Genomic DNA, 230,686 nt, shown 5'->3' with positions numbered 1-230,686 from the left:
CACAGGAACGTACAGCCCACCACCACCAGCACCGTGGTCATGCCCTCCGTTCCCATGACATCCATCATCAACCCTATGCCGATCAGGCCGACGATACCGCCGAGTGAATCCATCATGGTGTAACTCATATTGGCGGACATCTGCTGCTGTGGGTGGAACCTGTCGCCAATCAACGATAACCCGATGCTGTAAACGCTGCCCATGCAACCGCCCCAGACGTAAAGCAGCCCGAGCGTAACGCCATAGTCGGAATACACCGCCAGCGTCAGGAATACCGCACACACCACCGCGCAGAAAATGCAGGAAACCACGATCCACTGCCGGTTAACCCAATCCGACAGCAAGCTCACCAGCATGCCAAGCGTCACGCTGCCTAACATGAACATGGTCATCAGCAACGAGGCGCGCTCCTCCGTGAGCCCATCACTCATCCCGTATAGCGTCAGGAAATTGGGCAACCCGTAAAAACTGACGCCGCCCACCAGCGCAGAGACCAAAATGGCACGAGCGTGACGGTGCACGAACCGAAAGCGTACCGCCGCCATCCCGCCGGACTGCGGGCTGACAAACGCCACCCACACCAGCGTCAATTCCCCTAGGCTCAGCAGCGCCGTCAGCCAGAATCGCTCCACCAGCGTCATCGGTAACATTTGCAGCAACACCGGCCCCAGCGCCACTCCCAACGACAGCGCGGCGGAAAACATCCCCATCACCATCCCTCGTCGGCGCAACGGCAACCGGTTCAGCCAAGTCTGCAACAAAATCAGTTGCATCCCGGTACACAGGCCATATCCCAGAATGGCGACCAGCCACCCCAGAAAAAATTGCTGCCACATCATGCTGGCGCACAGCGCGGATCGTAATAACACCAGCAGCAGCGTGACCCACACCAGCCCGACTTTGCTGATCATCAGACTCAACCGCTGGTGGAACAGCAGAACGCCGACGATCTCGCACGCCATGGCGATGCCAATCCACAAATTACTGTTGCCTTGCTGGTTCATGAGCACAGGAATGGTGACGTAATTAATGCCGGAGACCAGTTGCAGCACAAAGGTCTGGAATATCAGTAGCGCGGGCAGGAAACGTTGTATCATAGCGCCTCCTCAAATTTCGGCACCCGCCAGTCAAGGCACAGTTGACCACGCGCCACTTCCCGAATGATGACCTGCTCCGCCGCCGCCTCGCCCTGCCAACGCAGAAAACGATTCCACCAGTCGCGATCGTCATCCGATAGGGCTTCCGGCTCACAGGTTAACGTCAGACGGATATCCAACACCCAATGCATCAGGTCTTCGTCTTTCACGCCCACCACAATCGTCAGCGGCTGTCGGGCTAGCTGGCGCCACAGTAAAAAGCTGCGCTGCCAGAACGCATGCAGATGTTCCGGCGCAAAACAGGCTTCAGTGGCGTCATTCAGGTTCACGACCAGTTCAGACGCCGCGCAGGGGCGCAGCGACAATGTCTGTGACAACCACCAGTCGCGCAAGCTTGCCTGCCGCACGTCCCGCGTTGCGCCACCTGGCGAGGCGTCATCCGATGGCAGCGCCTCCATCAGCCTGGGGTAAGCGCCGCCGCGCAGAAACAGCAGCGGCAGCGGCCAGTCATACACCCGCCGCAGTTGCAAAGGCTCGGTCGCCTGTTGCAGCGACTGATAATCCTGTTCGCGGCTGGCCAGCTTTTGTCTCACCTGCTGACTGCTGCGCCGTAGCCAGCACACCATCAAACCGACCATCTGGCCGAGAAAGGCAATGGTGACGTTAGCCTTGCTGAAGACACGGTTGATGGCCTCCAGCCGCTGATAGAAACTCGACAATTCAAGATCCATCGCCAGAATGCCGCTAAACCTCCCTTGTCGATCGTAAAACGGCGCATACGCGCTGATAAACGTCCCCCACTGATCGCGGTACGGTTCCACCGACACGCCAGTCTGATGTTCACGCAACGCCGTCACCAGTTCCCGCGGCGCATTGTCGTACACCTGCATCAACGCAGGCGCAGGATCCGGCAAACCATCGCCGTCGTTGTCATTCTGCGGGCTGGGGTTGACCACAAAGCGCACCGCATCGCCATCCAGCACCGTGGTATAGATATAACGAACATCCTGAGAGGCCTCGCGTATCCGTTCCATCTCCGCGGCCAGTTGCTGATAGACCGGATCATCCAGCGATGTTTGCCCGCTAATGCGCTGATGGAGATCACCCGAGAGGGTCGACGCCGCCGAACGCACGTTGGACAGCAACCCGATTTTTATCTCCTGTTCCAGCGCATTGATCGATTTGTGGTAAACCATGTACGTGGAAAAACCGAGCAGGCCGACAAAAATCAGGCTGGCGAACAGCGCCTCCAGCAACACAGATTTCCATGATGAGTGCCTCATAGCCCCATCCCTCTGACGATGAGCAGCCCGCAGAACAACATAATCACTACCGGAAAAACCACCCGGCAACGGCGTATCAAGACACGATCGGGAATCCCCTCCTTCTGGTGGTGATAGGCAAAAATAATCAGCAGGATCGAGGCGAAGATACTGCCGTAACCGGTGATGATCATCTGATCGATAATGGTGGTGTAAGGCAGGCGCGGCAGGATGTTGCTGGTGTAAAAGGCATAGGCCACCACCGTCAGCATCAACGTAAAGGCGGTTTGCAGCTGTTCGGAAAAGGACTCCAGCCAGAAAACGCTCCAGGACGCGGCGATAATCAACCCCAACGGCAGGATAAAACTCCACAGGTAATAAGACGGGTTACGGCGCGCATCGATCTGTACCGTCACCCGCGAATATTCGTTTTCGCCCGCTTCCAGATGATCGTAATGGACGTTACCAATCCGGGTAGTGGGTTTCCCGATGACCCACCACTCATCGATATCCTGATTACCGACATTCTCGTTATAAACCGTCACCTTGCTGAAACGCAGACGTTGGTTGCTGTAGGAGAAAGGTTCAAGCTCCAGCACGAATTGCTGGTGATCGAACGGGAAACGCCGGAAATCCATATCATTACTAAACGTCCCCAGAAACCGCGTGTCATAAGTCACTCGACCATCCGGGTACAAAATTAGCCGTTTGTTGGCCGACTCCGGCGTTCCAACCACGTTGATAAACTCCAGTGCCGGTACCCACTGGCCATTGGCAATAAACTTATCAACGCGGCTATTTTCAATGATCAATGGCTTACCGCCCGGTAGCTTCGGTACAGCATCCCGCCATTCGGCAATGATGTAACCATCCACTTTATAGGTCTGCTCCAGTGTATTCACGCTGTAGATCTTGTTGATAAACATACTGACTTCTACGTCCGTCGGCCGCGCGTCAGACTGGCTATTCTGCGGCAGTGACCACTGCCGGCAGAGAAACAAAAAACACCATACATAACCATAAGATACGCATATCACTGCCCCCCAACGGATGTGAATGCGCCGGGTTGTTCCAGCCTGCGAACGAGTTCATCAATCAGAGCACGACGACAATGGGGCAACAGCACCAGGTGGCACACCTGCGTCGGCTGTCCCCGCCATGCCCGCTGCTCGGTCGACAGCGAGAAGTCGTCGATAACCGCCGGCGACGGCGCCGTAAATTGCACCATCAGTGAACCGCAGACCAGGGGATACAGACAGAGACGCACGCCCATAGGATCCAGCCGGGTAAACAGCTGCTGTAGTTGGCTGTGGGCATATTCCCTCACCGTGAAACAGTGGCGGATTAACGCCTGTTGCCCCTGCTCGCCTAGACGAGACAACATTTCCCACAGCACGACGGCGGTCAACCCAGGGCGGGAGCCGGACAAGGTAGCGTCCCGGCTGCCGATGTAGTCCGGTCGTGCGCGCGCCGTGACCTGAAACGCTTCCGATAACATGACCACCCCGCATGGCCACGACATACCCAGCCATTTGTAGGGGCTACAACAGACGGAGTGCAACGCCGACGCTTTGCCGTGCACTGCCAGATGTCGGCCATCCGGCTCCGGCCAAAACGACAAATAATTCGCGGACAGCGCGCCATCGATATGTAACCAATAGTGCCGCTGTTGTTCCGTATTCGGCGGCAACAACCGACGCAGGTGTTCCGTAATTTGCGGCCAGTCATCACAGACGCCGCTAAACGTGGTACCGCAGGTCAGGCAGAGGATCACCGGCCGCCCGTGGCGATAGAAAAACGTCGTCAATCGCATCAGTTCGTCTACCCGGACGCGCCCGTCGGCGTGGCAATTGACCGTGGGCGACCACACGCCGTCGTTCACCGGGCAACGTCCCAACGTCGGCCCGATATCGGCGGGGGTCGGCAACTGTAAGACTTGTGCGGCTTTGGCCAGCGAGTAATGGCCGCGATCAGAATAGAGCACCACCGGCGTCGTGGGCGCCGTCGCCGCACCGCAGAGATATTCACGCGCATTCCACAGCGCAAATAGGTTGCCTTCGGTGGATCCCATCGCGGTCAGATATCCCCAGGCGCTCGACGGCATGTTCCACAGGCGGGCATAGTAGTCCAGAACCGCCAATTCGAAGGCTTTGCTGTTCACCTGATAGGCGCCAGGTTCCGTGTTATCACCCAGATTCAGCAGATTCATTTGCAGCAACGGGCGTAGATCCTCCGGAAAACTGCCGGACTGGTTGGTCTGAAAGCCGACAAAGTGGCTCCGTCGTTCATGCATGTTGGCCGTATAGGCCCGCAGAATGTCTTGCCGTTGCGCATCCGGGATCCCTTCAGGAGGGATCATGAGTGTTTTATCCAGTTTCATTTTCTTTTCCCGCCTATCTTCAAGGTGTTAGCGGCAGCGTACAAAACGAGCTGACCGCAGGCGCGGCGGTTAAACGTGGAAATACGGTGAAATGCGTGAGGCGGGCGCGCGTTATCCCAAAAAAACAGGAACAACCACACAGAAATAGTAAAACAAACTTAACAATTTCATTTGTAAAATAACTGGATGTTCATTCGTCATGGGTTCGTGACAGTGATCAAATCTCTTGTAAATCACACCAATTTAAAGAATGAAATTGCATTTCAACTCTTGAATTGTTCATTTTTTACGCCAAAACTGACAACGGATTGCGCCGAATACATTGTCCTTATTTATCTATTTTTGCCGGTGCAACCATGAATCTGGGCAACAGGAATGAACATGCCCGATACGTTTTACTCATTTGCAAAACAGGAACACTTCCCATGAAATCATTAGTGACCCCGATCGCTGCGGGCCTGCTGTTGACCGTCGGCCTGCCGACGCTCGCCGCCAGCACCGACACCGGCGGCTATGCCACCACCGCCGGCGGTGACATCACCGGTGCCGTCAGCAAGACCGCCACATCGATGCAGGATATCGTGGATATCATTGCCGCCGCCCGTTACAACGACAGCGGCAAGAAGGTCAAAAACGGTGCCTATCCGCTGATTATCACCTATACCGGCAATGAAGATTCGCTGATCAATGCCGCCGCCGCCGACATCTGCAGCCAGTGGAGCAAGGATGCGCGCGGCGTGGAAATCAAAGAGTTCACCAAAGGCATCACTATCATCGGCGCCAACGGTTCTTCCGCCAACTTCGGTATCTGGATTAAAAAATCCTCCGACGTGGTGGTACGGAATATGCGCATCGGGTACCCGCCGGGCGGCGCCAGCGACGGCGATATGATCCGCGTGGACGATTCCCCGAACGTGTGGATCGACCACAACGAGCTGTTCGCCGCCAACCACGAATGCGACGGCACACCGGACGGCGATACCACATTCGAATCCGCGGTGGACATCAAAGGCGACTCAGAGTACGTCACCGTTTCCTACAACTACATCCACGGCGTCAAGAAGGTGGGTCTGGACGGTTCCAGCTCCAGCGATACCGGTCGTAACGTCACCTATCACCACAATCTCTACAGCGATGTGAACGCCCGCTTGCCGCTGCAACGCGGCGGCCTGGTGCATGCCTACAACAACCTGTACACCGGAGTGACCAGTTCCGGCCTAAACGTCCGACAAAATGGCCTGGCGCTGATCGAAAGTAACTGGTTCGAGAATGCAGTCAATCCGGTGACTTCCCGCTACGACGGTAAAAATTTCGGTACCTGGGAGCTACGCAATAACAACATCACCAGCGCGAGCGACTTCACCACCTACGGCATAACCTGGACATCCGACACCAAGGCTTATGTCAACGCCGATACCTGGACGTCGACCGGTACCTTTCCGGCAGTCTCTTACAGCTATAGCCCGGTCAGCGCCCAATGCGTGAAGAACAAACTGGCTAGCTATGCCGGGGTCAGCAAAAATTTGGCGGTGTTAACCAGCTCGGCCTGTAACTGACACTCCGCGATAAACGGGCTTCGGCCCCCTGCCGATCATCGACAGGAAAATACACAGAGAGGCCCTGAAGGCCTCTCTGTGCAAACACCCAAGGTTGTAGCGCCTCATAGCGCCGAAGAGGTCGCCCCGCACATTACCTTCCTACGCTTTCGTTATTAAACACGTTGGACGATAAATAATTAGTTATAGATTAATATTATTTATTAATAATTAGCCAATGTGAGCTCAGACCACTGAAAGTGACTGCCGTCAAAACTCTGAAAAAAACACCATTCCCTTAATAATGAACCCATGTTTCATCAATTGAAATATTCCTCTTTTCCGCTAACACTGAGTCAGGGTCAGGCTGCATATACGGGTTCTATTTACCCCTTTTTTTTATGCGCTCCCCAACCGGGCATCAGGAACAGAACATGCCCACTCATCACTTTTCTTAAACAGGAACACGACTCATGAAAGCACTTATCACACCTATCGCTGCAGGTCTGCTATTGGCGCTGAGCTTGCCCGCCCTGGCTGCCAGTACGGGGGGCTATGCCACCACCGCCGGCGGCAACATCTCCGGCGCCGTCAGCAAAACCGCCGCGTCCATGCAGGATATCGTGGATATCATTGCCGCCGCTCGCTACGACTCCAACGGCAAGAAGGTCAAGAACGGCGCCTACCCGCTGATCATCACCTATACCGGCAATGAAGATTCGCTGATCAACGCCGCCGCCGCTGACATCTGCTCTCAATCCGCCAAGGATGCACGCGGCGTGGAAGTCAAAGACTTCACCAAAGGCATCACCATCATCGGTGCCAACGGGTCTTCCGCCAACTTCGGTATCTGGATCGTTAACTCTTCCGATGTCATCGTTCGCAATATGCGCATCGGCTACCTGCCGGGCGGTGCCAACGACGGCGATATGATCCGCATCGATAACTCGCCGAACGTATGGATCGACCACAACGAATTGTTCGCCGCCAACCACGAATGCGACGGCAGCAAAGACGGCGACACCACCTTTGAATCCGCAGTGGATATCAAAAAAGGCGCCACCTACGTGACCGTCTCCTACAACTACATCCACGGCGTGAAAAAGGTTGGGCTGGCGGGCTTTAGCTCTTCCGATACCGCAGAGCGCAATATCACCTATCATCACAACATTTATAACGATGTGAACGCTCGTCTGCCGCTGCAACGCGGCGGCAACGTTCACGCCTACAACAACCTGTACACCAACGTCACCAGCTCCGGTCTGAACGTTCGCCAGAGCGGCAAGGCGCTGATCGAAAGCAACTGGTTCCAGGATGCAGTCAACCCAGTGACATCGCGCTACGACGGCAGCAACTTCGGTACCTGGGTACTGAAAAACAACAACATCACCAAACCGGCTGATTTCACCACTTACGGCATCACCTGGACCGCCGACACCAAGGCGTATGTCAACGCCGACAGTTGGACATCCACCGGCACCTACCCGACAGTGTCTTACAGCTACAGCCCGGTTAGCGCCCAGTGCGTGAAGAACAAACTGGCCAACTATGCCGGCGTGAGCAAAAACCTGGCCGAGTTGACCAGCTCATCGTGTAACTGATCCCATCCATGCCATGGAATGGCTGAAATACCGGTGCAGGTCTGATAGACCTGCACCGTGATATCCGACTATCCCCCCAGGAAACACACCACCATGAAACGCAATCTTCTGTTTGCCGTCCTGTTCGGCGCCAGCGTACTGAGCGCGCAAGCTGCCAGTACCGCAGCGCCCGACCTCAAAGGATTCGGCACCGATACCGTTGCCGGCAGCGGCGGAAAAATCATCCGCGTCACCACGCTGGCGGCCAGCGGCTCCGGCTCTCTGCGAGAAGCGCTGGCCACCAAAGGGCCTCGCATTATCGTCTTTGAGGTAGGCGGCGTGATCGACCTTAACGAAGCCGACCTGAAACTCAGCGAACCATACGTCACCATCGCCGGACAAACCGCGCCCTCACCCGGCATCTCGCTCATTAAAGGTGGTATGGTTATCTCTACGCATGACGTGCTGATGCAGCACATTCGCTTTCGCATCGGCGACGCCGGGCATGCCAAAAAGAGCGGCTTTGAAAAAGATGTTTCCCTGTACGGCCCGAACGCCTACAACGTCGTCGTCGACCATTGCAGCTTCGCCTGGGGAACGGATGAAAACCTGTCCGTCTCCGGGCCGCGCTATGATGGCCAGTCAGGCACCGCGCACAACGTCACCTTCTCCAACAACATCATCGCCGAGGGGCTTTATAACTCCAGCCACTCCAAAGGGATCCACTCCATGGGAACCCTGGTGCACGATAACGTGACCAACGCCGCCATCATCGGCAACCTGTATGCACACAACAATGAACGTAACCCTTGGTTCAAGGGCGGCAGCACCGGCGTTATCGTCAACAATCTGATTTATAACCCCGGCGTCTGGGCAATTCGCGTCGGCGCGATTCAGAGCGAGTGGGAAGGCAAAACGCTGCCGGAAAACCCGAAAGTGGCGATCGCCGGCAATGTGATGTACTACGGCGCTAATACCACCTCCGGGCTAGCGCTGGTCGGCAGCAACACCACCGGCGGCAGCGTGTGGATGAACGACAATCTCGCCTACAACACCGCGGGTAAAGCCGTATCGCAGACTTCCGGTACCGGCATCACCCAGCTGAAATCCGCGCCGGTCTGGCCGACCGGTCTGACCGCCATCAGCGCCAACTCCGTCGTCGGCCAGGTCACGCAGAAAGCCGGTGCACGCCCAAACGATCGTGACAGCGTGGATCAGCGAATTGTGAGCAACTTCCAGAAACGCACCGGCGCCTTCGTCGACAGTCAGGACGACGTGGGCGGCTACCCGACGGCGACCGCCGTCAAACGCACGCTGACGGTGCCGTCCAGCAACGTGGATGCCTGGTTACAACAGCTCGCCAAAGCGTTGGAAGAGTAACGCGCGGTCATCTCCTGGCGCTTCCGGCATCTGACGCGGGCAATGAACGATGTAGCAACATGCTGGCAACGCCCACTCCACCGCCATTGTCTCCGACAATGGCGGTGTTTTCTCAATACCGCGGTTCAGGCTTTCAGGCGACAGAAAAGGGGCACCGGCCATGCATGTCTCCCTGTCGGCTCACGCGGGTATACATGTCAGGCTAACGGGGACAATGACGCTTTTTTCAGGCGCCATAACAATGCCTGCCTGGCATGCGCGACCCGAGGTTGCCTTAGGGCGCTGGGCTGCCACAACAGGTAATAACTACGGCTGGTGTGCGTAACAGGCGCCGGGATCTCCTGCAATTCACCGCGCGCAATATAGGGCCTACAAAGATATGCCGGTAATGCGCTCCAGCCAAAACCTTCGCGCAACAAGCTGCATAGTGTTCGCAAATCCTGCCCGACCATGGCGGGAATCAGCGGCTGGACATTGATATGGTTTGCCGCTAACCAGCTATCCACCAATGGCAGCATTACGCTATAAGCCAGCACCGGTTCCGCCAATAGTGCCGGCGCAAACGCCGACGCCTGGGTTAAACGCGCCACCACAGAAGGTGCGGCAACCGCGAGCACATCATCGGTAAGCATCAACTCACTGCGTAAACGTTTGTCGGATGCCGGCAAAGAAGAAATCCCCAAATCACAATGCCCTTCAATCAGCATACGAATGATTAAGTCATGATCCCCGCTCTGCATACGCACGCGAACCCCCACCTCCAGCAGCGGTAGCAGCTGTTTAGCGACGACCTCGGCAAGAAAATCGGCATGACCGACGATCTGCAGTGCGCCGGCCAATTCCACGGAACGCGCTCGGGCGGAAGCCAACGCGGCTTCGGCCACATCCAGCCGATCGCCGATATCCGCAGCAAGTTCATCCGCCGTGGATGTCGGTACTACGCCCCGCGTTTGACGTTCAAAAAGTGCGCGTCCAATGGACATCTCAAGACCGGCAATATGCTGGGACACAGCAGGCTGCGTCAGGTTAAGCGTCCGGGCAGCGCCGCTAATAGATCGCTGACGATAAACTTCAATAAATGTTCTCAGACGAACAAGCGACATACGTCATCCATAAAATAATTTATGACAGACCTCAATTTTACTAGTTAGTCACGAATGATTAACACCGGTAAATTACTCAAACAAAGAATAGGTTATCAACACTTGAATCGGTATATCCGGATCCTGGTTAAGGAATTAGGTTATACCGATTTATCGGGCTGCAACGTATGGCGACCTGTTTCGAGCATGCCGTGAGCACGCGACGACGACCAGAAACCATTGAACGTTGCCGGACACGGCCTATCGGACAAGCACTGTACGTTTAGGTCAAAAACTGCAGCCATCCATCTTTAAGGAATGCGTTATGACTTCACAACAAACCGTCAACGATTTACATGCCATATTGCAGACCATGAAAAACGCCCATCTGGCGGCGGGCCCGGCTGATGCCAAACTGCGGCAGGATCGGCTACTCAGAGGTGCGCGGCTGATTAGCGAAAATCATCAGCGACTCAGCCTTGCTATGGCGGCAGATTTTGGTCATCGCAGTCTGTATCAGTCGATGGTGGCGGATATAGCGACCACGGTGAAAATGCTCAAGCATTCCGCAGAACATGTTGCCGACTGGATGAAACCTGAAATCGTCGCCAGCCCGGAACCCGGCATGCAGGCCTGGATTCAACAACAACCGCTGGGCGTTATCGGCGTCATCAGCCCCTGGAATTTCCCCGTCAATCTTTCATTCGGGCCGCTGTCAGGCGTATTTGCTGCGGGTAATACCGCGATGCTCAAACCGTCAGAATTGACGCCTCGCACGACGGAACTGCTGGCCGAATTAATCGCAGGTTACTTTGATCCGCTTGAGCTGGCAGTCGTTTGGGGGGATGCCGACATCGGCGCTGCGTTTAGCGGCTTGCCCTTCGATCATCTGGTGTTTACCGGTAGTACGGCGGTAGGGCGCCATGTCATGCGTGCGGCGGCGGAAAATCTGGTGCCGGTCACGCTGGAACTGGGGGGGAAATCACCGGTGGTGGTTGATGATGATGCGGATATCCGAATAGCCAGCGAACGCACACTCACGATCAAAACCTTTAATGCCGGACAAATCTGCCTGTCGCCGGATTACATGCTACTGCCCGCATCCGGCGTGGAGTCGTTGGTTCAAGCCAGCAAGCATTTCATGCAGCAATCCTTCCCGACGATTCAGGATAATCCCGATTACACGTCAATCATTTCATCACGTCACTATGCCAGGTTGATTTCACTGCTGGACGATGCCAGCAATAAGGGCGCACAAATCATCAGCCTGGCGCCAGTAGGCGAGCCGGACTATGACGAGCCCTCACGCAAAATAGCACCACACTTGGTGATTAACGCCACCGATGATATGGCGATCATGCAAGAAGAGGTTTTCGGCCCGCTGTTACCAGTACGAACCTATACTGACAGAAGCGAAATCACGGCATACATCAACGCTCATCCGCGTCCGCTGGCCGCCTACTATTTCGGCAACCAGCCCGAGCGGCAGTCGGCTTTTGCCAATCACACCACCTCCGGCGCGTTGGTGATCAATGATGTGATGACTCACGCCAGTATTGATAGCCTGCCTTTTGGCGGCGTGGGCGCTTCCGGCATGGGGGCCTATCATGGCATCCACGGTTTCCGGCGTTTTACCCATGCAAAAGCCGTTGTTGTACAAAGCGAAGACGGCGCATCCAATTTACGGCTGCGCGCCCCTTATGCCGATAAGCTGGCCCGGCTCGAAACTGTCCTGAAAGGCTAATCACCGAACAGGCAAGAAACTCATTTCTATCAAGGAATTAACATAATGAACGTATTGATGGTTTTAACTTCTCACGATCAATTAGGCAATACTGGCAAGAAAACGGGATTTTGGCTTGAAGAGTTCGCGGCACCTTATTACACCTTCAAAGACGCCGGGATGAATGTCGTATTGGCCTCGCCGGCTGGTAGACAACCTCCGTTGGATCCGAAAAGCGATTTACCCGATTTTCAGACCGCGTCGACCCATCGTTTCAAAGCTGATGCGGCGGCACAGCATGCGTTGGCCACCACAGTGAAGCTGGATACCGTAAACATGGATGATTTTGATGCTGTGTTCTATCCCGGTGGTCACGGCCCGCTGTGGGATCTGGCGGAATCCGCAGACTCCATCGCACTGATCGAAGCTTTCGAGCGCGCCGGCAAACCCATTGGTTTCGTCTGCCATGCGCCTGGCGTACTGCGTCATGTAAAAGCAGCCAACGGTGATCCGTTAATCAAAGGGCGCCATGTCACCGGATTTACGAATAGCGAAGAAGCTGCGGTTGAACTCAGCGCTATCGTCCCCTTTCTGATCGAAGATGAATTCCAGAAGCTGGGTGGGCTGTATACCAAAGGCCCAGACTGGGCGCCTTATATCGTTGAAGACGGTAAATTGATTACCGGCCAAAATCCGGCCAGTTCAGAAGGTGTCGCCGAAGCACTGCTAAAACAGCTTCAGTGAAAGGGCATCACGATGACGCCTGACGCAACATCATTTGAACGAGTCTCGCTCGATATGCGTTCTCTGGTTACTGCAAGCGGCAAGTATGCCTTATGAATTGATCATCTACCAAAGGAACCAAGACAACCCACTGGCGCCTGATGCATTGAAAGCGATCCATCCGTCGGGAAAATCGCCCGTGCTGGAGGACAACGGAGAAATCATCGTTGAATCAGGTGCCATCGTTGAATATTGGGTAAAACGCGACGCCAGCCAGTTTGCCTCCGCCGAAGACAGGGAAGATGACATGGCTTATTTGCAATGGATTTGCTGTGCGGAAAGCGCAGCAATGACGCCGATGTTATTCAGCCGTACGTTAAAGCCAACTATGGCATCCTATTCGGTCTTATTTCGCATCATGATCGCCGCCGGCGGTCATATAATTCATTTTCGAGATGGCCTCGCAATGAATTTCCCATATTCCTCCGCCCTGTCTTTCCCTTACGCCAACCAACGACGCCTGTATGTCTGTCGAAAAGGCGACAGAGGAAAACCCATCACGCCACGGTTTCACGAAATGGACAGCGATAAAATCCTGTCACTATTAAGGAATACTCTATTGTTGCGACAATCCATTATCATATTGACAAATTCCATGAGCCCCCCGTATACAGAATGGTATATCCACAGCAATGCTTATCTCTGGCAATATTTCCAGTCGACATGTTTCACAGAGATATCATGATGAATACGCCATCCACTATTTTGATAATGCGTAAGTAATGACGGCAATTTTTCCTGTCATGTTGAGGTGATTGCATGCATGCCGATGTTCCAACTATGTTCATGATGATCATCGTTTGCAGCAGTGCACTCGCTATCTGTATGCGCTGGTCGGCTCATGGCATAAAGGATCGCGCGCTGATCATCTGTACCCGGGCTCTGGTCTGTCACGCAACTGCCTATAGCCTATACGCCCTACGTGGCACGATCCCAGATGTGATTTCTATCGTGGCCGCCAATATTCTGATCGCCATCACCTACTCGACGCTGCTGTTGGCCATTACCCAGTTTCAACAACGCCATATTCGCCCGGTCATTCTCTGGTTGCCGGTGATTTTTACCGCCGGGTTCTTTTCCATCATGCTCGACAACCAGTACGCGCGAACCCTGGCCAGCTCGTTGATCTGTCTGTCGCAGGCTATTCTCGTCATCACTTATCTGATGACCCAGGATCAAAGCCTGCCAACGCGCGGACGCAACTTGATGGTGCTCGGACTGACGATAAACGTCGTGACCTTTATCGTGCGGATTATCTTACTGATATATACCGGCACTACCCCGTTTTCCGTACTGTCCAGCTCGACAGCTCAAACAGTCACCTATATGACCAGCTTCATGACGCTGCTGTTTATCGCCAACGGTATGATCATGATGGCCAAAGATCGCGCCGAACACCTCAACAACCTGATGGCGCGGCAAGACAGCCTAACCGGCTGTTGGAACCGCATTCGTATTCAGGAAATCGCCAGACAGGAAATGGATCGGCTGGAACGCTACGGGTATCCGGTATCGCTTCTGATGTTCGACCTCGATCACTTCAAGGATGTGAACGACAAATTCGGACACAGTGTGGGAGATAAAGTCTTAAAAGGGTTTTCCGATACCGCGCTCGCCTTACTACGCACGACTGACGTCTTCGGACGCTGGGGAGGAGAAGAATTCATCGCCATCCTGCCCGCCACCGGCTTTACCGGCGCAGTGCAAACCGCCGAACGTATCCGGGCCGCGTTGGAGGCTCAAACCTTTCCCGGCGGGGTCAAGATCACGACCAGTATCGGTGTCTCCGTTTGCCAGTCCACTGACCATTGGGAAAGCTGGCTTGGCCGCGCCGATGTTGCATTGTACCGGGCCAAGGCTGCGGGAAGAAACCGAACCGAGACGGAAACGCTGGTATCTCAAGGCCATGATGTCTCTCTGCCGGACAGTAACCTGGTCAGACTCATATGGAACGACGCCTACAACATCGGCAACCAGGCCATCGACCAAGAACACCGCCAACTGTTCAACAGGGCCAATCAACTGCTGCAGGTGATCGTCCTAAACGGTTCGCAGATAGCGTTTATGGTGCAATTACGCGAGCTGCTCGATGAACTCCGTGAACACATGCAACACGAAGAACAGTTTCTTTGGGACTCCCACCATCCCGACGCCGATCAGCACGCCAGAATCCACAACCATCTGTTGTGGCGGGCGGAAGAGATGGTGCAACGCTACGAACAGCAGCAGATAGGGCTCATCGAGCTGTTCCATTATGTCGTTTATGAAGTTATCACCCAACACATGCTGATCGAAGACCGAAAGCTGAATCTGTCCTGCTATAACGTTGAAGTACATCACGCACTGCAGGAATAAAAACAGCCCTCACCGAATGGCGAGGGCTGCTTACCCGGTAGGAATGTCAGCCACAAAAAACGTTATTTTTTAATAACTTTGGCAGACTGAATCACAATAGGTTTGATGGGGACATTCTGGTAAGGCCCGACATTTTCGGTCTGCACCTGAGAAATCTTATCGGCGACGTCCATGCCTTTCACCACTTTGCCAAATACCGCATAGCCGAAATCACGCTGCCCATGATCCAGAAACGCATTGTCGGCTACATTGATGAAAAACTGGCTGGTTGCACTGTCTTTCTCACTGGTACGCGCCATGGCGATGGTGCCGCGCAGGTTACGCAGGCCGTTATCTGCTTCATTCTTAATCGGTGGATTCGGCGACTTTTGTTTCAGATCGCTGCTGAAACCCCCGCCTTGCACCATAAAGCCTGGGATCACCCGGTGAAAAATAGTGCCGTTATAAAAACCACTGTTCACGTAATCAACGAAATTTTTTACCGAGCCCGGCGCTTTTTGATCTTCCAGCGCCAACTCGATATTTCCGGCTGACGTAGTCAACAACACATGGGTAGAGCCAGCGGCGGCAAAGGCCGGAGAAAAAGCAGTCAGCGAAAGCACCGTTGCGACGGCTGCCAGTATACGTTTTGACATGGAGAATTCCTTTTGAGGCCTGACTATAGAAAGCGCAATGATTTTAAATAGCGATCTCTTCCTGCGCTACCTATTTACTTTTTTTTACCCACAATTCTCGGTCGCACTCAATAAAAAAGCACTAATTGCGCACCATTTTTACAATCGCAGATTTTGCAATTCCCTACTTCACGACATCTCGTTGCGTAACAACGCGCGGGCGAACATCTTTATCGCAACAGCTACTGGGGAAATCCCGGAGATTAAGAAAGACCAGAAAGAAAACCCATCAGATACAGCCAACTGGCGTGGAAGACTTCCCCGGTGGATTACCGGGGAATCAGGCAGGCTAGCTCACATTCACGCTTTGCTTATGGTATGAGCGTCAATCCACGCAAAGTTGATGTCTTCACCTAAACCAGGGGCTTGCGGCAAATGTACAAACCCATTTTCATCCATCGGATCGACCAGCGCGTTCAGGTATGCGGCCGGCTCGTCATAGTTCAGGAATGGATGCAACAGACCACGTTCGTACCAGCGGCAATTTTTGATCGCACCGACCACCGCTAGGTTCGCCGCGCCGTTGCCATGAATTTCGCAGTCCATCCCGAAAGACTCCGCCAAATGCGCCACTTTCATACAGGGAGCTATCCCGCCAACCCCCTGCACACCGGCACGTAAGATATCGCAGGCGCCTTCCTTCACCCAGTCGGCGCGGCTGAAGTATTTTCCGCCCAGGCTTTCCGGCCCAATCACGTCAATCTCAAGGTTTTTGCTGAGCCAACTGTAGGAAGCCATGCTTTGCTCCTCCATCGGCTCTTCAAACCAGGTGAAGTTCAGCTTCTGCAACTCCCGGCCGATATAGAGCGCATCGCTACGGCTATACCAGTGATATCCATCCAGCATCAGGCAGATATCAGGCCCGACCGCTTCGCGCACGGCGGCGCAAGCTTTGACGTCCATTTTCGGGCTGGGCGCGAAAGAAACCGGCGGCATCCAGGTGTGCAGTTTGATGGCTTTATAGCCGCGCTGTACCAGTTTTTCAGCAAACAACCCATACTCTTCCGGCGTCGACAGCCCTCCAGACAGTTCATCACCGCACATGGTGCTGCCATAGGCGGGAACTTTGTCGCGATACCCTCCCAGTAATTGATAAACCGGGACATTCAGTTTACGGCCAATCAGATCCCACAACGCCTGTTCGACAATCGCCAACGCCCGATCCGTCAGTTGGTGTGCGCTGCCGCGCTGCCAGTGCACCAGATCCTGCCAGAGGCGTTCACGTTGGAAAGGATCTTTCCCAATCAACACCTTACGGAAAAATGCATTCACAACATAAGGCCGGACAACTTCCACCGGTGAAAACGCATACCCTTTGCTGCCTTCATCTGCCGTAATGGTCAGCAACGCCATAGATGCCTGGTGTTCATCGCCTGGATGAGAATGCCCAGCACTATCAGAAACCCGACGTGTAGGATAGGTGAAGACGGTGACATCAATAGATTCTATTTTCACGTTAATACCTGCCTGAATGATGGTTTTTCTCAATGAACACTAGCGATACAAAACACCGTAACATTTTTAATAAAATGGTGTTTTATTTATTATCTGGAAGCATAAGGGGCACGTCATCAGGCAATTTGTGCATTTTTAAGAAAATATAGCGTGATAAATTGTGCAATCAACCACATCACAACTTATTGTGAAAACAACAAAGCCCTGTCGCCTTACGGCATACAGGGCTTTTTTTATTGCAATGCACGCATCAAGGGCGGGCAACGAACCCAACGACGTCATACACCTTACGCAGTGTTTCCTGCGCACGGGCGCTGGCTTTGGCTGCGCCGTCACGCATCACCTGCTGCAGGAAGGCTTCGTCATTGCGGAAACGGTAATAACGCTCCTGCAATTCACTCAACATACCCGAAACGGCATCCGCCACTGCGCCTTTCAAATGCCCGTACATCTGGCCTTCAAACGCCGTCTCCAGTTCCGCAACGGTCTGACCGGTCACAGCAGAGAGAATATCCAGCAGGTTGGAAACCCCCGGTTTATTTTCCAGATCATAACGCACTACCGGCGGCTCATCAGAATCAGTGACCGCGCGTTTGATCTTCTTCACCACTGATTTCGGATCTTCCAGCAGACCAATTACGTTGTTGCGATTGTCGTCCGACTTGGACATCTTTTTGGTCGGCTCCAGCAGCGACATGACGCGGGCACCGGATTTCGGAATAAACGGTTCGGGCACCTTGAAGATATCGCCATAAATTGCGTTGAAGCGTTGCGCGACATCACGACTCAGCTCCAGATGCTGTTTCTGATCTTCACCCACCGGCACTTGATTAGTCTGATACAACAGAATGTCCGCCGCCATCAGCACCGGATAATCGAACAGACCAGCGTTGATGTTTTCCGCATAACGGGCAGATTTATCCTTGAACTGAGTCATACGGCTTAATTCACCGAAATAGGTATAACAGTTCAACAACCACCCCAGCTGCGCGTGTTCCGGTACATGGGACTGAACAAAAATCGTGCTTTTTTGTGGATCAATACCGCACGCCAGATAAAGCGCCAGCGTATCCAGCGTTGCTTTTCTCAGTTGCTGCGGATCCTGACGCACGGTAATGGCATGCTGATCCACAATGCAGTAAATGCAGTCGAACTCATCCTGCATGTTAACCCACTGACGTAACGCACCCATGTAGTTACCAATGGTCAACTCGCCGGACGGCTGTGCGCCGCTAAATACAATGGGCTTACTCATAATGCATCCTGATGGTTTGAAAGTGATGCCCCGACTAAGGGCAATAAATCCGCGAAACGATCGAGCACCACATCAGGGCCGCTCAGGGCGATCGCTTCACCATAGTTATATCCATACGTCATGCCGACACAAGGGCAACCTGCCGCCCGGGAGGCCTGTATATCATTGCGCGAGTCGCCGACAAACAGCAACTCGTTTGCCCGCAGACCCAGTTTTCCCATTACCAGGTAGAGCGGCGCCGGATGCGGTTTTTTCTGCGGCACATCATCACCGCCGACGATCAGCGAAAAGTAATGACCGATACCCAACACCTCCAGCAACGGCGCAACAAACGGCGTCGGCTTGTTCGTCACCACTGCCATCGGGACGCCTTGAGCAAACAACGCCGCCAGCGTTTCCTCTACGTCGGGAAACAGGCTGCTGCCGCTGTCGACCGTTCGAGCGTAATACTTATCGAACAGTGAACGGGTATCCTGAATCAGCCGCGTCGTTATCTCTCCGCCAGCCCAACGCAAGGCGCGTTCCACCAGTACATCCGCACCGTTGCCGATCCAAGTGATCACCCGCTCTTCTCCCGCGGGAGTGAGCGCCATGGCGCGTAATGCCATATCGACCGCGTCGGCCAGCCCCGGCGCACTATTTACCAATGTACCGTCAAGATCGAACGCTATACCACGAATCGACGTCAAATCAGCCATGAGACACCTTCGCCAGTTCCTGTCGCATACGCGCAATCACCGCCTGATAATCCGGTTGACCAAAAATGGCGGAGCCAGCAACAAACATATCCGCACCCGCTGCCGCGATGTCGGCAATGTTATCCACCTTCACGCCGCCATCCACTTCCAGACGGATATCATAACCACCGTCGTCAATCCGTCTGCGTACCTGGCGCAATTTGTCCAGCGTAGCGGGAATGAAGGATTGCCCGCCGAATCCGGGGTTAACGGACATCAGCAAAATAATGTCCAGCTTGTCCATCACATAGTCGAGGTAACTCAGTGGCGTCGCCGGGTTAAATACCAACCCGGCTTTGCAACCGCTATCTCTGATGAGCTGTAAAGTGCGGTCGACATGTTCGGATGCCTCCGGATGGAAAGTGATGAAACTGGCGCCCGCCTGGGCAAAATCGGGAATCAACCGATCTACCGGCTTCACCATCAAATGCACATCAACCGGGGCCGTTATACCGTAGTCGCGCAGCGACTTGAGCACCAGAGGCCCGATGGTCAGATTTGGAACATAGTGGTTATCCATTACATCAAAATGAACCACATCCGCTCCCGCCTTCAGCGCTTTCTCAGTGTCTTCGCCAAGCCTTGCGAAATCGGCAGACAAAATAGACGGAGCAATCAAAAACGGTTTCATTCGCTTCTCCAAACTCGTTGAGTCCGCGCTGCCGGGTCTGGCGACCACATAACGACACTCCCGAACAGCAGCTGTTTTCCAGGGGCATCAGTTGCCCATCGGCAATGGATTTGACTCCACGGCCTAACAGTATAAGGCCAGCAGCTCATTCACTTTGCTGCGCCCGGTAATATTACGACTGATGGTTCGACGCGCTCTGACCACATACAGCGAGGAAGCATCCTGATACCACTCTCGTGTCAGCAACGTGTCATGATTGGATATCAACACCGGGATCCGGCTTTCCGCTGACAGCCTTAACGCCAGCCGCGCCAGATTCAGTTGATCCTGATTATTGAAATTATTGGTGTGGTAAGCCGTAAAATTGGCCGTTGCCGACAGCGGCGCATAAGGTGGATCGCAATACACCACCGAACCAGCCGCCGCGTTGATCAATGTCTGATGATAATGTTCGCAGACGAAAGTGGCATTTTGGGCTTTTTCCGCAAACCAGTGCAATTCCTCTTCCGGAAAATAAGGCTTTTTATAACGGCCAAATGGTACGTTGAATTCGCCCCGCATGTTGTAACGACATAAGCCGTTATAGCAATGGCGATTGAGGTACAAAAATAGCAATGCCCGACGATACGCATGTGTGCAAATATTGAACTCGTCCCGTAATAAATAAAATGCATCCGGGGTATTTACGCGATCAATAAAAAGCTGACGAGCATCACCAATAAATTCGTCCGTTTCATTTTTGACGATGTTATAGAGATTGATGAGATCACTATTAATATCGGCCAAAATATAGTGGCTATAGTCGGTATTGAGAAACACCGAGCCCGCACCGACAAAGGGCTCGATGAGGCACTCTCCCGCTGGCAAATATCGGCGAATCTCTTCTACCAGCGGATATTTCCCACCAGCCCATTTTAAGAAAGCGCGGTTTTTCTTCATGCCGTCGTTAATTACTCATACATTGCAGAGCCGCGGATTGTACTCTGTTTCAGACAGCACATCAGGGCCAATTGAAGTTATTTGGTTAAGTCCTGCTTCACCTGGCGGATTGGCTTGACCCACGGTTTTTTCGCCTGTACATCGGCAGGCAACGATGCAATGGCACGCTTGGCGTCATCGGATGACGCATACACGCCATTCACTAATACATACCAGGGCTTACCATCACGTTTCGTTTCATACACCCAGTAGTTTGCTAACCGCTGGTCACGAGCATAGGCCTTCAGGGAATCCTCCCGGGAAGCGCTACTCAGTTGCAGCGTGAAAGCGCTGACAGGCGCACTCTGAATTGAGCCGCTGTGACCACTGGCAGCAACAGTCGCCGGTTTAGATACTGCAGCAGGCTTGCTGGCAGGCGCCGGCGTAATCGCCGTCGTCGGCACTTTATGAACATTGTCAACAACATGCCGGGATGTTTCTTTATCGGCTTTGATTTCCGCCGGTTTAGTCGGTTGCCGCATCGCTGGCGATTTATCCATCGATTGAGCATGCGCTTTCCCCGTCGGCACGACGGTGGCTGGAGCGGTTGGCAAACCGGATGTAGCGCTATCCCCCATCGCCCCTTGAGACAATGCATTCACTCGATCCTGCTGTTGAGGCTGAGAGAGTGCGTCCGTAATATTACCTGGCAATTCAATACGTTGTTGGTTTCCATTCGGGCTCGACGGCACAGCTTGTGTCGGCGAACTGGAGATAGGCTGACCACTGAGCGACTGCGGACCGGCAGCACTCTGATTGCCGGAAGGTACTGACGTAGTCTGGGCAGGGGTAGTTGTCGTCGGCTGCGAACCGCTTTGTTGGCTCTGAGTCATGGAGGATGACAAATCGATATTTTTCGCCGCGCCTGACTGTTGCGTCTGCCCTTGCCCCGGGGACTGTAGGGCAGAACCAATACCGACGATAAGCAGCAGCAATACCACAATACCAATACCGATCATGGTATGTTGCCGGGACAACGACACGCTGGGCATCGAAAAACCTGCACTTCTGTTTCTGCTCTGCGGGCGCGTCGGCCGACGATCGCTGGCATCCGGCTTCAATTCTTCTTCTGGATTGAACTCATCCATTTATACCCTCCAACTGAAAGGCCAGTTTCCGCTGACATTTTACGCAACGGAAGACTAAATCATAAGGCATTGTATTTTAAACGTAAACCATCACAGTCCCTCGACTGTGATTTATCTGGGTGGGGGCTGGTGTCAGGGGAGACAATCTGCTATCGACGCCAGAACCAGCTCATGCGGCACACCGCCTCGCATTTCTGACCGTCCAATCGCCGTAGGGAGCACCAAACGCAGTTCGCCCGCCAGAACTTTTTTATCTCGCATCATATGGGGAAGATAGGATTCCGGCGCCATTTCCGCAGGCCCAGTCACCGGTAGTCCCGCGCGCAGCAGCAACGAGGCGACACGTTCGATATCCTCGACGCTAAACTGACCGAGCCGACGCGCAGTATGGGACGCCATCATCATGCCCGCCGCGACAGCTTCGCCGTGCAACCAATTGCCATAACCCATTTCCGCTTCAATGGCATGCCCGTAAGTATGGCCCAGATTCAGCAATGCGCGCAGCCCAGATTCACGTTCATCCGCAGCGACAACTTCAGCTTTCAGTTCGCAACAACGACGGATACAGTAAGCCAAAGGCCCTTCCTTCAACGCACGCACCTCTTCAATATGTTCTTCCAACCATTCAAAGAAAGCGCGATCGAGAATAATCCCATACTTGATGACTTCCGCCAGACCAGAAGACAACTCGCGAGCAGGCAACGTTTTTAGACAGTTGATATCGATAACGACGGATGCAGGCTGATAGAACGCGCCGATCATATTTTTGCCCAGCGGATGGTTTACCGCCGTCTTGCCGCCGACGGAGGAATCCACCTGAGACAGCAGTGTCGTGGGAACCTGAATGAAACGCACGCCCCGCTGATAACAGGCCGCGGCAAAACCGGTAAGATCGCCAATCACGCCGCCCCCCAGCGCTATCAGAGTAGTATCACGACCATGAGGCTTCTCCAGCAGCGCAGAAAACACCTGTTCCATAACCGCCAGCGATTTGTACTGCTCGCCATCCGGCAGAATCACCTGATCAACGTGAATACCGCCTTTTTCCAGCACGCTTCGCACTGTATCCAGGTAGAGAGGCGCCAGTGTTTCATTCGTCACCAGCATCGTCTGATCGCCAGTTTTCAACGGCATAAAAGAACCCGGCTCCTGGAAAAGTCCGGCTGCTATCGTAATGGGGTAGCTGCGCTCCCCAAGGGTGACGGTAATTCTTTCCATGCACGTTCCATGATCGTTCAGAAAACCTGTGACAAGCAGGTATTGTTAAAAAATCAGTTGTTTTCCAGCATGCTGATGATCTGGTTGGCAACTACCTTGGCGCTTTGTTCATCGGTGCGAATAGTGACATCGGCAATCTCTTCGTATAATGGATTACGCTCTCTTGCCAATGCTTCAAGGACTTCGCGTGGAGGATTTTCTACCTGAAGTAACGGGCGTTTTTTATCCCGTTGCGTACGAGCCAGCTGCTTTTCGATTGTGGTCTCCAGATAGACCACCACACCCCGCGCGGAAAGACGATTGCGGGTCTCGCGTGATTTCACCGAGCCACCGCCTGTAGCCAAAACAATTCCCTGTTTTTCCGTCAGCTCATTAATGATTTTCTCTTCGCGCTCGCGGAAACCTTCTTCGCCTTCTAAATCGAATACCCAGCCAACATCAGCCCCGGTACGTCGCTCAATTTCTTGATCGGAGTCGAAGAATTCCATGTTGAGCTGCTGAGCTAACTGACGGCCAATAGTGCTTTTGCCGGCACCCATGGGCCCAACAAGAAAGATATTGCGTTTCTCTGCCATTTTTTTGGTATTACTAAGAAATTCGTTAATGATAACCCGCCCCGCCATAGAACCTGCGGCGGAACCTAAACTGAAACCTCATGAGCGATAGTGCGAGAATCAGACAAAAAATTATCTCAATACTCTGGGTAGTTTGGCAACCGAATAAAATGCCACACGAACCAAGCGGCGGTAAACCATATGCGCTATCAACACCGGGAAGGGACACGCCCGTCGCCAGGTGGCCAATTGGCTACCCTTGTATGCTAAAACCGGGGCATCGTCAAACCATGAAGAACACGATTTAACGAAAAACATTGAGATACCAAAGAAATCGGCAACCCTCGAGTCAGGGCTATTTCGTCGGCAACGAAGCTTGAATCAATGTCGGCGTGATAAAAATCACCAGTTCTCGTCGTGTATTCTGCCGGTCACTGCTGCTGAATAATCGACCGATACCCGGCAGCGCCCCCAGTCCAGGTACTTTCCTCTCAGTCCTGTTCTTTTGCTGCTGAAAAATGCCGCCAAGAACAATGGTTTCCCCATCCTTTACCGTAACCTGTGTCTGGATTTCCTGTTTATCGATCGCCAAAATTTCCCCCTCACCCTGCTTGATAGAACGCCCTGGCATATTCTGACTGATCAGTAAATTCAGGGTAATAAACCCACCTTGCAAAATTCTGGGGGTGACTTCCATCCCCAGCACCGCTTCTTTGAACTCAATTGATGTGGAACCACTGGCGCCGCTGGAAACTTGATAGGGGATTTCGGTTCCCTGCTTGATACTGGCGGTTTGCTGATGCGCGGTGAACAGACGGGGGCTGGCGATAATTTCCACTTCATCTTCTTGCTCCAGCGCCATGAGTTCGAGATCCAACAACCGTCCGTTAAGACGAGCAAGATGAAAACCGGCATTCACGGTCGGCGTTTCCACAGGCAAGTTGATGTTGAAGTTGTTCATCCTTAGTGCCTGTTTCGTTGCATCGCCAGCGTCCAGCCCCCAGTTCACACCCAGCGCCTTGAGATGCTCGCTACTGATGGTGACAATGTGTGCCGCCAGTTGAACCTGAGCGAGGGGCTTGTCCAAGACATCCAGCCACGAGCGGATCTGCTCCAGCGCGGAGGAGACATCCCGAACAATCAGAGTATTGGTGCGTTTATCCACGGTGACGCTGCCGCGTTCGGTCAACAACGTGCCCCGCTGACTCTGCAAGCTGGCGGCCACTTCCGTTGATTCTGCATGCCGCAAGGTCACGGACAAATTCAATAACGCCTGCTGCTGCTGTTTCCGTTCATCCTCCTCGGCCTGTTGCAGGCGAAGCATTTCAAGATGCTCTCGTGGGTAAACCATCAGAACGCGCCCTTCCCGTTCCAGCGTGAGATCCCCCATACGTAAAATAATATCCAACGCTTGCCGCCACGGTACACGCTCAAGAGTTAGACTCACATTCCCCTCCACGCCCGGTGCAATCACCAGATTCAGCTGCTGATGTTCAGCCAAAGCCTGCAAAACCCGCTGTACCGGAACATCATCGAACGCCAGCGAAACAGGCGTCTCTGCGTTAGCCCACGCATCGGCGCACTGCACCGCCATGACCAGCGCCATACCGTATATGAACATCCTTTTCATCGTTGAATCCCTATTCCGCGCTTTTTCGCCCAGTTCCATTGCTGCTGTGCTGCAACGGCGCTGCCAGATAGACATCTTCATTTTTACAGGCAGCGTCACCGCCCTCAGGACGAAAGACGCCGCCCTGACGCCCTAATTGCACGACCCGCCATCCTTCAGGTTGTAACACCTCCCCCAGCCGAACACGACGCCACCCTTGTTGCGGCTGTTCCAGCCAGCCACTCCAGCGCAATCCGTCGCCGATAACGCCTTTTAACCGCCATGATGCGGCTGACTCCTGTTCGCATGCGCGGCTCACTATAGGCTGAAACGGATCACGCCACTCCGTCGCTTGTGCCCCTGCCAGTAGAAACCCGCAGACAGCCCCCCAAAGCAACCTCATACCGACCGCTCCGGGCTATCGGGTACTGGCTCTGACAACAGCACCTCAACACGTAATTCATGCTGCATCTTGCTGATCTGCAGATGCTCAACGCGCAATGCACCAGGAATGGCATCCATGCTCCGTAAAAAACGTAAAACGCCTTCATAACCGCCCGCAAAGACCAGCAGCCAGCCGGTTGTCACTCCCGACGCATTCTCGACATTCCGAGACTGCCAACTCACCAGGCTAACGCCGGCGTCGCGTAATGACTGCTCCACAAGCGCCACTGCCGCCTCCGTCGTTAGCGTACGTCCGGATACCGAATATTCATCCCGCTGTCGCCGCAGGTCGCTCATCGCAGGCATCGCAATCAGTTTTTGCCGCCATTCGGCAATTTGTCGCATGCCCTCCTCCTGCTGTTGCCGTAGTTCGCGCAATTGATTCCGTTCATGGGCCGCCAACAGGATGCCAAAAACGATGGATAACACCATTACACCCAGCGTTTGTACCGGCAGGGAAACCCGTAACGGTACATGCAACCAGCGGGAAAACAGTAAAAGAACTCCCTCGATCATTGCTGTCTCTCCGCATCGGTTACAGGTTTCCAGTAAAGGCGCAACGAGAATTGCAGCCTGGATGCATCGCTGTGGTCTCGTTGTGCCTCCTGCAACTCAGCCACTGTAACTACGGGTAATCCGGCAAGTTTTTTCGAAAACTCGACCACAGAAGAATAGTGATTACTCACTCCGGATAATCGTATCGCCGCATCGCTGTCACTGATCGATGTCAACCAAATGACATCGGGGATAACGCGGGGAAGTTGTTCCAGCAACGTAAGATAACGCTGGTTCCGTTGCTGGTTCTGCCGTTTGAGATCCAACAAAGCCTGATGGGCGAGCACTTGCCGACGAAGATCCTCGGCCTGAAGGGACAGCCCGGCATACTGTCGTTGCCCATCGGATATCTGCACGATCAGTTGCCGCAATACATGTTGTTGCTGACGAAACTGCAATCGCATGGCGAATAACACTATCGATGTCGCCGCAAACTGTATGACCAATGCGCACACTAATCGGCGCATACGATATTGCCGCCGCGACTGACGCCAGGGGAGAAGATTGGTCATCGGCATCAGACATCCTCCGGCCTGACGGCCAACCCACCAGCGATAACGAATGCCGAAGGGAAAGCCGGTAAAGGAGGCTGCTGCTGACTAAACGCCGGCAAGGGCGACCACAGCGTGAAAGACGATGAGGCCTGCGGCAGAAAATCAGGAGCAGAAGTGCTCAGATATATTGGCTCAGAAGCCATAGGCTCATAGTGAGCACTAACATACGATAACAATGCGGAGAAGTCCGCAGCGTCATCCACATGCACTGTCCCAAAAGCCAGCGTCGCATTCAGCGACGATACCCATAGCCAGCGATCTTCAAAACGGTGCACCAGCATATTGTCAGAGGCCAGCCCTGCCTGGCGCGCCATGCAACGTAGAGCGCAAGGCGTGATATCCACGGCATCCAGCTGTAACCCGGCATGTCGAAAACAATCCAACCAAAGAGCCAGCTCAGCCTTACGCGCAGCGGTAACTAGTACAGAATCGGCAACAGAAGGATCGATGCGGTAATCAAAAATCAGGGCGTCGCTGCTGACGGGCAGTTTCTTGGCCGCCATTTTTTCGATGTACCACCCTCGCTCAGGCTCCCGCAGCCGGCCATCTGGTTCGGAAAGTCGCTGTTGCAATACCCGGTCAGCAGGGAAAGCCAGCCGGAGCGACACATAATGCGGCAATTCGCGCTTCCACCGCTGCAGAACCGCACATAACGCCGCCGGATTATGTAAACTGCCGCCGCGCAGCGTGTCGCTCGGCAAAGGCAACTGCCACCACTGCCGCAGTTGCCAGCCGTGACGTCGACGCTGTACCGCCAGCGCACGCAAAACACCGTTTTGGACATCCATGCCAATCTGCCAGACGGGATAAGCCATAATCGTTCGATCTCCTTATCGTTTAGCAAAAGAACGTATCCACCTCGCTGGCTTACCTTTATACTAGCGCCCGTCTGTCTATAAACTATTCAAACGCTACTGAATGGAAAATCCCAGGTGAAGTTCGTAAAGTATTTACTCATCCTTGCAGTAAGTTGCATTCTGCTGGGAACCGCCTCGCTCTATGGCCTTTATCGCTATATTGAGCCTCAACTACCCGATGTCGCGACGCTGAAAGATGTTCGTCTGCAAACTCCGATGCAGGTCTACACCGCCGACGGTGAGCTGATCGCTCAGTTCGGCGAAAAGCGCCGCATCCCGCTAAAACTCGATCAGATCCCGCCAGTAATGGTACGGGCGTTCATCGCCACAGAGGACAGTCGTTTTTACGAGCACCACGGTATCGATCCGCAGGGCATCATTCGCGCAACGATGATCGCATTGACGTCCGGCCACGCTTCGCAAGGTGCCAGTACCATTACCCAACAGTTGGCGCGCAATTTTTTCCTCAGTCCGGAAAAAACGCTACTACGTAAAATAAAAGAGGTTTTTCTGGCGGTTCGCATCGAACAGATGATGACCAAGGATGAAATTCTCGAACTCTATCTGAACAAGATTTATCTGGGGTATCGCGCTTACGGCGTCGGCGCCGCTGCACAGGTTTATTTCGGCCGGGCGATCGACCAGTTGACGCTGGGGGAAATGGCGATGATCGCGGGCTTGCCCAAAGCGCCGTCGACATTTAACCCGCTCTATTCCTACGACCGCGCGATTGCCCGCCGCAATGTGGTATTGGCCCGTATGCTGGATGAAAATTACATCACCCAAGCGCAATACGATCAGGCCCGCAATGAAAAACTCAATGCGGACTACCATGCTCCGGAAGTCGCATTTTCCGCGCCTTATATGGCGGAGATGGTACGGCAGGAAATGGTGAAACGTTATGGTGAAGATGCCTATAACGATGGGTACAAGGTCTACACCACCATTACGCGCAAGCTACAACAGGCGGCGGATGAAGCTGTCCGCAACAATGTGATGGCTTACGACATGCGCCATGGCTATCGCGGCCCGGATCAGGAATTGTGGAAACCGCGCACCGCAGCCTGGCCGCAGGACAAGATCACCGAAGCGTTGAAAAAACTGCCAACCTACGGGCCGCTAATTCCGGCGGCAGTGCTTGATGCTACCGCTGATAAGGCGCATGCCATGCTGCCGAGCGGCGAGAAGATCGAGCTGGCCTTAGCGGGGGTGCGTTGGGCGCGAGCCTATCGTTCCGATACCGAACAAGGCCCGACCCCCAAGCGTGTCATGGATGTGCTGGATGCCGGTCAACAGATTTGGGTACGTAAAGTCGACAAAGAGTGGTGGCTGGGACAAGTACCGGACGTCAACTCTGCGCTGGTGTCCGTCAATCCTACCAACGGCGCCATACTGGCACTGGTTGGCGGGTTCGATTTCAGCCAGAGCAAATTCAATCGCGCTACCCAGGCGCTGCGTCAAGTCGGCTCCAACATCAAGCCATTCCTTTATACCGCTGCGATGGATAAAGGCCTGACGCTGGCGACCATACTGAACGACGCACCGATCACCCGTTGGGATCCTGGTGCCGGCTCCGATTGGAGTCCCAAAAACTCACCGCCGGTTTATGACGGCCCTATTCGCTTGCGTCAAGGTTTGGGACAGTCGAAAAACGTGGTGATGGTGCGTGCGATGCGCGCCATGGGCGTCGATTACGCCGCAGACTATCTGGAGCGTTTTGGTTTCCCGGAGCAAAACATCGTCCATACGGAATCGCTGGCGTTGGGCGCTGCGTCCTTCACGCCATTGCAGGTCGTTCGCGGTTATGCCGTTATGGCGAATGGCGGTTATCTGATCGACCCCTACTTCATCAGCAAGATCGAGAATGAAGCAGGGGCTACGGTATTCAGCGCCAGTCCAAAAATTGTCTGCGATACCTGCAACCTACCGGTGATCTACGGCGAAACGCAGCGCTCTGCCGTGCTGTCCGACGACAGTATGGAAAATGTGGCCACCTCGCAGGAAAATCCGGTGCAAACCGCGCCGCAGGCTGACCCGATCACACCATCTGAGGTTGCCAGACAGGCAAATCAGTCTTATGCGCCGCATGTCATCAGCACGCCGTTAGCATTCCTCATTAAAGACGCGCTCAACAGTAACGTGTTCGGCGAACCCGGCTGGATGGGGACAGGCTGGCGGGCAGGCAAGGTGCTGCAACGGCATGATATCGGCGGCAAAACCGGGACAACCAATAACTCGAAAGATGCCTGGTTCTCCGGCTATGGGCCCAACATCGTGGCATCGGTATGGATCGGCTTCGATGACCACCGCCGCGATCTGGGCCGTTCGTCCGTTTCCGGCGTCATCCGCGATCAGATTTCAGGTTATGAGGGCGGCGCTAAAACGGCGGAACCGGCCTGGGACGACTTCATGAAAGTTGCGCTGGCCGGCATCCCTGAACAGAAGACACCACCACCGCCGGGAGTAGTCAGCGTAGTGATCGATCGCAGTAGCGGCAAACTCTCTGATGGCGGGGGTAACAGCCGTCAGGAGTATTTCATCGACGGCACTCAGCCAACGGAAAAAGCAGTCCACGATGCCGGTACGACATTATTCAATACCAGCAGTGGTCAGGCGGAAGAGTTGTTCTGAAAGACGGAAGTCAGCAAAAAGGCGCAATCGCGCCTTTTTGTTTTTCTACCAGGGGAAATTGTTAGCTATCTCGGCTGAGCCACTGCTGGGCCAAAAATAGCGCACTAACATTGCGAGCCTCGCGAAAATCAGGCTCTTGCAGCAAAGCCATCATGTCCCGCAACGGCCAGCGAACCTGTTGTAACGGTTCCGGCTCATCCCCTTCAAGCTGTTGGGGATAAAGACCCCGGGCTATCACCACATTCATTGTGCTGGAAAAGTAGGACGGCGCCATGGTTAGGGTGGATAACAGTTCGAACTGTTCTGCACCGAACCCGGCTTCTTCCTTCAATTCGCGATTAGCCGCTTCAAACACCGTTTCACCCGGGTCAATCAACCCCTTCGGGAAGCCCAACTCATACTGTTCAATACCCACCGCATATTCACGAATCAGCAGTAATTCGTCATCAATGACCGGAACTATCATGACCGCTTCGCGGCCGGATGGCCGCATACGTTCAAACACCCGGCGAGCACCATTGCTGAATTCCAGATCAACGGACTCCACGTCGAAAAGACGCGAACGGGCAACCGTCTCAACCTTAAGAATCCTGGGTTTTTGCAGGTTATTATTCATCGTAGCCCCTAAGTAAGGAAACGCTCCGGCATCCGGCTATGCATCTAATGAAAACCACGGAAAGCCGCACAATCGTTCACCTTCCTCACATTATGTTTAATCTTTTACATTGTGCGTTAACATTAACGATTGCCGCAACGTCATCATGATAATTTTACATGACAGCAACAAAGGCCATACATTAGTTTTTTTTATAAATAATCCGCATTCTTGATTTCCTAAAAACGGAAACCGTCCCCATCTTAAAAATTCGGATTATCCTCATTCCTGATAAAAGCCTTGATTGTTATCATCATGTGTTCCACAGATAATCGTGGGTGAATTCAGTCAGTAAAGGCCACTAACAAAGTTGCATGGATTAACACAAAGCGTGCATTTCTGTTAGTATCCGAGCATAACAGAGGGAGCCTTACGCTGTTGGATGGCAATAATATGAGCACAATACTCATCATATTGGCTGTATTGTTTACCACTCTGATCGCGATAGGGGCGTTCATTGGCTATCGCATGCATCGTCGTACTATTTTTGCCAAACGTTTACCAACTACACCTGCGGGGCATCGCCAACTGACCCCGGAAGAGTGTATTGCCGTTGAACATTATCTGGATATGAGCGTCCAGAATCGTGCGTCCTCAGCATTCCCCTCACCGGCCCCATGCCGTCCCCGTTTGCTGCAAAATAGCCGGGTTTATCAGATATCCCACAGCATCAACCGTTACGGATTGAGCATCGATACGCCCAATCAATGGCGCTATTTCATCGATACACAGGAAATTTATCTTCCCGCTCAGTGGGAACAGTACATTGCGCAGGATAATCAGATCGAACTGATAAAAACCCGATCTATTCCACTCGTGATCTCGCTGAATGGTCATTCATTGTCTGAACTCGTCGACAATATCCATACCACAGCAGAGCGCGACATCCCTGGCGATCGCGCATCCATCAGCGCTGAACAGCACGAACATACCGAACTGGTTTCCATCCGTAAGGAGACGCAAGAAGAGCACGCGATACACCGTTCCCGCGGCATCCGGGACGCCGGTTTGCTGGGATTGTCATTCCTGCTGCTGGTTTTCAGTCTGAACAGCCCGATAACTATCCTACCCTGGCTGGCGGGCACCGCGCTCCTTATCGCCATCTGGTGCTGCTGGCAGTTGTTCCGGCCGCCGCTGTCGCGGGAATTACGAGACGTACATTGCCTAAATGGCACCCCGCAATGCCTGGGATTATTCAGCGATACGGGGCAAACCCCGATCAAAAACGTCTCACTCGGCAACATCGATCTGATCTATCCGCCACACTGGCAACCTTATATCGGCTACGATCTCGGCAAAAAAACGGATGTTGATATCTATCTCAATCGGCAAGTGGTACGGCAGGGCAAATATCTGTCGCTGCATAACGAAGTGAAATTCTTCCCGCTGCAACACTGGGGACGCAATCTGGTGCTCGCGTGCGGCTCCCTGATAAGTCTGATCCTGCTGTTGGTATACATACCGCTCGACCTTCCCCTGAAATTGAGCATGGCCTGGATGCAAGGCGTTGAAAACATTCATGTGTCACAGGTTGACGAGCTGGAGCGCATGACGCTTCATCTCGGCGATAAACTGCAGATTCAGGGTTCCGGCATGTGTTACGTGCCGCCGCTCAATCACGATACGACGGCGCCGAAATCATCTTCGTTCTCGCCGTTCGACTGTTCGGCCATTTACTGGAACAAGGCAGCCCCTCTGCCATTGCCGGAATCTGAGATTATCGATAAGACCATTGCGTTGAAAAAAACCTTGAACGATCAGTTACACCCGCCGGCGAACAATGACAGTTCGGTGAATTCACCGCTTGCCAACACCATCCAGAAATCGGGCATGATCCTGCTGAATGATTTCTCGGATATCGTATTAAAAACCGATGCGCTGTGTGAAAAAGACGACGATTGTGTACGCCTCAAAAACGCACTGGTAAATCTTGGAAACGCGAAAAACTGGGACATGTTGGTTAAACGCGCACGCACCGGCGCGCTGAAAGGCACCAGCGTCATACTTCGCCCGGTCAGCGCCGAGTCGCTGGAATCCCTGGTTAATAATGCGGCGGACAGCTTCTACGGCCGGGAAATCAGCGCCGCCACCAACTCATTGAACAGCCCGTCGCCAGGTGGTTTCCTGATTCGCAGCGACGAGGGCCGGCAATTCGTGACCCATCCCTTGCCGGGCACGCCACTACGTGACTTTCCGCCTCAGGAACAGTGGCAAGAGCTGCAACGGCTGTCCTCGTTGTTGCTGCGCACACCATTCTCGGCCAATGGCGTAATCACCCAAATTAGCGTTGATGCCAATGGTACCCGTCATATCTCACTACACAGCGAACCCGACGCCGTCACGTTGTGGCGTTCGTTGGGCAGTTGCCTGCTGTTATTGATGTTCAGCGTCATTGTGGTGCTCAACCTGGCGCTACTCATCATTAAATATCGACGCGGCCAGCAACGCATCGCCAATATTCAGCAATATTATGCCCGCCATCTGGCACCAGAAGCGCCAGCCTCCGCCGTTGTTTACAGCAACACGATTCACTCTTAGGCGGCACCCTGCGAATATGCTACCCTGACGCTCGTTATCTGCCGTCATGCCGGTCTTTCTGGATGACGGCATTTTTTCAGGAGTGCGTATGGGTTCCGAATTAAACTGGAGTGAAATCGACACCGTCCTGTTGGACATGGACGGCACTTTGATCGACCTGGCGTTCGACAGCTATTTCTGGCTGCAACTGGTGCCGCAGACCCTCAGTCACCAGCGGGGCATCAGCCTTGAACAGGCACACCAGTTAGTTGAGCGGGAGTATCATGCCGTGCAGCATACGCTGAACTGGTACAGCCTGGATTACTGGAGCAAACAGCTAGAGCTCGATATTTACCAGATGACTAGCGATATCGGTCATCGCGCCAGTTTGCGTCAGGATACCGCGCCCTTTCTCAATGCATTACGCTCCTGCGGAAAAAAAACCATCCTGCTGACCAATGCCCATCCCCATAGTCTGTCAGTCAAGGTGGAACATACCGGACTGGATCAATACCTTGATTTACTGCTTTCCACCCATACTTACGGATATCCGAAAGAAGATCAGCGGTTATGGCATGCCGTTCAGGCTCAAACCGGTTTTAACCCGGCCCGGACGCTGTTTGTAGACGACAGCGAACCGATTCTGGATGCCGCTAAAACGTTCGGTATTCGTTATTGCCTGGGCGTTAGCAACCCAGATTCCACCAGCCGGAAAGAAAAGCAGTTCTTCCAGCACCCGTCAATGAACGATTACCGGGGGCTCTTGCCGGCGCTCGGTCAACCCTAACGGAGGCTTCATGAGCAAAAAGCCCGAATCTGATGACGAACACGCGGTTCGTCTGGATAAATGGCTGTGGGCTGCCCGGTTTTACAAAACCCGCGCTATCGCCCGGGAAATGGTGGATGGCGGGAAAGTGCATTACAACGGCCAGCGCAGCAAGCCAAGCAAGCTGGTCGAGCTGGATGCCGAGATCACGCTGCGGCAGGGAAACGACGCACGAACGGTTATCGTATGCGCCATCAGCGATCAACGGCGATCCGCGCAGGAGGCGCAAACCCTGTATCAGGAAACGCCGGCCAGCATCGAAAAGCGAGAGAAACTGGCGCTGGCCAGAAAACTGAATGCGTTATCCATGCCGCACCCGGATCGGCGTCCGGATAAAAAAGAGCGCCGGGATCTGATTAAATTTAAATACAGCGACACCGAATAAACCGGTGCCGACGCGAGAGAACCATTATGGCCAATCATGACCAATTACATCGTTATCTGTTCGAAAACTACGCCGTGCGCGGCGAGCTGGCGACAGTCAGCGAAACATTCCAGCATATGCTGGCTAATCACGACTACCCGGTAGCCGTAAAAACCTTGCTGGGAGAACTGCTGGTCGCCACCAGTCTGCTGACCGCCACGTTGAAATTCAGCGGCGACATTACCGTTCAGGTTCAGGGCGACGGCCCGTTAAAACTGGCGGTCATCAACGGCAACCACCAGCAGCAAATGCGCGGCGTCGCCCGCCTGCAAGGCGAGGTAACACAGGGCAGTTCGCTGCGGGAGATGGTGGGCAACGGTTATCTGGTGATCACTATCACGCCGACCGAAGGTGAACGCTATCAGGGGGTGGTCGGTCTGGACGGCGACACTCTCGCCGCTTGTCTGGAAAACTACTTCCAGCAATCCGAACAACTGCCGACGCGGCTATTCATTCGCACCGGCGAGCACGAAGGCAAGAGCTGTGCGGCAGGTATGTTGCTGCAGGTGCTGCCGTCGCAGCAGGGCAGCCGCGACGATTTCGACCACCTTGCGCAACTCACCGCCACCGTCAAAGGTGAAGAGCTGTTTGGACTGGCGGCCAATGACGTGCTCTATCGTCTATACCATCAGGAGAGCGTCACACTGTATGAACCGCAACCGGTCGAATTTCAGTGTCACTGTTCTCGGGAACGTTGTGCCGATGCGCTAATGACGCTGGCGGAAAGCGAAATCCAGGAGATTCTGGAGCAGGACGGGCAGATCGATATGCACTGCGACTATTGCGGCAGTCACTACCTGTTCAGTAAGTCTGACATCACGACGCTGCGTCAGGCGCGCCCGCCACAAACCCTGCACTGATCCGCGCACTCTGGCGCCTTTAAGCGCCCACCTATGTTGCAACAGAAGCGAGGCATTCTCCGGGTGCCTCGCTTCTGCTTTTTCTCCACCACGGGAGCGGACGCCATCCATTTCGGATACAAAACGACCATATGATTACTTTCCATTCACATGGATAAGCAAAGTTATTAATGAATTTATTTAATTTTATGATTGTATGCGTGGTTAAAATAAGCTCGTCCCTTACACTTGTTAACAGCATGATTATAACAATCGAGGAGTAGCAATATGCAGATTACCGACATTCAGCCAGAAGCATTGTTGGCTTATGGCATTCATGATGTCCGTGAAATTGTCTACAACCCAAGCTACGATTTGCTTTTTGAAGAAGAAACATCTCCTGCCCTGCAAGGTTATGAACGCGGCGTCGAAACCCGTCTGGGTGCCGTTGCCGTAGACACCGGTATATTCACCGGCCGTTCGCCGAAGGATAAGTACATCGTTCGTGATGACGTCACCCGGAACACCGTCTGGTGGTCCGATCAAGGCAAAGGCAAGAACGACAACCACCCGCTCAGCCAGGAAACCTGGCAGCACCTCAAACAGCTGGTTACTCAACAACTGTCAGGCAAACGTTTGTTTGTGGTGGACACATTCTGCGGCGCCAACGCTGATTCCAGGCTGAAAGTCCGGTTCATCACTGAAGTCGCCTGGCAGGCGCACTTTGTGAAAAACATGTTCATCCGGCCGAGCGATGAAGAACTGCAAAGCTTCGAACCCGATTTCATCGTGATGAACGGCGCCAAATGCACCAACCCGCAATGGCAGGAACAGGGGCTGAATTCCGAGAATTTCGTCGCGTTCAACCTGACCGAACGGATCCAGCTCATCGGCGGAACCTGGTACGGCGGCGAGATGAAGAAAGGGATGTTCTCCATCATGAACTATCTGTTGCCGTTGAAGGGCATTGCCTCCATGCATTGCTCTGCCAACGTGGGCGAGAAAGGCGATGTCGCCGTCTTCTTCGGGTTATCCGGCACGGGCAAAACCACATTGTCCACCGATCCGAAACGTCAGTTGATTGGCGACGACGAACACGGTTGGGATGATGACGGCGTATTCAACTTCGAAGGCGGTTGCTATGCCAAAACCATCAACCTGTCCGCCGAAGCGGAACCGGATATCTATCACGCTATCCGTCGCGATGCGCTGCTGGAAAACGTCACGGTACTGACTGACGGTACTGTAGATTTCAGCGATGGCTCCAGGACGGAAAACACCCGCGTGTCGTACCCGATCTATCACATTGATAACATTGTGAAGCCGGTATCCAAAGCCGGGCACGCCACCCGCGTAATCTTCCTGACCGCCGACGCATTCGGTGTGCTGCCGCCAGTATCCCGCCTGACGTCCGATCAGACCCAATACCATTTCCTGTCCGGTTTCACCGCCAAACTGGCAGGCACCGAGCGCGGCATCACCGAACCGACGCCCACCTTCTCCGCCTGCTTCGGCGCGGCTTTCCTCTCGCTGCACCCAACCCAGTACGCCGAAGTGTTGGTCAAACGGATGCAGGCCGCCGGCGCGAAAGCCTATCTGGTCAATACCGGCTGGAACGGCACCGGCAAACGTATTTCCATCAAGGATACGCGCGGCATCATCGACGCCATTCTGGACGGCAGCATTGACGACGCGGAAACCACCGAGTTGCCGATCTTCAACCTGGCGATCCCGACATCACTGCCGGGCGTCGATCCGGCCATTCTGGATCCCCGCGATACCTATGCCGATCCGGCGCAATGGCAAAGCAAAGCTGAAGATCTGGCCCAGCGTTTTGTCACCAATTTCGACAAATATACCGACACGCCGGCCGGTGCCGCTCTGGTAAGCGCAGGCCCGCAGCGATAAACACGCAAGAACCGCCAGCCACATCGACATAAACAGTAAGGGTGTTCCTCTCGGGGAACGCCCTTCAAACTGATGGCAAACCTGGCTGCCTTCAGCAAACGATGACTGGCATGGAAGAGTAAAGCGTTCGCGCTGACAAGGACGTACTGGCCGTGCCCTTACGATCCATCCATGATTGCCGCTTGCCGCACGTTGTCAGCAACCTCACCCGCCCTTTTTCGAAGCAACCGCCACCGGGGATGAAAAGGTCAACGGCAAGTAAGCTCGAATTCTCAAGCCGCCGCGTTCACTGGTGCCGATATCCAGCGAACCGTTATGGGCATCCACGATACGCTGCACAATCGCCAGCCCCAACCCGGTGCCGCTGGTGCTACGGGCACTGTCGCCGCGCACAAACGGTTGAAACAGATGTTTGAGTTGCAAAGGATCGATGCCGGGGCCGTCATCCTCAACCTGAAACCAGGCCCGTTGCAACTCCCGACCACTACTGACACGGATCCACCCGTTACCGTAGCGGGTGGCATTCACCACCAGATTCAACGCGGCGCGCTTGATGGACAACGGACTGATCCTCACCGTCAGTTCACCATCGGCAAACTGACTGTCAATGACCCGTTCATAGCCGCTTTCCGCCGCCACAACCTCACCCAAAACCGAATTCAAATCAGCGACTTCCATCTGCATTTCCTGCCCAGTTCGCAGATAGTCGATAAACTGCTCGATAATGGCGTTGCACTCTTCAATATCCTTATTGATCGATTCCGCCAGATAGTCGTCTTCCTTGCTCATCATCTCCGTCGCCAGGCGGATGCGCGTCAACGGCGTGCGCAGATCATGGCTGACGCCGGCCATCAGTAAGGTACGATCATCCGCCAACAGCTTGACCCCGGCGGCCATATGGTTAAAAGCTCGCGTTACCGAACGAACCTCCGAGGCACCGTATTCACGCAACGGCGGCGGAATAATGCCTCTGCCGACCTGGGTCGCCGCATGTTCCAGCTCCACCAATGGCCGGTTCTGCACCCGGATGAACAACCAGGCGCCGCCTATCACCAGCAACATAATCGCCAGGGTATACCGGAACAGCGGTGAAAAATCGCCCTGATGGATTTCCGTCAACGGTACGCGCACCCAGATATCCGGCGACAACCAAGTCTTCAGCCATACCACCGGCGTATTTTTGCTGACTTCGACCCGCACTTCCGTCGGGCCGCCCAGTTGCTGCGCCATCTGCTGACTCAGAAACTTATAGTGCTGTGCCCAGCGCAAACCGCTCTCCTCCGCCGCCGTGTTGGTGTACAGAGAAATGCCCAGCTCACGGTAGATTTCCCGACGAAAAGCGGGGGGAACTTCAAGCGTGGAACCATCCTCCAACTGCAGCTTGTCGGTCATCAGCATTCTGACCTCGTAGGCCAGAACCTTGTTGAATTGCTGCAAGCTGGGCAGGATGGCGAAATTGAGCACCACCAGATAGGTGGTGACCAGACTGACAAACAGCAGTGTGACAATCAGCAACAGCGTGCGGGCGAAGGCGCTGCGCGGAGAGAAGCGCCATCGAATCATGCTTTACTGCCGTCAGGCACAAACACGTATCCCAGACCCCACACGGTTTGGATATAACGCGGATGCGCCGGATCCTCTTCCACCATACGGCGCAGTCGGGAGATCTGCACATCAATGGAGCGTTCCATCGCGCTGTATTCACGACCACGCGCCAGATTCATCAGCTTATCGCGGGATAAGGGTTCACGCGGATGGCTGACCAATGCCTTCAACACCGCGAACTCGCCGCTGGTCAACGGCATCGGTTCGTCATCGCGGAACATTTCGCGCGTCCCCAGATTCAGTTTGAACTTGCCAAACGAAATGATGGCTTCTTCCTGAGACGGCGCGCCCGGCAATTCATTGGCCTGGCGACGCAACACCGCTCGGATGCGGGCCAACAGTTCCCGCGGGTTGAACGGTTTGGGAATGTAGTCATCCGCACCGATTTCCAGCCCGACGATACGGTCTACTTCTTCCCCTTTTGCCGTCACCATAATAATCGGCATCGGATTGCTCTGGCTGCGCAAACGACGGCAAATGGACAACCCATCTTCGCCCGGCAGCATCAGGTCAAGCACCATCAGATGGAAAGACTCGCGCGTCAGTAAACGATCCATCTGTTCGGCATTGGCTACGCTGCGTACCTGAAAACCCTGTTCGGTCAGATAACGTTCCAACAGCGCGCGCAGGCGCATATCGTCATCCACTACCAGAATTTTATAATTTTCTTGCATCTCTAACTCTCCAAAGGCGTAAATCGCCGCCGAACCGACCGTCAGCAGTGCCCGCGATAGCGACGCGGCGCACGCTGATATTGTTCAGAAACCGACAGCGAACGGACAGTCGTTTCTGGTATATATTCTAAGCAAAATTGTTACAAAGGATATAAAAATACGTTGTAATCAAACGTTTCCTTTGTTCAACACCGCCGGTCATGCCATAAATGGCAGCATATCCGCTATCTTATCCCTGTACCCATAAAACCACCGCGATTCCAGTACCGAATATGAAGACTGATTTGATCACCCGCGAAGGCTACGAGGCCCTACATCAAGAACTCAATTACCTGTGGAAAGAACGTCGTCCCGAAATTACCGAAAAAGTCGCCTGGGCCGCCAGCCTCGGCGATCGCAGCGAAAATGCCGACTATCTCTACAATAAACGGCTGTTGCGTGAAATCGACCGTCGGGTGCGCTATTTGCGAAAGCGCTTGCAAATCGTACGGGTCGTCGACTACTCGCCCCAGCAGGAAGGCAACGTGTTTTTCGGCGCCTGGGTGGAAGTGGAAAACGAAGCGGGCGACGTCAAACGCTTTCGTATCGTCGGCCCCGACGAAATCTACGGCCGTAAGGACTACATCTCCATTGATGCGCCTATGGCTCGTGCGTTGCTGAAAAAAGCCGTCGATGAAGAGGCTGTCGTCAATACTCCGGCGGGGCCGCGAGTGTGGTATATCAATAAAATCAACTACCAGAATCCCATCGATTGACTCCCTCACCGCTGCCGTCCGGCCGACGGCAGCGAGAATGCCTACCATTCATATTTTTTTCATCTTAGTGACACTTTGCTGAGATTTTTCTGTCATAGCACCGTAGCATCCCACTCCTGACGAGATTTAGAGAATAAAAACAAATATGTATCAACAGCGTACCCGTATCTTTTTGAAGACCTTGTGGTGGCAGGTTTTGCTGCTGAGTCTACTGCTTTCGGGCGCCCGACTGACCATGTATCAGGTATTCGCCGACAAACAGCAATTGCAACAATACGATGCCGCAGTGAAGCTGATGTGGCTCACCGGACTGCGTTACGATCTACGCGCCGTGTCCATTATTCTGGCGCCATTACTGGTCATCGGTTTGCTGCTAGGGCTGCATCGCGCCGGCTGGCGCTGGTTGCAACGCCTGACGCCCTGGTATCTTGGCGTCAGCGCCCTACTGGTCAGCGCCATCGCCATCATCAACTACTTCTACTACCAGACGTACCATACCTATATCGATATCTTCGCGTTCGGGTTGATCGATGACGGCCCAGGCGCCGTATTAAGAAACATCTGGCAAGACTACCCGGTCGTTATCTCGTTATTACTGGTGTCGCTGTGCGCCTGGTGCGCCTCCCGGCTGGGCAAACGCATACTGCGGACACCCCCACCATCGGGCATGCTGTCCACAACCACATTTATCGTCTATCTGCTTATCAGTCTGCTGCTGTTCTTCGCCATGATCCGAGGCAGCATGAGTACCTTCCCGCTACGGCGCAATGATTCGCAAATCTCTTCCGTCACGATTCTGAACAAACTGACGCCCAACGGCCTGATGGCTTCGGCGTGGGCGATTGGCGATCGGGACGACGATATCCGCTTCGAGCCGGTAACGCGCACGGCAGGAGAACAGTTGCGCCATCAAAGCGGGTTGCCGGCGCTGGACGCCCGCACGCCGAATAATCCCTGGCTGGCGGCGCACCGCCCCAACGTCGTCGTCGCGCTGATGGAAAGCATGGGCAGCAACATGCTGGTTTATGACCATCTGCCGGATAACGACATGTTGGGCGCTCTGCGGCCGCACTTCGCGTCGGACTTTGTGTTCCGCCGTTTCGTGTCCGAAGGCAACGGCACCGCGCCGTCGTTTGCCGCATTGTTTTTCCACAGCCCAATTCAGAATCTCAGCCACTCATCCGCACAGTACACCGCGTTGGACGACACCCCTTACGCCACCTACAAAAAAGCGGGCTATAAGGTGATTTTCATCACCTCCGGCAGCGGTATGTGGCGTAATTTCGGCAACTATCTGCCCCGGCTGGGCGTTGACGAAATCTACGATCAACGTTCACTGATGGAGCGCTACCCGGAGTCACGCGCCATGCTGACCGACTGGGGCGTACCGGACGAATTCGCCTTTCGCCTGGCGCAAAAACTGCTGGCGGAAACCAGCCAGCCGCTGTTCATCAGCATCCTGACCGTGACCAACCATCCGCCCTACCAGATCCCCGCCAGTTATCGCCCGCAACCGGTACGCGCCGGACCGGAGATGATGGCGCATGCGGAAGTTGGCCAGCAAGAACAGGAGTCCATCGCCGCGACCTACCAATACGCCACTAATGCGCTAGGCGATTTCATCGCCGCCGTCAAAGCCTCCTCCGGGGGCGAATCGACGCTGATCGCCGCCACCGGCGATCACCAAATGCGCCGGCTAAAAGCCCAGTACCCGCACGAACAGTTCCTCGATCGTGCCGTGCCGTTCTATCTGTACGTACCGAAAACCATTCTGGCGCAGACCGCCTGGCGTTTTGACGCCTCGCGCCCCGGTTCGCACAAAGACATTTTCCCGACGCTCTACGCCTACAGCCTGTCCGATACGCCCTATTACGCGCTGGGCGGGCGTAATATGCTGGCGCCGCAGGATGATGCGACGCGCGCGTTTGGTTACAACCAGGTGTTATGGATCGACGAACAGGGGATTACGCCTATCGGCAGCGGCGGACGCTACCCCTGGGATCCCGCCAACCCAATGCTGACACAAGCCGATGCGCAACCTATCAGCACGGAGCAACAACAACGCACCGTCGCCTACCCCGCGCTGCTGCGCTGGCAGATCAACGCCCGCGAACAGGGCGTCATCGACCAATAGCCGTCAGGCGGCGTCCGGCTCGATCGGACGCCGTTTTTCTTCCACGCCATTTCCGTTACGTTCAGAAAAATTTATTCCGGCTTTGACATAAAGATGTCATTTCCCTCCCTTACCGTGGCATCGGTGATTATGGAGGCCCGTATATGTTTAGCCTGGATACCATTCTGCAAGATATCGCTCCGCATCGTCCTACGCCGAACTGGCAGCGTTCCATCCTGAGTGCGCTGTTGTTTGAAACCGAAATGCAGGACTTTGCCCAGCGTTATCCCCATCTGAAAGGCCTGGATCTGGTGGAACAGATTCTGGATTATTTCCACCTGAACTGTGAAATGACGGATGGCGCGCTGGAAAATATTCCCAGCCGTGGGCCGGTTGTACTGGTCTCCAACCATCCTATCGGTTCGCTCGACGGGCTGGCGTTGCTGCGTGCAGTCGCCACGGTGCGCCCCGATGTGCGCATCGTCGCCAGCCAGTTGTTGTCGTATGTCGAGCCGTTGAAGAAACTGTTCTTCGCCGTGGACAATTTCAGCAACCGTACCCGACGCCAGCAAATCACTGCGATACAGGAGCACCTGAGCAATGACGGCGCGGTGATCCTGTTCCCGGCTGGCGAAGTCTCCCGCATGAGCCTGAAGGGGATCCGCGATAGCCACTGGCACAGCGGTTTTATCCGGCTGGCGGCCAAAGCGCGCGCGCCGATCGTTCCCATCCACGTCAGTGGGCGCAACAGCAACCTGTTCTACCTCTCCTCACTAATCTATCGCCCGTTGTCCACGCTGTTGCTGGTACGGGAGATGTTCCGTCAGCAAGGCAACCGGCTACGCATCCGTATCGGCGCCCAGATCCCCTACGCAACCTGGAGTCAGGGCGAATGGTCGCCAAACGATCTGGCCGCCCGTTTCCGCCGCCATGTCTATCGACTCGGACAGGGCAAACCCGGTTGTTTCGCCGGCGAAAAACCGATCGCACTACCGGAAGACCGCACCCTGCTGCGACGTGCGCTGTCCGACTGTGAAATTCTCGGCACCACGCCGGACGGCAAGACCATTTATCTCTACCAACGCCGTAACGAAGACTACGTGCCGATCCTGCGCGAGCTGGGACGGCTGCGCGAGATCGCCTTTCGCGCCGTAGGCGAAGGCTCCGGCAAACGCCGCGATCTCGACAGCTTCGACGACGACTACCTGCACCTGATCCTGTGGGATGAACGGGAACTGGACATCGTCGGCGCTTACCGCTTCGCACCGACCGCCAGACTGCTGGCGGAAAAAGGCCTTAACGGGCTCTACAGCCACAGCCTGTTCCAGTACGGCGAAGAGATGGCGCCGGTATTGGCAAGCGGCATCGAATTAGGGCGCAGCTTCATTCAACCCAAATATTGGGGCAAACGCGGGCTGGACTATCTGTGGCTCGGCATCGGCGCCTATCTGGCGCGCTACCCGCAATACCGTTATCTGTTCGGCCCGGTTTCCCTGTCTGGTTCGCTGCCGTCGCCGGCGCGCGATTTGCTGATTGCGTTTTATCGCATCCACTTCGCGCCCAGTCAGCCGCTGGCGCAGTCCCGCCGCCCTTATCCGGCGTCGTTGCCGGATGTGCTGCGCCAGTTTGAAGGCACCGACTATCAACAGGATTTAACCCGGCTGAAGAGCATGCTCAGCAACATCGGCTGCTCGATCCCGACGCTGTATAAACAGTATTCGGAACTGTGCGAACCCGGTGGCGTACAGTTTATCGACTTCGGCGTCGACCCGGATTTCAACAACTGCGTCGATGGGCTGGTGCTGGTCGATCTGCAACAGTTGAAAGCCTCCCGCCATCAACGCTATATCGCACCGTTCATCAACGAATAAGGTGTCCTCCGGGCGGCATCGTCGCCCGTTTCCTCCCGTTGTCCGACTGGCATTTTGCGTCATCTATCCGTATAACTGTCCCCCAGAAATTCATCCTTTTCACGTTCATTATTTAGCCGACAAAACCATGACGAACGCATTAAGCCAGATTATTGCCCACGAACTGCAGGCACGGCCGGAGCAGGTCAACGCTGCGGTTCAGCTGCTGGATGAAGGCAACACCGTGCCTTTTATCGCCCGCTACCGTAAGGAAGTGACCGGCGGGTTGGACGACACCCAGCTACGTCAACTGGAAACGCGCCTTGCCTATTTGCGCGAACTGGAAGAACGTCGCCAGACCATCCTGAAATCCATCGATGAACAGGGAAAACTGAGCGACGCGCTGGCGGCGGCGATCAACGCCACACTCAGCAAAACCGAGCTGGAAGACTTGTATCTGCCCTATAAACCGAAGCGCCGCACCCGCGGGCAGATCGCCATCGAAGCCGGGTTGGCGCCGCTGGCGGATAGCCTGTGGAACGAGCCGGCGCAGCAGCCGGAATCGACGGCACAAGCCTATGTCGACGCAGACAACGGCGTGGCCGACGTCAAAGCCGCGTTGGACGGCGCCCGTTACATCCTGATGGAACGCTTCGCCGAAGACGCCGCGCTGCTGGCCAAGGTGCGTGATTACCTGTGGAAAAATGCCCATCTGGTCGCTGCCGTAGTGGAAGGCAAAGAAGAGGAAGGCGCCAAATTCCGCGATTACTTCAACCACCGCGAACCGCTGTCGCAGGTGCCGTCGCACCGGGCGCTGGCGATGTTTCGCGGCCGCAACGAAGGTGTGCTGCAACTGTCGCTCAATGCCGATCCGCAGTACGACGAGCTACCGAAAGAGAGCTACTGCGAGCAAATTATCGCCGACCATCTGGGCGTGCGCCCGGCTGGCGCGCCGGCAGACGGCTGGCGACGGGCGGTCATTAGTTGGACTTGGCGCATTAAGGTGCTGTTGCATCTGGAAACCGAACTGATGGGCAGCGTGCGGGAGAAAGCGGAAGAGGAAGCCATCAACGTCTTCGCCCGTAACCTGCACGATCTGCTGATGGCCGCGCCGGCGGGCATGCGCGCCACCATGGGGCTGGACCCGGGCCTGCGCACCGGGGTGAAAGTCGCCGTGGTGGACGCCACCGGCAAACTGGTCGCTACCGATACCCTCTATCCCCACACCGGGCAGACGGCCAAAGCGGCTGCGGCGGTGGCGGCGCTGTGCATCAAACATCGCGTGGAACTGGTGGCGATCGGCAACGGCACCGCTTCGCGCGAGACGGAGCGCTTCTTCCTCGATACCCAGAAACAGTTCCCGGATATCAAGGCGCAGAAAGTCATCGTCAGCGAGGCGGGCGCGTCGGTATATTCCGCCTCCGAACTGGCGGCGCTGGAGTTTCCCAATCTGGATGTATCGCTGCGCGGCGCGGTTTCCATCGCCCGCCGCCTACAGGATCCGCTGTCCGAACTGGTGAAAATCGACCCGAAATCCATCGGCGTCGGTCAGTACCAGCACGACGTCAGCCAGACCCAACTAGCGAAAAAGCTGGATGCGGTGGTGGAAGACTGCGTCAATGCCGTCGGCGTCGACCTGAATACCGCGTCAGTGCCGCTGCTGACCCGCGTCGCCGGGCTGACCCGCCTGATGGCGCAGAATATCGTCGCCTGGCGCGATGAAAACGGCCGCTTCAACAACCGCGACCAACTGCTGAAAGTCAGCCGCCTCGGGCCGAAAGCCTTCGAACAGTGCGCCGGTTTTTTGCGCATCAACAACGGCGATAACCCGCTGGATGCCTCCACCGTGCATCCGGAAACCTATCCGGTGGTGGAGCGCATTCTGGCCGTGACCGAGCAGAAGCTGCAGGAACTGATGGGCAACGCCAATGCGCTGCGCACGCTGAAAGCCGCCGACTTCACCGATGAGCGCTTCGGGGTGCCGACCGTTACCGACATCATCAAAGAGCTGGAAAAACCGGGCCGCGACCCGCGTCCGGAATTCAAAACCGCCAGCTTCGCCGACGGCGTAGAAACCCTTAACGATCTGACGCCGGGCATGATTCTGGAAGGCGCCGTCACCAACGTCACCAACTTCGGCGCGTTTGTGGATATCGGCGTTCATCAGGACGGGCTGGTGCACATCTCTTCGCTCGCCGATCGCTTTGTCGACGACCCGCATAAAGTGGTGAAAGCCGGCGACATCGTCAAAGTGAAGGTGCTGGAAGTGGACCTGCAACGCAAACGCATCGCGCTGACTATGCGGTTGGACGAACAGCCGGGCGACGGCAACGCGCGTCGCAGCGGCGAGCGTGACAACGGCAATACACCGCGCCAGCAACCCTCCGGCAACAAAGCGCGCCCGCGCCAGGCCAGCAGCACCCCAGCCGGCAACAGCGCCATGAGCGACGCGCTGGCGGCGGCGTTTAAGAAGCGGTAACACGTTGCAAAAAGTCCCTGACGCCGTCAACCCGCGTCAGGGGCAACACGCATCGTCCGGCGATCACGCGAGAAATTTTCATGTCGCATCCGTCCTCAAAAGCCGTCATCGGTATCTATCAACGTGACGCTCACATATGAGACAAGATCCGACAGCGTTATTTTGGCGAACGCAACTGACTCGACCGCTTTCCGGCACGGCCACCTGAACACCGCGCCATCCTGGATATAGGATGCAGCTCCAGTGCGCCGATCGGTGCTTATTTCATGACCCGCGGCCATCGAATGGCCGGCATTGATACCTCTCCGCCGCTGACGGCACGTTGCCGTTCAGGCTCATCGTTCCCCATGTTGTCGGGCAAACGCGACCAGATGTTCCACAAAAGGCTCTGGGTGGGAAATAAACGGTGCATGGGAAGCCTTCGGCATCACCACTGAAGTGGAATGTGGGAATTGTTCGTCCATCAGCATGGCGACCTTGCGCGGCACCAGGCCGTCCAGCGCGCCGTACAGTCGCAGGAAGGGCGTGGTCAGCCCGGCCAGCTCCTGGCGTAAATCCGCCCGGCGCAAAATCTCCAACCCCCCGCTCAGAACCGCTGTCGTCGGGGAGGGTTGCTCGGTGACTACCGACTTCAGCAACCGCGCATCCTTTCTGGCACTTTCGGTGCCCAGCGTCTGCAACGCCAGAAACCGTTCGATCGTACCGGAGAAATCTTCGTTCAGCAGTTGCTGAAAACCAGACAGCACCAGCGGCTTGATGCCGGGCCATTCATCCTTGGCCTCAAAACAGGGGGAGGATGCTACTGTCACCAGCGCGCTAACGCGCTCCGGCGCCCGAAGCGCCGCCAGGCTAGCTACCAGCCCACCCAGCGACCACCCCAACCAGACCGCCCGCGCCGGCGCGCCCGCCAACACCGTCGTGGTCATCTCCTCCAGCGACAGGGCACCGAACCCCTGACTGCGCCCATACCCGGGCAGGTCTACCCGATGCAGGCGAAAATGCGGCGCCAGCCGCACAACGATGCTGTTCCACACCTGCGCATTCATTCCCCAGCCGTGCAGCAACACAAGTTCGCATTTTCCCGAACCTTCCGTTTGCCAGTGCAGTGATTCCATCGGTTATTGTCCTTGTTCAAATGTGGTCGAGACCGGATTAATCAGGGAAGACAAGATGCTTACGCCTATGGCGCGGTGCTGGCTCTGCCAGCAATCGCTTTATGATAGTCATCACGGAATTTGCAGTCACTGCCTGCGTCATCTGCCCCAACCACCTGTTTGCTGTCCGCGCTGTGGTCTGCCCGCCGCCAATCGCGTTCTGCCCTGCGGCCGTTGCCTGCAACATCCGCCCGCCTGGCACAGCTTACTGTTGGTCGGCGATTATCAGCCTCCGTTCAACCAGTTGATCTGGCATTTCAAATTGCAGGGGAAAACCGAACTGGCGCCGGCGCTGGCGCGGCTGTTGCTAATGTGCTGGCTGGAACGACGACGGCAAATGGCGCTGACCCGCCCCGACGACCTACCGCGACCGGACATTCTGCTGACCGTTCCATTGCACCGCTGGCGACACTGGCGACGCGGTTTCAATCAATCCGACCTGCTGGCCCGACATCTCGCGCATTGGGTTGGCTGCGCATACCATCCTGACGGGCTGGCGCGAACACGAAACACGGCGCAACAGCGGACGCTGCCCGCCGCCGCCCGGCGCCGCAACCTGAAGGGCGCGTTCAAATGCCGTATGGCGCTCGACGGCAAGCGGGTCGCCCTGCTGGACGACGTCGTGACGACCGGCAGTACCGTGGAAGAAATCAGCCGGATACTGCTGGCGGCGGGCGCAGCCCAGGTGCAGATATGGTGTTTATGCCGCACCTTGTAGTCACCGCGAGGATGGGCGTATTATAACCAACTAATGTAGTCAACTATTGAGTTAACATCATGATTCGTATTACCGACTCTGCTCAGGAGCATTTTGCCAAACTGCTGGCAAAACAAGAGGAAGGCACCCAGATTCGTGTTTTCGTCATCAACCCCGGCACGCCCAACGCTGAATGTGGGGTGTCCTACTGCCCGCCCGATGCTGTCGAAGCTAACGACACCGAGCTGAAATTCGAAAAATTGTCCGCTTATGTGGATGAGCTCAGCGCCCCTTATCTGGAAGAGGCGGAAATAGACTTCGTCACCGACCAACTAGGCTCCCAGCTGACGTTGAAAGCGCCCAACGCCAAAATGCGCAAAGTCTCCGATGATGCGCCGCTGATGGAACGGGTGGAATACGTGCTGCAATCCCAGATCAACCCGCAGCTGGCCGGTCACGGCGGTAGGGTAACGCTGATGGAAATTACCGAAGAAGGCTACGCCATCCTGCAGTTCGGCGGCGGCTGCAACGGCTGCTCCATGGTGGACTACACGTTGAAAGAAGGCATTGAGAAAGAGCTGCTGCAAAAATTCCCCGAGCTGAAAGGGGTTCGCGACCTAACTGAACACCAGCGCGGCGAACATTCCTACTACTGATGGGACTCTACGGCACTCGTGATTGCCGGAAAGAGCGACCAACGGCGGCCAAACGGCCGCCGTTTTGTTTGACATCCCAACATCACACTTACGCATCCGCCGACGGCGTGGCGTCAGTTTTTTTCTTGCGTCCGCGTACCGGTACCGGCCCACCGCGCCGCAGATCGATATCACGGATCAGACGTTCCAGATTGCGATCGGTAAAAATGGAATCCAGAGTACGGCTCAATTTGCGCCGCCAGTTGGGATATTCCCGATCGGTACCCGGCACATTGACCGGCGTCGCCATATCCAGCCAATCTTCCAGTTGCAACCCCAACAACGCACTGGCGCTATCCGCCAGATAGCGCTGAACACCGCGGTTCAGGTGCGAACTCATCGATGTCAGAGCCGCATTGCGCCCGACCCGCTGCGGCAACAACCCTTGTTCATGCAACGCATCCAGCATGCCCTGTTTGGCAAGTTCGCGCTCTTCCAGCTGAAGTTGCAGAATGTCATCATTGGGATAGAGCCCCAAATCCTTGCCCAACGTCAGATCCATCCCTTGCCAGAAACCACGCAGCGTCGGCAAATCATGTGTGGTGATCGTCGCCATCGAGCGACGAGGATATTCGCCCGGCGCACGGTAGCGATTTTTCCGATCCTTTTCGAAAAACAGCACCTTATAGGAATAGATACCGTTCTCCTCCAGCCGCTGTACCACCTCTTCCGGGACGGTGCCCAGATCCTCGCCGATCACCAAACAGCGATGACGCTGGCTCTCAAGCGCCACGATCGCCAACAGGTCATCCACCGGGTAGCGCACATAGGCACCGCCCGCCGCGGTATCGCCGCCAGGGATCCACCACAGACGCAGCAACCCCATGACGTGATCGATACGTAACGCGCCGCTGCTGGCCATATTACGGCGCAGCATATCGATAAACGGCTGGTAGCCACGCTGTTGCAACGCATACGGATGCATCGGCGTCAGGTTCCAGTTTTGTCCCTGCGGCCCCAGTGGATCGGGCGGCGCGCCCAGCGTCACATCCAGACAGTACAACTGCCTGTCCCCCCAGGTATCCACGCCGCCCTGCGCCCCACCGACCGCCAGGTCGCGGTATAATCCGATGGGCATACCCAGTTGGCGGCTACGCTCAAAACAGGCGGCCAACTGCTCATGCGCCACCCATTGCAGCCAGCAGTAAAACTGGATCTCCTCGGCATTTTCCTGACGAAAACGCATTACTGCGTCCCCGCCCGCCTCACGGTACTCCTCCGGCCATCGCCGCCAATCCGCCGGAATGTCGCCTTGCGCTTTCAGGTAAACCAGCAACGCATCATAGGTCGCCTGTTGCTGCAAACTCTCACCGCCATTCCTGATGAACTGCTGAAACGCCGTTTTGCGATGATCCAGCGGGCTGCGACGGCAAAAATGCTGGAACGCCAGACGCAACGCCGCCAGCTTCAGCGTCGTCACCGAGGTATAGTCCACCCAGCGGTTGGCACGGGCGACCAACACCTGCCGCTGAATATCGTCACGCCGCCACCATGCCTGGGCGGCTTCGCTGTGGTGAAAATCCTCCACCTGATTGACATCGATATAGATGATGTTCAACCAGTGGCGGGATGACGGGCTGTAGGGGCTGGCGGCTTCCGGTTCCGCCGGGTAGAGCGAGTGCAACGGGTTGAACCCGACGAAAGCACCGCCCCGGCGCGCCACATTTTCCACCAGCGACTTCAGATCGCCAAAATCGCCGATGCCCCAGTTATGTTGTGAACGCAGGGTATAAAGCTGCACGGTGATCCCCCACCAGCGGCGGCCATTCGTCAACGGTTCGGGCTCATAGCAGCCCGATGGTGCAACGATGATCCGGCATGACCACTGTTTTTCCCCTTGCTCCAACACCAGCTGGTGATAACCGATAGGCAATGTGTCGGGTAACGACAATACCTGCCCAGCCGATACCTTCCCTTCCGTCCCGCCCCCTTTTTCATAAGTGATAATCCATCCGTAGTCTCCTTCCCCCCCAGGCTTCAACGTCATGGGTTTGCCCTGACGAAAAACGCACACCGGCGGCAACCGCGCCCCGGCGATATCCTGTGGGGCGAGCAATTGCATCAGCTTCTCCCGGGTCTCTTCAGCTATCACCTGTTCATTGCCATAAGCATCTTTATAGGTGTCAACGAGCCCTACCGGATAACGAACGGATTTCTTTGCCTTTAACACCATGATATTCATTCCTTAACGACGCACGGTCCAGATGCGTTGCTGATAATCATGAATCGCCCGATCGGCACTGAACATTCCCATGCGAGCGGTATTCAAGATGCAACGACGAGTCCATTCTTCAGGTTTACGATAAAGCGCATCCACACGCTGTTGTGCCTGGCAATAGGGCGTGAAATCCGCCAGGACCAGATAGGGATCGCCGTTTTTTAACAGACTTTCCAGCAGTGGAGCGAATGCGGTTCGGTCGCCGTGGCTGAACACCCCGGACGCCAGCTCATCCAACACCGACGCCAGCAAAGGATGGCCTGCGATATAGCGCTCGGGCTTGTAGCCCTTGGCCTGCAACGCTTTAACCTGATCCACCGTATGCCCAAAGATGAACAGGTTCTCCTCGCCCACCTGCTGAGCCATTTCCACATTGGCGCCATCCAGGGTGCCAATCGTCAGAGCACCGTTCAGCGCCAATTTCATATTGCCGGTACCGGATGCCTCTTTGCCCGCCGTCGAGATCTGCTCCGACACATCCGCCGCCGGAATAATTCGTTCCGCCAGAGAAACCCGATAGTCCGGCAAGAACACCACCTTCAGGCGATCGTTGACACGTTTGTCCCGGTTGATACGCTCCGCTACGCCGTTAATCGCGTGAATGATGTTCTTGGCCAGCACATAGCCCGGCGCCGCTTTCGCGCCGAACAGAAAAATGCGCGGAACTATATCCAGCCCCGGGTTATCACGCAATTGCCGGTACAAGGAAAGAATGTGCAACAGATTCAGATGCTGACGCTTGTATTCATGCAAGCGCTTAATCTGCACATCAAACATCGCCGACGGGTCGATCAGGATGCCATATTCTCGTTGTATGAATCGGGCGAGCTCAGCCTTATTGTCCTGTTTGATTTTCCGGTAGCGCGCTTGAAATCCGGCGTCATCGGCGTAGTCCGCTAACGTCTCCAGTGCCGTCAGGCGATTGGCCCATGGGGTATGCAACGTTTCATCGATCAACGACGACAGTGCCGGGTTGCATTGCAGTAGCCAACGGCGCGGCGTAATCCCATTGGTAACGTTATGAAATTTTTCCGGCCACAGTTGGTGGTACTCAGGGAACAGATCGCGAATGATCAAATCGGAATGCAGTTGCGCCACACCATTGACGGCAAAGCAGGCCACCACGCACAGGTTGGCCATTCTCACCTGACGGCGATGCAGCACCGCCACCCGCGGCCATATACGGCGATTGCCGGGCCAATGCGCTTCCACCTGCTGACGGAAACGCTCGTTGATGGTTTTGATGATGGAAAAATGCCGCGGCAGCAAACGGCGGAACAACCGCTCATCCCAGCACTCCAGCGCCTCCGGCATCAGGGTATGGTTGGTGTAGGCGAACAGACGGTGGGTGATATCCCAAGCCTGCTCCCAGGGCAGTTGGTGTTCATCCAGCAACAACCGCAGGGTCTCGGGGATCGCCAGCGTCGGGTGGGTATCGTTGAGTTGGATGACCTCCAGATTCGGCAAGGTCTCCAGCGCTCTGCCGGCCTGCAGATGGCGTCGGAAAATATCCGCCACTGCGCAGGCGCACTGAAAATATTGCTGCATCAACCGCAGACGCTTGCCGGCCGGGTGGTTATCGTTCGGATAGAGCACCTTGGTCAGGCTACTGGCGGCGATGCCCTGCTGCTCGGCGCGTAGATAGTGGCCCGCGTTGAACTGCGCCAGATCGAACGGCTCCGGGTGCGTCGCCTGCCACAAGCGCAGCGGTAACATCACGCCATTGTGGTAGCCGATGACCGGGATATCGGTGGCTTCGCCAATCACCACCTGCGCCGGCACCCAACGCTCGCCGCCATCCGGCTGCGGGATCACATCGCCGCCAAACCCGACCTCCACCGCCAGTTCCGGACGCGGGTGCGACCAGGGGTAACTGTCGCGTTGCCAGTCGTCCGCCGTTTCATGCTGCTCGCCCGCGTCAAAATGCTGCCGAAACAGGCCGTATTGATAATGCAGACCGTAGCCAATCGCCGGCTGCGTCGCCGTCGCCATCGCGTCCAGGTAACAGGCGGCCAGTCTCCCCAAGCCGCCGTTGCCTAATGCCGGGTCGGTTTCCTGTTCCAGGATGTCGCTCAGCGTCAGTCCATGCCGTTCCAGCACTTGCGCCACCACGCCATACCAACCCAGATTGATCAGGTTGTTGGCGGTCAGGCGACCCGGTAAGAACTCCATCGACAAATAGTTCACATGCCGGTATTCGACCGGCGCGCCGGCGAGGCGGGCATCCGAGTCCGCCGCCAAAGCATCCACCTGTTCCGACAGCGCGGCACACACCGCCTGCCAACACTGACGCGGCGTCAGCTCCCGCAGGGATGAACGACCATAGGCATTGAGTTTACGAAATAGAGAATCGGAGAATTGCGACAGGTTGAACGAGGATGACATCGTGCCTCTCTCCTCTGTGGGCTATGGGAAAAAGGCACGGCGGGATCAGCACAACTCCAACTGTACCTTATGTTGTTCAATAATTTTCAGCACACTGGGCGGTGGTAACTGATCGGTAAAAAGATAGTCGATCAGATCCATATTGCCCAAATTGACCATGGCATTACGGCCGAACTTGGAGTGGTCTGTCACTAACATGACACAACGGGAGTTTTCAATAATCGCGCGTTTGGTACGAACTTCGTGATAGTCGAACTCCAGCAGCGAACCATCCATATCAATCCCGCTGATCCCCAGAATGCCGAAATCCAGCCGGAACTGGGAAATAAAATCCAGCGTCGCTTCGCCGATGATGCCGCCGTCCCGGCTACGAACCTCGCCGCCAGCCAGAATCAGACGAAAATCTTCTTTGGCGGTCAGCAGCGTAGCTACGTTCAGGTTGTTGGTGACAACCCGCAGCTCCTTATGGTTCATCAACGCATGCGCGACGGCTTCCGGCGTCGTACCTATGTCTATAAAAAGCGTAGCACCATCGGGGATCAGACTCGCGACTTGCTTCGCAATCCTGGCTTTTTCGTCCGACCACATCATTTTCCGGTCATGGTAAGCCGCATTGACGGAGCTGGAAGGCAGCGCCGCCCCGCCGTGATGACGATGGATCTTACTCTGCTCGGCCAGATCGTTCAGATCGCGGCGAATCGTTTGCGGACTGACCGCGAAGTGTTCCACCAATTCTTCCGTACTGACATACCCCTGCCGACGTACCAACTCAATGATCGCGTCATGCCGCTGTGTCTGCTTCACATTTCTCCCCTCGAACCGTTGGGATCATCGGCGTTTGCCGTAAGTATCCCACCAGGCCATCAGCAAGCCGATGACCAACCCCGCGACATGCGCTGCATTCGCGATAGACATACCTAAAATATCGAAATACCCCGCTATCAACCACAGCAGAGCAAAAATCATCAAACCTCGTTGCAGATGCAGTTCCCCATCAGGCTCCCGTTCGCCGCGCAACCAGACGTACCCCATCAGCGCGTAGACCACCCCGGACAAGCCGCCGAAGTAAATCCCGCTGAACCCATACTGCACCCAACCGCTCACCGCCGCCGACAACAGCAGGATCATGCACAACCGGCGCGTCCCCAGCACCCGCTCCACCGGGCCGCCGAGATACCACCACCACATCAGGTTGAACAACAGGTGCAACAGAGAAAAATGCATCAGCGCATGACTGAACCAACGCCAGAGTTGCAGACGATGCGCCGCGTCGGGAAACGCGAGCACCAGCAGCATCCGGTCTACACCGTAGAGTTGCATCAACAGATAGACAACGACGGTCGCCAGCATCACGCCCAACGTCAACGGCCCGGCGCGCTGACGCAGCGTGGTCAGATAGGAAAACGACTGATAACGCAGACCCGCCCCGGTAGACCCGGTCTGCCAACTGGCCGCCTGATAGCGCTCGTGCCAGGGTTCGCGCAGAAACTGCTCCAACTGCTGTTGCACCCGAGCCTGCTGGCTCTCATCCGGCAACCAGATATCGGCCTGGTCGCCATCAAACTGAATCACCAGCCGAACCTGGTGCGTGCGCATATAGTCCACAAACGCCTGCGCCAGACGCGGGTTGGACAGCGAAATAATGCGGATCATGCCGAAGGCCCACCACTGCTTATCAATAATTTCTACAATTCTAAAACATTTACCGCATCCCGCGCAGCGCAATAACCGGAGAGAATGTGGCCCATGATTCCTTTGGGTGTGACGGCATTCACATCTCTGAAACCCCCATGCCGTAAAGCATTCCCCTATGCACGTAGATTTTTGTTTACTTCCGTTTTGTCGGACGTCCTATGATCGCGGTCACTTTTCGACCATAGGGGGCTCCTTTACTCTCATTGAGGAGGCGTTAACAGTATGTTTCTTGAAGAACGAAGAAGCCGGATTCTTGACTATCTGGACAAGTACGACCGTGCCAGCGTGGAATACCTGGCCTCACTCTTCACTGTCACCAGAGAAACCATACGCAGCGACCTGAACGCACTGGCGAAACAGCAGTTGATCCAGCGTTGTCATGGCGGCGCCGTCATCATACGACGCAGTCTGCAATCCAAGCTGATTACCGAAACCGGCAAAGATTTCGAAGTGCTGCTGAAAAAACTCCAGCACCAGACACGGCATAAAAACCAGCGGAAAAAAGGGCTCCCCATGAGCAATCACGCCATGAAAGGCAAAGTCTGTATTCTCGGTTCATTCAATGTGGACATCGTCGCCAAGGTGGATCGTTTCCCCAAAGGCGGCGAATCACTGCTGGCAAAAGGCAGTACGCTGGGGCCGGGCGGCAAAGGCGCCAATCAGGCGATGGCGGCCAGTCGGGCCGGCGCCAAGGTGCATTTCGTTTCCAAAGTCGGTAAGGATCAGTTCAGCCACTTCGCCTACGAACATCTCTCCACCTCCGAGATCCACTCGTTCCGCTTGTATCAGTCTGAAACCGAACCCACCGGCAACGCCATCATCTACGTCTCGCAACAAAACGGCGAGAATATGATCGCTATCTATTCCGGCGCCAATCAAACCATTACCGACGAAGAAATCGCCGACATCACGCCGGAACTGGAAGACGCCGATGTGCTGCTACTACAAATGGAAAACAACTTTCCGGCCACCCTCAGCGCCATGCGGCTAGCCAGGGCGCTGGAAACGCAAATTATTCTGAACCCGGCGCCCTACTCCGACGACGTGCTGTCCTGCCTGAATTATGTAGACATCATTACGCCCAACGAAACCGAAGCGTCGTTGCTTTCCGGCATTGAAGTCAGCGACCTCGACAGCGCCAAAGCGGCGGCAAGCAAGATTCACGCACTGGGCGCGGCCCGCGTCATCATCACCATGGGCTCTCGCGGCGCACTGCTCTTCGACGGCCAGCAATACCAACATATTCCGGCGTTCCCCGCCGTCAGCGTGGACACCACCGGCGCAGGCGATGCGTTTAACGGCGCCTTTGCCGCGGCCTTCGCCGACGGCCAGAGCGTGGCGCAGGCCGCCGCTTACGCCAACGCTTTCGCCTCGCTGGCGGTGGAACGGGAGGGCGCATCCAACATGCCCACCCATTCCCAGGTCATGACACGGCTGGCCCAGCGCTAATCACCCCCCTATTTAACCACACTGAATTCGTTACCCGGCAAGGAGATAACATGAAAAGCATCGAAGGTATCGTTCCCGTAATGCTGACCCCGTTCACCCCCAACAACGAGATCGATTACCCTGGACTGGCAAGGCTGATCGACTGGTATCTGGAAAAAGGTGTGGACGCCCTGTTCGCCGTATGCCAGTCCAGCGAGATGCTGTTCCTCAGTCTGGAAGAGCGGGTGGAACTGGCCCGTTTCGTGGTAGCGCATGTCGCAGGCCGCATACCGGTTATCGCTTCGGGCCACATCAGCGACGGCATCAACGAACAAGTTGCCGAACTACAGGCGATGGCGGAAACCGGCATCGACGCACTGGTACTGGTCACTAACCACCTTGATCCGAAAAACCAGGGCACGGAAACCTTCTTCCGGACGCTGGATACACTGCTGGCGGCGCTGCCGGCAAGCCTGCCGCTCGGCTTGTACGAGTGCCCGGCACCGTACCGCCGCCTGCTGACGGACGAGGAGCTGACCCACTGCGCCAACACCGGCCGCTTTGTGGTACTGAAAGACGTAAGCTGCGATCTGCCGACCGTCGAGCGCCGGGTCAAGCTCACCGCCGGAACGCCGTTGAATATCATCAACGCCAATGCGGCCATCGCGTTCCCGGCCATGCGGGCGGGCTCCAAAGGGTTCAGCGGCGTGTTCACCAATTTCCATCCGGAGTTGTACCAGTGGCTGTATTCACAAAGCCAGCACCACCCGGAACTGGCACAGGAACTGGCGACGTTCCTGTCACTGACGGCAGTGACCGAAACGTTGGGCTATCCCAAAAACGCCAAGATCTATCACCAACGTCTCGGCACGTTTGAACACAGCGACTGCCGCGTCACCAAAGACGATGTGCTGGAGAAATTCTGGGCGCTGACGGTCATTCTCGATCAGATCCGCCAGGGAACCGAGCATTACCAGAACAAGATTCGGCAGCAATAAATTCGAGTTACGCAAAGGCGGCATCCCCGGTGCGCGGTATCAGCCCGCCATCGGGTTCAATAAAAGCCGCCTCGAAGTTTGACGTCAGCAGATAGATAAATTCGGCGCGTCCGCACGCCCTCCGGCGCATGATCGGGAGACGCGCCAACAACGCCGACGACACCATAACAGGCATATCGGCCGACGGATGAAATAACCACCCGGTTTTCATTCGCCGGTTATTGGCATACCAGGAAAACCTACCATGATTATTTGCGATCAACAGGATTGGAGCCGGGAAAAATATGCGCTGCATCCTATTATTCACCAGGCCATCCATTATATTTCCACCACGGATTTCACCACGATGGAAACCGGGAAATATGACATTATTCCCGGAAAGATGTTCTGTTTATTACAGGAATTCACCACCGAGCCGGTAGAGAACAGGCTGGCGGAATCGCACTTCCAGTTTGTTGATATTCAATATTTATTACAGGGGGAGGAAACCATCGGTGTCGCCCGGGGAAGCCGGAATAACACCATTATCGACGATAAAAAAGAAACCAACGACATTGTCTTTTATCGTGATATTCAAAATGAAAGTCTTATTACATTAATACCCGGCATGTTCGCCGTTTTCTTTCCGGAAGATCTGCACCGGCCATGTTGCCAATGCCGGGAGCCTTCTTTTATTCGCAAAGCGGTCATTAAAATCCACATCAGTTTATTTACGGATTGCTGATTATTATGAAAAACGCCACCTCGACCTTACAAGACAATACGGTTGTAAAAACCTCGCCGATGACCCGCCTGCGCTGGGGGATCATCTTTATTTTGTTAATGGCTGCCGTCATCAATTATCTTGACCGCGCCAACCTGAGTATCGCCAATACCACCATCGCTAAAGAATTCGGGTTTAGCGCCACCCAAATGGGCATGCTGCTGTCGGCATTCTTGTGGCCTTACGCCATCGCCAACCTGCCGGCCGGCTGGCTGGTCGACAAACTGGGCCCCAAACGGATGTTCTCCTGGGCGGTCGGTCTGTGGTCCACCTTCACGGTACTGGCCGGCTTCGTCAACGGTTACTCCATGTTTTACGGGCTGCGCATGCTGCTTGGGGTTTCCGAATCGCCGTTCTTCACCTCCGGCATCAAGATCACCCATCGCTGGTTCTCTTCCCGTGAGCGTGGCCTGCCGACCGCCATCATCAATACCGGCTCGCAAATCGCTAACGCCGTTGCACCGCCAATCCTGACGGTACTGCTGCTGACCCTCGGCTGGCGCGGTATGTTCATCGCCATCGGCCTGCTCGGCCTGCCGCTGCTGCTGGCCTGGCTGAAGTTCTACCGCGAACCGACGCCAGCGGAAGAGCATGAAATCCATAGCGAAGCGCCTGTTTCTTCTCCGGCCGCCGACAACACTCACCAGCAAGCCGGTTGGGGATCGCTATTCCGTCACAAGACCACCTGGTTCATGATCCTGGGCAACTTCTCCATCATGTTCACCATCTGGGTCTATTTGACCTGGCTGCCCAGCTATCTGGAAAAATCGCTCGGATTCAGCCTGAAACAAACCGGCTGGCTCGCCTCCATCCCGTTTTTTGCCGGGATCCTCGGCGTGCTGTGCGGCGGTGCGATTTCGGATCGCTTCATCCGTCGCGGCATGAGCACCATCACGGCGCGCAAGATCCCCATCGTACTGGGTGCGGCAATGGCGGCATGCTTCGTAGCGCCGATCCCGTTCGTCCACGATACCGCGCTGTCTATTTTGCTGCTGTCGTTGGGGTATTTCTGCTCCCAGTTGCCCTCCGGCGTTATCTGGACGCTGGCCACCGATATCGCGCCGAAAAATCAGGTAGCGTCGTTGGGGGCCATCCAGAACTTCGGCGGATTCCTGGGCGCGGCCAGTGCGCCGATCATCACCGGCGTCATTCTGGATGCCACCGGCGTCTTCACCAACGTGTTCTTCCTGGGCGCAGGGTTGCTGATGCTGGGCGCGCTGAGCTACGGCCTGTTCGTCAAGAAACCGATCGTCGAAAATTAAACTCGTGGGACGCCGGCCGGCGTCCCGTCGCAATACGGCGCGTTAGCACAATCTGCGCCGCCATCAAAAAACACCGCACGCCCCTTTTCCCGGCTGAACGCCGGGAAAACCGCCCTCCCCCAGCGCAGCAAAAAAAATTGCACATAGGTGCAAAACGATCACCTGACTGTCACAAAGCCTCCCTATAGTCCTCCGCTATCTGCTATCGGAAAAGAGGATGCGTCTGGTGATACCCGAACTCGTCAACCGCGAAACGCCTGTCCGGGGAGCCCGGTTACGTCGTCTGCTGGCGGTAGCTCGCCACGAGCCGGCCAACCTGCTGGGCCTGGCGCTGGCGCTGCTGTTTGTCTGGCTGATACTGGCGCCGGTGATCTCGGTGCTGCTCGACGCCGTGGTCGTTCAAAGCGGCGACAGCGTCCGCGCCCAGGCGATGGAAGGGAGCCTCACCCCTTATTACCTGCTGCGCACCCTGTCCTCTCGCATGTCGGCGCTACTACTCTGGACGCCGTTGATCAACACCCTGCTGGTGGCGCTAAACGTGGTAGCAGGTTCGCTGGTTATCGGCGTCGCGCTGGCCTGGCTGGTCAACCGTACCGATATGGCCGGGCGGAAGGGGTTCACTACCGCCCTCATCGTGCCGTTTATGCTGCCGTCATGGACGTTTGCGCTGGCGTGGAAAACCCTGTTTAAAAACCATGCAGTCGGCGGTCAACCGGGCTGGCTGGAAACGCTCGGCATCCAAACGCCGGACTGGCTGGCCTACGGCTACTTTCCGATCGTCGTGATTCTCATCATCCACTACACCCCGTTGGTGATCCTGATTGTCGGCAACGCACTGAATCGTATCGATATTCAACTGGAAGACTGCGCCCGGGTACTCGGCGCATCGCGCCAGACCATCGCCTGGCGGATTATCGTCCCGCTGGTGCGGCCCGCCCTGCTGTCGGCGGCGCTGCTGATTTTCGCCGACGGCATCGGCGAGTTCGCCATCCCCTACATCCTCGGCCTGCCGGTGCATTTCGATACGCTGTCTACCGGCTTGTACCGTGCACTGAGCTCCCGTCAAACCGGTGTGGCCGCGGTGATCGCCACCGTGATTATGCTGATGGGCACACTGACACTCCTGCTGGACATGCGGATGCTGCGCGAAGCCCGACGCTTCGTCACCGTCGGCGGCAAAGGCGGCGGCATGGATCGCCGTCATCGGCTTGGCCGCTGGCGCTTCGCGGCGTCCGGCGTCGCATTGGCGTACCTGCTGACCGGGGTGGTGATCCCGCTACTTGCGCTGTTCCTGTCCACGGTAATGAAACTACCGGGGCGTTTTAGCGCCGATAACTTCACCGCTGATTTCTGGATCGGCCACAACCTGGATACCGTCGCGCTGCACACCGGCATTCTGATCACGCCGGCGTTTTGGTTGGCGGTCGGCAACACCCTCGTTATCGTCGGCTCCGCCGCCCTGGTGGCCGGCGTGCTGGGGCTGCTGGTCGGCTACGCGGTGACACGCGGCTCGGTGAGCGGACTCAACGGTTTCCTGCGCCAGATAACCTTCCTGCCTTATCTGGTGCCCGGCATCGCCTTCGCCGCCGCCATGCTCTCGTTGTTCGCGGTGGCGCACGGCCCGCTGCCGGCGCTGTACGGCACGCCGCTGCTGTTGGTGATTGCGCTGATCGCGGAAAAAATGCCCTACGCCAGCCGTTCAGGCATCGCCGCGATGACGCAACTGGGCCGGGAACCGGAAGAAGCGGCCCGCGTCGCCGGCGCCGGCTGGCTGACCCGGCTCAGACGGATAGTGATCCCTATTCAAGCCGCGCCGCTGGCAACCGGCATCCTGCTGCCGTTCATTTCCGGCATCAAAGGCGTCAGCCTGTTCGTCATTCTGGCGATCCCCGCCACAGATGTGCTGACCACCTATTCCCTGCGCCTGATTGATTACAACTACGAACAGGCGGCCAACGCCGTCGTGTTGATGATCGCGCTGATTTCATGGGCCGGTACGATATTGATCCAACGGATATCCGGCACCGGCCTCGCTGAAGGATTGGAGAACTGATATGCCTGCCATCACCCTGACCAACCTGACCAAAACCTATCCCGGCGCCCGGCAACCCGCCGTAGACGCCATCAATCTGACCGTCAAGGACGGTGAGTTTATGTGTCTGCTGGGGCCGTCCGGATGCGGTAAAACCACCATTCTGCGCATGATCGCCGGCATCGAACACGCCAGCGGCGGCGAGATCGCCATTGGCGGGCAGATCATGGACTCCGTCGCCCGCGCCACGTTCATACCGCCGGAGCGGCGCCGCGTGGGGCTGGTGTTCCAAAGTTACGCCCTGTGGCCGCACATGACCGTCGTGCAAAACGTTGATTTCGGGCTACGGCTACAAAAAGTCCCGGAGGCGGAGCGTACCGCCCGCAGCCAGGATGTGATGGAAAAGCTGCGTATCACCGACTACGCCGACCGCTACCCGTCACAGCTCTCGGGCGGCCAGCAACAACGGGTGGCGCTGGCCCGCATGCTGGCCGTCAACCCAGGCGTGCTGCTGCTCGATGAACCGTTATCCAACCTCGACGCCACACTGCGCTTGGAAATGCGCGCCGAATTACGCCGGCTGCATGAAACCTTCGGCACCACCATTGTCTTCGTCAGCCACGACCAGTGGGAAGCCATGACACTGGCCACCACGATTGCCGTGATGAGCGCCGGACACCTGCAACAGGTCGGCACACCGGATGAAATCTACGCTCGGCCGGCCAACCGCTTTGTCGCCGAATTCATCGGCACGCCGAAGCTAAACCTGATCCCGCTTAATCAGCCCGCCAGCTCGCTGGCGGCGCATATCCATACACGCTTCGCCCCACAGGACGACCTGCAACTGTGCGGCATTCGCCCGGAGGAACTGCAACTGTCCGACCAGCCGCTGGCCGACAGCGTGCCGATGACCATCGACAACATCATGCCCACCGGCGGCAGCTGGGTGATCGAACTGGTCAGCAACGGCGATCGCCTGTTTCACTCCACCCAGTTACGCCCGTGTTGGCACGCGAAGCAGCAGGTGCACTGTCAATTGCCCGCCGGTTCGCTGCATTTCTTCAACCAACAGGGGCTACGCCAGGAACCCGTAGCGCATTGAGACCTATTGCATTCATCCCCTAACCCAAGGACATGTCATGAACCGCACTACCCTCGCCAGTCTGGCGCTGCTCGCCGCCGGCACTGTCGGCGCTTCAGCCGCCGAACCGTTTGACGTCTCATCGCTGGTCGCCGCCGCACGCCAGGAAGCGCCGATCACCGTCTACGCCTCCACCGGCAAAATCGTCCAGCAGGCCAAGGCGTTCAGCGAACGGTATGGCGTCAAAGCGGTCGGTATTAAAGCCGACGCACCGCAGATTATCGAGATCCTAAGCCGCGAAGCGCAGGCGCATAACGTCAAAGCGGATGTCGCCATCGTCGAAGACGCCCCCGCCGGCATCGAACAACTACTGAGCAAAGGCTATGTTCAAAGCTGGGTACCGGACGATATGAAAGCCGCCATCCCGGCCAACTATCAGGATCCGCTCACCGTGGTGCTGGCGCCGAACGTGTTCGCCTATAACACCACGCACCACGACGCCTGCCCCATTACCAATATCTGGCAACTGACCGAACCGCAGTGGCGCGGCAAAGTGGCGCTGCAAGACCCGACCGGCAAACCGGCCTACACCGACTGGTTCAGCCAGTTGGCCACCCACTACGACCAACAGATGCGTGAGGCATACCAGCAGCAATACGGCAAACCATTACCCGCCAGCGAACATTCGGCGACAGAGGCTTTCGTTAAAGCGCTGGCGGCCAACAGCCCGCTGCTGACGCACTCCGACAACGATGCCGCCGAAGCCGTCGGCGCGCCGGACGGCAAAGGCGATTTCGTCGGTTTGGTCTCCACGGCGAAATTCCGCGACAACCAGCAGGGCATGAAGCTGGGATTGTGTCACGGCATGAAACCAGTAATTGGCTGGAACTACCCAAGCCTGGGCGTCATTGCCGCCGGTAGCCACAGCCCGAACGCCGCGAAGTTATTCATTCGTTATCTGATGACCGCCGAAGGCATCTCGCCGCAGGGCGTGGACGGTAAGATGTCCACCAATCAGACGGTAACGCTACCGGCAAACGAACCCTCCGGTATTGAAAAATACCGTGATGAACTGATGGTATATCAAACGTCCAGCGCCAAAACCGACTGGCAAACCCGCCAGGACTGGCAAGACTTGTGGAACCTGAACTACCGTAAATAATCCTGTCGGCAAGGCGCGCCTTGCCGTTTTATCCCGGAGCACACCTTGACCCAGACCAACCTGGAGCGGCGCGAAGCCGCTCTGAAACAAATCATTCTCGCCGCCGGCGATACTGCGCTGCGGCATTTTCGTACCCGTCAGCCGGGCGCGTTCACCCTCAAAGGCCATCAGGATTTTTTAACCGAAGCCGACGCACTGGTGGAGAAACAAATCCGTCAGGCCATCAGCGCGGCCTTTCCCGAGGATGCGCTGATGGGTGAAGAAACCGGCGGCGCCACTACCGATGCCGCACGCCTGTGGGTGGTCGACCCCATCGACGGCACCGCCAATTTCGCCCGAGGGATCGAACATTTCTGCATCGCCATCGCGTTTGTCAGCCAGGGAATAACCGAACTGGGGGGCATCTACAACCCGGCAACGCAGGAGCTGTATCTGGCGCGCCGCGACCATTACGCACAGAAGAACGGCCAACCGCTACACACCGCCCGCACGAGCGATGCGCGTAACGCTACCTTTGAATTGGGATGGTCTACACGCACCTCACAGCGGCGCTACCTCGATGTCATGGCAGCACTGTTGAGTACCGGCGCCAATGTGCGGCGCGGCGCATCCGGCGCGCTGGCGCTGGCTTGGGTGGCAGAAGGACGCACCGACGGCTATATCGAACTGCACATGAATGCCTGGGATTGTCTGGCTGGGCTGCTGCTGGTCAGCGAAGCGGGCGGGCGTGTTGGCCAAGTCAATGATCCTTACGCCGCGATTTTCAATGGCCAGCCGGTGCTGGCGGCCGCGACCGGCGTGGCTGACGCACTAGCGCGCGCCAGCGGTATTTCACTCGATACCGATGCATCCCCGATCGACGCTCAATCGGCAACACCGCATTACCCGCGTCCCGCCATCAGCCTGATCGAAGCCGATGTTCCCGGTTGGGGAATGGATATTTATATCGGCGGCGCCGCCGGAACCACGGATCTGGCGCTGCTGGATCAATACGGTATCGGTACCGTCATCAACTGCGCGGTTAATCTGGATATCGATTGGGTGTACGTGCCGGAACCTGAATCCCCCGCGCATTTACTCAGGCACGGCGCCGGCCCGGTTCGTTACTACAAACTCGGCCTGATTGACGGCGACGGCAACCCCGCAGCCATGCTACATGCCGGCTACCACCTGATGCGCTCTGCATTATTGCAACGTATTCCCGACAAACCCTCTTACCGCAACCGCGAACGGGGCAACCTGTTGGTCAATTGCCGTGGCGGCCGCAGCCGTTCGGTCACGTTGGTGGCGCTGTTTTTACATCTGGAGTGCCCGGCGCGCTATCCGACACTGGCCGATGCCATCGCCCACGTACAGGACAAACGCCAGCTTCACCCGGACGAATGGTTCGAAGCGCCGAAACCGGCGCTGATCGCTTTGGCACAACAGGCCATCGAGAGGGAACAGGCGCTGCGCGCCGCCGGGCTGGGCACACCCTCCCCGATCATGGATGAGCCACGGAGCTAAACGATATGGCATCGGCGTCGGAAAAAAATATGGCCAGTGCGGCGGAAGTGGCGCGTCTGGCTGGTGTGTCGCGATCGGCGGTATCGCGCACCTTTACCCCCGGCGGCAGCGTATCGCCCGCCACGCGCCGCAAAGTGCTGGCCGCCGCCGAAGCACTTAACTACCACGTTAATCATCTGGCTCGCGGTCTTTCCAAAGAAGAGTGCCGGCCAGTGTGCATCCTCGGGGGCCACCTGCGCGCCCCTTATCAGGCACATTTACTCGACCAGCTCACCCGACGCCTGCAACAGGCCGGGCGCGCGGTGATGGTCATCAATACCGACGGCGGGGAAACCAGTGCGGATGCCGCCTTGCGCCAGACGCTAAATTACCGCGCCGCCGCCACTATCGTGTTGTCAGGCTTGCCGCAGGCGTCGCTGGTGGAAACCTGCCTGCACAGCGGGCAGCAGGTCATTCTGATCAATCGGCTGGGGGAGTTTGACGGCGCAGACCACATTGCCATCGACTATACCTCCACGCTGCATGAGGCATACCAGATGCTGGCCGATGCCGGTTGCCGACGCCTCGCGATGATTTCATCGACCGCCCGCTCCCCCAGCATGGTGATGCGCGAAACCCAATTTCTGGCTGCCGCCCATCATGCCGCCGAACCCTGCCGGTTGGTGCGCGCAGGGCCGACCGGTTATGAAACCGGCGCGCAGGCTGCACGGGAATTGCTGGCCGGCGCTCAGCGCCCCGACGGCGTTTTTTGCGCAACCGATCTGATCGCCTGCGGCTTTCTTGACGTGGCGCGCTACGAGTTCGGCCTGCGCATCCCGCAGGATCTGTGTCTCGTCGGTTTCGACGACATTGAACAGGCGAGCTGGGTCGGCTACCAATTGACGACATTCTCCCAGCCGCTGACCACCATGGCGGACGCCATCGTCTCGCTGTTATCCTCGCCGCCCGCCGCCAGACAACCGGCAACCCATCTGTTTAAGGCGCCTCTGGTCTGGCGCAATACGGTGCGGCGCCGAGCCGTCGACTGACGACAGGGTATAACGTAAAGTTTCCATAGTTGAAAATTGCATCAGCAAATAAATTAAAACGATCAATAATCAATAAATGATAGATTTTAAAGATTGTTCAGTGTAGACCGATCGTTTTAAACGATTTTCATATTCCCTCTAGCAGGGGTAAATTAACGTTTAAACAACAAATAAATCGAAAAAAGAGATTTTTCATGCAATGAAAAACTTATTCTCGATACATCTGTCCCCTCTTATTGCCAGGGAAAAAAATATTTTTGCATTTGACCTGACACTCAATCAGAAGCGAGGATTTTTCGATACAAAAAAGGGAAGTGATAACTATATTCCCGTCCCGACCATGAATAAATTTCAGTTACTGGCACTCAAGTTACAATATATAAGGACGGCATGGTTATCCTCGATGCTTCCAGTACCTGTCTTATCGATTGAACTCGATCGAGAACTGTTGATTTTTCTTGTCGGCAATAAAGCATTACTCGATATCGTCGGGCAAACAAAAGATATTCGGTTTCTGGTGAGTGAACATATTGATATTATCGGTGATGAACAAAGCTACCGCGCATTGCAACTTCTGACGTCAATGACAAAAATATGGCTCAACAATTTTGGCGCAGGAAGAACCAATATTTCATTACTCAATAGAGTGACATTCGAGTATATAAAAATAGAGAAATCCTTTCTGTTAAAGTGCGGAGAGTTGACTTTTTTCAGAAAAATATTGGCTGATATTAATGGCTGGAGTCAGGGCGCAATTCTCACGGGTATCGATAATGATGAGATGTACCGGCAGTTTAATGCGAGGGATATTTATGGCATGCAGGGCGCATTATGGCAAACCACCACGTTGATGGCGGGCTATGACGCTGTTGGCTATATGGCGACATCGGACATCACTCAGCCAGCGCCATTCATCACAGAAGGGATAACCGTCGCCAATGATATTTACCGACAATGACCTTGCGGCTGCTGTCCATCAGAGAAGCGGTTTTTGTCTTCATTACCAGCCGATCATTAACCTGAATAGCCGGGAAGTCAGCGGATTCGAGGCATTGATTCGATGGCATCACCCGCAATTCGGGTTGATTCCGCCGGACCGTTTTATTCCCATGGCCGAGCAGTCCGGACTGATTCGCCCACTGGGTGAATGGATTATTCAAGAAGTCTGCCGGCAATTATTACGACAGCCAGGATATGCCATCGCGACTAACGTATCACCGGTGCAATTTTCCGATACGAATTTTGTCGATACGCTGCTGGAGTATCTACATCGACAACAATGTGACATACGTAATATTGAAGTGGAAATCACGGAAAGCGTTCTACTCAGCGACATTGAAAATATTCGAAATAAAATCAAAACGCTGAGATCAGCAGGTATTGCTGTCGTTCTGGACGATTTCGGTGCCGGTTACACCAGCGTGCACTATCTGTATCAATACGAATTCGACAAGGTAAAAATCGACAAGAGCCTGATCATGCATCTTGGCGAGAACCGGAAGAACCGAATCGTTGTCGGTTATCTGATTGATACACTGCATGAAATGGGCATAAAAGTGACTGCTGAAGGCGTGGAAACGGCAGCCCAGATGCACATATTGGGTGAATTGGAATGCGATTCTATTCAAGGTTTTTTTGTTTCCCGGCCGCTAACGATCGACCAGTTGGATAGGTTTATTTCCGGTTAACGGTTTGCCCTTACCGACGAACGCCGGCGCATGCTGAAAAACCAGCTATTTATTTGTCGACATTGGCTTATCACGGTTATCGACAACGCATTTTATTATCTCAGCCGACAGACCAGAAAATCATCGAACTGTACCGTCATCATGGCGGTTGTTTTATTTAAGCACCTATACCACAGGCGCTATTATCACCCGATACTGGGCCAGCATGGCATACAGAACAATGCTGCGCATAGTGCACAGTAAAATAAAAATTACCGGCAGAATATTTTCCAGAAAACAGTCTGTGTGCACACGGCGGATATAAACAGACGCTCCGCCAGCAGCATAGCCATAACGAAACCGGCATCAGAACCAACATATTTCAACACCCGCACCATGCTGATATATCCGTAAGCATGGTCGATTATTTTTTATTTTAAAAACACCGAGGATGACATGAATACTGCCGCGTATGAAAAACATCTCGCTCCAGTCAGAAAGCTGCTTGATGATCTTAATGTTATGAATTACCTCTCGCTCGTCGCCTATATGAATGATTATATCCATCGGCAACGCATCGGCACGCTGACGACAAATGAGTTTAACTTTCTAAAAGAAAGACTGCGGAAAATAAAAATCGGCGTCGACCAGGTCGTCTACATCACCCAAACCGAGAAAGATAATATTGTCGCGGCATGCCTGGAAATTATGGCATTCATCGAAAGCAAAAGAGCCCCGCAACCCATGACCCACGCCCAACGCGCCGCCGTCTATAAGCTCAGGCAAGCATAGCGTTGATGTCCCGATGGCTGGAGGACTCAGCCGTCGGGACATCGCTTAATACGTGGAATGCCAGTCGCTCCCCTGCGCCCAACGCGACTGCCAATGAACCAGATACGTTTTAGCCAGCGCCGGACTACGGATCACCAGCACGTTCTCGGAATTATGCTTTTCCGCCGACGCCGTGTAATTGAACGAACCCGTCTGTACTATGCGGCGATCCACCACCATGACTTTGTCATGCTGAATTTTGTAATGGTTGTTGGTTCTCAATTTAACCCCCGCATTGACCAGCAGGTTTTTGGCAGCCAGGCTGGCGCCGCTAAGATTCGCCTGCTCGTCAATGACGATACGCACATCTACACCGCGTTTTTGCGCATCTGCCAGCGCCTTGATGACATCAGGCGCCGAAAAATTGTACGCCATCATCCGGATGGAGAGTTTTGCGTTCCGAATTGTCTCCAGCACCAGTATTTGGGCACTCCCTTCTGGAGAAAAACCCGCCTGTACCGAAGGCGACGCAGCGCCGGCTGCCAGCGGCAATAACGCCAACAGCCACGTACACGACATCAATCGGGGTGTGCTCATGCCGGTGCCTCCTCGCTGACCAACCCACTTAGTGCCTGTCTCGCCAGGCTTTGGGGCTGGCCATATTGAAATAGGACAGTGCCCGAAATCCTCACGTACTGCCTGATTATCCGGCGGCAACCTCCTGCGGGAAGCGTTGCCGCCAGGCCTCAAAACCACCGTCCACGCTATAAACGGCATCAAATCCCAGGCTTATCAGATACTGCGCCGCATTGCGGCTGCTGATGCCGTGATAGCACATCACCAGCACCGGCTGTTCAAGATCGGCGCCGCGAACAAAATCCGACAGCGTTTCGTTGGTCAAATGGATCGCGCCGGGGACATGTGCCGCGCCAAAACTTTGGAGATCGCGAATATCCACCAGTACGTTGCCCTGCTGCCAGCGTTGATACGCCTGCTCGATATCGATCGCCTCAAACTGTTCCATGCATGACCTCGCTGATGACATGACGTTTGTTATCAAATTGTGGTCATTGTACCCCACTCTTCGCCGGCATTGACCTGAAAAACTGCGGGGAGCTGTCCAATTATTGCCGTATGCCATACCACAGCCACAATCAGCTGCCATCATCAATAGAGAGGGAAAGACGGCCGTCGGATGCGTGTCAGAGCGTCATCATCCCGCGTCGCCATGAACAAAGTGTTACGTTCATCACGCATGAATGTTTTTATTTGGTTAATGCTTGGCTGCAATGTTTGTTTTCGATATCATAATGAGCGAAAACGAACATTTAATAATGGCATGTGGTGGAGGTAGAAACGTGGAAAGCAAAGATCTGATCGTGATCGGCGGGGGAATTAACGGTGCGGGCATCGCTGCGGACGCGGCTGGACGCGGCTTGTCGGTTCTGCTGCTGGAAGCGCAGGATCTGGCCAGCGCAACCTCCTCCGCCAGTTCCAAACTGATTCACGGCGGCCTGCGCTATCTGGAGCACTATGAGTTCCGTCTGGTGGGGGAAGCCTTGTCGGAACGAGAGGTTCTGCTCAAGATGGCGCCGCACATCATCTTCCCGATGCGCTTTCGCCTCCCTCATCAACCCCATCTGCGCCCGGCTTGGATGATCCGCGCCGGTCTGTTTCTTTACGACCATCTGGGCAAACGTGTCAGCCTGCCATCCAGCCACGGTCTGAAATTTGGCCGCGAGTCGGTACTGAAACCCGAGTTGACGCGCGGTTTCGAATATTCAGACTGCTGGGTGGATGATGCCCGCCTGGTGGTGCTGAACGCTCAGGAAGTGGTACGTCACGGCGGCGAGGTAAAAACCCGCACCAAAGTCACCCGCGCCTGGCGCGAAAACGGGCTCTGGCACGTTGAAGCGCAGGATATGTTGAGCGGCGACACGCTGCACTGGCAGGCGAAAGGGCTGGTCAATGCTACCGGCCCGTGGGTGAGAGAATTTTTCGACGACGGGCTGGCACTGCCCTCGCCGTATGGCATTCGACTGATCAAAGGCAGTCATATCGTGGTGCCGCGCGTTCATCATGAAGAGCAGGCGTATATCCTGCAGAATAAAGATAACCGCATCGTGTTCGTCATTCCCTGGCAGGATGAATTTTCGATCATCGGCACGACGGATGTGGAATACCACGGCGATCCGCGCGACGTGGCGATTAATGACCAGGAGATCAACTATCTGCTGGACGTCTACAATGATCACTTCCGCAAACCGCTCACGCGGGAAGACATCGTGTGGAGCTATTCCGGCGTTCGCCCGCTGTGCGACGACGAATCAGACTCACCGCAGGCCATTACCCGCGATTACACGTTGTCCGTCGCCGATGATAACGGCCGCGCGCCGCTGCTGTCGGTCTTCGGCGGCAAGCTGACCACCTACCGCAAGCTGGCGGAACACGCGCTGGAAAAACTGGGGCCATACTTCCCGCACGCCGGCAAAGCCTGGACCCGTCAAACCGTCCTACCGGGCGGTGATATCAAGGGCTCCCGCGATGATTACGCCGCCGCGCTGCGTCGCCGCCACAATCTGCCGGAAGCGCTGGCGCGTCGCTACAGCCGCACGTACGGCAGCCACAGTGAAAAAATCCTTGCGCAGGCGAACGGCGTGACAGAACTGGGTGAGCATTTCGGCCATAACCTGTATGAAGCCGAGCTGCGCTATCTGGTGGAACACGAATGGGTCGTGACGCTGGAAGATGCCATCTGGCGCCGCACCAAGCTGGGCATGTGGCTGGACGAAACGCAGCAACAGCGGGTCGTCGAATGGCTGGATCGCTACCGCAGCCAACTGGCGCAAGCAAGCTAACGCCGCGCCTCGCGGTGACAGGGCACCCGGCACCGGGCGCCCTGCATTTTTCCCGTGTCGAACCGGCAATATTGTCGAATATCCTCTGGATCAAACATCCCCCCCATCAGTCCTGCAACACCATTATGTTCGAATGATTTATTATCAGGACTGCACTCAATGAATATTTCCATAAATTGATCTGGCGACAAGATCATATTTTATTTTTAATATTTTCCCTTCCAGATAAGAATAAAAATCAGTTCGCTATAAAATTAAATAAAAGACAAGCTAATAAGATCTTAATCACAGATTGAGTAATTTTCAGACACTACTATTAACACGGTTATTAATTATATTATTCTGAACCAGAGAATAACCATAAGCATACTGACAGGCGGTATATGACTATTCATTGCCTGACAGGAAATATATCCTAAATCATTCCAATGACAGGAAGGCGACAAATGTGTTAACCCCGACGAACTTACTCCGGTAAATAACTCGGATAATAAATATTGTCAACATACCTGCAACGTGAAGCATGACGGATATAATAACCAGCCATGACACAGGGAATAGATAAAGCACACATGGCGATATGAAATAAAATATACAACGAAAATAATAAATACTATTCCCGTATAAAACATTCGATTCGCCTGTATTTATCGCCACGCAAAATTCATGCTGTCTGTGGAGGATGAGAATTAAATGTCTAATCAGGTTGAACGTCCTATATTGACTCTGGGGTTAACGAGGCTGGAGTTTCTGCGAATTTCCAGTAAAGGTCTGGCGGGTATTACCATCGCTCCGGCACTCTTGTCCCTGCTGGGGTGTAGACAGGAAGACATCAGCAGCGGCCGTGTCGGGCTGACGACCACGCCCAAAGGCGTTCTGGTCACGAAACGCGCCCGCTGCACCGGCTGTCACCGCTGTGAAACCATCTGCACCACCGTCAATGACGGCAGCGTCGGTTCTTTCTTCTCCCGGGTTAAAATTCATCGCCATTTCTTTTTCGGCGATAAAGGCATTGGGTCCGGTGGCGGATTATATGGCGATTTGAATTTCACCACCGATACCTGTCGCCAATGTAAAGACCCGCAATGTATGAAAGCCTGTCCGCTGAATGTCATTTCCTATAATCCGGAATATGGCTGCATCAGCGTGGATACCAAACGTTGTATTGGTTGCGCCGCCTGTACGTCTTCATGCCCATGGATGATGGCGACGGTGAACCCCCAGATAAAGAAATCCGGTAAATGTATTCTGTGCGGAGAATGCGCCGCCGCGTGTCCTACCGGCGCGCTCAGTATTATTGAATGGAAAGATATTACGGTATGACCGCTGTTCAATACCGCTATTTACCGATGAATTCAACCTCATGCGCAGGAAAATAAATCATGACCAACGGTTGGACAGGAATTTTATTACGAATCAATTTAAGCTCTGGAAAAATAACCAGAGAAGACTCCAGCAAATATAAGCAATTTATTGGAGGAATGGGCTTTGGTTATAAAATTATGTACGACGAGGTTGCGCCGGGAACCCAACCTTTCGATGAAGCCAATAAAATCATCTTCGCCGTCGGCCCGCTAACCGGTTCAGGCGCGCCGTGCAGTTCCCGCGTCAATATCACCACGTTGTCGACATTCACCCGCGGTCATCTGGTGGTGGATGCCCACATGGGCGGCTTTTTTGCCGCTTATATGAAATATGCAGGCTACGACGCCATCATTATCGAAGGGAAATCCCCCAAACCGGTATGGATTAACATTCAGGACGACAAGGTGACGCTGGAGAGCGCCGCCTTCCTGTGGGGCAAAGGCACCCGGGAAACCACCGCCGAAATCTGTCGCGCCACCAGCGAGGAGACCTGCGTCGCCGCCATCGGCCCGGCGGGGGAAAACCGGGTGCCGCTCTCAGGCATCCTCAATAGCCGCAACCACAGCGGCGGCGCGGGCAGCGGCGCCGTACTGGGCGCCAAGAACCTCAAGGCCATCGCGGTACGAGGCAGCAAAGGGGTTAATGTCGCCGATCGTCAAGAACTCAAGGCGCTCAACGATTACATGATGACCCAGCTTATCGGGGCCAATAATAATCACGTTGTGCCCAGTACGCCGCAGGCCTGGGCCGAATATTCATCACCCCAGTCACGCTGGACGGCGCGCAAAGGGCTGTACTGGAAAGCGGCGGAGGGCGGCCCGATCGAGACCGGCGAAATCCCGCCCGGCAATCAGAACACCGTCGGTTTCCGTACCATGAAATCCACCTTCGATCTCGGCCCGGAAGCAGAACAGTACACGGTCAAAATGGGCGGCTGCCACTCCTGCCCAATCCGCTGTATGTCGCAGTTGAACGTGCCGCAGGCCAAACAATTCGGCGTTCCGTCCACCGGCGGCAACACCTGCGTCGCCAACTTTGTGCATACCACGATTTTCCCCAAAGGCCCGAAAGACATTCAGGAAAAAGGCGACGGCAATGTGGTCGGCAATCTGGTCGGCCTGAACACCTTTGACGACATGGGGCTATGGTGCAACTACGGCCAACTGCACCGTGACTTTACCTATTGTTATACCCACGGCGTGTTCAAACGGGTGCTGCCCGCCGATGAGTACAGCGCCATTCCGTGGAACTGGCTGGAAGAGGGCGATCCGCGCTTTATCACCGATTTATACCACCGGCTGGCCCATCGCATCGGCGAACTTAGCCATCTGGCCGACGGTTCTTATACCCTCGCCCAGCGCTGGGAATTGGGGGAAGAATACTGGAACTACGCCAAGAACAAGCTGTGGTCGCCGATGGGCTTCCCGGTGCATCACGCCAACGAAGCCTCGGCGCAGGTGGGTTCCATCGTCAACTGCATGTTCAACCGCGATGCGATGACCCATACCCATATCAACTACATAGGCAGCGGCCTGCCGTTAGCGCTACAAAAGGAGATCGCGGGCGAACTGTTCGGTTCGCCGGACGCCTACGACGAAACCAAAAATTACACCCCGATCAATCCCTACAAAATCAAATATGCCCAGTGGACGATTTTCCGCAGTTGCCTGCATGACGCCATTACGCTGTGCAATTGGGTGTGGCCGATGACGGTCTCACCGCACAAGAGCCGCCGTTACCGGGGCGATCTGGCGATGGAAGCCAAATTTTTTGCCGCCGTTACCGGCGAGCCAACCACGTCGGAAGATCTGGATGTAGCCGCCGAGCGCATTTTTACCCTGCACCGCGCCTATACCGTGAAGCTGATGAACACCCAAGATATGCGGCGCGAGCATGACCAAATCTGCGACTGGGTTTTTGATAAAGATCCGAAAATCAAAGTGTTTACCGAAGGCACCGACAAGATGGATCGCGAAGACATGCACCAATCTCTGACGATGTTCTACACCGCCATGGGATGGGACCCGGATCTGGGCTGCCCGACGCGGGCCACGCTGCTCCGGCTAAATATGGCGGACGTAGCGGAAGATCTGGCGTCCCGGGGATTGCTTCCTTCATAACCGCACGGCAGGAGCACGATGATAAACAGCGAACATCACAACGATGCCTGCGAAACGCCGCCAGACAGTGTAGCGGATCCCGGCCTGCGCCGGTTGTTGTTACCCTTCTCGCAGCACGCACAGCAGCCGACGGCGACGCCGGCCGAAGTACAGCCGCCAACGGACGAACCGCTGCCTGCGTTCATGGCGCTAGCGGAATACATCCGCCAGTCGTCGCTCCGTGAGGAACTGGTCGCCCGCAGCACGCTGGCCGAGCCGCCTTTCGCGTTGACGCCGGAACAGGCGGCGCAGCAGTTGGCGGAAATACAGGCCTGCGAAGCCTGCGGAGACATCCGTTATATCGCGCAGGATGAAGAGGCGTATTACTACTCCAGTCGGCGCATCAGCGACAACTATGCCCGCATACTGGCGTGCATCCGGTGCCAGGATATCTGTCGCACGGTGGCGGAAAGCGTCCGGTTCGAATGCCGCACCTACCCGCGCCCCTATCAACTCCGCATGCTGCAACGCGCGCCTTACAACCTGGACAACGCCACGATCGACAGTGCGCTGGCCGCCATCGCCCGCACGGACGAATTCAGGGACATTCATACGGTGCTGGCGTCCAACGGCGCCGTTTACCTGTACAGCGATCGCTTCATGAGCAGTGGCAAAGCACAGGGGCTGTGCGAATGGCTGGAGGTCGAACAGTATGAAAACCCATAGCGACAGGCCGCAGCGCCAGACTCTTTCCACGGCAGGGATGTCGTTTTTTTCACACCAGATAAACCTCGGGAGGCCAGGCAGATGACATGCTCACGCCGTAAGTTCGTCCTTGGCATGGGATCAGTAGTTTTTTTCAGCGCGCCGCTGTTCTCCTCGCTGGCGGGCACGGAAAAAGGCAAAGCGGTGCGTTATGCCATGATTCATGATGAAACGCTGTGCAACGGTTGTAATCTGTGCGTCACGGCCTGCCGCAAGGTGAACGATGTTCCGGAAGGCATGGCGCGCATGAGTATCGCCCATATTCCGTTAACGCCACCGGATCAGGGCAACCAGTACCACTTTTTTCGCTATGCCTGCCAACACTGCGAAGAGGCGCCGTGCATCACCGTCTGCCCGACCGGCGCATCCTACCGGGATCAGGCCACCGGCATCGTCCGGGTCAACCGCCCCACCTGCATCGGCTGTAGCTACTGTATTTCCGCCTGCCCCTATCAGGTGCGCTACCTCAACCCCGTCACCCATGTGGCGGATAAGTGCGATTTCTGCTTCGAATCCCGGCTCAGCAAGGGCTTTCCCCCCATCTGCGTCAGCGCGTGCCCGCAGCAGGCGCTGATTTTCGGCCGCGAAGACAGTGAGCCGATACAGAGCTGGCTGAAAACCCACGATTACTATCGGTATCAGCTCCCCGGCGCCGGGGAACCGCATGTTTACCGTCGCCCCGGCCCACATTCGGCAGAGGAGGTTAAAGCATGAAGACCCTGCCCCACGCAGAACAGTTCCAGGCGCAGCTCGCCGGTTACGTGACGCGCTACACCCCCGACCACTGGCCGACGCTGCTGATCCTGGCGGGTCTCGCGCTGGCGGGCATGCTGGGCGTTCTCGCCCTGCATGGCTTGCTGCGCTACCGCTTCGCCAAACCGCATCCGGCGGGCCACGAAGAGAAGATTTACCTCTACTCCGGTGCAGTCCGGCTCTGGCATTGGAGCAATGCGCTGCTGTTTCTGCTGTTGCTGCTCAGTGGCGCCATCAACCACTTTGCGCTGGCTTCGCCCGACGATACCGCCCGTCTGGTTTCCCTGCATGCGTTGTGCGGCTACTTGCTGCTGGCCGACTGGCTACTGTTCGTCAGTATTAATGCCCTGGGCGGCAACGGACACCACTATGTCATCGAGCCGCAAGGCTGGAAGACGCGGGCAATGAAGCAGGTCAGGTTTTATCTCTACGGCATTATCCGCGGCGAAGACCACCCGTTCCCGGCCACGCGCCACTGCAAGTTCAACCCGTTGCAACAAGCCGCCTATCTAGGGGTGATGTACGGTTTGCTGCCGCTGCTGTTGTTGACCGGCGTCCTGCTGCAACACCCCGAATGGCTGCCCGCGGCGCTCTCCCCCTACTGGTTGTTGCAATTGCACGCGCTGCTGGCGGTGGTCAGCGTCTTTTTCATCGCGGGGCATCTCTACCTGTGCACCACTGGTCGCACCCCGACGCAAACATTTCGCAGCATGATCGACGGCTATCACCGCCACTGACAGCCCGGAGGCGCGCATGAACCCAATCACCCGACGCCACCTGCACCGGCTGAAGGTCAGCCCGCAGATTTACCGCTGGTTTCTGCGCCGTTTCCCACAGGGCGCACATTACCCACAGCTTCACGATGCGCTGTTGCATGACGGCTATCGTGAGTGGATGGAGAGTCTGGTGGACTACAGCTATGCCCAACATTTCAGCCAGCCGTTTTTTGTGCGTCAGGAGCTGGCGGCCACCCGTTCTTTGCTGGCGCAATTGCTGTCCACAACCGTAGCGGCTGCGCAAAACACACCAGACATCATGGAGAACGGCCCGTACACACTGGCTATCAGCGCCGCTGACCAGCGCATAGGTAGCGCGTCGCCGCAGGGACGGGTCGCTTCCACCGGGGACGGCAACCTCATCGGTTGTCAGGGGGAACACCACAGTATCGCCAGCACCGGTTATGCCTGCCAACTGGTCAGCGCGGGATGTGCCGCCCATGTCGGCAACACCGGCCCGAACAGCCGTATCGGCGCATTGGGCGAGCGCGCCCGTATCGCCAATAGCGGCAATGCCGCCAAAATTGTCAGCGACGGACATGGCAGCCACATCGCCAGCACCGGCTCGCGCACCTACATCAGCGGCACCGGCGACCGGGATCGGATCGTCAGCGCCGGGGATATGTGTTGCCTGCACAGTCTTGGCGATAGTACCCATATCACGGCGACCGGCGAGCAGCTTTCCGTCACCGCCTGCGGCGCCGATAGCGTTGTAGTGGTCGTCGGCAGCATGGCGACCTTGCTGCTCGGTCAAGGCGGTTGCGCCGCTATTACCTACCACGACGGCGTCCGCACCCGCTTTCGGGTCATTTACGCAGGGGAAGACGGCGTCAGGGCCGGCGTCCGCTATCGCCTGACGACGGCCGGCGAGCTGGAAGCGTGCGAATAAGCCCGGCAACCGCGACGACACGCCCGAACGCAAAAAAACAGGGGCCTTTCGGCCCCTGTCGCTCGCTTTGCCCGCCTACAGCCGGATCGGTTTAATATTCCAGATCTCGTCGGCGTATTCCTGAATGGTGCGATCCGCCGAAAAATACCCCATGTTGGCAATATTGTAGAGCGTGCGTCGCGTCCATTCGTCCTCGTCACGATAGATATCGTCTACCTTGTCATGGGTATCCACATAGCTGCGGTAGTCTGCCAACAGCTGATAGTGATCGCCGAAGTTAACCAGTGAATCAAACAGGTCGGCATAGCGATGCGGATCTTCCGGGCTGAAGACGCCGGTGGCGATCTGCGTCAGCACCCGGTGCAGTTCATCATCCTGATTGTAGAAATCGCGCGGGTTGTAGCCATTGCGCCGCAGTTCCTCCACTTGCTCCGTCGTATTACCGAAAATGAAGATGTTGTCATCCCCCACCCGTTCGCGCATCTCGACATTGGCACCATCCAGCGTGCCGATGGTCAGCGCGCCGTTGAGGGCGAATTTCATATTGCTGGTGCCGGACGCCTCGGTGCCCGCCAGCGAGATCTGCTCGGACAAATCCGCCGCCGGAATGATGATCTGCGCCAGACTGACGCCGTAGTTGGGAATAAACACGATCTTCAGTTTGTCTTTTACCGCCGGATCGTTGTTCACCACTTTGGCCACATCGTTGATCAAATGGATGATGTGCTTCGCCATGTAGTACGCCGACGCCGCTTTACCGGCGAAGATCGCCACACGCGGCACGCGATCCAGGTTAGGGTCGTCCTTGATGCGGTTGTAGAGCGTGATCAAGTGCAACACGTTAAGCAGTTGACGCTTGTATTCGTGGATACGTTTGATCTGAACGTCGAACAGCGCATTGGGATCCACCACCACATCCAGATGCTGGGCAATATAGATAGCCAGGCGTTTTTTGTTCTCCCGTTTGGCGTTACGCACCTTTTGCAGGAATGCCGGAAAATCGATATTCGGTTTGAGATCCTCCAATTGGCTCAGGTCGGTGCGCCAGTTATGGCCGATGGCGTCATCCAGTACCTTCGACAACCAGGGATTGGCCAACGCCAGCCAACGCCGCGGCGTGACGCCGTTGGTTTTGTTGCAGAACCGTTCAGGATAAAGGCGGGCGAAATCCGCAAACAGCGACTGCACCATCAGGTCGGTATGCAGTTGCGAAACCCCGTTAACTTTGTGGCTGCAAATCACTGCCAGCCAGGCCATACGCACCTTGCGTCCATGGTCTTCATCAATGACCGACACCCGTTTCAGCAGGTCGCGTTCATTGGGGAAACGCGCTTGCACCTCTTCGAGAAAACGTTCGTTGATCTCGAAAATCAGTTGCAGATGGCGGGGCAGAATATTACCCAACATCTCCACCGACCAGGTTTCCAGCGCTTCCCCCATCAGCGTATGGTTGGTGTAGGAGAACACCTGAGTCACCACCTTCCAGGCCGCATCCCATTTGAACTTATGCTCGTCGATCAACAACCGCATCAACTCCGGAATCGCCAGCACCGGATGGGTGTCGTTCAGATGGATAGCGAATTTCTCCGCCAGATTGTCGTAAGTTTTGTGCATCATCCAATGGCGGCTCAGGATGTCCTGTACCGTAGCGGATACCAGAAAATACTCCTGACGCAGACGCAACTCACGGCCGGAATAGGTGGAGTCATCCGGATAGAGCACGCGGGATACGTTTTCCGAGTGGTTCTTATCCTGTACTGCGGCAAAGTAGTCGCCCTGATTGAACTTACCGAGGTTGATTTCGTTACTGGCCTGCGCCGCCCACAGCCGCAAGGTATTGGTCGCGTCGGTATCGAAGCCGGGAATGATTTGATCGTAGGCACAGGCCACGATCTCTTCAGTCTCCAGCCAGCGAGTCTTGCTGCCTTCCTGCTGAATACGCCCGCCAAACCGAATCTTGTAGCGGGTACTGTGCCGCGCAAACTCCCAAGGGTTGCCGTATTCCAGCCAGTAATCCGGCGATTCCGCCTGCTTACCCTCAACGATGTTCTGCTTGAACATGCCGTATTCATAGCGGATACCGTAACCGCGTCCCGGCAATGCCATGGTCGCCAGCGAGTCGAGAAAACAGGCCGCCAACCGCCCCAGGCCGCCATTGCCCAGACCGGGATCGTCCTCTTCCTCCAGTAACTCGTTCAGATCCAGCCCCATGGCGTCCAGCGCCAGTTTCAGATCGTCGAACATGCCCATCGCCAGCAACGCATTCGACAACGTTCGCCCCAGCAGAAACTCCATCGACAGGTAGTACACCTGCCGTACATCCTGGGACAACTGCGCACGATTGGAACGCAACCAGCGTTCTACCATACGATCCCGTATCGCCAGCACCGTCGCGTTCAGCCAGTCGTGCTTGCTGGCCACGCTGGGATCCTTGCCGACGGTGAACATCAGTTTATAAGCGATGGAGTGCTTCAATGCATCCACGCTCAGCGTTGGTGAGTTGTAGATAAATGGAGAGTTCATAGTGTCATTCCCACTGATGCGTAACTACCACAGACGTTGATAAAGCGCACGATAAGCCTGAGCAGCAACCTGCCAGCTAAAATCCATTGCCATCGCCTGACGCTGTACATAGCGCCAGAGCGAAGGCCGGGACCACAACACAAACACCCGACGAATCGCCCGCGACAGCGACGCCACATTGCAATCGCTGAACACAAAACCGCTCGCCAGGCCATCGGCCAGATTTTCCAGCGAGCAGTCCGCTACCGTATCTGCCAGTCCGCCGGTGCGTCTGACCAGCGGTAGCGTGCCGTATTTCAGGCCGTACAACTGCGTCAAACCACAAGGTTCGAACCGACTAGGAACCATAATCACGTCCGCGCCGCCAATGATGCGGTGCGAAAAGGCCTCGTGATAACCAATCTGGACGCCGACGCGGCCATGATATTCGGCCGCCGCCGCCAAAAAACCTTCCTGCAGGACGGCGTCACCCGCCCCCAAAACCACCAGTTGACCGCCTTGTTCCAGCAGTTCCGGCACGGCCTGCAACGCGATATCCAACCCTTTCTGGTTCGTCAAACGACTGACGATGGCGAATACCGGCACCCGGTCATCCACCTTCAACCCCATCGCCGTTTGCAGGTGCCGCTTGTTCTCCGCTTTCTTCGCCAGCTCGTCGCGGCTGTAGGTAGCGGTCAACAATGCGTCATGGGCCGGATTCCAGATGGACTCATCCACCCCGTTGAGGATACCGGACAAACGCCCCTCGTCCTCCCGCGCCTTCAGCAGCCCTTCCATGCCGTAACCGAACTCCGTCTGGGTTATCTCATGCGCATAGGTCGGGCTAACGGTGGTGACATGATCCGCGTAATACAACCCGGCCTTGAGATAGGAGATCTGTCCGTAGAACTCCAGCCCGTACATATGGAAAAACTCAGGCGGCAGACGCAGGTCTGCCATGTGACGCGCATCAAACAATCCCTGATAAGCCAGATTATGGACGGTAAATACCGATTTTGCCGGTCGACCTTTTGCCGCCAGGTAGGCACAGGCCAGCCCTGCGTGCCAGTCGTGGGCGTGCACGATATCGGGACGCCAGAACGGATCGACGCCGCTGGCCATTTCCGCCCCGACCCATCCCAATAAACCAAAGCGCAAAAAGTTGTCGGTATAGGCGAACATCGAGGTGTCGTGATACGGACTGCCCGCCCGTTCAAACAGATGGGGGACATCGATCAGATACACCCCGACACCGTTAAAATGGCCGTAGCGAATGGTCACATGGCCGGCGAAAGTCTCCAGTTCGCGCACCACCTGCGTATCCGGTATCCCACGTTTCACATCGGGAAAGGCAGGCAACAGCACCCGCACATCCAGCCCAGTTTCTATCTGTGCGTTCGGCAACGCACCGACCACATCCGCCAGCCCGCCGGTTTTCAGCAGCGGAAAAAATTCAGAACAAACGTGTAGTACCCGCATGTTATCTCCTGTCCGATCATCCGGCGGCAGGCTGGATGACCTTCACCCTCTTAATGGCGCCTCTACTTTATGCGGGCCAGCATGGCGCGCGTCACCAGCACGATCCCTTCCTCGGAACGATAGAAACGACGGCTGTCATCCTCGGCGTTTTCACCGATCACCATGCCTTCCGGCAATTCGCAAGCCCGGTCGATGACGCAGCGGTGCAAACGGCAGGAACGCCCGACCTGCACATCCGGCAACAATACGGACGAGTCGATGCTGCAAAACGAATTCACCCGCACCCGTGGGAACAACACCGAGTGCGTCACTACTGACCCGGAAACGATACAGCCCCCAGACACCAGCGAGTTCATGGTCAACCCGTGGCTACCGGAGCGATCCTGCACAAACTTGGCGGGCGGCAACGCTTCCATCGCCGAGCGGATCGGCCAGTGGTGGTCGTACATATCCAGCTCCGGCATCACCGATGCCAGATCGAGATTGGCGCGCCAGTAAGCTTCCAACGTCCCCACATCACGCCAGTAAGGCGGAGCGTCTTCCGTGGAGGTCACGCAGGAGAGCGTAAAGGGATGGGCCCAGGCCTGGCCACGTTCCACGATCTTCGGGATCAGATCCTTACCGAAGTCATGGCTGGAATCCGAGGTACAAACATCTTCTTCCAGTACGTGGTAGAGATACTCTGCGTTGAACACATAGATCCCCATACTCGCCAGCGCCATGTCCGGGTTGTCCGCCATCGCCGTTGGATGGTCTGGTTTTTCGTCAAAGCTGAGGATGCGGTTGTTGGCATCCACGCTCATGACGCCGAAGGCTTTCGCCTCGTCGATCGGCACTGGAATACAGGCCACCGAACACTCGGCGCCGTTTTCCACGTGATCCAGCAGCATGCGGGAATAGTCCATCTTATAGATATGATCGCCCGCCAGAATCACCACGTACTCGGCACGATAACGGCGAATGATGTCCAGATTGTGGCACACGGCGTCGGCAGTGCCGCGATACCAGTGATCGTTCTCGTCATGGCGCTGTTGAGCCGGCAGCAGGTCGACGAATTCGTTCATTTCGGTGTTGAGGAACGACCAGCCGCGCTGAATGTGCTGCACCAACGTATGCGACTGGTATTGGGTAATAACGCCGATGCGCCGAATACCTGAATTCAGACAATTAGAAAGCGCAAAGTCGATAATCCGGTATCTGCCGCCAAAATGAACGGCGGGTTTGGCCCGATGCGCAGTCAGGTCTTTCAATCGAGTGCCCCGACCGCCGGCCAGAATAAGCGCCACGGATTTGAGGGGTAGCTGTCTGGCAAGCATCAGAGGATCGTGTTTATCAGAACTAACCATGTCAGACTCCTTTTTTATTGTTTTACGAGTACACACACCGCATTCGCCTCTCCGCGCCAAACAAGACCTTCAACCGGATTCGCTACTGCATCAAACGGAGGGGACACCCGCCACGCCCCGGCAGGCAACATGAACTCGCATGCCTGCTCAGTCGCGTTGATCAACAGCAGCCAACATTCAGAAAGCTGGATCTGCAACCGGCGTTCTCCCTGTTCCCAGTCGTGCGGCGTCATCGGCGTTCCCTGCTTATTCAGCCACCGCACATCGCCTTCTCCATCACGCCACCATCCCCCGCCTTGCAACACGGGAATAGAACGGCGCAAACGGATCAGCCCGGAAGTAAATGCGATTAACGTGTCATCTGCTTGGTCCCAGTGCAGCCATGCCAGCGCATTGTCCTGACAATAGGCATTGTTATTGCCTTGCTGACTGTTCCCGAATTCATCACCTGCCAACAACATCGGCGTCCCCTGGGACAGCAACAACGTGGTCAACAGAGCCCGTTGGCTAACATGCCGCCGGGTCTGGGTTTCTTGATCCGCCTGCTCTCCTTCGACGCCGTGGTTATGGCTGAAATTACTGTTGGTGCCATCGCGATTTTGTTCGCCATTCGCTTCGTTATGCTTATGGTTGAAACACACCAGATCGCGTAGGGTAAAGCCGTCGTGGGAAGTCAGCAGGTTGACCGAAGCCCAGGGGTGCCGGCCGTCGTGATCGAATACATCGCTGGAGGCAGCAAAACGGCGGGCAAACACCCCGACGGGCACATCGCGGTGCAACCAGAAACGACGCATATCGTCGCGGAAGCGATCGTTCCACTCGGCGAACGGCGCCGGGAAACGTCCTAATTGATACCCGCCGGGGCCGATATCCCAAGGTTCGGCGATCAGTTTGATATCCCGCAGCGATGGGTGATTGCGTAACACCGCGAAGAATGGCGCACGGGAGGAAAAATCAGGAGCGCGCCCCAGAACAGTGGCCAAATCCAGCCGGAAACCGTCGACATGGCACACATCCCGCCAAAAGACCATGCAACTTACCACCCAGTCTAATGTCGCCGGATAATCGAGCCGCAACACGTTGCCGCAACCGGTCCAGTTGTGATAATCGCCATCGTCCGTCAGCCAATAGCTGGCATTATCCATACCGCGCAGCGTCAGTGTCGGCCCGTCCAGATCCAGCTCCGCGCTGTGATTGAACACCACATCCAGAATCACTTCGATGCCCGCTTTATGCAGCACGCGCACCATATCGCGGAATTCATTGAGCGGATGTTCGCTCGCCGACAGCTGGTTGTCGGCGGCAAACGGCAGCAGCGTGTTGTACCCCCAGTAATTACGCAGCCCCATCGCCTGCAACCGAGGTTCGTCCGCATGCTGGTGAACCGGCATCAGCTCCAGCGCCGTCACCCCCAACCGTGCGAAATACGCCAACATCACCGGATGCGCCAGCGCGGCGTAGGTGCCGCGAATCGCCTGTGGGATATCCGGATGCCGTTTGGTCAGCCCGCGCACATGTGCTTCATACAACACGGTACGGGGCCAGGGCGTCATCGGAAAGCTGTCGTCCCGCCAGTCATAACGCTCGTCCACCACCACACAGCGCGGCATCACATCGGCATCATCCCGCGGGTCAGGGCGATGATAGCCACCATGCAGACGCTCATTATCCCGTACCGTACCCATCATCATCCGCGCCCAGGGGTCAAGCAGCAGTTTATTGCGGTTAAAGCGCAAGCCGCGCGCCGGATCAAACGGCCCGTCGACACGGAATCCGTACTGCAATCCGGGACGTGCGCCGGGCAGATAGCCATGCCAGATAGCATCGGTACGGGCCGTCATCGGCACACGTTGTTCATAGGCGCCATCGAAAAGGCACAACTCAACGCCGACGGCGTCGGCGGAAGAGAGGGCGAAATTCACGCCTCTGCCATCGAAATGGGCACCCAGCGGATACGGATGACCGGCCTGCAGTACCGTCATTACGCCTCCTTGACCAGATACAGCGTCGCCAACGGCGGCAATGTCAGTACCAGAGATTGCGGCCGGGAATGGCTGCCTACCGGTTCGCTGTTGACCGCCCCGGCGTTGCCGAGATTGCCGCCGTGATAATGCAGGGAATCGGTATTAAGCACTTCCCGCCATCTACCCGGCTGATTAATACCGATGCGATACCCCTCGCGCGGCACCGGCGTGAAATTGCTGACGACCAGCATTTCATTGCCGTCGTTATCGCGGCGGATAAAGGCAAATACCGAATTTTCCCGGTCGTCCACCACCACCCACTCAAACCCTTGGTGCAGGTAGTCGCATTGATACAGCGGCGGATGCTGGCGATAACAGTGATTGAGGTCGCGCACCAGGTTCTGTACCCCCGCATGCCAGCCTTCCGGCTCATCCAGCAGGTGCCAGTCGAGGCTGATGTCGTGGTTCCACTCTTTTCCCTGCGCGAATTCGCCGCCCATGAACAGCAGCTTTTTGCCGGGGTAAGCCCACATAAAGCCGTAGTAGGCGCGCAGGTTGGCGAATTTCTGCCACGGGTCGCCGGGCATCCGATCCAACAGAGAGCGTTTGCCGTGCACCACTTCGTCGTGGGACAGCGGCAGCACGAAATTTTCGCTGTAGGCATACAGCATGCCGAAGGTCAGCAGGTCGTGATGGAATTTACGGTGCACCGGATCAAGCTGCATATACGCCAGCGTGTCGTGCATCCAGCCCATGTTCCACTTGTAATGGAAGCCGAGCCCGTTATGCTCCGGCGGCAGCGTCACACCCGCGTAGTCGGTCGACTCTTCGGCGATAGTGATCAGGCCGGGACAATGCTGCCCCACCGTCTGGTTGGTATAACGCAGAAAAGAGATCGCCTCCAGGTTCTCCTTGCCGCCGTAATAATTGGGCACCCATTCGCCGTCGCGGCGGCTGTAATCGCGGTAAATCATCGATGCCACCGCATCAACGCGCAGCCCGTCGGCGCCGAAGCGCTCCGCCCAGTACACGGCGTTGCCGGCCAGGTAGTTGCGTACCTCATGACGGTCGAAGTTGTAAATCAGGGTGTTCCAGTCCTGATGGAATCCTTCCTTCGGATCGGCGTATTCATACAGGGCAGTGCCGTCGAAACGCGCCAGACCGTAGCTATCCGCCGGAAAGTGGCCCGGCACCCAATCCAGCAACACATTGATCCCGGCTTCATGAAAAGCGTCCACCAACTGGCGGAACTCCTCCGGTGAGCCGAAACGACGGGTCGGCGCATACAACCCCAACGGCTGATAACCCCAACTGCCGTCGAACGGGTGTTCATGCACCGGCATCAATTCGACATGGGTGAACCCCATCGATTTGACATACGGCACCAGTTGCTCCGCCAGTTCACGGTAACTGAGCCAGAAATTGTCGTCGGTATGACGACGCCAGGAACCGAGATGCACTTCGTAAATAGAGATAGGCGATTGCAGATCGTTGGCCTGTTGCCGCTCCGGGCTTGCCGGCAGCGGCGCTGGAAGCCGAGTCACCAGCGAGGCATTGTCCGGCCGCATCTGGGATTCGAATGCATAAGGGTCGGACTTCAGCAACAGGTTGCCATAGCAGTCGATCAATTCGAATTTATAAAGATCGCCGACGCCGACACCCGGCAAAAACAGCTCCCAGATACCGCTTTCCCGCCGCAATCGCATCGGATGGCGGCGGCCATCCCAGAAGTTAAAATCCCCAACGACGGAAACCCGCTGGGCATTCGGTGCCCAGACGGAAAAACAGGTTCCGTCCACCCCATCCAACGTGCGGAGATGGGCGCCCATTTGCTCAAATGGCCGCAGATGCCGCCCTTCCGCCAACAGCCAGACATCCAACGCCTGCAGCAGCGTGCCGAAACGGTAAGGGTCGTCGATAATGCAGGTATCGCGCGGCCAGGTCACAGCCAGACGATAACTGAAGTGATGTTTGCGCCGGGGAATGACCGAGGCGAAAAAACCGCGTTCATCCTGACGCTCCAGTTTGCCCACTTTGCGACCGCTGTGAGCATCCACAACATGGGCCTCCAACGCGCCCGGCAACAGCGCTCTTACCTCCAGGCCCGCAGGCGTATCGTGCATACCCAGCACGGCGAAAGGATCGGCATAATGACCGGAAAAAAGAAGATTAATGACACGCTGATCGGAAAAACCTGACATGGTATCCATCCTCTGATTAACCATCTAAATAAATGAAATATATTAAAGAAACAGGTCATTTCTTCTGCGTAAAGTCGATGTGGAAATGTCCTGTATCAGTAACAGAAAAGGAAACCAGCCCTACCCCATTAAAAATATGGCCAACCTCATGATTCTGTGTTTAACGTTTCCTGCGGCAGGATTTGAGCGAGCCCACATATTTACCATTCCCCCGTGATAACCGGCTGTGCGGGCTGCTTCCTGCGCCGCAGACTGTGCTTTCGCTCTTGGCTAATGCGCTTCTCTATTCAGAAACATAGCCTTATTTCAGCTTAGTCAAGAAACCAGAAAATATTCGAGACAAGGGCGATTTTTTTACGCAACTAATTGATAAGAAAAAATGATTACTTATTCCGCCAACGACAACGCGGTAATATGAGCCCCGGTATAACGGGGCCAACACATGCAGGAAGGTGTCAATAACCGGCCGAACCGGCTATGGTGGAAAACAAGCGGCGTGGGATTGCCGCTCGTTCTGCTCCGGCAGAACAACAAGAAGAAGACAGGAGCATTAACATGGAGGTTCACCGCAAATGTTCGATCAATTGGATCTGATTTTATTATTATTGCAGCAGATGTGCGTCTATCTGGTCATTGCCTATCTGCTGAGTAAAACGCCGCTATTCATTCCCTTGATGCAAATTACCATCCAGCTGCCGCACAAACTGGTGTGTTATCTGGTGTTCTCGCTGTTCTGCATTCTCGGCACCTATTTCGGTCTGCGCATCGACGGTGCCATCGCCAATACCCGTGCTATCGGCGCACTGCTGGGCGGTGTGCTGGGCGGCCCGACGGTGGGATTGCTGGTGGGGTTGACTGGCGGGCTGCACCGCTATTCGATGGGCGGTATGACGGCGTTCGCCTGTATGCTGTCAACCATGATGGAGGGCGCGATCGGCGGGTTGCTCAACCACTGTATGACCCGACGCAACCGGGTCGACCTGTTATTTCAGCCGCAGGTAATCGCGGCAACCGCGCTGTTGGCGGAAATTCTGCAGATGGGCATTCTGCTGGCGGTATCCCGCCCTTTCGACACCACATTAGCGTTGGTGAAAAACATCGCGCTGCCGATGATCATCGCCAATTCGATAGGCGCGGCGATGTTTATGCGCATCCTGCTCGACCGCCGGGCGATGTTCGAGAAGTACACCACCGCGTTTTCCACCAAGGCGCTGAAGATCGCAGCCAAGGCCGAGGGCATACTGCGGGAGGGGTTCACCCCACAAACCAGCATGCGCGTCGCCCGCATCCTGTATAAAGAACTGGGCGTTGGCGCCGTCGCAATCACCGACCGGGAAAAATTGCTGGCGTTTATCGGTATCGGCGAGGATCACCACATCGTCGGCTCGCTGATCTCTTCGCCCCATACCACCAAAGCCATCGAGCTCAACCAGGTGGTCTACGCCGACGGCAGCGAGCAGCCGTTCCGCTGCCCGCACTCGCCCCGCTGCCGGTTAGGATCGACGCTGGTGATCCCGCTGCGGGGGGAAGCGCGACAGGTTATAGGCACCATCAAATTGTATGAACCGAAAAACCGGCTGTTTTCCAGCATCAATCGCACACTGGGAGAAGGCATCGCGCATTTACTCTCCGCGCAGATCTTCGCCGGACGTTTTGAGCAACAGAAGCTGCTGCTGATCCAGTCGGAAATCAAGCTGCTGCACGCGCAGGTCAACCCCCATTTTCTGTTCAACGCGCTCAACACGCTCTCGACGGTCATCCCTCGGAACCCGGAGCACGCCCGCTCCCTGGTATTGTCGCTGGCGACCTTCTTTCGTAAAAACCTTAAACGCAGCGGCGATGAAGTGTCGCTCGGCGACGAACTGGAGCACGTCAACGCCTATCTGGACATTGAACAGGCGCGCTTCGCCAACCATCTGACGGTGCAAATCAACATTCCCCGTGTCTTGATGATGGCGCGCCTGCCCGCCTTTTCGCTCCAACCGCTGGTGGAAAATGCCATCAGACACGGCATTTCCCACATGCTGGAGGACGGCGTATTGCGGATAGAAGCCCGGCCGCACGCGAATTGTCTGGAAATCACCGTAGAAGACAACGCCGGCACCTATCACCCGCGCAACGGCAGCGATGGGCTAGGCATGAATCTGGTGGATAGACGCATCAAGGCGCATTACGGCTGCAGTTATGGCATCACGGTCAACAGCGAACCGAATCACTTCACCCAGGTGCGCATCCGGGTTCCGCTGCAATTGGGCTAAGACGATACCGAAGAAAGGCGTTCCGGCGGGCAAGCGCAAAGAAATCCACGACTTGCCGCCTTTCCCCCTACGCCCAGAACCGGCCATCGGGATCGTTCAGGCGGCGGCATTGCCGCCGGGGGCGCGAACGACATCCAACACGTCCCGGAAAAAATCCCCCAGATAGTTGAAGGCCGCCACCACCAGCATGACAGCGCATCCGGCGGGCAGCATCTGCCACGGGTAGGCCAGCATGACGTTGCGGGCATCCCCCAGCATCACCCCCCACTCCGGCGTCGGCGGCTGCACGCCCAGCCCCAAAAACGACAGCGCCGACAACAGCAGGATGACCGCGCCGCTGTCGGCCGTCGCCAGCAACACCAATTCCGCCGCCGCCACCGGCAGCAGATGCCGCAGGATGACATAACGGGGCGTGGCGCCAATCAGCCGGGCATACTGCACATAGCCGCCGCCGCTGTACTGCATCACGATGCCGCGAACCATACGGGCGTACCAAGCCCACTTCGCCAGCAGCACCGCCAGCAGGATATTACCCAACCCCGGCCCCAGCATGCCCACCAGCGCGAAAATCATCACCTCCGCCGGAAACGCCAGCATCAGATCGCATAGCCGCATCAATAACGCATCCACCCGACCGCGAAAAAAGCCCGCCAACACGCCGGCCATCGTTCCCACCAGCAACGTCAACGACATCGCCAGCAGCGCCATCCCCACCGTGGTGCGAATACCAAACAGCAGACGGGAGAAAATACAGCGGCCGAGCGCGTCGGCGCCGAATGGGTAGCGCCATCCCGGAGGCTGAAACTTGTCCCGCCACGACACCAGCAGCGGGTCGTGCGGTGCCAGCCAGGGCGCCAGTATGCCAGCGACCAGCACCAGGAGCAGAAACAGCAGACAAATGCAGGCCAACCGATCACCGTGCAGCGCCCGCCCGACACGCCGCATCATGAAATCACCCCCCGCCGCAAACGCGGGTCAAGCCACAGTTGCAGCGCGTCCACCAGAAAGTTGCCCAGTACGAACAGCAGCGCCATCAACAACACATAGGCTTGAATCACCGGGTAATCACGGTTGAAGATCGCGGTGACACATAACCGCCCCAGCCCTGGCCAGGCGAAAATATTCTCCACCACCAACGCCCCCGCCATCAGTTTGGGCAGGCTCATACCCAGCGCGATCAGCGGCGAATACCCGGCGTTGGGCAGTACATGCCGCCACAGAATGCGGCGTTCAGACAACCCACGGGCGCGGGCATAAGTCACATAAGGTTGGGCGAGGTGGTGCAGCATATTGTTGCGTAGCAGACGCACGTAGGTGCCGATGTAGCCCAGCGCCAGCGTCAACGCGGGCAGCAGCGTCGCCCCCGGCGCCGTCATACCGCCGGTCGGCAATTGCGGCCACGCAACCGCCGCCAGCCACAGCAACAACAACCCCGCCCAGTAGCCGGGCATGGCGGTCAGTAGAAACAGCAGAGCGCGCAGTAGCCTGTCCGGCCAGCGTCCGGCCTGCAACACGCACAGCGTCGCCAGCGACAGCGAGCTTGCCAGCACAATCAGCAGCGCCGCCCCCGCCAGTTGCAGCGTCGCCGGCAATGCCTGAGCGAGCGCCTCACGCACCGGCTGCCGGGTGACGAACGATATGCCGAAATCCAGCCGCAACACGCGCGACAGCCAGTCGAGATACTGTGCCCCGAACGGGCGATCCAGCCCCAATTGCTGGCGCGTGAGGGCGATAGCGGCGTCGGTCGGCACCACCGCGTTGACCCGCAGCGCCACTTCCGCCGGATCGGACGGCGACAGGCGAACCAGGGTAAAGGCCGCCAGCGATATCGCCAGCACCAGCGGCAACATCGTACCGAGCCGCCGCAGCAGATAACGCGCCATCACCGTGCCGCTATCGCTGGAACGACATGTTTTCGAACGGAATTTCATACTGCGATGGATTAAAGGCAACGCCTTGCAGCGTCTGGCTGAACACCGCACGGGTACGGGAATAGGTGAGCGGAATATATACCGCCTCCTGCGCCAGCCGGGTCAGGATCTGGCGATACAGCGCCCGCCGCGCGTTTTCGTCGTGGGCAATCAGCACCTCGCCGATCATACGGTCGATCTCCGCTTTATCCGGCAACCCTTTCTGCCCCTGATAATCGGCGTGCGCCGGAATGCGGAATGATGAAACATAGGATTGCGGATCATAGGGTTTGCCCCACGACAGCGAATACTGCAGGTCGAAATCGCCGGATTTTTGCCGATCCAGATACGCCTGTTTCTCCTCGCCCAGCAGCGCCAGCTCGACGCCGACCTGCCGGAACTGGCTCTGGATCACTTCGGCGATCGCCCGTTCGTTGGCATTGTTGCTGTTGTAGGAAAACACCAGCCGCAGCGGCATCCCCTGTTTACTGCGAATGCCGTTACCCTCACGACGCCACCCCGCCTCATCGAGCAATGCCGCCGCTCGTGCCGGATCATAAGCGTAAACCGGCAAGTCAGGGATATCGGCGTAAGGCACCGAACGCGCCAGCAGCGTCTGCGCCACGCTTTCGCCGCCCGCCATCACGCCCTGGGCGATGGCTTCTTTATCCACCGCGTATTGCAATGCCTGGCGCAGGCGTTGATCCGCAACAATCGGACGACTACTGTTCAGCACCAACGCCCGCGATGCTACCGGTTCGCTGATGGCGGTGCGGAACTGGCCGGAAGCCTGTAATACGGCAAAGTTGTCGCCGTCCAGCATGTCGCCGTCGGCGCCGAAAATCAGCTGAATATCGCCTTTACGCAGCGACAGCAACAGGCTTTGTCCATCCGGGATCACCCGCCACTCCACGCCGGCCAGCGCCGGTTTCGCCCCCCAGTAATGCGGGTTGGCGTTAAAACGGGCGTATTGCTGTGTCACATGTTGCGCCAGTAGCCAGGGGCCGGTTCCCGCATAGCAAGCCACGCCGTCTTTGGTCTGGCCGTGATTGAAGCAGCGCGGCGAGAGGAAACGGAACGGCCGCGTCAACCCCAACTCAATCAGCGTCGGGTAGTAGGGATTTTTCAGCGTGATATCCAGCGTCAATGCGTCCACCACGCTGACCTGGTCGATCTGTCGCGCCAGTTCCAGCCAGGCGTGGCGCGGCAAATTGGCCAGCACCGCATCGATGTTGAGCTTTACCGCCTGCGCGTTGAACGGCTCGCCGTCGCTGAACGTCACCCCCGGGCGCAGGTAAAAACGGTAGTGCAGGCCGTTGGGCGAGATATCCCAACGCTGTGCCAGCCAAGGTTTCACCCCTTGCTCGGTATTGATCACTAACGGCTCGAACACCATGTTCTGCGCCGCCATTTCACCGCCGTACAGGTGGGGATTGATATCGCGGATATCTTTGGTACTGGCGTAATTCAGCGTATTGTCCGTCGGCGTCGCCAGCGCGCTGACGCCGTACAACGCCAACGCCGCCAACAACAACACCAGTAACCAGCGGGTCAATGTCATTGCCTGCTCCCTATTTTTCAGCACAGACCATGAACATCGGCGTCGAGGCGTAATTCACTTTCTCCGTTTCGTCCCACAGCGCGTCGCCGACGTCAGTTTCCAGCCAAATCCGGCGAAAACCACATGCCAGCAGCGCGGCTGAATCCCATGCCGGGCGTTGTTCCCGGCTGAGCGGTAATTGCCGGGCGATAGCCTCCATCGCCCGGGTGTCGGTATTGACGTAGTGATCGTCCAGCCCCTGCTCGCGGGCATTGGCGCGATCCGCCAGATAACCGCGCCGGCTGGATACATCAAACAGTTGCAGATACCAGTTAGCGTCAAAGTTGATCAGTCGCCCGCCCGGCGCCAATACTCGCCGCCACTCCTGATAAGCCCGTTGCGGATCGGTCAGATTCCAGGTCACGTTGCGGGAAACCACCAGATCGAAGTCGTTGTCCGCAAACGGCAATTCATGCACATCGCTGTGCACAAAATCGATCGTCGTCCGATAATGCGCGGCGTTGGCGCGTGCTTGATCGAGCATCGCTTCCGTGACGTCCACCGCCGTCACACGATGCCCTGCCAGCGCCAGCGTCACCGCGAAAAAACCCGGCCCGGTGCCGATATCCAACACCCGCAACACCGCTTTTTTCGGCGCCTGTTCGAGCATCTTCGCCAACCAGACGGCGCGTTTGGCGTTTGCCAGCTCGCCAATATTGATCTGGCTGTAGTCGGCGGCGCGGCCGCTCCAGTAGCGTTGAACGTCATCCAGCAACGGCTGGTCATTCTCGATGGCAAGCTGACTCACACGAATATCCTTTCTGTCGAATAGCGATACATTCGAGATCGCGGCAATCCGTCCGGGACAGATGACATCAGGGAACGGCAAACGGCGCGATCGCGCTGTGCCTGATGCGGCACGGGCCTCTGCCCGCAGGAGAAAGATGCAACAAAATCTGAAGGAAGAGGGGAATTCCTGCCGACTTATAACAAATAGCCGGATAACGGTTAACCCTTTCGTATGAAGTTTTTATAAAACTTCATACTTCCTTGATCTGGGGTAATAACAGGACGTGCATTCGTCACAAAACGTCTAAAGATATCCTTCACGCTTTGGCTGACCGTACCCCGAGCCGGCGCCCGGCGGCTTTGCCGTTCATCGTATGAAGTCGCCCCGCAGCGGCGCGGTTTTATTCGAGGTATAGCGGGATCAGGTTCAACCTGCCGTGGCGCACGCCCGTCTCGGCGATCACCTGCTCGGCGAACTGTTCCACCTGCCAGGTTTGGCCGCGCAGAATCACCGTCTCCACGCACTCGTCATGGCTCAGATGGGTATGCATGGTGGAAACGGTCAGGCTGTGATGATCGTGCTGCATGCCCGCCAGCCGGCTGGACAATTGACGCTCGTGGTGGTCGTAGACATAGCTCAGTACCGCTACGCACTCGCCATTGCGATCCGACGCCACCGTCATTTCACCCAACTCGCGACGCAGCATATCGCGGAACGCTTCCGAGCGGTTGGCGTACCCTTTGCGCGCCATCAGGTCATCAAAATCGGCGGCCAGTTGATCGTCCATGGAGATTGTCAGTCGTTGCATCACACCCCTCGCAAAAAAGAAACCCGCGCCCTTGTCTGGTTAGCGCTCGCTCGACATTATGCCGCACCCCGTCCGGGCTGTCCTGAGAACAATTTCATCAACCTTCTGCCACTCGCTGCCGATAATCTGCGGAAGATGTTGGCCGATAGTGTCTCAGAACGACATATGATGCTGGCTTATTACCATGTCGCCCGCAGAAATACCGGATTCTGTCGGCTTTCTCACAGGTTAACATCGTTGCATCGCTGATTATCTTTCCTATACCGGGAGGCATCGCCGCACAGTGAACAAAACCGGACAACTGTCGACATCAGTATGCCCCCTGAGCGTTATTTTATTATTGACCGGCACACGCCAGGTGGAGTTATGCCATCGTGAAAGGAGACACATTATGCCAACCCTGATCGCCGTCAGCGGAGTGGGGGGAAAAAGTCCCGCCGCATTCATGGTAGAAGTCGACGGCTTCCGTTTAATGTTGGATCTGGGAGAGGGACCGCGGCCAGGGCAGCTTCCCGATATCGGTGAATTACCTCCGCCGGACGCCATCTGTCTGAGCCATGCGCATATCGATCACTGCGGCGGCCTGATACTGCGCGAAGCGTGGGGTTATCCGCCGGTGTACGCCACCGAGCGGGTCTGGCGGCAAATTCCAGCGACATGGGTAGCCGAGGAGGATCGCCGTATCCTGCCGGAACATGGCCGCTGTGAAATCGGGCCGGTATTGATGATCACTGGGCGTAGCGGTCACTCCCCCGGCGGTATCTGGATGCATGTCGTCGCGGGCGGCGGCCTGACCTACACCGGCGACTGGAGCACAGAATCCTCGCTGTTTCCGTTCGACCTGCCGCCAGAAGCCGCATTGCTGATTACGGATGCCTCCTACGGCGACCGCGCCCAGTCACTGGCGGAGCAAAAAGCCATCATGCTGCAGGCCTGCCGCGACGGTGCGCTGATTGGCGTTCCCGGCTGGGGACGCGCGCCGGATATGGCGCTCTACCTGATGGAATACGGCGTCGTGCCGCGTCTGTGTTCACAGGTTCAGCAGGAAATCAGCCTGCTCATCGACAGCCAAATTCCCTACCTACGACAGCACCTTCATCACCTGCTGTCGCACCAAAGCGCCCGGCCCTACCGCCCGGACGACGTGATCATCTGTAGCGACGGCACCGCCAGCAGCGGGCTATCCGCCGCGCTACGCTCCCAGGCTGATCGCTTCCATTTCATCTTCAGCGGGCAAATTCCCTATAGCTCGCCCGCCATGATGATGCTACAAGCCGGGCGAGCGCGCTGGCTACCGTGGAATGTGCATCCCCGTTTGTCGGATCAGTTGATGCTGGCAAATCTGACCCATGCGCACACCGTCATCCCGGCATTTATCGAACCCCATAATGCATCGCAAATCGAAGAACAACTGGCAGGTAGGGTCAGCTGGCAAACCGAACATGTATTTTGATCCGCAACGGCGATAACGGCATTGCGATAAAAAAAATGGCGCCGCCCTTACGAGCCGCGCCATTAGCGACACACAATATTTGTTACAACAGGATGCGCAACATACGGCGTAGCGGTTCAGCCGCGCCCCACAACAGTTGGTCGCCCACGGTGAACGCCGACAGATACTGCGGCCCCATATTCAGTTTACGCAGACGGCCCACCGGGGTAGACAGCGTGCCTGTCACCGCAGCAGGGGTCAGTTCGCGCATGGTGATTTCACGGTCATTCGGCACCACTTTCACCCAGTCATTGTGGGTCGCCAGCATCTGCTCGATTTCCGGAATCGACACGTCTTTCTTCAATTTCAGCGTAAACGCCTGGCTGTGGCAGCGCAGCGCGCCGATACGAACGCACAGACCGTCGACGGGAATGGTGCTGGCGGTGTTCAGAATCTTGTTGGTTTCCGCCTGGCCTTTCCACTCTTCGCGGCTCTGGCCGTTTTCCAGTTGTTTGTCGATCCAGGGGATCAGGCTGCCCGCCAGTGGAACGCCGAAGTTTTCCACCGCCAGACCGCCGCGTGACAGCGCCGTCACCTTACGTTCGATATCCAGAATCGCGGAAGCCGGATCGCTGAGCTCGCTCGCGACCTCGGCGTTCAACTGCCCCATCTGTACCAGCAGTTCGCGCATGTTGCGCGCACCGGCGCCGGAAGCCGCCTGATAGGTAGCGACGGACGCCCACTCCACCAGATCGTTGGCGAACAGACCGCCCAGCGACATCAGCATCAAGCTGACGGTGCAATTGCCGCCGACAAAGGTTTTGATGCCGTTATCCAGACCGGACTTGATCACGCCGAGGTTTACTGGGTCGAGGATGATAATCGCGTCATCTTTCATACGCAGAGACGATGCTGCGTCGATCCAGTACCCCTGCCAGCCACTTTCACGCAGCTTCGGGTAAATTTCGTTGGTATAATCGCCACCCTGACAGGTAATGATGATATCCAGCGCGCGTAACGCCTCAAGATTGTAGGCATCATGCAGCACGCCCTGGTGCCCGCCCAGCGTCGGCGCCGGCTGACCGTGCTGAGAGGTGGAGAAAAATACCGGGCGAATGAGATCGAAATCGCGCTCTTCCACCATACGCTGCATGAGCACTGAACCGACCATACCGCGCCAGCCGATAAAACCAACATTTTTCATGGTAACTGTCCTGCCTGGAGGTGACGAAAATGAAGCCTGACTGCCGTTGCCGACAGTAAACATACTTTAAAGTGATGACGTTCAACCTTACAAAATGTATCAGAAGTCGCAAGTGAATTTATTCGATGCCACGGGCCTTTTCAGCAGTAAGCCTAATAGGAGCGCACCCCCATCATGACGGAAATGATTTCGGCAACCGTACTGTTGCTACTGATTATGGATCCTCTCGGCAACCTGCCGATATTCATGTCCGTGCTGAAGCACCTGGATCCTAAACGGCGACGTAGGGTACTGATTCGCGAGATGATTATCGCATTGGCCGTGATGCTGGTGTTTCTGTTCGCGGGGGAAAAGATCCTGGCGTTCCTGAACCTGCGCACGGAAACCGTCTCCATCTCCGGCGGCATCGTACTGTTCCTGATCGCCATTCGCATGATTTTCCCCTCGCAGGAAGGCTTTACCAGCGGTTTGCCCGCCGGAGACGAACCTTTTCTGGTGCCGCTGGCGATCCCGATGGTGGCCGGGCCGTCGATTCTGGCGGCGTTGATGCTGCTCTCCCACCAGTATCCCAATCAGTTACCGCACCTGACGCTGGCGCTGTTCATCGCCTGGGCGATTACGATCACGGTATTGCTGTTGTCGAACCTGTTTCTGCGACTGCTGGGAGACAAAGGCGTCAACGCGCTGGAGCGTTTGATGGGATTGGTACTGGTGATGATTTCCACCCAAATGTTTCTGGATGGCATTCGGGCCTATCTGAAGTTATAGCGGTTCCCCGCCAAGTGCGGGGATAATGCTGACGGCCAGAAAGATGTGGACATCAACGCCGCCTTCATTGAGAAGGCGGCGTGTCACTTCCGGTCATGCCCGATTACACCACCATACCTAACAGCAGACAGCCGATCAGGCCGCACACGGCGATGATGGTTTCCAACGCCGACCAGGACTTCAGCGTTTCGCCGATGGTCAGGTTGAAATACTCCTTGAACAGCCAGAAACCGGGGTCGTTAACGTGAGAGAAGATCACGCTGCCGGAACCGACGGCAATCACCATCAGCTCCGGACTGACGCCGCTGGTGGCGATAATCGGCGCGACGATGCCGCCGGCGGTCAGCGCCGCCACAGTGGCGGAACCCAGCGCCAGACGCAGCACGGCGGCGATCAGCCAGCCCAACAACAGCGGAGAAACACCGCTGTCGTGCATCATCCCGGCGATGTATTTATCCACGCCGCTGTCCACCAGTACCTGTTTAAAGGCGCCGCCGCCGCCGAGAATCAGCAGCATCATGGCAATGATTTTGATGGAGTCGGTAATGGTGGACATCACTTCATCCATCGAGCGGCCGCGGTTCAACCCGAAGGTGAAGATGGCGATCAGCACCGCGATCAGGGTAGCCATCACCGGGTCGCCGAAGAACTCGGCGTAAGCCAGGAAGGCATGGCCTTTCGGCAGCACCATTTCCGCCACGGCGCGCAGCGCCATCAGCAGTACCGGCACCAGCGCGGTAAACACGCTGATGCTAAAGCTCGGCATTTCCTCTTCGGTGAATTGTTTCGGGTTATACAACCCTTCTGGCACCGGCTTGTCGATCTTCTTCAGGAAGCGAGCGTAGACCGGGCCGGCCAGAATTACCGTCGGGATCCCCAGCAGCGTACCGTACAGCAGGGTTTTCCCCATATCGGCATGGAACAGGGAGGCGATGGCGGTCGGCCCCGGATGCGGCGGCAGGAAACCGTGGGTGACGGATAGCGCAGCGGCCATCGGCACCCCGGCGTACAGCAGTGGAATACGGGCGGAAGCCACGATACTGAACACCAGCGGCAGCAGCAGCACGAATCCCACTTCATAGAACAGGGCGAAACCGACGGTGAACCCGGTCAGTACAATCGCCCACTGAATATGTTTACGGCCGAAACGGTCGATCAGCGTGGTGGCAATACGCTGGGCGCCGCCGCAGTCGGCTAGCATTTTCCCCAGCATGGCGCCGAAGCCCATGATCAGCGCCAGGCTGCCCAAGGTTCCGCCAACACCGCTCTTGATGGAGGCAATAACCTTGTTGACCGGCATCCCTTGCATGACACCGACCGCCAGCGCGACCAGAATCAGGGCGATGAAACCGTTCAGTTTGAAGCGAATCATCAGCACCAGCAGCAGTGCGACGCCCACTGCGACAATAACTAATGGCATAACGTTCTCCGGTAATGACTCACCGCCCGCCGTTGGGAAACAGAGGTCTGATGAGGAGCTTATTGCTGTTCTTTCGCGAGCGATCCCGGTCTTATAGGAAACGTCCCGCTACAGATCGTTATGGACGTGGCGTTCAGGGAAATTTCCTTGTGATGAACGTCACGACTCATGATGTTACCGGTATCATGATACCGGTAACATGTTAAAATTCGATACTAGTAAGACGCACTTAATTCACACTTTGCGATAGAGATCAAATTATGTCAGGACAGAGCATTATTCTGATGGGTGTATCCGGCAGCGGAAAATCTAGCGTGGGCGCGGGGTTAGCCAAGAGAATCGGCGCAAAATTCATTGATGGGGACGACCTGCACCCGCGCGCCAATATCCAGAAAATGGCCAGCGGCCAGCCATTGAACGACGATGATCGCGCGCCCTGGCTGCAACGCCTGAACGATGCCGCTTACAGCCTGTATCACAAAAACGAAACCGGCATTATCGTCTGTTCCGCATTGAAAAAACGCTATCGCGACCTGCTGCGCGCCGATAACGAAGGCATGGTATTCATCCACCTGAATGGCAGCTTCGAGCTGGTGTTGCAACGTCATCAGGCGCGAGCCGGGCACTTCATGCCGACCGAACTGCTGAAAAGCCAGTTCGACGCGCTGGAAGAGCCGGGAGCCGATGAAGCCGACGTGCTCAGCGTCAGTATCGACGGTTCACTGGATCAGGTGGTGGAACGCTGCGCGGCCGCACTGCGGGAGTATCAGGCGCACCAGTCGGCATAAGCCGGTGTTTCGCGCCGTCACAGAACGGGAGCGCATGAACGCCATGACCGGCCTCAAAAATAACAGGGCGCTTCCCTAAGGAACGCCCCGTTGTTTATTGATACGCCACCGCCCGGCATCGAACTGGACGGGAACTGCCGCTTACAGGCTTTCGCCCTGTTGAATGGAAAACCCCACATCCACTATCGGGTGTTCCACCGTTTCGCCGTTCAGGCGCGCCAGTAGCTGGGTCGCCCCGACTTCGCCGATGCGCTCGCGCGGCGTCAGTATGCTGGTCAATCGCGGAACCGTCACTTGGCCGATATCGTGACCGTGGAAACCGGCGATACCGATCTCCTCCGGCACCCGGATCCCTTGACGTTGACACTCAAACATCGCGCCGATCGCCAAATCGTCATTAGTACAAAACACGCTGTCCATCTCTGGATATTCCACTCTGGCACGACGGAACAGATCGCCCCCGATGGTATAAGACGACGGATTTTCGATCATCACGCTATGGCAACGCAGCCCCGCCGCCTGCATCGCCTGCTCGTAGCCTTGCTGCTTCATCAGCGTGCGCTCGTCCAGTCGCGCGCCCAGATACACCACATGGCGGCGGCCGCTGGCGATCATGTGTTCCGTCATATGCCGGGCGGCAGCGACGTTGTCGAACCCCACCGCCATATCCAGGCAAGGCGACACCGAGTCCATCAGCTCCACCACCGGAATGCCCGCCACGGCAATCATCTGACGGGTACGCGCCGTATGCCGACGTTCCGCCAAAATCAGACCGTCGATATGGAAGGACAGCAGCGACATCAAGCGCTTCTCTTCCATTTCCGGCAGATAACCGTAGTGCGCCAGCATGGTCTGATACCCGCGCGCTTCCGTCACCCGCTCGATGCCGCGCAACACTTCGGCGAACACCTGGTTGGTCAGTGACGGCAACAAAATACCGATGGCCCGACTGGTATCGTTGGCCAGAATATGCGGCGCTCGGTTGGGGATATAACCCAGTTCGTCCAGCGCAGCGGCAATTTTTCCTTGCAACGCCGCCGACACCAGCGCAGGGTCACGCAGATAACGGCTGACCGTCATCTTGGTGACGCCCACACGGTCGGCGACGTCTTGAAGTACGGGTCTCTTCTTTTTCATCTTCCGTTGATCGTCCTGTCTTTCCCAAAGGGGTAATGTTAACCAAAAAAACGACCGGCTCAGCCGGCCCTATCCCCATTCCGAGAAATGGATCAACAAATCCGAGGCCGAATAGCCACCATGGGCACAACCGATTCAGCCTGAACAGCTACTCGGGCACATAATCTCCCGTCAGCCACCGGGGATCGCCGACGGTTTTGCCCACCTGCCTGGCGGCCTGGCTGACCAATTCGGCCAGGTTGACGATCTCCTGCTCATCGGCAATGGAAGAGGGAAATGTCAGGCAAAACGCCAGGGTTTCACCGCTATGTGGGTCGCTGACCGCACAACTGACCGACGCCGCACCCGGCACCGATTCATCCACCGCCGACGCCCACTGACGCTGGGCGATCACTTTCACCTTCTCTTCCAGCGCGGCAAACGACATGGCCGTCGCTTTTTCCGGCGCCAGCACCGGGCGATACTGGCGCGCCAGCTCGCTCTCGGGCAGATACGCCAACAGCGCGCGTCCGGTAGAGGTTCCCCAAGCGGGCGATCGGGTGCCCGGATGGGTAATCACCCGCAGCGCATGTACGCCGGGCACCACCCGCAGCACCAGCACATCGTGGCCGCTGAGCATAGAAATATAGCCAGTATGTCCGGTCTGCTGACACAGACGCTGCAACACCTGCTCGATGTGATCACTCAGGTTGGAGTTGTGCCGCACCAGATAGGTCACTTCAAGCAACAGCAGGCTGGGCTGATACGCCAGCGTGCGGCTATCACGATCCAGAAAACCGGTTTCCGACAACTGTTTGAGTAACCGGGACGCCGTACTTTTCGGATAACCGAGGTGTTCCACCACATCGCTGACCGTCACGCTACGCTTCAGACGGCTCATCAACTGCAATACGGCCGCCGCGCTATTTAGTATGCTCATGCATGTCTCATCAATAAGAACCTGAAGCCAGGCGATGTCCCTTTAGCCGGTGACAAGGAAAACTGGCGGGAAAATACCAGGAACGCCAGGGAAAAATGCCCCTACCGGGGATCACATTCGCTCCCCCACATCACACCTGACACCAGCGTTTTCAGTGATCGCAGGTTATATCACGTAATAGGTTCCGATAGGAAAACACGCCATCGTGATTTGCTCCCCGGCACTCGATTTTCTGTTACCACGATCACACCTTGCGCTGTCATAACCCCTCGCGCACAGCAATGGTGCAAAAAACGCCACAATACAGTGCAACCAATTGAATAGTAATAAAATAGTTACTGAAGCCGGTAAAAATGTCTTGACGCATTTTTATTCGCGGCCTTATGTTTATCTATATAAAAAATAGAACAAGGTTCCATTAAATGGAACATGCGGGAATGGAGCCCAGTATCTGCAAACAGGTCATGATACACCGGCACACTGCACCATTACCGGCTCGTGTCGCGCCCCTGTCGGCACATACCGTTGTTCATTTCCCGCTATCGCTACTGCCGCATCGTCGGCAACCGACACGACATTCGCTACCTTAACCACACGGGAGGTTAAATGAACAAACGTCTTTTGATGTTGATCGCCGGGGTTGCTTCCACCACGTTGTTGACTCTGGGCAACACCAGCTATGCCGCCAGCCAGAACCTGAACATCGGTCTGGAAGCGGTGCCCAGAACGCTGGATCCGGTCAAATACACCGGCACCTATGAATCCGACGTGATGATGAACATTTTCAACACGCTGGTGTATTACGACAAAGACCTCAAGAACATCATTCCCGGTCTGGCGGCCCAGTGGCAGGTCAGTCCGGATTTGAAAGAGTACACCTTCACGCTGCGTGACGATGTTTACTTCCAGCCGGGCAAATTCCAGCCGGGCCGCAAAATGACGGCGGAAGACGTGCGTTACAGCCTGCTGCGCTCCGCCAAAGAGTCGGTGATGAAACGCGCCCGCATGGTTCAGGACGTACAGGTGCTCTCCCCTACACAGGTAAAAGTCACCCTCAGTCAGCCAAATGCAGCCTTCCTGGCGGTATTGACCGACGTCGGCAACGCCATCGTGCCGCAGGAGGAAGTCACCGGTCAGGGTGACGGCTTCGGCCTGCATCCGGTCGGTACCGGGCCGTTCGTACTGAAAGAATGGAATAAGGACGAGAAAATCTCGCTGGCCCGCTTCGACAAGTATTTCGATCATGACGTCAAGCTCAACAAGGTGGTGTGGAAATTCATTCCCGACCTCAACATGATGACCAACGCACTGCTGACCGGTGAAATCGACATCGCCAGCAACATCGACGGCCCGAACCGCAAAACCGTGCAGGACAATGACAAAACCCGCCTGTTGTCGGTGCCCGGCATGAACATCACCTTCAGCGCCATGAACTTAAAAGACGGCCCGACCAAGGATGTGCGCGTACGCCAGGCGATCCTCAAAACCGTCAACGTGAACGATATCGTCAGCGGCATCTTCCAATGGGGAGGCGGCACACGCTCCTACTCACCGCTGCCGAAAAGCTCCTGGGGTTACTGGGACGATGCAAACAGCACCGCGATGACGCAGGATCTGGAAGGGGCGAAAAAACTGATGGCGGAAGCCGGTTACGCCAACGGCTTCCAGGCCACGCTGGTGACGCCGCAGGATCCGGATCGCATCAAGGCCGCCACCATCATGCAGCAGCAGCTCAAGAGCATCGGCATTGATTTGTCGATCAAAAGTATGGAATGGGGTTCATTCAGCGAATCCGTTACCAAAGGCCAGCCGACCTTCTACAACCTGAGCTGGTCCTGGTACCCGGATCCGGATTTCTTCCTGTACCAGATGTTCAGCAGCAAGCAAATCGGTTCGCTCGGTAACGGCCAGGGCTACAGCAATCCTGATGTAGACACCCTGTTGACGGCGGCGGTGGGTAAAAGCAGCGATCAACAGGAACGCCGCGCCCTTTACCAGCAAGTTCAACAGAAAGTGCTGGCGGACTCCCCGCGCGTCGAACTGTGGACGAAAGACTTCGTGAACGGCGTCAGCCGCAAGGTGCAAGGGTATCAGGTTTCGCCCGACGGCCTGCTGCGCATCGCCACCCCTGACACCCATGTCACGGTAAACAAGTAAGGATGGAACAGACACTATGATCCGTTTTCTGGCCAATCGCATACTGCAGACGATCGTAGTGCTGTTTCTGGTGGCGACGGTCGTGTTCCTGATCACCCGGATTATTCCGGGCGATCCGGCGACCATCATGCTCGGCCCGCAGGCCAGCGTGGAAGCGGTGCACGAGCTGCGGGTCAAACTGGGGCTCGACCGTTCGCTGCTGACGCAATATCTGCTGTTCCTGCGCGACCTGCTGCGCGGCGACCTGGGGTATTCCATCTACTACGGCGACAGCGTGATTAACCTGATCCTGGAACGCCTGCCCAATACCTTGCTGCTCGGCGGTTTTGCGTTAACGCTGGCGCTGCTGGTCGCTATCCCGGCAGGCATTATTTCCGCCGTGCGCCAGCACAGCCTGTTCGACTACGCCAGCGTGCTGTTTGCGCTGATCGGTGTATCCATGCCGGTGTTCTGGCTGGGGCTACTGCTGGTGTTGCTGTTCTCCGTGCGGCTAGCCTGGTTGCCCGCCACCGGTATGGGCGACTGGGACGACGGTTTTATGGATGTGCTGGGCCACCTGATCCTGCCCGGCGTGGCGCTGTCCACCGTGCCGATGGCGACATTCGTGCGCATCACCCGCACCGCCATGCTGGAAGTGATCAACGCCCCTTACATCCGTACTGCGCGCGCCAAGGGGCTGTCCGAGTTTTCCGTCATCGGCAAGCACGCATTTCGCAACGCCTTCAACCCGATCCTCACCGTGTTGGGCATCCAGATTTCTACCCTGCTCAGCGGTGCGGTACTGACGGAAACCATCTTCGCCTGGCCGGGTATGGGGCGGCTTATCATCAGTTCGATTGAAAAACGCGACTTCATGGTGGTGCAGGGCACCATTATGTTCACTGCACTGATCTTCGTGGTGGTCAATACCTGCGTCGATCTGCTGTACGTGGTGGTGAACCCCAAAATCGGCCTCAATAATCCGCGGGGGGACGCCTGATGGACGTATTGCAACGCTTCTGCCGCAACCGTATGGCGCTCGCCGGCCTGATCGTGATTATCGCCATCGTGCTGATGGCGTTGCTGGCGCCTTGGCTGGCACCGCACGACCCGAACCAGATGAACCTGGGTTTTTCGCTCAAAAAACTCGGCACCCCCGGTTCGCCGCTCGGTACCGACAACTACGGCCGCGACATTCTCAGCCGGCTGATCTACGGCTCGCGTATCTCCATCCTCATCGCCTTTGTCGCCATCGCCATCGGCGGGTTGCTCGGCACGGTACTCGGTCTGGTCGCCGGTCATTTCGGCGGGTGGGTGGATAGCGCCATCATGCGGCTAATGGATGCACTATTCGCGTTTCCGTCGGTGCTGCTGGCCATCGCGCTGATGACGGTGCTAGGCGATGGCATCATCAACCTGATCATCGCCATCTCCATCGTTAACGTCCCCAATTTCGCCCGCATCATCCGCGGCGAGGCGCTGGCGATCAAAAAAGAGAGCTACATTGATGTGGTGCGCACCCTCGGTGCCGGGCATGCGCGCATCATCTTCCGCCATATTCTGCCCAACACCATCGCACCGCTGATCGTCTACGGCACCATGAGTATCGCCGGCGCCATTCTGTCGGAAGCGGCGCTCAGCTTCCTCGGCCTCGGCATTCAGCCCCCCACCGCCACTTGGGGCAACATGCTGCGCGACGGCCAGGAATTTTTACGCATTGACTCCACCATGACCCTCACCGCCGGGTTCGCCATTCTGATTACCGTACTGGCGTTCAACCTGGTGGGCGACGGGTTCCGTGAAGCCCTCGACCCCAAACTGAAAAAATAATGAGGCCCAGAGTGATCGACTCCATCAACACCATCGCAACGACCCTGAGCGACGACCTGATTAACGCCGCCCACTTTATCCACGCCAACCCGGAACTGGGACTGGAAGAGACCAAAGCGCAGGCCACGCTGGTCGAGCTGCTGCGCAAATACGGGTTTTCCGTCACCACCGGGCTCGCCGGCATGGACACCTCGTTCGTGGCGGAATTCAGCACCGGCGCCGGGCCGACCATCGCTTATCTGTCCGAATATGACGCGCTGCCGGGTATCGGCCACGCCTGCGGCCACAACATCATCGGTACCGCCGGCGTCGGCGCGGGCCTCATCACCAAACAGATCATGGAGCAGCGCGGCCTGTCCGGCACGGTGAAAGTCTACGGCACGCCCGCCGAGGAGATCGGCATCGGCAAAATCCGCATGATCGACGCCGGCCTGTTCGCCGGGGTGGACGCCGCCATGCTGATGCACCCATCCGATACCGCCATGGCCGACGACATCTCCTTTGCCAACTACACCTTCGAATATCACTTCACCGGCAGCCCGGCGCATGCCGCCGCCTACCCATGGGAAGGCCGCAACGCCCTGTCCGGGGTGATTGAAATGTTCAATGCGGTCAACGCCCTGCGCCTGCATGTGCGCGATTTCTGCCGAATCAACGGCATCATCACCGAAGGCGGCGTGGCCTCCAACATCATCCCGGCCAGCGCCAAAGCGCTGTTCAACCTGCGGGCGCTGGACGGCGAAACCCTGAAAACGGTGATCGAAAAAGTGCACAACTGCGCCAAAGGCGCGGCGTTGGCTACGGATACCGAAGTCGCTATCACCCAGATCGGCCTTGGCACCAAAGAAATTCGTAATAACAAACGCATCGTGTCGCTGGTCGCCAGCCACTTCGACGCCTTCGGCGTGCCGCACATTCCGCGCGATCTGACCCAAGGCATCGGCTCCACCGATATGGCCAACGTCACTCACGAAATACCGGCGGTGCAGTCCTACATCGGCATCGGTAAAGAAGCGGGCGCGACCCACACGCTGTCGTTTGCCAAAGCAGCCGGTTCGGCAACCGGCGACCGCGCGGTGATCGACGCCGCCAAAGTGATGGCCGCCAGCGGACTGCAAATGATGACTGACCCTGCGCTGCTGGCCGACGTCAAAGCCGAATTTGATCAACGGCGGAAATAACCATGATGCCGCTGCTGGAGATACGTAACCTGACGGTCGATTTCACCACCGGCAAACGCGCCGCCCGGGTGATCGACGGCCTGAGCCTGTCGTTGCAACCGGGCGAGATTCTGGCGATTGTCGGCGAATCCGGCTCCGGCAAGAGCGTGACCGCACTTAGCGTAATGGGTTTGCTGCCGGCACAGGCCGCGCTGGGAGCGCAATCGCGGATTCTGTTTGACGGTGTCGACCTGAGAACGCTGTCCGCCGCGCAAATGCGTGCCCTGCGCGGTAAAGACATCGCGATGATTTTTCAGGATCCGATGTCGTCGCTCGACCCTTGCTACACCATTGGCGAGCAGATTATCGAAACCCTGCGGGCGCATCGCTCCATCAGCCGTGCCGACGCATTTCAGGAAGCGCTCGCGCTGCTCAAGCAAGTGCGACTGACTGAACCGGAACGGCGCATGAAGCAGTACCCGCACGAGCTGTCCGGCGGCATGTGTCAGCGGGTGATGATCGCCATGGCACTGTGCACCAAACCGCGCCTGTTGATCGCCGACGAGCCTACCACCGCGGTGGATGTCACTATTCAGGCGCAAATTCTGGCCCTGTTGCGGGAACTGAACGAAACACTGGGGATCGGCATCATCATGATTACCCACGATCTGGGCGTGGTGGCGGAACTGTGCCACCGGGTACTGGTGATGTACGCCGGCGCCTGCGTCGAATATTCCGACGTGGATACGCTGTTCACCGCGCCTGCACATCCCTACACGCTGGGGTTGATGAATTCACGCCCGACGCTGACCCGCCTCGGCCAGCCGCTGACGCCCATCGAAGGCAACCCGCCGGATCTGTTCCGCCGCCTGCCGGGCTGCCAGTTCGCCGCGCGCTGCACCTACGCCGTAGCGGAGTGCCGCCAGTCGGCGCCGACGCTGGTTTCGCCGACCCACGGGCATCAGGCCGCCTGTTTTCTGGTTGAAGAGAAACACCCATGAGCAAAGAGAAAATCCTGGATGTCATCGGGCTGAAAAAAACCTTCCGCACCCACACCGGCGGCTGGCTGGGTACTGCCACCCATACCGTCACGGCGGTGGATAACGTCTCCTTCAGCCTGTACCGGGGCGAAACGCTCGGCATCGTTGGGGAATCCGGCTGCGGAAAATCCACCACTGCCCGGATGATCATCGGCCTGCTAAGCCCCAGCGCCGGGCAGGTACGTTTTCACGATCGCGATGTCCATCAGGGCGAGCGTGCCGACCGGCAGCAGATAACGCGCCAGTTGCAGATGGTATTTCAGGATCCGTTTTCGTCGCTCAATCCGCGCCATAACGTCAGTACGCTGCTGTCGGAACCGTTTGAAATTCACCGCTCTGAGCTCTCGCGGGCGCAAGTCCGGCAGGCGGTGGTCGAATTACTGGCGCTGATCGGGCTGGACGACAGCGCGCTGAACAAGTACCCGCACGAATTTTCCGGCGGCCAGCGCCAGCGGCTGAATATCGCCCGCGCCATCGCACTGCGCCCGGAAATCATCATTTGCGATGAATCGGTATCCGCGCTGGACGTCTCCATTCAGGCGCAGATCCTCAATCTGCTGAAAAAACTGCAAAGCGAGTTGGGGCTCACTTACCTGTTCGTCTCGCATGACCTCAGTGTAGTGCGGTACATCAGCGACCGTATCGCGGTGATGTATCTGGGGCGCATTGTGGAAATCGGCGACTGTGAAACCGTCTATCAGGATCCGAAGCATCCTTACACCCGGTTGCTGTTTTCCGCCATTCCCACCGACAGCCCGCGCCATAAAAAACTCAGCCAGCCGCAACCGGACAGCGACCTCGTCATGCCGCCCGCCGGCCATCAGGGCTGCGCGTTTTACGCTCGCTGCGATTGCGCCAGCCCCCGTTGCCTATCGCCGGTACCGGATATCACGCTGGACGACGGCCGTCGCGTGGCCTGCCATCGATATGACGTCGACGCACACACGCCTTCAGACTCCGCCGCCTGACCCTTTTTCATCCGTTCTCCCTCCCCTTTCTCGGGGAGGAAACCCCGAGACATGTTCCCACGCACACGGGTTGCACGCCTGAGCACACGGGCGGCTACGGTTGCCCCCTCCAGCACCCGGTGTGTTCCCATACCATCAAGTTGGTGCGCGCGGCATAAGGACATTCGCGGTGTCTCAAAAATGCGGGAAAGTTTGCCGGGCTATGCGGTGGAATAACGATGGCGAAAAAAAAGCCCCGCCGGCATCGTACTCGCCGGCAGGGCGCGAAAGGAGCTCACACAGGAGAGGCTAACGCCTCACTCCCTCCGCGCCGCGCCGGCTCGAAACGATCCTTGCCGCGGGGCAAAAGAGAACCACATGCAGTAACCCGGAGGCTACTCCCGCCAAGGGCGGTTTTCGGAGCAAAGGTAACGTCACACTACGATTCAAAAAACAACGATTCAAAAAACAACGACTCAAAAACAACGACTCAAAAAACTGCGATAAACGTAACCCGGTAGCGCTGTGATGCTCATGCCTCAGCGCAGCGTCAACAGCCCCGTCGGCAATGCCTGCGCCGCTTGTCCGGCACGGAACAGCCATGTCGGGTTCGGCCCCGCCAGATAAGCGTGCTCGCCGGATACCTGAATCCAGTTCCCCTCCGGCAGCCCTATCACACTCAGCGCCGGCTCCACGCACAATAATTCCCGGATGCGCTGTTCGCGCGTCTCACCCTGATGACCGGCCGGCAGCGCATTGGTGAAATGCGGGTTGATCTGCCACGCAAACAGATCCAGCGCGTCAAACCCGCCGGGATCGGCGATCGGCATGTCGTTGGTGGTGCGAATCGAGGGACAGGCCAGGTTGGCCCCCGCACTCCAGCCGATGTATGGCGCGCCCTGCTGCACCCGACGACGGATAGCCCCGAGCAGATGCCGCTCCCGGCACTGTTTCAACAGCACAAAGGTGTTACCGCCGCCCACCATAATCGCCTCGGCGGATTGCACCGCCGCCAGCGGATCGTCGACGGTGTGGATCCCGACGATGTCCAGCTCAAGCGCGGACAACGCCTGCCGTACCTTGTCGGTATACGCATCCCAGGACTGCGTCACCCCGGCGAACGGCACAAACAACACCTTACGCCGGCCGGCGAGCCGTTGGCCGATCGGCTCAACGGCATGTTGCAGATACGGTTGGTCAGGCAATGACGAATTACTGAGTAATAACAGCTCCATACTTCTCTCCTGCGCCCGGCGGCGCGCTTACAACAAGGCAGCGAGCAACGCCGCCAGCAGCCCGTTAGACAACACCACCGGCAAGTTCGTCTGCCGGTGCGCCGCATCGCGGTGCCATCCGGTAAATCCCATACAGTCCATGACGATCACGTCCGCGCCCTGCTGCTGCAATGAACGGGCGGCATCGGCAATCTCAGGTTCCGTCGCGGTATAGGGCGAGGCGACGGCAAAGACCGGCGACTGCCGCAGCCCGCGCCATTTCTGCTGTTCGCTGCTTACCTGTTCCGCCAACGGTACCATCACGCCGACTCGACGCCCCGCCACCAGCGCACCCAGCGTCGGCGGCAGAAGGTGATCCGGCTCGATAAGCCAGGCACCTTGAGTCGTCAGGCCATGAAACTCGCCGGTACACAGCAGGGCGATAATCTGGCAGCCCTCCTGTTCAAGCTGGTCGATCTTGTCCTGCACCGCGTGTTTCACCGCCGCTTTGCCCATCACCACCGCCTGCCCGTCCAGCAGACGCGACGTCAATACCGCCTCACCGGCCACCGGTGCAAAGCGGCGTTCAATGTCATCGATAGCCAGACCGTCGAGTACGCCCGCATGCCGGCAGCTAACCCCTTCCGGCAACGCGGCTTCCAGTATCGGCGTGATATCGGCACGCGGCGCCTGACCGATGGTCAGCGTCGCCAGTCGGATACCGCTCATGTCATGCCCCTACCGGCTGCCGTAATTGCAGATGAGACATGGCGCCATAAAGTTGCACCAGACGCGCATACTCTTCACGATCGTAGAACTGGCAATTGCCGCGGGTGAAGGCCTTCGCGACTTCGACTGCAAACCGGCTGGCCGCAGCGATGTCCACTTCATGGCTGGCGCCGGTGCCGCAACCCGGTACGGCGCTGACGCTGGTGATCGCCACACCCACGACCGGCGCGGTGGTAGCGATCGACGGTTGCAGGATGCTGTTCAGGTGATAAACGCCATTGCCGTAAGGCGTGATGTCCTGCGTGGTGATGGGAAACGTGACCGGCAGCTGGCCGGTGGTCATTTCCATAATTTGCAGCAGGTCTTCGGAGATACGCAGGATGTAGCCCTGTTTGACGGTGGGCGACAGCGCGAAACCTTTATGGTTGATAATGCGGTTGCCCTTGGTGGTATCGATAGACAGCACCGCATCCATCTCTTCCGACACTTCCTGCTCGTTCATGGTTTCGGTTTCCACCGGCGAATCCATAAAATCCACCGGTTCATGCGGACGTGTAGGCGCATCCGGGCAGATGTGGGTCGTTACGATCACATCGCCGGTTAGCGTATCCCCTTGTTTCTGCATCTCCGCCAGCTTGAGCGCGGTCGCCACCGCCGCCACCGCGCCGTCGCCGTCGGATACGATGCCGAGACGTCCCGGACGAGCGCCGATACCGCCCAGACGGCCGACGACGCCCAGCGTGGGAGCGGTTCCTCCCTGACGTTTACCCTGCGCACCCGGAATCACGATTTTGACAAAATCGGTTTTTCCTTTGGGCCCGGCAATTTCCGTCACCGCGACATCCACCTTGTCGTAAACGCTGAACAACTGCCGAACGGTTTCTCCGCTGGCGTAAGCGCTGTCCAATAACTCAAAAACCTTTAACGTCTGCTGTAAACTCATAATGATTCTCTCTGATGAACAACGTCTGATGTCTGTCCGTGGCAGACCTGAAAACTATTTTTTACGGCCCGGCGACAACATCGAGTTGAAGAAACTGAACAGCGCATCGCCGGCGATCAGTCCCGCCGCCAGCACTTCCATCGCGTTGCGTGCCGCGTCGCCTTTGACCCGCAACACCACCACCCGAATCAGGATGCCGATCATCACCGCCCAACCGGCCAGCGGGTTGTTGATTAACAGCCCCGTCGCCAGCAGCACCCCCATCTGGCGGCCAGGGCCGCCAATCAGTTGAATCAATGCCCCCGGGATCGCCCACAGCAACAGCGATTTGGCGATATCCGGCGAGACGCCGGCCTGAATAGCGGCGACATACACTTTGGCGACCGGCGGCACCAGCCCGGCCGAGAAATATTCACGATAAATAAAGAACACCACCGGAATGGCGACCACGAAAGCCAGCAACGCCGCCAGCAACTGCTGTTTGCGGCCTTCCAGTTCAAACCGGCTGACGCTGTCCCGGCCGCGCAGGATGAAACCGGCCTTTAGGTCATACCCCATATCGGCGAACGCCGGGCCGGTGGCGGCGGAAAATCCGCACAGCATCACCAGTGCTTCGGGTGGAAAGCCGATCAGAATCCCGATCAGCAGCGTGATCAGCGCGACCGCAAAGGCCGGGAACCAGCCGGAGTGCATCGCCGCCAGCCCGACAATCACCTCATGCAGAAACGCGGCAAGGGCGGCATACAGTACGAAAGCCAGGATCCAGGGCAGCGACATTTGGCTGAACAAACCACCGCCAAGCGCGATCAACGCGGAGATGACGATAAACCCCACCGCCCCCAACCGCATGGTTTTGCCGATGGCTTCGCCCTGAGAAGCAGACAGCGCCTGCGTCTGGTTAACGGCGCTACCGCCGCCATCGCGATGACGCATCAGTTTGATAATCTGGAATAACGCCACCACGCCCGCACCGGCCATGATGCCGTGCGGAATGTAATGCTGGTTAATGTCCACGCCCAGCAGCGGCAGGGAATAACCACGCAGCAGGAAACCGATACCCAACATCGCCAGCGCCCAGATGTTGCCGATAAAGGCCGTCCCCAACGCGGCAATGGGAAACTTCAACCAGGCGCCAAACACGCCGATGGCGATGCCGATGCCCAACAGCCCCGCCTGCCGGCCCCCTTTGTCACCGGCCTTGATGGATTCCGCCACCGCAATCCCCGGTGGCCAGGCGCCTTCGGCGGGGAAGATGCGGGTGTTAAACAGGCGATACAGCATGTAGCCGTCCAGCAGCATCGCCAGTGCGACGCCGAAAAACATCGGCATCACCAAATCCTGGCGCCCGAACAACCAGGGAATGGCGATCGGCAGCAACAGTGAATTGGCGGCGCCGAACGTCGCGGCGGAGGTGGCGCTCTGCGCCAGATTCTGGATATGTACGGAGCGGAAACGCGCCATGCTCTGCAACGGAATACGGGCAACAATCATCGCCATCATGGCACCGATTATCGACGTATTGGGCGTGACGCCCAGCGTAGTCAGCAACTGTACGCCGACAATCGCCCCAAACACGCTAAGCGCCAACAACAGTAGCAGCGTGCTTGGTTCAAAAGCACGGGGATGCGCCTCTTCGTGCGCTCCGGCGTTCACGCCTGATGATGACAACTGATTCACATTCATTCTCCTGGTGTTGGCGAGTAAAAGCGTTCAGGTACCGGCTGCATCGATCATTATCCGTTGTGTGGCAGCTCTATATATTTAATACACGTACCATATTTTGAGATCAAGTTCCGTTTAATGGAACTAGCAAGATGTATGCCATGGAGAAGAATCGCGCAGCGGCCGCCATTCCGATGAAACGCGATAGCTGGTTACGCACCATTTTGTGACAGAGATGCACCATCGGTGCGCAAACCTGGGTATATACCCACCCTCAAGATGTTGCCGTGCATGACAACCCTATACGGATATCCGCCCCCAGATCCCATTCAACCGCAGGGTTAAAAACGTTCGAATAATCTTTGCCCTGCAACTTCCGCTATAGGAAGATCTCTCCAACGAGAGGAATAAAAGGCCAGAATAGGAAATAATGCGCTCTCGTACTCATGAATCGATGGGTATGGTAATAAAATAAAAATATACTGATAAAAAATTCACGGTAAATATGTATGTACCAGAAGTTATTTCCGCTTGTTATGACATTAATAATAACCATCAGCGCTGAGGTATCAGCGCAATGCCCGACAGAAATCAAACTCGTTCCGGGAGTAAATTACATCGATCTCATCAGTCACCAGAAAAAAGATTTGGCTATTATCGCGATGTTTGATAACAACACATCTCACCCTTATCAAGGCTTGAGTTTTTATATTCATAATGCAGATAGCTACAGTATTATCCCAGTACCCGACAGCCAGGTATTTATTTGGTTTGACTACAGCATTGCCGCATCACGCACCAAAGTATTCGACTATCGCCTTTACCGTTTTCCTCAAGGTATTCGCCTGGTGACAGCCTTAAAAATCGGCGATGACCCCAGTGATCGCCAACGTATTGAATTGAAGCGTTATGCCCTCATGGAAAACCATGAAGATCCGGGTATTCCGCCTTATAGCTGGTACATCGACAAAACGGCAAAAACCGAACAATCTTATGATTCTGCTGATGAAATTTTCAAAAATACGGCCTTTTTCTGTACTGTATTTTAATGTGTGGATGTTGATATCTCCCCCGGTATGGGGGAGTGAACAACGCGAAGCCAAAGCAACCATTCAGGATTTTATCGATGCCAGCTATACACTTTGCCTGGGAGAAAAAACCTGGCCAATGACGACCCCCATGACAGAGACCTCTTGGCTTTCCGGTAGGTTAAATGCCATGGTTGCGGCCGGATTGGTGGAAAAAAAACCGCAGGAAAAGATATTTCACTGGTCACTCAGCCATGTCGGAGAAAAATATTTTCAGCCATACGGCGATTTTTGCTACGGCAGAATGGTGGTTGATAAAATCATTCACTATGAAAAGATAGCGCCCGACCTGGTACTCATTCAGTATACCTACGACATAACCGGCGTGCCGGCCTGGGCAAAGAATAAATATATGCATTACGCTTTTTCTGAGCTTGACCATCTTATTTCAGGGATCCGAACCGTGCGATATCAGGCAACGATAAAAACCGTTGCTGGTGGGGCGTCAAAAATACAGGACTATCCTATACCTTTGGATATTGACTATTAAAAAACCCATGAAAATAACTTCATTTCCATTGCTGGCATTATTAATAAATACGGGTTGGTGCAACATGCCGGCCGAAATAAAAATCAATGGTGGTTCCTATTATGTGGGGGAGATATTCGGTAATAAAGATTTCGCAAGTCATCCGAATACCACCCTATCCCCTTTTTACATGACGACAACGGAAATCGACTATAACCGGTATATGCAGGTGTACTCTCAGGCGAAACAGTGGGGCTATAGCGTTAATCCCGGTTGTAACGGCGGGGACTTTGATGACTGCCTGCCGCCGGAAACCGACCATGGCCGTCATCCGGTGACTACCGTGTCCTGGTGGGACGCCATCATTTTTGCCAACGCACTCAGTGTGATGAACCATTTAACGCCGTACTACCTGTGGGCAGATGGGCGCCCCATCAATGCCGCTCCGGCAGATAATCATCGCGACATTCGTCGTGATGCTGATGCCACCGGTTTTCGCTTGCCCACATTGAATGAATGGCAAGTTGCAGCCCGAGGTGGAGAACTCGGACTCAAATACGGTTCATATGGACAGAGATTTTCAGGTAGCAATGCGGCAGAAACCGTCGCCAATATGCCAACGGAAAAAACCACCGAGTTTCATACTCAGCCTGTCGGTAGCCGACGCGCCAACCCACTGGGGCTGTATGACTTGACCGGTAACGTCTCGGAATGGCTGGATGATGACGTTCATATGCCGGGGCTTAATAACATGCACTATTTCTGCGGTGGCAGCTATCTGATGAAAGTCAGCAACGTGTCGGAATGCGATGTGCACACCCCCAACTTTCCCACATCGGATATCGGCTTCAGGCTGGTCAGGCCAATACGATAACTCCTCGTTTTAAAAGACAAACCGGGCAGCAATAGCCGTTGCCACCCGGTCAATGATGTTTCGACGTGAATACACGTATGACTTAGATTTACACCGGCGGCAAATCAAACAGCAGGATTTCACTCTGCTCGCTGGCGCGCAGAGTGATGACCTCCTCCGCCCATACTGCCAGCGCATCGCTGGTCACAGCATGCTGACCGCCGACTTCGATACTACCGCGCACTACCTGGATCCAGACGTGGCGCCCGCTCTCGATCCGGTACTCGGCCTGCTCCTGCGGCTTCAGCGCCCAACGCCACAGCGTCATGTCCTGGAACACTTTCAGCGAGCCGTCGCGAGCATCCGGCGACAACACCAGTTGGCGGCCTTCCAGCGCATCGAAGCGACGTTGTTCATAACGCGGCGTCAGCCCGGTTTGTTCCGGAATGATCCAGATCTGGTAAAGATGCAGCACACTGTCCTGACGGGCGTTGTATTCGGAATGACGGATACCGGTGCCGGCGCTCATGATCTGGAATTCACCCGCAGGAACCTGTTCCTTATTGCCCATACTGTCCTGATGTTCCACCGCGCCTTCCAGCACATAGGTCAAAATTTCCATGTCCCGATGGGGATGCGTGCCAAATCCCTGACCGGCTTCAATCCAGTCTTCGTTGATGACCCTCAGTGCGGAAAACCCCATGAAATCAGGATCGTAATAGTCGGCAAACGAGAACGTGTGCCAGCTATCCAGCCAACCATGATTGGCATGCCCGCGATCGTTGGCCTGACGTAAATAGATCATAACTTGCTCCTCCAAATGTTTTTTTTAGTCTAGCGGCGGCGGACAAATAAGAAAGGCGAAAAAACTCACCGCTCTGTTCAAAAAACACGAAGAAGATGCAGCACCATAGCGGGCCGCCATCCTGCATCATTCTGCCGGTTCCCGCACTTTTAAGGAAACAAATAGGCACTATAAGGAAACTAGTTTCCACATAATGAAAGGTAAAAAAAAAGCCAGCACCCGAGCTGGCTAAGTAATACTGGAAGCAATGTGAGCAATGTCGTGCCTTCACAGCAAAACCGCGACGAGTCGAATAATACGAGGTCATTGGGCTTTCCCGGAACGCATGACAATAATAATCATTATCATTCGCACCTGTAAAGCGTTTTTTTTTACACAATCTAAAGAAAAACGCGGCGATAAAACGGCCGTGCCGTTGTCGCAAAATGATTTTTTGAGAATCAATCAGTTAGCATTTAACCCCATGATAAACAGGGAGATAATTCCATCATCGCCCAGTTATTCGCGGGATTCGGGAAAACGTTGGGCAACATTGTCGAAGGGAATCGGGGTACCGCCGCGCTATCCCGAGGGAAAAGCACCGGATAGCGCGGCGCAGGTGTCGCTTACTCCGGCGGCAATGCTTTAGCCAGCAGGCTGAAAGGATGCTCGCACACTTTGCTGGTCGACATTTCAATCTGCCACTTGCAGGTTTCGCAGTCGGTAATCACCAGATCCGCGCCGCTCTCTTCAATCTGTCGAAACAACGGCGCGCCGATATTCTGCGCAGCGTCATAATTCTCTTTCTTGAAGCCGTAGGTGCCCGCAATGCCGCAGCACTGGGAATCCAGCACCTGCAATTCCAACCCTGGAATACGCCGCAACAAATCCAGCGTATAGGCCGTCCACCCCATGCGCTCCAGATGGCAGGGCGTGTGGTAAACCACCTTCATGGGCAGCGGTCGTAATGGCAGCGTTTTCCCCTGCTCCAGTAACCGGTAGAGATGACGGGTCGCCAATTCAATGCCGTCGCGTACCTGTTGATTATCAATGCCCAGCAGATGCGGGTATTCATCCCGCAAGGTAAAGGTGCAACTGGATGAGGTTGCGATCACCGGCAATCCGCGGGTGTTGATGGCTTCGTCCAGCGAGGCCAGATTGAAGTGCGCCTGTTTGCGCGCTTTATCCAGAAAACGGTTGGCGATCAACGCCACGCCGCAGCATTTCTCTTTAGTCAGCAACTGCACCCCGACCCCGGCGGCATTGAACACCCGGATCAGATCCCGGCCCAGCTGGGGATGATTGTAGTTAACATAACACCCGTGGAAATAGGCCACCTGTTCGGCGAACTGGCGCTGATGCGCCGCTTGCTTGCGATACCACTGACGAAACGTCCCCGAGGAATACTTAGGCAGTTCACGGCGATGGTCGATTTTCAGCACTTTATCCAGCAGCATTCGCATCGGCTTCATGCCGGTGGCGGCATTCACCAACGGCGCGAACGGCGTCGAAAGCGAGCCCATCAGATCGGTATGGCTGAGAATAGCATCGCGCAGCCCCGGTTTATGCCGGCTATGGTTCGCCTTGGCACGCTGGATGATATCGCCGATTTTCACATCCGATGGGCAGGCTACCTCGCAGCGTTTGCAATTGGTGCAGAACTTCAAGGCTTCATCGAACAAAGAGGGATCTTTGCGGCGCAGACGCTCGCCGTCGGGCCCGGCCTGCTTCGGCCCCGGATAATCCGGGTTGACCCGCGCCACCGGACAAGCGGTGGTGCAAACGGTGCACTTGATGCATTGTTCGAAACTGTTGTCGGTCTGGCTCATCACGGATTCTCCCTCAGCACATCATTGGCAACGCTTAACGCCGTCAGCATGGATACACCGCCGCCACATCCCTGTCGAAGCGGGTCATAACCGCGCAAAACGGAACCGATGGCATACAATTGAGGCTGCGTTTTTCCCTGAATCATGGGATGCAGGCGCTCATCCACTTTCACACCGAATTGCAAGTAAGGCTGGGCGGCGAACACGTCCGCCATGCTCCAGTTTTCGTGTTCCGGCGCAAAATCCACGTCCAGGCCGAATACCGGTTCGACGACGCGCTGTTGTTCGGCAACCAGTCCATTACTAAAGAAACTGCCGCTGGCCAACACCACCTTCGTTGCCCGCAGCGGGATATCGCCGTGAGCCCGGGTGGCTACCTCAATGCCTTGCGCCTGGAACGACGCCCCTGTCACACGGTCGCCCGCCATGACTATGCCGCCGACAGCGCGAAAACGGCTTAGCAATGCCTGATGCAAACGCATGCCCGGCAAAGAGGGCGGCAACGTCGCCAGCAATCCTACCGGTTTGCCCAGCGCAGAATTCAACCGCGATACCGATGACGGCTGCATCCCCAGACAAGCAGGCAGAATAACGCTATCGCGATCGCTGATCAGACGGCTCAATTCCTCCGCCAGCAACTCGATACCGGCGTGGGTCTCCAGCACCCGAGCAATAGACAACGAACGGAACTCACTGGGGTTCTGGCGCAGTTTGTCGAGCATCGGCAAGCGGAGATCTTCACATTGCGCATCAATCCCTTGCGCACACAGGGCACCGGACAGTAATGGCGCCTGAAAATCCAGAAAACCCTCGATACCGGCCACCAACGGGCGTTGCCATGCCGATGTTCCCGGTAGCCCGCGCATCACGCCATCCATCGGGCTAAGCCAGCAGGATTGCCATTTGCCCAACAACGTCAGCCGCTGGTGATTGCGTTCGCTGTCGCCACGCAGCGCCAGCCCGCAGCGTTCCAGCAAAGCCTGTGCTTGTGGTGCCAATAGCGCGATCTGCTCAGCGCCCAGCAACGAATAAGGATGGTTCGGTGCCTGAACCGTTAATGGCGCCAGTGCCGCCAGCGGTTCTACAACCGGTGTGCCGTCCGGCAATGCCCCCAGCAAATCCAGCGCGCCGGACGCGAAATGCAGCGCACTTTGGCCTACGCTAACCAGCGCGCATCGTTTTCCCTGTTCCTGCAAACGAATGCCGCAGGTCAATCCCGCCAGACCACCGCCGATGATGATCACGTCATAACGCATGGTCGTTTTCCTCTTTCTGTACGGCCGGGATGTCGCTGCCGGTTAAACCGCACAGCCCTTGATAGATCCAACTGGTGAATTCGCTTTCCCGCAGGGTATGCCCCCAGGCAACCGGCCGCATGCCTTTCCAGCGCTCATTAAGAAAACGGCTTAGTTGCTCCACGGATTGCTGCGGCGTGGATTGTCCCAGACGGTACAGCAGACCGGCGGCGCGGCAGGCGCACAGCTCACCCTGACAGGTGCCCATACCAACGCGGGTGCGGCGACGCAAGTCAGTCAAGTTGTTGACCTGCAATGAGTCGACCGCATAACGCACTTCGCCGGCCGTGACCGCTTCGCACTCGCACACCAGGCTGCTATCCGCCAGCGGCCCGGCAATCAATGGAATAGCACGTTGACCATGCCGGTAAAGAATGGAACCGCGTAGCGGCGCGGGCAGATCGGATGCGATCGCCGGCGCATCTGCCGCACGAGTTTCCGATCCCGGCAATGGCCGCGATGCGGTAGTGCTGGCCACCGCATGCCCCAGTTTTTCGCACACCTTGTCCGTGACCCACTCCGCCATCAATCGATAGGTCATCAGCTTGCCGCCGGTGATGGTGACAAAGCCTTCCAGCCCGTCGCGCTCGGCGTGATCCAGCAAGACGATACCGCGGCTGACGCTACGACCGGAGGGATCGCTGTCGCTCGCCACCAACGGACGCACGCCGGCGTAAGCACGCAGAATACGGGTATGAGCCAGTTGCGGCGCTAACATGCTGCCTTCTCGGATCAGGGTCGCCACTTCCTCCGGCGTCACCGTCATGTTATCGATTTGATCGTAATCAATGCGGGTCGATGTCGTACCAATCAGCGAGATGGTATCGCCCGGCACCAGAATATCGGCGTCCGCCGGCTTGCGGCAGCGGTTGATCACCCGGTTATTGATACGATGGCCAAGAATCAGCAACGCGCCTTTGGCAGGAAACATCCGCACACGCAGGTCAGCATATTCGGCGATGCGCTGCCCCCAAATACCGGCGGCGTTGACGACGACCTGCGCATAAATCTCGCCGGCAAGACCACGCTTATGGTCGAAAACGCGCACGCCAATCACCCGATCGCCCTGACGAATCAGCCCGGTAACTTCATGGTAGGTCAACACTTCCGCGCCATGTTCGCAGGCATCGATCATGTTGGCGGCGGTCAGGCGGAATGGATCCACCGTGCCGTCCGGTACCCGAACCGCGCCGATCATGGTCGGGTTGGCGGCGGGCTCCAGCAACAGCGCTTCTTGCGGATCAATAGCTTGGGCATTGATCCCCGCCTGACGGCAGGCATCGATAAAGGTGGACTGGTAGTGAAGATCGTCTTCCGGCAGCGTCAGGAACAGGCCGTCGGTAGGTTCAATACAGTGGCGGGCGATACGCCGTAGAATCTGGTTTTCTTCGATGCATTCCCGTGCGGATTCCGCATCCGTCACCGCATAACGGGCACCACTGTGCAATAACCCGTGGTTACGCCCGGTGGCGCCAGTCGCAATGTCATGTCGCTCCAGCAACAGACAGCGCAGGCCACGCAGCGCACAGTCACGTGCCGTGCCTGCACCGGTGGCGCCGCCACCGATGATGATCACATCCGTTTCTCGCCGCAAATCAGTATTTGCCATGTCTGCCGTACCTCAGTCTGGATCTATCCAGTGCCTATTTGGACATAAACACTCACAAAAATGATTGATAAAGAGCAAATACGAGCAATAAACGAAAGAGAAAATCCAAAAAACGCACCAATTTGAGACATTAATCACAATAAAACGGCACATACATATTTCATTTGTGTTAAATAACACACAAAATACGGCCACGAGTCATAAAAGTGTAACAATTGCGCGATGAATCACACCGATCCGCGTACCAATTCGATACTCTTGTGCGCGTTATAGAAAAAATCAATCCAATACCTACATCGGGAGTTGTTTATGTTGAGTATTTTTAAGCCAGCGATGCACCGTCCGCGTGTCGCCGAGCACCAGGTCGATCCGCTCTATCGTCGCCTGCGCTGGCAAATTTTCCTGGGGATCTTCTTTGGTTACGCAGCGTATTACCTGGTCAGAAAGAACTTTGCTCTGGCCATGCCCTACCTGATTGAACAGGGTTTTTCCCGTGGCGATCTGGGCTTCGCACTGTCCGGGATATCTATCGCCTACGGATTCTCCAAATTCATCATGGGCGCGGTGTCCGACCGTTCGAATCCGCGCATCTTTCTACCAGCCGGCCTGATCCTGGCCGCGGCCGTGATGCTGCTGATGGGCTTTGTGCCGTGGGCAACCTCTAGCATCATGATCATGTTCGCACTGTTGTTTGTCTGCGGTTGGTTCCAGGGGATGGGGTGGCCGCCGTGTGGACGCACCATGGTGCACTGGTGGTCGCAGAAAGAACGCGGCGGCATCGTCTCTATTTGGAACTGCGCCCATAACGTCGGCGGCGGTATTCCTCCGTTGCTGTTCCTGTTGGGGATGGCCTGGTTCAACGACTGGAAAGCCGCGCTCTATATGCCTGCATTCGGCGCGATTCTGGTTGCACTGTTCGCCTTCGCTCTGATGCGCGATACCCCGCAGTCCTGTGGCTTGCCACCGATCGAAGCGTACAAAAACGACTACCCGGCGGATTACACCGAGAAAGACGAGCAGGAACTGACCGCTAAAGAAATCTTCATGCAGTACATCTTCCCGAACAAATTGCTGTGGTATATCGCCGTCGCCAACGTGTTCGTGTACCTGCTGCGCTACGGCATTCTGGATTGGTCGCCGACATACCTGAGGGAAGTGAAGCATTTCGCACTGGATAAATCGTCCTGGGCTTACTTCCTGTACGAATACGCCGGTATTCCAGGCACATTACTGTGCGGCTGGATGTCTGACAAAGTGTTCAAGGGCAACCGCGGCGCCACCGGCGTATTCTTCATGACGCTGGTGACTATCGCCACCGTCGTTTATTGGCTGAACCCGGCGGGCAACCCCTCGGTAGATATGGCCTGTATGATTGTCATCGGCTTCCTGATCTACGGCCCAGTTATGCTGATTGGTCTGCATGCGCTGGAGTTGGCGCCCAAGAAAGCAGCCGGTACGGCAGCGGGTTTCACCGGGTTGTTTGGCTATCTGGGCGGCTCGGTGGCGGCCAGCGCCATCGTGGGCTACACCGTCGACTTCTTCGGCTGGAACGGCGGCTTTATGGTCATGATCGCCGGCAGCGCAATGGCGGTAGTCTTGCTGTTCCTGACCATGATCAACGAGAAGAAACACAAGGAAGCGTTGATGGAACGCACCGCGTGATGACGGCGATGTAACGCCATGTTCCCAACAAGGGTATAACGACCAGGGGAGGCCCTTTTCATGCGCCTCCCCTTTTTTCATCCATCGACAACACACCCCCGAAGGGATAACGCCATTACGCCAGATAGAGTTTACGCAGATAGCGCGGCACGGCATCGTCGATATTGGTGCCAATCACATCATTTCCCGGCAGAACGTCCTTCAACCGCTGGTGAGCATTGCCCATGACGCAACCCTTGCCCGCCATAGATAGCATTTCGTAGTCGTTCATGCCGTCGCCGAAAGCGATGCAATCTTTGATGGTGTGGCCCAGTATTTTCGCCACCTGCTCCAGCGCGTGCCCTTTGGACACACCGCCAGCCATCACTTCCAGACAGCTCAGGGTTGAAAAACTGACATTCACCCGATCGCCCCAACGCGCATTCAGCGCTTCTTCCAGCAGCAGCAGCTTGTCGTGATCTTCGCAGGTAAAGAACACCTTGCCGACGCCATCCGTCCCCAGCGTATCCGGATCGAACAACGTGTAGCGAAACACCGATTCGGTAAAAAATCGTTCCTCTTCCGGCCGAGAACGGCACAGGAACCATTCATCGTCGCGATAGACGTGGGTCAGGATATCCGGATGGTGATACACCATGGCATACAGATCCTGTGCGATATCGCGATCGAGATTATGACTGAACACCAGCTCGCCTTCAGTGTTATGCACCCGGGCGCCGTTGGAGGTGATCATGAAAGCGGTGATCGCCAGATTATCGCGGATTTGTGCAACATCCATGTGATGGCGGCCGGTGGCGAACACAAAATGGATCCCGCGCTCCGTCATCAACCGCAGGGTTTCTTTGGCAAAGGGCGACAGAGTGTGATCGGGAGAGAGCAGCGTACCATCCAGATCGGATGCAACTATCGGGTACATATGTGAGATTCAACCTCCGCTGGTGCTGAACGGTCGGGCCCGTCCAGTGATGTATTAATGAAATTGGCTAAAATGCGTCAGAATCAGACTTAATGCTTCGGCCCGCATCGCATCCGTTTCAAACAGGATGTCGTGACGAGCGCCTTGAATCACGCGCGGTACGCCGCCCACGCAGGGATGGCCGGCCTCGGACAGCGCGCGGCAGAACGCATCCTGGCTACGGTTATCCACCACCTTGTCTTCTTCGGCCTGCAGCAGCAACAACGGCGTGGTGATGTCCGCGGCCTGTGCCAGCAAACGCTTGCCCGCCAGCAACGCTTCCCGTACCCAATGGTAGGTCGGCCCGCCGATACGCAAATCCGGATCGTCAGCGTAAAACCGGACATTACGTCGGTAACGCTCATAGCTGTGGGTCAGCGCATTCAGCACGTAGGGCAACGGCCGCCACTGACGGGTGCCGACGGCGTAATAATCACGCATCACCGGATGACGTTCGGCCCAATTGAGAATGCGCCATGCCAGCCAGTGGGGCATCGGCAGCAGAATACCGCACATCGGCGAACACAGCGCCGCCGCGGCGAAAGCCTGCGGCTGACGCGCCAGAAACAAAGACAGGATGGCGCCGCCCATCGAATGCGCCAGCGCAAAACGACGTTGATACCCCTTCGCCTCCACCTGCTGGCGCATGAAAGTCGCCACATCATCCACGTAATCGTCAAACCGCCGGACATGGCCGCGATGAGAGTCTTTCAGCAACCGGCCGGAGCGGCCTTGCCCGCGGTGATCCATCATCATCACGTCATAGCCGCACTGGAACAGGTCATACGCCACTTCCGCGTATTTCACATAGCTGTCGGTTCGGCCAGAAAAAATCACCACCAGACGCTGATGCCATGGGGCGCAGAACCGCACAAACCGAATAGGAACGCCGTCAACTCCGGCAAACTCGCCTTCTTCACGCCGCCGCCAAAAATCCAGCAAAGGCCCGGTCACGAAGGCAGCGAACTGCGCCTCTCTGGTCAGCAGACACTCCAGATACGAACTCATTACGTTCTCCCTGTCTCAGGCGGTATCCGCAGACGTCCATGCATAGCCCGGCATGACGGTTTCGGTGTGTTTTTGTGAGCTATGGCACAAAGATCGGCATTGGCGTATTGTGGCATAAAAAACCTTAATCAGGGAGCGTCCGCATGACCCAAGACTGGTGGCTAACCTACCTTATCACCACGCTGATCCTCAGCCTTTCACCCGGCTCAGGGGCCATCAATACCATGAGCACCAGCATCAGCCACGGCTATCGCGGCGCGATGGCATCCATTGCTGGATTGCAGGTCGGCCTCGGTATACATATCGTGCTGGTGGGCGTTGGACTCGGCGCATTGCTGTCGCAGTCGTTGCTGGCATTCGACATTCTGAAATGGGTCGGCGCAGCCTACCTGGTCTGGCTCGGCATTCAGCAATGGCGCAGCGCCGGCTCGCTTGACTTGCAGGCCCTCGCCAGCAGCATGCCCCGCCGACGTCTGTTCCGACGCGCCATTCTGGTGAATCTCACCAACCCAAAAAGCATCGTGTTTCTGGCGGCACTGTTTCCGCAGTTCATCATCCCGCACCAGCCGCAGGCGGCGCAGTATCTGATACTGGGCGTCACCACCATCGCGGTGGACGTCATCGTGATGATTGGTTATGCCACGCTGGCCCGGCGCATTTCGTCGTGGCTGAAAGGCCCGCGGCAAATGAAACAACTCAACCGCACCTTCGGTTCGCTGTTTATGCTGGTCGGCGCGCTGCTGGCCACCGCTCGCAAAGCCTAGGCCACCGCCTGATTTGGTCAGCGCCAGCCAACAAGACATCGGTTCGGGTGAATCCTTCGCTTAACCCCCGGTACACGGAACAACGCCGAGGATGCAACCCCGGCGTTGTTTTTTTCCGTCCAGATAAAGCGCCACTCTGGCGGTTGAAAACCGTTAGCGTGAAATAATCAGGTGTATGCCAAATCCGGCGAACAGTACACCGGCCACGCCGTCCACCCACTTCGCCAACCGGCGATAACCCCGCCGCATCACCGGTAGTGCAAAAACAACCGCCACCAGCGAGAACCACAGCAAGGTTTCCAACGAAATCAACGCAAACAGCCCCCAGCGAGCGCCGGCGCCCACATCGTCCCCGACGAACAAAGAGAACACGCTACCGAAATAAATCAGCGCTTTAGGATTGGAAAGGTTGGTTATCAGCCCGCGCATAAAGGCTTTCCCCTGCTGCGGCAAGGCAACCTCCGGTTCGTCATCCTGATGCGGGTTATGGCGACGAGCGGAGCTCAGCATCTGCCATCCCATCCAGCACAGGTACAGGCCGCCGCCAACCGTCACGATACGGTGCAGCCAGGTCATCTGTTCCAGCAATAAATGCAGGCCCATCAACGCAATCGCCGCCCACACCACCACGCCTAGCGTGATGCCCAGAACCCCCATCAACGCTTCGCCGCGGGAGCGGCTAATCGCGGTTTGGGAAACAAAAAAGAAATCCGGCCCTGGGCTCATCAACGCAATCAGGTGTACCAGCGCAACGGTCAAAAACAGCATCAACATGGTTTCATTCCTTTTCAACAGCAGCAAATCGAACAATTCGCAACCAAACGCCCACCCGCCGCAAACCAGTAAAGCGTGCCACTTGGCATTATTCGTCGCTATCGAGATGTTCGCGAATCAGTGTCATAAAGGGTACGCCAAAACGCTCCAACTTACGCTGCCCCACCCCATTGATATTCAACAATTGGCCCGGCGTTATCGGCATCACCTCCGCCATCTCCAGCAGCGTAGCGTCGCTGAACACGACATAAGGCGGAATATTGTCTTCGTCGGCGATCGACTTGCGCAGCTTACGCAACTTGGCGAACAGCTTACGGTCGTAGTTCCCGCCGTAGGATTTCTGGCTGGCACGCGGCTTGAGGTTGATGGTACGCGGCACCGCCAATTGCAGCGGCACTTCACCACGCAGCACTGGCCGGGCCGACTCCGTCAACTGCAGGGCGGAGTGCTGGATGATATTCTGAGTCAGCAGCCCCAGGTGGATCAGCTGGCGCAAAATACTGATCCACTGCTCCTGCGTTTTGTCTTTACCGATACCGTAAACCGGCAATTTATCGTGACCAAACTCCCGGATACGCTGATTATTGGCGCCGCGCAGCACTTCGGCGATATATCCCATGCCGAACCGTTGCCCCGCTCGGTACACGCATGACAGCGCTTTTTGCGCATCCACCAGGCCATCGTAACGCTTGGGCGGATCCAGACAGATATCGCAGTTGCCGCAAGGTTGCTGGCGGTTTTCACCGAAATAATTCAGTAATACCAGACGGCGGCAGGTCTGCGCTTCGGCAAATGCGCCCATGGCGTTCAGTTTGTGACGCTCAATGTCCAACTGCGCGCCTGCCGGTTTCTCCTCCAGACAGCGGCGCAGCCACGCCATATCCGCCGGGTCGTAAAACAACGCCGCTTCAGCAGCGAGCCCGTCCCTTCCCGCGCGGCCGGTTTCCTGATAGTAAGACTCGATAGTGCGCGGAATATCGAAATGCACCACAAAGCGGACATTGGGTTTGTTGATACCCATGCCGAACGCCACGGTCGCCACCACCACCTGCAGGTCATCACGCAGAAATGCTTCCTGTACCTGCGCACGCCGTTCGTTATCCAGCCCGGCGTGATAAGCCCCTACACTCAGGCCACGGTTCTGTAGACGAGCGCTAATATCTTCCACTTTCGCCCGGCTGTTGCAGTAAATGATGCCGCTTTTGCCACGCTGCCCTTGAACGAACAGCCACAGCTGGTCGAGCGGTTTGAATTTCTCCACCAGCGTATAGCGGATATTGGGACGGTCGAAGCTGCTGATCTGAATCAGCGGATCGCGCAAATCCAGCAAACGGACGATGTCATTGCGGGTGGTTTCGTCCGCAGTGGCGGTCAGCGCGACCACCGGTAACTGTGGGAAACGCTGCTTGATATAACCAAGCTCCCGGTATTCCGGACGAAAATCATGCCCCCACTGGGAGATACAGTGCGCTTCATCAATGGCGATCAGCGACGGATTCCAGCCAGTGAATTGCTCAAGAAAACCCTCGTTGGTCAGGCGCTCCGGTGCGATATACAGCAGGCGAATCTGCCCGCTGCGGCAACCGGCGATCACCACCATCTGCTGTTCTCTGGTCTGAGTGGAATTAAGACAAGCAGCCGAGACGCCGTAGGCTTGTAGCTGATCCACCTGGTCTTTCATCAGGGAAATCAGTGGCGACACCACCAACGTAAGCCCATCCAATACCAGGGCGGGGATCTGATAACACAGCGATTTACCGCCGCCGGTAGGCATAATCACCAGGCAGTCCCGTCCGCTGACGGCGGCATGGATAATCGCCTGTTGCCCCGGTCTAAATTGCTGATAACCGAAGGTTTCACGCAATATTTGCGCCGCTAACGCTTCCCGATTCAACACTTCTGCCGTAGACACGCACTCACCGCTTTCACAAAAGATAAACAGGCGCTATTTTCAGCGCCGATGGATAAAACTTCAATGTTCGAGCCCGGATTTCGCCCCACGCCCGCCAGCATCAATCAAAACAAATCGTTCAGCGTGATACCAATGCCGTAGCGTGTCTGACGATGGTTATAGTCGATCAGCGACTCGCCATACCCGCTGAACACTTTGGTATAAAAGCGAACATGGTCGGTCATGGGGTAGCTCCAGCCCAGTTCGCCGCTGCCATAACCGGTATTCCAGTTATAGCGGCCCTCGGCGCTGAAGATGCTGTCGCCCCACTGGTAGCCGATACGCATCCGGTAGTGCCCCATATAGCGGGTAATGTCGGGATTATCGTCTTCGCTGTCGTGCAGGCGAACCCAGGGTTTCACCTCCACCAGCCATGGCCCGTTGCGCGCCATCAGCCTGGCATAGATACGGTTCCAACTGCGGGAGGTCGGATCGGCGCGGCCGTTAGACTGATGATTGAAGCCCAGTTCCACATCCTGCAACGTCCAGCCGGCGAAACGGTATTCCGTCGCCCAGCCAAGGAATAGCTGTGGTTCATAGTTGGTTTCGCGAAACGGCGTCGATTCGCTCTTGTTGGACATTTGCCACCAGGAACGTTGTGTATATGACGCGCCCAACAGGGAATTGTCACCGGCAATCCCGCGCCACAGCGGGAACCCCAGGCTGATCTGGAAATTAACTTCGTCCTTACGGGCATGATCCGACCAGGAGTAACTCTGTATCGCTTGTTTATTGATATTGCTGGTATAGGTGTAGAGCAAATAGTTGCTCTCGTAAGGGTACAGAATGAACGGCGTATCATACTTCTGCAATAACCCCCTGATGATGCTGCCTTGCGCCGCTTCGCCGGTATCCGCTTTTCGCGTTGTGGCGTCCTGAGCCTGCACCTGCGCCGTCATCAGCAGCGCCACGGCCATCACCCCTGTTTTACGCATGAATCCTGTTCTCCTGACTAATCATGGCAATGCATCACCGGATAAAATAATAACCGCTATTGTACACGGTTCATCGACCGTTCTTCCGTTTTCCTGTCATGGCGTGGGCTGCAATGGCAGGAAAGCCGAATCGCCTCTAAAATAACAAATAATTAACCAGAAAAATCACAAAAATTAACCTTGATAGCCTACCGCGACTGATGGAAAAACTTATGGAAAACATGATATTGACACCGGATAGCGTACATCAGTACGTCAGCGAGCTGTTCGTCCACCAAATGCCGTTCAATCAGGAATTAGGGCTGGAACTGCTCACATTTACACCGGATTCCGCCACCCTGAGGTTTCGTCATCAGCCCCGGCTGGAAGGCAATGTGCTGCAACATATTCTGCACGGCGGCGTCATTGCTGCCGGGTTGGACGTCGCTGCCGGGCTGGTGTGCGTCGGCCATGCATTACTGCGTCATCCCCAACTGACCGAACAGGAATTGCACCGAAGGCTGTCCCGCATGGGCACTATCGACCTGCGGGTCGACTATCTGCGCCCTGGTTACGGCGACTTGTTTACGCTGACCAGCCATCTGATGCGCGGTGGCAACAAAATCGCCGTCGCCCGAGCCGAGCTCCATAACGAGCGTCACCAACATATCGCTAGCGCAGTTGCCACTTACATCGTGGGCTAAGGGCATGCCGGCGGGACAGAACGCCTCGCTTTAGAGTAGACTCCTTCTCTGTCCGTGTTTTCCCGAGCTAATCCATGAATGTGCAACAACATCGCCAGGGGGTCGGCTACGCCCTCGGCGCCTACATCATCTGGGGCATCGCTCCGGTGTACTTCAAGCTGCTATCCGCCGTTCCACCGAATGAAATTCTCAGTCATCGTATCATTTGGTCGTTCTTCTTCATGCTGCTGCTACTCAGCCTGAGTCGCAAATGGGGAGTGGTGCGTCAGGCGCTGCGTCACCCGCGTCAGCTGTTACTGCTGGCGGTAACGGCCTTGCTGGTAGCATGCAACTGGCTGATTTATATCTGGGCGGTAAACAACAACCACATTCTGGAGGCCAGCCTGGGTTATTTCATCAACCCGCTGATTAACGTTCTATTGGGCATGCTGTTTCTCGGCGAACGTTTTCGCCCAATGCAATGGCTGGCGATGCTGCTGGCAGCCTTCGGTGTGTTGGTACAGCTGTGGACCTTCGGTTCACTACCGGTGATAGCCCTGTCTTTGGCGTTCAGTTTCGGGTTTTACGGCCTGCTGCGTAAAAAAATCGGTATCGACGGCCAGACCGGCATGCTGGTCGAGACCCTGTGGTTGCTGCCCGCCGCCATGGTTTATCTGCTGCGGTTCGCTGATTCACCCACTAGCCACGTCATGCAGAATCCCTCCTCGCTCACGCTGCTGCTGATGATGGCCGGCGTCGTCACGACTGTTCCGCTGTTGTTGTTTACCGCAGCGGCCATGCGCCTTCGCCTCTCCACACTGGGGTTCTTTCAGTATCTGGGCCCAACACTGACGTTCCTGCTGGCCGTCGTGGTCTATGGCGAAACCATTAGTGTCGACCGGTTGATTACCTTTGGCTTCACCTGGTTGGCGCTGCTCATTTTCATCGCCGATGCCCTGTATACCCAGCGCCGGTTACGCCGCGCCGACAACCGCGTGACGCGAAATATAGCGTGACAGAATCGGGCTGAAGATCAGAGTGGAGAACAGACGCAACGTCTGCATGGCGATAACAAAAGCCATATCCACCCGACTGCTGGCGGCAATGATAGCGATGGAATCCAGCCCACCCGGGCTGGTCGCCAGATAAGCCGTCAGCATATCGACTTGCAACAGGTGAGCCAGCATCAGTGCCATCCCGCCGCACAACAGCATCAGGGTCACGATGGAAACCATCATTTTCGGCAACGTGCGTAACGCCAGCAAAAACACCGGGCGGGTAAACGCCAGCCCGATGCTCCAGCCAATAAAGGCATAAGCCAACGCCAGCAGCCATTCCGGCGTTTGCAGCGTCAACGTTCCGGTAGAATGCAGCATGGCGCCGACAAGCATCGGCCCCAACAATTGCCCGGAAGGAATGCGTAATCGGCGCGCTAGCCAGGCGGAACTGAATGCGACCAACAGCGTGGCGGGAAAATGCCAGCTCAACGACGGAAACCACTCCAGCATGCCGTTGTGCGCTGCGGCATTGCTCCCGATGCCGGCGCTGGCGACAAATGCCGCCGCCGCAGTCACCATCAGTACCCGCAGATACTGCATAAATGCGACCAGCCGCACATCGGCGCCGAAATCTGCCGCCATCGCCACCATGGCGGATGCGCCGCCGGGTGATGCGCCCCAGGTGCCGGTGGTACCCGGCAACTCGCTATAGCGCATCAGCAGCCAACCGGACAAGCCGCTTGCCACCAGCGTCGCCAGCAAAACGAAAACCACCAGCGGCCATGCGCTAACCAATGGACTCAGAATCGACAAGGAAAGACTTTGCGCGACCAGCGCGCCCAGTACGGAGTTGCTGGCATAGAACAGACGTTTGGGAATACGGATCGTGGCGCCGTTAAGCCCCATGGTGGTGCCGACCAACATCGGCCCTAGCAATAATGCCGCCGGGACATGGTAGATCTGCAATCCAAACCCCAGAACCAGCGAAACCGACAGCAGAATCGCCCATTGAATGGAAGCAGAAAGTCTTTCCATGAACCGTACCTGTCACAACCCGAAAGAGAGGGCAATTATTGTAAACCTAACTATTTGTGATAGCAGGTAGAAGTGTGCGGAATTCCCGACTAATGAAAAAAAACAATCAACACAGAGCACGCACTAACAGGAAGGAAGATGCAACGCGGGAAAACAACCGGAGCAACGGTATCCGATGTCCACCGGATACCGTCATCAAATAATCACAGCCAGTTTCGGCGTTTAAAATAGAGATACGGTGCCAACCCGGCCAGCAACATCAGCACCAACGCCCCCGGATAGCCGTAGCTCCATTTTAGTTCCGGCATAAATTCAAAATTCATTCCGTAACTGGAGGCCACCAACGTCGGCGGCAAGAACACCACGGATACCACCGAGAAGATTTTGATGATGCGGTTCTGCTCAATGTTGATAAAGCCCATCGCCGCCTGCATCAGGAAGTTCACCTTCTGAAACAGCGATTCGTTGTGCGGCAACAGGGATTCGATATCTCGCAGGATTTCCCGCGCCTGTTCCAGTTGACCACTGGGCAAACGCGCACGACGTACCAGAAAGTTGAGCGCGCGCTGGGTATCCATCAGGCACAGGCGCACTTTCCAGCCGATATCCTCCAGCTCCGCCAGCGTCGAGAGCGCATCGTCATATTCATCGCCTTGACGGCCGTCCATGATGACGCGGCTCAACGACTCCAAATCGCTGTAAATGTTCTCGATCTCGTCGGCAAGCTGCTCGATTTTGGTTTCAAACAGATCCAGCAACAACTCATACGCATTGCCATCCACCAGCATTTGGTTTCGGGTACGCATGCGATACAGGCGAAACGCCGGCAGCTCGCGCTCACGCAGTGTATACAGACGACCATCGCGGATCGTGAATGCCACGGTAGAGTTGCCGGCATGGTCGTCGGCGTCTTCATAGAAGAAAAACGAGTGGATGTGCATGCCATCCTCATCTTCAAAAAAACGCGCCGACGCCTCGATATCTTCCAGTTCAGGCCGTGTAGCCAGGCTCTGCCCCAACTGGTTCTGCACCTGCTCTCGCTCTTCCGCTTCCGGTTCGACCAAATCCACCCATAACGACGAGGTGAGATCGTCATTTTCATCCAGTTCAAGGCGAGTTAAACGGCAGTTTTCCAGTTTAAATGCGCTCAGCATAGACCAGCTCCCAAAACGTAACAGAGATGGACAAAACGCGATTGAAACACAGAAACAGGGGTGAAAAGTCACCATCAGGTTTCAGACCGTCCGGCGGTGCTGACTCGATGCGACAAAGAAGTATCGCTGACAACCGCTAAGGTTATCAGCCAGGAGTGATAGCCTTAGAAGTGGTCCCTAATCATCAGGTTATTGAGCCAGTATCGACTGGGTGTGTCCAAGGCGTGGGTCCTCCGGGAATTATGATGCGCGCATGTTACGCCGAGATGAAAAAGGCTGTCAACACGAAGAAAGAGGTTTCAGCGACCACGGCCACACCGATGATGGCGACACACGCCACCACATATGCGACCGCGCCTGCGGACGCCATTCCAGGCACGATCAGACCGTCTCCAAACGGGCATAGGCGGCCACCAACCACTTTATTCCCTGCCCGACAAACGCTACCTGAATCCGGCAATGTTCACCGCTGCCTTCCACATTCACGATGGTGCCCTCGCCGAACTTATCGTGCCGAACACGCTGCCCCAACCGATAGCCGCTTTCGTTCTGGCTCACCGGGGTTCCCAGCCGCTGATGATTGACCGGCCGGGATACGCTGGCGCGCAACCGCACCTCTTCCACGCACTCCGGCGGCAGCTCACCGATAAAACGCGAAGGGCGATGGTAATTTTCCTTACCGTACAAACGACGGCTTTCGGCGTAGGTCAGGGTCAGCTTATGCATGGCGCGGGTAACGCCGACATAAGCCAGACGGCGCTCTTCTTCCAGACGGCCGCCTTCATCCAGCGACATCTGGCTGGGAAACATGCCCTCTTCCATACCAACGATAAACACCTGTGGAAACTCCAGTCCCTTGGCCGAATGCAGGGTCATCAGTTGCACCGCATCCTGATATGCATCCGCCTGCCCCTCGCCCGCTTCCAGCGCTGCATGGGAAAGAAAGGCCTGCAACGGCATCAGATCCTGATCTTCCTCCTGATAACTGAACTGGCGCGTTGCCGTTACCAGCTCCTCCAGGTTTTCCACCCTGGCCTGCCCTTTTTCGCCTTTCTCCTGCTCGTACATGCCCCACAGGCCGGAATCGCGGATCGCCCGGTCGGTCTGAACATGCAGCGGCAGATCGGCAGTATCGGAGGCCAACGCATCCACCAGCTCCAGAAAACGCTGCAATGCCGACGCCGCACGCCCGGCCAACACTTTTTCCTGCAACAGCGCTCGGGTCGCCTGCCAGAGTGTTAGTTGACGATCGCGCGCCGTCTGGCGCACCACATCCAACGTGCGATCGCCGATACCGCGCGTCGGCGTATTGACCACACGCTCAAATGCTGCGTCGTCATTGCGGTTGGCGATCAGCCGCAGATAAGAAAGCGCATCTTTGATTTCCTGACGCTCGAAGAAACGCATGCCGCCATAGATTCGATATGGCAGATTCTGTTGCAGCAGCGCCTCTTCCAGTACGCGCGACTGAGCATTACTGCGATAAAGAATGGCGCATTCGATCAATGCGCCGCCCGCGTCTTGCCACACTTTGATGCGATTAACGACGAAACGCGCTTCATCAAGCTCGTTGAACGCGCAATACAGGGAGATCGGCTCGCCTTCCACGCCGTCCGTCCACAGGTTCTTGCCGAGGCGATCGCCGTTATGGGCGATCAACGCATTCGCGGCGTTGAGGATAGTCGCGGTGGATCGGTAATTCTGCTCCAGACGGATGGTTTCCACTTGCTGAAAATCACGCAGGAAATGTTGGATGTTCTCAACCTGCGCGCCGCGCCAACCATAAATGGACTGATCATCATCGCCGACGATCATCACTCTGGCGCTGTCGCCGGCCAGCAACCGGATCCAGGCGTACTGAATGCGGTTGGTATCCTGAAATTCATCCACCAAGATGTTGGTGAACCGATCACGGTAATGCTGCAGGATATGGGGTTTATTCAGCCACAGCTCATGGGCGCGCAGCAGCAGCTCAGCAAAATCCACCAACCCGGCTCGGTCGCAGGCTTCCTGATAAGCCTGATAAACGCGCAGCCAGGTCTGCTCGACCGGGTTGCCATAGCTGTCGATATGGTGTGGCCTCAACCCCTCGTCTTTCTTGCCGTTGATGTACCACATCGCCTGACGCGGCGGCCACTGCTTCTCGTCCAGATTCAGTGCTCTAATCAGCCGTTTGAGCAACCGTAGTTGATCTTCACTGTCTAGAATCTGAAAATCCTGCGGCAGTCCCGCATCCAGATGATGCGCACGCAGCAAACGATGTGCTAACCCATGGAAAGTACCGATCCACATGCCGCCCTGACTGGTGCCGATCAGCTGATCGATACGATGACGCATCTCCGCTGCCGCCTTGTTGGTGAACGTCACCGCCATAATGGAATAGGGGGAGCAGTTCTCCACCGTCAGCAGCCAGGCGATACGATGCACCAACACGCGGGTTTTGCCGCTGCCTGCGCCGGCCAGCACCAACATATTGCTGCGCGGTGCCGCCACGGCGTCACGCTGTTTATCGTTCAGGCTATCGAGTAGATCAGATACGTCCATAGGCGTCGGTTATCCGTCAGAAGGGAACACGGCCTCCGACCGGAGACAAATCCCACTGTTTATTTATACAGTCAGCAAGGCAGGGATTATAGCAATGCCGTTAGCGATGCCAACCTGAAAATCTCCACATGAGGCAGCAACCGGGCATCGGGAATATGCATCAGATTACCGTCCCGCAGGTTGATCCAGCAAGATTGCATCCCGTTGCGAACCGCGCCGGCGACATCCGTGGTGAGATCATCCCCCACGTGCAGCAGGCTGTGCAACGGCAAATTCAGCTTTTCCGCCGCACGATGGTACATATCGCCCCAGGGCTTTGAACGACCATCCGGGCCGGCGCGCAGGATAAAACGGAAATAGTCCCCCAAACCGCAGGCGTGCGGATCCGCATTACCGTTAGTGATTGCCACCAACGGCCAGCGTTGCGCCAGAGCCGTCAGGGTATCGTGGGTTTCCTGCGGTACTTCAATGCGGCTGCGCCAGTGCGCAAACTCCGCCATCACCGCGTCCGCTCCGCGATGGGACTCCGACGGCGTCAAACCCGCCCGGTGCATCGCCAACTGTACGGAACGCCAGCGCCAGTACGTAACATCATGATAAATTTCAGGTTCCTGCTGTCGCAACTCCTGACGCAGTCGCGCCAGGTTATCCACCGTCAGCAACGCTAGCGCGGGATGGTAATCCTGCAGAAAACGCAGCGTTTCCCGCTCAGTGCGCAAAATAACGTCATGGTTGTCGTACAGCGTATCGTCCAGATCAAAAGTCATCGCGCCGATCGGCCCAAGCGGACGGTAGAAATGCATCAGGATTTTCCTCGTTTGGCACGCGGATGCGCGGCATCGTACACCGATGCCAGATGTTGAAAGTCAAGGTGGGTATAGATTTGGGTGGTCGACAGGTTGGCATGGCCAAGCAATTCCTGCACCGCGCGCAAATCACCACTGGATTCCAGCATATGCGTCGCGAAAGAGTGTCGCAGTTTATGAGGATGAACATGGCTGCTGATACCTTGTTTCACCCCCCACTCGGCAAAGCGTTTCTGTACGTTCCGCATTGAGATTCGCTTTCCCCGGCTGGAAACAAAGACGGCATCATCGTCCGGCGCATAAATTTCACGCACATCCAGCCAACGTCGCAACCAGGCCACCGCAGTGGCGCCTATCGGCAGACGGCGCTCTTTACTGCCTTTTCCCAACACCCAGATTTCGCCGTCCGCCAGATCAAGATGACGGCAATCAAGCCCCACCAGCTCCGCCAAACGTAAACCGGCACCATACATGACTTCCAACATGGCCCGGTCACGGACAGCCAATGGATCATTCAGGTCGATCGCCAACAGGCGATCCGTCTCATCCACATCCATATTCTTCGGCAAATGGCGCCCCGCTTTGGGTGCGGATACGCCACGCGCCGGGTTGGCGCTCAGTTCGCCCCGACTCACTAACCAGTCAAGGAAACTGCGCAGTGCAGACAGACGCTGGGCCAGGCTGGCGGCGCTGAGCCCGTCGCGCTTGCCGCGCGCCGCCAACGAACGCACACCGGCGGCGTCCAGCCGGCGCCAGTCGCTTACGCCGCTCTCTTCAAGAGTCGATGCGATAACCTGCAACTGATGTTGATAACTGCGCAACGTCAATGGGCTGAGCCGACGCTCTACACGCAGATAGCGAAGAAAGGCATTGACCGGTATGACAAGGGGGGATGGCGCAGTCATAAGCGTTCAATCCAACGCTCCAGCAATGTCGGCACAAGAATCGCCAGGTGCTGTAGCAGATCGGTACCCATTCCGTCCTGATAATGATGGCTGTCACGGCTGCTGAACATCAGCAACCCCAGATCGCCGTTGTTCCCCATTAGCGACAGGGCCACCGACCCGACCTGTCGGGCCTGGGGCAACAGCAACAGCAGTTCTGCACTGTTCAACGTACCGAGATAGTGTTTTTGGTCGCCCAGTCGTTGAATGCGCAGCGGCTCAAACAACGTTCTGTTCAGCGCCAGATACGTAAAATCAGAAGGCGCGCCAATGCGCCAGCGATCGCTGAACAGACGGATCGTCGCACCCGACAGCCCCAGATCGCGCGCCCATCGGTACAACCGATCTAACAGCGATTGCAACGAATCGGCCGTCGACAACGCCAATTGCAGTTGTAGCAGCTGGTTAAACAGTGTCTCATTACGCATCGCCTGTTCCATCAGCAGAGCGATTTCTTCTTCCAGATACTGAATTCTCGCGCGCTGACGGGACATCTGCCATTCCACCAGCGATACCGTTCCCCTTACCGGGTGAGGAACCCGCATTTGGGCGGCCTGATGCGCGTGACGAATGAAAAAGTCAGGATGCTGATGCAGATACTGCAGCACCTGTTCGTCAGTCATTTCCTGACGTGCAACCTGCCCTTCATTCCCTTTCATAGATGAATAAATCCATCATAGACGTGTGTCGCCGGGCCAGTCATGAACAGCGGGTTTCCGGGGCCATCCCAATGAATATTCAGTTCACCACCCGGTAGCCGGACATTAACGTCCGCCGCCAGCAGCCCTTGCTGAATCCCCACGGCGACCGCTGCGCACGCACCGCTGCCGCAGGCCCGGGTTTCTCCGGCACCGCGTTCATATACCCGCAACTGAATCGCATTGCGATTGATTATCTGCATAAAACCAATATTAGCGCGCTCAGGGAAACGCTCATGGCTTTCCAACAACGGCCCCAATGTTTCAACCGGCGCGGTATCCACATTCTCCACCTGAATCACGCAATGCGGATTCCCCATGGAAACGACGCCGCACATCACAGTGCGCTCAGCCACCCGCAGAATGTAGGTTTTCTCCGGCTTAGCCGCACGGAACGGCACCTGTTGCGGTTCAAAATTGGGTTCTCCCATGTTGACGCGCACCAATTCGTCTTCCGTCACGGAAAGAACCATACGCCCATTGTGCGTACTGACATTGATGTCACGTTTGTTGGTCAACCCTTTGAGACGAACGAAACGGGCAAAACAGCGTGCGCCGTTGCCGCATTGCGCAACTTCACTGCCGTCTGCATTAAAGATTCGATAATGAAAATCCAGTTCAGGATCATAAGGCGGTTCGACGATCAGCAACTGATCGAATCCCACGCCACAGTGTCGATCCGACAGCCGGCGGATCAACTCCGGCGAAAAGTAGACATTCTGCGTTACGGCATCGACAACCATAAAATCGTTGCCCAAACCGTGCATTTTGGAAAACTGCATTATCCTGACCCCGCTGACTTACATCCGCTACGAGAATGGCTCCCCGTTATCCGCAATCTCTTGTTGCTCAATCATGCCACCTGGCTATCTCCAACTATTGGGTTTTGGCAGGCGACGATTGTTGCTGAGTCTGGTTAGTTTGCTGTTGCACTTGTTTTGCTGGTGCAGGCGTATTTTCCGGCGGGAAATAGAGCGGCCCTTTAAGACCACAACCAACCAATGACAACACCAACAGAGCCAGCGCGCTCTGGCGAAAAACTTTATTCATTTTGTTAAAACCTGTCATTCATAGACCTATGCTCTCTATAATCGCAGGTGGATCATGAAAATCAATAGGAATCGAATATGAACGATAGCGAGTTTCATCAATTGGCCGACGCTTTGATGTTGAAAATAGAGGAAACGCTGGATCGATTTGATGGCGATGCGGATATCGATTATGAAACCAACGGCGGCGTCATGACGCTCAGTTTTGAAAACGGCAGCAAGATTGTGATCAACCGGCAGGAGCCCATGCACCAAGTCTGGCTGGCGACCAAAAGCGGCGGTTATCACTTCGACTACCGCGATGGCCTTTGGATTTGCGATCGCAGCGGCAACAAGTTCATGGCGTTGCTGGCAACGGCCTGTTCCGAGCAGAGCGGCGAAGACGTCAACTTTGGGTAAACGGCCGTCGGGGTGACAACGCACACCCCGGCAGACAGATGTCACAGCATCTGTAACCGATGGTTCAGCACCGGATTTTTCTCTTCCGATGCTGAAGCGGAATACAAATGGGAGATAGCATTGCTGCGAAAAGGAACGGCTTGAACACGCCCTTCCAACTGCACAATTTGATAGAACTGCGGCAGGTTGAAATTGATAAAACTGGAGCCGTAGGTAAAACGGTCGTGCGACGACGAGTAGAACCGGCTGACATCCCGTACCAACTCTTCCTTGCTTCCTTCACAGTGGTGATACACTTCAACCCGGTTGGACTCATCCAGAATATAAATATTGAACCCTTGATTATCTTGCTGATCTTCAAAAAAGAACTGGATGATCCCCTCGCTGGCGACGCCATCCACTACCGGCGGCAGATGGATTGGATTGGTTTCGACCTGAACCGGCAACTCTTGCAGTTTGTTATTGGAGATGGCGCCGTAAAACTCCACCGCATTCTCCAGCTTCTGGGCAGACACGCTCAGACGTTCGAAGAACAATCCCCAGGTTTCACCCGCCACCTTCACAGCCTTAAAGCGTCCCGGATCCTGACGGGTACTGGTCAGGCGCAATTCGATACACTCGGAAACCAACTGTTGTACCCGCGTGCGAATAAGACCTCGAAGATGTTGGCTATAGCAGAACACCTCCAGCGACTCCGGCAATGCAGCATCCTGATGCATTTTGCCAAGAATGGTTTTCAACGCTTCCAGCATCGCCTGTTCGCCACTGAAATGCAGCGTTCTCACTTCGTTCCAGGAATTGCGATACAGCAAGTCGATGCTGCCCACCAGACACTGCTGCTGTTGGCCAAAGCTGAATACATCAAGCTGCCGAAAATCAAAATGCACCACCTGATTGCGGAACGCCGCCGTTGGGTCATATTCCAGATTGACGATAATCGCCAGATGTCGGATTTCACACGGGCTGTAAAGCGCTTTCGGCGTCGGTGCGGGAACCCGCAGCGGGAAATGGCTGGAAACATCGGAGACCAGCTCCTGCAACCTGGCGATATCGCACAGATCGTGCCCTTTAATATGCAAACGGGTGGACGGCGTCAGCAGACCATTGAAATACGCCCAAGCCACCAGCTTATTCAGGTAGCGGTTATATTCCAGCGGCTGGTGGCTAACGATAGCGTCCATTGACGGCGCCTGATTGTATAGATACCAACCTGAACGATTGGCACGGCCCGGCGGTACATGGATAAATGTGAGGTTGGTTTCCGATAAATCAGGTGAAATCTGCGGGTTAACCAGCGTCACTTTGCCTGGCAACGCTTCAAAAGCCGCGTACAGTTTGCGGGTCAACACACCGATATCCTGCGGGCTGGCGCTGACACTCAAATTGTTGCGACGTGCGAAGCGGATCAGGTTGCGATAACTCTGCATCATCGCATCCAGCAATTCATTGTGCGCCTCGCGTACTCGACCAATTTTCCAGTTGGCACGATTGTCGAGCACCCGGATACGGGTCTCATCCCACCCCCACTCCCGAACCATTTGGGCCAGAATCTGGCGACGCCAGGCGGTACACGCTCGTTCGAGGGACAGTTTCTCGCACACTTTCAGGTAGAAACAGCGTCTTACCAAATCCAAACGGGTGGTATCGCCGATATCATTCAGATACTGGGTTACACGCTCCAGCATCATGCAGTAAGGATCGAGGCCATAGGAGACGATTTCTCCTTTGTGCAGACGGGTCTTGATTTCTGTCGACAACAGGCGGGTGTTGGGGTATTCCCAGGAATAAGTCTCCAGCAGCAACGTTTTCAATACCGCCTTATAGGGAGAGTCTATGCTCTTGTACAACTGCCACAAGCTGGCGCCGAAATACTCTTCCGCCGACAACGTGCTCAATCCACCCAGATCCAGCCATTCGTTGGGAGCCAGTGCACCTTGCGCATACAGGGAAAGCACGTACTCATCGTAATTGGCTTCCTCTTCCACCGGCACCATATTCCACAGAATACGTTTGCCCGCCATACGCACTGCAGTGCGGTAAAACTCATCCAACAGCAAAATATGCTGGGTCGAACCACAATCCTCGCCGCTGAGGCTACCGCTCTCATTGTGGCGAAAACGGTTCTCGTCCATCACGAAAAAACTGACATCCACGCCTTGTCCCGCCGCCCATTTTTCAAGCAAAGAACATTTTTGTTGCAGACGTTGACGCTCGTCGTTATCGAGCCAGGATTGATGACAAACCCAGATATCCAGATCGGAACTGCAGCTCTGACCGATAGAGGAGGTACTACCCATGGAGTAAACGCCGGTGATCGGCAACTCGTCTTTGTGATCGGGCGCCGACAGCTCACCCCAGCGAAGCTCTACACTATCAAGGTAATGTTGTTGTTTTTCATCAGGCGTAAACAGGCAAATGCCGTGCGGAACTTTACCTTCCACATATCCCGGCATCAGCGGATGATGATGATGTAATAAAACTGGCAAAAGACTGTATACCTGCTGAAAAGCGGGTTTCATTGCTTCCAGAGCACGATCAACACGCAGTTGGTTAATCGCATCCAGTCTTTGCTTCAGGGTCTCGATGTAGAAGTACAAGACGTTTTGCCTGCTTATCCCAGTGCCGATAAATAAAGCCGACGCTTCCGGATCTGCCCTGTAATTTGCTTAGAGGAATAGCGGGCAGGTATTGCTGGAAACGTGATCAATTTAACACCTTGCTGAAACAGCGTAAAGAAAGTAAAGAAAGTTAGATTTGTCTAATGGTGCTTCGCCACTGCTCAGATTATCGCCTGTTCAAGGGAGCGGTGTCATCTCTCTTTACACCCTGAATCACATCCCGTCAGGCGCGACCACCGCCCGCCACTGACACCGGCTCGCCTTCGGTGGTACGATGAAAAGAAAGGATCGAAAACGGTATCAAGCATGGTAGACAATATTCTAAGGATTGCCACCCGACAAAGCCCGCTCGCGCTGTGGCAGGCGCACTACGTGCAGCAACGTTTACAAGCCTGTCATCCTGGGCTGCAGGTGGAGCTGGTGCCCATGGTCACACGCGGTGATGTCTTGCTGGATACACCGTTGGCCAAGGTAGGTGGCAAGGGGCTGTTCGTCAAAGAGCTTGAACTGGCTTTGCTGGAAGATCGCGCCGACATCGCCGTGCACTCCATGAAGGATGTCCCTGTCGAATTCCCAGCCCAATTAGGTCTGGTCACTATTTGCGAGCGGGACGACCCGCGCGACGCCTTCGTCTCGAACCGATACGCCAATCTGGATGCATTACCGCCCGGCGCCGTAGTCGGCACCTCCAGCCTGCGGCGCCAATGCCAACTTCGCGCCCGCCGTCCGGATCTGGTTATCCGCGATCTACGCGGCAACGTCGGCACCCGGCTCGGCAAACTGGATAACGGCGATTACGACGCCATCATTCTGGCTGTCGCCGGTCTGAACCGTCTGGGATTGGAAGGCCGAATCCGCGCAGCGTTGAGTCCAGAACAATCACTCCCGGCAGTGGGTCAGGGCGCTGTCGGCGTGGAGTGTCGCCTCGACGACACACGGACGCGCGCACTGCTGGCTCCGCTCAATCATGATGATACCGCCGTGCGTGTACTGGCCGAACGCGCTATGAATACACGCCTTGAAGGCGGCTGTCAGGTACCGATCGGCAGCTACGCCGAATTGCAGGATGACGCCATCTGGTTGCGCGCGCTGGTAGGGTCTCCCGACGGCAGCCGCATCATTCGCGGCGAACGCACCGGTCGCCGTCAGGACGCCGAACAGTTGGGTATTTCCCTGGCGGATGAACTCCTGGCCGCCGGCGCCAGAGAGATACTGCAGGCCGTGTACGGGGGAGCCAACTCATGACGATTCTGGTTACCCGTCCCTCCCCCGCAGGTGAGCAACTGGTAGCCCGTCTCCGATTGGCTGGTTTTCACGCCTACCACAGCCCGTTAATCGAATTTTCTCCCGGCCGGGAATTAGCGTCGTTGCCCACACGGCTTGCTGCGCTTCAGGCAGGCGATCTGGTTTTCGCCTTATCGCAACATGTGGTGGAGTTCGCCGAACCGCTGATGTCACGCGGCGGCTATGTCTGGCCCAGCAGTCTGACGTACTACGCCGTTGGGCGCACGACTGGATTAGCACTGCATACCGTCAGTGGTTTGCCGGTAAATTACCCGCCGGTGCGAGCCACCAGCGAAACTCTGCTACAACTTCCTGAACTACAAAACGTTGCCGGACGGCACGCCTTACTCTTGCGCGGCAACGGCGGTCGAGAATTGCTGGGCGATACGTTGCAGGAACGAGGCGCCATCGTCAGCTACTGCGAATGCTATCAGCGGACGCTCGTACACTACGATGGCGCGGAACAATGCCAACGTTGGCAAACACTTGGCGTGAATACACTGGTCATAACCAGCGGGGAGATGCTGCAAGCGCTCCATGACCTGGTACCGGATGTTTATCAGGCCAACTGGCTGTTAACATGTCGGGTCATCGTCGTCAGCGAGCGGCTGGCCGAGGCCGCTCGTAAACTCGGCTGGAACGACGTCAACGTGGCCGACAATGCCGACAATGATGCGCTGATGCGCGCCCTACAATAACCAAGATCATAGGATGTATGATTATGACGGAACACGTTACCCCCTCAACGCCTTCTGAAGAGGTTGTCGAACGGGTTGAACCCGCGCATCCGCAGAAATCACCGACACCACCGGCCCGTCAGGGTATTGTACCGTGCGCTGTCGCTATCGTCGTCGCGCTAGCGCTGAGCGGCGGCGTTTACTATTACGCCCATCAACAGCTACAACGCCAGTCGACGGAAACGGCCCTTCTGAAAGAGCAAATCGCCGCGTTGCAGAAGCAACAGACACAATCCCAACAACAATGGCAGCAGGCGCAGGAACAGCAGAGCAAGATACAGAATGCGGATGAACAACGTCTGACGGCGTTGGCCCGACAGGCGGGAGAAATGCAGGAAAAACTGGCAACGCTGTCCAACAGCGACGCCAAAACCTGGCTGCTGGCGCAGGCAGACTTTCTGGTTAAACAGGCCGGACGTAAACTATGGAGCGATAAGGACGTCACCACCGCCGGCGCGTTGCTGAAAAGCGCCGATACCAGTCTGGCGGAGATGAACGACCCCAGTCTGCTCGATGTCCGCCGCGCCATCACTCATGATATCAACCAGTTAGCAAACATCAGCCAGATCGATTTCGACGGCATCATCCTTAAGGTCAACCTGCTGGCGGATCAAGTAGACAACCTGCGACTGGCGGATACCGAGAGCAGCAACGATGAACCCATGGAAGAAAACGATACCACGCTGTCGGCCTCCCTCAGCGAATGGCGCCAGAATTTGAGCAAAAGCTGGCATAACTTCCTGTCCGATTTCATTACCATCCGCCGCCGGGACAACACGGCTGAGCCGCTGCTGGCACCGAATCAGGACGTCTATCTGCGCGAAAACATCCGCTCCCGCCTGTTAATTGCCGCACAGGCGGTTCCGCGCCACCAGAATGAAACCTACAAACAATCGCTGGAAACGGCCGCAACCTGGATTCGCGCTTATTTTGACGAAGAGGATCCCACGACCAAAGCGTTTCTCGAACAGTTGGATATGTTAAGCCAGCAATCGATAACCATGGATTTGCCGACCGAGTTGCAGAGCCAGCCGTTACTTGAACAGCTGATGCAAACCCGGGTTCGCAACCTGCTGACTCAACCGGCTGCAACCCCACGGGAGGGCTGAACATGCTGAAGGTTTTTCTGCTGTTTGCGATTCTGATCGCCGGCATCGTAGTGGGCCCGATGCTGGCCGGCCATCAGGGCTACGTCCTGATTCAGACAGATAACTACAACATTGAAACCAGCGTGACCGGGCTGGTCATCATGTTGGTGTTATTACTACTGGCATTTACTGCGCTGGAATGGCTGCTCAGACGTCTGTTCCGCACGGGTGCCCGCACCCGGGGTTGGTTTATTGGCCGTAAACGCAGCCGCGCTCGCCAGCAAACCCGGGCGGCGCTGCTGAAACTGACCGAAGGCGACTACCATCAGGTTGAAAAGCTGCTGACCCGCAACGCCGACCACGCCGATCAGCCGGTGGTCAACTATTTGCTGGCGGCCGAAGCGGCCCAGCAGCGCGGCGACGATTTCCGCACCCGGCAATATCTGGAGCGGGCGGCGGAAATCGCCGACAACGATCAGCTACCGGTGGACATCACCCGAGTACGCATCCAGTTGGCGCGTAATGAAGATCACGCCGCCCGGCACGGCGTGGATCGATTGTTGGAAGTAGCGCCGCGTCATCCGGAAGTCCTGCGGCTGGCGGAGCAGGCGTTTTTGCGCACCAGCGCTTATAGCGCCCTGCTGGATATCCTCCCCGCCATGCGCAAAACTCGCATTCATGACGAAGCGCATCTGCAATCACTGCAGCAACGCGCCACTATCGGGCTGATGGATCAAGCCATGGCGGAAGGCGGCAGCGAAGGGCTGAAGCAATGGTGGAAAAACCAGAACCGCAAGGTACGGCAGGATCTGTCAATGCAGGTGACGATGGCAGAACACCTCATCGCATGCGATGACCATACGACATCGCAAAACATCATCATTGACGGGTTGAAACGGCAATACGATCACCGTCTGGTGCAACTGATGCCGAGATTGCAGACCGGCAACCCCGAACCGCTGGAAAAAGCGCTGCGCCAGCAGCTCAAACAACGTGCCGATGATGCCCTGCTACACAGCACGCTGGGTCAATTACTGATGAAACACGGCGAATGGAAACAGGCCAGCGAAGCTTTTCTGGCCGCGCTGGCACTGCGTCCGGATGCGTATGACTACGCCTGGTGCGCCGACGCTTTCGACCGGCTGAAGATGTATGAAGATGCCGCCCGAATGCGGCGCGAAGGGCTTACACTCACTCTGCAAACCGAGCAGAAATAAATACGCCCGCCCTGCACCAAGAAAGCAGGGCGGCGTTCATTTAGCGCCCTGAATCATCGCGCCGCCCTCTAGGCTGGATACCACCTGATGAAAAATCGTCAACTGTTCATGCCCTGAACCGCCGACAGGTCGAGGCAAACCTGCCGCGCTCACGCCCACAACATCAAACATCAAACGCTTACGGCTGATTGCGTATTCACGCTGACATCCTGAATCAGCATTGAATAATTGTTGGCATACAGCCGCGCTGCCTTTATCAAAATCACCAGCAGGTAATGATCATCGCCAAAGACAGAGCCGTATTTTCATCGTGATGGTTATGAGTATGTATCCTATTGATTGAATGGAACGCGATGCTACAACGTATCTCCGCGGTAAATCTGATACCCCAAATCCGTTGAATACGTTGAGTAGTCTCTGTCACTGATTTTATTAAGCAAAATGGTCGCTGCCCGTTGCCCGATAGCGAAGCGAGGGGTAATAACAGTGGCAAGACTGGGTATCATTTCTCGTCCGATATCAAGGCCATGAAACCCAGCGATAGAAACGTCCTCCGGTACACGAATACCTTTTCTCAGGCAATATAATAATGCGCCGACAGCAATATCATCATTGGTGCAAAATATTCCATCCAGATCGGGATACTCAATAAACGCCTGTTCGATCAGTTGCGCCCCGAGCTGCATGGAAGAAATAGATTTGGGGTTAATTCGATAGGATGACAACCCGTGTTGCCGCATTGCGTCGCAATACCCCTGATAGCGTAATTCATCGCGCAAATCATCTTGGGAACCAAAATAAATAATTTTCTTTTTCTGACGATTTTCCAACATCGTCGACACCATATCAAACGCCGCACGGCTATTCTGAAACCCAACCTCCATATCCAGGCTTTCGCCTTCGGTATCCATCACTTCTACAATGGGAATATTGGCATTGCGTAGATTTTTCACTGCCCGCAAGGTGTGTGATTTTTCGGAAAGAATAATACCGTCAATATTATAAGAGAGCAGATTAAGGATCTGTTTTTCTTCTGAATCCCGTTTGTAATTATAATTAGCAATCAAAATCTGGTATTGATTACCGGATGTCACTGATTCAATGCCTGCCAGCAGGTCGGCAAAAAGCTGATTGGTAAACGAAGGAATTAATACACCTATCGTATAGCTTTTTATATTCAGCAACATTTCCGGAGCACGATTGGGGATATAGTCAATATCCGCCATCACCTGGGCAATCTTTTTTCCTGTTTCAGGAGAAACCTGATTCGGCGTGCGTAAATAACGGCTAACCGTCATTTTGGTGACATTCGCCAGATTAGCGATGTCCTGCAAGGAAACCCGATACTTTCTCATCACGCCTCTTCACGCTGCTCTTCGGGGCAGGAAGCCGCAGCGTTCCTGCCCCGCATGCCGTTAATGCTTAATGAATAATATTATTCAATATCAATACCCCGATGATACCCAGAACAGAGATTAAAGTTTCCATCACCGTCCACACCTTTAATGTCTCGCCGACACTCAGGTTGAAATACCCCTTAAACAACCAGAAACCGGGATCATTAACGTGTGAGGCAATCACGCTGCCCGACCCTACCGCCAACACCATCAGCGCCGGATCGGCGTGATTGGCCGAAATCAGCGGCAACACGATGCCCGCCGTCGTAATAGCGGCCACCGTGGCCGACCCCAGCGCGATGCGCAGCAACGCCGCAACCGTCCAGCACATCAATAACGGCGACAGCGACGACCCTTTCATCAGCTCGGCAATGTACTGCCCTACGCCGCTGTCGACCAGGACCTGCTTGAATGCACCACCGCCGGCAATGATAAACAGGATCATGGCGATCGCACCGATGGAATCGCTGACGATGTCCATCACCGACGCCATATTTCGCCCACCACGCAGCCCCAACGTAAAGACCGCCAGCACGATGGCGATAAACAACGCCACCGCCGGATGGCCAATAAACTCAAAGCATTGCCGAACCGCATTCTCTTTTGGCAACAGCATTTCGCAGATCGCCGCGGCAGCCATCAGAATGACGGGGATAATCGCCGCCAACAGGCTAACGCCAAAACCCGGCATTTCCTCTTCAGTGAAAATTTTCGGGTTAAACAACCCCTTGGGCGGCTCTTTCTCGTATTTCTTCAAAAACCGGGAAAACACCGGCCCCGCGATAATGACCGTTGGAATGGTAATGATCATCCCGTATAGCAGCGTCACGCCCAGATTGGCGTTAAAAATAGTGGCGATGGCGGTCGGCCCTGGGTGGGGCGGCAGAAAACAGTGCGTAACGGACAATGCGGCGACCATGGGAACGCCAACGTACAACAGCGGGAGTTGCGCCGCCGCCACGATGGTAAACACCAGCGGCAACAGCAGGACAAAACCCACTTCGTAAAACATGGCCAGCCCGACAATCAGGCCGGTAATCACCAGGGCCCATTGAATCCGGCTTTTCCCGAAATGGTGAATAAGGGTTGTCGCAATGCGTTGTGCCGCGCCGGTATCCGAAATTAAACGTCCCAGCATGGCGCCGAAACCCAGAATCATGGATAACCCGCCCAGCGTACCGCCAATCCCGGACTGAATAGAAGACATGACTTTCAGTGGCGCCATGCCCTCACCGACGCCGACCAAGGCGGCAACCAGAATTAATGCAATAAAGCCATTTATTTTAAATCCAATCATCAGGATCAATAATAACGCGACCCCTACAGCAATAATGACTAAAGGCATAAGATATTCCTGTAATAAGGGCAGCGAGAATCTCGCCGCCATAGACACGGTGTATCCGCTAATTCGAATTTATTTATATTTTGTCGGCAGTATTAAACCGCGACCAACATACCGCCGTCGACGAACAATAAATGCCCGTTTACAAAGTTGGATGCGCCGGATGACAGGAAAACCGCCGCGCCGATTAACTCCTCCGGATCGCCCCAACGGGCAGCGGGTGTACGCTTCGTCAGCCATGCGGTGAATTCTTGGTTTTCTACCAACGCCTTGGTCATTTCTGTTTTGAAATAACCCGGAGCAATACCATTAACCTGAATATTGTAACGCGCCAGTTCCACACACATTCCGCGCGTCAGCATTTTTACCGCCCCTTTCGATGCGGCATACGGCGTAATAGTGTCTCGACCCAATTCACTTTGCATGGAGCAAATATTGACGATTTTGCCGGCACGGCGCTCCACCATTTTACGGGCCACCGCCTGCGAAACAAAAAAGACGGCGGACTGATTCACCGCAATAACATCATTCCACTCATTTTCCGGAAATTCAGTAAAAGGATGACGCCGCTGAATACCCGCGTTATTAATCAGTACGTCTATTGCACCGATATTCTTTTCTATTCCGTCAATGGCTTCATTCACTTCCTGACTACGGGTAACATCAAACGGCGCGGCGTAAGCGCGATACCCTTGCTCCGTTAATTGCGCAACGGCATGTTCCGCACGCTCGGCGGTAATATCATTGACGATAATTTCGGCACCCTGCTCTGCTAACCCTTTCGCTAATAAAAAACCAATACCTTGCGCCGAACCGGTAATCAGAATCTTTTTATTTTCCAGTGAAAATATATTTTTCATTTTCTGCTCTCTTCACAATATTAATTCAGAAGACCAACTGTACTTTTGCTGCTTTTGATTTATCCGAAGCAAATAACAGTGCCTCTTCAAGATCGGTAAACGTAAATTCCGCACTCAGCAGTGGCAATGGATCGATAACATGGTCGTTCAGCCAGTGCACCGCCGTCGCGAATTCTTCCGTAAAGCGGAATGTACCAACCAGCTTAATTTCCTTGGCGATCAACATCATCATTGGAAAATCGGGAACCGCGCCCCCCATACCGACCTGAACCTGAACGCCTTTGGCACGGGTCACTTCCAGACAGCGTACAATCGATTGGGGATGACCGGAGACTTCGAACGAAATATCAAAATAACCTTTATCCTGCAGATAATCCGAGAAATCGCCCGATTGGGCATGCACCGTTTGGGTGGCGCCCATGGTAGATGCCAAGGCCAGAGAACGTTCGCTAACGTCGGCACAGACAATTTCAGCCGCGCCCATCGCTTTTGCCGCTGCGACCACCAGACAACCAATAGGCCCGACACCGGACACAAACACCCGTTTTCCTTTAATATCGCCAGCCTGATTGACGGCATGGATTGCCACAGCCAATGGTTCGGCAAATACCATCACACGATCGTCAGCCTGATTGTCAAAAGGAATACATTGCGTTGTATCGACAACTTTATATTGAGTAAAACCGCCATTAACATGAGGAAAATACATCGCACTGCCGAAAAAACGCATCGACACGCACTGATTCTCTTCGTGAGCGAGACAATATTTACAATGACCGCAGGGTTTGCTGGGATTAATTGCGACCTTTTGTTGATAACGTAATTCTTTATTATCACTCTGCTCAATAACACCAATAACCTCATGGCCTAAAACCATAGGTTGCTTGACTTCATAATTACCTACTTTCCCTTCGTGATAATAATGAAGATCCGAGCCGCAAATACCGCCACGAGTTATTTTAACCAGCGTTCCGCTGCCTTGATAATGACACTCCTGATGAATGACATTAACTTTTTTCTTTCCTTCCACCACACAGGATTGCGTACTTTCGACCATGCCGCACCTCATTACCTAATAAAATTACCGGATAAAAAGTAGTAGCTATAAAACGTTAAATTTAAGGTCAAAAGTTTGAAGCGGATCACCTTAACTCATGTTACATAACACATGTTACGCATAACGTGATTTGATCACATCATTGTTACAAAACGCATGTTACAAATAATGTGATGCGTTATACAGGTGCCGATTTATTGCCAGAAACGCGCCCTGCTGTGAAACCCTCTCCCGACCAGACGTACAGACCATTTAGCATTTGCCGACACTGATCACGGCTTAACCGCCGATATACATGCTTGCCGGCGGCAACTGCAGGTGCTTCATCAATAAAATACGGCCTCAACATCGCCGCTACCTTGCGCAAAAAAAACGCTTGCCCAATCAAAGGCAAGCGCTAATAAAAATCAGGTCTGAAAGACAACTGTTTAGGTGCCCCACTCAACGTTGCGTCCGCAAACCCGGGAAGTCACCTTCACCGGCAGTGGACGCCAGGCACCATAAAGGCTCTGCGTCATTCCCAGGTTTATGAAGCCGAAGCAAGCATAGAGAGTGGAATGAGCATCTACACAACAGATAAAGCAGATATCGTGCCAAAAAAAACACACTCAACATTAAAAATTAATTTATTGAATTTTAAGCATTTAATTTGTTTATATGGCAACCGGCGACAACGTCAGCCTAAAAATAACGACGGGGTTCACAGAAAGAGTCGCCAATTGGCAACAGATACATTGATGCGAAATAAAACTCTTTTATTTCAGGCAATTAAACGTCTCCGAATAGAGACATCACATAGCAAGAATTGTCGCCATTAACCAACAAGACATCCTGTCGGTTTTCAGGCCGATAGCAACACGTAGCCATTGCCGTGCCAAGTCAGGCTGGATGAATGACAACGCCGACGCTGGTTGCCGGCGTTGTTGTTTCTATCGCGTCGAATCACGTTGATCAGTGCGCCGACAGCTGCTCCAGCGATAGCTTCGCCAGCTGATACAGATAGTGCGCAGTGGGGAACAGCGCCTGGTCATCCACCCGAAATTTGGGGTGATGCAGCGCATACGGGCCGCCGGAGCCGACCATCATAAAGGTACCCGGCAGTTTCTGCTGGTAGAACGCGAAGTCCTCGCCAATCGGGCTGGCTTCCACCCGACGCGCGTCAAAACCCTCGTCGCCGGCAACCTGCAATGCAAACTCCACCCAACGCGGCGTATTCACTACCGATGGCGGGCCGGCATGCCAGATGAACTCGATTTCTGCGCCGAAGGTACTGGCGATGCCGGCCACCACCTGGCGAAAACGCCGCTCAATCAGATCGCGCGCCTCCTGGCTGAAGGTACGCACCGTGCCTTCCACATAGGCGGTATCCGGGATGACGTTCCAGGTGCTGCCGCTGTGCACCTGAGTGATGGACACCACCGCGTTGTTATCCGAGGGGACATTGCGGCTGACGATGGTCTGCACCGCAGTGATTAATTGACCGAGAATGATGATCGGATCGTTGCCTTCATGCGGCTTGGCGGCATGACAGCCCTTGGCGGCAATTTTGATTTCAAAGCGGTCGACCCCCGCCGTCAGCGCACCGTCTTTACCGCCGATGACGCCGACCGGCAGCGTCGGATCGTTGTGGATACCGAAAATGGCGGTTGCGCCATCCAACGCACCCGCCGCAATCACCTCCGGTGCGCCGAGACCGGTTTCTTCCGCCGCCTGAAACAAAATCCGCACGGTGCCTTTCAATTCCGCTTCCGCGCGTTTAAGTAAAATTGCGGCGCCCAGCGCGGCAGAGGAGTGAAAATCATGCCCGCAGGCGTGCATCACGCCGGGGTTTTTCGAGCTGAATTCGACACCGGACTCTTCTTCAATCGGCAGTGCGTCAATATCGGAGCGCACCACCACCAATGGGCCATCCTGTAAACCACCCACTTCCGCCACCAGACCGGTTTTCAGCGGCAAATCCAGAATGTGGATACCTTCTTTTTCCAGCACGGCGCGAATTTTCCGCGTGGTTTCAAATTCCTGATTGGACAATTCCGGATGCTGATGCAGCTCGTGCCGGAACGCCTGAATAAACTGTGCCAACGGCTCATGCTGCGCGTGCACTTTCATTATGGTGACTCCTCTATTCGCCCCGAATTCAGGGCTGCCCGCTTCAACGGGCGTAGCAGGTGAACAAGGTATTAGCGTCAGATATCAAACTCTGACGGCTCTTCAATATTCGTCAGTTGGCGCAGGAAACGGCGGGTCTGCGGATTGTCGGAGAAGCGGATCACCTTCTCTGCCGGCCCTTGCTCCACAATATGCCCATCCGCCATAAAGATCACCCGATCCGCCACCTCTCTGGCAAACTGCATTTCATGCGTCACGATCACCATGGTGGTGGTGTTGGCCGCCAGTTTCTGAATCACTTGCAACACTTCATGAACACGCTCTGGATCCAGTGCAGAAGTGGGTTCATCAAACAGAATCGCTTTCGGATCCACCGCCAATGCCCGTGCGATACTGACGCGCTGCTGTTGCCCGCCGGACAGCGTGACCGGGTACTGATTCGCCTGCGGCAACAGACCGACCTGCTCCAGCAGCACCAGGCCAATCTCCTCCGCCTGTTTTTTCGGCATTTTTTTCACCACAATCAGAGCTTCAGTGATGTTTTCCAGCGCCGTCTTGTTCTTAAACAGGTTGTAATTCTGAAACACCATCGCCGTCTGCCGGCGCAGTGCATATTCCGCCTTGGTGGTGTAATCACGGGTATCCAGCGTCTGCTCGCCGATGGTGATGGTGCCAGCCTCCGGCTTCTCCAGCAGATTCAGGCAACGCAGCAACGTCGATTTACCGGAACCGGAAGGACCGATGATGGCGACCACCTCGCCCTCTTCGATATCCAGGCTGATGTTGTTCAGCACTACCTGTTCGCCGAACCGTTTAGTCAGGTTTTTTACGCTAATCATGTCGGCTCCTTAACGCTGCCGGGAATGGCTCAGTTTCTTCTCCAGTCGGGTCTGGAACCAGGAATAGGCGATAATCACCAGCCAGTAAATCAGCCCCACGACCAGGAAGGTTTCAAAAAATCGCAGCGATTCCGCGGCGATCATCTTTCCTTCGGCAAACAGCTCGGAAACGCCCAGCGCAAACGCCACCGAGGTATCCTTAATCAGCGAAATAAAGGTGTTGCCCGTTGCGGGCAGCGCATTGAGCATCGCCTGCGGCAGCACGATGCGGCGGTAGATCTGCACTCGGCTCATCCCGACAGACAGCCCGGCTTCCGTCTGCCCGAAATCCACCGACGCCAGCGCGGCGCGGAAAATTTCCGCCATATAGGCCGAATTTTTCAGGCTGAAGCCGATAATCGCCGCCGTCATCGCCGACAGGCCATTCAACGCCGGAAACAGTTGAGGCAAACCGAAATAGATGATGAACAGTTGCACTAGCGAAGGAATGCCGCGGAACAAGGAGATATACAGTTCCACCAGCTTCGCCACCACCAGCACCCGGCTTTCACGAATCAGCGCCAACGCCAGCCCTAGCACAATCGCGATCGCCATCGAGACAATCGCCAACAGTGCCGTGGTCGGCAAATACATCAATACCTGGGGGAATACCTTCAGCAGGTAGGAGAAATCGATATTCATGGATAAGACCTTGAAGCAGGCGCCAGCCGGCGCCTGCGGAGTTAGCGGGCAAAGGCGGGATTATTGGCCCGCAGTGATATCCTCACCAAAATATTTCACAGACAGCGCCTTCAGACGGCCGTCGGTACGCATTTTATTCAGCTCGTCATCAAACTGTTTGCGCAGCGCATTTCCTTTCTCATCTTTCTGGAACGGGAAGCCGACTTTTTCCACCACCAGCGGGCTACCGACCATCTTAAACGGCAGATTACGCTTGTTGATCTCCGCCAGCAGAATCGGGCGGGAGTTGATATAACCATCCACCCGTTTGGCGAGCGCATCACTCATCGCACCATCGCGGGTTTCGTAAGTACGAATATTGACGCTGCCGTCGGCAAACGCCTTTTTCAGGTTGTTAACGTGATTGGAACCCAAAACGCCAGCCACGGTTTTCCCTTTCAGATCATCCAGCGTGTTGATGCCGGTATTATCCTTGTGGGTCACAATCTGACTGCCGTAGTAGCTGTAAGGTTGGGAAAAATTGTATTTTTCCTCGCGAGCAGGGGTGATGGCTACCACGTTGGCGATGGTATCCAGTTTTTTGGCTTCCAGTTGGCCCATCAGGCCGCTGAAGTCCGCAGTAACCCACTCAACTTTGTAATTCAAATCTTTAGCGATGGTTTCCGTCACTTCCACATCAAACCCCACCAGCTTGTTGTCCTGTTTGAACGCGCTGGGGTAACTCTGACCGGTTGCGCCAACGCGCAAAACTTTGTCATCTTTTTGAGAATCACAACCCGCCATCAGTAAAGCAGCTGCGAATGCGAATGCTGATAAGATTATTTTTTTCATTTATATCTCCGCTCTTGGATGTTTCTTTTTCCACTGGTCATAACGTTGCGGGTCGAGCACTTTCTCCATAAAAATAGTCAGGTGTCCTTTACCCAGATCAGCCTGACACACATCCTTAAACCCATAATGTCTGTACATTTCAAGCAGCCAGGGATGGTTTTTCGCGGTCCCCAGCGATACGGCCGGCGCCTTCAACTGCTCAAGCAGAATGTCTTGCTCCAGCCAGTCCAGCATTTGACGGCCCAGCCCCTGTTGTTTGAAATCAGGGTGTGTGGCGAACCACCCGATATGCGGCAATCCAAACGGCCCCGGTTCCGGCCCCCACGGGTAACGGATAGAACACGAAGAGGCGAAGCGTCCCTCTTTTTCCATCACGTACACGCCATTATGCTGAATATGAAAACGGATCCGCTCAATGTCTGCGTAAGCGGCATCAAACTTGATGCCCATCTCGCGCACAGGCGCATAAGCCGCTAATGCCAGCTCAAGAAACGCCTCGTCGTCCGCCAGTGTAACTTGGCGAAATATCGTACTCATGGCAACTCCTGTCATTCAGCCAGCAGGCCGCTATCGTCGGCGTAGCGAATGACATCGTCCACTTTCTGCGGCGCGCTGCCCAGATAATTGGTCGGATCGAGCCACGCATCCAGATCATCTGCGCTCAGTTGTGACGCCAGCACTGGGTGCTCCAGCAGCACATCCTTGAAATGACGATTTTGCTCAAACGCCGCCATGGAACATTCGTACACCAGATGGTGCGCCGTCTGTTTTCCCAACCGTTTGCCGATTTCAAACATGACTTTTTCAGACAGCAGCAACCCGTTTTGCAATTCCAAATTGGCGCGCATCTGTCTTTCATTGACCGACATGCCGCGCAAAATACCCAGCGCGTTCTGCAATTGCGCCGACAGATAAATATTGATTTCCGGCAATGCGATCCACTCGGCGCGCCAGCTCATGGCATCGCGCTCATGCTCCACTTTCATGGACTCGTGAATCAGGGCAGCACTTTTGAACAGCGGCGCCGTCAGGCTGGCCAACCCTTCCAGGGCAGCGGGATTGCGCTTGTGCGGCATCGTGGTGGAACCGATTTTCCCTTCCGAGAAGGGCTCTTCGATTTCGTTGATTTCGGTACGCATTAGGTTGTACAGCTCGTTACCGATTTTGCCCAGCGTGCCGCTGATCAATACCGCGACAGAGGCATATTCGGAAAAACGGTCACGGGCGGACTGCCAGCCGATATTCGGCGTATTCAACCCCAGACGCTTCAACGTCTGGCGTTCAATTTCCGGCCCCAGCTCGCCGAAGGAGGCATAGGTGCAAATGGCGCCGCTGATGTTGCCCACCAGCACGCGCTCACGGATTTCATTAAGCCGTTGCAGGTGGCGTACAAATTCATCTAGCCACACTGCCAGCTTGAAACCAAAGGTCGTCGGCAACGCTTGCATGCCGTGCGTGCGTCCCGTCATCGGCGTGTATTGATACTGCTTCGCCAGACGTTTCAGCTCACGCGCGACCAAACGGGTATCGCGCACCACGATATCGAATGACTGCCGCAACTGCAGCACCGTGGCGGTATCCACTACATCCTGTGTTGTCACGCCATAATGAATGTACTCACCGGCGTCACCGCACTGTTTCTGGATAGCGGTGATGGTAGGCATCAGAGAGTGCTTCATGCGCGCGGCGTCCTGCGCGATGGATTCGATATTCAATGTACTGGCGTCGGCATGGCGGGCGATGGCATCAGCGGCGTCCTGCGGGATAACCCCCAGTTCACCCTCCGCCAGCGCCAGCGCCACTTCTACGTCAACCTGCCTGGTCATCCGGTTTTGCTCTGACCAAACGGTGCGCATTTCTGGTGTACCAAAATTATTACCAATAAGAAGAAAATCAATGAGATGTGATGCCATAACTTACTCTTGTACGTGTAATTTGCGGGCAAAAAAAGGCGGGTCTGTATGATGTAAATATGCCCGAAAATATATCATCCACAGGAGGTCGCCCATATATCTTATGGATATAAGATATACCTCATTGTTTTGTCACATGCCAACAAACACGTCACGCTGGCATGACGAAACATTCACATTGCTATCGAAAAACCAGATATCGAGCACTCAACATGGCAGCGCCCTCTCTACGGCACTGCCTTTCCCGCGACTCAGTCGACGAAGTAAAACCAGGCGGTAACAATCAGCCCGTTTTTCACCTCAAACACCGCGATGCTTTCCACCGGCCCGGGAGCGATGCCGTAGATCTTTTCATGGTCGAACACTTTGTTTCCCAGTACCGTGCGGGAAAGCAGTTCGGCACGCAACGCTGGATTATTAAAACGTTGTTCGCAGTAAAACGCTTCCAGCACGATTTTCCCTTCGATAAAAGGCGACGTCGCCGGCATACGGTAGGCTCGAAAATTATCGCTATAGCAGGCGATAAACCTTGCCAAATCACGGGCGTTATAGGCTTCAAATTGTTCCTGTACCGGGATGATTACTGACACGAAAACCTCCTATTTATGCACAAAAAATGAATTAAAATTCAAATAAACGTACACGAAGGCAGTCAAAAAAGAAATACGACAAAAGATGAGGTGGCATGATCTGTCATGATGGGAAACCATGACAAAAAACCCGCACCCTTAATTAAGGATGCGGGTCTTAATAAGACTTCCGAATATTTCGGGAAAGAAGATGGTCGGCGAGAGAGGATTCGAACCTCCGACCCACTGGTCCCAAACCAGTTGCGCTACCAAGCTGCGCTACTCGCCGATTTTTTTCTTCTTCAATCGTTTGTGTGGTGCGAAGAGAGGGACTTGAACCCTCACGTCCGAAGGACACTAACACCTGAAGCTAGCGCGTCTACCAATTCCGCCACCTTCGCATATCACAAACTTTAGAAGTTGGGGTGGCTAATGGGACTCGAACCCACGACAACTGGAATCACAATCCAGGGCTCTACCAACTGAGCTATAGCCACCATATACCACTGCTTAACTACGTATTTCGGTACTCGATTACGGGGTACCTCCGCAGCTCCGCGCACAACTTAATGGCGCGCCCGACAGGATTCGAACCTGAGACCTCTGCCTCCGGAGGGCAGCGCTCTATCCAGCTGAGCTACGGGCGCGTAGCGCCGTTGCGGGTGGGGATAGTACGGATTTAATATGGGGCTGTCCAGTGCTTTTTCGCAGAAATGATGCGTTTGCTTATGCTTTGCTCATTTATGAGCAAACCCTAACCAGACCGCCTTTCCGCCCCGGCGCACGGCGAAAATTACTCGGCTTCAGCCTGTATTTCCGCCTGTTTTTTACCCAGTCCCAACAAGGCGTAGCAGACGCTGACCACCCCCAGGAATATGCAGCCGACGATCAGCGACATACGGGTATCGACATTCACATACATTCCCACCAATACACATGCCAAAAACACCATGGTCAGATAGTTGACCCACGGAAACAGTACGGAACGGAATGGGTGGCTCGCTATCGCTGCACGATGTTGTTCGCGAAAACGTAACTGGCTGATCAGCACCACAAACCACGGCACCATGCCCGGCAGCACACTGGCGCTGTAAACATAGACGAAAACTTTTTCCGGATTCGGGATGATGTAGTTCAGCATCGAACCGGCAATCAGACACAGGATAGAAACCGCTACCCCAGCAGCCGGTACGCCGCCGGCGGTAACACGCCCCAACGCCGCAGGCAGTTGGCGGTTGCTGGATAGGGAATACAGCATGCGCCCGCAGCTGTACATACCGCTGTTGCAACCGGATAGCGCCGCCGTCAACACAACAAAATTGATGATACCTGCCGCCGCGGTAATGCCGATCCTGGAGAACGTCAGCACAAACGGGCTGCCGGTAGTGCCGATTTCATTCCACGGGAAGATGGTAACGATGACGAAAATAGCGCCCACATAAAAAATCAGGATACGCCACAGAATATTGTTAATCGCACGCTTTAATGTCACCTGCGGATTACGGGCTTCACCGGCAGTAATGCCAACCAATTCAACGCCCTGGTAGGATGCCACCACCAGACACAGCGCAAACAGCAATCCCTTCCAACCGCCGGCAAGAAAACCGCCGTGTTCAGTCAGATTGGCAAGTCCGGTGGACTGCCCATGGTTGCCGAAACCGAAAAAGATAATGCCGAGACCTACCACGATCATCACGATAATGGTGGTGATTTTAATCATGGAGAACCAGAACTCTATCTCGCCGTACAGACGCACGGCAGCCAGATTGGCGACAGCGACCATGACCACGGCGGCAATCGCAGGGATCCACTGCGGCAGATCCGGGAACCAATACTGCACATAGACGCCGATAGCGGTAATCTCCGAAATCCCGACCGCCATCCACATAAACCAGTAGCTCCAGGCGGTGAGATAACCGAAGAACGGGCTCAGATAATTGTGCGCATAAACGGCAAAAGAACCGGTTACTGGTTCCAGAAACAGCATTTCGCCCATGCTGCGCATAATAAAGAACACAAAAATACCGGCTACGATATAAGCCAGCAGCACAGACGGGCCCGCCCATTTCAGCGCACTCGCCGCCCCCATGAACAAGCCCACGCCGATAGTGCCCCCCAGCGCGATCAACTCAATGTGTCGCGCCTCCAGGCCACGGTGAAGCTTGTCCTGTTTGGTTGTATTTGCCATATATCCTCTGTTTTTTGTATGTCGTTGCTGTATCCCTGCCAGCGATGGAGCTCTGTAGGCTTTTTTAAGCACGGCGCATCTTGCGGCGATGTCGGCCGACTGCCATAAAAAACGGCCGAAAAGATACCGCAATGCCGGCGGGATTCATACCACCCTGTACCCGCGCATGATGAAATATTCATCGATTTATTACGTTGATCTCAGCACAGAATCACGAGGGAAAATTGCGCCGCCGCTTAAAGTCGGCCGGAAAAATGATAAAAAAGGTAGCGTAGCAACCGCCATTGCCGACGAATGCGGCTGGGTTGCGTCAATAAACGGTAACACCATTCCAGCCCGTTCCTACGCCAGAACGCGGGCGCGCGCTGGGCATGTCCGGTGAAAACATCGTAAGTACCACCGACCCCCATATACAGCGCCCCCGGATAACGACAATAAGCATCGCGGATCAGCAACTCCTGCCGGGGCGACCCCATCGCCACTGTCACCAGTTGCGCCCCGCTCTCGTTGATGCGCTCCAGTAGCGTCGATTGTTGTTCCGTGTCGAAATAACCATCCTGCATCCCGACGATATTCACCCGCCAGCGCGTGCGCAGTCGCTCAGCCGTTTCCGCCAGCACCGGCGCGCGTCCGCCAATCAGAAATACCGGCGTTCCCAATGCTCCGGCACGCTGCATCAGCGCTTCCCACAGATCGACGCCCGCAATGCGCGTCACGTCCGCCGCACGGTACTTACGGCGAATAGAACACACCACGCTGATGCCATCGGCATAGTTGCAGGAGGCCGTCATCAGCGCCCGCAACTCGTCATTCCGTTCCGCTGTCAGCACCTTCTCGGCGTTGAGCGCCACCAGCATGCCAGGCCGTGGCAGCCCATCGGGAAACAGATACTCCACGCACTGATCCCTATCGCGAAAGCCGCTCACCGCAATACCGCGCAGCATATAGATAGGCACGGTTTCCCGCATCGTTCCTACTCTCCTACGCCGGTCGACGGCGCATCCGTTATCACGCCAGCCCGCACCAACAACCGATACAGCCCTTTGGCTATCAATACACTGGCGATAAATACCAGGCTGAAAAACACCATGCGCGATACAAAGGCGTCCAGCCCTTCCCGCACCAGGACAATCAGGTTGAATAATGCCCCGAAACAAAAAGCCCGGATCACCGCCGCCAGCGCGCGATTTGTCGTGCGGCATCCTTGCTGGTAGAGGACATCAAACCCCTTGATAATCCAGCCCACCAGAATGGCTCCCGGCAGCAACCCCCACCAGCCGACCATCACCAACAGCGACCCCAGCAACGTTGGAGACATCGCCAGCCCGGCATGATAGTTCAACACTTCCCAGGTGAAATAGTTGGCGCTGTTGAGTATCTGCGCCGGGCGTTCCGGCCAGAGCCAGGCGGGAATGAACACATAAAAATCGCGGGCGATCGGCGCCAGACCTTGTAGGACGATCTGCTCATAACGCTGGCACAGCAACGCCAGGTTCTCCCACGGCGAAAACGAGTCCCGCGTCAGGTAGAGGAACGTATAAAAAGCTTGCTCGCCATGAACGTTCAGCCCATAACGCCGCAGTGCCAGCCAGAACATCAACGCCACACTCGCCAAGCCCACAACCGCGATCCACCTCAGGGCGATCCAGCCGCGCGCTACCCCAATACAAACGAACAGCGTCAACGCCATCATCAGGTTGGCGCGCGTCCCGCCGACGATAAGATAAGTCAGCGCGCCGAACGTCGCGGTCGTCAACAAGAACGCCAGCCAGGCGCGTTGGGTCTGATACAGAAAAAACCACACCAACATTGCAGGGAGGAAAAAATAGAAAAAGCGCTTTAGCGCCACTCCCGAGACGTCGCGGGAAAAGATCTGGCTATAGGAGTGCAATCGGAACAGCAGGAAACCGTTGTTGGCGAAAAAAACCGCCGCCGTCATCACCGCCACGGCACCGAGCAAACCAGCCGTCAACAGTGCCTCAGCGCGGTTCATTCCTACCGAAAAGGCGTGAGCCGAGCCGTTTGCGCTAGGCCGCCAAATACGATAACCGGCGAGATAAACGGCATAAAACGCCGCCGCCGCCAGCAGCGCCTGCAACAGCGCCTCCGCCCCGACCGGCTGGACATTAAAATGAAATGCCAGTATCGCGGTGAAAGGGAAGCCGCCATAAAACGTCACCAGATACGCCAACGAGAACACCCCGTGAAAACTGAACCCATGACGCCGGTATTCGCTGGCGATCGACTGCGCCACCAGACCCACGCAAAGCAACCACACGCCGCACAGGCCGATACCTTGCCACGCCGTCATGCTTCCCCTCCCATCGCGTGAATCAGCGCCCGCCGCCAGCCCGGTAAATAGTTAGGGCTGAGAAACGCAATCCGCCGCACATCCGTCCGGGCCAATTGCCGACGCGCTTCCCGTACGCGCGCCTCATCCAGTTGATCCTCGCAAAACAGTACCGGCAGTTGCTGTTCAGCCAGATCCTGCCAGAACGGATTGCCACGGCTGATAACGAACGGTACGCGCAATTGAATCAACAGACACAACGTGCCAATCCCTTGCTGCCGCTGAAAAATGAAATATCCCAGATCGCAGCGCCGCAGCAGCGCCAAATAGTCGTCGAACGCCAGCGGCTGGTGCAACACCCGGCAGTTGGCGCCAAACAGTCGTGCGCCCTGCCGCATCACCTGGGCGACATACGCCGCGTTACCTGCCGGGTACCCCATCGGCAACACCACCCGCACGTCCGCGCCGAACTGGCGATGAATAGCCGCCAGCGCCTCGTTGTGCCGGTTACTGCGATCACCCGAATTCCCGACCAGAATCGTCATGGGCGTCGATGGGCTCGAGTTCGCAGCGGGCTCGGACAATGGCGGCATACGGGTGGGGAAATACAGCAGCGATGCCGGCAGATGGGGGCGGAAGCGACGCACAACGCCCAGATCGCCGCGCGTAGCGAAAACATGCCCGACCTGACGAAACGCCCGGCGACGCAACAGATAAAACATGCGGTATTGCCAGCCGCACGCCGTTTCATAGAGATCCGCGCCCCAGATATGCCAGCTCACCTGCGCAGGCAGAATCAGCCGCGCCAGCAACGCCAGCCACAACCAGACATTGAACTGACCGTGAAAAAAGAAGCGCGTCGAACGATCAACCCAGGCACGGCGCACCACGGCCATGGCTAACGCGCTCTTACTGCCGAAGGCATCGATTCGTAACGCAGGAAATGCCCGCCGTAACGCGGCAGCGTCCTGCGCCGCCACCATAAAATGGTGCGGAACCTCGGACGTCAGGCTGTCATTAAAGAAACCCAGCAATGTCTGATTATGGTGAGGGATATCCGCGCCAAGAATGTGAATCAACGTGTTCATGCCCGCCTGCAATAAAGAGTGAAGACACCCGCACAGAGTAAAAAGTAGATCAGATAGGCCGCCAGATACGCCTGGGCCGCGCCTATCGCTCCACGCAGCGGGATCAGCCAATAGGCGAAAGCCAGCAGCAGCGCACACTGGCAGGCCTCCGCCAGCACATAAAAACCTAGCGATGCGCGAGCCACGACCAGATAACCGAACACATAGGCGCCGACTTTCAATACATCCCCGGCCAATTGCCAACCGAATAGCGATCGCATCGGCGTGAATTTCGGCGAAAACAGCAGCCCAATCCCTATATCTCGCGATAGCCACAATGCGACGGCCCCCAACGATAGCCACGGCAAGACAAAACGCAGCGTCCGCAAAATCTCATCCCGTACCGCCGTTTTCTCCGTCAGGCGCGACAACGTCGGCAATAACCAAACGCTGAACGATGCGGTGATGAATTGCAGCCAGGCGTCCGACATGGTCATCATGCCCTGCCATATGCCCACGGCATCCCAGCCGGCCTGCGCCGCCAGCAGATTACGCATCAACACATAGGACACCGGCAAGGTTACAGCGGTGCTCAGCGTCATTAACGTAAATTTGCCCAATAACCTCGCCTGCCGCCGATCCCAACGCGGCGCAAACGTTCGCCAGCGCAACGGCGTGCGACGATGCAACAACCAGCAAGCGGGAAACACCAGCAGCATCGGTGCCAACGCCAACCCCACCAGCGCGCCGACATACCCTGTTAGCCACACACACAGGACAAAGGCCATCATGCCGGACACACTGCCGATCACCACGGTCAACGCACAGGCTGGGGCATCCCGGAAGCCTTTCAGAATCGCCTGCAACAGGCTGGCGACGGCCATGCCGACTTGCAACAACGCCAGCACCCGGATAACCCGGTCATAATCCTCAACGCCAAACAACAGACGGGATAACGGAACGGCGCCCCACCACAACAGCAGAGCCAGCGCCAGAGAACAACCCAGCGTCATGGTCACGGCCGTCCCCAACGACGCCGAAGGCGCATCGGCCGTCGTCGACGTCGCGGCGATCATCCGGGTAACGCCATTGGAAATACCGGCGCCCGCCAGCGCGCCAAGTACGGTGATCAACTGGCGATAGTTCCCCGCCAGCCCCACACCTTCAGGCCCAAAAGATAACGCCAGTAGCTTAATCACGACCAGCCCGGCGCCAACCTTGACCAACACCGAGCCGGCTGTCCACACCGATGCGCGCGCCAGCGAAGACATCAGAAAAATGCCAGCGCCGCGTCGATCACGGTACGTTGTTCCGCATCCGACAAATTATAAAACAGCGGCAGGCGCACCAATCTGTCGCTCTCCCTGAGCGTACAGCTGTCATCGCCGATAAAGCGCCCAAATTGTCGCCCGGCCGGGCTGGTATGCAGCGGGAGATAGTGAAATACCGTTAAAATACCGCGTTCCGACATATGACGGATAAATGCAGTACGTTCGGCGCGATCCTGTAAACGCAGAAAAAACAGGTGCCCATTATGTTCGCAGTCCGCCGGGACATGCGGCAACGTTAAACGCCCGGCATCCGCCAGCGAACGGAAGGCCGCTGCATAGCGTTGCCACAGCTGGCAACGCCGCTGGTGAATACGTGATATCGCCTCCAATTGCCCCCATAGATAGGCCGCCTGTACTTCCGCCATCAGATAGCTGGAACCGATATCGCGCCAGGTGTACTTATCCGTCAGACCGCGGAAAAAGCGGCTGCGGTCGGTGCCTTTTTCACGAATCACCTCTGCGCGCTCGACCAGCTCGGGGGCATTGATCAACGTCGCGCCCCCTTCACCGCCTGCGGTGACATTTTTGGTTTCGTGAAAACTAAAGCAGCCGATATGGCCGATCGCCCCCAACGGTTGCCCTTGGTAGCGCGACATGATGCCCTGCGCCGCGTCTTCCACCACAAACAGGCCGTAACGCTGCGCCAACGCCATAATCGCCCCCATTTCGCAACTGACGCCGGCGTAATGCACCACCACAATCGCCCGGGTTTTCGCCGTTATCGCTGCCTCGATGGCTCGCGCGTCGATATTCAGCGTATCCGGTCGAATATCCACAAACCGGATACGGGCGCCACGCAACACAAACGCATTCGCGGTAGAGACAAAGGTATAGCTGGGCATGATCACTTCATCATCGGGACCGATATCCAACAGAATGGCCGCCATCTCCAGCGAGGCGGTACAGGAGGGCGTCATTAACACCCGTTGGCTACCACTATACTGTTCCAGCCACTGCTGACAGCGTCGACTAAAGTCACCATCGCCACTCAACCTGCCGCTTTGCATCGCCGTCTGGATGTACGCCAGTTCAGAGCCGACCACTGCGGGGGCGTTAAATGGGATCATGGGCGCTCCGATACAGCCAGTAGGCGGTGCTCTCAAGGCGAGCGCCGCTCCCCAGATACAGTCGCATGGCGGGCAAGTTACTGGTCTGAGTCGCCACCGCTAGACGACGGATCCGGCGCTGCTGGCACCAGACACGCGACACCTGCATCAATTGCCGTCCGATACCTTGCCCTTGCATCCCAGGCAACACGGACAACAACCCGATGCGCGCCAACTGTGGGGACAGTTGGCGTAACGTCACAAAACCCGTCAATGCGCCACCTGGCGCCACTGTCACCAGACAGGCATCGTCAAATTCTCCGTCCACCGCTTTCTCCACCCAGCGGGCATAAAAACGACCGCAATCGTCCTCCCGATACCAGGGCGTCCGGAAACGGCTCCAGACAAACGACTGGGCTGCCGCCGCACGCAACGTCGGGATATCGCCAATCTCAGCCTGCCGCACGCCGACGGCGAACTGCGCCCTGGCGGCAGGTACCACCGACATACAGAAACTCGCTTCGCCCTCCGCCAGCCGGAATCCCCACATAGCGAGCGCATCCGCCCGCACCAGTTCGCTGGCGGCGATTTTAGCCTGACAGAGCGCAAACCTATCCAGCGCCGCGGCAGTCAATGGCGGCGCATCTCGGCCAAAACCCAGCCGGCCGCAGGAGCGCTGAAAAAACTCGCTCTCCCAAACTAAAGGTTCGATCACGGCGCATAGCGTCATAGGCCACTCCGGTTAATCACGTTTCAACGCCAGATACCCCGGGTATCCACCACCCAGCGTTGGGCGATCTGCTCGGCAGGGATGGCGCGGAACACCTGATGATCCACCAACATGACCAGAACATCGGCGTCCCGCAACGCTTGTCGGATATCAGCCGGTACGGCACAGCCCCGTAATATCGGCGGCAGCGCTGGCAAATACGGTTCCACTACCAGCGTTTTTCCTGCGTGCCATCCCGCGATCATGGCGGCGATATCCAGCGCCGGGCTTCCTCGACAATCGTCGATATCCGGTTTGAACGTGAGCCCAAAACAGGCAATGCACAGTGACTGCGGCGTTTTCCCGCTCTGCGCCAACGCATCGGCCACGGCAATCTTCACCCGATCCACCACCCACAGCGGCTTAGCATCATTCACCAACCGGGCGGTATGAATCAGTTGCGCTTGTCGCGGATGCTGGGAAACGATAAACCACGGATCTACGGCGATACAGTGCCCACCGACGCCCGGCCCCGGCCGGAGGATCTCCACCCGGGGATGGCGGTTGGCCAGACGAATCAGCGCCCAGACATCAATGCCCTGTTCGGCGCAAATCAGCGACAGTTCATTGGCGAAAGCCAGGTTGACGTCGCGAAAACTGTTTTCCGTCAGTTTGCACATCTCCGCTGTGCGCGTATCCGTCACCATGCACTCGCCTTCGAGGAAAATGCGGTAAAGCTCGCAGGCGCGAGCAGCGCACCGTTCCGTCATACCGCCGATAACCCGATCGTTACGCGCCAGCTCCTGCATGATATTTCCTGGCAGAACCCGCTCTGGGCAATAAGCGATACGAACATCCGACTGCTCGCCCCACTGTTGTGGAAAGCTCAGGTCCGGCCGCGCCAGCGCCAGCCACTCCGCCAGTTGCTCTGTCGTCCCGACCGGCGAGGTGGACTCCAGCACCACCAGATCGCCAGGCTTCAGGACGTCAGCCAGCCCTCGGGCTGCCATCTGTACAAACGTTAAATCCGGTTGGTGATCACCCTGCAACGGCGTCGGTACGGCAATCAAAAACGCATCTGCCGCCATCGGCCGGTGGGTAGCGCGCAAAGAACCCTGCGCTACCACCATACGAGTCAGACGGGCGAGCTCGGGTTCAGTAACCGTCATCTCTCCCTGATTGATGGCCTCCACGAGCGAGCGATCCAAATCGACGCCCACTACGTTCGGATGTCGCAAAGCGAACATCACGGCAGTCGGCAGGCCGATATACCCCAACCCAATAACGGAAATCGTGTCAAAACTCATAACATCACCTGATGCTGCTTTAATATATCCACTATGCGCTGACTGGCGCGCCCGTCACCGTAAGGATGATGTCGCTGTAACATGGACTGATAAGCCTCTTCATCGCTCAACAACGCAGATACGCCGTGCAGAATGGCGTCCGTATCCGTACCGACCAGCCGTACCGCACCAGTCGCTAGAACCTCCGGACGTTCGGTGGTTTCTCTCATCACCAACACCGGCCGGCCCAACGCGGGCGCCTCTTCCTGAATACCGCCCGAATCAGTGAGAACCAGCCAGGCGCGATCCATCAGGTACACAAAAGACAGGTAATCCTGCGGCTCGATCAGGAAGATATTGCTGATGCCGTGCAAAATACGGTTGACCGGCTCGGCCACGCTCGGGTTGCGGTGTACCGGATAGACAATCTGCACATCTGGATGATGGTGGGCTATTGCGGCCAGAGCCGTACAGATTCTTGCCATACCGCCGCCGAAGCTTTCACGTCGGTGCCCTGTCACCAGAATCATTTTGCTGTCAGGCTTCAGAAAAGCATATTGATCTTCCAGCCCGCGACGTAATACCGGATCGCGTCCAATCAGATCTCGCACCCAATACAGTGCGTCAATCACGGAATTGCCAGTGACCCAGATGCGGTCATCCGGAACCTGCTCCCGCAGCAGGTTGCCCCGAGCTTGCGGTGTCGGTGCAAAATGGTAAGTGGCCAAATGGCTGGTCAGCGTGCGGTTGGCTTCTTCCGGCCAGGGTGAATTCAGATTACCGGTGCGCAACCCTGCTTCCACATGCGCGACAGGAATACGATGATAAAACGCCGCCAGACTGGCCATCAGTGTCGTGGTGGTATCGCCGTGCACCAACACTACGTCTGGTTGAAAATCGGCCAGAATCGGCTTAAGCCCGGAAAGAATACGCGCGGAGATTTCCGCCAATTCCTGATCTGGCTGCATGATGTCCAGATCGTAATCCGGCACGATGCCAAACAGGCTCAGCACCTGATCGAGCATTTCACGATGCTGCGCCGTCACGCAGATGCGGGATTCAAAAAAGCAGTCCTGATTTATTGTCCGGATCAATGGCGCCATTTTTATCGCCTCCGGGCGGGTACCGAAAACCGTCAAGACTTTCACCATGTCTCTCTTTACTCAGGGTTGACGAGCAATGCGGGCAGCATCTCGCTATCTCGCATGAATACATGTCTGGCATCCACGCAGTATAAGACAGGCCCCATTTCAACAGGAACGCATGCCCTCGCTGATGTCAGGGCTTACATCGCATAGCGGTAAAAATACATCGGGGACCATCAGGTTTTACCGATATCGAGAACCTGAGCAAATAGTGATAGCTCTGAAATAAAGCTATCGTGCTTTACCAAAATGGCGGTTGGATAAAGGGGCAGCCACTGGCATGAATTTACTCTCTGGTCAGGCGTAAACCTGCATGTAGATTCCTCACTAACCCGACTCTACGATTAAATACACACAACCTTATGTCCTCTAAACAATCACCACCTCCCCAGGAGGGGGTTTAACGCTGACAATAAAAAACGCCACGATGATGGTGGCGTTTTTTTTTAAACAACAGCGATGGGATCCGCGTTATGAGCGTTTCATCATGTCGAAGAACTCGTCGTTGGTCTTCGTCATCGCCAGTTTGTTGATGAGGAATTCCATTGCGTCGATTTCCCCCATCGGGTGGATAATTTTACGCAGAATCCACATTTTCTGCAGTTCTTCCTGCGTGGTGAGCAATTCTTCTTTACGTGTACCGGAACGATTGTAATCAATGGCCGGGAAGACACGTTTTTCAGCGATTTTACGAGAAAGGTGCAGTTCCATGTTGCCTGTCCCTTTGAACTCTTCGTAAATCACTTCGTCCATCTTGGAACCGGTATCAATTAGCGCGGTAGCGATAATCGTCAGGCTGCCGCCCTCTTCAACGTTACGAGCGGCACCAAAAAAGCGTTTCGGCCGATGCAAAGCGTTAGCATCCACACCACCGGTCAACACTTTACCTGAGGCCGGCACCACTGTGTTGTAAGCGCGCGCCAGGCGGGTAATGGAATCCAGCAGAATGATGACGTCTTTCTTGTGCTCAACCAAGCGCTTGGCCTTCTCTATCACCATTTCGGCGACCTGCACATGGCGGGAGGCAGGTTCATCAAACGTCGACGCAACAACTTCCCCTTTAACCAAACGTTGCATTTCCGTGACTTCTTCCGGACGCTCATCAATCAGCAGAACCATCAGTACGCAATCCGGATGATTGTAGGCGATGCTCTGTGCAATATTCTGCAGCAGCATGGTTTTACCTGCTTTCGGCGGCGCGACGATCAGGCCACGCTGACCACGACCGATAGGCGCGGCAAGATCCAGAACACGCGCGGTCAGGTCTTCCGTCGAACCGTTACCGCGTTCCATACGCAGACGAGAATTAGCATGCAGCGGCGTCAAGTTTTCAAACAGGATTTTATTGCGGGCGTTTTCCGGCTTGTCGTAATTAACTTCGTTAACTTTCAGTAGCGCAAAATAACGCTCACCTTCTTTCGGCGGGCGAATTTTTCCGGAAATAGTGTCACCGGTGCGAAGGTTGAAGCGACGGATTTGACTGGGGGAAACATAGATATCATCGGGGCCGGCGAGGTAGGAACTGTCTGCTGAACGGAGGAAACCAAAACCATCCTGCAATATTTCCAGCACACCATCGCCAAAGATGTCTTCACCGCTTTTCGCGTGCTGCTTGAGGATAGCGAAAATAATATCCTGTTTACGCATGCGAGCCAGATTCTCCAGCCCCATATTTTCGCCAAGAGTAATCAACTCAGAAACCGGCGTGTTCTTTAATTCGGTAAGATTCATAATGGTGGGTTCTTAAACTCGGGGTAAATCTCGAACTATTAACGTGAATGGTATGGCAGGATCATCCGTGCCTCTGTAACGGCCTTCAACCACTGGATGCCCGAGCTATAGTCAGCGCCAAAATACGCGAACCTTGCGCATACAACACGGCAAAAGATCGAAGACACCTTAAAAAACCAATTAATTTAAAACTATCAGATTGCCAAACCGGATAATGTATATCGATAACTAAACACTTTCCGATTTCGACACAGAATAAAGCTCTAGACTCTAACTTCAGGCTTAAACCCGAAGGTTTAAACATAGGTAAGTACGATATGCAGTAATGACGAATCTAGCACGCTTCCCGATGGGCGTCCAGCAATCAAAATGAGAAAACTCATTATCTGCCGCCGCCCAGGGAAATGCTGTAAAGCAGATTATAAATTGTGGGAGATGAACTCTTTCAACTGACCTTTAGACAACGCGCCCACTTTGGTGGCAGCCAGTTCTCCGTTCTTAAACAGTAACAAAGTGGGGATGCCGCGAATGCCGTACTTCGGTGCAGTTGCCGGATTTTCATCAATGTTCAACTTGGCTACCGTCAACTTACCTTCAAATTCGTCAGCGATTTCGTCCAAAATCGGAGCAATCATTTTACAGGGACCACACCACTCCGCCCAGAAATCAACCAGTGTAGGACCTTCAGCCTGCAATACTTCTGCATCAAAACTGCCGTCTGTCAGGTGAATAATTTTATCGCTCATGTTCTACTCCGCAGGATTATATCTACCTAGTTGGTGTAGCATTAACCAACTGTGAGGTTGACTTTATTTCACCGGATACGCTTTCGTAAAGCAACAGTTAGCTGATATTCTATCATACTATGAGCAAAACACACTTAACCGAACAGAAGTTTTCCGACTTCGCGCTGCACCCGCTGGTTATCGAAGCGCTTGAAAGTAAAGGGTTTCATAACTGCACCCCGATTCAGGCATTGGCACTGCCGCTGACTTTGTCAGGGCGTGACGTAGCAGGACAGGCGCAAACCGGTACTGGCAAGACGCTGGCGTTTCTGGCGTCTACTTTTCATCATTTGCTTTCCCATCCGGCTCTCGCTGATCGTCAGGTCAATCAACCTCGCGCACTGATAATGGCGCCAACCCGCGAACTGGCTGTCCAGATCCATACGGACGCGGAAGCGCTCGCTCGAGTGACCGGCTTCAAGCTGGGGCTCGCCTACGGCGGCGACGGTTATGACAAACAGTTGAAGGTGCTGGAAAATGGCGTCGACATTCTTATTGGCACAACCGGCCGGCTAATCGATTACACCAAACAGAACCATGTCAATCTGGGCGCTATCCAGGTTGTGGTACTGGACGAAGCCGACCGCATGTACGACCTCGGCTTTATCAAAGATATCCGGTGGTTGTTCCGCCGCATGCCTTCCGCAAACCAGCGTCTGAATATGCTGTTTTCCGCTACATTGTCTTATCGTGTACGCGAACTGGCGTTCGAACAGATGAACAACGCCGAATATGTGGAAGTCGAACCCGAGCAGAAAACTGGCCATCGCATTAAAGAAGAACTGTTCTATCCTTCTAACGAAGAAAAGATGCGCCTGCTGCAGACGCTGATCGAAGAAGAGTGGCCTGACCGCTGCATCGTGTTCGCCAATACCAAACACCGCTGTGAAGAAATTTGGGGGCATCTGGCGGCCGACGGCCATCGCGTAGGGCTGCTGACCGGTGATGTCGCGCAGAAGAAACGGTTGCGTATTCTGGAAGAATTCACCCACGGCACTCTGGATATCCTGGTCGCAACCGACGTCGCGGCTCGTGGGCTGCACATTCCTGCGGTAACGCACGTATTCAACTACGATCTGCCAGACGACTGCGAAGATTATGTTCATCGCATCGGGCGAACCGGTCGCGCGGGTGCCAGCGGCTGTTCCATCAGTCTGGCCTGTGAAGAATATGCACTGAACCTGCCAGCTATCGAAACCTATATCGGCCACAACATCCCGGTAAGCAAATATAACAGCGACGCGCTGTTGACTGACTTGCCGGAACCCAAACGCCTGAATCGCCCGCGTTCCGCCGGAGGCCCGCGACGTCCCGGCGCTCCCCGTCGTAGCGGTGCTCCCCGTAACAACCGAAAACGCCCGGGTTGATTCGTCGATGCTGAGATCTTCTTCTCTCTATGCCGCTATTGATTTAGGTTCCAACAGCTTTCATATGTTGGTGGTGCGCGAAGTAGCTGGCAGTGTACAGACGCTGGCGCGCATCAAACGCAAGGTCAGGCTGGCTGCCGGATTGGACGCCAGTAATCATCTCTCCCAAGAAGCCATGCAGCGCGGTTGGCAATGCTTGGCGCTGTTCTCTGAACGTTTGCAGGACATTCCGCCGGAGCAGGTTCGGGTGGTGGCAACGGCGACGCTAAGACTGGCCACCAATGCGAACGAATTTCTGGAGCGCGCCCAAAAAATTCTGGGATTGCCGATCCAGGTCATTAGCGGTGAAGAAGAAGCTCGGCTGATTTATCAAGGTGTTGCACACACAACTGGCGGCCCGGAACAACGGCTGGTGGTGGATATCGGTGGTGGCAGCACTGAACTGGCCACGGGGACGGGAGCACAGACCACACAGTTGTTCAGCCTATCAATGGGGTGCGTAACCTGGCTGGAACGCTACTTTGGCGATCGTAATCTCGGCGCGGAAAACTTCGCGCGGGCAGAACAAGCGGCGCGGGAGCGGTTACATCCCATCAAGGATAAATTGCTCAATCAGGGCTGGCAGGTTTGCGTCGGCGCATCCGGCACTGTTCAGGCCCTGCAGGAAATCATGGTGGCGCAGGGGATGGACGAATACATCACCTTGTCCAAACTGCAGCAGCTCAAGCAGCGTGCCATCCAATGCGGCAAGTTGGAAGAGCTGGAAATCGAAGGGCTCACATTAGAACGCGCGCTGGTATTTCCCAGCGGGCTATCCATCCTGCTGGCGATCTTCCAGGAATTGCAGATCGGTGCCATGACGTTGGCAGGCGGTGCGCTGCGCGAAGGTCTGGTGTACGGCATGCTGAATTTACCCATCGAGCAAGATATTCGCCACCGCACACTGCAAAACCTGCAACGCCGCTACCTGCTTGACGCAGAACAAGCACAACGAGTCAGCGCGTTAGCTGATAACTTCATGCAGCAGGTAGCGCGAGACTGGCAGTTGGACAACCGATGTCGGGAATTACTGCGCAGCGCCAGTCTGGTTCATGAAATCGGTTTGAGCATCGATTTTCGTCAGGCGCCGCAACATGCCGCTTACCTGATTCGCAACAGTGATTTACCCGGTTTCACACCTGCGCAGAAAAAACTGCTGGCGACCCTACTGCAGAACCAGTGCAACACCATCGACCCGATCCCCCTGACACAGCAAAATGCATTGCCGGTAGTACAGGCTCAGCGCCTGTGTCGCCTGCTGCGACTGGCGATCATTTTCGCCAGCCGTCGTCGCGACGACACGCTGCCGGCCGTTCGGCTACGCGCCGAAGGCGACACGCTGCGTGTCATCTTACCGAGCGGCTGGCTGAATCAGCATCCGTTACGTTCGGAAACGCTGACGCAGGAAAGCCTGTGGCAAAGTTACGTCCACTGGTCTTTGCTCATCGAAGAACACTCCGCCTGATAAAAAATGGAGTAACAATTAATTACTCCATTCAACCACGCCTTTTGCTGATATGTGATCGCTTTCGGGGCCCTATCAAAACCTTGGGTGTATTTTTATAAAACGATATTTTGAATTTGTTCGTTTTGATCCATTGTTCTCCCCAATTACATAAAAGGAACCAGGATGAGTATACCCTCGCTACCCCGGAATACGTTCTGTCTGGCAACGTTGATCCCGCTTCTACTGCTAGCGCCGTCAGCGCTGGCGGCGTCCCGGCAGGCACCGCAAAAACTACAGGTTCCCACTCTGGCTTACGACGATCACAGCGTTGTCTTGGTGTGGGACGCTCCGGAAGATACCGCCACAATTACCGACTATCAGGTTTACCAGAATGGCCGGCTCGTCGGTCTGGCTAGCCAAATCGCCGATAAATACTCGCCAGCACAGCCTTACATCACAGCGTTTTATCGTGCGGATACCAGCGGTTTCCATCATAAAATCGTACTGCAGAACGCCCGTATCGAAGGATTGAAAGCTGACACGGAATACCGATTCACCGTCCGCACAGTCTATGCGGACGGCACAGTGTCTGCAGATAGCAACGCTGTCGTGGCAAAAACCGCCGCACCGCCGCAGATAATCAACATCGCGCAATACGGCGCCAAAGGCGATGGCACGACACTCAATACCACCGCCATTCAAAACGCCATCAACGCATGTAACACCGGCTGTCGTATCGACATACCGGCGGGCGTATTTAAGACCGGCGCGCTGTGGCTGAAAAGCGACATGACCTTGAATCTGATGGAAGGCGCCACACTGCTGGGTTCGGAAAACGCGGCAGATTACCCCGCAGCCTATCGGATTTACAGCTATGCATCCCAGATGCGTCCGGCATCGCTGCTGAACGCCATCGATAAACACCATTCCGCCGTCGGCACCTTTCAAAACATTCGTATCGTAGGGAAAGGCGTTATCGACGGTAACGGCTGGAAGCGCGATACCGCCACGGAGGCTAAGGATGAAACCGGAGCGGTGATTCCCCATTACGTGAAAAGCAACAACAGCAAAGTCGGCAAGGACGGCATACTGGCCAGCAGTCAAGTGGCTGCCGCCATTGCCAACGGCCTGGATGCTAAAACTGCCTATAGCCAAGCCCGCTCCAGCCTGATTACGCTGCGCGGTGTGAAGAATGTCTATATTGCCGACATCACCATTCGCAACCCGGCCTTCCACGGCATTATGTTTCTGGAAAACCAGCATGTGGTCGTTAATGGCGTCACCCACCACACTTACGACGCCAACAACGGCGACGGTATCGAGTTCGGCAACAGCCAGAACACTATGGTGTTCAACAGTGTGTTTGACACCGGGGACGACGGCATCAACTTTGCAGCCGGAATGGGGAAAGCAGCGGAACATCAGGACGCGACGCAAACCTCATGGCTGTTCAATAACGCCTTTATTCATGGCCATGGCGCGGTTGTACTGGGTAGCCACACCGGGGCCGGTATCGCAGATGTACTGGCGGAAAACAACGTCATGAATCAGACCGATATCGGTTTGCGCGCAAAAAGCGCGACCAGCATCGGCGGCGGCGCTCATAACATTATCTTCCGTAATAACGCCATGAAGAATCTGGCGAAACAGGCCGTTATCGTGACGTTAGGTTATAGCGACGCCAACAGCACCACCGACTACACGCCAGCCGTCACATCGGCACGTTTCTACAACTTCACGGTAAAAAACGTGACGGTACAGAATTCGACCGGCAAGAGCCCATCCATTGATATCACCGGCGACAGCAAAAACGACATCTGGCACAGCCAGCTGAACTTTAGCAACATGAAACTGGACAACGTCATGCCGGTCGCCATCAGCGACCTGGCCGACAGCCAGTTCACTCATCTCACCTTCACCCACCTACAAAGCGGCAACACGCCGTGGAACTTCGGCGCGGTGAAAAACGTCAGCGTAGATGGCAAAAGCGTGACCCCCTGACGTTCTCGCATCCACCCTGCCGGCGGGCAAGCACATCCGCCTGAGCCGGCACCCCGCGCGCTCATGTCTCCGTCCCCAACGCCGCGATCACCGTGAATATGGGGGCGGTGTACCTGTCGATTTCAGGACAACATGAAAAGGTTCGGCGGTTCTTTACGGCCGAGGCCCACGCCAACGGTGCTGCCGCACGGCATAGCAGCAACGATGGCGTCTCTCTTATGGCTTCTCTCTGGCTTTGGCTAATTGCGCCCGCAGGTTGGCCAGGTGGTTCTGCCCCTTCTGCATCCGCTCCTGCGGCGAAACCTCACGGCGACCACTTTCCCACACCACATCGTCCTGCGGCAGTTCCAACAGAAAACGGCTCGGTTCCGGACGCACCAGCTCGCCGTATTGCCGACGTTCACGGCACAGAGTAAACATCAGCTCCTTTTGCGCGCGGGTAATGCCGACATATGCCAGCCGACGTTCTTCATCAACATTATCCTCATCAATGCTGGTCTGATGCGGCAGCAACCCTTCCTCCATACCGACCAGATACACGTAAGGAAACTCGAGACCTTTCGAGGCGTGCAACGTCATCAACTGTACCTGATCCAATTCCTCCTCACTCTCGTTGCGCTCCATCATGTCGCGCAAGGTAAACCGCGTCACCACCTGTGTCAGGGTCATCGGCTCATCCAGATCGCTGCCCTCCAGCATTTCTGTCATCCAGGTAAACAGCTGGTTGACGTTCTTCATCCGCATTTCCGCCGCCTTGGGGCTGGTGGAGGTTTCATACAGCCAGCTTTCGTAATCCAGCCCATGGAGCAGATCCCGCACCGCCTTCACCGGTTCACGCTCCGCCAGACGAGCGATGTCGTCCATCCAGCGGGTAAAACGCTGCAACGACTCCAGACCACGGCCGCTCAGCGTCTGAGACAGCCCGACGTCGAAGCTGGCGCTGAATAATCCCCGGTTACGCTGCCGGGCCCACTCCCCCAGCTTTTGCAGCGTGGCGGGGCCAATTTCCCGCTTCGGCGTATTCACGACGCGCAGAAAGGCGCTGTCGTCGTCCGGGTTGGTCAACACCCGCAAGTAAGCCAGCAAATCTTTGATTTCTGGCCGGGAAAAGAACGAGGTTCCGCCGGAAATGCGATACGGAATACGGTTTTGCATCAGCACTTTTTCAAACAGGCGCGACTGATGATTACCGCGATACAAGATGGCGTAATCGCCGTACTGGGTTTTGTTGATGAAGTGATGAGCGATCAACTCCCCGACTACGCGCTCGGCTTCGTCATCCTCATTATTCGCGGTGATGACCTTCAGCTCGTTGCCGTACCCCAGCTCCGAATAAAGCCGCTTTTCAAACACATGTGGATTGTTGGCGATCAGAATATTGGCTGCCTTGAGGATCCGGCCGGAGGAACGGTAATTCTGCTCCAGCTTGATAACCTGCAATGCAGGGAAATCCTGCTGTAGCAGCGACAGGTTTTGCGGGCGAGCGCCTCGCCAGGAGTAAATCGACTGATCATCGTCACCCACTACGGTAAAACGCGCCCGCGCGCCCACCAGCATTTTCACCAGTTCATATTGACTGGTGTTGGTATCCTGATATTCGTCCACCAGCAGATAACGAATACGCTGCTGCCAACGCTCACGCGCCGGCTCGTCCCGTAGAAACAGTAGCGTCGGCAGCAGAATCAGGTCATCAAAGTCGAGCACATTGCAGGCACGCAGATGAGCGTCATACAGGTGGTAGCAGTGAGCAAATAGACGGTCGCGTTCCGATCGCGCCATCCCCATCGCCTGCTCCGGCCCCATCAGATCGTTCTTCCAGTTGGAAATGGCGGAAATCAGCTGCTGCAACAGATCTTTATCGTTTTGCAGCCATTGCTCAGTGAGCTCTTTCAGCAGCGCCAACTGATCCTGATCATCGAACAGGGAAAAGTTGGATTTCATCCCCAGCGCCAGATACTCGCGTTTAATAATCTCCAGCCCCAGTGTGTGGAAAGTGGCGATCATCAGCCCGCGCGTTTCCTTGCGCCCCAGCGTCTGCGCAACGCGCTCCTTCATTTCACGGGCCGCCTTGTTGGTAAACGTCACGGCGGCGATGTGCCGCGCTTGATAGCCGCAGGTGCGAATCAGATGGGCGATTTTTTGGGTAATGACGCGGGTTTTACCGGAGCCGGCCCCAGCCAAAACCAGACAGGGACCGGAAACCGACTCGACGGCATGTTGTTGGCTGGCATTCAGACGCATGACATATCCTGCTCATTGATCAAACGGAAGAGGATTGTAGCAAAACGCAGAGCGCTGTCCCGCTATTACGCAAGCTGACAGCGGCGAGCTGGAATCTACAGCGCACTCTCGTTTGTCTCCGACAGTGCTGTGTTACACTGCGGGCCATTTTTCCCATTTATGGAGATGATCGATGGCAACGACCGCTGCAGCATTGCATATTCTGGTAGATACGGAACAACAGGCTCATGACCTGCTGGCGCAACTGGAACAAGGCGCTGACTTTCAACAACTGGCGCAAAAGCACTCGACTTGTCCATCCAGGCGGAACGGCGGCGATCTGGGGGAATTTCGCAAAGGGGATATGGTGCCGGCCTTCGATAAAGCGGTGTTCTCGTGTGAACTGCTGAAACCGTTCGGGCCGGTAAAAACCCAGTTCGGCTACCACCTGATCAAGGTGCTGTACCGGAACTGAGCCACCTCGCCGAAGCCCGTCCAGGCCAAAAAACACCGGGATGAGGTACCCCAAAGGGTGCCACATCCCGAGAGTTCGGCAAAACAGCATTAACCGTTTCGACAGCTGCGGTTATCTCACCGCCGGGCTCAGCATCAAGCCAGACGCTGCTTCGCTTCGGCGATAGCGCGCGCCACCTGCTGCGGCGAGACGCCGCCCTGCGCAGCACGTTTTTCCAGACAGGATTGCAGCGACAAACTCGGATAGACGTCGTCCCCAATCACCGCGCTGAACTTCTGCAGTTCGGACAGCGGCAACGCTTCCAGCGCCTTGCCCTGACGAATGGCTTCCACCACCGCTTCGCCCACGATGTGATGCGCTTCGCGGAACGGCACCCCTTTGGAGACCAAATAGTCCGCCAGTTCAGTGGCATTAGCATAGCCTTGCTCGGCAGCTTCTTGACAACGAGAGCGTTTCACCTGAATGCCTTCCAGTACCAGCGCCGCCATCAACAAGCAGTCATGCCAGGTATCCAGCGCGTCGAACAACCCTTCTTTGTCTTCCTGCATGTCTTTGTTGTAGGCCAGCGGCAGACCTTTCAGCGTCACCAGCATACCCGCCAGCGCACCCTGCACGCGGCCGCACTTGCCGCGAATCAGTTCCAGCGCATCCGGGTTTTTCTTCTGCGGCATCAGTGACGAGCCGGATGTCACGCGATCAGACAGCTCCACAAACGCGGATTCCCCGCTGTTGAAGAAAATCAGATCTTCCGCAAACCGGGACAGATGCACCATACCGATAGAGGCGTCGGACAGCAGTTCCAGCACATGATCACGATCGGAAACGGTGTCCAGGCTGTTGCGGGTGGCGGAAGCAAACCCCAGCCAGCCCGCCAATTGTTCGCGGTCGATGGGATAGGCGGTGCCCGCCAGCGCGCCGCAGCCCAGCGGGCTGACGTCCAGGCGTTTCAGCGTGTCTTCCAGACGACTTTCATCACGCACCAGCATTTCGTGGTAAGCCAGACACCAGTGGGCGAACGTCACCGGCTGGGCGCGCTGCAGATGGGTATACCCCGGCATGACAGCGTCCTGATTGGCTTCAGCGGTGGCGACCAGCGCCGCGCGCAGATGGCGGACGGCCTGCACCATTTCACCGACCTGCGCTTTACACCACAGTTTCAGATCGGTAGCGACCTGATCATTGCGGCTGCGCCCGGTATGCAGTTTCTTGCCTAAATCACCGACCCTCTCGATCAACCGCTGTTCGACCCAACTGTGAATATCTTCGGCATCACTGTGCAAAATCGCCTGCGGGTCAGCCTGCACCTCTACCAGCAGCGCATTGAGCGCCTGCTCCAGTTGCTGTTGTTCCTGCACGGTCAACACGTTGACCGTCACCAGCGCTTTCGACCAGCCAATGGAGCCGACGATGTCCTGCTCCGCCAGACGGTAATCGAACCGCAGTGAGTCATTAAACTGTTTGAAACGCTGATCCGCTGCCTGCGTGAACCGTCCGCCCCACAAAGCCATAACGTAAACTCCTGGTATCTCTGATGATGGCGGGCCTTGTTCCCGACAGCCCGCCGATAATATGTTGCGCATCTTTCCGCCCCGGTGGCAGAAAAAAGATGCGCATGATGACTGGCGATCAAGCCAGAATGCGGGTACCTATCGGCACGCCATTGAACAGCGCCGGGAGTTGATCGGCATGGCGCCAGCTGGCGATATCCACTGGACGGCCCAGCGCGCGAGCGGCGTCCAGCGCGGCATTCACTTTGACAATCATGCCATCGGTGATGATGCCTTGCGCGATCAGCGCCTCCGCTTTCTCAGCGGTCATTTCGGCGATGCGCTGCCCTTTACCGTCCAGAATCCCACTGACATCGGACAGCAGAATCAAATCGGCGCCCAGCGTTTGCGCCAGTGCAGTCGCGGCCTGATCCGCGTTAACGTTCATCAGTTCGCCCTCGGCGGTAATGCCAATGGAACTGACCACCGGCAGGTAGCCTGCCGCCAACAACGTATTGATCAACGCCGGCGACCCGGCCTCGGCTTTACCGACATGGCCCAGATCTTCGCTCAACTGCGTTACCGAGGTGCTGCCGCCATCCGCCAGGCTCAGCCCTACTGCGTTGATACCATGGCGAATCGCCCAAGCCAGCAGGGTTTTGTTGGCGGAACCCGCCAGCGCGCCGGTAATGATGTCGATTTGATCCGCCGGCGTAACGCGCAGACCATTTTTCTTCACCACCGGCAGGGAGAGTTTCTTCATCAGGTCATCCACCAGACAACCGCCGCCGTGCACGACAACCAGCGGACGCTGATGCTGCTGACGATACTCCACCAGCGCGGTGAACAGGCGCTCCAGCGCCTCTTCGCTATCCAGTAACACACCGCCGAGTTTGATAATTAACGGATTCATGGGTCTTTGCGCCTCAGGGATTGAATCAGAGTAAAGATTGGGTTTCCGGGAAACCAAAACGAATATTCATACATTGTACCGCCTGGGCCGCCGCGCCTTTCAGCAAATTATCTTCGGCTGCGACCACGATCAGGTGTTCATCCTGCACCGCGAAGCCAATATCGCAGAACGGCAAGCCCACCACGGATTTCAACGCCGGAACGCCTTTTTCATACAGGCGTACCAGTGGTTTATCGTGATAAGCGTTGTGATAGGCTTCCGCCACGTCCTGCGCGGTCACGCCGGGTTGTAGGCGGCAAGTAATGGTGGCCAGAATGCCGCGCGGGAAGTTGCCCAGATGCGGCGTGAAAATCACCGGAATCCCCAGATGCGTGGCGATTTCCGGGTGATGACGATGGTTGAAAATACCGTAGGGTTGCAGGCTGACTTCACAGAAGCTGTTGGTCATGGACGCTTTGCGACCAGCACCGCTCACGCCGCTGGTGGCGTCGATGACCGGCCACTGTTCAGGGTTCAGCAAACCGCCTTCCACCAACGGTTTCAAGGCCAATTGGGAAGCCGTGGGGTAACAACCCGGTACGGCGATAAGTTGCGCCTGACGGATATTGTCCGCCTGCCACTCCGCCAAACCGTATACCGCCTGGGACAGCAGATCGGCATGTTGATGCTCGAAACCGTAGTAACGGCTGTAGAATTCCGCGTCCTGCACGCGAAACGCGCCGGATAAGTCAAAAACCGTACAACCGGTGGCCAGGAACTGCGGCGCCAGGTCGTGACTCACTTTATGATCAGTGGCCAGAAACACCACGTCGACGCCGTTGGCGGCTTCCGCGACGTCAGTCAGCGGTTGCACCGGCAGCTCAATGATGCCTTTTAATTGGGGATGCAGATCGGAAATGCGCTTTCCCGCATCTACACTTTGCGCGGAAACCGCCAAAGCGGTTATGTTCATCTGCGGGTGACGGTTCAGGTACAGTGCCAGCTCAGCGCCGGTATAGCCACTTGCACCAACGATCAACGTATTCAGCATGTCTCCGTATACCTTAAATTGCTTATGTTTGTGGAACAGGGAGCAGGCTCACCAGCGCAGCCACGCCGTTCACCCACAAGGTCAGGAAAAGCATTATGCGGCATTTTGCCCCGCCGCTATAGCTTACGATTTCCTTTCACCCAACATTATTGTATTTTTATTCAAAATAAATGCATGAATATTGATACTATCCTAACCAGAGGCTGTCAACTGTGAAGATGAATTTACCCCCTTTTATTGAGCTCTATCGGGCATTGATCGCCACACCGTCCATCAGCGCCACCGATCGTGCGTTGGATCAGAGCAATGAAACCTTAATCAACCTGTTGGCAGGTTGGTTCGCCGATTTGGGGTTTCACGTTGACGTACAACCCGTGCCGGGCACCTACAATAAATACAACCTGCTGGCGCGTCTGGGCGAGGGCAGCGGCGGGTTGCTGCTGGCCGGTCACACCGATACCGTTCCGTTCGACGACGGCCGCTGGACGCGCGACCCCTTTACGCTGACGGAACACGACAACAAGCTCTACGGTCTCGGCACCGCCGACATGAAAGGCTTCTTCGCCTTTATTCTCGATGCGCTGCGGGAGATTGACGCCGACAAACTGACCAGGCCGCTGTACATTCTGGCCACGGCGGATGAAGAAACGACGATGGCGGGCGCCAAATACTTCTCCGAGTCGACCGGCATTCGCCCGGATTGCGCCATCATCGGCGAACCGACGTCGCTACAGCCGATCCGCGCCCACAAAGGCCATATGTCAAATGCCGTGCGCGTTCAGGGGCAGTCCGGTCACTCAAGCGACCCGTCCCGCGGCGTCAACGCCATCGAAGTGATGCACGACGCCATCTCCCACCTGATGGTACTGCGCGATGACCTTAAAACGCGCTACCACAACCCGGCGTTCCATATTCCCCACCCCACCATGAATTTCGGCCATATCCACGGCGGCGACGCCGCTAACCGCATCTGCGCCTGCTGCGATCTGCATATGGATATCCGCCCGCTGCCGGGCATGACGCTGAGCGATCTGAACGGGCTGATCACCGAAGCACTCTCGCCGGTCAGTGACCGTTGGCCCGGCCGTCTCACCGTCAGCGAACTGCATCCGCCGATCCCAGGCTATGAATGCCCCGCCGACCATGAACTGGCGCAGGTAGTGGAAAAACTGCTGGGGCAATCGACCGATGTGGTGAACTACTGTACCGAAGCGCCCTTTATCCAGACGCTGTGCCCGACGCTGGTGCTCGGCCCCGGCTCTATTGACCAGGCACATCAGCCGGATGAATTCCTGGATATGTCGTTCATCCAGCCGACCCGCACATTGATTACCCAATTGGTGCATCATTTTTGTCGGTAGTGATACCCTTGCGATCAACAGTAATCCTTTGTTCGCATTTATAGCGCCGCCTCGCTCAGGCGGCCACATTCACCGGGCGCACGATGAAGAAGAAAGACTTTATTGCACAAGATCTACTGAGCAAGATTTACCAGCACGCCGCACTGCGGCCGGAACAGCGAATATCAGAAAAACTGCCACCGGAACGCACCTTAGCGGAAGAATATGGCGTATCGCGTTTTACCATCCGCAAAGCGTTGGAAAAATTGGCCAGCATTGGTGCGATTCGTCTGGTTCAGGGCGCAGGAAACTACATTAATCCGGACATCCGCAACAATCCGTTGGTTTATAACTCCGTTACCGAAAAGAAATTTCATCAGATCGCTTTTCGTCTGCTCAGTTTGCATAAGCGTCTTCCTACCCGTGATGAGCAGCAGATGTTCGGCATTTCCGATGCCGTTTTTTTGTGGGAGTTTTGCCGGTTACGGTATGTTGAGAACCAAAAGGTACAAATCGAAGTCTCCAGAATGCCTGCCGACCTGTTTGCCGATATGACCCGGCGTATACCTGAGCAATCCATTCAAAAATACATTCTGGACAAGGGGTACGAAATTTCTCACTTTTTAACCCATTATCAGGCTGTCACCGTCAATCAGGCTCAGGCGGAACTGCTGGGATGTAAAAAAGGCATTGCCGCGATGCACATTCTTAATCGCGGCATGCTGAAAGACGGGAGGGTATACGAAGTCAGCGATATCATCGACATCAACTACACCTGTACTTACGTGATCCCCTTCAACCAGGACAACCTGACCTTCCGTCAGTCGACTTGATAAACCCGGGGACTAAAAGACTATGGCGTATGCAACGAACCATCCGGCAGGCGGCTTTGGGTCCATTCGTGCGGCCGATAAACAACGGGAAACGCCTGCGCCGCATCCTCCGCCATTTCGACGCCGATACCGGCTTTTTCTATAGGATATAAATACCCGTTATCCGGTATTGGCGAATCAGGAAAAACCTGTCGGGTGTTTTCCGGATAAGCGATATATTCCTGAATCGCCGCATTATGCAGATGGATATTGAGATGTAAGTTCACCGCCGCGCCAATAGGCGTCATATCCGGCGGGCAATGCCATGCCAGCCGAATACCAAAGTTCTGACAAAATGCCGCCAGTTTCAATGCGGGAGAAATACCGCCTATCTGAGAGACATGGCAACGGATGAAGTCAATGTGGCGATGGATCACCAGCGCTTGCCACTCGGCCGGATTGTTAAACAGCTCACCTGTCGCCAGCGGCACCGATGTTTGAGCACGGATTTGAGCCAACCAACCGTTCTGTGCCGGAGGAAGAATATCCTCGATGAAGTAAGGTCGATAACCTTCCACCGCCCGGGCAAACTGCACGGCCTGAGACGGAAATAATCGCTCATGCACGTCATGCAAAATATGAAATTTGTCGCCATAACGTTCCCGTAAGGCCCGGAACATGGACAACGTATTGGCGATGTACTGCTCCTGATCATAATAGGCGCCGGGCGTCGGCTGGCGTGTGGAATGCAGTTGCTCCGGCGTCCCGCCATAAAAACCCAGCTGACACCGAATATGCCGATAACCCTCCGCGTAGTGGCGATCGACCTCATCAAACAACCCCGTCAACGTCTCGCTGGCCGCATGGGTATACAGGGTAATGGCATCACGGGATTTTCCTCCGAATAGCTGATACAACGGCATATCGGCCAGTTTGCCTTTAATATCCCACAAAGCCATATCAATGCCCGCGATGGCATTGTTGATAACCGGCCCATTACGCCAGTAGGCATTGACCATCATCAAATGCCAGAGATCTTCGATATGGTTTGCATCTTTTCCCACCAGCAATGGGTATAAATATTCATCTACCAGCGTTTTCACTGCCAGAGGCCGTTGCTGGAACGTCGCGCAACCATAACCAGTAATGCCCTTATTGGTATCGACGATGACAGTAACCAGATTATGTCTGTCCGGTTTAGTGATAAGACATTTAATGTGAGTAATAATAGTCGGAGTCACAGAAACATATCTCCTGGTATTGATAACAAAATAACTGATGATAAAAACACGCTTTTCGTGACGTGAGCCCCATGTGGAATAACATGTTTTTACTTATTTATCCTTGGCTTGTAAAGGTATTATTTTTTTGGTCTAAAAAACTCATTATTTTTTAATTAAAAACCATACCAATTTTAAAAAAAAACGCATAACACTCGCATCTAAAGGGAAAATGAGACAGGAATCATGTTTTATTGGTTTGTTTTTAATAAAACAGCCCTTTATCATCAAAGCCGTTATTTCTGACAATAATGATAATGAGGATTTATTTATGGGGAAAAATAAAATCGTCCAATCAATTATTAATCTGATTGGTGGCTCGGAAAATATTAATAAGTCCTGGCATTGCATGACACGGCTTCGTTTTGATGTTCTTCGCGAAGAAAAAATAGACATCGACGCTATAAAAAAGCTTCCTGGAATATTAGGCGCACAATATCAGAACGATCAATTTCAAATTATTATCGGCCCGCAAGTTGCAGAATACTACGCGGCGCTGACACAAAGCCTGTCAGAAAACACGGCTGAAAATACGGAAAAGACGCCCCATACAGCATCAAAGAAAGGCCTCATTTCGTTGTTCATGGATACCGTTTCCGGTGTATTTGGCCCAATTGTACCGGCTATTGCCGGTGCCGGGATGATCAAAGGGCTGCTGGCAGGTTTATTGGCTATGAAAATCATCGCCACCAAAACCGACACCGTTATCATCATCGATCTTATCGCCAGCGGCGTCTTTTATTTCCTGCCATTCTTTCTGGCGATTTCAGCGGCTCGCATGTTCAAAACCAATGAATATTTAGCTGCGGCGATAGCCGCTTGCATGATGTACCCATCACTCATTGAGGCGGCTAAAGCGCTGGCCAGTAAAACACCGAATGTCGCCGACACCTTCTATTTTCTCGGCCTGCTGCCCATACCGGTGTTTAACTACGCAGCCAGCGTCATACCGGTGATATTTTCCGTGCTGGCCTTGAGCTATATCCATCGCGGGGTCGATCGCATTATGCCTGCTGTACTCAAAACGGTGTTTACCCCAACACTGACACTGTTCATTACCGCGTTAGTTTCACTGACGATCATCGGCCCATTGGGGATCCACTTTGGTAAAGGACTTGCCTGGTTGATTCAGGGATTGTTCGACCTTTCCTCCGTACTCGCGGGCCTTGTTGTTGGCGCTATCCGTCCGGTGGCGATCCTGACAGGAATGCATCACGCCATGACTCCTATCGCATTACAAAATTTTGCCGAAAAAGGTTACGACATGTTGATGCCAATGATGTGCATGGCCAATATGGCGATTGCCGGGGCAACGTTCGCTATCTATTTCTATGAAAAAACGCGGCAGGATAAATCGGTGGTACTGTCTGCGGCGGTTTCTGCACTTTTAGGCATCACCGAGCCGGCGCTGTTTGGCGTGCTCACCAAATATAAAAAAGCGTTTTTGTCCGCGACGATTGCCAGCTCTGTTGCATCCGCGTTCATTGCTTTCTTCGGCGTGCGTCTATTCGGATACATCCTGTCCAGCGTATTCAGTTTGCCTGCCTACATTGGCCCTTACTTCATCTATGCCATTAGCGGCGTCCTCATTTCCCTGATACTTTCTTTTTCGCTGTCTTATTGCCTGGTCGTCAGGAAAAACCGCTGATCGTGACCATCCGGCGCATCCTTGCTGACGCGCCGGACAAGCTTTCCCCGCCCCACTGAATTTGCACCGACATGACATGGTCTTCCCGCCTCGTTTGCTTACTCGTTTCGTGCCTAAAATAAGCCGTGCTTATCTACAAGCTTTTGTAATTAAATTTCACAAATTGCTTTATCACCTGTTAAACAGGTACAACAGAGGAGATGTTGTCACATTCATTGACGAACAGAGCAGGTCGTGGCTAGATAATCACCAGTATCCACATATTTTGTGTGGTGTAAAAAACTTACAGAATAGAGAGAAATGGGTCAGGGTTACTATGAATGAAAAATATTCCGCAATGCGAAGCAACGTCAGTATGCTTGGCAAATTGCTCGGAGATACCATCAAGGATGCATTGGGTGAAAACATTCTTGATCGTGTTGAAACGATTCGAAAACTGTCCAAAGCGTCCCGCGCTGGCAGCGAAAAACATCGTCAGGAACTGCTGACTACCCTGCAGAACCTGTCCAACGACGAGCTACTGCCTGTCGCCCGCGCTTTCAGTCAATTCCTCAACCTGACCAATACCGCCGAGCAATATCACAGCATCTCTCCGCATGGCGAAGCCGCCGGAAACCCTGGGATGTTGGCCGATGCATTCCGCAGCCTGAAAAGCCGCGATAACCTGAGTGATAGCGCCATCCGCGAAGCGGTGGAATCTCTCTCTATCGAACTGGTGCTGACCGCACACCCAACGGAAATTACCCGTCGAACCCTGATTCACAAGCTGGTTGAGGTCAATACCTGCCTCAGCCAGCTCGACCACAACGATCTGGCCGATTACGAACGTCACCAAATCATGCGCCGTCTGCGCCAGCTGATCGCTCAATATTGGCATACCGACGAAATCCGTCGGGATCGTCCAACGCCGGTGGATGAAGCCCGGTGGGGCTTCGCCGTCGTGGAAAACAGTCTGTGGGACGGCGTGCCCGCGTTTCTGCGCGAGCTGGACGAGCAGTTGGAAAACGCTTTCGGCTTCCGTCTGCCGGTGGAGTCGGTGCCGGTACGCTTTACTTCCTGGATGGGCGGCGATCGCGACGGCAACCCGAACGTGACGTCGGAAATTACCCGCCACGTACTGCTGTTGAGCCGCTGGAAAGCCGCCGACCTGTTCCTGCGTGATATTCAGGTACTGGTGTCCGAACTGTCGATGACGCAATGTACGCCGGCGTTTCGGCAGTGGTTGGGATGCGGAGAAGAAGAGCAGGAACCGTACCGGGTCGTGATGAAACACCTACGCGCCCAGCTCAGAGAAACACTGGCGTATCTGACCGCACAAGTGAAAGGTGAAACCGCTGCGCCGCCGAAGGATCTGATCACCCATAACCAGCAACTGTGGGAGCCACTGTACGCCTGTTATCAGTCGCTGCATGCCTGCGGAATGGGCATCATCGCCGACGGTCAATTGCTCGATACGCTGCGCCGTGTGCGTTGCTTCGGCGTCCCGCTGGTTCGTATTGATGTGCGTCAGGAAAGTACCCGCCATACCGAAGCCATCGCGGAAATCACTCGCTATCTGGGGTTGGGTGATTATGAGAGCTGGTCGGAATCCGACAAACAGGCATTCCTGATCCGCGAACTGAATTCCAAACGTCCACTGCTGCCGCGTCAATGGGAACCCAGCGCCGAGACCCGCGAAGTGCTGGAAACCTGCCAGGTGATCGCCGAAACGCCGCGCGATGCCATTGCCTCGTATGTCATTTCCATGGCGCGCACGCCGTCCGATGTGCTGGCGGTTCATCTGTTGCTGAAAGAAGCCGGTTGCCCTTACGCACTGCCGGTAGCGCCGCTGTTCGAAACCCTCGATGACCTCAACAACGCCGACAGCGTGATGACGCAATTGCTGAATATCGACTGGTATCGCGGCTTCATCCAGGGTCGTCAGATGGTGATGATCGGTTATTCCGACTCCGCCAAAGACGCCGGCGTGATGGCCGCTTCCTGGGCGCAGTACCGTGCGCAGGATGCGCTGATCAAAACCTGCGATAAATTCGGCATCGCCTTGACCTTGTTTCACGGCCGCGGCGGTTCGATCGGCCGTGGGGGCGCGCCCGCACACGCCGCGTTGCTCTCCCAACCGCCAGGCAGCCTGAAAGGCGGGTTGCGCGTTACCGAACAGGGCGAAATGATCCGCTTCAAGTTCGGCCTGCCGGAAGTCACTATCAGTAGTTTGTCGCTCTATACCTCGGCAATTCTGGAAGCCAACCTGCTGCCGCCGCCGGAACCGAAACAAGAGTGGCATCACATCATGGACGAGCTGTCGCGCATTTCCTGCGATATGTACCGCGGCTACGTGCGTGAAAACCCCGGCTTTGTCCCTTATTTCCGTGCAGCAACGCCGGAGCTGGAGCTGGGCAAACTGCCGCTGGGTTCGCGTCCGGCCAAACGTCGCCCCAACGGTGGCGTGGAAAGCCTGCGCGCTATTCCGTGGATCTTCGCCTGGACCCAAAACCGCCTGATGCTACCCGCTTGGCTTGGCGCCGGCGCGGCGTTGCAAAAGGTGATCGATGACGGTCATCAGGATCAGCTGGAAACCATGTGCCGCGACTGGCCGTTCTTCTCCACCCGTATCGGCATGCTGGAAATGGTATTCGCTAAAGCCGATCTGTGGCTGGCGGAGTATTACGATCAGCGACTGGTGGATGAAACACTGTGGCCGCTGGGCCAACAGCTGCGCGAACAGTTGGAAAAAGACATCAAAGCCGTGCTGACCATTTCCAACGACGACCATCTGATGGCCGACCTGCCGTGGATCGCTGAATCCATCGCGTTGCGTAACGTCTATACCGACCCGCTCAATGTGCTGCAGGCGGAACTATTGCATCGTTCGCGTCAGCAGGACACGCTGGATCCGCAGGTGGAACAAGCGCTGATGGTCACGATCGCCGGCGTGGCCGCCGGAATGCGCAACACCGGCTGACAGACGGCTCGCATCGTCTGTCACGACAAACCGGGAGCCAATGGCTCCCGGTTTGTTTTCCACTCAGCAGTTCATGCCGTGATATCAACGACGGACTGCGAATGTTGGCCGGTTTGTTCGCCCTGATAGCGCTGCATAATACTCAGCACGGATTGCAGACTGGCGGAGGATGCCCGATCGCCATGACCCAGCGCGTTGTCGAGCCCATCTTGGATCATCTGTCGATAATTAAACGTACCCTCGGCGTTATTGCTGCCGTTGCCCGCAGCAGACAGTCCATTCACCGTCAGCGATACGAATGTCGTGCTCTCGTCGAACGTCATTTCACCGCTTTGCAATTTGTCGTTAATCCAATCTTTCAGCTCATCCCGCGTCATGTTGGAAAAATCAATCTGCTTCGCGTCGACATCTTGGCCGGTACTTTCAAACCCGGCATTGGCACGCGCAGCGCGCAACGTGGAGGAAAATGCACTGTCGCCCGCATCGGCGGGAGATAATGAAGAAAACGCACTCAAACTGGCATAACGGTTATCGGTATCAACGTTCATCGACACTCCTTTCATTCCTAACGATGTATGTCGCTCATTTCCGCAATACAACACAGGTCGGCCGCATCCTCGCTATGCAAGATAAACGGCGCCAACCGGTACAACACACAATTTCTACGCTTTCCATCCCCAAAACGCCACTCGCCAAAAGGCGACTCCGTCTTCGGCAGAGAAGAGCAACCACTAGAATCGCCAGACGTCGCGGAGATAAACGGGCTGCGACAACCTCGTCTTTGATCTGGACAAAACCAATGCGTCCGAAGCGTCTTCGCGATTACACCACCGGAATCGACATCATGCAGAATCCTCGCCGACGAAACCGCGAGATGAAAGGGTACCCGCCGCCGGACACGTTAATCCGCATTTTCCGCGCAAACCGCTGACATTGGCGGGACGGGCGGAAAGCGAGCAAACCGACGCAGATAATGCGCCCTAACGGGCCGCGGGTACGGGGACGAGGCGTTATTCCAGATATTTTGCTTTGAGTGCATCACGGGCGCCCGCATCCAACCCGAACTCCTGAGTCAACCAGCCGTCTACCGACCCATAGCGTTCACGCATGGTGTGCAACGCCATCGACAGGAATTCTTCCCGTGCGGAAAGCACAAAGTCAAAACGCCGCAGCGCCTTTTCGCTCAGGCTGGCGGCCAGATCTTCCAGCAGTTGGCGACGGAACGGCGTCAGTGTGTGTTCCGTCAACAGATAATCTTCCATCACGGTCTGTTCGTCGGCACCCAACGCAAACAGTACCAGCGCCGAGCCGATACCGGTGCGATCCTTGCCCACCGCGCAGTGTTGCACCAACGCGCCGTCGTCCGGTTGCCGCAGCAGCGCCACCAGATGCTGATACGCCGGGTTGCCGAACGGCAGACGACGATACAGTTCCAGCATAAAAGCGCGGGAATCGAACGCTTCCAGTTTTTCCGAACCGAGCGACTCCAGATTAGCCGTGATTTCATGCCGCAACGGGTTAGCAGGCACCTGATGGTAACGGGCGCCGTCCCACAGGCGATCGGGCCGCAGCGCCGCTTCGTTTTCGTCACGATAATCCACGATATGGGCAACAGGTACACGAGCCAGATGGTCGCAATCGGTATCACTCAACATATCCAGTGCCCCCGAGCGAAACAGCTTGCCGGAACGCACGCGCCGCCCGTCGGAGACAATAATACCGCCCAGGTCGCGAAAATTGACGCCGCCGTCCAGCGGCAGTAATGAAGGATGATGAAATGAAGATACAGTCATAACGTTCCCTGAAATACGTCGAAATAGAGTCTGAAACTATCTGATAATTCTATTAAGACAACATGAAGTCAGGCGCTCGGGACACCTGTCGTATTGTTCTGACGGGGAAGCAAATCGGGCCGGACACGCCCGGCCCTGTAGCCATCAGGCCAGCAATTTACGCGCCGCCGCCAGCACGACGCTAACCGAAATACTCTCCGCCTGTTTCATGGTGGCGGCATCAGGAATTTCCTGCTGAGTGCGGTTGACGATCACCCCGGCCACCATCCCGGCGTATAGCCCCTGACTGGCGCACATGGTCAGCAACGTCGCGGATTCCATTTCATAATTCAGCACGCCCATGCTCTGCCATTCCGTCATAGAGCCCTGAAAACGGCGCACGACCCGGCCGGAGTAAGTATCGTAACGCTCTTGGCCCGGATAGAACGTATCAGAAGAAGCCGTCACGCCGACATGCAGCGTTGCGCCGGCGTCTTTAGCGGCGTCGACCAGCGCGGACGTACAGGCGAAGTCCGCCACGGCGGGGTACTCCAGCGGCGCGAAATGCAGGCTGGCGCCGTCAAGACGCACGGCTGCGGTAGTTACCAGCACATCCCCTACCGCAATATGCGGCTGAATGGCGCCGGTGGTGCCGACACGTAGAAACGTGCGCACGCCAAGCTGCGACAACTCCTCCACGGCAATCGATGTCGAAGGCCCGCCAATGCCGGTGGAACAGACAATCACCGCTTTACCGGCCAACTCGGCGCGCCAGGACGTGAATTCCCGATGCGAAGCCAGAAAAACCGGGTTATCCATCAGCCGGGCAATTTTCTCCACCCGAGCCGGATCGCCAGGAACAATCGCCAGCGTCGCCCCTTGTAAATCATTCTTGGTTAAACCGAGGTGAAACACATCAGACATAGCAACCTCCCAGTAGGCTATAGGGTACGTCAGGATCCTAGCGCAGAACCCCTCGATTTTTAGTGAACTCCATCATTCATTGGAAAGTAACGGATTTATCATTACAACAAAAACGTGATATTAATCACAAAACAAACGCTAATATGCCCATTATGTAGTCAAACACGCTATGACAAGGTCTGTACATTTCTGTACGCCGCCGCGCACATGCCGGGCAGGTTTTCTACCATTATTTAACTACCGCCACGGGCCGGGCCCGCATCAGCCGATTCACACTTAAGGATAGCGCCATGAGAACAGATGAATTATTGCGCCTTAGAGAAACTGACCGGGGATTCTCTCCCGCAGTAATCCCGCTGGCGTCCTCTACCATTACCACTGACACCAGCGGGCTTATCGTGGGGGAAACCACTATCCCCTCCCAGGGAGACGAACTGCCGGCCTACATCGCCATGCCGCGCGAAGAAGCGGGCGCATTGCCGATTGTACTGGTGGTACAGGAAATTTTCGGCGTCCACGAGCACATTCGCGATATCTGCCGCCGTCTGGCCAAACTGGGTTATCTGGCCATCGCACCCGAGCTCTATTTTCGTCAGGGCGATCCGCAGCAATATCACGACATCCCCACCCTGATGGCGGAACTGGTGAGTACCGTGCCGGATACGCAAGTGCTGTCGGATCTGGATCACGCCACTCACTGGGCAATTCGCCAGGGGGGCGATGCCTCTCGGTTGGCCATCACCGGCTTCTGCTGGGGCGGCCGCATCAGTTGGCTATACGCCGCGCACAACCCGCAATTGAAAGCGGCCGTCGCCTGGTACGGCCGACTGACCGGCGCCAAAACCCTGACCAGCCCGACGCACCCGGTGGATATCGCCACATCGCTGATAGCGCCGGTGCTAGGGTTGTACGGCGGCCAGGACGCGGGGATTCCGCTGGAACAGGTAGACATCATGCGGCAGGCACTACGCGCAGCCAACGCCGACGCGGAAATCGTGGTTTACCCGCAGGCCGAACACGCCTTCTATGCCGACTATCGCCCGTCCTATCACGAAGCCTCCGCCAAAGATGGCTGGCAACGTATGCTGGACTGGTTCGCTCAACACGGCGTAGCGTAATCATTCATACAGGTAAACCCGAAGAGAAAAAGGGGAGATAGCGATCTCCCCTTGTCATATGCGGCGGTGATGAGGAACGCCCCGGCCCTGAGCATCACATCCTGCGGTTCACGCACATCCTGTCATCCTTTGCGCCATTCCCCATCACCTGTTTCGGTGGTCAGCGCGTGGCTTCACGCAGCTGTTTGGCGGCTTGCACCATGTTGGCAAGTGACTGACGGGTCTCCGGCCAGCCGCGGGTTTTCAGGCCGCAGTCCGGGTTGACCCACAAACGCTCGGCTGGAATACGCTGAGCCGCTTTACGCAGCAGCGCTTCGATCCACGCCACGCTCGGCACGTTCGGCGAATGAATGTCGTATACGCCGGGGCCGATTTCATTCGGGTACTCGAACTCTTCGAACGATTCCAGCAGTTCCATGTCGGAACGCGAGGTCTCGATGGTGATCACGTCCGCATCCAGCGCCGCGATGGAATCCATGATGTCGTTGAATTCGCAGTAACACATGTGGGTGTGGATCTGGGTGTCGTCTTTCGCCACTGCCGCGTTCAGGCGGAACGCTTCCACCGCCCACGCCAGATACGCCGCCCAATCGGAACGGTGCAGCGGCAGACCTTCACGCAGCGCCGGTTCGTCAATCTGGATGATGCCGATACCGGCGTTTTCCAAATCCGCTACCTCGTCGCGCAGCGCCAGCGCAATCTGCTTGGCGATGGTTTCGCGGCTGACATCTTCACGCGGGAACGACCAGCACAGAATAGTGACCGGGCCGGTCAGCATGCCCTTTACCGGCTTGCTGGTCAGCGACTGGGCATATTTCGCCCATTCGACCGTGATCGGCTCCGGGCGGCTGATGTCGCCAATCACTACCGGCGGTTTCACACAACGGGAACCGTAGCTCTGTACCCAGCCGTTTTGGGTAAACACAAAACCGTCCAGATGCTCGCCGAAATACTCCACCATGTCGTTACGTTCGGCTTCGCCGTGCACCAGTACGTCCAGCCCCAGACGTTCCTGTTCCACAATCGCCTGTTTGATGTGCTCAGCGATGCCAACGCGGTAATTCTGGCTGTCCAGACGCCCTTGTTTGAAATCCAGACGCAGACTACGGATTTCAGTGGTCTGCGGGAATGAACCGATAGTGGTGGTCGGCCAGGCCGGCAGGTTGAAACGCGCCCGTTGTGCGGCGGCGCGTACCGGGTACGGGTTCTGACGCAAGCTGTCCTGAGCGGTGATCGCCGCCAGACGCTTCGCCACCGCGGGGTTGTTAACGCGGGCAGACGTGCTGCGGGCGCGGATCGGCGCGCTATACGCCGCCAGTTCGTCGCCGTTACCGTCGTTCAGCGCACGGGTCAACAGCGCCAGTTCCTGACACTTCTGAATAGCGAAAGCGAACCAACGCTTCACCTCTTCGTCCAGACGGGTCTCGACACTGAGATCGATCGGGCTGTGCAGCAGCGAACAAGAACTGGCCAGCCACAGCGTGCGCTTGCCCAGCAACGGTTGCAGACGTTCGAACCAGCTCGCCAGGTCGGCGCGCCATACGTTACGGCCGTTGATCACGCCCAGCGACAAGACCCAATCGGCAGGAAGCTGTGCGTTCAACGCCGTGGCGTCGTCTTTGCCGTGCACCAGATCGACATGCAACCCCTGTACCGGCAACGCTTTAATCACGTCCAGATTCTGGCCGATGCTGTCGAAATAGGTGGTCAGCAACAGTTTCACCTGCCCTTGCAGCGCGTCGTAAGCCGGCTTGAAGGCGGCTTTCCATTCGGCGTCCAATTCCAACGCCAGTAACGGCTCGTCAATCTGTACCCACTCAATGCCGCGTTTCGCCAGTTCGGCCAGCACCTGCTGATACACCGGCAAGATAGCATTGAGCAGTTCCAGACGATTGAACGCTTCACCTTTGACTTTACCCAACCACAAATAAGTCACCGGCCCCAACAACACCGGCTTAACCTTGTGGCCCAGCGCCAGCGCTTCGTCTACTTCATCCAGCAGTTGCGTCCAGGCCAGCGTGAACTGCTGGCCTTGGGTGAATTCCGGCACCATGTAGTGATAGTTGGTATTGAACCATTTGGTCATTTCCGCCGCCGCGGCGGGTTCGCCGCTCGGTGCACGGCCACGGCCGATGCGGAACAACGTATCCAGATCTACGGAACCATCCGCGTTCTGATGACGGGCCGGAACGTTGCCCAACAGCAAGCTGGTGGTGAGTACGTGATCGTACCAGGCGAAATCGCCCACCGGCAGCAGATCCACACCTGCCGCCTGCTGTTGCTGCCAATGACGAGCGCGCAGTTCGCGACCGACGGCCAGCAACTCTTCCTGAGTGGCATTTCCTGCCCAATAGCTTTCCTGTGCTTTTTTCAGCTCGCGCCGCAGACCAACACGAGGAAAACCGAGAGTATGATTTAAAATTGCCATGCTTGAATTCCCATTTAGCCGTCCAGATGTTTACACATCTATAATCCGCAGGTAGTGTAGTCAGTACAAGCGCAATTTATTCACTGTCACTGTGAAGGACTCTCATGATCGAACTTAAACACTTACGGACGTTGCAGGCGCTGCGCAATACGGGATCGTTGGCCGCCGCCGCCGCACAGCTCCACCAAACGCAATCCGCACTGTCGCATCAGTTCAGCGATCTGGAACAACGGCTAGGATTTCGATTGTTCGTTCGTAAGAGCCAGCCACTACGGTTCACTCCGCAGGGTGAGATCCTGTTGCAACTGGCGGAACAGGTACTGCCGCAAATACAGCAGGCGTTGCAAGCTTGCCATCAGCCGCACCAGACCACGCTGCGTCTGGCGATTGAGTGCCACAGTTGCATTCAGTGGCTGACCCCGGCGCTGGAAAATTTTCATCAGCATTGGCCGCAGGTCGTGATGGATTTTAAATCCGGCGTAACGTTTGATCCGCAACCGGCATTGCAGCAGGGCGAGCTGGATTTGGTGATGACGTCTGACATTCTGCCGCGCAGCGGCCTGCACTACTCGCCGCTGTTCGATTTTGAGGTACGTCTGGTACTGGCGCCGGATCACCCGCTGGCCGCCCGTCCCCGGATCGATCCGGAGGATCTGGCGCAGGAAACGCTGATGATCTACCCGGTACAGCGCCAACGGCTAGACATCTGGCGGCATTTCCTCCAGCCGGCGGGGGTCAGCCCATCGCTAAAGAGCGTAGACAATACCCTGCTACTGATTCAGATGGTGTCTGCCCGAATGGGCATCGCCGCCTTGCCTCACTGGGTGGTGGAAAGTTTTGAGCGACAGGGATTGGTGGTCACTAAAACCCTGGGAGAAGGGCTATGGAGCCGGCTGTACGCCGCCGTGCGAGACGGCGAGCAGCGTCAGCCGGTGATTGAAGCCTTTATTCGTTCGGCGCGCCAGCATGCCTGCGAGCATCTGCCGTTTGTGCGGGACGCTTCAAGACCCAGCGGTGGTGTATCCACAGCGCCGCAGCAATAATCGTGGAACCGATGATAAAGCTGGTCCAGTTCGGGGTTTTCTGCCAGAACGCAAAGTTGACCAGTAACCCAGCCGGAACGTGGAAGTTGTTCATAATACTCAATGTTCCGGCGTCCACCTGGGTGGCGCCATAGTTCCACATGAAGTACCCCAGCCCAGAAACCACCACGCCAAGAAACACCAGTACGCCCCACTGCACGCCAGTGGTTGGCAGCCTCGCCGCGTTGCCGAACAGCCCCCAGGCGACCAACGTTACCAGCGCTGCGCCCAGATAAAACCAGGAAAACGCGCTGTGCTGGGGCATAGGATGCAACTCCATCAACCGTTTGTATCCCACCTGACCGATGGCGAAACAGATATTTGCCGCCTGCACCAACAGTAGCCCCCACCAGAAGTGATCGCTCACGCCGTGGTAATGGATCACCACCGCGCCCAGTACCGCCAGCAGCGCGCTGAACAAGTATCCCCAACGCAGACGACGGCCGCTGAGCAGGTCATAAATCAACGTGACGTACAACGGCGTCATCACCGAGAACAACAGAATCGTCGGCACATTCAGATAGAGATAACTGCGGAACAGGAACAGATACATGATGCCCAGCTGGAAGACGCCAATCAGCAGATACAACCCCAGAATCCTGGGGGAGTAACCTCGCCAGCGTAGAAAAGGCAGAAACACCGCTGCCGCCAGCACCAGACGGAACATAGCGGAAAACCAACTGTCCACCTGACCGGCCAGATACTCGCCGATCAGACTGAAAGAAAATGCCCACACGAGGGTGGTGATGACCAATAACGGCACGTTGCCTACTCCCTACGAACAATGAGCCGCTATTGTACTGGAGTTTGTCGCCGGAACTTTCCCCAACATGGTTTACATGCGAATAAAAATAAACCAAACAATTAAAGCTGCCAGCGTAGCCAGGCAAAATACACATTGCCGTTATTGTGCGTTCCCGGAATGTAGGTCATCTGAAACGACAGCCGCTGATAGTTAACCGACGCCAGCGGCAGCAGCACCGGTATCGGGATATAATTCCAGTTATCCCGCATAGTCACGCCCGCCGTGAAACCTAACCCCAGTTGAAAATCGTCATTCCCGGCCACCGGTTTCCAGCGTTTTTCGTATCCATAACCACCAATCGGCTCCCATTTATTGAAGGAGTCTTTGAACGCCATCAGGTAAATACCGTGCCAGTCGCCATCGCTGTCCAGCCGGGAAACGCCATACCCTGCGCCCCAGGGACGTTCGTTGTACTTATCGATCTTCTCCCGGGAATAGGTCCAGCGGTTATGCCAGGTTATCGCCGGCACATACAGATCCTGAGACTGCCCGTTATGCCAGGTTTCGGCGAGATTGCTCTTCGCTCGCTGCCAGAATCCGTTCTGCCCGTCATTCTCCATCGTGGCAGCCTGAGACATTGAGGGGAAAAACATCCAATACCACGCCAGAAGCACTGGCGCACAAAACCGTAACCACATATGCCTATTTCCAGAGTTTTACTATTCAGACAGCATCCGTCGACGACATTTTCGAAGGGTCAAATCCGAGCACAATCCGCGCCAGGCCCTAAAAACGCTGACGGACATCCGCTACGCCCGCCGCTATTTTTCATCTTAGGCGAAGCACACCGCAGACGGCACGACAGCTGCGGTCTTAGGCAGCTATTCGCTGTCCGCCAGATTTGTTTCCAATTCATGAGAACATGTAGCGTAAATAGCCACGAGAGAGGTAATTTTCACATGGGAAATACAACCAAAACTAAATAGAACAGATAATTAGCGCTTTTTAAGAGGTCTCTGAGATAAACGAATAAAAAAACAACTGCTGAGGGGCGCGTCCGTGAAGTGATCAGCGACAAAGCGCCGGATGACGCCGGGAACTTTCCCGGCGAAAAACGACGACATCAAATACCATCGCCGTCCTCAAAACCGCGCAACGAACCATTGAAATACTGATCCATATCCAGCGAAGGCATCTCGCTTTCCGGGCGACCGACGATTCTGGCTGGCACACCGGCTGCGGTGGTATGAGGAGGCACCGGCTGCAAAACGACCGAGCCTGCGCCGATCTTGGCGCCGCATCCCACTTCGATGTTACCCAGAATTTTGGCTCCTGCGCCAATCATCACGCCTTCGCGAATTTTGGGATGACGGTCGCCGTTGGTTTTACCCGTCCCCCCCAGCGTGACGGACTGCAGGATAGAGACGTCATTTTCCACCACTGCGGTTTCGCCAATCACGATGCCGGTAGCGTGATCCAGCATGATGCCGCAACCAATGCGGGCGGCCGGGTGAATGTCGACGCCAAAAGTCACGGAAATCTGGTTCTGAAAATAGATCGCCAGCGCCTTGCGATCCTGCAACCACAGCCAATGGCCGATGCGGTAAGCCTGCAAGGCATGAAACCCTTTCAGGTAAAGCAGCGGGGTGGAATATTTGTCCACTGCCGGGTCGCGCAGACAGACAGCCTGAATGTCGCGGGCAGCGGAAACGATCATATCAGGGTCGGCGCGATAGGCTTCCTCAACCACTTCCCGAATCGCAATCGCCGGCATGATGGCGTTGGCCAACTTGTTGGCCAGCATATAGCTCAGGGAATTACCCAGATTTTCATGCTTCAACAGCGTCGCATGGAAGAAACTGGCCAGCATAGGCTCGCACTCCGCCAGAGAACGGGCTTCATCCTTGATGTTTCTCCAGACCAGTTCCAACTCTTCATTCGACATTGCATCCCCCTCCGAAATGCCTTCATCTTGACACGCATCAGGCAGCCTGTTGCACATCTGAGCGCCGAACCGTGTGATGTATCTGTTTAATAAGCAGTGAAATGACCGCCGGTCTGCCCCGTTGTTGACCGGAACAGCCACCGGAATGCCACCACATCAGAACGAAACGACAACGGGCCTCCCGTGGGAAGCCCGGTAATACGGACGCCGCGATGCCATGCGACCGGAATATGCCCAGGAATAACCGGCATGACTAACGCAGGACTTCATCCTTGCTGGCTCGCCCCAGCAGCGTCAACGCCGCCTCTCCGGCATCCTTACTGCAGTACAGCACCTGCCATAACTGTTCGGTGATCGGCATTTCCACACCGTAACGCTGGGCAAGCGCCATCACTTCACGGGTATTGCGATATCCTTCCACCACCTGACCAATCTGCGCTTGCGCCGTCGTCACATCCATCCCCTGCCCCAGCATCATACCGAAGCGGCGATTACGCGACTGATTATCGGTGCACGTCAGCACCAGATCGCCCAGACCCGCCATCCCCATGAACGTCGCGGGGTCGGCCCCCAACGCTACGCCAAGCCGGGTCATTTCAGCAAGCCCACGGGTGATCAACGCAGTACGGGCATTGGCGCCGAACCCCATACCGTCGGACATGCCCGCTCCGATAGCAATCACGTTTTTGACGGCGCCACCCAGTTGAACGCCGATAAAATCGGGATTGCTGTAAACGCGGAAGCTTTTGCCGCAGTGCAGCAACTGCTGCAAATCATCGGAAAACGCACGATCGGTCGCCGCCAGCGCAATCGCCGTCGGCAAACCGGCGGCCAGCTCCCTGGCGAACGTCGGCCCGGAAAGCACCGCCAGCGGAATATCATCGCCCAGCACTTCGCGCGCCACATCCTGCAGCAAACGCCCGGTGTCCGCTTCCAACCCCTTGGTCGCCCACACCAGACGGGCGTCTGGGCGAAGGAACGGTTTTATCTGACGCAATACGTCGCCGAACACATGGCTCGGCACCACCACCAAAATATTACGGCTGGCCGTTACCGCTTGCGCTAAATCGGCTTCCAACCGCAGGGTCTCGGGGAAAGGCACATCCGGCAGAAAAGCCTGATTGCACCGCGCCGCCTGCAACGCCTGTACATGCGCGGGGTCATGCCCCCACAACACAACCTGATGGCCGTTGCGCGCCAGCGTAATCGCCAGAGCGGTGCCGTAGGAACCGGCACCGATCACCGTCATGGCGGCTTGCGACATATTCATCAGGCATCCAGCGTCTGATTCTGTTCAGCGCCTTCGTTGGCGGCCTGCTGTTCCAGATAGTTCATGAACAGGGCATCAAAATTGACCGGCGCCAGATTTAATTGCGGGAACGTACCGCGGGAAACCAGGCTGGTGATGCATTCGCGCACATACGGGAACAGTACATTCGGGCAGTAAGCACCCAGGCAGTGAGCCAACTGCTGGCCTTCCATACCGCCGACGGTAAAGATGCCTGCCTGCTGAACTTCACACAAAAATGCCGTTTCTTCGCCGATCGTGGCAGTCACGGTCACGCGCAGCACCACTTCATACACGTCGTCAGCCAGTTGGGTTGAGGCCGTGTCCAGATCCAGTTTGACTTCCGGATTCCATTCCTGCTGGAAGACCTGCGGCGCATTCGGCGCTTCGAAAGAGATATCTTTGGTGTAAATGCGCTGGATCTGGAAATTCACTTCGACGTTGTTTTGTTCAGACATGTTGAAAATACCCTTTGTTTAATTTTCCCGACGAACTGCCTGTCACAGAGACTGAACGCCGACATATATACCCGTCATACTGCAAGTTGCAGGCGCATTGGCGGTGTTCGTTCACCCGACTCACTTACCGGGGTAAGCTCATCGCCATTCACTCACTTGCTGTCTTCCTGCCACTCGAATTATTTAGGGTATAGACAGAATCTGGCTCTTCCGGCCAATTCTTGTTATTTCCCGCGCACTAAAGGAAGATTCTCGCCACTCCAGCCAGCCAGACCATCCTTAAGGGTCAATACACGTTCGAACCCTGCGCGATACAAATTTTCACCCGCTTCACGCGAAGCCATACCATTGGCACAGACCAGGATGATCGCTTGCGCTTTGTGTTTCTCCAACTCACCCAGGCTGCCGTTTTTAATGTCATTAGGCTGCACATTGACGGCATTGGCGATATGGCCGCGACGGAAATCATCACGATTGCGAAGATCCACCACAACAGCATCTTCTTTATTAATCAATTGGATCGCTTCACCACGAGCCACTTCTTTGACCTTGGAAAATTTACTCTTCACCGTAAGCACGATGACGGCGACCAACAGGGCAATCCAAGCCACGCTCAGGATCGGGTGCTTGCTGATGAATGGCATAATCTCTTGCATGGGGTGTAACGACTCCGGAATCAGTTAAGCAATAAAAATACAGGGTGTCTGAGTATACCTGTGCGATACCGCAATTACAGCCCGTTCGCCAACATCGCATCATGATTCTGCGGAGCTCGCCATAAATCAGGAAGAAAACTCGGCTAACGCCGTGATTTCGGGCTGCTACGGCGAATAAACGCTGTCATGCCTGGAAATAGAAATCCTTGGCAAGACAACTGGTAAGGCGCAAAGCATCGTGAAATAATCTTTCGCCATGAACGAAAATGCGCCTTCCGTTCCGCTGCTGACGGGTCGTCACAAACTGCTGATTCGGTGCGCCAGCGCGCTGTGCGTTGGCGTGCTGCTATTGCCGTGCCGCAGTTGGGGCGAAGACAACCAGCAGCAGCTCAAATCGTTGCAGCAAGACATTGCCGCTAAAGAAAAAAGCGTCAAAGAACAGCAAAGACAGCGTGGCGCCCTGCTGGAGCAGTTAAAAAAGCAAGAACAATCCATCTCCCAGGCCAGCAGGCAACTGCATGAAACCCGCAATACGCTGGAGCGACTGAATCAGGAAATCAACCGTCTGAGCGCTTCCATCTCGGCGCTGCAAGCCCGCCAGAAAACACAGGAACACTTACTGGCGCAACAGTTGGACGCCGCATTCCGACAAGGCCAGCACAGCGGGTTGCAATTAATCCTCAGCGGCGAAGAAAACCAACGGCGCGAGCGCATCCTGGCCTACTTCAATTATCTCAACCAGGCGCGGGAAAAATCCATCAACGACCTGCAGCAAACGCGCAGCGAGCTCAGTGCACAAAAACAGCAGATTGAACAGAAGCAGGCGCAGCAAAAGCGCCTGATGAGCGACCAGCAACAGCAGCAGAAAACGCTGGAACAAGCGCAGGGCGAGCGTCAAAACACCTTGAGTTCGCTGGAGAATTCGCTGGAAAAAGACCAGCAACAACTCACTGAACTGCGTCAAAACGAAACCCGGCTACGCGACCAAATCGCCAAAGCCGAGCGGGAAGCAAAAGCGCGGGCGGAAAAAGAAGCCCGCGAGGCGGCGCGTATCCGTGAAAAAGAAGAGCAGGCGAAACGCAGCGGCACCCGCTATAAACCGAATGAAAATGAGCGCTCGCTGATGGCACGCACCGGCGGGCTGGGCCCGCCCAGCGGGCAATATATCTGGCCGGTTCGCGGCCGTACCCTGCATCGTTTCGGCGAACAGCAGCAAGGCGAATTGCGCTGGAAAGGCCTGGTGATCAGCGCCGCCGCTGGCGCGGAAGTCAAGGCGATCGCCGACGGCACCGTATTGATGGCCGACTGGTTGCAAGGATATGGCCAGGTCGTGGTGATTGAACACGGCAAAGGCGACATGAGTCTGTACGGCTACAATCAAAGCGCGCTGGTCAACGTCGGCGCACAGGTCAAGGCTGGACAGCCTATCGCACTGGTCGGCAACAGCGGTGGACAGAGCCAGCCGGCTCTCTATTTCGAAATTCGTCGTCAGGGGCAGGCGGTCAATCCGTTACCCTGGTTAGGAAGGTAAGGTTTGCGCTCATTGATTCTCCGCGTGATATCGCTTTTCGTCAGTTGCGTACTGGCGCTGCCCGCCTGGGCGGGCAAACTGGCGCTGGTCATCGACGATTTCGGCTACCGTCCGCATAACGAGAACCAGGTACTGGCGATGCCGGTCGCGATCTCGGTCGCTGTATTACCGAATGCCCCCTATGCTCGGGACATGGCGACCAAAGCGCATGCTCAAGGGCGGGAAGTGCTGATTCATTTACCCATGGCGCCGATGAGCAAACAACCGCTGGAACGGGATACGCTGCGCCCGGACATGAGCAGTGAGGAAATCGCACGGATCCTGCGCGACGCCGTCGGCAAAGTCCCTTACGCCGTCGGGCTGAACAACCATATGGGCAGCGCCATGACCGCCAGCCTGCCGGGCATGCAGAAAGTCATGCAGGCCATGACCGCCTACCGGTTGTATTTTCTAGACAGCATGACCATCGGCAGCAGCCAGGCCAGCCGCGCCGCGGCAGGCACTGGCATTCGGGTGCTCAAACGCAAAGTATTCCTGGACGATACGCAGAACACGGCCGATATCCGCCGTCAGTTCAACCGGGCGGTAGAACTGGCGCGGCGCGACGGCGTCGCCATCGCCATCGGCCATCCCCACCCCGCCACCATTCAGGTATTGCAGCAAATGTTGCCGACGCTGCCGCCCGACATCGAACTGGTGCGTCCCAGCCAGTTGTTAAACGAGCCGGAGAGTGCGCCGCGCCATTACGAACCGGTACCGGTCTATACCGCCTCGGCACGCATACCCGTGGGAAAACACGCCATTCGCCCAATTCGCCAATGCATCAGCAAAGTGCCGTTGCCGCCCATCACACAGCAGGACATGCTGCAACGGCTGGCCGCCGACGTGATGCAAAGCGCCGCCATCGTCTACCTGGAGCAACGTTGGAAAACTTGGCGAGGTGAGTTGGTCTTCCGACAATGATGGGCGGCAACCGCTGGCGGTGATGACGCCGTTAAAATCGCGCCACTGTTAAAACCATGTGACGGCTAAAACCGCGTTACCGTTAAAACCACGTTACCGTTAAAACCGCGTCACTGTTAAAACCGCGTCACTGTTAAAACCGCGTTACCGTTAAAACCATGTGACGGAACCGTGTCACCGAACAGAACCGCCCGGCTTGCGACGCTGCACGAGCCACAGGCACACGCGATGCTCCCTGCCTCGCGTTTTCAGGGCACTCGCCGACTAATCCCAACTCAGCACCACCTTGCCGGACTGCCCGGAACGCATGACGTCAAACCCCTGTTGAAAATCGTCGATGGCAAAACGATGGGTAATCATCGGCGACAAATCCAGCCCGGACTGAATCAGTGCGACCATCTTGTACCAGGTTTCGAACATTTCACGGCCGTAGATCCCCTTGATCACCAGCCCTTTAAAGATGATTTCACTCCAGTCCACCGCCATGGCCTCCGAGGGAATGCCTAACATGGCGACGCGCCCACCGTGGTTCATAACCGACAGTAGTGTGCGAAACGCCGGCGGCGCGCCGGACATTTCCAACCCTACGTCAAAACCTTCCGTCATCCCCAGCTCGCGCATGACTTCCGGCAGCGACTCCCGCGCCACGTTCACCGCCCGGGTGACGCCCATCCGGCGTGCCAGCGCCAAACGGTAATCGTTGATATCGGTAATCACGACATGACGCGCACCGACATGTCGGCAAATCGCCGCCGCCATCACGCCGATGGGCCCGGCGCCGCTGACCAGCACATCCTCCCCGACCAGATCGAAGGCGAGCGCCGTATGCACCGCATTGCCGAACGGATCGAAAATGGCGGCGATATCATCAGGGATCGCATCGGGAATACGAAACGCATTGTAGGCCGGGATCACCAGATACTCGGCGAACGCGCCGGGGCGGTTCACCCCGACGCCCACGGTATTGCGGCAGAGATGGCGCCGCCCGGCCCGGCAGTTGCGGCAATAGCCGCAGGTGATGTGCCCTTCGCCGGACACCCGGTCGCCGACATGAAATCCCTCCACCTCCTGGCCGATCGCGACGATTTCCCCGACGTACTCATGCCCGACAGCCATTGGCACCGGAATGGTCTTCTACGACCAGGCATCCCAGTTATAGATATGCACATCCGTACCGCAAATCGCCGTCTTACGGATTTTAATCATGACATCGTTATGGCCGGGTTCCGGCTGAGGCACATCCGTCAGCCAGATGCCGGGCTCCGGCCGCAATTTCGCCAGCGCTTTCATACGCTTTCTCCCTACCCGATGACGCCGAGCCGTTGCCCGACACGAATAAAGGCCGCCACCGCCTGCGCTATCTGTTCGGGCGTGTGCGCTGCCGACATTTGAGTGCGAATACGCGCCTGCCCGTGCGGCACCACGGGGTAGAAAAAGCCGGTAACGTAAATGCCCTCCTGCTGCAACCCGGCGGCAAACGCCTGTGCCAGGCGAGCGTCGCCCAGCATGACCGGGATGATGGCGTGATCCGCGCCCGCCAGTTGGAACCCCGCCGCCGTCATCCGTTCGCGAAACAACGCGGTGTTGCGCCACAATCGCTGACGCAGTTCGTTTCCGTCCTCCAGCAAATCCAGCACCCGCAGCGATGCCGATACGATCGACGGCGCCAGCGAGTTGGAAAACAAATAAGGCCGTGAGCGCTGACGCAGCCACTCCACCAAATCGCGCCGGCCGGCGGTATAACCGCCGGATGCGCCGCCCAGCGCCTTACCCAATGTACCGGTGATAATATCCACCCGCCCCATGACCTGACAGTATTCGTGCGTACCGCGACCGTTCTCCCCCACAACGCCCACCGCATGGGAATCATCCACCATCACCAGTGCATCGTAGCGCTCGGCCAGATCGCAAATTCCACGCAGATTGGCGATAACGCCATCCATGGAAAAAACGCCGTCGGTGGCGATCAGAATGTATCGACAGCCGTCGGCGCGAGCCTGCTTCAATCGCGCCTCCAACTGCTGCATGTCATTGTTGGCATAGCGATAGCGTCGGGCTTTCGACAACCGAATGCCGTCGATTATCGACGCATGATTCAGGGCGTCGGAAACGATGGCGTCGTCCGGCCCCATCAGGGTTTCGAACAATCCTCCGTTGGCGTCGAAGCAGGAAGAATAAAGAATGCTGTCCTCCATGCCGAGGAAGGCCGCCAGCCGATGCTCCAGCGCTTTATGGCTGTCCTGCGTGCCGCAGATAAAACGCACGGATGCCATGCCGAAGCCATGGCTGTCCAATCCCGCCTTGGCGGCATCAATAAGCGCCGGGTGATTGGCCAGGCCGAGATAGTTGTTGGCGCAAAAATTGAGCAACTCGTCCCCCTGTGATAGGGAGATCTGCGCCTGCTGAGCGGACGTCATGATGCGTTCTTCCTTGAAGAGCCCATCGGCGCGCACAGAGGCCAGTTGTGAATTCAGCTGTTGATAAAAAGACGAGGGCATATCGCTTGCTCCTTAAACCAGAACTGGAAACCACTCTACGATAGAACACCGGCGTTTCGCTGCTGGATACTCCCAAGATAGTGAAGAACTGCGAATCCGGCTGATGAAGAATGTGCAAAGTGTCATCTCGCGCACAAGGTTAATGCGAACCTTTTCGCAGGAAAACGCTGGAGGAATGGCCGTAAGCTGTCTGCGGGGAAATGAAATGCTATTATAGCGGTCAACCAGTGTGGAGCACGGTGCTCCATCAGCAAACTGAAAACAAGGTAACTCCCATGATTATCGTGACTGGCGGCGCCGGTTTCATCGGCAGCAACATCGTGAAGGCGCTGAATGACGCCGGACACCGGGATATTCTGGTGGTTGATAACCTCAAGGACGGCACTAAATTCGTCAATCTGGTCGATCTGGATATCGCCGACTACATGGACAAAGAAGATTTCATCGCCGGTATTATGGCCGGCGATGATTTTGGCGATATTGATGCCGTCTTCCACGAGGGCGCCTGCTCTTCCACCACCGAGTGGGATGGCAAGTATATGATGGAAAACAACTATCAATACTCAAAGGAGCTGCTGCACTACTGTCTGGAACGCAGCATTCCCTTCCTTTATGCGTCCTCCGCCGCGACCTATGGCGGCCGAGTCGACAACTTTGTGGAAAATCGCCAGTACGAACAACCGCTGAACGTCTACGGCTATTCCAAATTTCTGTTCGATCAGTACGTGCGCGACATCCTGCCGGATGCGGATTCTCAGGTATGCGGCTTCCGCTATTTCAATGTCTACGGCCCGCGCGAAGGCCATAAAGGCAGCATGGCCAGCGTGGCGTTCCATCTGAACACCCAGATCAATCAGGGTGAAAACCCGAAACTGTTCTCCGGCAGCGAGAGCTTTAAACGTGATTTCATCTACGTCGGCGATGTCGCCGCCGTCAACCTGTGGTTCTGGCAACACGGCGTTTCCGGCATTTTCAACTGCGGTACTGGCCGCGCCGAGTCCTTCCAAGCGGTGGCCGATGCGGTACTGGCATACCATCAGCAAGGCAGCCTGGAGTACATTCCCTTCCCGGAAAAACTGAAAGGCCGCTACCAGGCATACACCCAGGCCGATCTGACCAACCTGCGCGGCGCCGGCTATGACAAACCGTTCAAAACGGTGGCGGAAGGCGTGGCCGATTACATGGCCTGGCTGAATCGCAGCGTCTGATTTCGCTCTAGCGCAAGGAACCTCTAACGGTGATGAAAATTCTGGTTATCGGCCCGTCCTGGGTGGGCGATATGATGATGTCTCACAGTCTGTATCGCACCCTGAAGGCCGAGCATCCGGATGCCATCATTGACGTGATGGCTCCCGCCTGGTGTCGCCCATTGCTGGCCAGGATGCCCGAAGTCAACCAGGCGCTGGCGATGCCGCTAGGCCATGGTGCGTTGGCGTTGGGAGAGCGCCGCCAGTTGGGGCGCAACCTGCGGGAGCAGGATTACGATCGCGCCATTGTGCTGCCCAATTCCTTCAAGTCCGCGCTGGTGCCGTTTTTTGCCGCCATCCCTCGTCGCACCGGCTGGCGCGGCGAAATGCGTTATGGTCTGCTCAACGACATCCGGCCTCTCGATAAAACGGCCTTTCCCCTGATGGTGCAGCGTTACGTGGCGCTGGCCTATGCGCGGGAGAGCATCCGCCGGGCTGATGACCTTCCACAACCACTGTTGTGGCCGCAGTTGCAGGTCAGTGAAACGGAGATCGCCGATGTTACGTCCGCGTTCAATCTGATGGATGCGCGGCCATCGATCGGTTTTTGTCCCGGCGCGGAGTTTGGCCCCGCCAAACGCTGGCCGCATTACCACTACGGCGCGCTGGCGCAGAGGCTGATCAAACAGGGTTATCAGGTCATCCTGTTCGGCTCCGCCAATGACCGTCAGGCCGGAGAAGATATCCGCCAGACGCTCGACGAGAGTACCCGTGAATACTGTATTAATCTGTCCGGGCAGACCTCGCTCGATCAGGCCGTGGTGTTGCTTGCCGCCTGTCAGGCCGTCGTCAGCAACGATTCTGGTCTGATGCACGTCGCCGCCGCGCTCGGTCGGCCGCTGGTCGCGCTGTATGGCCCCAGCAGCCCGGACTTCACGCCGCCGCTGTCCCATCAGGCTCGGGTTATCCGGCTGATTACCGGCTACCACCGGGTGCGTAAGGGCGATGCCGAACAGGGATATCACCAAAGTCTGATCGACATACAGCCCTCGCAAGTGCTGGCGGCGCTGGCCGATTATTTGCCCGGACAGGGAGACCCCGCATGAGGGTGCTGATCGTCAAAACCTCGTCCATGGGCGATGTACTGCACACGTTGCCAGCATTGACCGACGCGATGAATATCATCCCTGGCCTCCAGTTCGATTGGGTGGTGGAAGAAGGGTTTGCCCAGATCCCCGGCTGGCATCCCGCAGTCGATCGCGTCATTCCCGTCGCCATCCGGCGTTGGCGCAAAAACTGGTTCAGCGGCCCAATACGCCAAGAGAGAGCCCGCTTCAAAACGCAACTGCAGGAAAAGCGCTACGACGCGGTCATCGACGCCCAGGGGCTGCTCAAAAGCGCGCTGCTGGTCACTCGTCTGGCTCGCGGCCCACGACACGGCCTCGACTGGAAAAGTGTGCGCGAACCGCTGGCGAGCTGGTTTTATCAGTATCGCCACCCGGTCGCTCGTCAGTTGCACGCGGTAGAACGTATCCGTGAACTGTTCGCCGTCAGCCTCAATTACCGCAAACCTGCAGAGCAGGGCGACTACGCGATTGCGGCGCGCTTCCTGACCACGCCGCCCGCCGATGCCAGGCGCTATCTGGTTTTTCTGCACGCCACCACGCGGGATGAAAAACATTGGCCCGAAGCGCACTGGCGCAAATTGATCGCACTGGCCGCCCCCAGTGGATTACGCATCAAACTGCCCTGGGGCGCAGAACACGAGCACCAACGCGCGCTGCGGCTGGCCGCGGGTTTTCCCCACGTCGATGTCCTGCCGAAACTGACGTTGGAACAGGTGGCTACCGTACTGGCCGGGGCGCGTGCGGTGGTGTCGGTAGATACCGGCCTCAGCCATTTGAGCGCGGCTCTCGATCGCCCCAACATTACGCTCTATGGCCCGACCGATCCGGGGTTGATCGGCGGTTATGGCAAACATCAGCTCGTCTGCCGGCCGGCGAATAGCCGCAACCTGGCGGATCTCGACGCCGCAAACGTCTGGCAGCTCTGTATTCCTCTGATTGAATAAGGCGGTTCTATTGTGACTTCACCGCGCAACGTTGAATTCAGGCGCATCCTGATTACCAAATTCCGTCACCACGGCGATGTGCTGTTGACCTCTCCGCTGTTTTCCATTCTGCGTCGACGCTATCCGGAGGCCCGCATCGACGCGCTGGTGTTTGCGGAAACCGCGGAAATGCTGTCGTTGCATCCGGCGATCGACCAGCTCTATACCGTAGACAAGAAATGGAAAAAACTCGGGCCCTTCCGGCATATGGCCAAAGAGTGGGAACTGCTAAAAACGCTGCGCCAGCAGCGCTACGACCTCATCATTCACCTGACTGAAAGCATGCGCGGCTTCTGGATAGCCCGGCTAGCCAGGATCCCGACTGGCGTGACGTTCCGCAACGCCGGGCGCGATAAGCTCTCGTTCTGGCGCAATACCTTCCAGTTTCGCGTCCCGCGCATTTCACGCCGCCATACCGTGGAATCCCATCTGGATACCCTGCGGGTATTGGGCATTCAACCGGAGATGGCCGAACGTCGGTTGCGGCTGGTGAGCGGCGAGACGGCCGACCGTTCAGTGGAACAGAAACTGCGCGATCAGCACTGGCAGGGGCAGCCGTTCATCGTCGTGCACCCGACGTCACGCTGGTTATTCAAGTGCTGGAAAAGCAGCGCCATGGCGGAAACCATCAACCATCTCTGCAGGCAGGGGCACACTATTGTGCTTAGCGCTTCGCCTGCCGACAGCGAGATGACGATGATCGCCGAAATCAAATCGAGATTGGAATACCCGGTGCTGGATCTGGCGGGTCAGCTATCGCTCAAAGAGCTGGCCGGCCTGATCGGCAAGGCTCAGTTGTTGCTGGGAGTTGACTCGGTGCCGATGCATATCGCCTCGGCGATGCAGACACCGGTGGTCGCGTTGTTCGGCCCCAGCGGCGAAACCGAATGGTCGCCCTGGATGACCGTCAACCGAGTGATTGTTTCTGAACGCCATCACTGCCGCCCTTGCGGCAAGGACGGCTGCGGCGGCAGCAAGGTGAGTGACTGTCTGCAACAGATCAGCGTGCAACAAGTGCTGCTGGCTATCGACTCCGCATTGCTGGAGGCACAGGCATGAAACTGGCGATCGTCAGGCAGAAATATCGCCCCGACGGCGGTGCCGAGCGTTTTGTTTCCCGGGCGCTGGATGCGCTCGGGCAGCATCGCTCGCTGGATATCAGCATTATTACCCGCAGTTGGGAAGGCAGCGCGCAGTCGGATCGCCAGGTTATCATCTGCGATCCGCGTATTACCGGGCGTATTCAGCGGGAAAGCGCTTTTGCCGTTGAAGCGGCCCGGCATTTTGCCGACTTTGACCTGGTGCAGAGCCACGAACGCATTCCGGGTTGCCACATTTACCGTGCCGGCGACGGCGTACATCAGGAGTGGCTGACGCAGCGCTCGCGCATTCTCAACCCGCTGCAACGCAAACTGCTTTGGTGGTCCGGTTTCCACCGCTATGTTATGGCGCAGGAACAGGCGATGTACCAGCATCCGGCGCTGAAAGCGGTGATCTGCAATTCCCGAATGGTCGCCGACGAGATTCGACGTTACTTCGGCGTACCGGAAGAAAAAATTCATTTGATTTACAACGGCGTCAACACCGATAGTTTCACCCCGTCGCTGCGACAAACCCATCGTCGCGCCGTGCGTCAGCAGTTCGGTATCGCCGATGATACGCCGCTGATGCTGTTTGTCGGTTCCGGCTTCGAACGCAAAGGGCTGGCAGGAGCGATCCATGCCATCGCCGGTGCCCGTCATCAGCCGCATTTACTGGTGGTCGGAAAAGATAAGCATGTGCGCCGCTATCAACGGTTGGCGCAACGGTTGCACGTTGCGGATCGCGTGCACGTTGCCGGTATGCAATCCGATACCCGCCCCTACTATGGCGCAGCGGATATGCTGCTGCTGCCGACGCTCTACGATCCCTTTCCGAATGTGGTGCTGGAGGCCATGGCGAGCGGTTTGGGGGTTATCACTTCATCACAGTGCGGCGGCAAGGAATTCATTCAGGCTGGCGTGAACGGTTTTGTATGTGATTCGCTGGATTATGCTGGGCTGGCGCAAGCGGTAACGGCAGCCTGCGACGCAGGGTTCGACACATTGGGTATGCAGGCCCGCGCCAAGGTGGAAACCTACAACCTCGCTTTTCTGAGCGACAACATGCTCAAGCTTTACGAGCAGCTTATCTAGGCGCTGCCCCGCACCAGCGTAATCGCCAACAGCCGTTACGCATGATTGCGGAGCCCGGCCCAACACCGGGTTCCACTCAGGAACCCGGCTTCGCCCTTACAGCATTACGGTAAAAGACAATGGGCGAGCGACTTAAGCCCATCAGATAAACCGCTGGCGATCATAACGATACTGACTGATCCACAACGCAAAACACAGCATGGCCAAATTGGCATGCTCATGATGAAACGTCGTATTCACCAGACCGACAATCACGGTGATCCCGAGCGCAGAGCAGGCCACCCCCCACGATAGCCAGGAAACCGGCATCGCGTTGCGCTTCGGCAAACAACGCAACAACGAAAGAACAATGGCGCCCAACAACCCCAGTAGCCAGAGTTCACCCCAGATACCATTCTCCGCCAGCACGTTCATGAAAATGTTATGTGCATGAGAAACATGAGAAAACATCGATTCCCCTTGCCATTCGATGTCGACTTTGATGAAGTTTTCCTTACCTACGCCGAACAACGGATGCTCTCTGAAGGCATCAAAAGCAGAGCGCCAGATCGTATCCCGATAGCTCAGCATATTGTTGTCTAGGTCATATTGTTCCTGCTTGACCATCACGCGCGCATTGCTCAGGATCGCCACGCCGATCATCCCCACGATAAACAGCGTAGGCACCCACAGGAATTTTTTGCTTCTTTTGGCGAAGCCAAGCCCCAAAAACAACACGACAGCCAGGATTGCGCCGAACGTCGCCCGACTTTCGCCAAACGCTACATACACCAGGCATAGCGCTAACATGGCAAGCCATAGCAAGCGGCGGCCGGCGGAAAAAGACGTCCAGTGACTGAACAGTGTCGTCAGCGCCATACCGCAGATGATGGCGTTATAAATCGCAGCGTGGTTGACGTGGCCAACCGAATTCAACGTCCAGAATTGCCCATGATCGAGGTAATAATGATCCCACGCGCCGTAAATCAGACCGACGACCGTCCCCATCACCGCCCAGAACACCAGCCCCAATTTCTGCTGGGCGCTGAAGTTGGCCCGATAGATGAGCCAGCCGAACAAAATGTAACGCGCCACATCCGTTAACGAACGCACATCGGTGTGATAATAGGAAAAAGGCAGCGCCACGACATACGACAAAACATAAAGGATAAAAAAAGTGTCCCAGCCGGACCAGTGACGAGATCGTCTGTCCGTGCATATTTTGTAGAAAAACCACAGCAGCATCGAGGCCATAACCATATTTTTAGGAGCTTCGAGCAGCGGATTGACAAAAATAGCCAGCGCACTCAGAAAATACATCACGCGGTTATCAGGACGCCGTGGGGAAAACGAGAGCTGTGTCATCGGGTGTTTCTCAATAAATGGATAAACGCGGTCTGGACTTCCGTCAACACGATGCCCTTCATGCAAGCGGAATGGCCGTCGCAAAATTGCAGACAACTTTTTTCATTGCGATTGCACCGCTCCAGCCAGGGTAGTTGCCGGCTGAACAGTGTTTTTTGGTCGCGACAGGCAATAGGGATAAACCCTACATTGATAATGGGGTTGGCCTGCCAGAATTGCCCCGGCCCGAAGGCCGTTGGATTCCCAGGGCCATACAACGTCATGGTAGGTGTGTCGACCCACTTTGCCAGATGTGCCACGCCGGTATCTGCGCAAATCAGCACACGCGCATGTGCCAGCAGGGTCAACAACTGAGACAGCGACAGTTCTCCGGCAAAACTGCGATAGCGGCGTGTCGGATCGATGGCGTCAACAATATGACGTTCGTTCCCCCCACCGCTCCACACCGGTGTAAACCCTTCGCTTGCCAGCCAATCCGCCAGCGCCAGCCAGCGTTCGGAAGGCCAAAACCTCACGGAATTACTGGCGCCAACGTGCAAAACCACATAAGGCGAGTCAGGCAGACCGATATCCACATCAGGCAACGACCACGCCAACGGTACCGGCATGTCGCCATGCGTCATATCCGCCACCGCGTCGCTCCACGCCGTCGGCATCTGCGGATAAGCGACAAATTCGTCAACCGGCCAGGATTTGACGTCTGGCTTTGCCGGCGTATGCGCCACGATCCAACGGCTACCCGCCGCCAGCGCCAGCCAGCTATAGCGGTTATCCCCCGGCACAAAAGCCAGGTCGTAAGGCCCGCTGCGAACAATCGCCTTCACCGATGCCGCCGACGCAGGGTGATACGGCATCAGCGATACGCCATAAGGATTCAGCCGGTAAACCTCCGCAAACGGTGGTTTGCACAACAGTACGATGTCCGCATCAGGATAATTGCGCCGCAACTTTGCCAGCAGCGGCGTCAGCATCACCGTATCGCCCAGCAACAGATTATGGGCGACCAGAATCCGCGACACCCGCTGCGGCCGACGCCGCCGGAACGTCATCAGTAACCGCAACGCGGCTCGCGGGAATGTCTGCAACCGGGCAGCAAACTTACTCATTTACTGGTTACGTGTCCGCAAGCTGTTCTGGAAAATGGTCGTCATTCTGTCGAGCATGATGTCAGCCCCGAAACATGTGGCCGCGCGTTGCAACGCCGCCTGACCAAACCGGATGCGCAGGGCATCGTCACCCATCAGTTGGCGCAGTGTTGACGCCAGTTGAGCGGCATCCTTCGGCGCGATCAGATAACCGGTTTCGCCGCTGACCACCGCTTCATCAATCGCTCCTACTGTCGTCGAGACCACCGGCAGGCCGCAGGCCATTGCCTGCATGATGCTCTGCGGCACCCCTTCGTTGCCGTAGGAGGGAAGGACAAACAAATCCATACTATTGAGACAGTCAGGCACATCGTCGCGATTGCCAAGGAACAGGACATTGTCGGACAACCCCATCGAGGCCACTTGCTGTTCCAGCGCCGCGCGCTGCGGCCCGTCGCCCACCATCAGCAATTGCCAGTCGGGAAAATCCTTCGACAACGTCTGCCAGGCGTCCAGCAGATAGGCATGGCCTTTCCAAGAGCGCATCGTCGCCAGGATGCCCAGCGTCGGACGCTCCGGTATGCCGATGGTCTGACGCGCATCCTGGCGGGAACGTTGCCGGTAAAAATCTAAATCAATCCCGGTGGGCACCGATGTCATGTGCGTCAGAGGATAACGGTTATCGCGATGCAGCTGTTGGCGCAGACGCTCACCCGTGGTGGCAATGTGGCGCGTCGCCTTTAAGTAAAGCCAGCGAGTAGTGAAGGACTGGTTGATGTCGGTGGATACATGGCGCGTTCTCACCATCGGCGGCAGGCGTTTGCCCAAAATCAGCCCCGCGACACCGACCAGCCACGCATCGGTCGAACTGTGCGTATTAATGACGTCGAACGCGCAACCGTACTGTTTCAGCCAGCCGGTCAATGCTGTCAGGGCGGAAAAACGCTTTTTCTCGATCGGCAATCCTACGACGGCAATACCGCGCGCCTGGGCTTCACGATAGATATTGGAATGTGGGCAGCACAGGATTGTCACTTTGTGGCCGCGTTTCATCATACCCTGAGATTCCGTCAGGATACGGATTTCCTGCCCGCCCCACCCGCAGGAGGACTCGGTATGTAATATATTTAAAGATGTGTCTAACATCTTTTTATACCTTAATCATATAAACCTTAAATCATGAGGCGCACATAATACATGAATGGCCCGCGATAATCCTGTACAAAATACTTTCGCCGCAGCGCCAACTGCCGGGTTTCTGCAGGAAATGAGATAATATCCCAATAATCAAGCATGTCAGTTCGAGGGGATCCGAACTATCGCGTTCGCTGTTTAAATCGCAGTTAAATAACAATGTATTTTCTCTGAATTCACCCTACCCGCCATCATTAAAAAAAATAACCCCCCATCAATCCCATAATAATATTTCCATTGCTTTCAATTTTATAAAAACATTATTTCTATTTGCAGAATAAAATAATCAATTCGATTTTTTGTTTCAAAATACATCTGTAATATATTCAAATTAATTAACATTCCACATCGCTACTATCCACGTATCGCGAACAACCATTTCCGTCAGAGGTAAATACCATAAAGATAATTATCTGTTTTCACGTAAGAAATCACACCAAATTTGCCCTTCGGCTAAAAGGATAGATTTACCCGCCATAAATATATAGAATTCGCTATCTCTGATAATAATACCGATGATTATGTTACAAACGCTGTATACCCTTCTGTTTTACATGATCCAGCCATTAATCTGGCTGCGCCTTTGGCTCCGGGGCCGCAAGATTCCCGCATATCGTAAACGCTGGGGCGAACGCTATGGTTTTTACAAGAATCAGGTAAAACCCGAAGGCATACTGCTGCACTCCGTATCGGTCGGCGAAACGCTGGCGGCGGTGCCGCTGGTGCGGGCATTGCGTCATCGTTATCCCTCTTTGCCGATCACCGTCACCACCATGACACCCACCGGTTCAGAACGCGCACTTTCTGCTTTCGGCAAAGACGTTTACCACGTTTATCTGCCTTACGATCTGCCCGGCGCGATGTCGCGTTTTCTGAACCATATTCAGCCGCGTCTGGTGATCGTGATGGAAACCGAACTCTGGCCAAACATGATCCAGGCGTTACACCAACGCCATATCCCGTTAATTATCGCCAACGCCCGGCTGTCGGAACGTTCGGCCAACGGCTACCGTAAACTGGGCGGTTTCATGCGCGCGTTGCTGCGCCGCATCACGTTGATCGCCGTGCAAAATGCAGAAGACGGCGAACGTTTTATCGATCTGGGCCTCAAACGCAGCCAGCTCAATGTCACCGGCAGCTTAAAATTTGATATTTCCGTCACGCCGGAGCTGGCGGCGCGTGCCGTTACGCTGCGTCGTCAATGGGCATCGCAACGCCCGGTATGGATAGCCGCCAGTACCCATGAAGGCGAAGAAAAAATCATTATTGATGCGCACTGCGAGTTGCTCAGGAGTTTCCCCACCCTGATGTTGATTCTGGTGCCGCGTCACCCAGATCGTTTCGACGACGCGAAAGCTATCGTGAAAAAAGCCGGCCTGGAGTACACGTTGCGCAGCTCGGGCGCCATTCCTCCAGCCAGTTCTCATGTGGTGATTGGCGATACCATGGGAGAGCTGATGCTGCTTTACGGCATCGCCGATCTGGCATTTGTCGGCGGCAGCCTGATCGAACGCGGCGGTCATAACCCGCTGGAACCTGCCGCGCATGCTATTCCGGTGCTGATGGGGCCGCATATTTTCAACTTTAAGGATATCTGCGCCCGGTTGCGGGAATCCGACGGCCTGATTACCGTCACAGACACCCGCACGCTGGTGGAGCAAGCGTCCAATCTGCTTGCCGATGAGGATTATCGCCGTTACTACGGCCGCCATGCGGTAGAGGTATTGCACAAGAATCAGGGCGCGCTGCAAAGCTTGCTGACCCTGCTTGAGCCTTATCTACCGCCCCGGAGCCAGTAATGAGCCGCAAACGTCTCTCCGTGGTACTCATCAGCCGGGATGTGGCTGAATTGCTGCCCGATTGTTTGTCTTCCGTCGCCTGGGCTGATGAAATCATCGTGCTGGACTCCGGCAGCCGCGACAATACCCTGGAGGTCGCACGTCAATTCGGCGCCATCGTCCATCAGACGACGGACTGGCCCGGTTATGGCAAACAGCGACAGCGGGCGCAGCAGTACGCCAGCGGCGATTACATTTTCATGCTGGATACCGATGAACGAGTGACTCCTGAGTTGCGCCAATCCATCGAAGCCGTACTGGTATCATCCGCCGCCGATACCGTTTATCGCTGTGCCCGCCGCAATCTGTTTTTGGGGCGCTTCATGCGCCACAGCGGCTGGTATCCCGACTATGTGATCCGTCTCTATTCCCGGCAATACCACTACAACGACAACGATGTGCACGAATCCCTTGCCTACGGCAATGCCCGCGTCGTCACGTTGCAAGGCGACCTGAAGCATCTGACGTGTCGCGATTTTTTCACCTTCCAGCAAAAACAACATGCGTATGCCGAAAGCTGGGCCCGGGCTCGCTTCCGGCAAGGGAAACGCTGCAGCTATCTGTCCATTCTGACTCACACCCTGGGCGCATTCGTCAAAACCTGGTTGCTGCGCGGCGGGGTGCTGGACGGGAAACAGGGCTTTTTGCTGGCACTCGTTAATGCACAGTACACCTTTAACAAATATACTGGCCTGTGGACATTGAACCAGCAGCGCGACCTCAGCAACCAAGGCCAGCACCATGAAGACTAGAGCGATTTACCCCGGTACTTTCGATCCGCTGACCAACGGTCATCTGGATTTGCTCACCCGCGCAGCGCGCATGTTCGATCACCTGATACTGGCGATAGCCGCCAGCCCCAGCAAAAACACGTTGTTTACTCTGGATGAGCGCGTCGCATTGGCCCGGCAAGCCACAGGGTATCTGAAAAATGTGGAAGTGATTGGTTTTAGCGATCTGATGGCCAGTTTCGCCAAACAGCAACACGCGACCATTCTGGTGCGCGGCCTGCGGGCGATTTCAGATTTCGAATACGAACTACAGCTGGCCAAGATGAATACGCACCTGATGCCAACGCTGGAAAGCGTGTTTCTGATGCCGTCGGAAAAATGGTCGTTCATCTCCTCCACACTGGTGAAGGAAGTTGCGCGTCACGGCGGCGACGTATCCCATTTTTTACCGGCACCGATCGCAGCGGCGTTAAGCCAGAAACTGCTCTGAATCCCTTTTCCGATTGCAATACCTGCGCAAACGGCGAGCACAAAGCCAGCCTAATTAGGATCGATGCCGCCCCGACAACGCCGCAGACAGTCCTCGCGACGAGCGGAGATTAAGGCGATATCTCATCCCCTCGCGCTCGCCGTTTATGTCGCGCCGAAAAATACGCCGCACATTGGAGGCAGATGAACCGGGAAAAACCACCCGCACTCACCACGCCGGCATCGCGGATCTCGCCTAATCCTAATGTTGGCAATGCCGGCAGAAAAAGGTGCTGCGTTGCCCCTGTTTCACGCTTTCAATGGGCGTACCGCACTGGCGGCAAGGCTCGCCGGTGCGGCCGTAAACCTGTAACTCCTGGGCAAAATACCCTGGCTTACCGTCCGACTGGAGAAAATCTCTCAGCGTCGTTCCGCCTTGCTCAATGGAGCGCTGCAGTACCGCTCTGATGGTGGCGACCAGACGATGTGCTTCCTGTTCGCTCAGAGAGCCCGCGGGTCGATCAGGCAGGATCCTGGCGCCGAACAGCGATTCGCTGGCGTAGATATTCCCAACGCCCACGACCAGCTTGTTATCCATGACCCACAGTTTCACTGGTGTCTTCCTGCCGCGTGACTGTGCGAACAGATATTCGCCGGTAAACGCCGCTCCCAATGGCTCTGGCCCCAGGTGCGCCAGTACCGGGCTGGTTGATGGATCTGGGCTCCACAACCAGGCGCCAAAACGGCGAGGGTCGGTATAACGCAGCACTTTCCCGCTATCCAGCACCAGATCGACATGATCATGTTTGTCCGGTTCAGTGTACTCCGGCAGTACCCGCAGACTGCCTGACATCCCCAGATGCACAATCATCCAGCCGGACGTCAGTTCAATCAGCAGATATTTGGCGCGCCGCTGTACGCTCAGCACCGGCGTATCGCTCAACGACAGAATTTCAGGAGATACCGGCCAGCGTAATCTGGCATTACGCACCTCCGCATAGAGAATGGTATGACCGACCAGATAGGGTTCAATCCCCCGTCTGCTGGTCTCAACCTCCGGTAATTCCGGCATACATCCTCCTGTCATCACTGAACGTTACGGATAAAAAAACCCGGCCTAAGCCGGGTTTTTATGTATTCACTAAAATTATTTAATTTTAGCTTCTTTGTAGACGACGTGCTGACGAACAACTGGATCGAATTTTTTCAGTTCCAGTTTTTCAGGCATCGTGCGCTTGTTCTTCGTAGTGGTATAGTAGTGACCGGTACCAGCAGAAGAAACCAGCTTGATCTTCTCGCGAACACCTTTAGCCATGATTCAGTTCCTTAATACTTTTCACCACGGGCACGCAGATCGGCGAGAACCGCTTCAATACCCTTTTTATCAATAACACGCATACCTTTGGCAGATACACGCAGCGTCACAAAGCGCTTTTCACCTTCAACCCAGAAACGGTGTGAATGCAGGTTCGGCAGAAAACGGCGTTTGGTCGCGTTCATCGCGTGGGAACGGTTATTACCGGTCACCGGACGCTTGCCAGTAACTTGGCAGACTCGGGACATGTCTATTCTCCAAAAATCAAATCAGCTCGAGCTTCGTAGAGGGTGTTGGCCGCCTCGTCAGGCTTAGAGCCCATCTCAGCAACTTCACTGATTAAGACTCTGTCATCAGGCTAAACCTGCTGAGATAGGCTCTTAATGCCACACCCAAGATTCTCAAAGGTGGCGTAGTATACGCTTTGAAGCGAATCCGCTCAAGTCCCGAACAACCAAAGATCGCCAAGGATCGTGGAAATATCCCTCAAATCCACCCGCGCTCGGCAAAAGAAACGTACTCACCGCGTCCGATTACCAGATGGTCAAGCACCCGAATCTCCAACAACCGACAAGCGTTGACGATCTGCTCGGTAATCCTACGGTCAGCCTGACTGGGCTCAGCCCTACCAGAGGGGTGATTATGCGCAAGAATCAGCGCTGCTGCATTCGATTTGAGCGCCTCGCGCACCACTTCCCGGGGATGAACCTCCACGGAGTTGATGGTACCGGCGAACATTTTCTGATACCGGATGACGTGATGCTGATTATCCAAAAACATCACCAGAAAAATCTCCCGTTCCTGATGCGCCAACAACAATTGCAGATACTGCAACGTGACTTCCGGACTCAGCATGGCGTCTTCTCGCGCCAGCTGACATGAAAACAGACGCCGGGCCAACTCCGCCACCGCCTGCAGTTGGGTATACTTGGACAGACCAACCCCCCGCACAGCATTAAACGCCGTCCAGTCGGCCGTCATCAAGCCATACAGCGAGCCAAACTGCTGTAACAAATTCTGCGCCAGCTCCATCACATGAATACCTTCAACCCCTGTGCGCAAAAAAATTGCCAGCAATTCAACATCACTAAGCGCCTCTACGCCAAAGGACATCAATTTTTCGCGCGGTGCACATCCATCATTCCATTTCATAACCGTTCCCTCTCAGAATGGCTGCATCATCCCACGACGGAAAACCGCCTTCGACCACGCAATAACGCGATTGCGGCGCAGCCCGCAATGATTTCCGCAACGGAATGTATCCCCATAAATCAGAGACCGCTCACGCTCTTCCACCACATAGCAATGATAAAAATCATTTACCAATCACATTGGCACACCACACGGGAGTACCCTACCGATGCAAAGTCGATTTTTTAGCAATACTTGCTTATTACTCATCGCGTTATCCGCCCCTCCGCTTTATGCTCGGCAACCATTGGATGATGCGGCTAAAACCGCACTCCAGACAGCGCTTCATGATGAGTACCACGCCGAAGCGTTTTATGCGGCGGTTATCGAGAAGTTTGGTCAAGTCGCCCCGTTTAGTCACATCGTTAAAGCTGAACAGAATCATGCCCATGCATTGGCACAGCTCATGCAAAAATATGGCATGCCCATACCACCGAATGTGTTATCCGGCAGCGTAGAAATTAAAAATGCCGTCCCGGCAACATTGAAGGCAGCGTGTAAAATGGGCGTCGATGCGGAAATCGCCAATCAGGCGTTGTATGAAAAAACGTTGCTTCCAACCGTCAGCGCGCATCAGGACATCACGCTCGTGTTTCAACGACTGCGTGATGCGTCCCAAAATAATCACCTGCCGGCCTTTAAACAGTGCCAATAATGTATTGACCCTGCCTGTTGCAGTCATGCCCATCACCATGAGCATGGCCGCAACGCCTGCGGGTAAAAACCGCGATCCAGAGAACGCCATCATCATCAGGATGGTTTCCCAACACTATGATAAAATACGGGCTCTTTTTGGCTGACGAGCGGATACAACGATGACAGCGTTATCCAATCTGCACGGACTTTCCGGCAAACACATTCTGCTGGGCATCAGTGGCGGCATCGCCGCCTACAAATGCCCGGAATTGGTACGACGGTTACGGGAACAAGGGGCTGACGTGCGCGTCGTGATGACCCCAGCCGCCAAGGCATTTATTACTCCGCTAACGCTACAGGCCGTTTCCGGCCATCCGGTGGCCGATGATTTGCTGGATCCCGCCGCCGAGGCGGCGATGGGGCATATCGAACTGGGTAAATGGGCGGATCTGGTCATTCTGGCGCCCGCGTCCGCCGATCTGATTGCGCGCATCGCCGCCGGCATGGCCAATGATCTCCTGAGCACGTTGTGCCTCGCCACGCCGGGCGCCATTGCCATTGCCCCGGCAATGAACCAACAGATGTACCGCGCCGCGCCCACCCAGCAGAATCTGGACACCCTGGCTTCACGCGGCATCGCCATTTGGGGGCCGGATAGCGGCAGCCAAGCCTGTGGCGATATCGGGCCAGGGCGGATGATCGATCCGCGCGAGATCGTCTCTCGCACCGAACGGCATTTTTCCCGCGTCAACGATCTGCAACACCTCAATATTATGATTACCGCCGGCCCAACCCGCGAAGCGCTGGATCCGGTGCGTTTTATCAGTAACCACAGCTCTGGGAAAATGGGGTTCGCTATCGCCCAAGCCGCCGCTGAACGCGGAGCGCATGTCACGCTGGTCGCCGGCCCCGTCAACTTGCCGACACCCGACAACGTCGCCCGGATCGACGTCATCAGCGCGCAGGATATGCATCAAACCGTTATGGCGCGCGCGGCGCAGCAGCATATCGTGATCGGCTGCGCGGCCGTCGCCGATTACCGTCCCCAGGCCGTCGCCAGCGAAAAGATCAAGAAAAGCCAGCGGCATGGAGACGAAATGTGCGTCACGTTGGTGAAGAATCCAGATATCATCGCAGCAGTCGCCGCCATGGTTGAACACCGCCCTTATGTCGTCGGGTTTGCTGCCGAAACCACTAATGTGGAAGAATACGCGCGTCAGAAAATGGCCCGCAAAAAGCTGGACATGATCTGTGCGAACGATGTGTCCCTGACCGACAGTGGTTTCAACTCGGACAACAATGCGCTACACATTTTCTGGCCTGAAGGCGACAAGCGGTTGCCGCAAGGCAGCAAACGCCAACTGGGCCAGCAGCTAATCGACGAGATTGTCAGCCGTTATGATGAAAAAAATTGACGTAAAAATTCTTGATCCGCGCATCGGGGAACAGTTCCCGCTACCGACTTACGCTACACCGGGCTCGGCCGGGCTGGATCTGCGCGCTTGCCTGGATAGCGCGATCGAGTTGGCGCCCGGCGCCACTACGCTGATTCCCACCGGGCTTGCCATTCACATCGCCGACCCGGAACTGGCTGCCGTCATTCTTCCCCGTTCCGGTTTGGGCCACAAACACGGTGTGGTACTGGGTAATCTGGTCGGTCTGATCGATTCCGATTACCAGGGGCAGTTGATGGTCTCCGTCTGGAATCGCGGCAACCAATCCTTCACCGTACAACCTGGCGAGCGTATCGCCCAAATGGTGTTTGTACCGGTAGTACAGGCCGAATTTAATCTGGTGAACGATTTTGTCAGCAGTGAACGAGGAGACGGTGGGTTCGGTCATTCCGGCCGTCACTGATATACGGCCTTCCCTGCCTCCCAAAGAACGATAAGCCACAGCGTGTGTTGCGACTGTGGCGCCGTCCGATGCTTATCCATCAATATTTACCAAGGGTTTTTTCTGACATGGCAGAGAAAGAAAACACGAAAAAGAACCGCCGAGAGGAAATTTTGCAGGCGCTGGCGCAAATGCTGGAATCCAGCGACGGCAGCCAACGCATTACCACCGCAAAACTGGCCGCCAGCGTCGGCGTCTCCGAAGCCGCGCTTTACCGCCACTTTCCCAGCAAAACCCGTATGTTCGATAGCTTGATCGAGTTTATCGAAGACAGCCTGACGACACGTATCAATCTGATTCTGCAGGACGAAAAAGACACATTTAGTCGGTTACGGTTGATCCTGCTGCTGATTTTGGGGTTTGCGGAAAAAAACCCCGGTTTGACACGCATCCTCACCGGCCATGCATTGATGTTTGAACAAGACCGGCTGCAAGGACGCATTAATCAATTATTTGAGCGGATTGAATCCCAGCTTCGGCAAGTATTGCGCGAGCACAAGCTACGCAGCGGCCAGGCGTTCCAACACGATGAAACCCTGCTGGCAAGCCAGTTGCTGGCTTTCTGTGAAGGCATGCTCTCTCGCTTTACCCGTTCCGAGTTTCGTTACCTGCCGACGCAGGACTTCGATACCCGCTGGCCGCTGCTGGCCGCGCAAATCCAGTAAAGGCACGGGCCGCCACACCGACGTGGCGTGCCGTACTGCTTTCAGACTCCGTACTGCCGGCGATACGCCTGAACCGCCGTCAGATGATCAGCCATCTCCGGTTTTTCAGCCAAATAGCCGATCAACTCATTAAGAGTGATGATGGACGTCACCCGGCAATGATAATCACGCTCAACTTCCTGAATCGCGGACAACTCGCCACGGCCCCGTTCCTGACGATCGAGCGCAATCAGTACGCCCGCCAGCGTTGCGCCCTGCGCGGCGATAATCTCCATCGACTCACGGATCGCGGTTCCAGCGGTAATCACATCATCCACCAGCATAATCCGCCCTGTTAGCGGGCTACCGACCAGGTTGCCGCCTTCGCCATGAGCTTTGGCTTCCTTGCGATTGAAACAGTAAGGCACATCCTGATCGTGATGCTCCGCTAACGCCACCGCGGTGGTAGTGGCGATCGGAATACCCTTGTAAGCCGGCCCGAACAACACGTCGAACTCAATACCCGCGTCCACTAGCGCAGCGGCATAGAAACGCCCCAACAAAGCCAGATCACGCCCGGTATTGAACAATCCGGCGTTAAAGAAATAGGGGCTGGTGCGCCCGGATTTCAGGGTAAACTCACCGAATTTCAATACCTGCTTGCTGAGCGCGAACTCAATAAACTGGCGCTGATAGGCTTTCATTGACGACCTCTCTATTGTGATGACAAGGCTGCCGAAAGCAGCCCGTGAAAATATCTGGCGCGTACCATCTGACCGTCATGCACCATAAAATATCCGGAGCAAGGGTTAGGCGGATGGCAAAACCGTGGATAGGCACGCCGCCTCCAGCCGATATAAAAAAGCGACCGCCTGGGTCGCTTAAAAAATCAATTTGCCAGCGCCGCCTTCTGCGCCCTGATGATGTCCTCAATGCCTCCCCGAGCCAGTGCCAGCAGTTCCAGCAATTGCTCATGGCTGAAAGGCTCGCCCTCGGCGGTGCCCTGCACTTCGATCATGCGGCCGTCCTCGGTCATCACCACGTTCATATCGGTTTCGGCGGCAGAGTCTTCCACATACTCCAGATCACACACCGCTTCACCATCGACGATACCAACGGAAACCGCAGCCACCATGCCTTTCATCGGGTTTTTCGCCAATTTGCCGCTGGCTACCAGGCCGGCAAGGGCGTCAGCCAGCGCCACGCAGGCGCCGGTGATGGACGCAGTACGAGTGCCGCCGTCTGCCTGTAACACATCACAATCGAGCGTAATGGTGTATTCGCCCAGCTTCGCCAAATCAACCGCCGCCCGCAACGAGCGGGCAATCAGGCGCTGAATTTCCAGAGTACGACCACCCTGCTTGCCTCTGGCTGCTTCACGGGCATTGCGGCTGTGGGTCGCACGCGGCAACATACCGTACTCTGCGGTTATCCAGCCTTGCCCCTGCCCTTTCAGAAAACGCGGCACGCCCTCTTCCACCGTGGCGGTACACAGCACTTTGGTATCGCCAAACTCCACCAGCACCGCCCCTTCGGCATGCTTGGTGTAATGACGGGTTAAGGTGATAGGGCGAATTTGCTGTGCGCTACGGCCTGTTGGACGCATGGATCATCTCCGGCAGGTTCATTTGATTGGCGCGCATTATACGGCCTTCACCCTGCCCTGCCTACCGATAATCACGACGCATCAGATAAGCAGCGCGGATACAAGAAATGAAACCGCCCGACTAGCAAAAGATACACATCCGCCTTTAGTGCAGCAGCCACAGATACTTTAATTCAAGTATTTTTCATAAAGTCTGTGACGACAAGAGTTCAATATTGTTATATCTCTCATATTTATACGGCACAGGCTTATTTAAGTCAGAAGTAAAGTCAGGAATTAAAAATGATAGCGCTTGTTGATGCAAATTATAGAACCGCCATTGAAAATAAATTACCCATTCTCTTTTTAATTAGCAATAAGTCTTCAAAGAGAGGTGAAGTGGGCCAGAGAAATGACTCTTGATATGTAACCCACGGATATCATATATAATAGCATTAATTATATTCCGGGAGACACTGACAGGCACCTATTCCAGCATTCATTTTATAGAAAAAGATAAATAATCTGGCAACGAATAAGCTTACAAGACATTCCTATAAAATAGGTGTAACTCAGCAGCCAATTTGATGGCATGCTTGGCGTTTGAAACATCAAGTTTGTTTACTACATTACGCATATGATACTTAACGGTACTGATACCAATATCAAGGATCATGGCGATCTCCTGATAGGTTTTTCCCATACTCGCCCAGTGAAGAATCTCATTTTCCCGCGGAGAGAGCAGTATCTTCCTACCATGAGGCTTTACGCCTTCCAATTCTTTATATAAAGAAAGCATTTTCTGATGCGTTAAGATCAACAGATATTGCAGTTTTTCTTTGCGCTCGCTGATGTATTTACGAAAATCAGCCTCGCAAAAATCACTCTGAAAAATGGAAAGTACCGCCAGATTATTTTTATTATCATGCAATACGAAGGTATGCCCGGCACTGATATTATGATTACGCCCCACATTGAATATATTTGATGAATTCAAATCAAAAAAAAGCATTATTTTTTCATCCCAAGGGAAATCCTCCACCCCGTCCAATGCTCTAAAAATAATGGGGTCAATCATCTGATAACTGCCTTCAAGATAAAGTTTAAACCAGGATGCATGATTATTAATAATCACCATATCATTCGGGTCTCGCTTATTCATGATGGCGTAAGCATACCTGATATCGCCATGAGGAAGTATTTCGTTATCGAGCTGGCTCTTTATCATTGTATTTATTTGG

Annotated in this window: 200 protein-coding genes, 4 tRNA genes and 1 pseudogene (2 of these 205 cut by a window edge); 85 read left to right on the top strand and 120 right to left on the bottom strand. The window is 55.8% G+C overall.

Going from position 1 to position 230,686, the window contains the following annotated elements:
• The 4 genes from HEP82_RS02050 to HEP82_RS02035 form a co-directional block, all read right to left on the bottom strand.
• Window positions 1-1,097: the 5' portion of an MFS transporter gene (locus tag HEP82_RS02050; RefSeq protein ID WP_192456561.1), read on the bottom strand. The gene continues 46 nt to the left of window position 1, outside the view; the window shows 1,097 of its 1,143 coding nt (coding positions 1-1,097); its start codon is at window positions 1,095-1,097; the stop codon falls past the left edge of the window.
• Entirely contained in the window at window positions 1,094-2,380 is a 1,287-nt protein-coding gene (locus tag HEP82_RS02045; RefSeq protein WP_192456560.1) for a PDC sensor domain-containing protein, read from the bottom strand. The genes HEP82_RS02050 and HEP82_RS02045 overlap by 4 nt, the downstream gene beginning before the upstream one ends.
• Complete coding sequence (locus HEP82_RS02040; RefSeq protein WP_192456559.1) at window positions 2,377-3,285, bottom strand: ligand-gated ion channel; 909 nt, start codon at window positions 3,283-3,285, stop codon at window positions 2,377-2,379. The genes HEP82_RS02045 and HEP82_RS02040 overlap by 4 nt, the downstream gene beginning before the upstream one ends.
• A 107-nt stretch (window positions 3,286-3,392) precedes the next feature.
• Window positions 3,393-4,739: a pyridoxal-dependent decarboxylase gene (locus HEP82_RS02035; protein ID WP_192456558.1), complete on the bottom strand. Its 1,347-nt coding sequence runs from the start codon at window positions 4,737-4,739 to the stop codon at window positions 3,393-3,395.
• 425 nt (window positions 4,740-5,164) lie between these two features.
• Here HEP82_RS02035 and HEP82_RS02030 point away from each other — a divergent pair, with 425 nt between their 5' ends.
• The 3 genes from HEP82_RS02030 (at window position 5,165) to HEP82_RS02020 (ending at window position 9,234) form a co-directional block, all read left to right on the top strand.
• On the top strand, window positions 5,165-6,295 hold the full coding sequence (locus HEP82_RS02030) for a polysaccharide lyase (RefSeq protein ID WP_192456557.1): 1,131 nt from the start codon (window positions 5,165-5,167) through the stop codon (window positions 6,293-6,295).
• 452 nt (window positions 6,296-6,747) lie between these two features.
• Complete coding sequence (locus tag HEP82_RS02025) at window positions 6,748-7,875, top strand: polysaccharide lyase (protein ID WP_192456556.1); 1,128 nt, start codon at window positions 6,748-6,750, stop codon at window positions 7,873-7,875.
• 93 nt (window positions 7,876-7,968) lie between these two features.
• Window positions 7,969-9,234 (top strand): pectate lyase family protein, encoded by a 1,266-nt coding sequence (locus HEP82_RS02020; RefSeq protein WP_192456555.1) that lies wholly within the window; start codon window positions 7,969-7,971, stop codon window positions 9,232-9,234.
• Here HEP82_RS02020 and HEP82_RS02015 read toward each other — a convergent pair.
• Both HEP82_RS02015 and HEP82_RS02010 read right to left on the bottom strand, forming a co-directional pair.
• On the bottom strand, window positions 9,202-9,396 hold the full coding sequence (locus tag HEP82_RS02015) for a hypothetical protein (protein WP_192456554.1): 195 nt from the start codon (window positions 9,394-9,396) through the stop codon (window positions 9,202-9,204). The genes HEP82_RS02020 and HEP82_RS02015 overlap by 33 nt on opposite strands.
• Window positions 9,397-9,431: 35 nt before the next feature.
• On the bottom strand, window positions 9,432-10,337 hold the full coding sequence (locus tag HEP82_RS02010) for a LysR family transcriptional regulator (protein ID WP_192456553.1): 906 nt from the start codon (window positions 10,335-10,337) through the stop codon (window positions 9,432-9,434).
• Window positions 10,338-10,623: 286 nt separating this feature from the next.
• On the opposite strand from HEP82_RS02010, the gene HEP82_RS02005 reads away from it, so the two are divergent.
• From HEP82_RS02005 to HEP82_RS01990, 4 genes are all read left to right on the top strand, one after another.
• Entirely contained in the window at window positions 10,624-12,060 is a 1,437-nt protein-coding gene (locus tag HEP82_RS02005; protein ID WP_331252918.1) for a coniferyl aldehyde dehydrogenase, read from the top strand.
• A 45-nt stretch (window positions 12,061-12,105) separates the two neighbouring features.
• On the top strand, window positions 12,106-12,783 hold the full coding sequence (locus tag HEP82_RS02000) for a type 1 glutamine amidotransferase domain-containing protein (protein WP_192456551.1): 678 nt from the start codon (window positions 12,106-12,108) through the stop codon (window positions 12,781-12,783).
• A gap of 34 nt (window positions 12,784-12,817) precedes the next feature.
• Window positions 12,818-13,507, top strand: coding sequence for a glutathione S-transferase N-terminal domain-containing protein (locus HEP82_RS01995; RefSeq protein ID WP_225622257.1), 690 nt, complete (start codon window positions 12,818-12,820; stop codon window positions 13,505-13,507).
• Window positions 13,508-13,581: 74 nt separating this feature from the next.
• Window positions 13,582-15,177, top strand: coding sequence for a diguanylate cyclase (locus HEP82_RS01990; protein WP_192456550.1), 1,596 nt, complete (start codon window positions 13,582-13,584; stop codon window positions 15,175-15,177).
• Between the two features lie 62 nt (window positions 15,178-15,239).
• Here the strand turns inward: HEP82_RS01990 and ppiA are convergent, their stop codons facing one another.
• The 14 genes from ppiA to pilM form a co-directional block, all read right to left on the bottom strand.
• Complete coding sequence (ppiA, locus tag HEP82_RS01985; RefSeq protein ID WP_192456549.1) at window positions 15,240-15,812, bottom strand: peptidylprolyl isomerase A; 573 nt, start codon at window positions 15,810-15,812, stop codon at window positions 15,240-15,242.
• Window positions 15,813-16,151: 339 nt separating this feature from the next.
• Window positions 16,152-17,306 (bottom strand): mandelate racemase family protein, encoded by a 1,155-nt coding sequence (locus tag HEP82_RS01980; RefSeq protein WP_192456548.1) that lies wholly within the window; start codon window positions 17,304-17,306, stop codon window positions 16,152-16,154.
• 250 nt (window positions 17,307-17,556) lie between these two features.
• Window positions 17,557-18,561 (bottom strand): tryptophan--tRNA ligase, encoded by a 1,005-nt coding sequence (gene trpS / locus HEP82_RS01975; RefSeq protein ID WP_192456547.1) that lies wholly within the window; start codon window positions 18,559-18,561, stop codon window positions 17,557-17,559.
• Window positions 18,558-19,259 (bottom strand): phosphoglycolate phosphatase, encoded by a 702-nt coding sequence (locus tag HEP82_RS01970; RefSeq protein WP_192456546.1) that lies wholly within the window; start codon window positions 19,257-19,259, stop codon window positions 18,558-18,560. Before HEP82_RS01970 ends, trpS begins: the two co-directional genes overlap by 4 nt.
• Window positions 19,252-19,929, bottom strand: coding sequence for a ribulose-phosphate 3-epimerase (gene rpe / locus HEP82_RS01965; protein WP_192456545.1), 678 nt, complete (start codon window positions 19,927-19,929; stop codon window positions 19,252-19,254). The genes HEP82_RS01970 and rpe overlap by 8 nt, the downstream gene beginning before the upstream one ends.
• Window positions 19,930-20,052: 123 nt before the next feature.
• Window positions 20,053-20,868 carry an adenine-specific DNA-methyltransferase gene (dam, locus tag HEP82_RS01960; RefSeq protein ID WP_012763979.1) on the bottom strand — a complete coding sequence of 272 codons (816 nt, stop codon included), beginning with the start codon at window positions 20,866-20,868 and terminating at the stop codon, window positions 20,053-20,055.
• A 77-nt stretch (window positions 20,869-20,945) separates the two neighbouring features.
• The gene (locus tag HEP82_RS01955; protein WP_192456544.1) at window positions 20,946-21,995 is read right to left on the bottom strand and encodes an SPOR domain-containing protein; all 1,050 of its coding nucleotides are present in this window, start codon (window positions 21,993-21,995) and stop codon (window positions 20,946-20,948) included.
• Between the two features lie 132 nt (window positions 21,996-22,127).
• The gene (gene aroB, locus HEP82_RS01950; RefSeq protein WP_192456543.1) at window positions 22,128-23,213 is read right to left on the bottom strand and encodes a 3-dehydroquinate synthase; all 1,086 of its coding nucleotides are present in this window, start codon (window positions 23,211-23,213) and stop codon (window positions 22,128-22,130) included.
• Window positions 23,214-23,266: 53 nt separating this feature from the next.
• Window positions 23,267-23,788: a shikimate kinase AroK gene (gene aroK, locus HEP82_RS01945; protein ID WP_023638105.1), complete on the bottom strand. Its 522-nt coding sequence runs from the start codon at window positions 23,786-23,788 to the stop codon at window positions 23,267-23,269.
• A gap of 334 nt (window positions 23,789-24,122) precedes the next feature.
• Window positions 24,123-25,373: a DNA uptake porin HofQ gene (gene hofQ, locus HEP82_RS01940; RefSeq protein WP_225622281.1), complete on the bottom strand. Its 1,251-nt coding sequence runs from the start codon at window positions 25,371-25,373 to the stop codon at window positions 24,123-24,125.
• A 34-nt stretch (window positions 25,374-25,407) separates the two neighbouring features.
• Entirely contained in the window at window positions 25,408-25,779 is a 372-nt protein-coding gene (locus tag HEP82_RS01935) for a HofP DNA utilization family protein (RefSeq protein ID WP_192456541.1), read from the bottom strand.
• Entirely contained in the window at window positions 25,776-26,336 is a 561-nt protein-coding gene (locus tag HEP82_RS01930; RefSeq protein ID WP_192456540.1) for a hypothetical protein, read from the bottom strand. The genes HEP82_RS01935 and HEP82_RS01930 overlap by 4 nt, the downstream gene beginning before the upstream one ends.
• Window positions 26,333-26,893, bottom strand: coding sequence for a PilN domain-containing protein (locus tag HEP82_RS01925; protein WP_192456539.1), 561 nt, complete (start codon window positions 26,891-26,893; stop codon window positions 26,333-26,335). The genes HEP82_RS01930 and HEP82_RS01925 overlap by 4 nt, the downstream gene beginning before the upstream one ends.
• Window positions 26,893-27,744, bottom strand: a complete 852-nt coding sequence (gene pilM / locus HEP82_RS01920) for a type IV pilus biogenesis protein PilM (RefSeq protein WP_192456538.1) — start codon at window positions 27,742-27,744, stop codon at window positions 26,893-26,895. The genes HEP82_RS01925 and pilM overlap by 1 nt, the downstream gene beginning before the upstream one ends.
• A 117-nt stretch (window positions 27,745-27,861) precedes the next feature.
• On the opposite strand from pilM, the gene mrcA reads away from it, so the two are divergent.
• Window positions 27,862-30,417: a peptidoglycan glycosyltransferase/peptidoglycan DD-transpeptidase MrcA gene (gene mrcA, locus HEP82_RS01915; RefSeq protein WP_192456537.1), complete on the top strand. Its 2,556-nt coding sequence runs from the start codon at window positions 27,862-27,864 to the stop codon at window positions 30,415-30,417.
• A gap of 61 nt (window positions 30,418-30,478) precedes the next feature.
• Here mrcA and nudE read toward each other — a convergent pair whose 3' ends face one another.
• The gene (nudE, locus tag HEP82_RS01910; protein ID WP_192456536.1) at window positions 30,479-31,033 is read right to left on the bottom strand and encodes an ADP compounds hydrolase NudE; all 555 of its coding nucleotides are present in this window, start codon (window positions 31,031-31,033) and stop codon (window positions 30,479-30,481) included.
• A 432-nt stretch (window positions 31,034-31,465) separates the two neighbouring features.
• Between nudE and HEP82_RS01905 the strand changes: the two genes are divergently transcribed.
• The 5 genes from HEP82_RS01905 to pckA all read left to right on the top strand — a co-directional run bounded on the left by HEP82_RS01905 (window position 31,466) and on the right by pckA (window position 37,586).
• On the top strand, window positions 31,466-33,610 hold the full coding sequence (locus tag HEP82_RS01905; RefSeq protein ID WP_192456535.1) for an IgaA/UmoB family intracellular growth attenuator: 2,145 nt from the start codon (window positions 31,466-31,468) through the stop codon (window positions 33,608-33,610).
• 88 nt (window positions 33,611-33,698) lie between these two features.
• Window positions 33,699-34,376, top strand: a complete 678-nt coding sequence (gene yrfG / locus HEP82_RS01900) for a GMP/IMP nucleotidase (RefSeq protein WP_192456534.1) — start codon at window positions 33,699-33,701, stop codon at window positions 34,374-34,376.
• Between the two features lie 10 nt (window positions 34,377-34,386).
• Entirely contained in the window at window positions 34,387-34,800 is a 414-nt protein-coding gene (gene hslR, locus HEP82_RS01895; RefSeq protein WP_192456533.1) for a ribosome-associated heat shock protein Hsp15, read from the top strand.
• 26 nt (window positions 34,801-34,826) lie between these two features.
• On the top strand, window positions 34,827-35,699 hold the full coding sequence (gene hslO / locus HEP82_RS01890; protein ID WP_192456532.1) for an Hsp33 family molecular chaperone HslO: 873 nt from the start codon (window positions 34,827-34,829) through the stop codon (window positions 35,697-35,699).
• 267 nt (window positions 35,700-35,966) lie between these two features.
• Window positions 35,967-37,586: a phosphoenolpyruvate carboxykinase (ATP) gene (gene pckA / locus HEP82_RS01885; RefSeq protein ID WP_192456531.1), complete on the top strand. Its 1,620-nt coding sequence runs from the start codon at window positions 35,967-35,969 to the stop codon at window positions 37,584-37,586.
• Between the two features lie 204 nt (window positions 37,587-37,790).
• On the opposite strand, the gene envZ is transcribed toward pckA, so the two are convergent.
• Entirely contained in the window at window positions 37,791-39,149 is a 1,359-nt protein-coding gene (envZ, locus tag HEP82_RS01880; RefSeq protein ID WP_192456530.1) for a two-component system sensor histidine kinase EnvZ, read from the bottom strand.
• Window positions 39,146-39,865, bottom strand: a complete 720-nt coding sequence (gene ompR / locus HEP82_RS01875; protein ID WP_012763962.1) for an osmolarity response regulator transcription factor OmpR — start codon at window positions 39,863-39,865, stop codon at window positions 39,146-39,148. The genes envZ and ompR overlap by 4 nt, the downstream gene beginning before the upstream one ends.
• A 272-nt stretch (window positions 39,866-40,137) precedes the next feature.
• Between ompR and greB the strand changes: the two genes are divergently transcribed.
• From greB to HEP82_RS01855, 4 genes are all read left to right on the top strand, one after another.
• Window positions 40,138-40,620 (top strand): transcription elongation factor GreB, encoded by a 483-nt coding sequence (gene greB / locus HEP82_RS01870; protein WP_192456529.1) that lies wholly within the window; start codon window positions 40,138-40,140, stop codon window positions 40,618-40,620.
• Between the two features lie 145 nt (window positions 40,621-40,765).
• Window positions 40,766-42,754, top strand: a complete 1,989-nt coding sequence (locus HEP82_RS01865) for an LTA synthase family protein (protein ID WP_192456528.1) — start codon at window positions 40,766-40,768, stop codon at window positions 42,752-42,754.
• Window positions 42,755-42,897: 143 nt separating this feature from the next.
• Window positions 42,898-44,604 carry a lysophospholipid acyltransferase family protein gene (locus tag HEP82_RS01860; protein ID WP_192456527.1) on the top strand — a complete coding sequence of 569 codons (1,707 nt, stop codon included), beginning with the start codon at window positions 42,898-42,900 and terminating at the stop codon, window positions 44,602-44,604.
• Between the two features lie 127 nt (window positions 44,605-44,731).
• Window positions 44,732-47,062 carry a Tex family protein gene (locus tag HEP82_RS01855; RefSeq protein WP_192456526.1) on the top strand — a complete coding sequence of 777 codons (2,331 nt, stop codon included), beginning with the start codon at window positions 44,732-44,734 and terminating at the stop codon, window positions 47,060-47,062.
• A 335-nt stretch (window positions 47,063-47,397) separates the two neighbouring features.
• Here HEP82_RS01855 and bioH read toward each other — a convergent pair whose 3' ends face one another.
• A complete protein-coding gene (gene bioH / locus HEP82_RS01850; protein WP_192456525.1) occupies window positions 47,398-48,177 on the bottom strand; it encodes a pimeloyl-ACP methyl ester esterase BioH in 780 nt (259 codons plus the stop codon).
• Between the two features lie 55 nt (window positions 48,178-48,232).
• Here bioH and gntX point away from each other — a divergent pair, with 55 nt between their 5' ends.
• Window positions 48,233-48,934, top strand: a complete 702-nt coding sequence (gntX, locus tag HEP82_RS01845) for a DNA utilization protein GntX (RefSeq protein ID WP_192456524.1) — start codon at window positions 48,233-48,235, stop codon at window positions 48,932-48,934.
• A gap of 59 nt (window positions 48,935-48,993) precedes the next feature.
• A complete protein-coding gene (nfuA, locus tag HEP82_RS01840) occupies window positions 48,994-49,569 on the top strand; it encodes a Fe-S biogenesis protein NfuA (RefSeq protein ID WP_012763955.1) in 576 nt (191 codons plus the stop codon).
• Between the two features lie 88 nt (window positions 49,570-49,657).
• On the opposite strand, the gene malQ is transcribed toward nfuA, so the two are convergent.
• From malQ to glpG, 4 genes are read right to left on the bottom strand one after another with little or no spacing between them, the layout of a single operon-like run.
• Window positions 49,658-51,781 (bottom strand): 4-alpha-glucanotransferase, encoded by a 2,124-nt coding sequence (gene malQ / locus HEP82_RS01835; RefSeq protein ID WP_192456523.1) that lies wholly within the window; start codon window positions 51,779-51,781, stop codon window positions 49,658-49,660.
• A gap of 12 nt (window positions 51,782-51,793) precedes the next feature.
• On the bottom strand, window positions 51,794-54,211 hold the full coding sequence (gene malP / locus HEP82_RS01830; protein ID WP_192456522.1) for a maltodextrin phosphorylase: 2,418 nt from the start codon (window positions 54,209-54,211) through the stop codon (window positions 51,794-51,796).
• Between the two features lie 45 nt (window positions 54,212-54,256).
• Window positions 54,257-55,015 (bottom strand): DeoR/GlpR family transcriptional regulator, encoded by a 759-nt coding sequence (locus HEP82_RS01825; RefSeq protein ID WP_012763952.1) that lies wholly within the window; start codon window positions 55,013-55,015, stop codon window positions 54,257-54,259.
• Window positions 55,016-55,039: 24 nt separating this feature from the next.
• A complete protein-coding gene (glpG, locus tag HEP82_RS01820; protein ID WP_192456521.1) occupies window positions 55,040-55,864 on the bottom strand; it encodes a rhomboid family intramembrane serine protease GlpG in 825 nt (274 codons plus the stop codon).
• Between the two features lie 264 nt (window positions 55,865-56,128).
• Between glpG and rbsK the strand changes: the two genes are divergently transcribed.
• The 12 genes from rbsK (at window position 56,129) to HEP82_RS01760 (ending at window position 69,625) form a co-directional block, all read left to right on the top strand.
• Window positions 56,129-57,355 (top strand): ribokinase, encoded by a 1,227-nt coding sequence (gene rbsK, locus HEP82_RS01815; protein WP_192456520.1) that lies wholly within the window; start codon window positions 56,129-56,131, stop codon window positions 57,353-57,355.
• A gap of 50 nt (window positions 57,356-57,405) precedes the next feature.
• The gene (locus HEP82_RS01810) at window positions 57,406-58,332 is read left to right on the top strand and encodes a dihydrodipicolinate synthase family protein (RefSeq protein ID WP_192456519.1); all 927 of its coding nucleotides are present in this window, start codon (window positions 57,406-57,408) and stop codon (window positions 58,330-58,332) included.
• 244 nt (window positions 58,333-58,576) lie between these two features.
• Window positions 58,577-59,056, top strand: a complete 480-nt coding sequence (locus HEP82_RS01805) for a YhcH/YjgK/YiaL family protein (RefSeq protein WP_192456518.1) — start codon at window positions 58,577-58,579, stop codon at window positions 59,054-59,056.
• Between the two features lie 5 nt (window positions 59,057-59,061).
• Entirely contained in the window at window positions 59,062-60,357 is a 1,296-nt protein-coding gene (locus tag HEP82_RS01800) for an MFS transporter (protein ID WP_192456517.1), read from the top strand.
• 217 nt (window positions 60,358-60,574) lie between these two features.
• Window positions 60,575-62,410, top strand: a complete 1,836-nt coding sequence (locus HEP82_RS01795) for an ABC transporter permease (RefSeq protein ID WP_192456516.1) — start codon at window positions 60,575-60,577, stop codon at window positions 62,408-62,410.
• Between the two features lies 1 nt (window position 62,411).
• A complete protein-coding gene (locus HEP82_RS01790; protein WP_192456515.1) occupies window positions 62,412-63,491 on the top strand; it encodes an ABC transporter ATP-binding protein in 1,080 nt (359 codons plus the stop codon).
• A gap of 37 nt (window positions 63,492-63,528) precedes the next feature.
• Window positions 63,529-64,632: an ABC transporter substrate-binding protein gene (locus HEP82_RS01785; RefSeq protein ID WP_192456514.1), complete on the top strand. Its 1,104-nt coding sequence runs from the start codon at window positions 63,529-63,531 to the stop codon at window positions 64,630-64,632.
• A gap of 45 nt (window positions 64,633-64,677) precedes the next feature.
• Window positions 64,678-66,138 carry an inositol monophosphatase family protein gene (locus tag HEP82_RS01780; protein ID WP_192456513.1) on the top strand — a complete coding sequence of 487 codons (1,461 nt, stop codon included), beginning with the start codon at window positions 64,678-64,680 and terminating at the stop codon, window positions 66,136-66,138.
• A gap of 5 nt (window positions 66,139-66,143) precedes the next feature.
• Window positions 66,144-67,166, top strand: coding sequence for a LacI family DNA-binding transcriptional regulator (locus tag HEP82_RS01775; RefSeq protein ID WP_192456512.1), 1,023 nt, complete (start codon window positions 66,144-66,146; stop codon window positions 67,164-67,166).
• Window positions 67,167-67,365: 199 nt separating this feature from the next.
• On the top strand, window positions 67,366-68,124 hold the full coding sequence (locus tag HEP82_RS01770; RefSeq protein WP_225622255.1) for an EAL domain-containing protein: 759 nt from the start codon (window positions 67,366-67,368) through the stop codon (window positions 68,122-68,124).
• Entirely contained in the window at window positions 68,105-68,854 is a 750-nt protein-coding gene (locus HEP82_RS01765; RefSeq protein ID WP_192456511.1) for a putative bifunctional diguanylate cyclase/phosphodiesterase, read from the top strand. Before HEP82_RS01770 ends, HEP82_RS01765 begins: the two co-directional genes overlap by 20 nt.
• Before the next feature lie 435 nt (window positions 68,855-69,289).
• On the top strand, window positions 69,290-69,625 hold the full coding sequence (locus tag HEP82_RS01760) for a hypothetical protein (protein WP_192456510.1): 336 nt from the start codon (window positions 69,290-69,292) through the stop codon (window positions 69,623-69,625).
• Between the two features lie 45 nt (window positions 69,626-69,670).
• On the opposite strand, the gene HEP82_RS01755 is transcribed toward HEP82_RS01760, so the two are convergent.
• Together HEP82_RS01755 and glpE are read right to left on the bottom strand one after the other, a co-directional pair.
• On the bottom strand, window positions 69,671-70,201 hold the full coding sequence (locus HEP82_RS01755) for a phospholipase D family nuclease (RefSeq protein ID WP_192456509.1): 531 nt from the start codon (window positions 70,199-70,201) through the stop codon (window positions 69,671-69,673).
• 106 nt (window positions 70,202-70,307) lie between these two features.
• Window positions 70,308-70,628 carry a thiosulfate sulfurtransferase GlpE gene (gene glpE / locus HEP82_RS01750; RefSeq protein WP_192456508.1) on the bottom strand — a complete coding sequence of 107 codons (321 nt, stop codon included), beginning with the start codon at window positions 70,626-70,628 and terminating at the stop codon, window positions 70,308-70,310.
• 334 nt (window positions 70,629-70,962) lie between these two features.
• Here glpE and glpD point away from each other — a divergent pair, with 334 nt between their 5' ends.
• The 7 genes from glpD to ydhT all read left to right on the top strand — a co-directional run bounded on the left by glpD (window position 70,963) and on the right by ydhT (window position 79,109).
• Window positions 70,963-72,462, top strand: coding sequence for a glycerol-3-phosphate dehydrogenase (glpD, locus tag HEP82_RS01745; RefSeq protein WP_192456507.1), 1,500 nt, complete (start codon window positions 70,963-70,965; stop codon window positions 72,460-72,462).
• Window positions 72,463-73,155: 693 nt separating this feature from the next.
• Window positions 73,156-73,785: a ferredoxin-like protein gene (locus tag HEP82_RS01740; protein ID WP_012763927.1), complete on the top strand. Its 630-nt coding sequence runs from the start codon at window positions 73,156-73,158 to the stop codon at window positions 73,783-73,785.
• 59 nt (window positions 73,786-73,844) lie between these two features.
• A complete protein-coding gene (locus HEP82_RS01735) occupies window positions 73,845-75,947 on the top strand; it encodes an aldehyde ferredoxin oxidoreductase (RefSeq protein WP_192456506.1) in 2,103 nt (700 codons plus the stop codon).
• An 18-nt stretch (window positions 75,948-75,965) separates the two neighbouring features.
• Window positions 75,966-76,652: a YdhW family putative oxidoreductase system protein gene (locus HEP82_RS01730; RefSeq protein ID WP_192456505.1), complete on the top strand. Its 687-nt coding sequence runs from the start codon at window positions 75,966-75,968 to the stop codon at window positions 76,650-76,652.
• 81 nt (window positions 76,653-76,733) lie between these two features.
• A complete protein-coding gene (locus tag HEP82_RS01725; RefSeq protein ID WP_192456504.1) occupies window positions 76,734-77,405 on the top strand; it encodes a 4Fe-4S dicluster domain-containing protein in 672 nt (223 codons plus the stop codon).
• Window positions 77,402-78,181, top strand: a complete 780-nt coding sequence (phsC, locus tag HEP82_RS01720) for a thiosulfate reductase cytochrome B subunit (RefSeq protein WP_192456503.1) — start codon at window positions 77,402-77,404, stop codon at window positions 78,179-78,181. Before HEP82_RS01725 ends, phsC begins: the two co-directional genes overlap by 4 nt.
• 16 nt (window positions 78,182-78,197) lie before the next feature.
• Window positions 78,198-79,109, top strand: a complete 912-nt coding sequence (gene ydhT / locus HEP82_RS01715) for a protein YdhT (RefSeq protein WP_192456502.1) — start codon at window positions 78,198-78,200, stop codon at window positions 79,107-79,109.
• Between the two features lie 75 nt (window positions 79,110-79,184).
• Here ydhT and glgP read toward each other — a convergent pair whose 3' ends face one another.
• From glgP to glgB, 5 genes are all read right to left on the bottom strand, one after another.
• Window positions 79,185-81,632, bottom strand: coding sequence for a glycogen phosphorylase (gene glgP / locus HEP82_RS01710; protein ID WP_192456501.1), 2,448 nt, complete (start codon window positions 81,630-81,632; stop codon window positions 79,185-79,187).
• Window positions 81,633-81,656: 24 nt separating this feature from the next.
• Window positions 81,657-83,090, bottom strand: a complete 1,434-nt coding sequence (gene glgA, locus HEP82_RS01705; protein WP_192456500.1) for a glycogen synthase GlgA — start codon at window positions 83,088-83,090, stop codon at window positions 81,657-81,659.
• Window positions 83,091-83,152: 62 nt separating this feature from the next.
• The gene (glgC, locus tag HEP82_RS01700; RefSeq protein WP_012763919.1) at window positions 83,153-84,436 is read right to left on the bottom strand and encodes a glucose-1-phosphate adenylyltransferase; all 1,284 of its coding nucleotides are present in this window, start codon (window positions 84,434-84,436) and stop codon (window positions 83,153-83,155) included.
• Window positions 84,437-84,450: 14 nt separating this feature from the next.
• Window positions 84,451-86,418: a glycogen debranching protein GlgX gene (gene glgX, locus HEP82_RS01695; RefSeq protein WP_192456499.1), complete on the bottom strand. Its 1,968-nt coding sequence runs from the start codon at window positions 86,416-86,418 to the stop codon at window positions 84,451-84,453.
• Window positions 86,418-88,601 (bottom strand): 1,4-alpha-glucan branching protein GlgB, encoded by a 2,184-nt coding sequence (gene glgB / locus HEP82_RS01690; protein WP_192456498.1) that lies wholly within the window; start codon window positions 88,599-88,601, stop codon window positions 86,418-86,420. The genes glgX and glgB overlap by 1 nt, the downstream gene beginning before the upstream one ends.
• A gap of 572 nt (window positions 88,602-89,173) precedes the next feature.
• Here glgB and HEP82_RS01685 point away from each other — a divergent pair.
• Complete coding sequence (locus tag HEP82_RS01685) at window positions 89,174-90,859, top strand: sensor histidine kinase (RefSeq protein ID WP_192456497.1); 1,686 nt, start codon at window positions 89,174-89,176, stop codon at window positions 90,857-90,859.
• 96 nt (window positions 90,860-90,955) lie between these two features.
• On the opposite strand, the gene opp1C is transcribed toward HEP82_RS01685, so the two are convergent.
• The 5 genes from opp1C to nikR form a co-directional block, all read right to left on the bottom strand.
• The gene (opp1C, locus tag HEP82_RS01680; RefSeq protein ID WP_192456496.1) at window positions 90,956-91,807 is read right to left on the bottom strand and encodes a nickel/cobalt ABC transporter permease; all 852 of its coding nucleotides are present in this window, start codon (window positions 91,805-91,807) and stop codon (window positions 90,956-90,958) included.
• Window positions 91,804-92,742 carry a nickel/cobalt ABC transporter permease gene (opp1B, locus tag HEP82_RS01675; protein ID WP_192456609.1) on the bottom strand — a complete coding sequence of 313 codons (939 nt, stop codon included), beginning with the start codon at window positions 92,740-92,742 and terminating at the stop codon, window positions 91,804-91,806. The genes opp1C and opp1B overlap by 4 nt, the downstream gene beginning before the upstream one ends.
• A 10-nt stretch (window positions 92,743-92,752) precedes the next feature.
• Window positions 92,753-94,330, bottom strand: coding sequence for a nickel ABC transporter substrate-binding protein (gene nikA, locus HEP82_RS01670; protein WP_192456495.1), 1,578 nt, complete (start codon window positions 94,328-94,330; stop codon window positions 92,753-92,755).
• A gap of 10 nt (window positions 94,331-94,340) precedes the next feature.
• The gene (locus tag HEP82_RS01665) at window positions 94,341-95,117 is read right to left on the bottom strand and encodes a class I SAM-dependent methyltransferase (RefSeq protein WP_192456494.1); all 777 of its coding nucleotides are present in this window, start codon (window positions 95,115-95,117) and stop codon (window positions 94,341-94,343) included.
• 382 nt (window positions 95,118-95,499) lie between these two features.
• Window positions 95,500-95,907 carry a nickel-responsive transcriptional regulator NikR gene (nikR, locus tag HEP82_RS01660; protein WP_012763911.1) on the bottom strand — a complete coding sequence of 136 codons (408 nt, stop codon included), beginning with the start codon at window positions 95,905-95,907 and terminating at the stop codon, window positions 95,500-95,502.
• A 391-nt stretch (window positions 95,908-96,298) separates the two neighbouring features.
• Here nikR and HEP82_RS01655 point away from each other — a divergent pair, with 391 nt between their 5' ends.
• Window positions 96,299-97,360: an MBL fold metallo-hydrolase gene (locus tag HEP82_RS01655; protein WP_192456493.1), complete on the top strand. Its 1,062-nt coding sequence runs from the start codon at window positions 96,299-96,301 to the stop codon at window positions 97,358-97,360.
• Between the two features lie 82 nt (window positions 97,361-97,442).
• Here the strand turns inward: HEP82_RS01655 and asd are convergent, their stop codons facing one another.
• Complete coding sequence (gene asd / locus HEP82_RS01650; RefSeq protein ID WP_012763909.1) at window positions 97,443-98,543, bottom strand: aspartate-semialdehyde dehydrogenase; 1,101 nt, start codon at window positions 98,541-98,543, stop codon at window positions 97,443-97,445.
• A gap of 174 nt (window positions 98,544-98,717) precedes the next feature.
• Between asd and HEP82_RS01645 the strand changes: the two genes are divergently transcribed.
• Window positions 98,718-99,311 carry a YhgN family NAAT transporter gene (locus HEP82_RS01645; RefSeq protein WP_192456492.1) on the top strand — a complete coding sequence of 198 codons (594 nt, stop codon included), beginning with the start codon at window positions 98,718-98,720 and terminating at the stop codon, window positions 99,309-99,311.
• 103 nt (window positions 99,312-99,414) lie between these two features.
• Here HEP82_RS01645 and gntT read toward each other — a convergent pair whose 3' ends face one another.
• Window positions 99,415-100,731, bottom strand: coding sequence for a gluconate transporter (gene gntT, locus HEP82_RS01640; RefSeq protein WP_192456491.1), 1,317 nt, complete (start codon window positions 100,729-100,731; stop codon window positions 99,415-99,417).
• A gap of 260 nt (window positions 100,732-100,991) precedes the next feature.
• On the opposite strand from gntT, the gene HEP82_RS01635 reads away from it, so the two are divergent.
• The gene (locus HEP82_RS01635) at window positions 100,992-101,519 is read left to right on the top strand and encodes a gluconokinase (RefSeq protein ID WP_192456490.1); all 528 of its coding nucleotides are present in this window, start codon (window positions 100,992-100,994) and stop codon (window positions 101,517-101,519) included.
• Between the two features lie 141 nt (window positions 101,520-101,660).
• Here the strand turns inward: HEP82_RS01635 and gntR are convergent, their stop codons facing one another.
• Window positions 101,661-102,656 (bottom strand): gluconate operon transcriptional repressor GntR, encoded by a 996-nt coding sequence (gene gntR, locus HEP82_RS01630; protein WP_192456489.1) that lies wholly within the window; start codon window positions 102,654-102,656, stop codon window positions 101,661-101,663.
• A 148-nt stretch (window positions 102,657-102,804) separates the two neighbouring features.
• Window positions 102,805-103,575 carry an IclR family transcriptional regulator gene (locus HEP82_RS01625; RefSeq protein WP_192456488.1) on the bottom strand — a complete coding sequence of 257 codons (771 nt, stop codon included), beginning with the start codon at window positions 103,573-103,575 and terminating at the stop codon, window positions 102,805-102,807.
• A 606-nt stretch (window positions 103,576-104,181) separates the two neighbouring features.
• Between HEP82_RS01625 and HEP82_RS01620 the strand changes: the two genes are divergently transcribed.
• From HEP82_RS01620 to HEP82_RS01595, 6 genes are read left to right on the top strand one after another with little or no spacing between them, the layout of a single operon-like run.
• Entirely contained in the window at window positions 104,182-105,732 is a 1,551-nt protein-coding gene (locus HEP82_RS01620) for an ABC transporter substrate-binding protein (protein WP_192456487.1), read from the top strand.
• A 16-nt stretch (window positions 105,733-105,748) separates the two neighbouring features.
• Complete coding sequence (locus HEP82_RS01615; RefSeq protein ID WP_012763902.1) at window positions 105,749-106,711, top strand: ABC transporter permease; 963 nt, start codon at window positions 105,749-105,751, stop codon at window positions 106,709-106,711.
• On the top strand, window positions 106,711-107,541 hold the full coding sequence (locus HEP82_RS01610) for an ABC transporter permease (RefSeq protein ID WP_012763901.1): 831 nt from the start codon (window positions 106,711-106,713) through the stop codon (window positions 107,539-107,541). Before HEP82_RS01615 ends, HEP82_RS01610 begins: the two co-directional genes overlap by 1 nt.
• Entirely contained in the window at window positions 107,541-108,722 is a 1,182-nt protein-coding gene (locus tag HEP82_RS01605; protein WP_225622254.1) for a M20 family metallopeptidase, read from the top strand. The genes HEP82_RS01610 and HEP82_RS01605 overlap by 1 nt, the downstream gene beginning before the upstream one ends.
• 2 nt (window positions 108,723-108,724) lie before the next feature.
• Window positions 108,725-109,702, top strand: coding sequence for an ABC transporter ATP-binding protein (locus tag HEP82_RS01600; protein ID WP_192456486.1), 978 nt, complete (start codon window positions 108,725-108,727; stop codon window positions 109,700-109,702).
• A complete protein-coding gene (locus HEP82_RS01595) occupies window positions 109,699-110,709 on the top strand; it encodes an ABC transporter ATP-binding protein (RefSeq protein WP_192456485.1) in 1,011 nt (336 codons plus the stop codon). The genes HEP82_RS01600 and HEP82_RS01595 overlap by 4 nt, the downstream gene beginning before the upstream one ends.
• 518 nt (window positions 110,710-111,227) lie before the next feature.
• Here HEP82_RS01595 and pepE read toward each other — a convergent pair.
• Genes pepE through HEP82_RS01575 form a run of 4 tightly spaced genes read right to left on the bottom strand, consistent with a single transcriptional unit; the run spans window position 111,228 to window position 115,257 of the window.
• Window positions 111,228-111,923 (bottom strand): dipeptidase PepE, encoded by a 696-nt coding sequence (gene pepE, locus HEP82_RS01590; RefSeq protein WP_192456484.1) that lies wholly within the window; start codon window positions 111,921-111,923, stop codon window positions 111,228-111,230.
• A gap of 27 nt (window positions 111,924-111,950) precedes the next feature.
• Window positions 111,951-112,631, bottom strand: coding sequence for an AroM family protein (locus HEP82_RS01585; protein WP_192456483.1), 681 nt, complete (start codon window positions 112,629-112,631; stop codon window positions 111,951-111,953).
• Between the two features lies 1 nt (window position 112,632).
• Window positions 112,633-113,574 (bottom strand): DUF1177 domain-containing protein, encoded by a 942-nt coding sequence (locus tag HEP82_RS01580; RefSeq protein ID WP_192456482.1) that lies wholly within the window; start codon window positions 113,572-113,574, stop codon window positions 112,633-112,635.
• 54 nt (window positions 113,575-113,628) lie between these two features.
• The gene (locus HEP82_RS01575) at window positions 113,629-115,257 is read right to left on the bottom strand and encodes an OPT/YSL family transporter (protein WP_192456481.1); all 1,629 of its coding nucleotides are present in this window, start codon (window positions 115,255-115,257) and stop codon (window positions 113,629-113,631) included.
• 488 nt (window positions 115,258-115,745) lie between these two features.
• On the opposite strand from HEP82_RS01575, the gene HEP82_RS01570 reads away from it, so the two are divergent.
• The 3 genes from HEP82_RS01570 (at window position 115,746) to HEP82_RS01560 (ending at window position 117,667) form a co-directional block, all read left to right on the top strand.
• Complete coding sequence (locus HEP82_RS01570) at window positions 115,746-116,285, top strand: carbapenem self-resistance protein CarG family protein (RefSeq protein WP_192456480.1); 540 nt, start codon at window positions 115,746-115,748, stop codon at window positions 116,283-116,285.
• A complete protein-coding gene (locus HEP82_RS01565) occupies window positions 116,230-116,814 on the top strand; it encodes a carbapenem biosynthesis protein CpmH (RefSeq protein WP_192456479.1) in 585 nt (194 codons plus the stop codon). The genes HEP82_RS01570 and HEP82_RS01565 overlap by 56 nt, the downstream gene beginning before the upstream one ends.
• Window positions 116,815-116,878: 64 nt before the next feature.
• The gene (locus HEP82_RS01560) at window positions 116,879-117,667 is read left to right on the top strand and encodes an SUMF1/EgtB/PvdO family nonheme iron enzyme (protein ID WP_192456478.1); all 789 of its coding nucleotides are present in this window, start codon (window positions 116,879-116,881) and stop codon (window positions 117,665-117,667) included.
• An 88-nt stretch (window positions 117,668-117,755) separates the two neighbouring features.
• Here HEP82_RS01560 and HEP82_RS01555 read toward each other — a convergent pair whose 3' ends face one another.
• Window positions 117,756-118,451: a pirin family protein gene (locus tag HEP82_RS01555; protein ID WP_192456477.1), complete on the bottom strand. Its 696-nt coding sequence runs from the start codon at window positions 118,449-118,451 to the stop codon at window positions 117,756-117,758.
• A 325-nt stretch (window positions 118,452-118,776) separates the two neighbouring features.
• Here HEP82_RS01555 and HEP82_RS01550 point away from each other — a divergent pair, with 325 nt between their 5' ends.
• Window positions 118,777-119,079 carry a hypothetical protein gene (locus HEP82_RS01550; RefSeq protein ID WP_192456476.1) on the top strand — a complete coding sequence of 101 codons (303 nt, stop codon included), beginning with the start codon at window positions 118,777-118,779 and terminating at the stop codon, window positions 119,077-119,079.
• Here HEP82_RS01550 and glpC read toward each other — a convergent pair.
• From glpC to glpA, 3 genes are read right to left on the bottom strand one after another with little or no spacing between them, the layout of a single operon-like run.
• Entirely contained in the window at window positions 119,057-120,259 is a 1,203-nt protein-coding gene (gene glpC, locus HEP82_RS01545) for an anaerobic glycerol-3-phosphate dehydrogenase subunit GlpC (protein ID WP_225622253.1), read from the bottom strand. The genes HEP82_RS01550 and glpC overlap by 23 nt on opposite strands.
• Window positions 120,259-121,515, bottom strand: coding sequence for a glycerol-3-phosphate dehydrogenase subunit GlpB (gene glpB, locus HEP82_RS01540; protein ID WP_192456474.1), 1,257 nt, complete (start codon window positions 121,513-121,515; stop codon window positions 120,259-120,261). The genes glpC and glpB overlap by 1 nt, the downstream gene beginning before the upstream one ends.
• Window positions 121,505-123,163, bottom strand: coding sequence for an anaerobic glycerol-3-phosphate dehydrogenase subunit A (gene glpA / locus HEP82_RS01535; protein ID WP_192456473.1), 1,659 nt, complete (start codon window positions 123,161-123,163; stop codon window positions 121,505-121,507). The genes glpB and glpA overlap by 11 nt, the downstream gene beginning before the upstream one ends.
• A gap of 309 nt (window positions 123,164-123,472) precedes the next feature.
• Here glpA and glpT point away from each other — a divergent pair, with 309 nt between their 5' ends.
• Entirely contained in the window at window positions 123,473-124,825 is a 1,353-nt protein-coding gene (gene glpT, locus HEP82_RS01530) for a glycerol-3-phosphate transporter (protein ID WP_192456472.1), read from the top strand.
• 115 nt (window positions 124,826-124,940) lie between these two features.
• On the opposite strand, the gene yigL is transcribed toward glpT, so the two are convergent.
• Complete coding sequence (gene yigL, locus HEP82_RS01525) at window positions 124,941-125,741, bottom strand: sugar/pyridoxal phosphate phosphatase YigL (RefSeq protein WP_012763886.1); 801 nt, start codon at window positions 125,739-125,741, stop codon at window positions 124,941-124,943.
• Window positions 125,742-125,795: 54 nt separating this feature from the next.
• On the bottom strand, window positions 125,796-126,788 hold the full coding sequence (gene pldB, locus HEP82_RS01520) for a lysophospholipase L2 (protein WP_192456471.1): 993 nt from the start codon (window positions 126,786-126,788) through the stop codon (window positions 125,796-125,798).
• A 143-nt stretch (window positions 126,789-126,931) separates the two neighbouring features.
• Here pldB and rhtB point away from each other — a divergent pair, with 143 nt between their 5' ends.
• Window positions 126,932-127,552: a homoserine/homoserine lactone efflux protein gene (gene rhtB, locus HEP82_RS01515; protein ID WP_192456470.1), complete on the top strand. Its 621-nt coding sequence runs from the start codon at window positions 126,932-126,934 to the stop codon at window positions 127,550-127,552.
• Between the two features lie 153 nt (window positions 127,553-127,705).
• On the opposite strand, the gene rhtC is transcribed toward rhtB, so the two are convergent.
• From rhtC to pldA, 3 genes are all read right to left on the bottom strand, one after another.
• Window positions 127,706-128,326, bottom strand: a complete 621-nt coding sequence (gene rhtC, locus HEP82_RS01510) for a threonine export protein RhtC (protein ID WP_192456469.1) — start codon at window positions 128,324-128,326, stop codon at window positions 127,706-127,708.
• A gap of 88 nt (window positions 128,327-128,414) precedes the next feature.
• On the bottom strand, window positions 128,415-130,238 hold the full coding sequence (gene recQ, locus HEP82_RS01505) for an ATP-dependent DNA helicase RecQ (protein ID WP_192456468.1): 1,824 nt from the start codon (window positions 130,236-130,238) through the stop codon (window positions 128,415-128,417).
• A 104-nt stretch (window positions 130,239-130,342) separates the two neighbouring features.
• Window positions 130,343-131,212: a phospholipase A gene (gene pldA, locus HEP82_RS01500; protein WP_192456467.1), complete on the bottom strand. Its 870-nt coding sequence runs from the start codon at window positions 131,210-131,212 to the stop codon at window positions 130,343-130,345.
• A 212-nt stretch (window positions 131,213-131,424) separates the two neighbouring features.
• On the opposite strand from pldA, the gene HEP82_RS01495 reads away from it, so the two are divergent.
• Window positions 131,425-131,895 carry a thioesterase family protein gene (locus tag HEP82_RS01495; RefSeq protein WP_192456466.1) on the top strand — a complete coding sequence of 157 codons (471 nt, stop codon included), beginning with the start codon at window positions 131,425-131,427 and terminating at the stop codon, window positions 131,893-131,895.
• Between the two features lie 74 nt (window positions 131,896-131,969).
• Entirely contained in the window at window positions 131,970-132,890 is a 921-nt protein-coding gene (gene rarD / locus HEP82_RS01490; RefSeq protein WP_192456465.1) for an EamA family transporter RarD, read from the top strand.
• Here rarD and HEP82_RS01485 read toward each other — a convergent pair.
• The 8 genes from HEP82_RS01485 to lptM all read right to left on the bottom strand — a co-directional run bounded on the left by HEP82_RS01485 (window position 132,849) and on the right by lptM (window position 141,103).
• Window positions 132,849-133,907: an AbrB family transcriptional regulator gene (locus tag HEP82_RS01485; RefSeq protein ID WP_192456464.1), complete on the bottom strand. Its 1,059-nt coding sequence runs from the start codon at window positions 133,905-133,907 to the stop codon at window positions 132,849-132,851. The genes rarD and HEP82_RS01485 overlap by 42 nt on opposite strands.
• 203 nt (window positions 133,908-134,110) lie before the next feature.
• Complete coding sequence (corA, locus tag HEP82_RS01480) at window positions 134,111-135,061, bottom strand: magnesium/cobalt transporter CorA (RefSeq protein ID WP_012763877.1); 951 nt, start codon at window positions 135,059-135,061, stop codon at window positions 134,111-134,113.
• A 381-nt stretch (window positions 135,062-135,442) separates the two neighbouring features.
• Complete coding sequence (uvrD, locus tag HEP82_RS01475; RefSeq protein WP_192456463.1) at window positions 135,443-137,605, bottom strand: DNA helicase II; 2,163 nt, start codon at window positions 137,603-137,605, stop codon at window positions 135,443-135,445.
• 86 nt (window positions 137,606-137,691) lie between these two features.
• Window positions 137,692-138,408, bottom strand: coding sequence for a 5-amino-6-(5-phospho-D-ribitylamino)uracil phosphatase YigB (yigB, locus tag HEP82_RS01470; protein WP_192456462.1), 717 nt, complete (start codon window positions 138,406-138,408; stop codon window positions 137,692-137,694).
• The gene (gene xerC / locus HEP82_RS01465; protein ID WP_192456461.1) at window positions 138,408-139,316 is read right to left on the bottom strand and encodes a tyrosine recombinase XerC; all 909 of its coding nucleotides are present in this window, start codon (window positions 139,314-139,316) and stop codon (window positions 138,408-138,410) included. Before xerC ends, yigB begins: the two co-directional genes overlap by 1 nt.
• Window positions 139,313-140,014 (bottom strand): DUF484 domain-containing protein, encoded by a 702-nt coding sequence (locus HEP82_RS01460; protein ID WP_192456460.1) that lies wholly within the window; start codon window positions 140,012-140,014, stop codon window positions 139,313-139,315. Before HEP82_RS01460 ends, xerC begins: the two co-directional genes overlap by 4 nt.
• Complete coding sequence (gene dapF / locus HEP82_RS01455; protein ID WP_192456459.1) at window positions 140,011-140,835, bottom strand: diaminopimelate epimerase; 825 nt, start codon at window positions 140,833-140,835, stop codon at window positions 140,011-140,013. The genes HEP82_RS01460 and dapF overlap by 4 nt, the downstream gene beginning before the upstream one ends.
• A gap of 94 nt (window positions 140,836-140,929) precedes the next feature.
• A complete protein-coding gene (lptM, locus tag HEP82_RS01450) occupies window positions 140,930-141,103 on the bottom strand; it encodes an LPS translocon maturation chaperone LptM (protein WP_012763871.1) in 174 nt (57 codons plus the stop codon).
• Window positions 141,104-141,180: 77 nt separating this feature from the next.
• On the opposite strand from lptM, the gene cyaY reads away from it, so the two are divergent.
• Entirely contained in the window at window positions 141,181-141,501 is a 321-nt protein-coding gene (gene cyaY, locus HEP82_RS01445; protein WP_192456458.1) for an iron donor protein CyaY, read from the top strand.
• A gap of 41 nt (window positions 141,502-141,542) precedes the next feature.
• Here the strand turns inward: cyaY and HEP82_RS01440 are convergent, their stop codons facing one another.
• The gene (locus HEP82_RS01440) at window positions 141,543-144,098 is read right to left on the bottom strand and encodes a class I adenylate cyclase (RefSeq protein WP_192456457.1); all 2,556 of its coding nucleotides are present in this window, start codon (window positions 144,096-144,098) and stop codon (window positions 141,543-141,545) included.
• Window positions 144,099-144,425: 327 nt separating this feature from the next.
• Between HEP82_RS01440 and hemC the strand changes: the two genes are divergently transcribed.
• Genes hemC through hemY form a run of 4 tightly spaced genes read left to right on the top strand, consistent with a single transcriptional unit; the run spans window position 144,426 to window position 148,445 of the window.
• Window positions 144,426-145,364, top strand: coding sequence for a hydroxymethylbilane synthase (gene hemC / locus HEP82_RS01435; RefSeq protein ID WP_192456456.1), 939 nt, complete (start codon window positions 144,426-144,428; stop codon window positions 145,362-145,364).
• Window positions 145,361-146,101, top strand: a complete 741-nt coding sequence (hemD, locus tag HEP82_RS01430; RefSeq protein ID WP_192456455.1) for a uroporphyrinogen-III synthase — start codon at window positions 145,361-145,363, stop codon at window positions 146,099-146,101. Before hemC ends, hemD begins: the two co-directional genes overlap by 4 nt.
• Before the next feature lie 23 nt (window positions 146,102-146,124).
• A complete protein-coding gene (hemX, locus tag HEP82_RS01425; protein WP_192456454.1) occupies window positions 146,125-147,249 on the top strand; it encodes a uroporphyrinogen-III C-methyltransferase in 1,125 nt (374 codons plus the stop codon).
• Window positions 147,250-147,251: 2 nt separating this feature from the next.
• Complete coding sequence (hemY, locus tag HEP82_RS01420) at window positions 147,252-148,445, top strand: protoheme IX biogenesis protein HemY (RefSeq protein WP_192456453.1); 1,194 nt, start codon at window positions 147,252-147,254, stop codon at window positions 148,443-148,445.
• A gap of 36 nt (window positions 148,446-148,481) precedes the next feature.
• Here the strand turns inward: hemY and HEP82_RS20080 are convergent, their stop codons facing one another.
• The 27 genes from HEP82_RS20080 to trxA form a co-directional block, all read right to left on the bottom strand.
• Complete coding sequence (locus HEP82_RS20080) at window positions 148,482-148,616, bottom strand: hypothetical protein (RefSeq protein ID WP_269150404.1); 135 nt, start codon at window positions 148,614-148,616, stop codon at window positions 148,482-148,484.
• 185 nt (window positions 148,617-148,801) lie between these two features.
• Window positions 148,802-149,800 (bottom strand): DNA-binding transcriptional regulator IdnR, encoded by a 999-nt coding sequence (gene idnR / locus HEP82_RS01415; RefSeq protein ID WP_192456452.1) that lies wholly within the window; start codon window positions 149,798-149,800, stop codon window positions 148,802-148,804.
• 67 nt (window positions 149,801-149,867) lie between these two features.
• A complete protein-coding gene (locus HEP82_RS01410; RefSeq protein WP_192456451.1) occupies window positions 149,868-151,187 on the bottom strand; it encodes a gluconate:H+ symporter in 1,320 nt (439 codons plus the stop codon).
• A 92-nt stretch (window positions 151,188-151,279) separates the two neighbouring features.
• Window positions 151,280-152,044, bottom strand: a complete 765-nt coding sequence (idnO, locus tag HEP82_RS01405; RefSeq protein ID WP_192456450.1) for a gluconate 5-dehydrogenase — start codon at window positions 152,042-152,044, stop codon at window positions 151,280-151,282.
• Window positions 152,045-152,069: 25 nt separating this feature from the next.
• A complete protein-coding gene (gene idnD / locus HEP82_RS01400; protein ID WP_192456449.1) occupies window positions 152,070-153,101 on the bottom strand; it encodes an L-idonate 5-dehydrogenase in 1,032 nt (343 codons plus the stop codon).
• 951 nt (window positions 153,102-154,052) lie between these two features.
• On the bottom strand, window positions 154,053-155,210 hold the full coding sequence (locus HEP82_RS01395; RefSeq protein WP_192456448.1) for a M20 peptidase aminoacylase family protein: 1,158 nt from the start codon (window positions 155,208-155,210) through the stop codon (window positions 154,053-154,055).
• A gap of 77 nt (window positions 155,211-155,287) precedes the next feature.
• Window positions 155,288-156,049, bottom strand: a complete 762-nt coding sequence (locus tag HEP82_RS01390) for an amino acid ABC transporter ATP-binding protein (RefSeq protein ID WP_192456447.1) — start codon at window positions 156,047-156,049, stop codon at window positions 155,288-155,290.
• Window positions 156,050-156,058: 9 nt separating this feature from the next.
• Window positions 156,059-156,730: an amino acid ABC transporter permease gene (locus tag HEP82_RS01385; protein ID WP_192456446.1), complete on the bottom strand. Its 672-nt coding sequence runs from the start codon at window positions 156,728-156,730 to the stop codon at window positions 156,059-156,061.
• 60 nt (window positions 156,731-156,790) lie between these two features.
• Window positions 156,791-157,561 (bottom strand): amino acid ABC transporter substrate-binding protein, encoded by a 771-nt coding sequence (locus HEP82_RS01380; protein ID WP_192456445.1) that lies wholly within the window; start codon window positions 157,559-157,561, stop codon window positions 156,791-156,793.
• Window positions 157,562-158,098 carry a GNAT family N-acetyltransferase gene (locus HEP82_RS01375; RefSeq protein ID WP_192456444.1) on the bottom strand — a complete coding sequence of 179 codons (537 nt, stop codon included), beginning with the start codon at window positions 158,096-158,098 and terminating at the stop codon, window positions 157,562-157,564.
• Between the two features lie 11 nt (window positions 158,099-158,109).
• Window positions 158,110-159,474: an adenylosuccinate lyase gene (purB, locus tag HEP82_RS01370; protein WP_192456443.1), complete on the bottom strand. Its 1,365-nt coding sequence runs from the start codon at window positions 159,472-159,474 to the stop codon at window positions 158,110-158,112.
• Window positions 159,475-159,725: 251 nt separating this feature from the next.
• Window positions 159,726-160,064: a nuclear transport factor 2 family protein gene (locus HEP82_RS01365; protein WP_192456442.1), complete on the bottom strand. Its 339-nt coding sequence runs from the start codon at window positions 160,062-160,064 to the stop codon at window positions 159,726-159,728.
• A 191-nt stretch (window positions 160,065-160,255) separates the two neighbouring features.
• Window positions 160,256-160,332: transfer RNA gene (locus HEP82_RS01360), tRNA-Pro, on the bottom strand.
• 26 nt (window positions 160,333-160,358) lie between these two features.
• A tRNA-Leu gene (locus HEP82_RS01355) sits at window positions 160,359-160,444 on the bottom strand.
• Between the two features lie 20 nt (window positions 160,445-160,464).
• Window positions 160,465-160,540 (bottom strand) — tRNA-His (locus HEP82_RS01350).
• 73 nt (window positions 160,541-160,613) lie between these two features.
• A tRNA-Arg gene (locus HEP82_RS01345) sits at window positions 160,614-160,690 on the bottom strand.
• Window positions 160,691-160,836: 146 nt separating this feature from the next.
• Complete coding sequence (gene thrP / locus HEP82_RS01340; protein WP_192456441.1) at window positions 160,837-162,231, bottom strand: bifunctional threonine/serine APC transporter ThrP; 1,395 nt, start codon at window positions 162,229-162,231, stop codon at window positions 160,837-160,839.
• Between the two features lie 236 nt (window positions 162,232-162,467).
• Window positions 162,468-163,199 (bottom strand): lipopolysaccharide N-acetylmannosaminouronosyltransferase, encoded by a 732-nt coding sequence (gene wecG / locus HEP82_RS01335; RefSeq protein WP_192456440.1) that lies wholly within the window; start codon window positions 163,197-163,199, stop codon window positions 162,468-162,470.
• 5 nt (window positions 163,200-163,204) lie between these two features.
• The gene (gene wzyE, locus HEP82_RS01330) at window positions 163,205-164,542 is read right to left on the bottom strand and encodes an ECA oligosaccharide polymerase (RefSeq protein WP_192456439.1); all 1,338 of its coding nucleotides are present in this window, start codon (window positions 164,540-164,542) and stop codon (window positions 163,205-163,207) included.
• On the bottom strand, window positions 164,539-165,609 hold the full coding sequence (locus tag HEP82_RS01325; RefSeq protein WP_192456438.1) for a TDP-N-acetylfucosamine:lipid II N-acetylfucosaminyltransferase: 1,071 nt from the start codon (window positions 165,607-165,609) through the stop codon (window positions 164,539-164,541). Before HEP82_RS01325 ends, wzyE begins: the two co-directional genes overlap by 4 nt.
• Window positions 165,606-166,859, bottom strand: coding sequence for a lipid III flippase WzxE (gene wzxE, locus HEP82_RS01320; protein WP_192456437.1), 1,254 nt, complete (start codon window positions 166,857-166,859; stop codon window positions 165,606-165,608). The genes HEP82_RS01325 and wzxE overlap by 4 nt, the downstream gene beginning before the upstream one ends.
• A complete protein-coding gene (gene rffA, locus HEP82_RS01315) occupies window positions 166,859-167,986 on the bottom strand; it encodes a dTDP-4-amino-4,6-dideoxygalactose transaminase (protein ID WP_192456436.1) in 1,128 nt (375 codons plus the stop codon). Before rffA ends, wzxE begins: the two co-directional genes overlap by 1 nt.
• Window positions 167,973-168,695 (bottom strand): dTDP-4-amino-4,6-dideoxy-D-galactose acyltransferase, encoded by a 723-nt coding sequence (rffC, locus tag HEP82_RS01310; protein WP_192456435.1) that lies wholly within the window; start codon window positions 168,693-168,695, stop codon window positions 167,973-167,975. The genes rffA and rffC overlap by 14 nt, the downstream gene beginning before the upstream one ends.
• Before the next feature lie 23 nt (window positions 168,696-168,718).
• Window positions 168,719-169,981, bottom strand: coding sequence for a UDP-N-acetyl-D-mannosamine dehydrogenase (gene wecC / locus HEP82_RS01305; RefSeq protein ID WP_192456434.1), 1,263 nt, complete (start codon window positions 169,979-169,981; stop codon window positions 168,719-168,721).
• A complete protein-coding gene (gene wecB / locus HEP82_RS01300) occupies window positions 169,978-171,108 on the bottom strand; it encodes a non-hydrolyzing UDP-N-acetylglucosamine 2-epimerase (RefSeq protein ID WP_192456607.1) in 1,131 nt (376 codons plus the stop codon). The genes wecC and wecB overlap by 4 nt, the downstream gene beginning before the upstream one ends.
• 468 nt (window positions 171,109-171,576) lie before the next feature.
• Window positions 171,577-172,836, bottom strand: a complete 1,260-nt coding sequence (rho, locus tag HEP82_RS01295; RefSeq protein ID WP_012763844.1) for a transcription termination factor Rho — start codon at window positions 172,834-172,836, stop codon at window positions 171,577-171,579.
• A gap of 419 nt (window positions 172,837-173,255) precedes the next feature.
• Complete coding sequence (gene trxA / locus HEP82_RS01290; RefSeq protein ID WP_012763843.1) at window positions 173,256-173,582, bottom strand: thioredoxin TrxA; 327 nt, start codon at window positions 173,580-173,582, stop codon at window positions 173,256-173,258.
• A gap of 119 nt (window positions 173,583-173,701) precedes the next feature.
• Between trxA and rhlB the strand changes: the two genes are divergently transcribed.
• From rhlB to HEP82_RS01275, 3 genes are all read left to right on the top strand, one after another.
• On the top strand, window positions 173,702-174,988 hold the full coding sequence (gene rhlB / locus HEP82_RS01285; RefSeq protein ID WP_192456433.1) for an ATP-dependent RNA helicase RhlB: 1,287 nt from the start codon (window positions 173,702-173,704) through the stop codon (window positions 174,986-174,988).
• A gap of 7 nt (window positions 174,989-174,995) precedes the next feature.
• Complete coding sequence (gppA, locus tag HEP82_RS01280) at window positions 174,996-176,492, top strand: guanosine-5'-triphosphate,3'-diphosphate diphosphatase (protein ID WP_192456432.1); 1,497 nt, start codon at window positions 174,996-174,998, stop codon at window positions 176,490-176,492.
• A 165-nt stretch (window positions 176,493-176,657) separates the two neighbouring features.
• Window positions 176,658-178,475 (top strand): glycosyl hydrolase family 28 protein, encoded by a 1,818-nt coding sequence (locus HEP82_RS01275; RefSeq protein ID WP_192456431.1) that lies wholly within the window; start codon window positions 176,658-176,660, stop codon window positions 178,473-178,475.
• 216 nt (window positions 178,476-178,691) lie between these two features.
• Here HEP82_RS01275 and rep read toward each other — a convergent pair whose 3' ends face one another.
• Window positions 178,692-180,716, bottom strand: a complete 2,025-nt coding sequence (rep, locus tag HEP82_RS01270; protein WP_192456430.1) for a DNA helicase Rep — start codon at window positions 180,714-180,716, stop codon at window positions 178,692-178,694.
• A gap of 172 nt (window positions 180,717-180,888) precedes the next feature.
• On the opposite strand from rep, the gene ppiC reads away from it, so the two are divergent.
• Entirely contained in the window at window positions 180,889-181,170 is a 282-nt protein-coding gene (ppiC, locus tag HEP82_RS01265; RefSeq protein ID WP_012763838.1) for a peptidylprolyl isomerase PpiC, read from the top strand.
• Between the two features lie 134 nt (window positions 181,171-181,304).
• Here the strand turns inward: ppiC and argH are convergent, their stop codons facing one another.
• From argH to argC, 3 genes are all read right to left on the bottom strand, one after another.
• Complete coding sequence (gene argH / locus HEP82_RS01260) at window positions 181,305-182,678, bottom strand: argininosuccinate lyase (protein ID WP_192456429.1); 1,374 nt, start codon at window positions 182,676-182,678, stop codon at window positions 181,305-181,307.
• A gap of 118 nt (window positions 182,679-182,796) precedes the next feature.
• Window positions 182,797-183,570, bottom strand: coding sequence for an acetylglutamate kinase (argB, locus tag HEP82_RS01255; RefSeq protein WP_192456428.1), 774 nt, complete (start codon window positions 183,568-183,570; stop codon window positions 182,797-182,799).
• A 25-nt stretch (window positions 183,571-183,595) separates the two neighbouring features.
• The gene (argC, locus tag HEP82_RS01250) at window positions 183,596-184,600 is read right to left on the bottom strand and encodes an N-acetyl-gamma-glutamyl-phosphate reductase (protein ID WP_192456427.1); all 1,005 of its coding nucleotides are present in this window, start codon (window positions 184,598-184,600) and stop codon (window positions 183,596-183,598) included.
• Window positions 184,601-184,812: 212 nt separating this feature from the next.
• Here argC and argE point away from each other — a divergent pair, with 212 nt between their 5' ends.
• Both argE and HEP82_RS01240 read left to right on the top strand, forming a co-directional pair.
• Window positions 184,813-185,961, top strand: a complete 1,149-nt coding sequence (gene argE, locus HEP82_RS01245; RefSeq protein ID WP_192456426.1) for an acetylornithine deacetylase — start codon at window positions 184,813-184,815, stop codon at window positions 185,959-185,961.
• A gap of 83 nt (window positions 185,962-186,044) precedes the next feature.
• Window positions 186,045-186,773, top strand: a complete 729-nt coding sequence (locus tag HEP82_RS01240; protein ID WP_192456425.1) for a GntR family transcriptional regulator — start codon at window positions 186,045-186,047, stop codon at window positions 186,771-186,773.
• A gap of 20 nt (window positions 186,774-186,793) precedes the next feature.
• Here HEP82_RS01240 and HEP82_RS01235 read toward each other — a convergent pair whose 3' ends face one another.
• Window positions 186,794-187,993 carry an enolase C-terminal domain-like protein gene (locus tag HEP82_RS01235; RefSeq protein ID WP_192456424.1) on the bottom strand — a complete coding sequence of 400 codons (1,200 nt, stop codon included), beginning with the start codon at window positions 187,991-187,993 and terminating at the stop codon, window positions 186,794-186,796.
• A gap of 310 nt (window positions 187,994-188,303) precedes the next feature.
• On the opposite strand from HEP82_RS01235, the gene HEP82_RS01230 reads away from it, so the two are divergent.
• Window positions 188,304-189,680, top strand: a complete 1,377-nt coding sequence (locus HEP82_RS01230; RefSeq protein ID WP_192456606.1) for a PTS transporter subunit EIIC — start codon at window positions 188,304-188,306, stop codon at window positions 189,678-189,680.
• Between the two features lie 316 nt (window positions 189,681-189,996).
• A complete protein-coding gene (gene ppc / locus HEP82_RS01225; RefSeq protein ID WP_192456423.1) occupies window positions 189,997-192,639 on the top strand; it encodes a phosphoenolpyruvate carboxylase in 2,643 nt (880 codons plus the stop codon).
• Window positions 192,640-192,710: 71 nt separating this feature from the next.
• Here the strand turns inward: ppc and HEP82_RS01220 are convergent, their stop codons facing one another.
• From HEP82_RS01220 to udp, 3 genes are all read right to left on the bottom strand, one after another.
• The gene (locus HEP82_RS01220) at window positions 192,711-193,187 is read right to left on the bottom strand and encodes a hypothetical protein (protein WP_192456422.1); all 477 of its coding nucleotides are present in this window, start codon (window positions 193,185-193,187) and stop codon (window positions 192,711-192,713) included.
• A gap of 462 nt (window positions 193,188-193,649) precedes the next feature.
• Window positions 193,650-194,432: a tyrosine-protein phosphatase gene (locus tag HEP82_RS01215; protein WP_192456421.1), complete on the bottom strand. Its 783-nt coding sequence runs from the start codon at window positions 194,430-194,432 to the stop codon at window positions 193,650-193,652.
• A 144-nt stretch (window positions 194,433-194,576) separates the two neighbouring features.
• Window positions 194,577-195,335 (bottom strand): uridine phosphorylase, encoded by a 759-nt coding sequence (gene udp / locus HEP82_RS01210; protein ID WP_192456420.1) that lies wholly within the window; start codon window positions 195,333-195,335, stop codon window positions 194,577-194,579.
• A gap of 290 nt (window positions 195,336-195,625) precedes the next feature.
• Between udp and HEP82_RS01205 the strand changes: the two genes are divergently transcribed.
• Window positions 195,626-196,453 carry a dienelactone hydrolase family protein gene (locus HEP82_RS01205; protein WP_192456419.1) on the top strand — a complete coding sequence of 276 codons (828 nt, stop codon included), beginning with the start codon at window positions 195,626-195,628 and terminating at the stop codon, window positions 196,451-196,453.
• A 160-nt stretch (window positions 196,454-196,613) separates the two neighbouring features.
• On the opposite strand, the gene metE is transcribed toward HEP82_RS01205, so the two are convergent.
• On the bottom strand, window positions 196,614-198,881 hold the full coding sequence (gene metE / locus HEP82_RS01200; RefSeq protein WP_192456418.1) for a 5-methyltetrahydropteroyltriglutamate--homocysteine S-methyltransferase: 2,268 nt from the start codon (window positions 198,879-198,881) through the stop codon (window positions 196,614-196,616).
• Between the two features lie 104 nt (window positions 198,882-198,985).
• Between metE and metR the strand changes: the two genes are divergently transcribed.
• Window positions 198,986-199,924, top strand: coding sequence for an HTH-type transcriptional regulator MetR (metR, locus tag HEP82_RS01195; RefSeq protein WP_012763825.1), 939 nt, complete (start codon window positions 198,986-198,988; stop codon window positions 199,922-199,924).
• Here metR and HEP82_RS01190 read toward each other — a convergent pair.
• The 6 genes from HEP82_RS01190 to HEP82_RS01165 all read right to left on the bottom strand — a co-directional run bounded on the left by HEP82_RS01190 (window position 199,827) and on the right by HEP82_RS01165 (window position 205,055).
• The gene (locus HEP82_RS01190) at window positions 199,827-200,726 is read right to left on the bottom strand and encodes a carboxylate/amino acid/amine transporter (protein WP_192456417.1); all 900 of its coding nucleotides are present in this window, start codon (window positions 200,724-200,726) and stop codon (window positions 199,827-199,829) included. The two genes, metR and HEP82_RS01190, sit on opposite strands and share 98 nt — an antisense overlap.
• A gap of 101 nt (window positions 200,727-200,827) precedes the next feature.
• Window positions 200,828-201,361, bottom strand: coding sequence for a lipid IV(A) palmitoyltransferase PagP (gene pagP, locus HEP82_RS01185; RefSeq protein WP_192456416.1), 534 nt, complete (start codon window positions 201,359-201,361; stop codon window positions 200,828-200,830).
• Between the two features lie 470 nt (window positions 201,362-201,831).
• The gene (gene cysE / locus HEP82_RS01180; RefSeq protein ID WP_012763822.1) at window positions 201,832-202,653 is read right to left on the bottom strand and encodes a serine O-acetyltransferase; all 822 of its coding nucleotides are present in this window, start codon (window positions 202,651-202,653) and stop codon (window positions 201,832-201,834) included.
• 253 nt (window positions 202,654-202,906) lie between these two features.
• Window positions 202,907-203,923, bottom strand: coding sequence for an NAD(P)H-dependent glycerol-3-phosphate dehydrogenase (gene gpsA / locus HEP82_RS01175; protein WP_192456415.1), 1,017 nt, complete (start codon window positions 203,921-203,923; stop codon window positions 202,907-202,909).
• A complete protein-coding gene (gene secB / locus HEP82_RS01170; RefSeq protein ID WP_192456414.1) occupies window positions 203,923-204,399 on the bottom strand; it encodes a protein-export chaperone SecB in 477 nt (158 codons plus the stop codon). The genes gpsA and secB overlap by 1 nt, the downstream gene beginning before the upstream one ends.
• Window positions 204,400-204,623: 224 nt before the next feature.
• Window positions 204,624-205,055, bottom strand: coding sequence for a rhodanese-like domain-containing protein (locus tag HEP82_RS01165; protein ID WP_192456413.1), 432 nt, complete (start codon window positions 205,053-205,055; stop codon window positions 204,624-204,626).
• 256 nt (window positions 205,056-205,311) lie between these two features.
• Between HEP82_RS01165 and envC the strand changes: the two genes are divergently transcribed.
• Together envC and HEP82_RS01155 are read left to right on the top strand one after the other, a co-directional pair.
• Window positions 205,312-206,586: a murein hydrolase activator EnvC gene (envC, locus tag HEP82_RS01160; RefSeq protein ID WP_192456412.1), complete on the top strand. Its 1,275-nt coding sequence runs from the start codon at window positions 205,312-205,314 to the stop codon at window positions 206,584-206,586.
• A 15-nt stretch (window positions 206,587-206,601) separates the two neighbouring features.
• Window positions 206,602-207,549, top strand: a complete 948-nt coding sequence (locus HEP82_RS01155; protein WP_407938269.1) for a divergent polysaccharide deacetylase family protein — start codon at window positions 206,602-206,604, stop codon at window positions 207,547-207,549.
• 264 nt (window positions 207,550-207,813) lie between these two features.
• On the opposite strand, the pseudogene tdh reads toward HEP82_RS01155, so the two are convergent.
• Both tdh and kbl read right to left on the bottom strand, forming a co-directional pair.
• Window positions 207,814-208,839 (bottom strand): annotated as a pseudogene (gene tdh, locus HEP82_RS01150) (L-threonine 3-dehydrogenase).
• Window positions 208,840-208,850: 11 nt separating this feature from the next.
• Window positions 208,851-210,047, bottom strand: coding sequence for a glycine C-acetyltransferase (gene kbl, locus HEP82_RS01145; protein WP_192456410.1), 1,197 nt, complete (start codon window positions 210,045-210,047; stop codon window positions 208,851-208,853).
• A gap of 275 nt (window positions 210,048-210,322) precedes the next feature.
• Here kbl and rfaD point away from each other — a divergent pair, with 275 nt between their 5' ends.
• The 5 genes from rfaD to HEP82_RS01120 are packed head-to-tail and all read left to right on the top strand — an operon-like array spanning window position 210,323 to window position 215,518.
• A complete protein-coding gene (rfaD, locus tag HEP82_RS01140) occupies window positions 210,323-211,255 on the top strand; it encodes an ADP-glyceromanno-heptose 6-epimerase (RefSeq protein WP_192456409.1) in 933 nt (310 codons plus the stop codon).
• A 32-nt stretch (window positions 211,256-211,287) separates the two neighbouring features.
• Window positions 211,288-212,340, top strand: coding sequence for an ADP-heptose--LPS heptosyltransferase RfaF (rfaF, locus tag HEP82_RS01135; RefSeq protein WP_192456605.1), 1,053 nt, complete (start codon window positions 211,288-211,290; stop codon window positions 212,338-212,340).
• Window positions 212,337-213,305: a lipopolysaccharide heptosyltransferase RfaC gene (gene rfaC / locus HEP82_RS01130; protein ID WP_192456408.1), complete on the top strand. Its 969-nt coding sequence runs from the start codon at window positions 212,337-212,339 to the stop codon at window positions 213,303-213,305. Before rfaF ends, rfaC begins: the two co-directional genes overlap by 4 nt.
• A 12-nt stretch (window positions 213,306-213,317) precedes the next feature.
• Window positions 213,318-214,403: a putative lipopolysaccharide heptosyltransferase III gene (gene rfaQ, locus HEP82_RS01125; RefSeq protein ID WP_192456407.1), complete on the top strand. Its 1,086-nt coding sequence runs from the start codon at window positions 213,318-213,320 to the stop codon at window positions 214,401-214,403.
• Entirely contained in the window at window positions 214,400-215,518 is a 1,119-nt protein-coding gene (locus HEP82_RS01120) for a glycosyltransferase family 4 protein (RefSeq protein ID WP_192456406.1), read from the top strand. Before rfaQ ends, HEP82_RS01120 begins: the two co-directional genes overlap by 4 nt.
• 141 nt (window positions 215,519-215,659) lie before the next feature.
• Here HEP82_RS01120 and HEP82_RS01115 read toward each other — a convergent pair whose 3' ends face one another.
• The 3 genes from HEP82_RS01115 to HEP82_RS01105 are packed head-to-tail and all read right to left on the bottom strand — an operon-like array spanning window position 215,660 to window position 219,093.
• Complete coding sequence (locus tag HEP82_RS01115) at window positions 215,660-216,862, bottom strand: O-antigen ligase family protein (protein ID WP_192456405.1); 1,203 nt, start codon at window positions 216,860-216,862, stop codon at window positions 215,660-215,662.
• Entirely contained in the window at window positions 216,859-217,968 is a 1,110-nt protein-coding gene (locus tag HEP82_RS01110; RefSeq protein ID WP_192456404.1) for a glycosyltransferase family 9 protein, read from the bottom strand. The genes HEP82_RS01115 and HEP82_RS01110 overlap by 4 nt, the downstream gene beginning before the upstream one ends.
• Window positions 217,969-219,093: a glycosyltransferase family 4 protein gene (locus HEP82_RS01105; protein WP_192456403.1), complete on the bottom strand. Its 1,125-nt coding sequence runs from the start codon at window positions 219,091-219,093 to the stop codon at window positions 217,969-217,971.
• Between the two features lie 569 nt (window positions 219,094-219,662).
• Here HEP82_RS01105 and waaA point away from each other — a divergent pair.
• The 3 genes from waaA to coaD are packed head-to-tail and all read left to right on the top strand — an operon-like array spanning window position 219,663 to window position 222,200.
• Window positions 219,663-220,940 carry a lipid IV(A) 3-deoxy-D-manno-octulosonic acid transferase gene (gene waaA / locus HEP82_RS01100; RefSeq protein WP_192456604.1) on the top strand — a complete coding sequence of 426 codons (1,278 nt, stop codon included), beginning with the start codon at window positions 219,663-219,665 and terminating at the stop codon, window positions 220,938-220,940.
• Entirely contained in the window at window positions 220,940-221,731 is a 792-nt protein-coding gene (locus HEP82_RS01095) for a glycosyltransferase family 2 protein (RefSeq protein WP_192456402.1), read from the top strand. Before waaA ends, HEP82_RS01095 begins: the two co-directional genes overlap by 1 nt.
• Window positions 221,721-222,200: a pantetheine-phosphate adenylyltransferase gene (gene coaD / locus HEP82_RS01090; protein WP_192456401.1), complete on the top strand. Its 480-nt coding sequence runs from the start codon at window positions 221,721-221,723 to the stop codon at window positions 222,198-222,200. Before HEP82_RS01095 ends, coaD begins: the two co-directional genes overlap by 11 nt.
• Window positions 222,201-222,440: 240 nt before the next feature.
• Here the strand turns inward: coaD and mutM are convergent, their stop codons facing one another.
• The 4 genes from mutM to radC form a co-directional block, all read right to left on the bottom strand.
• Window positions 222,441-223,250, bottom strand: a complete 810-nt coding sequence (mutM, locus tag HEP82_RS01085) for a bifunctional DNA-formamidopyrimidine glycosylase/DNA-(apurinic or apyrimidinic site) lyase (protein WP_192456400.1) — start codon at window positions 223,248-223,250, stop codon at window positions 222,441-222,443.
• A gap of 75 nt (window positions 223,251-223,325) precedes the next feature.
• Entirely contained in the window at window positions 223,326-223,493 is a 168-nt protein-coding gene (gene rpmG / locus HEP82_RS01080; protein ID WP_012763802.1) for a 50S ribosomal protein L33, read from the bottom strand.
• 11 nt (window positions 223,494-223,504) lie between these two features.
• Window positions 223,505-223,741 (bottom strand): 50S ribosomal protein L28, encoded by a 237-nt coding sequence (rpmB, locus tag HEP82_RS01075; protein WP_012763801.1) that lies wholly within the window; start codon window positions 223,739-223,741, stop codon window positions 223,505-223,507.
• A 238-nt stretch (window positions 223,742-223,979) separates the two neighbouring features.
• The gene (gene radC, locus HEP82_RS01070) at window positions 223,980-224,645 is read right to left on the bottom strand and encodes a RadC family protein (protein WP_192456399.1); all 666 of its coding nucleotides are present in this window, start codon (window positions 224,643-224,645) and stop codon (window positions 223,980-223,982) included.
• 208 nt (window positions 224,646-224,853) lie between these two features.
• Here radC and HEP82_RS01065 point away from each other — a divergent pair, with 208 nt between their 5' ends.
• The 4 genes from HEP82_RS01065 to slmA all read left to right on the top strand — a co-directional run bounded on the left by HEP82_RS01065 (window position 224,854) and on the right by slmA (window position 227,881).
• Complete coding sequence (locus tag HEP82_RS01065; RefSeq protein ID WP_192456398.1) at window positions 224,854-225,339, top strand: ferritin-like domain-containing protein; 486 nt, start codon at window positions 224,854-224,856, stop codon at window positions 225,337-225,339.
• A 160-nt stretch (window positions 225,340-225,499) separates the two neighbouring features.
• Window positions 225,500-226,735, top strand: a complete 1,236-nt coding sequence (gene coaBC / locus HEP82_RS01060; RefSeq protein ID WP_192456397.1) for a bifunctional phosphopantothenoylcysteine decarboxylase/phosphopantothenate--cysteine ligase CoaBC — start codon at window positions 225,500-225,502, stop codon at window positions 226,733-226,735.
• On the top strand, window positions 226,719-227,177 hold the full coding sequence (gene dut, locus HEP82_RS01055) for a dUTP diphosphatase (protein WP_192456396.1): 459 nt from the start codon (window positions 226,719-226,721) through the stop codon (window positions 227,175-227,177). Before coaBC ends, dut begins: the two co-directional genes overlap by 17 nt.
• A 107-nt stretch (window positions 227,178-227,284) precedes the next feature.
• Entirely contained in the window at window positions 227,285-227,881 is a 597-nt protein-coding gene (slmA, locus tag HEP82_RS01050) for a nucleoid occlusion factor SlmA (protein ID WP_192456395.1), read from the top strand.
• 41 nt (window positions 227,882-227,922) lie between these two features.
• Here slmA and pyrE read toward each other — a convergent pair whose 3' ends face one another.
• From pyrE to HEP82_RS01035, 3 genes are all read right to left on the bottom strand, one after another.
• On the bottom strand, window positions 227,923-228,564 hold the full coding sequence (gene pyrE, locus HEP82_RS01045) for an orotate phosphoribosyltransferase (protein ID WP_192456394.1): 642 nt from the start codon (window positions 228,562-228,564) through the stop codon (window positions 227,923-227,925).
• 185 nt (window positions 228,565-228,749) lie between these two features.
• Window positions 228,750-229,466 (bottom strand): ribonuclease PH, encoded by a 717-nt coding sequence (gene rph, locus HEP82_RS01040; protein ID WP_192456393.1) that lies wholly within the window; start codon window positions 229,464-229,466, stop codon window positions 228,750-228,752.
• Window positions 229,467-229,986: 520 nt separating this feature from the next.
• Window positions 229,987-230,686, bottom strand: the 3' portion of a protein-coding gene (locus HEP82_RS01035) for a helix-turn-helix transcriptional regulator (protein WP_192456392.1). It continues 23 nt past the right edge of the window; only the last 700 of its 723 coding nucleotides appear in the window; the start codon falls outside the window, past its right edge; it ends in the stop codon at window positions 229,987-229,989.

The sequence above is a fragment of the Musicola keenii genome, assembly GCF_014855505.1.
GTDB classification, from domain to species: domain Bacteria; phylum Pseudomonadota; class Gammaproteobacteria; order Enterobacterales; family Enterobacteriaceae; genus Musicola; species Musicola paradisiaca.
Note: the sequence above shows the minus strand (reverse complement) of the source record. Positions and strands in the feature narration are given on the sequence as shown.

Bases quoted from the DNA above. Each gene is read 5' to 3' on its own strand.
- gntR (WP_192456489.1), bottom strand. From the start codon at position 102,656: ATGAAAAAGAAGAGACCCGTACTTCAAGACGTCGCCGACCGTGTGGGC.
- phsC (WP_192456503.1), top strand. From the start codon at position 77,402: ATGAAGACCCTGCCCCACGCAGAACAGTTCCAGGCGCAGCTCGCCGGT.
- ppiC (WP_012763838.1), top strand. From the start codon at position 180,889: ATGGCAACGACCGCTGCAGCATTGCATATTCTGGTAGATACGGAACAA.
- HEP82_RS01805 (WP_192456518.1), top strand. From the start codon at position 58,577: ATGATTATTTGCGATCAACAGGATTGGAGCCGGGAAAAATATGCGCTG.
- HEP82_RS01855 (WP_192456526.1), top strand. From the start codon at position 44,732: ATGACGAACGCATTAAGCCAGATTATTGCCCACGAACTGCAGGCACGG.
- rffA (WP_192456436.1), bottom strand. From the start codon at position 167,986: ATGATCCCATTTAACGCCCCCGCAGTGGTCGGCTCTGAACTGGCGTAC.
- purB (WP_192456443.1), bottom strand. From the start codon at position 159,474: ATGGCATCACATCTCATTGATTTTCTTCTTATTGGTAATAATTTTGGT.
- HEP82_RS01375 (WP_192456444.1), bottom strand. From the start codon at position 158,098: ATGAGTACGATATTTCGCCAAGTTACACTGGCGGACGACGAGGCGTTT.
- rpmG (WP_012763802.1), bottom strand. From the start codon at position 223,493: ATGGCTAAAGGTGTTCGCGAGAAGATCAAGCTGGTTTCTTCTGCTGGT.
- HEP82_RS02020 (WP_192456555.1), top strand. From the start codon at position 7,969: ATGAAACGCAATCTTCTGTTTGCCGTCCTGTTCGGCGCCAGCGTACTG.
- corA (WP_012763877.1), bottom strand. From the start codon at position 135,061: ATGCTGAGCGCATTTAAACTGGAAAACTGCCGTTTAACTCGCCTTGAA.
- aroK (WP_023638105.1), bottom strand. From the start codon at position 23,788: ATGGCAGAGAAACGCAATATCTTTCTTGTTGGGCCCATGGGTGCCGGC.
- rfaD (WP_192456409.1), top strand. From the start codon at position 210,323: ATGATTATCGTGACTGGCGGCGCCGGTTTCATCGGCAGCAACATCGTG.
- glgC (WP_012763919.1), bottom strand. From the start codon at position 84,436: ATGGTTAGTTCTGATAAACACGATCCTCTGATGCTTGCCAGACAGCTA.
- HEP82_RS01800 (WP_192456517.1), top strand. From the start codon at position 59,062: ATGAAAAACGCCACCTCGACCTTACAAGACAATACGGTTGTAAAAACC.
- glpA (WP_192456473.1), bottom strand. From the start codon at position 123,163: ATGGCAAATACTGATTTGCGGCGAGAAACGGATGTGATCATCATCGGT.
- HEP82_RS01615 (WP_012763902.1), top strand. From the start codon at position 105,749: ATGATCCGTTTTCTGGCCAATCGCATACTGCAGACGATCGTAGTGCTG.
- HEP82_RS01495 (WP_192456466.1), top strand. From the start codon at position 131,425: ATGGAAAACATGATATTGACACCGGATAGCGTACATCAGTACGTCAGC.
- HEP82_RS01385 (WP_192456446.1), bottom strand. From the start codon at position 156,730: ATGAATATCGATTTCTCCTACCTGCTGAAGGTATTCCCCCAGGTATTG.
- secB (WP_192456414.1), bottom strand. From the start codon at position 204,399: ATGTCTGAACAAAACAACGTCGAAGTGAATTTCCAGATCCAGCGCATT.
- HEP82_RS01865 (WP_192456528.1), top strand. From the start codon at position 40,766: ATGTATCAACAGCGTACCCGTATCTTTTTGAAGACCTTGTGGTGGCAG.
- argB (WP_192456428.1), bottom strand. From the start codon at position 183,570: ATGAATCCGTTAATTATCAAACTCGGCGGTGTGTTACTGGATAGCGAA.
- HEP82_RS01790 (WP_192456515.1), top strand. From the start codon at position 62,412: ATGCCTGCCATCACCCTGACCAACCTGACCAAAACCTATCCCGGCGCC.
- dam (WP_012763979.1), bottom strand. From the start codon at position 20,868: ATGAAGAAAAACCGCGCTTTCTTAAAATGGGCTGGTGGGAAATATCCG.
- rbsK (WP_192456520.1), top strand. From the start codon at position 56,129: ATGTTTCTTGAAGAACGAAGAAGCCGGATTCTTGACTATCTGGACAAG.
- pldA (WP_192456467.1), bottom strand. From the start codon at position 131,212: ATGCGTAAAACAGGGGTGATGGCCGTGGCGCTGCTGATGACGGCGCAG.
- HEP82_RS01610 (WP_012763901.1), top strand. From the start codon at position 106,711: ATGGACGTATTGCAACGCTTCTGCCGCAACCGTATGGCGCTCGCCGGC.
- HEP82_RS01605 (WP_225622254.1), top strand. From the start codon at position 107,541: ATGAGGCCCAGAGTGATCGACTCCATCAACACCATCGCAACGACCCTG.
- greB (WP_192456529.1), top strand. From the start codon at position 40,138: ATGAAGACTGATTTGATCACCCGCGAAGGCTACGAGGCCCTACATCAA.
- HEP82_RS01735 (WP_192456506.1), top strand. From the start codon at position 73,845: ATGACCAACGGTTGGACAGGAATTTTATTACGAATCAATTTAAGCTCT.
- HEP82_RS01240 (WP_192456425.1), top strand. From the start codon at position 186,045: ATGAAGAAGAAAGACTTTATTGCACAAGATCTACTGAGCAAGATTTAC.
- HEP82_RS01860 (WP_192456527.1), top strand. From the start codon at position 42,898: ATGTTTAGCCTGGATACCATTCTGCAAGATATCGCTCCGCATCGTCCT.
- HEP82_RS01740 (WP_012763927.1), top strand. From the start codon at position 73,156: ATGTCTAATCAGGTTGAACGTCCTATATTGACTCTGGGGTTAACGAGG.
- bioH (WP_192456525.1), bottom strand. From the start codon at position 48,177: ATGGAATCACTGCACTGGCAAACGGAAGGTTCGGGAAAATGCGAACTT.
- malP (WP_192456522.1), bottom strand. From the start codon at position 54,211: ATGTCATCCTCGTTCAACCTGTCGCAATTCTCCGATTCTCTATTTCGT.
- HEP82_RS01410 (WP_192456451.1), bottom strand. From the start codon at position 151,187: ATGCCTTTAGTCATTATTGCTGTAGGGGTCGCGTTATTATTGATCCTG.
- HEP82_RS01380 (WP_192456445.1), bottom strand. From the start codon at position 157,561: ATGAAAAAAATAATCTTATCAGCATTCGCATTCGCAGCTGCTTTACTG.
- gppA (WP_192456432.1), top strand. From the start codon at position 174,996: ATGCTGAGATCTTCTTCTCTCTATGCCGCTATTGATTTAGGTTCCAAC.
- HEP82_RS01775 (WP_192456512.1), top strand. From the start codon at position 66,144: ATGGCATCGGCGTCGGAAAAAAATATGGCCAGTGCGGCGGAAGTGGCG.
- rpe (WP_192456545.1), bottom strand. From the start codon at position 19,929: ATGAAACCGTTTTTGATTGCTCCGTCTATTTTGTCTGCCGATTTCGCA.
- pldB (WP_192456471.1), bottom strand. From the start codon at position 126,788: ATGAGTTCGTATCTGGAGTGTCTGCTGACCAGAGAGGCGCAGTTCGCT.
- hemD (WP_192456455.1), top strand. From the start codon at position 145,361: ATGACGATTCTGGTTACCCGTCCCTCCCCCGCAGGTGAGCAACTGGTA.
- HEP82_RS01930 (WP_192456540.1), bottom strand. From the start codon at position 26,336: ATGATCGAGGGAGTTCTTTTACTGTTTTCCCGCTGGTTGCATGTACCG.
- gntX (WP_192456524.1), top strand. From the start codon at position 48,233: ATGCTTACGCCTATGGCGCGGTGCTGGCTCTGCCAGCAATCGCTTTAT.
- hemY (WP_192456453.1), top strand. From the start codon at position 147,252: ATGCTGAAGGTTTTTCTGCTGTTTGCGATTCTGATCGCCGGCATCGTA.
- rhtB (WP_192456470.1), top strand. From the start codon at position 126,932: ATGACCCAAGACTGGTGGCTAACCTACCTTATCACCACGCTGATCCTC.
- wzyE (WP_192456439.1), bottom strand. From the start codon at position 164,542: ATGACGGCGTGGCAAGGTATCGGCCTGTGCGGCGTGTGGTTGCTTTGC.
- malQ (WP_192456523.1), bottom strand. From the start codon at position 51,781: ATGGTGTTAAAGGCAAAGAAATCCGTTCGTTATCCGGTAGGGCTCGTT.
- HEP82_RS01600 (WP_192456486.1), top strand. From the start codon at position 108,725: ATGATGCCGCTGCTGGAGATACGTAACCTGACGGTCGATTTCACCACC.
- HEP82_RS01230 (WP_192456606.1), top strand. From the start codon at position 188,304: ATGGGGAAAAATAAAATCGTCCAATCAATTATTAATCTGATTGGTGGC.
- HEP82_RS01810 (WP_192456519.1), top strand. From the start codon at position 57,406: ATGAAAAGCATCGAAGGTATCGTTCCCGTAATGCTGACCCCGTTCACC.
- rffC (WP_192456435.1), bottom strand. From the start codon at position 168,695: ATGACGCTATGCGCCGTGATCGAACCTTTAGTTTGGGAGAGCGAGTTT.
- HEP82_RS01935 (WP_192456541.1), bottom strand. From the start codon at position 25,779: ATGAGGTTGCTTTGGGGGGCTGTCTGCGGGTTTCTACTGGCAGGGGCA.
- hemC (WP_192456456.1), top strand. From the start codon at position 144,426: ATGGTAGACAATATTCTAAGGATTGCCACCCGACAAAGCCCGCTCGCG.
- HEP82_RS02045 (WP_192456560.1), bottom strand. From the start codon at position 2,380: ATGAGGCACTCATCATGGAAATCTGTGTTGCTGGAGGCGCTGTTCGCC.
- rho (WP_012763844.1), bottom strand. From the start codon at position 172,836: ATGAATCTTACCGAATTAAAGAACACGCCGGTTTCTGAGTTGATTACT.
- glgA (WP_192456500.1), bottom strand. From the start codon at position 83,090: ATGCGGGTACTACACGTTTGTTCTGAATTTTTTCCGCTGCTGAAAACC.
- idnO (WP_192456450.1), bottom strand. From the start codon at position 152,044: ATGAAAAATATATTTTCACTGGAAAATAAAAAGATTCTGATTACCGGT.
- glpE (WP_192456508.1), bottom strand. From the start codon at position 70,628: ATGGAACAGTTTGAGGCGATCGATATCGAGCAGGCGTATCAACGCTGG.
- hslO (WP_192456532.1), top strand. From the start codon at position 34,827: ATGGCCAATCATGACCAATTACATCGTTATCTGTTCGAAAACTACGCC.
- HEP82_RS01275 (WP_192456431.1), top strand. From the start codon at position 176,658: ATGAGTATACCCTCGCTACCCCGGAATACGTTCTGTCTGGCAACGTTG.
- HEP82_RS01555 (WP_192456477.1), bottom strand. From the start codon at position 118,451: ATGATCTATTTACGTCAGGCCAACGATCGCGGGCATGCCAATCATGGT.
- glpC (WP_225622253.1), bottom strand. From the start codon at position 120,259: ATGAGCCAGACCGACAACAGTTTCGAACAATGCATCAAGTGCACCGTT.
- HEP82_RS20080 (WP_269150404.1), bottom strand. From the start codon at position 148,616: ATGTTTGATGTTGTGGGCGTGAGCGCGGCAGGTTTGCCTCGACCTGTC.
- HEP82_RS01095 (WP_192456402.1), top strand. From the start codon at position 220,940: ATGAGCCGCAAACGTCTCTCCGTGGTACTCATCAGCCGGGATGTGGCT.
- HEP82_RS01990 (WP_192456550.1), top strand. From the start codon at position 13,582: ATGCATGCCGATGTTCCAACTATGTTCATGATGATCATCGTTTGCAGC.
- HEP82_RS01755 (WP_192456509.1), bottom strand. From the start codon at position 70,201: ATGAGCACACCCCGATTGATGTCGTGTACGTGGCTGTTGGCGTTATTG.
- HEP82_RS01580 (WP_192456482.1), bottom strand. From the start codon at position 113,574: ATGAGTTTACAGCAGACGTTAAAGGTTTTTGAGTTATTGGACAGCGCT.
- HEP82_RS01655 (WP_192456493.1), top strand. From the start codon at position 96,299: ATGCCAACCCTGATCGCCGTCAGCGGAGTGGGGGGAAAAAGTCCCGCC.
- HEP82_RS01635 (WP_192456490.1), top strand. From the start codon at position 100,992: ATGTCAGGACAGAGCATTATTCTGATGGGTGTATCCGGCAGCGGAAAA.
- HEP82_RS01460 (WP_192456460.1), bottom strand. From the start codon at position 140,014: ATGAAAGGGAATGAAGGGCAGGTTGCACGTCAGGAAATGACTGACGAA.
- HEP82_RS01905 (WP_192456535.1), top strand. From the start codon at position 31,466: ATGAGCACAATACTCATCATATTGGCTGTATTGTTTACCACTCTGATC.
- HEP82_RS01110 (WP_192456404.1), bottom strand. From the start codon at position 217,968: ATGAGTAAGTTTGCTGCCCGGTTGCAGACATTCCCGCGAGCCGCGTTG.
- pckA (WP_192456531.1), top strand. From the start codon at position 35,967: ATGCAGATTACCGACATTCAGCCAGAAGCATTGTTGGCTTATGGCATT.
- dapF (WP_192456459.1), bottom strand. From the start codon at position 140,835: ATGCAGTTTTCCAAAATGCACGGTTTGGGCAACGATTTTATGGTTGTC.
- HEP82_RS01620 (WP_192456487.1), top strand. From the start codon at position 104,182: ATGAACAAACGTCTTTTGATGTTGATCGCCGGGGTTGCTTCCACCACG.
- glgX (WP_192456499.1), bottom strand. From the start codon at position 86,418: ATGACGGTACTGCAGGCCGGTCATCCGTATCCGCTGGGTGCCCATTTC.
- glgB (WP_192456498.1), bottom strand. From the start codon at position 88,601: ATGTCAGGTTTTTCCGATCAGCGTGTCATTAATCTTCTTTTTTCCGGT.
- argC (WP_192456427.1), bottom strand. From the start codon at position 184,600: ATGCTGAATACGTTGATCGTTGGTGCAAGTGGCTATACCGGCGCTGAG.
- HEP82_RS02025 (WP_192456556.1), top strand. From the start codon at position 6,748: ATGAAAGCACTTATCACACCTATCGCTGCAGGTCTGCTATTGGCGCTG.
- argH (WP_192456429.1), bottom strand. From the start codon at position 182,678: ATGGCTTTGTGGGGCGGACGGTTCACGCAGGCAGCGGATCAGCGTTTC.
- HEP82_RS01570 (WP_192456480.1), top strand. From the start codon at position 115,746: ATGTACCAGAAGTTATTTCCGCTTGTTATGACATTAATAATAACCATC.
- rhlB (WP_192456433.1), top strand. From the start codon at position 173,702: ATGAGCAAAACACACTTAACCGAACAGAAGTTTTCCGACTTCGCGCTG.
- wecG (WP_192456440.1), bottom strand. From the start codon at position 163,199: ATGCGGGAAACCGTGCCTATCTATATGCTGCGCGGTATTGCGGTGAGC.
- HEP82_RS01770 (WP_225622255.1), top strand. From the start codon at position 67,366: ATGAAAAACTTATTCTCGATACATCTGTCCCCTCTTATTGCCAGGGAA.
- glpB (WP_192456474.1), bottom strand. From the start codon at position 121,515: ATGCGTTATGACGTGATCATCATCGGCGGTGGTCTGGCGGGATTGACC.
- gntT (WP_192456491.1), bottom strand. From the start codon at position 100,731: ATGCCATTAGTTATTGTCGCAGTGGGCGTCGCACTGCTGCTGGTGCTG.
- uvrD (WP_192456463.1), bottom strand. From the start codon at position 137,605: ATGGACGTATCTGATCTACTCGATAGCCTGAACGATAAACAGCGTGAC.
- hemX (WP_192456454.1), top strand. From the start codon at position 146,125: ATGACGGAACACGTTACCCCCTCAACGCCTTCTGAAGAGGTTGTCGAA.
- wecC (WP_192456434.1), bottom strand. From the start codon at position 169,981: ATGAGTTTTGACACGATTTCCGTTATTGGGTTGGGGTATATCGGCCTG.
- HEP82_RS01395 (WP_192456448.1), bottom strand. From the start codon at position 155,210: ATGAAAGTGCACGCGCAGCATGAGCCGTTGGCACAGTTTATTCAGGCG.
- udp (WP_192456420.1), bottom strand. From the start codon at position 195,335: ATGTCTGATGTGTTTCACCTCGGTTTAACCAAGAATGATTTACAAGGG.
- rpmB (WP_012763801.1), bottom strand. From the start codon at position 223,741: ATGTCCCGAGTCTGCCAAGTTACTGGCAAGCGTCCGGTGACCGGTAAT.
- gpsA (WP_192456415.1), bottom strand. From the start codon at position 203,923: ATGAATATGTCGCAAGCCGCCATGACGGTGATCGGTGCCGGTTCCTAC.
- wzxE (WP_192456437.1), bottom strand. From the start codon at position 166,859: ATGTCTTCGCTGGCGCGCGCATCGGTGTGGACAGCCGGCTCGGTGTTG.
- HEP82_RS01625 (WP_192456488.1), bottom strand. From the start codon at position 103,575: ATGAGCATACTAAATAGCGCGGCGGCCGTATTGCAGTTGATGAGCCGT.
- idnD (WP_192456449.1), bottom strand. From the start codon at position 153,101: ATGGTCGAAAGTACGCAATCCTGTGTGGTGGAAGGAAAGAAAAAAGTT.
- pyrE (WP_192456394.1), bottom strand. From the start codon at position 228,564: ATGAAAGCCTATCAGCGCCAGTTTATTGAGTTCGCGCTCAGCAAGCAG.
- HEP82_RS01065 (WP_192456398.1), top strand. From the start codon at position 224,854: ATGCAAAGTCGATTTTTTAGCAATACTTGCTTATTACTCATCGCGTTA.
- thrP (WP_192456441.1), bottom strand. From the start codon at position 162,231: ATGGCAAATACAACCAAACAGGACAAGCTTCACCGTGGCCTGGAGGCG.
- HEP82_RS01390 (WP_192456447.1), bottom strand. From the start codon at position 156,049: ATGATTAGCGTAAAAAACCTGACTAAACGGTTCGGCGAACAGGTAGTG.
- envZ (WP_192456530.1), bottom strand. From the start codon at position 39,149: ATGATTCGATGGCGCTTCTCTCCGCGCAGCGCCTTCGCCCGCACGCTG.
- rph (WP_192456393.1), bottom strand. From the start codon at position 229,466: ATGCGTCCAACAGGCCGTAGCGCACAGCAAATTCGCCCTATCACCTTA.
- HEP82_RS01785 (WP_192456514.1), top strand. From the start codon at position 63,529: ATGAACCGCACTACCCTCGCCAGTCTGGCGCTGCTCGCCGCCGGCACT.
- metE (WP_192456418.1), bottom strand. From the start codon at position 198,881: ATGGCAATTTTAAATCATACTCTCGGTTTTCCTCGTGTTGGTCTGCGG.
- HEP82_RS02010 (WP_192456553.1), bottom strand. From the start codon at position 10,337: ATGTCGCTTGTTCGTCTGAGAACATTTATTGAAGTTTATCGTCAGCGA.
- HEP82_RS02030 (WP_192456557.1), top strand. From the start codon at position 5,165: ATGAAATCATTAGTGACCCCGATCGCTGCGGGCCTGCTGTTGACCGTC.
- nikR (WP_012763911.1), bottom strand. From the start codon at position 95,907: ATGCAACGACTGACAATCTCCATGGACGATCAACTGGCCGCCGATTTT.
- HEP82_RS01115 (WP_192456405.1), bottom strand. From the start codon at position 216,862: ATGACACAGCTCTCGTTTTCCCCACGGCGTCCTGATAACCGCGTGATG.
- HEP82_RS01725 (WP_192456504.1), top strand. From the start codon at position 76,734: ATGACATGCTCACGCCGTAAGTTCGTCCTTGGCATGGGATCAGTAGTT.
- HEP82_RS01565 (WP_192456479.1), top strand. From the start codon at position 116,230: ATGATTCTGCTGATGAAATTTTCAAAAATACGGCCTTTTTCTGTACTG.
- HEP82_RS01215 (WP_192456421.1), bottom strand. From the start codon at position 194,432: ATGACTGTATCTTCATTTCATCATCCTTCATTACTGCCGCTGGACGGC.
- glgP (WP_192456501.1), bottom strand. From the start codon at position 81,632: ATGAACTCTCCATTTATCTACAACTCACCAACGCTGAGCGTGGATGCA.
- HEP82_RS02040 (WP_192456559.1), bottom strand. From the start codon at position 3,285: ATGTTTATCAACAAGATCTACAGCGTGAATACACTGGAGCAGACCTAT.
- yigB (WP_192456462.1), bottom strand. From the start codon at position 138,408: ATGCATTTCTACCGTCCGCTTGGGCCGATCGGCGCGATGACTTTTGAT.
- glpG (WP_192456521.1), bottom strand. From the start codon at position 55,864: ATGATCCGCATTATTTCGCTGTCCAACCCGCGTCTGGCGCAGGCGTTT.
- metR (WP_012763825.1), top strand. From the start codon at position 198,986: ATGATCGAACTTAAACACTTACGGACGTTGCAGGCGCTGCGCAATACG.
- HEP82_RS01730 (WP_192456505.1), top strand. From the start codon at position 75,966: ATGATAAACAGCGAACATCACAACGATGCCTGCGAAACGCCGCCAGAC.
- opp1C (WP_192456496.1), bottom strand. From the start codon at position 91,807: ATGATGCGGCGTGTCGGGCGGGCGCTGCACGGTGATCGGTTGGCCTGC.
- nudE (WP_192456536.1), bottom strand. From the start codon at position 31,033: ATGAATAATAACCTGCAAAAACCCAGGATTCTTAAGGTTGAGACGGTT.
- nikA (WP_192456495.1), bottom strand. From the start codon at position 94,330: ATGACATTGACCCGCTGGTTACTGGTGTTGTTGTTGGCGGCGTTGGCG.
- aroB (WP_192456543.1), bottom strand. From the start codon at position 23,213: ATGGAAAGAATTACCGTCACCCTTGGGGAGCGCAGCTACCCCATTACG.
- xerC (WP_192456461.1), bottom strand. From the start codon at position 139,316: ATGACTGCGCCATCCCCCCTTGTCATACCGGTCAATGCCTTTCTTCGC.
- rarD (WP_192456465.1), top strand. From the start codon at position 131,970: ATGAATGTGCAACAACATCGCCAGGGGGTCGGCTACGCCCTCGGCGCC.
- glpT (WP_192456472.1), top strand. From the start codon at position 123,473: ATGTTGAGTATTTTTAAGCCAGCGATGCACCGTCCGCGTGTCGCCGAG.
- HEP82_RS01955 (WP_192456544.1), bottom strand. From the start codon at position 21,995: ATGGATGAGTTCAATCCAGAAGAAGAATTGAAGCCGGATGCCAGCGAT.
- ppiA (WP_192456549.1), bottom strand. From the start codon at position 15,812: ATGTCAAAACGTATACTGGCAGCCGTCGCAACGGTGCTTTCGCTGACT.
- ppc (WP_192456423.1), top strand. From the start codon at position 189,997: ATGAATGAAAAATATTCCGCAATGCGAAGCAACGTCAGTATGCTTGGC.
- pagP (WP_192456416.1), bottom strand. From the start codon at position 201,361: ATGTTTTTCCCCTCAATGTCTCAGGCTGCCACGATGGAGAATGACGGG.
- nfuA (WP_012763955.1), top strand. From the start codon at position 48,994: ATGATTCGTATTACCGACTCTGCTCAGGAGCATTTTGCCAAACTGCTG.
- HEP82_RS01575 (WP_192456481.1), bottom strand. From the start codon at position 115,257: ATGAATGTGAATCAGTTGTCATCATCAGGCGTGAACGCCGGAGCGCAC.
- HEP82_RS01205 (WP_192456419.1), top strand. From the start codon at position 195,626: ATGAGAACAGATGAATTATTGCGCCTTAGAGAAACTGACCGGGGATTC.
- HEP82_RS02035 (WP_192456558.1), bottom strand. From the start codon at position 4,739: ATGAAACTGGATAAAACACTCATGATCCCTCCTGAAGGGATCCCGGAT.
- slmA (WP_192456395.1), top strand. From the start codon at position 227,285: ATGGCAGAGAAAGAAAACACGAAAAAGAACCGCCGAGAGGAAATTTTG.
- HEP82_RS01325 (WP_192456438.1), bottom strand. From the start codon at position 165,609: ATGAACACGTTGATTCACATTCTTGGCGCGGATATCCCTCACCATAAT.
- HEP82_RS01925 (WP_192456539.1), bottom strand. From the start codon at position 26,893: ATGCCGATGACCAATCTTCTCCCCTGGCGTCAGTCGCGGCGGCAATAT.
- yigL (WP_012763886.1), bottom strand. From the start codon at position 125,741: ATGTACCCGATAGTTGCATCCGATCTGGATGGTACGCTGCTCTCTCCC.
- hofQ (WP_225622281.1), bottom strand. From the start codon at position 25,373: ATGGCGCTGGTCATGGCGGTGCAGTGCGCCGATGCGTGGGCTAACGCA.
- radC (WP_192456399.1), bottom strand. From the start codon at position 224,645: ATGAAATGGAATGATGGATGTGCACCGCGCGAAAAATTGATGTCCTTT.
- HEP82_RS01970 (WP_192456546.1), bottom strand. From the start codon at position 19,259: ATGGCTGATTTGACGTCGATTCGTGGTATAGCGTTCGATCTTGACGGT.
- coaBC (WP_192456397.1), top strand. From the start codon at position 225,500: ATGACAGCGTTATCCAATCTGCACGGACTTTCCGGCAAACACATTCTG.
- waaA (WP_192456604.1), top strand. From the start codon at position 219,663: ATGTTACAAACGCTGTATACCCTTCTGTTTTACATGATCCAGCCATTA.
- trpS (WP_192456547.1), bottom strand. From the start codon at position 18,561: ATGAGTAAGCCCATTGTATTTAGCGGCGCACAGCCGTCCGGCGAGTTG.
- rep (WP_192456430.1), bottom strand. From the start codon at position 180,716: ATGCGTCTGAATGCCAGCCAACAACATGCCGTCGAGTCGGTTTCCGGT.
- trxA (WP_012763843.1), bottom strand. From the start codon at position 173,582: ATGAGCGATAAAATTATTCACCTGACAGACGGCAGTTTTGATGCAGAA.
- HEP82_RS01550 (WP_192456476.1), top strand. From the start codon at position 118,777: ATGACAATAATAATCATTATCATTCGCACCTGTAAAGCGTTTTTTTTT.
- HEP82_RS01560 (WP_192456478.1), top strand. From the start codon at position 116,879: ATGCCGGCCGAAATAAAAATCAATGGTGGTTCCTATTATGTGGGGGAG.
- envC (WP_192456412.1), top strand. From the start codon at position 205,312: ATGAACGAAAATGCGCCTTCCGTTCCGCTGCTGACGGGTCGTCACAAA.
- rfaF (WP_192456605.1), top strand. From the start codon at position 211,288: ATGAAAATTCTGGTTATCGGCCCGTCCTGGGTGGGCGATATGATGATG.
- HEP82_RS01795 (WP_192456516.1), top strand. From the start codon at position 60,575: ATGCGTCTGGTGATACCCGAACTCGTCAACCGCGAAACGCCTGTCCGG.
- kbl (WP_192456410.1), bottom strand. From the start codon at position 210,047: ATGCCCTCGTCTTTTTATCAACAGCTGAATTCACAACTGGCCTCTGTG.
- HEP82_RS01645 (WP_192456492.1), top strand. From the start codon at position 98,718: ATGACGGAAATGATTTCGGCAACCGTACTGTTGCTACTGATTATGGAT.
- HEP82_RS01765 (WP_192456511.1), top strand. From the start codon at position 68,105: ATGATATTTACCGACAATGACCTTGCGGCTGCTGTCCATCAGAGAAGC.
- idnR (WP_192456452.1), bottom strand. From the start codon at position 149,800: ATGAGAAAGTATCGGGTTTCCTTGCAGGACATCGCTAATCTGGCGAAT.
- hslR (WP_192456533.1), top strand. From the start codon at position 34,387: ATGAGCAAAAAGCCCGAATCTGATGACGAACACGCGGTTCGTCTGGAT.
- lptM (WP_012763871.1), bottom strand. From the start codon at position 141,103: ATGAATAAAGTTTTTCGCCAGAGCGCGCTGGCTCTGTTGGTGTTGTCA.
- HEP82_RS01105 (WP_192456403.1), bottom strand. From the start codon at position 219,093: ATGTTAGACACATCTTTAAATATATTACATACCGAGTCCTCCTGCGGG.
- HEP82_RS01585 (WP_192456483.1), bottom strand. From the start codon at position 112,631: ATGAGCGGTATCCGACTGGCGACGCTGACCATCGGTCAGGCGCCGCGT.
- opp1B (WP_192456609.1), bottom strand. From the start codon at position 92,742: ATGGCGCGTTATCTGCTGCGGCGGCTCGGTACGATGTTGCCGCTGGTG.
- yrfG (WP_192456534.1), top strand. From the start codon at position 33,699: ATGGGTTCCGAATTAAACTGGAGTGAAATCGACACCGTCCTGTTGGAC.
- rhtC (WP_192456469.1), bottom strand. From the start codon at position 128,326: ATGTTGATGCTGTTTTTGACCGTTGCGCTGGTACACCTGATTGCGTTG.
- HEP82_RS02015 (WP_192456554.1), bottom strand. From the start codon at position 9,396: ATGGCCGGTGCCCCTTTTCTGTCGCCTGAAAGCCTGAACCGCGGTATT.
- coaD (WP_192456401.1), top strand. From the start codon at position 221,721: ATGAAGACTAGAGCGATTTACCCCGGTACTTTCGATCCGCTGACCAAC.
- HEP82_RS01595 (WP_192456485.1), top strand. From the start codon at position 109,699: ATGAGCAAAGAGAAAATCCTGGATGTCATCGGGCTGAAAAAAACCTTC.
- HEP82_RS01220 (WP_192456422.1), bottom strand. From the start codon at position 193,187: ATGAACGTTGATACCGATAACCGTTATGCCAGTTTGAGTGCGTTTTCT.
- mutM (WP_192456400.1), bottom strand. From the start codon at position 223,250: ATGCCGGAATTACCGGAGGTTGAGACCAGCAGACGGGGGATTGAACCC.
- pilM (WP_192456538.1), bottom strand. From the start codon at position 27,744: ATGGCTTATCCCGTCTGGCAGATTGGCATGGATGTCCAAAACGGTGTT.
- dut (WP_192456396.1), top strand. From the start codon at position 226,719: ATGATGAAAAAAATTGACGTAAAAATTCTTGATCCGCGCATCGGGGAA.
- HEP82_RS01760 (WP_192456510.1), top strand. From the start codon at position 69,290: ATGAATACTGCCGCGTATGAAAAACATCTCGCTCCAGTCAGAAAGCTG.
- HEP82_RS01165 (WP_192456413.1), bottom strand. From the start codon at position 205,055: ATGCAAGAGATTATGCCATTCATCAGCAAGCACCCGATCCTGAGCGTG.
- asd (WP_012763909.1), bottom strand. From the start codon at position 98,543: ATGAAAAATGTTGGTTTTATCGGCTGGCGCGGTATGGTCGGTTCAGTG.
- HEP82_RS01120 (WP_192456406.1), top strand. From the start codon at position 214,400: ATGAAACTGGCGATCGTCAGGCAGAAATATCGCCCCGACGGCGGTGCC.
- HEP82_RS01685 (WP_192456497.1), top strand. From the start codon at position 89,174: ATGTTCGATCAATTGGATCTGATTTTATTATTATTGCAGCAGATGTGC.
- ydhT (WP_192456502.1), top strand. From the start codon at position 78,198: ATGAACCCAATCACCCGACGCCACCTGCACCGGCTGAAGGTCAGCCCG.
- HEP82_RS02000 (WP_192456551.1), top strand. From the start codon at position 12,106: ATGAACGTATTGATGGTTTTAACTTCTCACGATCAATTAGGCAATACT.
- cysE (WP_012763822.1), bottom strand. From the start codon at position 202,653: ATGTCGAATGAAGAGTTGGAACTGGTCTGGAGAAACATCAAGGATGAA.
- cyaY (WP_192456458.1), top strand. From the start codon at position 141,181: ATGAACGATAGCGAGTTTCATCAATTGGCCGACGCTTTGATGTTGAAA.
- HEP82_RS01485 (WP_192456464.1), bottom strand. From the start codon at position 133,907: ATGGAAAGACTTTCTGCTTCCATTCAATGGGCGATTCTGCTGTCGGTT.
- pepE (WP_192456484.1), bottom strand. From the start codon at position 111,923: ATGGAGCTGTTATTACTCAGTAATTCGTCATTGCCTGACCAACCGTAT.
- rfaC (WP_192456408.1), top strand. From the start codon at position 212,337: ATGAGGGTGCTGATCGTCAAAACCTCGTCCATGGGCGATGTACTGCAC.
- ompR (WP_012763962.1), bottom strand. From the start codon at position 39,865: ATGCAAGAAAATTATAAAATTCTGGTAGTGGATGACGATATGCGCCTG.